Genomic DNA, 230686 nt, shown 5'->3' on the forward strand with positions numbered 1-230686 from the left:
ATCAAACTCTCCGATAAAGTGTTTGACTGACTACGCACATCGCTGTGCGATTTTATAATAAAGCTTGAATTAACAGGTACGTTTTGTCTTGTTTAGTTTTCAAAGATCATCACCGCTCTCAATGAAGCAGCTTTACTAATATAACACTCAGCTTCTTAATTGTCAACAACTTTTTTAAAAGTTGTTTAAAGCTTCTTGTTTTGTCTGCTGTTCATCAGCGACGTTTAATAATATAACACCTACAATTATTTATTGCAATAGTTTTTTTAAAAAAATCTATAAAACAATAAAACTGTAATCTTTCTTTATTCTATCTAACTTATAATGCTTTATAAAACATTTATCTAATAAAGAACATTTACCACAGTCAATGTCGTCTTGTTGTTTTAACCTTTTTCTTGTATAGTAGAAACGAACTAAATATCCGATGACCACAAGGGGAGCATAAAAGCTGAGAGTGAGCGGTTTCGTTCTGACCCTTTGAACCTGTTAGTTAACGCTGGCGTAGGGATGTGGCAAAGTCAAATGAATTGCAGATTGTAAAGCAGTGCGTGGAACTTTCCTCATCCTTCCGCGTGCTGCTTTTTTGTGTCCTTTTGGATTGTCTATCGATGGAAGGGGATTTTTATGGCTCAATCAAGACAACTGGTACGTCTTATTGAAATTGCAATCATGACTGCTGCTGCTGTCATTTTAGACATCGTTTCCGGAATGTTCCTTCGTATGCCTCAAGGAGGGTCGGTATCCATCATGATGATTCCGATTTTTTTGATTTCTTTTCGCTGGGGAGTTAAAGCGGGGCTTACCACCGGTCTATTGACAGGTCTCGTTCAAATTGCGATCGGAAATCTATTTCTTCAGCACCCTGTTCAGCTGTTGCTTGATTACATTGCAGCGTTCGCCGCTGTCGGCATAAGCGGCTTTTTCGCTTCCGCTGTCCGCAAATCCGCCTTATCAAAAGCAAAAGGGAAATTGATCGTATCAATTATTTGCGCAGTTTTTATCGGCAGTTTTCTGCGTTATGCTGCACACGTGATTTCAGGGGCTGTATTTTTCGGCAGCTTTGCACCAAAAGGAACACCGGTATGGATTTACTCGTTAACTTATAATGCTACTTATATGGTTCCGTCATTCATCATCTGTGCGATTGTCCTTTGTTTATTGTTCATGACAGCTCCGCGCTTGCTGAAAACTGAAAAAGCTTAATCTAACACCCCCCAGCGGCCGTTCCGCTGGGGGGTGTTTTTTATCTTCCGTTAAGCAGTTTTTTTAATGAAGCGAGATCCGGCCAGCCGAATCCTATTTCTTTCATGCTTTCTCCTGCGATTTCAAAACTATCCTCGGCTGCTCTTTCAGGTGAAAACGACTGATAAAATGTAATCGAAGGATTCTCCTCTACGACCCAAACAAACATGCTCGTAAAGCCATGATCAAGCAAAAAATCTGTTCCCTTTGTCAAAAGCGCTCTGCCTGCACCTTGCCGCTGCTTTTCTTCTAAAAGGTAAATGGCATACAACTCTCCGTCATAGCCGCTCTGCTCTGAACGAATTGGACCAAAAGATGCAAAGCCGAATACTGAACCTTCTTCATCTTCTGCTACAAAGACCCCCTTTAATGAACGGCTTTTCCATTTGGCTTCAAAATCCTTGTAGTTCAAACCATTTAAGTATTCAGCGGAGACAATGCCGCTGTAAGTTGTCACCCAGCTGTCAACATGCACTTTTGCGATGGCCTTTATATCATCTAGACGTGCTTCTCTTATAGTCACCATTCATTCTCTAATCCTTTCCGCAATGGTTATTCAGATTTTTGAACAGGTTTTGTTTCTTTTAATTCATTTGTCAGTTCGTTGATGCTCTGTTTGATGTTGCCTTTTCCTGAAAAGTTCTCAATCATTTCTTTTACGTCGATTCCCGAAGACGCTTTTAAGCTTTCTTGCAGGCTGGACATTAAATTTGTCGCATAGCCTGTGACTTTGTTGGCGCCGCTTGAATCACCGTTTCCTCCTGTATCAACGACAGTGATCTTATCAATATTTGAAAGCGGTGCTGATACCTGTTTCGCGTATTCCGGAAGCATTTTGACAATCATATCAAAAATCGCAGCCTGACCGTATTGCTCAAAGGCAGCGGCAATTTTTTCTTTCGCTTCCGCTTCCGCAAGACCTTTTAAGCGAATAACCTCAGCCTCTGTCTCACCTTTTGCTTTTTCAGCTTCTGCTTTTGCAAGGCCGTCAATTCTGACCCTTTCAGCTTCAGCCTTCGCCATTGCTTCTATGCTGTATTTCTTGGCATCGGCTTGGGCGAGCTGTTTGGCTTTTTCAGCAGCGGCAGATTGCTCAACTGAATAGCGGTCTGCATCGGCTTTTTTCTTCACTTCAGAGTCATACTGGCGTTCACGGCGGAGAATTTCTTTTTCTTCTAATTCAATTTGTTTTTGGCGTTCTATAATCTTGACCTGCATTTCCTGTTCGGTCACCTGCTGGCGTGCTTTGGCTGTTTCCAAATCGTATGCCTGGTCAGCGTTGGCTTTTGCTGTATCTTGATCTCGCCGGTATTCAGCCATTTTAAGCTGATTGATTTTTTCAGCTTCGGCAATTTCCGTCGCTCGTTCAAGCTCTGATTTTTTGGCTTCTTTATCGGCTTCCGCCCTCTTAATTCTTGTTTCTTTATCGGCTTCTGCGGTTGCAATGTCAGCATCACGTTTTACCTGCGCAATTCTCGGTTTACCTAGTGATTCAAGATAGCCGTTTTTATCACGGACATCTTTAATGGTAAAGGAGACAATCACAAGACCCATCTTCGCAAGATCCTGTGAAGCGACACGCTGCACTTCTTGAGAGAATTTTTCGCGGTTTTTATAAATTTCTTCTACTGTCATAGACCCGAGAATGGAACGGAGGTGGCCTTCCAGTACCTCACGTGCCTCCTGCTCACGGTCTTCTTTTGACTTTCCTAAAAATTGTTCGGCTGCTGTGGCGATTTCTCCAATAGAGCCGCCGATTTTAATAATTGCAGTTCCGTCTGCCATTACAGGCACACCTTGCTCGGTATACACTTCAGGTGTCGATACATCGAGTTTGCTTGATAACAGACTTAGCGGCTCAGCCTGCTGAAAAACCGGAAGAACAAAGGTTCCTCCTCCGCGAACAATCTTCAGGCGGTTGCCTCCCTCATCAACGTGAACATTTTTATTTCCAAGATAACTTCCTGTAACAATTAACGCTTCATCAGGCCCTGCCGTACGATATTTTGTAATAAATACCGCTATAAGTGCAATGAGTAAAAAGAATACAACTGCGATGACGATGATAATCGGCATTGTCATATGACATTCCTCCTTGTTTTATAAAGATTCATGCGGAGTGACTGAAAGAACTCCGTTTTTGACATCAACAACTAAGACGACTGTTCCGTAACTGATCTGTTCATTTTCAAAGCTGATCGCTGATTTTGAAATCGTACCGCCTATCCCTTCAATCAGTACTTCCCCAAATCCATTAACCGGAACAGCGGTTATGACTTTTCCGAGTCTACCTCTAAGATCACCTTCCCGATAAGTCAATGATTCTTCTGCCGATGATAAAGGGACAAGCACAAATAAATGGAGCAATATCACCAGCAGCACTGAAAGAAGACAGGATAATAGAGCAATAATCAGGCTGGAGAGGGGGAAAACTGTTTCGCCTATATATCCTAATGCGGAGAAAAATGTGAAAAATGAGAGCACCAATGTCGGGTTTAAAAACGGAATAGCTTCGGACAGCCCTTCAAACACATCTCCGAAAAATAAAAATAGCAGCGTGAGGCTTCCGGCTATGATAAGGGTGTAAAGGTAAATCGTTTGGACAGGAATACCGTATAACTCCAATTTTCTCATCCTTTCTAAGCTGCTACTTTAACCGACGGCCGTCGTTACCTTTTATACGAGATACAGAGGAAAAGGTTTCAAAATTTTTCGATAAATACTCCCCACGAAGTACTTTATAAATGATAAATGCTTTTATATATGGTAATGTTTTTTCAGGAGGAGATATGATGAGTATCTTTAATGAAGCCAGATTAGAAACATGGAATGAAGTAAAAGGACTTTCCGATGAAAAGCTGAATCAGAAGCCTTCTTCTGATGAATGGAGTATACGGGAAGTTCTTGATCATTTGAAGAAAATTGATATGACCGCCCAAAATATGCTGAAAGAACGAGTAAAGGAAGCGCCTGTTAAGGAGATTGAGGAAAAACCGCTTACGGCCGCACAGGATAGAAGCAATAAACGAAAAGCGCCGGCCCATCTTGAACCGGATCATGATTTTATTTCAGGCAGCCAAATGAAACGGGAGCTTGATGTTGTAAGGGAGCAGCTGACAGCTGTTATTGCCTCTCTTAAAGAAGAAGATTTTGAGAGAGTATTGCCGCATCCCGTGTTTCAAGAGCTGACCGTCAGACAATGGATCGATTTTATCGGCCATCATGAAAAACGCCACCTCAGCCAGATTAAAGAAATTAAAGAGAAAATAGAAAGAGTCTGATTTATTCAGACTCTTTCTGCTTTTTGTTTGATGTTCCGCTGGTATGAATGAACGATTATTTCATCACCCGCATACACGGCACCGGGTCTCTCGACAATACATACAATGCCCCTTATCCCCAACGCATGGCGGACAAAAGCCGGTGCAAGCTTTGGCTTGTCCGGATAATAAGACTGGATGACTTCACCCGGCTGGATACACGGATCATTTTCTCCCTCACACAGTAAAGCGGCGCCGCTCGGAAATATAAGCCGGCTTCCTTCTTTTAATGTTGTGAAATCAGGTATACCGCTGATTGCAACATTTGCACCGAGCCATTCGGGGAAAATACTCGGGATGCCCATTTTCAAAGCAATTTCGTCACATTCTTCTGTTGAAACAATTGAAATTTGTCTGCGGTTAAAAATTTCTGTTCCTCTTGAAAACATTGGCTCTCGAGCCCCAGCTTTTTTTGTCAGGCCGAAATGTAAGTCGCCGGGAATGCCGCCATAATCAAAATCGAGCTTGTCCATTTGTTTTGTTACAAAGCCTTCTGTATCTGCAACATATAAGCCTTCCGTTTTTGCGGTCATGCGTTTCCACATAAGCTTGCACCGTCCTTCGTATCTAGGATTGTCACTTATGTTCAATTATCCAAAAAAATCCCGCTCTGTAAAGGAGCGGGATCATCGCATTATACAGTTTTTGGCGTAAGATTAAAGCAGCGCTTGTAGATCCAGTTATATGCTTTCTCATTTAAATCTCTAGGATTACCGAAGGTTTGCGGATCTTTCATCGCTTCTTTTGACAAGCGCTCGATCATGTCAGGCGATACCCCTTGTTCTTCTAAAGTCGGTACTTCTAACTCTTTCACAAGATCGTACATCCAGTTGACAGATGCTTTTGCAGCTTCTTCTGTTGTCATATTGCTTGTATCAATGCCAAACGCTTTTGCGATGCGGGCAAATTTCTCCGGATAGCCCTTCCAGTTGTATTCCATAACAGGGCCCATCATTGCTGCTACACATTGACCGTGAGCGACCGGGATGATACCGCCGAGTGTTTGGCTCATGGCGTGAGCAGCACCCGCTGATTCACTGCCGTAAGAAAGACCGGCAAGCATAGCAGCTTGCGCCATTCCGTATCTGGCTTCGAGATCTTCTCCGTCAGCAAATGCTCTCTTAATGTAGTGAGCGGCATATTCAATCGCCATCAACGCCACTGCGTCTGTAATCGGCTGCGCAAATTTCATTGTGTAGCACTCAATGGCGTGAGCGAGAGCATCAATCCCCGTCATTGCTGTTATGTGCGGCGGCATTGAGACGTGAAGCTCTGGGTCAATCACAGTCAAATGCGCAGCAATCAGCGGACCGCCTGTGTTAAATTTGAATTCTCTTTCTTCATCTGTAATAACCGCCCATTGCGTCACCTCTGAGCCTGTTCCAGCCGTTGTCGGAATTGTCGTAAGCGGAGGAATGCGGTTCTCCAGCGGTTTCTTTCCTTCGGCTGCTTCATAATCAAGTACGCTTCCCTCGTGAGTCGCTTCTACCCCGATGGCCTTCGCTGTATCCATGGAGCTTCCGCCTCCGACTGCCACCAAGCCGTTGCAGTTCTCTTTTTTGTAAAGCTCAGAACCTTCATTTACAAGCCGTACAGGAGGGTTTGGCTCAACTTTATTAAAGAGCACCACTTCAATGCCTGCCCCTTTTAATGACTCGATGACAGGATCTGCGACGCCGGCTTTATAAATTCCAGGGTCTGTAACAAGCAATGCTTTTGAAACACCCAGTCCAGCTACTTCTTTTCCTACGTGGTTGATGGCGCCAATTCCGTGCTTAATCACAGTCGGAATTTCAAATGTGTGAAATTTATGCATGCTTTCTACTTTCATATTTAATGTCATCATCAATCTCCCCCTCTTATGAATTGAACCAGTTAACCGCTGCCGGTTTTGTGTTGCGATAGACATGTTTGACTTCTGTGTACTCTTCAAGCCCTATTTTTCCAAGTTCCCGTCCGAATCCGGATTGCTTATAGCCGCCCCATGGCGCCTGCGCAAAGTACGGATGGAAATCGTTAATCCAAACTGTTCCCATTCTCAAATGGGCTGCTACACGTTCACACTTTTCAATATCTTTCGACCATACAGCTCCGGCCAATCCGTAAATCGTATCATTCGCCAGTGAAATTACTTCTTCTTCAGAACTGAATGTTTCGACAGTTAATACTGGCCCAAATACTTCTTCCTGAACAATTCTCATGTCAGATTTACAGTTTGAAAAAATGGTAGGTTCATAGAAAAAACCGTTTTGAAGTGCTGGATCTTCCGGACGTTTGCCGCCAGTCTCCAGTTTTGCCCCTTCTTCCAGTCCGATCTCTACATATTTTTCAACCTTTTCTCTATGCTCCGCGGAGATAAGCGGACCGCTTTCTGTCTCTTCGTGAAAACCGTTTCCGAGTTTAATGCGTTTCGCCCGCTTGACAAGCTCTGCTAAAAATCGATCATGAATATCTTCTTCTACAAGCAATCGGGACCCGGCGGAGCATACTTGGCCGGCGTGGAAAAATACGGCGTTTAGCGCCTGATCAACCGCGACTTCCAGGTCTGCATCTTTAAAGACGATATTTGGATTTTTCCCTCCAAGCTCAAGCGCAATTTTTTTAACGTTGCCGCTTGCCGCCCGCATGATTTTTTTGCCTGTTTCAATTCCGCCTGTAAACGAAATTAAGTCAACATCTTTGTTTACAGCAAGCTCGTCACCCACTGTGGCGCCCGGTCCCAACACAAGGTTTGCGACACCTTTTGGAACTCCGGCTTCCTCCATCAGCTTAAAGACTTTGATTGTCGTCAGCGGTGTGATCTCACTCGGCTTCATGACAATTGTATTGCCTGCCGCTAAAGCCGGGGCGATTTTCCAGCTTGCTTGCAGAAGCGGATAATTCCACGGCGTGATTTGTCCGCATACGCCAATTGGCTCCCTGATGATTTTGCTTTCCGAATCAGGGATTGGAGATGAGATGATCTCTCCTCCATCTTTATCTGCCAGACCAGCATAATACTGAAAAACATTGGCAATATCGTCCATATCGGCTTTGCTTTCCTCAAGCGTTTTTCCTGTATCAAGGGATTCGAGCTCAGCCAGCTCGTCTAGATCGCGTCTGATTAATTCCGCAATTTTCAGAACTATTTTTCCGCGTTCAAGTCCTGAAAGAGAAGGCCACTCTCCTGCGTCAAAAGCTCTTCGTGCAGCAGCGATTGCTTTAACGGCATCCTCACGCCCGCCCTCGCTAACTGTTGCAATTTCTTCTTGATTAAATGGATTAATAATACTGCGGACCTGCCCTTTTTCGGCACTGATCCATTCACCGTCAATGTATAATGTTTGACTCATCTAAGCCCTCCTTGACGAAAATAAAGTTTGTTAAATAAAAATTTAATGTTTTTAACAACCTTAATCTAACATAAGGTTTTTAAACTGTCAAAGCCCTAATTATGATTTTTCGTTTTGACTTTTCTCTAGGTTTCGTTAAGATAAAGAACATAAAGAAATGACTTAACAAATTTAATTTTCTAAAGGAAAAGAGGGTCAGTATGGATGAAAATCCAGAATTTGCAGCTATAGAACAGGCACGGGATCTTGTTATTGACTCCATTGCTGAAACAATGGATCTTTACGGAATTACCCGAAGTGTCGGGATATTATATGGAACGATGTACATGCGGGACGAGATGACGCTTGACGAAATGCGGGAGGAGCTGCAAATGAGCAAGCCCAGCATGAGCACAGGTGTCAAAAAGCTTCAGGATTTAAATGTCGTGAAAAAGACATTTCACCGAGGCATCCGTAAGCACACATTTGTAGCCGAAAAAGATTTCTTTAAATTTTTTACAAATTTCTTTCCGCCAAAATGGGAACGGGAAGTTCAGGTGAATGTATCAGCAATTGAGGAGGCTCAGGCTGATTTACAAGAGGTCTTGCATAAGGAAGAACTCAATGAGGAAATGAAAAATGAAGCGCAGCGTTTATACGAGCAGCTGGAAAGTTCTAAAGCCTACTACGATTGGCTGAAACGTCTCGCTGAATCGGTGCAGAGCGGAGAGATCTTTAAATTTATACCAATTGAAACAAAATAATCGAAAAACGTCTGGAAAACCGGACGTTTTTTTGTTTTTCCGCTATATTTACTGCAAATTTGAAAAATACGGGAAAAACACCCCATTTACTTCCATTTTATTTGATGGTAATTTTATGTAGGTAAAATTTGTATTTGGCCTTTAAGAGGAGGTGGAAAGCAGAGGCAGGCCTTTAATCTTTATCATTTATTAGGGGGAATTTTTATTATGAAACGCAAGTTATTATCTTCTTTGGCAATTAGTGCATTAAGTCTCGGTTTACTCGTTTCTGCGCCTTCAGCTTCTTTTGCAGCTGAATCTAAGTCATCTTCTGCTCATACTGAGTCTACGATGAGAGCCCAATCAACAGCTTCATTGTTTGCAACAATTAAAGGAGCGAGCAAAACAGAATGGTCTTTCTCTGATATCGAATTGACATACCGTCCAAACACGCTTCTCAGCCTTGGCGTAATGGAATTCACACTGCCAAGCGGATTTACAGCAAATACAAAAGATACGATGAACGGAAATGCATTGCGCGAAACACAGATCCTCAATAACGGTAAAACAGTAAGAGTACCTCTGGCTCTTGATTTATTAGGCGCTGGTGAATTCAAGTTAAAACTGAATAACAAAACGCTTCCTGCCGCTGGTACATATACTTTCCGTGCAGAGAACAAATCACTGAGCATCGGAAATAAATTTTACGCGGAAGCCAGCATCGAAGTGGCTAAGCGCAGCACACCTCCGACTCAGCCATGCAACTGTAAATAATCACAGAGGGCCGGCTTAACGCCGGTCTTTTTGACGTATTTTGACTCCTTTTCCTCTCCCTTTTCCCTCTATTTCCAGTTGCCTTTTCACTTGTATTAAATTTAAATTGACAAACACTAGAAACAGGAGTAAATTCTTGAGTGTTCAATTTCATAAAGTCTCTTTTACCGCTTAATCAAACACGAACGGGGAAACCAATGATTGGCTGTTTCACAAAACGGCCTTGGGGTGAATCTTACTTAGTAAGAAGGGGTACTCTGAATCCCTAATCCGACAGCTAACCTCGTAGGCGTATACAGAGAGGAGGTCTATTTTGACCATTCTTTGTAATGGTCTTTTTTACTTCAAAACGCTAATTTTATTAAGGGAGTCTTGAACATTGGGAAGAATAAAAAACAAGCAATTTGCAGTAATCGGGCTTGGACGGTTCGGCGGAAGCATTTGCAAAGAGCTGCACAGAATGGGCCATGAGGTCCTTGCCATTGATATTAACGAAGAAAAGGTCAATGCCTTCGCTTCCTACGCAACCCATGCGGTCATTGCCAATGCCACTGAAGAAAACGAATTGCTTTCACTGGGAATTCGTAATTTTGAATATGTCGTCGTGGCTATAGGGGCGAATATTCAAGCGAGCACACTGACCACTTTGCTATTGAAAGAGCTTCACATTCCAAATATTTGGGTGAAAGCTCAAAATTATTATCACCATAAGGTGCTGGAAAAAATCGGCGCCGACCGCATTATTCATCCGGAAAAGGATATGGGCGTCAAAATCGCACAAAGTCTCTCTGATGAAAATGTCTTGAATTATATCGACTTATCTGATGATTACAGTATTGTTGAGCTGCTGGCAACACGAAAACTGAATTCCAAATCCATTCATGATCTGAATGTGAGAGCAAAGTACGGATGTACCATCCTGGCAATTAAACATAATGGAGATGTTCGCCTTTCTCCTGCACCGGAAGAGGTGATTTACGAACAAGACTGCCTGGTGATGATGGGTCACAAAAAGGATATTAAACGCTTCGAAAACGAAGGGATGTAGACAAAGGTGGGACTTCATAAGGAAACTGTAATCAAGTGGGTTCGTTTTTCTCCCCCGCAAGTGCTTGCGATTGGTTTTTTTCTAACTATTATTATTGGCTCTCTTTTGCTAAAGCTCCCGATTTCTGCTGCGAAGCCGTTATCATGGATAGATGCCCTTTTTACAGCGGCTTCTGCTACAACTGTTACCGGGCTTGCAGTTGTTGACACTGGGACAGAATTTACGGTGTTCGGGCAAACTGTCATCATGGGTCTGATTCAAGTCGGCGGGCTTGGCTTTATGACATTTGCTGTTCTGATCGTCATGATTTTAGGAAAAAAAATCGGATTGAAAGAACGAATGCTGGTCCGGGAAGCCTTAAACCAGCCGACAATCGGCGGCGTGATAGGTCTTGTCAAAGTCCTGTTTCTATTTTCAATCAGTATCGAATTGATCGCCGCCCTGATCTTATCCATCCGGCTTGTGCCACAGTATGGCTGGGCATCCGGATTGTTTGCCAGTGTGTTTCATGCAATATCGGCTTTTAACAATGCCGGTTTTTCTTTATGGCCGGATAATTTAATGAGCTACGTTGGTGATCCTGCAGTCAACCTTGTCATTACGTTCTTATTTATCACAGGGGGCATCGGGTTTACGGTGCTTTTTGACATCCTGAAAAATCGGCGTTTCAAAGCCTTTTCATTACATACGAAACTGATGCTTGCGGGAACGTTCATTTTGAATATTGCTGCTACGCTGATTATCTTTATTTTAGAGTACAGCAACCCCGGCACGCTTGGTTCCCTGCATTTGCCAGATAAACTGTGGGCTTCGTATTTTCAGGCAGTGACGCCGAGAACCGCGGGCTTCAACTCTGTGGATTTTGGCAGCATGAGAGAAGGCACCATTGTATTTGTCCTGCTGCTGATGTTTATCGGAGCGGGCAGTGCTTCAACGGCGAGCGGTATTAAGCTGACTACTTTCATCGTGATTTTAATGTCTGTCATCGCTTATTTAAAAGGGCATAAAGAAACTGTTATTTTTCGCCGGACCATAAAATATCCGATCATTATTAAGGCCTTAGCAGTCAGTGTTATCAGTTTGTTCATCGTCTTTATAGGAATTTTCGCCTTGACCATTACAGAACAAGCGCCGTTTATACAGGTTGTTTTTGAAACCTTTTCCGCTTTCGGAACGGTCGGGCTGACAATGGGGCTGACTCCCGAACTGACAACAGCGGGGAAATGTATCATTATCGCGATTATGTTCATCGGAAGAATCGGTCCGTTGACGTTTGTTTTTTCATTTGCAAAAACAGAGAAGTCAAATATTCGTTACCCTGACGGCGAGGTGTTTACTGGGTGATGTAAAAAAATCCGGCATATTACATGCCGGATTTTTTATGATTCAATATGAGATTGACTTTGTCTTTTCTCCTGCTCCGCAATGATATCATTATCTTCTGCGTTATCACGCGTCACTTTTTGTGTAAGGATCGCGCCGACCGCTACAAGGATCATCACTGCAATGTAGTAGCCTTTTTCATTGAGTTCGAGATTATCAGCGTTATAGAGTCCGATACAAAACAAAAATACTCCCGCAAAAAAAGTGAAATAAGCTAATACAGTAAAGGCAACCGTGTTTCTCCGTCTATATTTCTGCACCTTTGTTCCCTCCTGAAGCATAGTTATTAAGTGATAACTTCCGTGGAATATTATACCTCAAATTCCCCTGAATGGAACAAAAAAATAAAAATACCAGGAAAAACGGCTCAGGTTGCTTCCTTTATTTCAACAGCTGAGTCATCAATCCAGCCGACCAGTTTATTATTGACTTGGAATTGGTACCATACGGACTGGCCTTTCTGTTTTTTAGATACAACCTTTATATCCTTGCCAACATAAGATTGCGCAGAGGTCAGCTTAATGGATTGATCATCAGTAGAAGGCTTAGACCATACATCTTGAACGGCGCTGTCTTTGATGGAGCCTTTTAAATCCACAGATTTCAGAGATGGATTCACCTCATCGTATTCATCTAAATCGTACTTTTCCACAATGGCGCTGATTTTATCAGCATAGTCCGGGTCTGTGGCATAGCCTGATGTTTGAAGAGCGCCTGCTGCTTCTTTATAATCCTCAGCTTCAAGCACCGGCTTATACTTCTTTTTATTCCACGATGTACCTTGGACAAATAATTTGGCGTGATCATCCATTGATTCAAAAAACGTGCTGTATTTGCGGAATTTCGCGCGAATCGTTTTTCTTTCCCCTTTTTCAAATTCATCGGTATCCATGGTGACGTGATGTCCTTTATAATTTCCTTTTACGCCAAACAGATTGTTGGCTTTAGAGGCAAGCTCGCTGTTTCCCCAGTCAGATTCGAGTATGGCCTGAGCTATCGTTATGCTGGGAAGGACATGATATTTTTCATATAAAATTTGAGCTTGTCCGGAAAGGCTGTCAATAAATACTTGCTGTTCATCAATTTCTTCAGGTTCTTTGGATGTTTCAATTGGCTTTGAAAGAGTTGTCGCTAAAACAAACAAGGCTAGCGGAATCGATACAACGAAAAATAGAGAGATGAAGAGTCTACGTTTTTTCAGTTTTTTACGGGCCATGAAAACCTTCCTTCGATTTAAAAGATTACGAGTGTAAAAGAATCTACCTTTAAGAATTTTACTTGTACTTCTAATATTTTTCAATTCTTTAGGGATAAAGTTTGAGAGAGAACACACAAAAAACCTTTCCCCTCAAGGGAAAGGCAGTGATCATGTATCTATTTTTGTAAAACTGTGCTGTTTAAAATGTCTGAGCGCATCACGATATTCTTGATCATGTATGACTTTATGAGATTTTACGGCAGCCTTTGTCAGTCCATGTGCGGTAACAGCCGGTTTTTCCGGAGCGGGTTTTCCTTTCTCATGAGGCTTATGAGAAAGCTTGTGCCCCATTCCGGTGGCGTTCATACAAAACGATAAACAAACGAGCAGCACGCTCAGGATAAAAGAAATCAAAAAAAGATCATGATAGACAGTCATCATAGAATCCTGCATCGATCCGTTTTGTCTGGCAGCATCCTTTTTCGTGAAATAGCCGATCAGGATAGGCACACCCATATAGACAAACAATCTTAAAAACTGAACAGCTGTCATTCTTTTGACCAGATCAGGAAGCGGGCCGCCCATAGCGGCTCCCATTAGTCCTGCTGCGACCGTCAGGCCGGTTCCTGCTGCCAGCATGATGAACAGCGCCGCAAACACATAGAGAGACGATTGATACTGCATATGAAGCCATTGACAATTCACAAAAACGAGAATGAGAGAACCTATAATCCCCAGCACCCCTGGTCCGACTTTATCATATAACAGGGCACTCGCAATAGCTGCGATGGCCACTCCAAACAATAGAGTCATGTTTAAAAGAATGAGATGATCTCGGGATATATCATACATTTGACGAAGCAAGCCTTGAAAAGCTGCCAGGCTGACAGCTACCGTAATCGTTCCTGCCGCTATGATAAATAAACCGAGCACAGGTTTAGGCAGCAGCATCTGTTTAATTGAGATGAAAGGGTTTTTCACCTTATATTCTACAAATAACAGAATGAGGAGCAAACATAAAGCAACCCCAAAACCAGCCCGTACATACCCTGATGAAAAGCCCCATTTTTGCAGAAAAATGAATGTAAACGCTGAGGCTGCGGCCACGCATACAGATAAAATGATCCCTGCTCTGTCGAGTGATGACTGTTCCTTTTCTGATCCCCCATGATGCTCATCATAGAGAAAGAAATAACTCACTGCGACGCCGATCAAAGACAATGTGCCAAAGGTAAAAAACAGCCATCTCCAGTGGCCGTAGCTCAACGCGATCGTTCCTAAAATCGAACCGATAATAACAGAGCCATAGAACCCGCCGATAAGCACCAGTAGTGCGTAATTCCGCCGGTCAATCGGAAATGACAGGACTAGCATCGGAATCATAATCATCAGCATGACACCTGTAGCCGCTCCCTGTAAAAAGCGTCCTGCCGCCATCCAGACAATATCGCTTGAAAATGCGAAGAGCAGTGAGCCAAGTATAAAAACGGGTAATGAAGCCAGATAGATCGGACGGGCACCGAACTTTTTCCTTAGCAGCGGTCCTGCCGGAACGAATAAAGCAAAGGCCATATTGCCGATCAATATTGGATTTACTGATGTGAAGTCACTTGTTCCAACCGTCTTCTGAACAAGGCCTTGAACTGACGACAATGCCGTGTTAGACATCAATCCCGGCCCGACTGCTAAAACAGCGAGCAAAGAAATCACCCAATAGTGTTTTGTCTTCATGTTGTCATTCCTTCCTATATGAATACATACGAAACACATCATTTTTTGAAAACAAAAGAAGCTAATAGATTTTGCATGCCATTAGCTTTCATTCGGATTCTCTCCCCATCATGGGAAATGATATTATTTTATGATAATATGTGAAAAAATGAGCATATACTCAAACATTATTCCAAACCGATTGTGTTTTGTCAATGGCGCAAATTTCAAGCACAAATCAAAAACCTGAACGGCTTTTGCCCGATATCGTGACTTATGAGTCCCTGCCTGCTCCCTCAAGCGATTTAAAGCAGGCCGTTTTAAAAGTAATCCTATCGGTCTTCGCTTGGGTAATGACGGCACCTTTCAATTCACTGTTTTCATCAAAATTCAAACTAATCAACCCGAATAAGTTGATAATAAGAACAACATGTTGACCGCACAATTTTTTTGTGTTCACTAGGCATTTGCCGCCTCTAAATTGTCTATGGGTAAATATCATGAACTAATCTGCGAAATACCAATGTCAGGAAATTTCAAATAATCCGGGAGGTAAAAACGAATGGAACTGTATAAGTGTATCGAAGAAATTTTTAGCGGCTTGAAAAATCCATCGGTTAAAGATTTGGCAGCTTCTTTAAAACAAATTCCAAACGCGTCAGAATTGAGTCAACCATATATAAAGGAACCAGACCAGTACGCTTACGGCCGAAATGCCGTCTATAGAAACAATGAATTAGAAATGATCGTGATTAACATTCCTCCAAACAAGGAGACAGCAGTCCACGATCATGGTCAATCCATTGGTTGTGCAATGGTGTTAGAAGGAAAACTTCTCAATTCTATTTATCGCTCAGCCGGCGATCATGCAGAACTCTCCAATTCATATTTTGTCCACAAAGGAGAATGTCTTATTTCAACCAAAGGTTTAATTCACAAAATGTCCAATCCGACTTCCGAACGAATGGTGTCTCTTCATGTCTACTCACCCCCTTTGGAAGACATGACGGTCTTTGAAGAACAAAGTGGTGTATTGGAAAATTCATGATTTACAGCCTGAACTACTTTACTTGATTAAATTGTAATATGTCATTTTTCAAACGCAGGAGCCTAACGAAGGAATATCTGACTTTATCATTAGTTTATGAAATGCTCCTGGGGACATATGATTTCGGATCAACAGAAGGGTTCAACAATGAACCCTTTCTATAAAAAACAAAAAAACCCTTATAGAATAAGGGTTTACAGGTATGGAGCCAAGGGGGCTCGAACCCCTGACCTCTACGCTGCCAGCGTAGCGCTCTCCCAGCTGAGCTATGGCCCCGTATGTAACGTCATGTTTATTATAGATGATTTTTTTTTGAAAAACAAGCTGTTCCTTTCTAATTGACAGAAAAAAATAAGGCCCTTTCCGGAGCCTTATCTTTCGATTTACATCATAAACAAAAGTAAAATCACGCCGAGAATGATTCGGTAGATTGCAAACGGAACAAGTTTGATTTTGTTAATCAGTCTTAGGAAGAAACGGACCACAAACAGCGCAACAACAAAGGCACAGATAAAGCCGACGATAAAAAACGGCATTAAATCCGAGCTTAAGCTGTCCCAGTGTTTCACTAGGCTTAAGGTGCTGGCCCCCATCATAATCGGCATTGCCATAATGAATGTGAAATCGGCTGCCGCACGGTGATTCAACCCGAGAATAACGCCCCCGGAAATCGTTGAACCGGACCGTGAGAAACCCGGCCAAAGGGCAAGACATTGGAATAAACCGACGCCGATTGCCTGCTTATATGAAATACGGTCTAGGGTGTCTGTCGTTTCTTTCCGTTTATTAATCCAATCGGCTGCAAGCATTAAAACTGCCCCTGCAATTAAGCCAATGGCCACGGTGCGGACTGAAAATAAATATTCATCAATATAATCCTCAAACAAAAAGCCGAGAACCGCGGCAGGCACAAGCCCTACTGCGATTTGGGCAATGCTTAATTTGTGACCATGCTCTTGGTCACTCGTGATATTTTTTTCAAGCCAAGCAAGTTCAAAATCCTGTCTTTAAACACGATCGCAACCGCTAAAATAGAGCCAAGCTGAATGACAACTTTAAATGAGTTGGCTGCTTCTTCAGACATGAGACTGCCTGATTTAAGCCAGATATCGTCTACTATAATCATATGTCCTGTCGAAGAAACCGGTGCGTACTCTGTTAATCCTTCTACGATTCCTAAAATAGCAGCTACAAACAATTCCCATAGAGTCATGATTTTAATTCTCCCCATTAGACATTTATTTTTTACATAACGGGAGCCTTCCATAAATGGAAAGCCCGTCTTATATAACTATAAATGAAATTTATGCTTTATGACTCTTTGCATTTTCATTTTTTTCTTCATCGTATAGATGCGACTGCATTTTAAACCAGTCAAATAAATGTGTCGTAATGACTTTGGCAACTGCATAGCCCGGAATCGCAAGAATAATTCCGATAACACCAAACAGCTTGCCGGCAGTTAACAGCAGAAAAATAATGGTGATTGGGTGGATATGAAGGTTTTTCCCCATAATTTGCGGGGAGATCAGTTTCCCTTCAATAAGCTGAACAATTGTCCAGACGATCACAAGCTTGAGCAGCATCAGAGGCGATGTCACAATAGCGATAATGATCGCAGGCGTAATGGCGATTGTCGGACCTAAATACGGCACGATGCTTGTACAAGCCGCAATAACGGCAAGTAGCGAAGCGTAATCCAGTCCGATGATCAAATAGCCGATAAACAGCAAAAATCCAATGCAGAAGCTGACAATGATCTGTCCTCTGATATAAGAACTTAGCCGATGATTCATTTCGCTTAAAACTGTGTATGTTTGCTCTTTTAATTGTGTCGGCACAAACTTCAGTATGTAGATCGGCAATTTCTTTCCGTCCTTTAACAGATAGAAAAGAATAAATGGAACTGTCACGATCGAAATGATAATCTCAGTTAAGGCGCCGATAAAATTCCCAACGCCGGTAAAGGTGCTGTTTACAATCGTCGCTGCCTGATCTGACACCTTTGTCGCGAGATCAGATATATTAATGTTCATCGTTTGCTGCGCCTGATTGACAAAGTTACTGCCGATCAGTTCTTTTGTCTGATTCTCAACAACATCCACATATCTCGGGATGTTGTCAATCAAACTCATAATTTGCTCTTTTAAAAAGGGGATAATCGACACGATTGTGATCGTGATCAGCCCGATAATCAACAGATATAACAGCAAAATAGAATAGATTCTTCTGATTCTTCTTCTCTCAAGGAAATCAACGACAGGGTTTAACAGATAAAAAACAATGCCTGTTAAAATAATCGGAAGCGATATCGTTTTGAGCAGAACAATGATCGGGGTGAAAATAAATGATGTTTTTGTAAATACGAGAATATTTAAACCAATCAGCAGCAGAACAAGCAAAAATAAAACAAACTTGTTGTCCAAGAAGAATCGCTTGAATCTGCCGCTCCATGTTTGCAACGTCTCCACTATCGTTCCTCCGTCATACATAGTTTAAGTAAATTGTACACTATCGTACCTATAATGAAAAATAAAAACCGCTAATTGCTGGAAAAACTTCCTTAACTAAAAAATGTGATTTGATCTATCATGTGCTTTTCTTCTTTTTAAGCTATAATTTAGCTATATCATACAAAAGGAGCGATATGCGTGATACGATTTGCAATAGTAGGAACCAATTGGATTACAGACCGCTTTCTAGAAGCAGCTTCAGAAATTGAAGATTTCCGGCTCACAGCCGTTTATTCAAGAACACCTGAACGCGCCGCTGAGTTTGCCGCTCGGCATGGGGCTGCACATACCTTCTCCGACCTTCAGGAAATGGCCGCAAGCGATGGCTTTGATGCTGTATATCTCGCCAGCCCGAATGCTCTTCACAAGGAGCAGGCGATCCTCTTTATGAAACATGGCAAACATGTGTTATGCGAGAAACCGCTTGCTTCAAATACCAGAGAAACAGAAGAAATGATTTCAGCCGCCAGAGCGAATGGTGTTGTCCTCATGGAAGCAATGAAGACCACATTCCTGCCTAATTTTAAAGAGCTGAAAAAACACTTCCACAAAATCGGCACAATCCGCAGATTTATTGCAAGCTACTGTCAGTACTCTTCAAGGTATGATGCGTTTAGAAACGGAACTGTTTTGAACGCGTTTCAGCCAGAGCTGTCTAACGGCTCATTGATGGATATCGGCATCTATTGTATTTACCCTGCCGTTGTGCTGTTTGGAGAGCCGAAAGCCGTGAAAGCGAACGGATACACTTTATCTTCCGGCGTTGATGGAGAAGGTACCGTCATTCTCTCATATGACGGGTTTGAGGCCGTACTGATGCATTCTAAAATCTCAACTTCCTACGCGCCTGCTGAAATCCAAGGAGAAGACGGGACAATTGTAATGGATACGATTCATCGTCCTGAACGAGTGGAAATCCGCTATCGTGACGGCCGCCTGGAAAACATTTCGCTCTCTGATCCTAAACCGGCAATGTATTACGAAGCGGCTGAATTTGTTTCACTCGTGAAAGAGAAGAAACAGGAATCTGAAGAAAATACATATGAACGCTCCTTGATCACTGCTAAAATCATGGAGGAAGCAAGAAAACAGATGGGTATTGTGTACCCTGCTGATCAAGCCTAAAAAAATCCGCCCGCGGCATGTTGCACGCGTGCGGATTTTTTTAAACGATCGGTGAGGATGCCTGTCTTTTGAAAAGCACGTTTTGTTCATATGCTTTGATATCATCAAGCCAAGCCTCTTTTATCGGCACTCCCATTTGCTCACAGTAATAATCCCAGATGGCACCGAAAGGATAGGTTTTAAATTCCTCCATCAGCGCCAGCCTTTCTGTAAAGCGCCCCTCATCCTGCAATTGTTTTAAATGGTCATTCGGAAGAAGCAAAGCGTACATTAAAGCTTTCATCATATTTCTCGTTCCGATAGTCCAAGCGGCGACACGGTTAATGCTGGCATCGAAAAAATCCAGACCGATGGCGACTTTCTCTAATGCCTGATTACGGACGATCTCAAGGGCGATTTCTCTCAATTCATCGTCTAACATCACGACATGGTCACTGTCCCAGCGAACGGGCCGGGATACGTGCAAGGCAAGTTTGTCTGTGTAAAGCAGCATCGCCGAGATCTTGTTTGATACCGTTTCTGTCGGGTGGAAATGTCCCGTATCGAGCAAGCATAACTTATGGTTCGTTAAAGCATAGGCTAAATAAAACTCATGAGACCCGACGACATATGATTCTGATCCAAGTCCGAACAGCTTGCTCTCGACCGAATCAACATTGTAATCTTCACTGATTTCCTCGCGGAATATCCGATCCAATGATTCTTTTAATCTTTTACGCGGCGTCAGCCTGTCACTCGGAATATCCTTATAGCCGTCCGGAATCCAAATATTCGTCAAGCAAGGCGTGCCTAATTCTTTGCCGAAATACGCTCCGATGCGGCGGCACGCGATGCAGTGATGAATCCAAAACTCCCGGATGGATGGATCAGGGTGTGCGAGTGTAAGCCCGTCATCCGCTTTCTCATGTGAAAACAGTGTCGGATTGAAATCTAATCCGATACCAAGACCCTTCGCCCACTTCACCCAATTTTCAAAGTGATGCGGCTTCAGCTGATCACGTTCAACAACTTCTCCGTTTGTTTCTGCATATATAGCGTGCAGGTTGACCCGATGCTTTCCCGGGATGAGAGACAGAGCTTTCTCCAGATCTCTTCTTAATTCTTCCGGGGTTTGCGCTTTTCCGGGATAATTGCCTGTGACGTCAATGCCGCCGGAAAGCTCGCCCTTATTCACTTCAAACCCTTCAATGTCATCACCCTGCCAGCAGTGGATTGAGATCGGAACTTGCTGTAATTGCCGGAACACAGCTTCAACATCAATTCCCCATTTTTCATATTCTTGTTTTGCGCTGTCATAATTCGCTTTTATCGTCATACGGCTCTCTCCCTTTTATTTCGAAATAAAAGACTTCCTTCAGATCGATTGAAACGGGACTGTCATCAGCGTTTGTTTTCATTAATGGCGCCATTGATTTCCACCATCTGCGGCACACCTCTGTGTCCGCCATCTTCTTCCACTTTTCCTCATCCTCTATCTCTAAATAAGCAAATAACCGGCCTGTCTCTTCGTCTAAAAAAATAGAATAGTGATGCGCTCCATGGGCTTTAAGCGCTTCCGCCATTTCTGGCCAAATGTCATCATGCCTCTGTTTATATTCCTTGAATTTATCTTTATGGACGAACATGATACTCGCTTTTCTTTTCAAGCTGATCACCTCTTTTCATTTAGATAGCGCTTTCAAAACAGTTTGATGATAGGACTGAATGATGGCGCTTCTGTCAGGATCTTTAGGCATAAACACTTTAATAGGAAAGGAGTTTCTGACGGTCTTGCGGGCCTGGTTTACGTCCTTTATTTCTTTGGCAGCAATCATTTGCATCAGCAGATTTCCGATGGCTGTCGCCTCAGCAGGTCCGGCGTATACCGTTTTTCCGCTCATATCAGCGGTTAATTGATTTAAGAAGTCGTTTTGGGCGCCTCCTCCAATAATATGAAGCTGTTGAATGTTTTTCCCTGTAATGGTTTCTAGTTCTGAGATGGCTATCGCATAGATGATGGCTAAATTGCTGTAGATACAGCAGGCAAGTTCGCCTGCGGTGTGAGGAATCTGTTGGAAGGTTTCTCTGCAATAATGTTGTATTTCCTTTATCATGTCGTTCGGATTCAGAAAACGATCATCATTTAAGTTGATAAACTGCTGAAACGGTTTTGTTTTTCCAGCTTCTTCTGCCAGTTGATGGAATTCATAATCTTTTCGTAATTGTTTCCGGACTTCTTGTATCATCCACATGCCAATGATGTTTTTCAGGAAACGAATGGTGTTGTTTGCGCCGCGTTCATTTGTATAATTGTTTTTCAACGCGAGTTTATTTATAATCGGCGTTTCGTTCTCCATTCCGATTAGCGACCATGTTCCGCTGCTGATATACGCCCAATCATTGTTTATGCCTGGTGCGGCGAGGACAGCTGAAGCAGTATCATGCGTTGCGACGGTAATCACCCTGCAAGCCGGCAAATCATAGCCTGGAAACCAATCATTTCTTAGCATGCCGAGTTCCTGTCCCGGTTCAGTCAGCGGCGGAAATTGCTGTTCCTTAACAGACACGGCCTCGAGCAATTCGGGATCAAACTTTCCTGTTAAGGCGTTTAAGAGCTGGGTCGTGGACGCATTTGTGATTTCCGCTGCTGCTTTGCCGGTTAAGCAATAGCCTAAATAATCCGGCACCATTAAAATCTGCTCTGTTTGTCTCAGCAGCTCTCGGTCTTCTTCATATAATTGATAGATTGTGTTAAATGGCAGAAACTGAATGCCTGTTTTTTGATAGATTGTTTCTTTTGATATCGTTTGCGCAAGCTTCTCCATTGTGTTCTCTGTTCTTTTATCCCGGTATGATATGACTTCTCGTAAGCGGCTTCCTTTCTCATCCAGCAAGACGTAATCAACGGCCCATGTATCAATGCCGACGGTGCAGCAGTCATAGCCAAGGGCTTTCACCTTTTGCAGCCCTTGCAGGATTTGCTCTAGCAAATGATCAATATCCCAATAGCCATGTCCGTCTCTTTGCATGAAGCCGTTTGCGAATCGGTGAATCTCTTGTACTGCAAGCTTTCCTTTCTGGAGTTCGCCTATGATGACTCTCCCGCTTGATGCCCCTATATCAACAGCAGCATATATCATCCTTTCACCCTTTCTTTAGGAAGGGGGACGGCTGTTACTTTCACATTCTTTTCTTCAAGGGCTTTTACTGATACCGGATCAAGTCTGGAATCGGTAATGATGCAGCTGACATCCTGCAAAGAGGCGATATGTGAAAACTCGCGGTTCCCCCATTTGCTTGAATCGGCCATCAAAATGGTCTGATCAGATCTTTCAATCATCCGTATTTTAAGCAGTGCCTGCCACTCATTTGAGTCGCTCATTCCATGTTCCATATCAAACCCTTGGCAGGACAGAAAGGTTTTATTTACATGATAGGTTTCTAGTGAACGTTCAGCTAACGGTCCCGCAAATGATAATGATTTTGTCAGCAAGATACCGCCGGTTGAGATAACTGATATTTTTTGTTTTTTGCTCAGTTCAATGGCTGCCTTCATTGAATTTGTAATGACGGTGAGCTCAATATCAGGGAGTATTTTCGCCATGTACCATGCAGTGGTGCTTGCATCGAGAATGATTCGGTCACCGCTTTTTACATATTTGGCCGCTTCATGAGCAATGGCTTTTTTCTCTATTACATTTGTAATTTCACGTTCAGAAAAATGAATTTCCGACTCCTGCTGCTGAATGCTGACCGCACCTCCGTGGCTGCGGCTCAGCTTATGCTCTTTCTCAAGCTTCTCAAGGTCCCGCCGAATCGTTTCTTCTGTGACAGAAAATAGGTCACTCAATTCGGATACGCGGATGCTTAAACGCTTATTCACTAGTTCGACTATTTTTTTCTGCCGTTCTGCTACTAACATCGGTAACGTCCTTCCTCATTAATATCCGCCTTGCTTTTCCCATATCATAGCATACTTCTAACGCGTAAAAGCTGCCGGGACGCCGCCGTCTACTGTAATCATACACCCTGTCGTCTTTTCAGCTTTAGACGAAGCCAAAAACGCGATTGATTCGGCAATATCCTGCGGGTAAATATTAACCAAAAGCGTTGTGCGTTTCCGATAATGTTCCTCTAGCTGATCCGGCTCTATTCCATATGACGCAGCCCGTTCCTCCCGCCAGCTTGACCCCCAAATCGCTGAGCCTTGGAGAACCGCGTCAGGCAAAACTGAGTTTACACGAATGCCGTATTCTCCTCCTTCTGCCGCAATACATCGAGCCAAATGGGTTTCAAGTGCTTTTACCGAACTGTAGGCTGAAGCGTTTTTTCCCGCATAGACAGCGTTTTTCGATCCCACAAACACCATGCTTCCGCCTATGTTTTGCTGTTTCATTTGCTTAAACGCTTCGCGGGCCACGAGGAAATAGCCGGTTCCCAAAACATTGATATTGAGATTCCATTCTTTTAGGCTTGTTTCGTCAAAAGGGCTTGATGTTGCCAGCCCGGCATTATTAACGACAATGTCAATGCCGCCGTAGGTAAGCGTTGCTTGTTCAAAGGCAGACTGTACCTCATCTTCATTTGTCACATCCATTTTGACAGCCATTGCGCGTCCTTCTCCGTACGTTTCGTTTATTTCCTCGGCAATTTTTTGTGCGCCTTCTACATTCAGGTCAGCCGCGATCACGTGTCCGCCTTCTGCTGCAAAGTGCCGGCAGGCTGCACTTCCGATTCCGCCGGCTCCACCTGTTATCAATGCTACTTTTCGAGAAAATTCTGCTTCCGGCGGGGCCAGCGTGAGTTTATATAATTCCAGCGGCCAGTATTCAACATGATAGGATTCATTTTCGTTTAATGAAACAAATCGTCCGAGTGAGGCAGATCCTTTCATTACAGCAATAGCTCTCTGGTATAAAGCACCGCTAACTTTTGACATGGCAAGGCTTTTTCCCGTATTGACCATTCCAATGCCAGGAATCAATATGACACGCGGCGCTGATTCAAAGATTTGATCCCCTTCCTGCTGATTGCGTGCAAAGTAAGCTTGATACTCTGCTTTGAAGCGCTCGATCCCTGACTTCAAAAGATCCTCCAGCTCCTGTGCATCTTGCGTTTCCGGATTCCATTCAATGTACAGCGGGACACGCTTTGTATGAACCAGGTGATCCGGACACGCAGCGCCAATTTGAGAAAGCTCCGGCGCTTGCACGCTGTTTACAAATTCTAATACCTCTTCATGATCGTCATAGGAGAGGATCATTTTCTTTTCATCGCTTACAGCTCCTCGGATAACAGGCATGATACCCGCCAGAATTTGTTTCCGCTTATCTGCTGGCAGTGACTCGTATCGCCTGCCGCCAAATCGCTGTTTTTGGTTGATGCGTTCATGAATGTACTGCTCAGCTTCTTGAATAATGGAGATCGTTTTCTCATAACACTTCTCTGACGTATCTCCCCAAGTGACTAAGCCGTGTTTTTCCATTAAGACAAGCTCGGCATTTGGATTGTTTGCCACGCCGTCTGCGATCATTTTAGACAGAGTAAATCCCGGGCGAACGTATGGCACCCACACAAACCGCCTGCCGTAAATATCTTCGGCAATTTGTTTTCCATGATCTGCGCAGCAAATACTGATAATCGCATCCGGATGGGTATGGTCAACATGATTGTATGGCAAAAATGCGTGTAAGAGTGTTTCAATGGAAGGGCGGGGATGTTTGCTGTCTATCATACAATGAGACAAGTAATCTACCATTTCTTCATCTGACATCTGGTCTCTTTCAATCAGCGGACGGATGTCATCTAATCTCAGGCCGGTAAAGTTATGCGCTTTCATTGTTGCCAAGTCTGAGCCGCTACCTTTTACCCACATCACTTCTGTTTCGCGGCCTCTGAAATCCTTCTCCGTTGTTTTCATCGACGTATTGCCGCCGCCCCAGTTGCATACAGTGCGGTCTGCACCGATTAAATTGGACCGATACACCAACTCTTCAACACCCTTAGGCAGCTGGGCGGCATGTTCTGATTCCCATACATGTTTCACCATTTCATCTTCCCCCATCCCTTTTATTTGTATCCGCTTTCATTATATATGATGTTTGTTTGTTTTTGAATACCTTTTGTTTGTTTTTGTTTTTATCAAGAAACAAAAAAAAGAAAGCAGCAAAGATATGCCGCTTTCTTTTTCTATTAAGATTCAATTTTAAATTTTTTCGTAATGTCTTGAAGTTCTTCCGCCATGTTCGCCAATGTTTCAGCTGAAGAGCTGATTTCCTCCATAGACGCAAGCTGCTCTTCCGCCGAAGCTGCGATATCTTGAATGCCCGCTGAGCCTTCTTTCGCTACTGCGGAAATCTCCTCAACCGCACTTGATACTTCCTGTGACCCGACTGACAGCTGTTCAACCGTCGCATTCAGATTTTGCAATTCACCGGATATTTGCGATGTCATCTCATAGATTTGCTTAAAGCTTTCAGCTGTTTGATCTGTAATTTGCAAACCTTCTTTTACTTCATGATTCACGGATTGGAACATAGAGAGCGACGTGCTGATTTCTCTGACAATCTCTTGAATTAATCCTTCAATTTCCTTCGCAGAACTTGCAGATTGCACAGCAAGTTTTCTGACCTCTTCCGCTACAACAGAGAAGCCTCTGCCGTATTCTCCGGCTCTGGCTGCCTCAATTGCTGCATTTAAAGCCAACAAGTTCGTTTGATCGGCAATGCCATTGATTACATTTAAGATGCTGGTAATGTCCTGAGATTTTGTTTCAAGGCCTTTGACGACGGCTTCAGCTTTTTGAACGGATTCATCGATTGTCTTCATTTGGCCGACTGTGTGCTCTACCAGTTTTTCTCCGCTTCCGGCTGCCTCAGAGGACTGGATTGAAGACTTTGTAATGGTCGATGAAGCCTGGGCCACTTTTGATATGCCGTGGTTCATTTGAGAAAGATGATCTGAGCTTGTTTCCAATTTCTCGCTTTGCGCCTCGTTGCCATTTGAAAACTGTTCGATTGCCAGCGTAATGTGTTCAGTCGCCTTACTCGTTTGGGCCGCACTTGCCGTCAGTTCTTCAGAAGATGATGCGACATTTTCTACAGACGTTTGAATAACACCGATGACAGAACGCAATGATTCAGACATCTCGTTAAAGCTTTCTCCTAGCTGGCCAAACTCATTTTTCGACTGAATATCAATTACTTCCGTTAAATCTCCGCTGCTTATTTTCGCAGATGTTGAAACCAGTTTTCTTAACGGTTTGGTGATGGCGCGTATAATAAAGAGAATGAGTATGCCGCCGATCACAATTGACACGCATAGAATGATAACGGCAGTGTTCAGTACCGGACTTGAAGCATCTTGCAATTCACTGACAAAATACGTACCTGCGATTTTCCACCCTGTCAGTTTATTTGTCGCAAATGCCATTTTCTTTTCTTTGCCTTCGAAGGTGTATTCAAATGAGCCGTCTGCTTTTGAATATACCTCTTTTGTCCAGTCGCCGGATCCAGTTGTTCCTGGCTTAATCGTCGGATGGGCGATATATTTTTTGTTGCCTGTTGTAATAAATGCAAAGCCGTTTTTACCGATTTTTATTCTCTGTGAAGCTGCCAGCACTTCATCCAGATTTAAATCAAGCGCTATGACCCCTGAGCCATCTTTTAATTGTTTGGAAATCGTAACAACGATATCTCCTGTCGCTTCGTCAGTATACGGCTCTGAGAATACAGCCTGTCCTTTTTTCGCAACGGCTTGTTTGTACCAGTCACGTTCTGTCGGATCGAAACCTTTAGGAACGCCGCTTTCCGGATATTTGTAAAGCTTTTTATTTTCTGAAGCCGCATAGATTGCTCCTACATCGGCATTTAGTGTTGTGTACTGCTTAAATTTTTCATTCAGTAAGGTTTTATTTTTGCCTTGTAATATGTCTTTATCAATCGTCTCACTGTAATAATCTATTGCTTTTACTTTATTTTTCAATTTGTTTTCAAGTGTGCTGTTGAGTTCTTCAACGTTTCCTATTGCACTATTCGTGAGTTCCCTGTCCAGCGCGTTCCAAGCTGATTGATAACTGAAATATGCTAATACCCCAATCGGCAAAATGAGCACTGTCAGAAACGCAGCGATAAGCGGTTTGCTGATTGATGGCTGTTTGATCCAATGTATGAATTTTCCCATTCTCGATAATTCCTCCTTTAAGCTAAAAATAATATCGTCAAGCTAGGATAAAAGCTTTAATAAAAAAACTAAAAAAACACCCAAGTGCAGAACCTTGGGTGTTTTGACTCATTATTCGATTTTAAACCGTTTTGTCATATCGCGAAGCTCTTCAGCCATGCTTGAAAGTGTTTCTGCTGATGAGCTGATTTCTTCCATAGAAGCAAGCTGCTGTTCGGCTGATGCCGCGATATCTTGAATGTGGGCTGAGCTTTCTTTTGAAATTGATGCAATATGCTCAGACGCTCCCGATACCTCTTCAGAGCTGGCAGAAAGCTGCTGAACCGTCGCACTCATGTTTTGCAGTTCTCCGGCTATCTGGTTTGTCATTTCAGAGATTCGTTTAAAGCTTGTCTCTGTTTGATCTGTGATGTCAAGGCCTGTTTGCACCTCTTGGTTCACAGACTGGAACATGCCGAGAGATGTGTTGATTTCTTTCACAATTTCAATGATGAGCGCTTCAATCTCTTTAGCTGAATCAGCGGACTGTACAGCCAGCTTTCTGACTTCTTCCGCTACGACGGAGAAGCCGCGTCCATATTCACCCGCGCGCGCCGCTTCAATGGCAGCGTTTAGTGCAAGCAGGTTCGTCTGGTCAGCAATACCGTTAATCACGCGCAGAATGTTTGTGATGTCTTTTGATTTGGTTTCCAATCCGCGAACAACTTGTTCCGCTTCTTTCACGGACTTGTCTATCACGTTCATTTGGCCGACAGTCTGATGAACAAGCTGTCCGCCCGCACTCGCGATTTCTGTCGATTGAACAGATGAATCTGTAATGACTTCAGAAGCTTGAGCCATATTCGTCAATCCGTCATTCATCTGATAAATATGCTCCGCCGCTGTTTCGATGTTTTCATTTTGTTTTTCATTGCCGTTTGAAAATTGTTCTATTGCCAATGTGATATGCTCGGTCGCCTTGCTTGTTTGCGCGGCAGATGCCGTCAATTCCTCGGAGGAAGCGGCAACATTGTCTACCGAATCCTGAATGGCGTGTATGAGAGAGCGAAGTGAAGACGCCATATTGTTAAAGCTTTTGCCCAGTTCGCCCAGTTCATCTTTTGAACGGATATCAATCGTTTCCGTTAAATCTCCCTCACTGATCCGCTTAGATGAACCGACAAGCTGTTTCAGCGGTGTCGTGATTGATCGAATAACCAATGTCATCACGATGATACCAACGAGAATGGCTGCAATCAGGACAATTAATGCGAGGTGAAGCACAGGCTTAGCCGCATCGTGAATCTCGTCCAGATACATGGTTCCGCCTATCTTCCATCCCGTTAGCTTGTTCGTATCAAAGGCCATTTTTTTCTTATCGCCGTTCATGCTGTATTGAAAATCGCCTTTATCGGCAGACAGCATCTGTTCAAGCCAGTCGCCTTTCAATTCGGTTCCTGAAGTCTCATCAGGATGCGCAACGACCTTTTTGTCTTTCGTCATAATAAAAGCATAGCCTTCTGTGCCGATGTTCACTTGTTTCGTCGTTTTCAGCAGGTTATCGATCGTCATGTTGATCGCGATAACGCCTGATCCGTCTTTTGTCTGCTGGGCAATTGTCACAACCATTGTGTTCGTAGATGCTGTTTTGTATGGATCTGTTATGACGACTTTGCCGTTATTGGCAACCGCTTTTTTGTACCAGTCCCGTTCAACGGGATTATAATCGCTTGGCATCGGCAAATCCGGATAACGGGTAAAGCGCCCGTCTTTGTCACTCGTATAAATGGATTCCACGTCTTTATTGATTTTAATATATTGTGAGAATTTCTCTTCAATGCTGGCATTGCTCTTTGCTTTATATTTCTTTTGTGTCAGCCATTCACTAAAGTATTCGGCGCTGTTTTCTTTTTCTCCGATGCTGGTGTTAATGATGTCGTTTAGTTGCTGTACATTTTCTAGGGCGCTTCCCATCATCTGTCTGTCGAGCGAGCTGCTGGCAGACTCATAAGCAATCGCAGCTACTATGGCAACCGGTATGATGAGAATCGATAGAAAGGAAACAAGAAGCTTCCGTGTAATTGATCTCTGTTTGATAAGTTGGAGTATTTTTTTCATCAGTTCATTTCTCCTTTTTTATGCTACCCTTCATATCGGCTGAAAATGGGTAAATATATACATTAAAAAAGAAGAAATTCAAGAAAAATAACTAAATCCCTATTAAAAATTAGTGATTTAGACCTATTAATTATCCAATTTAAATCGTTTTGTCAAATCTCGCAGCTCTTCGGACATTTTTTCAAGCGTCTGCGCCGATGAGCTGATTTCTTCCATGGAGGCAAGCTGCTGCTCGGCTGAAGCGGCGATATCTTGAATGCCGTCCGAACTTGCTTTAGAAATAGCGGCGATATCTATAGAAGCAGCGGATATTTCCTGAGAACCCGCCGACAGCTGTTCAACCGTCGCATTCATGTTTTGCAGTTCTGCGGCAATTTGATTCGTCATTTTTGATATATGGTTAAAGCTTTGTTTTGTTTCGTCTGTCATGACCAGACCTGTTTCCACTTCTTTATTCACAGATTGAAGCACGTTTAATGATGTATGAATCTCTTTTACGATTTCGCTGATCAGCGATTCAATTTCCTTAGCTGAATCTGCCGACTGTACCGCAAGTTTTCTCACTTCTTCAGCGACCACAGAAAAGCCTCGTCCGTACTCGCCTGCTCTCGCCGCTTCAATGGCGGCATTTAATGCTAAAAGATTGGTTTGATCTGCGATGCCGTTGATAACACGTAAAATATTTGTGATATCCTTTGATTTGATTTCCAGGCCTTTGACCACTTTCTCCGCTTCTTTCACAGAATGATCAATCGTATTCATTTGGCCGGCTGTTCTCTGAACGAGTGTTTCCCCTGCGCTTGACACTTCGGTGGCGTCTGCAGAGGTTTCTGTAATGACTGCCGCTGCCCGGGCCAGCTCTGCCAGTCCGTCGTTCATTTCGTTAATTTGTTCTGTTGTCGTCTCGATTCTGTCGCTCTGGTTTTCGCTTCCGTTTGAAAATTGTTCGATCGCCATTGTAATGTGTTCAGTGGCCTTGCTTGTCTGATCTGCGGAAGCTGTCAGCTCTTCTGACGATGAGGCGACATGTTCTACAGATTCTTTGATGCCGCAGATCAGCGAGCGGAGAGAGTGCGCCATATTGTTGAAGCTTTGGCTCAGAACACCGAGTTCGTCTTTTGATTTGATTTCTATCGTTTCTGTTAAATCGCCTTTGCTGATTTTTTCAGCTGACGCCACGATGCGTTTCAAAGGCCTTGTAATCGACCGGATGACAAAATAAATCGCCGTTATTCCGGCTGCAATGGCAATGGCCAGAACAACTGATGCCATAACAAGAACCCTGCTTGCGGCATCATGAATCTCGTCGGCATACATCGTGCCGCTGATTTTCCAGCCTGTCGTTTCGCTTGTGGCGAACGCCATTTTCTTCTTCTTTCCTTTGTGCGTATATTCGAAGTCGCCGCTTTTGTCTTTGTAAAGTTTGTCTATCCACTCCCCTTCTAACTGCGTTCCCGCTTTTTCACCGGAGTAAGCGATGATTTTTTTATTTTGGCTGAGGATAAAGGCATAGCCTTCTTTACCAATACTGATTTCTTTTGCTGTAGCCACAAGATCATCGATTTTCATATCCATGGCGACAACGCCTGATCCGTCCTTTGTCTGGCGTGCAATGGTAACAACCATTTTTCCTGATGAAATGGATTCGTAAGGTTCGGTCACAATTGTCTTTCCTTTATTAGCCATGGATTCTTTGTACCAGTCACGTTCTAAAGCATTAAAGTCACTCGGCATGTCTGCGTGCGGATAGCGTGTGAATGTTCCGTCTTTGCTGCTTGAAAACACCGCAGCGACATTGTCATTCATTTGAATAAATTGTTTAAATTCTTGTTTGAGCTCCGTTTTTTCCTTGTCTTTCAACCTGTCTGCTGTCGCCCAATCGCTGAAAAACGAGAGGCTTTTTTCAGTCGTTTTGATCTTGCCATCAATAATGTTATCTAATATTTGAACGTTTTCCTTTGCGCTTTGCGTCATCTGTATGTCAAGAGATGCAACTGCTGATTGATAAGCGCTTACCGATAGTGCCGTAATCGGGACAATTAAGATCAGCAGGAAAGAAATAATGAGTCTCCTGGCAATTGATGATCTGCGAATGGTGGTGAGTGTTTTTTTCATTCCTCTTGAACCTTCTTTCAATAATTTACAAATTATATCGGCTGATATTCCTTTATCTTACATTGAAAATGAAGGAAAAAATGAAGAATAGTTCAAAACTCACCGATTTAGACAGGTCTTTTATATTATTTCTTATACAAAAAAACAGCGCTTCATAAGCGCTGTTTTTTGTCTTATTCAATTTTAAATTTCTTTGTCAGATCACGGAGCTCTTCTGCCATCTGCGCGAGGGTAGTGGCTGATGAACTGATTTCTTCCATAGAAGCAAGCTGCTCCTCGGCCGATGCAGCAATGTCTTGAATGCTTGCCGAGCTTTCTCTTGAAACATCCGCAATTCCGCTCACTGCTGCCGATACATGCTCTGAACGGCCTGACAGCTGTTCAACTGTTGTATTCATCGTCTGCAATTTGTCTGCAATCTCATTTGTCATGCTGAAAATAATTTGGAAGCTTTCCTTTGTATTGTCTGTGACAACTAGCCCTGATTGCACTTCTTGATTAACGGCTTTAAACATGTGAAGAGAAGTTTCGATTTCTGCAACGATTTCCTGGATCAGATTCTCGATTTCTTTAGATGAATCTGCAGATTGAACGGCCAGTTTACGCACTTCCTCCGCTACAACAGAGAAGCCTCGTCCAGATTCCCCGGCCCGCGCCGCTTCAATGGCTGCATTTAATGCCAGCAGGTTTGTTTGATCGGCAATCCCATTGATGACTCGTAAAATACTCGTGATATCTTTTGATTTTTCTTCTAACCCTTTCACCACTGCTTCAGCCTGCTGAACCGACTCATTAATTGAATTCATCTGCCCGACTGTCTGCTGGACAAACTTCTCGCCTGTACCCGCGATTTCCGTTGATTGGATAGACGCTTTCGTAATGTCTGATGATGTTTGTGAGACTTGCTGGAGCCCTTCATTCATCATGTTCAGCTGATGAGAGCTGGACTCCACTTTTTCGCTCTGCTCTTCGTTTCCGTTTGAGAACTGCTCAATTGCCATTGTAATATGCTCCGTCGCCTTGCTCGTTTGCCCGGCGGATGCAGTCAGCTGTTCGGATGATGCGGCAACATTATTAACCGAGTCTTGAATGGCGCTGATAAGCGAACGCAAGGATTGTCCCATTTCATTGAAGCTTTCGCCAAGCTCGCCCAGTTCATCTTTCGAACGGATCTCGATGGTTTCTGTCAGATCTCCGCTGCTGATCATTTTTGATGATTGAACCAGACGTTTTAACGGTTTTGTGATCGAACCAACGATAAACAGGATTAACATCCCGCCTGCCAGTATTGAAGCAATCAGCACGATCATGCCTGTTGTCAGGACAGATTTTGAGGATTCCTTGATTTCACTCATATACATGGTGCCGGCAATTTTCCAGCCAGTCAGTTGATTTGTCGTATATGTCATCTTTTTATCTTCATGATTCAGGGTGTACTGCAGCTCGCCGCTGTCCTTGTCATACATTTTGGCAACCCAGTCGCCAGACAGCTTTTCACCAGCCTTATGGTTTTGATGGGCGACATATGTTTTGTTTTTCGTCGCGATGAAAGCATAGCCTTCTTTTCCGACTTTAATTTGTTTCAACTGTTCTAACAGTTTATCAATTGTGATATCCATGGCGACGACGCCTGAACCACCCTTCAATTCCTGAGCAATGGTAATGACCATGCTTCCGTCGCTGGCTGCCACATAAGGATCGGTCACTACGATTTCACCGCCGGCTTTCATTGCATCCTGGTACCAAGAGCGTTTTCTCGGATCGTAGCCATCCGGCAATTTTTCTTTCGGTGCCTGTACATATGTGCCGTTTTCTGCCCCTCCGTAAATTCTGGCTACGTCTTGGTTAATGGAAACATATTGCGAAAACTTAGCCTTAAGCTCTTCCTGTTTGGATTTTCCTTTAAACGCGGAGCTTTTCAGTGATTCACTGAAAAAGCTGATGCCTTTCGCTTTTGCTCCTATATCATTTGTAACGGTTGTATTAAATGAATCGACACTATTTTTCGCATTTCCCATGATCTCCTGATCCAGTTTTCCGCTTGCTGAGCGGTAAGAACTGAATTCCAATATAAGAATCGGAATGATTAAAATCACAACAAATGAAATAATTAGTTTTCTAGAAATAGACGGTTTTGTCAGCCAATTGATAAAAGTCTTCATATACAGCTTCTCCTTCAGGTTTGATACAGTATATATCGGCTGCTTTAAAAAGTTTTTAAAATAGAAGAAATTCCCTTTTCAACATTTCTCTGTCTTTTTAGCTTTCATTGCCCAAGCCTTGTGCATAGTTTATAAAAAACAAGGGGGGCTTCAGATGATTATTGTATCCGGGCAATGGCTCCGTCCCCAAGACATTGAAAACTGGCAAATAGACAAAAACCTGAATCCGCTGCTAAAAGAAATGATTGATACACCCGTTCAGTTTGATTATCATTCGATCGCTGAACTGATGTTTGAGCTTCATTTGCGCATGAACATTGTTGAATCGGCAAAAGCGCTGCATAAAAGCGGGGCGAAGTTCGCCACCTTTGTAAAAACATACGGGAATACAGCGTATTGGCGGGTTTCACCGGAAGGGGCTCTGGAGCTTAAGTATAAAATGCCGCCTTCAAAGGCGATTCGGGATATTGCAGAAAACGGCCCGTTTTACGCGTTTGAATGCGCGACGGCAATCGTTGTGATTTATTACTTAGCATTGCTTAAAACCATCGGAGAAGAAAAATTCGACGCAGCCTTTGACAGAATTATTTTATATGACTGGCATTATGAGAAATTGCCGATATATACGGAAACGGGACATCACTTTTTCCTTGGAGACTGTTTGTATTTTAAAAATCCTGAATTTGATCCGCAGAAAGCGCAGTGGAGAGGCGAAAATGTGATTTTATTAGAAAAGGACAAATATTTTGCTCACGGCCTGGGAATTTTAAACGCTCAGCAAATTATTGATAAGCTGAATTCTTTCAGACGAAAAGGAGCCGTACAGTCAGCTTATCTCCTTTCACAAGCGACCAGACTTGATATTCCGTCACTCTATCCGATCACCCGCTAAAAACCCCACCGTCTATTTTGGGGACGATGGGGTTTCAAATACTTTTCGTTTTCGATAGAAAGGGGCTGTGCCGACATACTGGTTCGCAGCCCATTCCATTTTTTCAAGGTCATTTCTCGTCACGATGGGATCTTGGCTGCTCCACTTGATAAACCGGACAAAATAATACCCTTTGATGGGAGCCATTGTAACTTTTGAATGAGGCCAGTCTTCAAATACAAACTCAATTTTCCCTTTCTTTTTATAAGAATATTGAAGAATGTTCATCGTCTGTCACCTCTGTTAGTTATGTTACGATTGGCAAAGCTCAGCTATCAGCGTTTTCACGTCAGCGGGCCCATTGAGCATTCCGACTGATTGCCCCGCCCACAGAGACATGTGACCGGAATCTTTGGCTGCGGCGGCATGTTTTCTCATTGGTTTTGTTAACGTGTTTTGCAATGGATAAGGAAGTGTATTTGCCTCTTCAGCTTGTTGCTCTTTCATCCATTGGTTGACTATCCCCCTTGCAGGCTTCCCCGAAAACAATGCGGTAAGGCGCGTGTCTGTTCCATGCGCTTCTTTTAATTCCTGTCTGTACGTTTCAGAGGCTGCGCTTTCCTCACACATAAGAAATGGAGTCCCGACCTGTACACCTTGCGCTCCGAGACAGTGAGCCGCTTGGACGCCGCGGCGGTCTGCAATTCCGCCTGCCGCAATCACGGGTACTGAAACAGCGTCTGCGGCTTGGGGAATCAGTGACATTAAGCCAATTGAAGACTCTCCGCTGACCGGCAGAAAAGAACCACGGTGGCCGCCTGCTTCACTGCCTTGCAGCACGATGATATCCATTCCGCGCTCTTCCAGCAGGACGGCTTCTTGCGGCGAAGTAGCCGTTCCGATAAGACAGCAGCCATTTTTCTTTAATAAATGAATGCTTTCATCAGGCGGAATGCCGAACGTAAATGAACAGGCTCTTACATTGTATGTAAGAATCAGATTTATTTTTTGATGAAAATCCTCCCACTCTTCCTCCTCTAAAGGAAAAGCAGCCGCCTGTTCCGCAAACGGAATGTTCTGTTTCCATGTGTGAACCGTTTTATCGTCCGGTGTCTTCCTTTCTTCCGGCACAAACACATTTACCTGAAAAGCGCTGCTGGTCAATTCATGCATCTCGATGATTTGTTTTTCAAGCGTACCTGGACTGAGATATCCGGAAGCGAGACTTCCGAGCGCGCCTTCATTCGACACAGCGGCTGCCAGTCGGGGTGTGACCAGGCCGCCTGCCATCGGCGCCTGAATGACAGGCTTTGATAATGATAGTGCTTTCATCCATTGAGTCATAGAAGCACCTCCTGTTATTCCATGATTTTGATATGGCAAGTTCGTTGGCGCGGACCATCAAATTCGCAGAAATAAATACCTTGCCACGTCCCGAGAATGAGACGCCCGTTTTCAATGATGACATGCTGTGAAGCGCCTACCGTACTGGACTTCATATGTGCAGCTGTATTGCCTTCCATATGGCGGTCCAGCTCATGGTCCCATGGATACATCTCATCAAATCTTCGGAGCATATCTCTTTTCACATCGGGATCGGCATTTTCATTAATTGTAATGCCCGCCGTCGTATGCGGACAGTAAATCAGCGCTGCCCCGCTTGCCACTCCTGTTTCTTGAAGAAACGCTTCGACCTCGTGAGTGATTTCAACCATTTCATCTCTTTTGTTTGTTTTGATTTGCAGAGTTTTCAGCATTTGTTTCTCCTTTCAATTCCCTTCTTCTCTTTGCATATTCGTTCTGTGTTCTTTTTTTCCTGTTAAATCAGGCTCATAAACCTGAAGAAAACAAAAACTCCAGCTTTTTTCTGGAGTTTTATTGCCATAGGTATACTCTGGCTTCATAAGGTTTTAACAGCAATGATGTCGTATGCTTATGCAGTTCTGTTTCCATATTCGACAATTGGAGTTTGTCAGAAGATAACGGCAATGCGGGATATCTGCAGAACGCCGGCGCACCCGTCAGATTTGCCGCAATTAGCGCAGTTTGGCTCTCGTTTTTGCGAAGGTATGCAAAGATTTGCTGATCTTCCGGCAAAATCAGCTCGTATTGGCCATAAATAAATACATCATATGTTTGGCGGAGTTTGATCAAGCTTTTGTAAAAGTGATAGACAGATGTGTTATCGTTTATTTGCGCCTCGGCGTTCAGCCATGTGTAATTGTCATTTACCCCAATCCATGGCTTGGCATCGGAAAACCCAGCGTGAGGAGATGCATTCCATTGCATTGGTGTTCGTGAATTGTCTCTACCCTTTTTCCAGACAATCTTCATTACTTCCTCGTGAGAAGCGCCTTTTGCGGTCTCTATGTCATACAGCCGCTTCATCGCGACATCATCATAATCCTCAATGTAAGGAAACGCCACATTGGTCATGCCGATTTCCTGTCCCTGATAAATAAACGGCGTTCCTTTCATCAGAAAATAAACAGCGGCGAGTGCTTTTGCACTTTCCTTTAAGGAATTCCCGTCGTCTCCCCATACAGAAACAGAACGGGGCTGATCATGGTTTTCCATAAACAAAGCGTTCCAGCCGATTCCCTCCAAACGGTTCTGCCACTCTGTTAAAATCCGTTTGAATGCAGCGATATCGATGCTTTCATTGACCTCTATATCCCACAGGCCGAGATGTTCAAATTGAAAAATCATGCTGAAAATGCCGGATTCCTCCCCCGCCCACTCAGCTGCCTCCTTTGCCGAGACACCGTTTGCCTCTCCGACCGTCATGATCGGGTAGCGGGAAAATGCGTTTTCCTTCAGCTCTGTTAAAAAATCCAATATGCCCTCAGCATTCATATGATAAGGAAAAGAAGGAACATAGGGCAGCCCTTTCGGATTCGGCAGATCAGGCAGCCCTTCTTTTTTCTTAATATGAGAAATGGCATCCACCCGAAATCCGTCTATGCCTTTATCGAGCCACCAATTGACCATGTCATAAACGGCGTTTCTTACCTCTTGATTTTCCCAGTTCAGGTCTGGCTGCTTTTTATCAAAAAGGTGGAGATAATACTGGCTTGTCTGCTGATCATACTGCCAAGCCGATCCTCCGAAAATGCTTTCCCAATTGTTTGGCTCTTTTCCGTCTTTCCCGTCCTTCCAAATATACCAGTCGCGTTTTTGGGATTGTAAAGATGCGCGTGATTCAATGAACCATGGATGTTCATCACTTGTATGATTCACGACAAGATCCATAATGAGCTTCATGCCAAGCTCATGAATATCATGAAGCAGCTGATCGAAATCTGCCATTGTGCCGAAATCGCTCAATATGTTTTTGTAATCTCTTATATCATAGCCGTTATCCGCATTGGGTGAGTCGTACAAAGGACAAATCCAAATCACATCGGCACCAAGTTCTTTTATGTACGGAAGCTTGGACCTGATTCCTTGAATATCCCCGATTCCATCGCTGTTTGAATCCTTGAAGCTGCGGGGATAAATTTGGTAGACCACCGCTTCCTTCCACCAAGCCTTTTTCATACAGCCACTCCTTCCTGCGTGTGCGGTTTTTATATCTTATGTAGAAAAAGGCCTTTGAAGCATTCATTTTTTCAGAAAAAAAGCCTCTTGCCGATGACAAAACACTGATCAATTTTTCAGAAGCCTTTTGTCCTGATTTTCTTTGAGCTCAAAAAAACAGCCGCGATCCAGCCCGGCTGTTTTTGATTAAAACTCTGTTTTTTTGATTTCGACAAATCGAATGTGATGGTCTTCAGCGTCGAGGATTTTAAATTCGCAGCCCTCCGCCTGTATCACATCTCCTGCTTCCAGCTCCATTTTTTGCGTCAGAAGCCAGCCTGCAATCGTATCAATTTCTTCATTCTCAATGGCAATGTCGAGCAGGTCGTTCACTTCATCTATTAGCGCTTTGCCATCCATCACATAATGGTGCTCGCCTTTTTTCAAAATATGCGGCGTTTCATCCTGATCATATTCATCACGGATTTCCCCGACGATTTCTTCGATAATATCCTCGACAGTTACAAGCCCCGCCGTTCCCCCGTATTCATCTACGAGAATCGCCATATGAATCCGTTCCTTCTGCATGCGGATTAAAAGCTGCTGGACAGGAATGCTTTCAATGACTCTGATGACAGGCCTCATAATTTGCTTCAGCTTAATCGGCTGGCCGAGAAAATACGCTTTAAACATATCTTTGCTGTTGATAATCCCTAAAATATGATCCTTATCTTCTTTGATGACAGGATACCGTGTATACCGTTCGTTAATGATGAGATGAATCGCTTCTTCAAGCGACTGCTCCAGAGAAATGACAACGATTTCTGTTCGCGGAATCATAATTTCTCTCGCCACGCGGTTGTCGAATTCAAAAATCTTATTCACATAGCGAAATTCGGACTGGTTGATTTCCCCTTTTTCATAGCTTTCTGACAGAATCAGCCTCAGTTCCTCCTCGCTGATGACAACCTCATGCTCCTTGACTGAATGAAAGCCAAACAATTTCACAAGAAAACTTGCAGAGCCGTTCAATGCTTTAATAAACGGATATGTGATTTTATAAAACCAGATCAGCGGCTTTGCAATCCATAAACTGACAGCTTCAGCCTTCTGAATGGAAACTGTTTTCGGCGCAAGCTCACCCATTACCACATGCAAAAAAGTGACGATGATAAATGCAATAACAAATGTGACTATGTGGTTAAACGGTTCCGGTATGCCTGCCGCTGTAAACAAGGGATGAAGAATGCGTTCAAATGTCGGTTCACCAAGCCATCCAAGGCCGAGGGCTGTAATTGTAATCCCGAGCTGGCAGGCTGATAAATACTCGTCAAGATTGGAGATGATTTTATGTGCGGCAAGCGCCCGGCTGTCTCCGCTTTCGATGAGCTGATTGATTTTTGAACCTCTGATTTTGACGATTGCAAATTCTGCTGCAACGAAAACAGCCGTAATGCCAATCAAAACAAAAATGGCGATCAATTGTAATATAAGCAAAAAAAGCCCTTACCATAAATGGTAAGGGGCCACCTCCTTAACGTTAATTCTCATTACGACCGTTTAAGAAGATCATCACAAAGCGAAGAAGTTCAAACAGGGAAACCAGGGCGGCGGCCACATACGTTAAGGCGGCGGCGCTCAGCACTTTATTTACCCCATTCTCTTCATTGTTCCGGATGAATCCTTCTGACACAATAATTTGCTTCGCGCGTGAACTTGCATTGAATTCGACAGGCAGTGTGATCAGCTGGAAAAAGACAGCGGCTGAAAACAGAATAATGCCAAGCCCGATCAAATTCAGGCTGCCGAGAAGCATGCCTCCTAAGAAAAGCAAAGGAGCCACACCGGATGCAAAATTCACGACTGGGAAGATTTTATGTCTCAGCACAAGCGCACCATATGACTCCTGATGCTGCAAGGCATGTCCGACTTCATGGGAAGCTACGGAGATGGCGGAAATTGAGCGGCCGTAATAGACCGGCTCAGATAAACGCACCACCCGTCTTGTCGGGTCGTAATGGTCTGTTAAAGCGCCTCTTACCGGTTCGACCGGCACGTCGTAAAGACCGTTTATATCTAGAATCCGTCTTGCCGTTTCTGCCCCTGTTCGACCGCTTGAGGCTTCCACTTTTGAATACTTTTCAAAGTTGCTCTTTACTTTAAATTGTGCCCAAAACGACAATCCCAATGCGGCTATTGTTAAAAATATAAACAGCATGTTTCATCATCCTTTTTTAAAGATCGTATGTTTCTTTATTACGATTATTTTAATGAGTTTTCTTTCTCGTGTACAGAAAAGCGCTTCTTCTTCCGTCTAGGCGCACACATTCCGATAAGCAAAAGGAACAAGCCGGCCGAAAACAAATAAAAAGAAAAGCCTCCAATCAGCTCTTTCAAAAAATGATGCCATGAGAAGCTATCGGAGAAGTGATTATACGAATTCAAGTCGAAAATAAACAAAATCACTGCGGATGCCGCAAGCTGCGTACCGATCAAAACCACGACGGTTCTTTGAATGATCGTCATCTGTTCCATCCTTTTCTCGCCTATTTATTTTAGTTTATGGAGAAATCCGGTTTTATATGTTTTGTTCATTTTTTGAAAAACAATGCCGGAAGTGGGACATACTGTTATAAAAAGAGCACGGGTGTGATGAACATGAAAGTGACGAGCGAGGAAAAGGAACGGCTGAGTACAGCGATTGACCGGATGAATGAAGGGCTGGACGTATTTATCCAATTTTATAATGAATCCGAAATCGACGAACCGCTCATTCAGCTTGAAGACGATACAGCTGATCTCATGAAGCAGGCCCGCGACCTGTACGGCCAGGAAAAGCTAAATGAGAAGCTGAATACGATTATTAAACAGATTTTATCTATTTCATTATCTGAAGAAGGGGAAAAAGAATGAAATCAAACCGGATCTTTATTTCTTGGCTGAGATGGCCGTTATTTATCCGAATCGGGCTGATCATTCTTTTTCTGATTCTTTTGTTTGGGCAAATCATTTATTTACTTGAGCCCGAGCAGTTTACTTCCGTCTTCGAAGGTATTTGGTGGGCCGTGGTTACCGTCTCAACAGTGGGCTACGGAGACTATGTGCCGCACACACCGCTTGGTCAAGCAGCCGGAATCATGCTGATATTCATCGGCGCAAGCTTTGTCACTGCTTACTTTGCCACCTTATCCGCTGCCGCTTTCAGCAAACAGCACCGCTACATAGAGGGAAAGGTCGCTTACAAAGGACGGGGCCATGTGATTATTATCGGCTGGAATGAAAAATCAAACCGCCTTTTGAGAGAGCTTCAGCTGGCGGCGCCCTCCAAGACAGTCGTTCTGATTGATGAATCGTTAAAAGAAGGGCCGCTCATTGAAAATGTCCATTTCATACGCGGACACGCCGCTGATGATGAAACGCTGAAACGAGCCAATATTACTGAGGCGGACACAGTGATGGTCACTGCCGACCAATATAAAAGTGAAGCGGAGGCGGACATGCTGTCGGTGCTGATTCTGTTATCAGTCAAAGGATTGAATCCGCTGGCATACTGTATTGTCGAAATTCTGACAGACCGCTTTGTCACCAATGCAGAACGGGCGGGCGCTAATAAAATTATCGGGACGTCCCAGCTCTTAAGCCGCGTGATGCTGGAACATTACCGGGTCAAATTGCAGCTGTCTAAACCGCAAAGCTTAATCGAACTGACATTAGATAAAAAAGTGCGCCTGATTTCGGTTTCTTCTGAATTGCATGGTGCCGCTTATAAAACATGCGTCCTCTATTTTCTTGATCACAACACCACTATTATTGGCATACAAAAAGAGGAAGGGCCTATGATTACCCCTCCTCTTTCATATAAAGTGCTTGAAACGGATCAGTTCCTTGCGCTTTAACCCAACAAAACATCCTCCAGCTCTTTGACAAGGGAGGCGCCGATATCCAAATACGCCGGATCAATCTCTGCGTCCCGTCTCTCGGGCTCAGAAAATTGATTAAACAGCGATTGAAACGGCCCTCCTTCAGCATGATCATCAAGGCCTGCCTGGAACACCTGCCTCAGCATAAACGGAGTTCCGATACGGACAGCTGCCCCGCGTTCATCCAGACTGCCTTGTATGGCATTGACGGGAATTCTTAAAAATAAATATCCGTTTCTATTATCAATTTTATAATCAAAATAGCCGTGGTCGTACTCCCAGCCGCCGTTTATCACATAACCGAGCGGCTTCATGACTTGTTCCAGCTCTTGAAGCAAGAAAGGCTGTCCATCTATCGCGGAAGGTATCGTAATCATCAAACTGCCCCTTTTTTCATTTATCCTGTCCCGCAAAACAAGACTTCATTCAGAGGCTGATTACATGGAAACCGTTTTTTCCTTTGCACGGCCAACTGAAAAGAAAGCGCATTCAATTAAGAAGTAAACAGTCATCGCTGCAGCAATCCCCGCCGCAGATTCCCATGAAACATATACAACAGCTGCATAGAGTCCTACCTTTGTTAAAAGGGTGTGAGATCGCTTCAATTTCAGAAACTGGTGCACCGCATCGGTAAAAATGGCAAGCGGCAGCCCGATCAGAAGAAAGGTGTGGATAAAAAAGTGTGAGAGTGTGCCGCCAAGGTTGGAAGAAAACTCTGTATTCACGGCATCAAAGGATATGAGAATAACTAAAACAGCTGCAGAAAAACCCGCAATGATGAGATGTTTGACCATTTGTTTCATGAACATCAGCACCTTTCTGATTTGATAAAAAGCCGACCGGCAAATGCCAGTCAGCTTTCTTACATTAATCTTCGAGACGTTTTTCAAGCTCAGCTTTTTTCTCTTCAAAGCCAGGTTTGCCAAGCAATGCAAACATATTGACTTTATATGCTTCTACTCCAGGCTGGTCAAACGGATTGACGCCGAGGAGATAACCGCTCATCGCGCAGGCTTTTTCGAAGAAATAAACAAGGTATCCAAAAGTATATGCATTCAGCTCAGGAATGTTGACGATTAAGTTCGGAACATTTCCGTCTGTATGAGCCAGCATTGTACCTTGGAATGCTTTTTTGTTAACGAAGTCTACAGTTTTTCCGGCTAAATAGTTTAAGCCGTCAAGATCGTTATCCGCTTCTTCGATTGTCAGCTCGTGTTTAGGTTTTTCGACATTCAGCACCGTTTCGAACAAGTCTCTGCGGCCTTCCTGTACGTACTGTCCTAATGAGTGAAGGTCTGTTGAATAGTTGGCAGAAGAAGGATAAATGCCCTTCTCGTCTTTGCCTTCACTTTCGCCGAACAGCTGCTTCCACCACTCCGCAAAATATTGAAGCGCCGGCTCATAGTTGATAAGCATTTCAATCGTTTTGCCTTTATTGTAAAGAACATTGCGAACGACCGCATACTGGTATGCAGGGTTATCTTCCAATTCTGATGTGGCAAAATCCTTGCTCGCTTCAAATGCGCCTTTCATCATGTCGTCAATGTTGACGCCGCTGACAGCAATCGGCAGGAGACCAACAGCTGTTAAGACAGAATAACGGCCGCCGACATCATCAGGAATGACAAATGATTCGAAGCCTTCTTCGTTAGAAAGTGTTTTTAACGCGCCGCGCTCTTTATCAGTTGTCGCGTAAATCCGCGCTTTCGCTTCTTCTTTGCCGTATTTCTCTTCAAGAAGCTTGCGGAAAATACGGAAAGCGATTGCAGGTTCAGTTGTTGTACCTGATTTAGAGATGACGTTAATGGAGAAGTCAACATCTTCGAGAAGATCCATGACATCTCTCATATAAGATGAACTGATGTTGTTTCCGATGAAAATGACTTGCGGATTGCCTCGTTTTGCTTTCGGCAGTGTATTGTAAAACGCGTGATTAAGCGCTTCAATCGCAGCCCGCGCGCCGAGGTAAGAACCGCCGATACCGACAACAAGCAATACATCAGAGTCAGATTTGATTTTTTCCGCGCTTTTTTTAATGCGCGCAAATTCTTCTTTATCATAATGTTCAGGGAGGTCCACCCAGCCTAGAAAATCGCTGCCCGCGCCTGTTTTTTCATGAATATTATGGTGTGCTGTTTTTACAAAGTCGCGCAAATATGTAAGTTCATGTTCGTTGAAGAAAGTCAACGCTTTTGAGTAGTCAAAGCGTACATGCGTCATTGCTTGTCCCTCCATAACGGTATAATGTTTTCATCTTTCACTTTATATGAACTTATCTGTGAAATCAAGTCAAGAAGAAAGGACGGAATGACTGCATTCCGTCCTTAAAAATCAGAGTGACGCGCGAAGGATGGCAAGCACGTCATCTTTGTTCAGTTTTTGGAAGTTGCCGAAGCCGCCATGCTCCATTTCTTTGGCTGCGATATCAGCAATCAGTTCCAGTTTTTCCTCTCCGATATCATAGTCGGATAAACGGGAAGGCGCACCCAGACTTGTCCAGAAGGCAGACAGCTTGTCGATTCCTTCAAGCACGATTTCTTTATCCGTTTTGCCTTCTGTATCAATGTCAAACATATTGAGCATAAGGTTTTTAAACCGGCCGACATTTGTATCAAGCGTATATCTCATCCAGTTCGGGAACAGAATCGCGAGGCCGCCGGCATGCGGAATATCGTAAACAGCTGATACGGCATGCTCCATAGTGTGAGAAGCCCAGTCGCCGAAGTAGCCCATTTGAAGCGTGCCATTCAGAGCGATTGTGCCAGCATATAAAATCGTTTCACGATGTTTGTAATTTTCCAGATCCTCCAATAGTTTTGGAGCTGTTTCGATTACCGTCTGCAGAACGGCAAAGCACATTCTGTCTTGCAGCGGTGTGTTTTCGACATTATGGAAGTATTGTTCAAACACGTGGCTCATCATGTCAACCATACCGTAAACCGTTTGATTTTCAGGCACTGTAAACGTATTCTCAGGGTCTAAAATCGAGAACCGCGGATGAGTTACATTGCTTCCCCATACAAATTTCTCGTTTGTTTCCCAGTTTGTAATCACAGAGTCAGGGTTCATTTCAGAACCTGTAGCAGCAAGGGTTAGAACGGTACCGAACGGCAGTGCATCTTCGGCTGTTACTTTCTTGCTGAAAATGTCCCAAGCGTCTCCGTCGTATTTTACTCCCGCAGCGATCGCTTTTGTGCAGTCAATTACACTTCCGCCGCCCACAGCAAGCAGAAAATCAATATCATGCTGTCTGCATAGGTCAATGCCTTTTTCCACAGTTGCAAGACGCGGGTTCGGCTCTACCCCCGGCAGTTCATAGACAGCGGCGCCTTCTTCTTTTAATATGCCTGTTACCTGGTCATAAAGGCCATTACGTTTAATGCTTCCGCCTCCGTAGACAAGCAGAACATTTTTACCGTATTGCTTTACTTCTTTTCTTAGTTGTTCGAGCTGGCCTTTTCCGAAGATCAGCTTCGTCGGGTTATAATAAGTGAAATTTTCCATTGTAAAACCTCCAAATACTGCTGTATCAAAAAACAGATTAACAATTGTAACATAAGTCCAAAGAAAAAGGGAAGCAGCCGGATCGGCTATTTCCCCCTTTTGTTATAGAGATGCTTTTAAAATAGCGAGTACATCTTCTTTGTTAAGTGATTTAAACTGGCCGAACGTACCGTTGGCCATTGCCTTGTCGGCAATTGTACCGAGCTGTTCGTCATTTATATCGTAGTCAGCCAGACGGTTTGGAGCGCCTAGGCTTGTCCAGAAAGCAGACAGCTTGTCGATGCCTTCCAGCGCAATTTTCTCATCTGATTTTCCAGCTTCTTCTACATCAAACACACGCACCGCAAGCTGCTTCATGCGGGTCGGGTTTTCTGATAATGTATGTCTCATCCAGTTCGGGAAGAGAATCGCAAGTCCGCCCGCATGCGGAATATCGTAAACGGCTGAAACGGCATGTTCGATATTATGAGTTGCCCAATCCCCTCTTGCACCCATTGACAGCATACCGTTTAAAGCGATTGTCCCTGTGTAAAGGATCGTTTCACGCAGCTCGTAATTTTCAAGATCATCGATCAGCTTAGGCGCTGTTTCGATGACTGTGCGTAAAAGAGATTCGCACATGCGATCCTGGTAAGGTGTGTTTGATACATGGTGGAAGTATTGTTCAAACACGTGGCTCATCATATCAACCATTCCGTAGATCGTGTGGTTTTTAGGAACAGTAAATGTGTTCACTGGGTCCAAAATAGAGAATTTAGGGAACACGAGCGGGCTGCCCCAGCCATATTTCTCTTTTGTTTCCCAGTTGGTAATAACTGAACCTGCGTTCATTTCAGAACCAGTTGCGGCGAGAGTCAATACAGTTCCGAACGGCAAAGCTTCCTTCGGCTGGTGTTTTTTCGTTACGATATCCCACGCATCACCATCATATTTTGCCCCCGCAGCAATCGCCTTTGTACAGTCGATGACACTTCCGCCGCCGACAGCCAATAAGAAATCAATGTTGTTTTCTTTGCAGATCGCAACACCTTTATTAACAGTCGACACACGCGGGTTCGGCTCAACGCCTGCTAATTCATGCACCGTGACACCGGCTTTATTCAGCTGTTCCATCACTTGATCATAAAGGCCGCTGCGTTTAATGCTTCCGCCTCCGTAGACTAACAATACATTTTTTCCGTAAGGTTTCAGTTCCTCTGGGAGTTTTTCAACTTCTCCGCGGCCGAAAATTAATTTCGTCGGATTCCAATATGTAAAGTTTTGCATGACATCTCCTCCTTAGATTTTCATTATGCAGAATGCCTGCGCTCCATGTAAAGCAATCAGCTCTTTCCGTTTTCAGCGTATCGGGCAGTTTTCATTTGCAAGATGCTGGGAAAGGAACAGATACAAGCTGAGTTTGGGCCGTTTCGTCCGGCTACTCTCAATATGGAGAATGCATGTATAGATTCTCCAATTTGTCACAATCTATAACTGTTTTAATAATTCATGGAGGAGGTTGCAAAACATGAGTACAATTCAGAGAATTTGCCTTGTATTAACGATCATTGGCGCTATTAACTGGGGACTGATCGGATTTTTCCAATTTGATTTAGTAGCGGCCATCTTCGGCGGCCAAGGGTCAGCTCTTTCCCGTATTATTTACGGTCTTGTCGGAATCGCCGGCTTAATCAACCTCGGTCTGCTGTTTAAACCAAACGAGGAAAGATCACGTGAAGAGGCAGCAAATCCTGAAATGCGATAGGATAAAAAAAGCACCGAACATTCCTGTCCGGTGCTTTTTCATGCTTATTTTTTGATAAGGTCTTTGCGGTTGGACATTTCGATCCACTCTTCAAGCTTATCTTTTAATGTGTTGAAGCCTTGTGGTGCAGAAGCTTCTTCGCTTACTTGTGCAGCTTTATGTTTTCTTGGTTTGCTTTCTTTTTTCTCAGGCGCAGCTTGTGTCGCACGAATAGAAAGGCTGATTTTTCCTTTTTCTTCGTCAACAGCTAGTACTTTTACTTGTACTTCGTCGCCAACTGAAAGGTGCTCGTTGATGTCTTTTACGAAACCGTGAGTCACTTCAGAAATGTGTACTAAACCTTGAGTTTCTTCATCTAATGCAACAAACGCACCATACGCTTGTAATCCTGTAACTTTACCAGTGTAAACACTGCCCACTTCAAATTTTGCTGCCATTCATAACAACTCCTAAGTTAAATTAAATATCTGTTTATACGCAATTTAAAATTATATCATACATGTTTCATTTCCGCAAAGGAAACTTTTTTTATATGATATCAGGTTTAAGCATATCAAAAAGAGGATATACTGCAAATACCAAAGGCTTTCTAGTATTCCCCCTTTTATTGGATGCGAACAAAAGGTTCGTATCTTTTTTTATGTTGTTTTGTGTAAGAAGCGTTTCATTCTGACCAATGCTTCTTGCAGCTGTTCAATTGATGTCGCATATGAACAGCGGATATATCCTTCTCCGCTCGGCCCAAACACATTACCGGGAACAACGGCTACTTTTTCCTGCATCAGGAGCTCCTCGGCAAACTGTTCTGAGCTCATCCCAGTGCTTTTGATGGATGGGAAAGCATAGAAAGCACCGCTCGGATGGTGGCAGCTGAGACCGATTTCATTTAGCGTTTCGACAAACAAATTACGTCTTCTTCGGTAGCTCTTTTTCATCTTTTCTACGTCTTCTATTCCGTTTTTTAATCCTTCAAGCGCTGCGTATTGCGCCATCGCAGGCGCGCACATCATCGCATACTGGTGGATTTTAAGCATCGCGTTGCGAATTTCTGAAGGCGCCGCGGCAAAACCGAGTCTCCAGCCTGTCATGGCAAACGCCTTTGAAAATCCCGAAATGACAACCGTCCGCTCTTTCATGCCCGGGAATGCTGCTATGCTTGTAAATTCCTCATCGTATGTCAGTTCCGCGTAAATCTCGTCGCTCAGTACAATCAAATCATGTGTTTTGGCAAACTCAGCAATTTCATGTAACTCTTTCTTTGAGTAAACCGAGCCGGTCGGATTCGAAGGCGAACAAATGAGAATGGCCTTTGTTTTTTCGGTCACTGCCGCTTCAAAATCCTCAGCCGTTGCTTTAAAACCTTTATCAGCCGTCGTATGGACATGAACAGGGACGCCGCCTGTCAAAGACACAAGCGATTCATACGCCACAAAACACGGCTCAGGAATAATCACTTCCTCACCGGGATTTACAATGGCACGGATCGCAATATCCAAAGCCTGACTCGCCCCTACCGTCACAATCAGTTCATCGTCAGGAGAGTATGCAAGACCAAACCGGCTGCTGACATAACGGCTGATTTCCTCCCGCAATGAGTATAAACCTGCATTAGCGGTATATGACGTATACCCTTGTTCAAGGGAAAGAATGCTTGCTTCACGGACATTCCAAGCCGTTACAAAGTCAGGTTCTCCGACCCCTAAAGAAATAACACCTTCCATCGTTGCCGCCAAATCAAAGAATCTGCGGATGCCGGATGGTTTTATTTGTTGTACATAATCGGATAAATAAGAAGTCATTTACGGTGACACCACGATTCTTTTGTCGTCGTCTCCCGTTTCAAATACTTTGCCGTCATGCTTGTATTTTTTCAGGATAAAATGTGTTGTCGTAGACACAACTGAATCAAGAGTTGACAGTTTATCAGATACGAAACGCGCAACATCAGACATTGAATTGCCGCGGATCACGACAGACAGGTCGTATACGCCCGACATCAGGTAGACTGATTCTACCTCCTGGAATCGGTAAATCCGCTCCGCCACTTCGTCAAAACCGACTCCGCGCTTCGGAGTGACTTTAACATCAATCATGGCTGTCACACCTTCATGGCCGTCCACCTTCCGCCAGTCGATCATAGCGGAATAATCGATGATAACCTTTTCTTTTTCCAATTTGTCAATGATCGCTTTTACTTCATTTACAGGGATACCGGCCATCTTTGCGATTGTTTCTAGGTCGGCGCGGCTGTTTTCGTCTAAAATTTCTAATATTTCTGTTTCTTTCTCGGTCAATTTCATTCAATTCACACCTTTGCAATGTCAAGAAATCTCATGACATTATATCACGTTTTTTGATGAATGCTAAGAAAAAACGAGGAGAAACTTCCGCTAGAACTGACAATTTCAGGGCATAATACAGGACATCCTATGAAGGGAGTGACGGCAAAATGGAGGCGGTTACACCAATAAGGCGTGTTAAAGTCGGAGGAGTACATGTATATTATGAGCACTATCAAAACCCGGGAAAACAAACAATTGTCTGCGTACACGGTTTTTTATCTTCTGCTTTCAGCTTCAGAAAATTAATCCCCTTGCTTCGGGACCAGTATGACATCATCGCGCTCGATTTGCCTCCTTTCGGCCAATCAGAAAAATCAAGGTCATTTATATATACCTATCAAAACCTCGCCATGCTTATCATCGGACTCCTAGAGCACTTGCAAGTCAAACAGGCAGCGCTTGTCGGGCATTCGATGGGAGGACAGATATCGCTGTCGGCTGCTCTATTAAAGCCTGAGCTCTTCTCAAAGATTGTGCTGCTTTGCAGTTCAGGTTATTTAAAACGCTCGCACCCGACGATTATCTTCGGGACTCACCTCCCATATTTTCATCTTTATATAAAACGCTGGCTTTCCAAAGAAGGCGTGATGAAAAACTTATTAAATGTCGTCCACAACAAATCGCTGATTGACGAGGTGATGATTGACGGCTACGGCAAGCCTTTTCAAGATGAACAGATTTTCAAAGCAATGACGAGGTTCATCCGGCACAGAGAAGGAGATTTACAGTCTGAGGAATTGAAAAAGATCAGCAAACCCGCTTTATTGATTTGGGGCGAGGAGGACAAGGTGGTTCCGTTGAAAATCGGCGAACGCCTGCACCGTGACCTGCCGGATTCCAAACTGTATTCATTGCGGGAAACAGGGCATTTGGTGCCGGAGGAACGCCCTGAATTCGTTTCCGAACGAATTGCAGAGTTTATCACAGAATAAAAAAACCGGTTTGTATACCGGTTTTTTCAAGGCGTGCAAGAGCTGCTGTCTTTAATAAACAGCAGCTGGCCAGCCACATTCCGGCAGCTGTCGATCGGAAGTGTTTGTTCAAAAGAAGCTTCGAAAATATGCTGTATGCTTTTCGCTAACACTTCAGGATCGTCTTCATCATAGACGGCCTGTACGACATCAACAGCCTCCGTTTCATAAAAATCTTCACCATATTTAAACGGGTCCCATTTGGCAATGACATTGATCATTTCCCTGACCGCTTGACTTTCTTCCATTTTCATCACCGCTTATAATAAAATTTGCAGATCTATTTTATCATAGTTACGCTAAGAAAAATAAACATACATAAGAGGTGGAACAGAATGAACTTTGATAAACAAGAACAGCGCCTCGGCACCCAATCCGTCAAATGGGACAAGACAGGCGAATTATTCGGCGTGACAGACGCACTTCCGATGTGGGTGGCGGATATGGATTTTCGTGCGCCGGAAGCCATAACAGAAGCATTAAAACAGCGCCTGGAACAAGGAATTTTCGGATATACAGCTCCAGATCAGAAAACAAAAGATGCAGTGTGTGCATGGATGCATAACCGGCACAGCTGGAAGGTGAACCCGGAAAGCATTACATTCAGTCCCGGTGTTGTCACAGCTTTGGGCATGGCGGTTCAGGCTTTTACAGAACCAAAGGATCAAGTGATTGTCCAATCCCCTGTCTACACGCCTTTTTACCATATGATTGAGAAAAACGGCCGGCGTATATTACATAATCCGCTTAAAGAAAAAGACGGAACATATGTAATGGATTTTGAAGATTTGGAGACAAAAATCAGTGATCCGAGCGTCAAAATGTTTATTTTATGCAATCCGCATAACCCTTCAGGGCGTGCCTGGGGCCGGGACGATTTGCTGAAGCTCGGCGAATTATGCCTTGAACACGGCGTTACAGTCGTTTCAGATGAAATTCATTCCGATTTGATGCTCTACGGAAATACCCATACACCGTTTGCCTCTCTTTCTGACGATTTCGCTGAGATTTCTGTGACTTGCGCAGCACCGAGCAAAACGTTTAACATCGCGGGTTTGCAGGCGTCAGCAATCATTATTCCAGACCGGCTGAAGCGCGCTAAATTTTCAGCAAGCCTGCAGCGAAACGGTTTAGGCGGATTAAACGCGTTTGCCGTGAGCGCAATCGAAGCCGCTTACTCAAAAGGCGGGCCGTGGCTTGACGAACTGATTTCATATCTTGAGAAAAATATGGATGAGGCGGCAGCCTTTTTGACCAGCGAGCTCCCGAATGTCAAGATGATGAAGCCTGATGCGTCTTACCTGATCTGGCTCGATTTCCGCGCATACGGCCTGTCTGATGCAGAGCTGCAGCAAAAGATGCTGCACAAAGGGAAAATTATTTTGGAGCCCGGCACGAAGTACGGCCCTGGCGGAGAAGGATTTATGCGTTTGAATGCAGGATGCCCTCTGGCAACCTTGCAGGACGGACTGCGCCGGATAAAAACAGCGTTAGAGTAAAAATTCGTCACAAACGCCTTTACGCATCAATCGTAAAGGCGTTCTTTATAAAGAAATTTTGTATATTACTTCTTATGATAAGTGTTATAATAGATTCATATTTTATACGAAAGGATTTCACTCGAATGGAAATTCTAAAAGACTATCTCCTGCATATTTGCTTTATTTTGTTTCCCATTCTTCTTTACCAAGTGTTTTGGCTTGGAAAACCGTCAATCCTTGTACCAAAAATCAACAACGGATTGGTCACGTTATTTGCATGCGGCGCCTCCGTTTTATGCATTATCTTCCCTATACAGGAAATGGACTACATCCAATACGGTCTTCAAATCATTCCTGTCATCATTTGTTTATTTTACATAAACACTGCTTCCGGGCTAACAGTCGCTGCATCCGTCTTATGTTTTGAACTGCTGTTTTTTGAGCCTTCCGCCATTTATGTTTTCACTTTGCTGCCTTTTCATATCATCATCCCAATTTTGCTTCAAAAAAAGTGGCCATTCATGTCCAAAGCGAGAAAACTGCTGCTGTCTTTATTCATCGGTTGCTTGGAGATCTTCTTATTTTTCGCCTCCATCTTGGTTTTTTCCGCCGTGAATATTTTAAATTTTCAAAATTCAGAATCCTTATATTATGAGGCAGCTGTATCGGGTTTGTTCCGCTGCATCGTTCTTCTTTTAAGCATTTATATTATAGAAAGCATCGCAGAAAATATCGCCCTGCGTTCCCAGCTTATTCATTCGGAAAAAATGGAGATTGTGAGTGAACTTGCGGCAAGTGTGGCTCATGAAGTTAGAAATCCGCTGACAGTTGTCCGGGGATTTGTCCAGCTGCTTTTTAATGATGAATCCTTTCAAAACAAATCCAGTGCGGATTATAAAAAACTTGTGCTGTCAGAGCTTGACCGGGCTCAGGGCATTATTACAAATTATCTTGATATCGCCAAACAGCAATTATATGAAAAAGAGATTTTTGATTTATCTTCTCTTATCAGAGAGACGAGCTCCCTCATGATTTCGTATGCCAATTACAAATCTGTGACAGTTGAGGCGGACGCCGAGCCGGACCTTTTGGTATACGGGGATGCAACAAAGCTGAAGCAGGCTGTGATCAACCTCATGAAAAACAGCATTGAAGCCGTTCCCCCGGGTAAAGGGGTCATCCAAGTTTCAGCCAAAAGAAGCGGCCATATGATCGTAATCAAAATCTCAGATAACGGTGTCGGCATGACGGATCACCAAATGCAGAAGCTGGGTGAACCTTATTATTCTTTAAAAACGAACGGAACAGGACTTGGACTGACTGTGACGTTTTCCATCATTGAACATCATCACGGAACCATTTCGTTCAGCAGCAGCTTTCAAAGAGGAACCATTGTGACGATCAAGCTCCCCGCGGACCTTCCTCACTAGCAAATCAATTGGAACTTTTATAGAATGAATGCGAGGTGATAACAGATGAGTACATTTGAGAAAGGCTCTATCGTAAAAGGATTTTACAAAACAGGTGTATACATAGGAGAAATAACAGATTGCAGACCGCAGCATTATTTAGTCAAAATCAAGGCGGTTCTTACCCATCCCGCTCAAGGAGACCTTCACAATCCAAAACAGGCAGATGTGCCGTTTTTCCATGAGAGAAGAGCGCTCGCTTTCGGCGAACAGACCAATATCCCCCATCATATGGTGAAGCCCTATGACAGTGAAGTGCCGGATTATAACGAGTCTTTGCGGGAAGCGGTTGCACAGCTGAGAGCCAAACTGACCGGAGATGATTCAGAATGGGCAAAGCGCTCCCTGAACAATCTGGACGTTTTAGAAAAAGAATACTTTACCCGGCCATAACCCAGTCTGACGAAAGATTGGGTTTTTTATGTGGCGCGCCGGAACAGTTCAGATAAATCAATCCTCTCGCCGATTGTCGGCGGTTTAGGTTTTTCAAGATACTGCTTATCCTGCTCGACAAGCTTAAAAAGCTTATAGGCTGTAAGAGCATCGTCAAGCGCCTTATGATGGGTGCCGGTTCCTTTATCTCCATACTCTTCCGCGGCCTTCCACAAGCCGGTCAGTGTCCGGTCTCCAAAAAAGTTTTTATATTCAAGCGATAAATCTCTCATCTCCCCTTTAAAAGGGAAAGGAATATGGTTAAACATACAATTTTGCTTCAGCACTTTCATATCCATGTTTCCCCACGTGATGATCGTGCAATTTTTTTCAGGATCAAGCTCATTTAATTTACGGATAAAGTCCTCGAACCTCATCCCCTCATCTACCTGGTTTTGCGTAATGTTTAAAAATGATCTGCAGCGCTTCGTCAGCTTGGGGAATTTTTTCGGCCTGATATAACTCGAAAACGTCTCAACTACTTCACCATTAACCGACTTTACAATTCCTGCTTCAATGATTTCCGGAAAAAAATTTTGCGGACTGTATTTTCCTTCGGGCATCGTAAATTCGAAATCAATAATGAGTAAGTTGCCTGCCTCCACTATTTTCACACCTGCCTTTCCTCCGATCAGAAGAATGCTATCTTTATAGTATATCAATTCTCCTTCTCTTCATTTCTTCATTTTCTAAAAATAATGAATTTTCCCAGCCGCATTGTTTCTTTTAAATGGTGCACTGTTTCTTTATAATTAGTAAGGAACCCGAAATAATAAGAAGGTGATGTTATTTCTATCCGCAAGAAAAACTTTGTCATTGTGTGGCTGGCGAATTTCTTTGTATCAGCCAGCACAACGATGATCGTCCCTTTTCTCTCCTTGTATATTGAGACGCTCAGCACCTTTTCCAACGGCTTTGTGCAAAGGTGGAGCGGTTATGTGTTCGGCATTACGTTTTTAATGGCTTTTTTGGTATCCCCATTCTGGGGGCGGTTCGGAGACAAACGCGGTTACAAGAAAATCCTTTTGACAACCGGAACCGGCATTGCCGTCAGCATTTTATTAATGGGCTTTGTCACGTCGGTTTATCAATTGTTTTTTCTGCGTATGGCAATGGGGCTTGTAACCGGATTTATCCCGACATCCCTTGCAATGATTTCCGCGCAGACGCCTAAAAGCTCAGCCGGCAAAACGCTTGGCACGCTCCAAATGGGGCAAGTGTCCGGAAGCTTGTTCGGCCCGCTTTTGGGAGGCGTTCTTGCTGACCACTTCGGTTTTACGTATACCTTTTTTATCACATCCTTTGTGATTTTCTTAGCCGTTCTTCTCGTGTTATTCGGGGTCAAAGAACAGCCGCTCACAGAGAAGATAAATAAACGTCAGTCTTATACGAGAAAAGAAGTGCTCTCCTATATTTTTCACCAGCCCGCGCTTTGGGTCATGATGCTGTTAACCATGCTGATTCAAACAGGAAATTTCAGTATCCAGCCGTTGCTCGCTTTATATGTAAACGAGCTGCACGGATCTGACAATCTGGCCTTTTTCTCCGGCATGGCATTTTCGGCAACCGGACTCGGCAGTTTGCTGCTGGCAAGAAAATGGGGAGATTTAGGAGACCGCTACGGCCACCGCCGCATTTTAATCGGGCTTTTAATCGCCGCCTCTTTATTTTTTATTCCGCAGGCACTCGCTTCTTCATTCAGTGTGCTGCTTGTTTTCAGGTTTTTATTCGGGATGGCGATGGGCGGCCTTCTGCCATGCATCACGGCGGCGATCCGCGTTCAGGCTCCCGGCTCCATCCAGGGAGAAGTCCTCGGCTACAATGTCAGCTTTCGCTTTTTAGGAAACGTTCTCGGACCTCTTCTCGGCGGTATTATTTCGAGTCACTTCAATATCTCTGCAGCCTTTTATGTCACAGCATTTCTCTTTTTCGCAGGTGCCTGCCTGCTTTGGATCATGAAGAAATTTCAAAAAGAATCGTATGCCAAAGCAAGCTGATTCTCAGCAAAAATTGAGGAGTCTTCTAAATTTAACCTTCTCGTAAACTCAAAAGAATGGTACGATATGGCTAGAATTTAGGAGAAAAGAGAGTGACCATGTTACGAAAAATGATCGGATGGATTTTGCTCCTTTGCATAATCCCATTGTTTGCATTTACAGTTATCGCTTCCGGAAAAGAAGTAAAACAAATGAAGTCCCTGGATCAGGTGCTTGATAAGAATATTGATTTGAAAGAGATCAGCCTTGTTCAGAACAGCTACATGTACGACAGGGACGGGTCTCTGGTCTCGGAAATCGTCAGCGATGATGAGAACCGTGTGCTGGTTCCCTTCAAGAAGATTCCCGAAGAAGTCAAACAGATATTTTTAACTTCCGAGGACCGCCATTTTTACGAACATAAAGGCTTTGACTTTATGGGGATGGTGCGGGCGGCCGCTTCCAACGTGAAGGACAAAAAGATTGACCAGGGGGCCAGCACCATCACACAGCAGCTTACAAGAAACTTGTATTTGAGCCATGAGCGCTCCTTCAGCCGCAAACTGACTGAGCTCGCGTACTCCTATCAGCTTGAGAAAAAGTATACGAAAAATGAGATTCTTGAAGCCTACCTAAATACGATTTATTTTAATAACGGCGTTTATGGCGTCGGATCAGCTGCTGAATTCTATTTCAGCAAACCGCTGAAATCTCTCACACTGGGAGAAATGGCTTTTATTTGCGCTATACCTAATAACCCTACATTATATGATCCTCTCAAGCATTTTGACTACACGAAAAGCCGTCAAGAACGCTTGCTTAAAGGGTTAAAAAATGCCGGAGTCATTACAGACAAAGAGCTGAAAAAAGCCGTAAAACAAAAAATCAAACTGGATGTCGAAGAGAAAGAAGACAAATATCCGGACTACGTTTCCTACGTAAATGATGAATTCACTCAACTAGTGTCTGAATCCGAAGGCTTTGATAAGCGTCTTCAAAAAGCGTCAGGAAAACAAAAAGACAAGATAGAAAACGAGCTGTCCGCCAGAGTCAGCACACTTCTGAAAGACGGCGTAAAAATTTATACCGCACTTGATCCATACATGCAAAATCAAGTCGTGGCACAAATGAATTCGAAGCTTCCGTATGCGGGCGTACAGGGCGGAGCGGCTGTGATTAATCACCAGACGCATCAAGTTGTCGCTCTATCCGGCGGCAAAAACTATCGTAAGTATGATTTTAACCGTGCCTACCAAGCATACAGACAGCCAGGGTCATCCATTAAGCCGCTTCTGGATTACGGACCTTATATTGAACAGACAGGTGCGACGGCAAGCAGCACAATTGATGCCGGCAAATTTTGCAGCAGAGACTACTGTCCGCAAAACTACAATAACCGCACATACGGCACAGTAACGCTCGATACAGCGTTTAAAAACTCGTATAATACACCGGCCATCAGAATGCTGGACCGTGTTGGCATCCAAAAAGCATTCAGCTATATTGAGCCGTATCATTTTTCAAAGCTTGTCAACAGCGACTATCTTCTGCCGGCGGCGCTTGGCGGATTTACACACGGCATGACGCCTCTTGAGATGACAAAGGCGTATACAACATTCGGCAACAGCGGAAGCTACTCGCCGAGCCACGCGATTACAAAAGTGACGGATTTAAAAGGAAAAACGATTTATAAATGGAATGACAAAGCGACACAGATATTCAGCGTCCGCACAAACATGCAGCTGAAAAAACTGATGGCTTCCGTTGTCAAAAGCGGGACAGGGAAAAAAGCATATTTCAAAGCGCCTTATATCGGCGGTAAAACGGGAACCTCAAATGATTATCATGATATGTGGTTCGTCGGCCTGACAGATACGTACACAATGGGTGTCTGGGTCGGAAAAGATACACCGAGCAGCGTTGAATACCTTCACAGTATCAGCCCTCAGCTTTCCATCTGGAAAGGAACGCTGCAGGCAGCTTATTAAAGAATCGGAGGGGATCTGCAGTGACATCAAAACAAATTCCAAATCGCGTATTGCTGTTTGACGGTGTGTGCAACTTATGCAACGGTGCCGTTCGATTTATCATAAAGCGTGATCCAAACGGTTTGATTTCATTTGCATCGCTTCAATCGGAAACAGGACAGAGCCTGCTGAAAAAAAGCGGGCTTCCGACTGAGCATTTTGACAGCTTTGTCTTTATTGAAGACGGCCAGGTTTACACTAAGTCAACTGCAGCCATAAAGGTTTTCAGGCATCTGCGGGGCCCGTGGCGGCTCTTCGTCCTGTTTTTTGCAGTGCCGAAACCTGTCAGAGATATGCTCTATTCTTTTATTGCCAAAAACCGCTATAAGTGGTTCGGCAAAAAAAATGAATGTATGCTCCCCTCCCCTTCTATAAAAAATAGATTTTTACCATAAACGAAAAAATGGCTAGCTTACACAGGTAAGCTAGCCATTATGCTATTATAAAGCTTGATAAATATGAACAGAATACCGATAACAAATGTAAACCAAAACAGCAGTTCCAACAGAATGAATCCGACCAATGACATGATAGAAAGTGTTGAATAAATCCGGTAAACAACGAACACAAAGTAAGCAAGTGTAACAACTGCAAACCAGATCACAATCCAGATGACATTTTGCAATAGCACAAAGGATAAGATCCCGCCGCCTAAATATATGATAGAGCCCATTCTGACTGTTTTCAGGTTGTTTCCTTCCGGATCATTTGCGAAAAACAGCAGTGACAGCTCAGTCACGGTATTTGCAATTAATTTCAGAGCGGACAGAACCATAAAATATAAAAGTGCAAAGGCCGCAAATAACGCAAGTCTGATTCCTTTCTCTGAGAAGTAATCAAGCATCCCATCGTACATTCCAAATGAAGACAGCATCTTCAATGCATAGAGTGAAGTTGAAATGGATAAAGACGAACTAAAAAGCAGGATCGCAATCAGCGGAAAGTATCCTGTCAAATAAGTATTTTTCATATAAAAAAGTCCCTTTCTGTAATCTACCTCATTTATTATGGAGGACTTAAAACACATTGACAAGATAAATTATTCCATTTTTTCTCCTTTTTACGAATTACGGTCCCAAATCTTCACAAAGCGGCATTTTGAGAGTAAAGTAGTACGCAGGAATCATAAAACGTAAGGAAGTTTTATATGAAAAAAACATTAAAACTGCAAACCAGACTCACCATATTTGTCTGTATCGTCGTGTTAATCGCACTGCTCATCACCTTTTTTACCGTCGGTGCCCAAACCTCTAAAAGGATACGAGATCAGGAAAGAGACACAGCGCTGCAAACGGCTGAAATGGTTGCCGACGCACCGATTACTGCCTCCGCTTTGGAGAGCGGAAAAAACCAGAAGGAACTGCTCAGCTACACACTGGACGTCCAGAAAATTACCGGCACAGAATTTGTCGTTGTCATGGATATGAACGGCATTCGCAGAACCCATCCGGACCACAGCAAAATCGGAAAAAAATTCAGGGGCGGAGATGAAGCCGAAGTATTAAAAGGACATGTCCATATCAGCACTGCCTCAGGCACGCTTGGGAAATCGCAGAGAGCGTTCGTGCCTGTCTACGCCAAGAATGGAAAACAAGTCGGAGCCGTTGCGGTCGGCATCACAGTGAATGAAATTGACGAAGTCATCAGCCACAGCTTACGGCCGCTCTATTTTATTATTTGCGTCAGTATATTCGTCGGCGTCATCGGAGCTGTTATCGTTGCACGTACGGTGAAAAATATCATGTACGGACTTGAACCATATGAAATCGCGACACTTCTTCAAGAACGGAGTGCGATGCTTGAATCAACGAAAGAAGGCATACTCGCTGTCGACGAACACGGCAAAATCAAGCTTGCCAATGCGGAAGCAAAGCGCCTTTTCATCAAAATGGGCATAGAAACAAATCCCGTCGATCAGGATGTCAATGACATCCTGCCGAAGAGCCGTCTGAAAAATGTCATTGAGACCCGAAAACCTCTTCAAGACAGAGATGTGCGCATTAACGGATTAGAGCTTGTGTTTAATGAAGTGCCCATCCAGCTGAAAGGACAAACCGTCGGAGCGATTGCGACATTCCGGGACAAAACCGAGGTAAAACATTTAGCTGAACAGCTTTCCGGTGTTAAAATGTATGCAAACGCACTGAGAGCACAGTCTCATGAATTTATGAACAAACTGCATGTGATACTAGGTCTCGTCCAGCTGAAAGAGTACGATGATCTTGGAGATTATATTAAAGATATTGCCATTCAGCAAAAATCAGAAACGAGTGAAATCATAAATGATGTCAAAAGCTCCGTGCTGGCCGGATTTCTGTTGGGAAAACAGAGCTACATACGAGAGCAGGGCGCAAATCTCGATATTGAATGCAGCGGGGTTATTCCAAACGCAGCAGATCCTTCAGTCATTCATGAACTGATTACGATTATCGGAAATCTCATCAACAACGCCTTGGACGCTGTTGCCAATATGCCGAAAAAACAAATCACGATGTCCATGCGTTTTCATGACAAGATATTGGACATCGAAATTACCGATACAGGAGCCGGCATGTCCGAAGAAGACCAAGCCAAGGTATTTGAACAAGGCTATTCAACAAAGGGCAAAAACCGGGGATTCGGCCTTTATTTCACCCAGCAGAGCATGGAGAATTTAAAGGGCCAAATGATTATCACCAGCGAAAAAAATGAAGGAACCACATTCAGTCTTCGCATCCCGTACGAACCGAAGGAGGAAAACCATGATTAATGTACTAATAGTTGAAGATGACCCCATGGTGGGTGAATTAAATAAACGATATTTAAGCCAAATAGAAGGCTTTCAGCTGAAAGGAATCGCCTCTTCCTTTCAAAGCGCTCTGCATATTTTAGGAGAGCATCACATCGATCTCATTTTGCTTGATATTTATATGCCGGGCAAAAACGGGCTTGAGCTGCTGACGGAATTGAGAGCCCAAAATGAAGCGGTTGACGTGATTGTCATCTCTGCGGCAAGCGAGCTGGACGTCATCAAAAAAACACTTCGTTACGGAGCTGTGGATTACTTAATTAAACCGTTTGAATTTGAACGTTTTCAGACTGCCCTTTCTGATTACAGACGAAAACAAAAAGTGTATTCCACCCATCGAAACATGAGCCAAAAAGAATTGGACGCGGAACTGTTTCATAAGAAGGAAGCGACAGAAAAAGTGCACCTGCCAAAAGGGCTGACAAAAAGCACGCTGAAGCTGATTTGGTCCAGCATTCAATCCTTTGAAAACGAGTCCTTTACGACAGAAGACCTGGCAAATCATACTGAAATATCTCAAGTATCGATCCGAAAATACTTAAAATTCCTTGAAGATATACAGGTTCTGAATGTCGAAATGGCGTACGGAACGATCGGAAGACCGGTGTTTCAGTACAATGTCAATACAGGCAACCTTAACGGAATTAAGCAATATTTATAAAAAAACGCACTGTTCATGTCGAGCAGTGCGTTTTTTTCTGTCACATCTCTTGCCAAGGTGCTTGAACCTTTCGCCAATAAGCTATACAAGAATAATAAAGGACTTTTTTGCGTATTTGAGTATATAATTCTAAAAATACTTATTTTTTAAAAAATAATGCGCAATTCTATTTATTTCTTGTAAGTAAAATGATAAATTATGAGTGGTTAGTTGATCCCTAGACTAAGTCATAAGTCACACTTCAGAAAGAGATGTCACGGTTTTCCGCCAGGAACACCTTCAACATCCTTCTCTTCCCCGCCTTTCGAAGGAAACACTCACACCACACTTACTAAGGGAAGATCAGAACTGTCTCAGCTCATTCTAATTGTTATTATCTGAAAATTTTATCGATTCTAATAATTGAGTGAGGCATCCCATCTCATGACTGACCGGATCAGCTCAGGCCAAATTTTACTGAGGGGTTATATCTTGAATAAACGCAAAATCGGATTGGCGATGTCACTTGTAATCGCAGCGGGCACCATTTTAGGAGCATGCGGAAACAGCGAAAAAAGCAGCGGAAACAGTGAGGGCAAAAACAAATTCAGTGTGGCGATGGTCACCGACATTGGCGGGGTGGATGACAAATCCTTTAACCAATCAGCATGGGAAGGCATCCAAGCCTTCGGTAAAGATAATGGTCTGGAAAAAGGAAAAAACGGATACGACTACCTGCAATCTAAATCAGATGCAGATTATACAACAAACTTAAATAAATTAGCGCGTGAGAATTTCAACTTGATCTATGGCGTTGGTTATTTGATGGAAGATTCAATCAGTGAAATCGCCGATCAGCGCAAAAATACAAACTTTGCGATTATTGACGCAGTCGTCGATAAAGACAACGTCGCAAGCATTACGTTTAAAGAGCAGGAAGGCTCATTTCTCGTCGGAGTGGCCGCAGCCTTAACAAGCAAATCAGGAAAAATCGGATTTGTGGGCGGCATGGAATCCGAGTTAATCAAAAAATTCGAAGTCGGCTTCCGTGCAGGGGTTCAGGCCGTAAAACCTGACGCAACTGTCCAGGTGAAGTATGCGGGCGGATTCGATAAAGCGGACGTTGGAAAAGCAACTGCCGAGAGCATGTATAAATCAGGCGTTGATGTAATTTACCACTCCGCAGGCGCCACCGGCACAGGTGTCTTTACAGAAGCCAAGAACCTGAAAAAAGAAGACCCGAAGCGTGATGTTTGGGTGATCGGAGTCGATAAAGATCAATACGCAGAAGGCCAAGTAGAAGGAACAGACGATAATGTCACCCTTACTTCCATGGTCAAAAAGGTTGATACAGCAGTTGAAGATTTAACGAAGAAAGCAAGCGAAGGCAAATTCCCCGGCGGAGAAACGCTGACATACGGACTTGATCAAGACGGAGTCGGCATTTCTTCCTCTAAACAAAACCTATCGGATGATGTAATCAAAGCAGTTGATGAGTGGAAGAAAAAAATCATCGACGGATTAGAAGTGCCGGGAACAGAGAAAGAGCTGAAAAATTTCAAAGCTGAATAAGAATCGCGGGGATAAGGAGAAGAGCCCTTATCCCTTGTTTTTCTTTCAGAGCAAAGCTGCACATGTCCTTGCGGCTTTGCTATTGCCAGTCTCTTATTTAAAAGCATCTTGAAAAAAGGAGCGGTCAATTCTGTGGAATATGTCATTGAAATGCTCAATATACGCAAGGAGTTTCCCGGTATCGTCGCAAATGACAACATTAATCTTCAGGTCAAAAAAGGCGAAATCCACGCGCTGCTCGGTGAAAACGGAGCGGGCAAATCAACTTTGATGAACGTCCTTTTCGGGCTTTATCAGCCAGAAAAGGGAGAAATTCGGGTCCGCGGTGAGAAGGTGCACATCAACAGCCCGAACAAAGCGAATGATCTCGGAATCGGCATGGTGCATCAGCATTTTATGCTTGTCGATACATTTACAGTTGCTGAAAACATTATTCTCGGGAAGGAGCCGAAAAAGCTCGGGCGGATTGACCGAAAACGGGCTGTCCGAGAGGTTCAGGACATTTCCGACCGATACGGACTTCAAATTAATCCCGAGGCAAAAGTAGCTGACATATCCGTCGGCATGCAGCAGCGTGCAGAAATTTTAAAAACCCTCTACCGCGGGGCTGACATTCTGATTTTTGATGAACCGACAGCTGTGCTGACGCCTCATGAAATCAAAGAGCTCATTCAAATCATGAAGAACCTCGTCAATGAGGGAAAATCAATTATTTTAATTACCCATAAACTGAAAGAAATCATGGTTGTTTGTGACCGCGTTACCATTATCCGCAAAGGAAAAGGCATCAAATCACTGGATGTCCGGGATACAAATCAAGACGAGCTCGCCAGTCTGATGGTCGGACGCGAGGTATCGTTCAAAACAGAAAAAAAAGCGGCTCAGCCGGGATCTGAAGTGCTGGCGATTGACAGAATCACTGTAAAAGATACTCGCGGAGTAGAAGCTGTAAGGAATTTATCGCTTTCTGTCAATGCCGGAGAAATTGTCGGCATAGCCGGCGTTGACGGAAACGGACAGTCAGAGCTGATTGAAGCGATTACAGGACTCCGAAAAACGGAGTCTGGAACTATTTCCTTAAACGGAAAACAGATACAAAACCTGTCGCCGAGAAAAGTAACGGAATCCGGAATCGGGCATATTCCACAGGACCGCCATAAACACGGCCTCGTTTTGGATTTTCCGATCGGTGAGAATATCGTGCTCCAAAGCTATTACAAAAAGCCTTATTCAGCATTCGGTGTTTTACATAAAGGCGAAATGTATAAGAAAGCACGCAGCCTGATCAGTGAGTACGATGTCAGAACCCCCGATGAATATACACACGCGCGGGCATTGTCAGGCGGAAACCAGCAAAAAGCAATTATCGGAAGGGAAATTGACCGAAATCCTGACTTGTTAATCGCCGCCCAGCCGACTCGCGGTCTTGATGTCGGAGCGATTGAATTTGTCCATAAAAAACTCATTGAACAGCGTGATGCCGGAAAAGCCGTTCTTCTTCTATCGTTTGAGCTGGATGAAATCATGAATCTCAGTGACAGAATCGCCGTCATTTTTGAAGGCAGCATCATATCCAGCGTCAATCCGCTGGATACGACTGAGCAAGAGCTCGGCCTCTTGATGGCGGGAAGCACGCAAAAGGAAGCGGGGAAAGCAAATGGTTAAACGACTCTCTCATTTACTCATGCCGCTCATTGCAATCATGCTCGGCTTGCTGGCTGGCGCACTTATTATGCTTGCGAGCGGATACAGTGTGATCAGCGGCTATTCCGCTTTATGGAATGGAATATTTGGAGAAATCTATTACATCGGGGAAACCGTCCGGCAGATTACACCTTATATTTTATCCGGATTAGCTGTTGCTTTCGCGTTCCGAACCGGGCTTTTCAATATCGGGGTAGAGGGACAGCTTCTAGTGGGCTGGACAGCTGCCGTTTGGGTCGGAACGGTGTTTGACGGACCGGCATATATTCATATACCGCTTGCACTGATCACAGCGGCTGCAGCAGGCGGTTTATGGGGATTTATTCCCGGCTTTTTAAAAGCACGGTTCTATGTTCATGAGGTCATTGTCACCATTATGATGAATTATATCGCGCTGCATATGACCAATTATTTGATTTCAAAAGTCATGACAGACAATCAGGATAAGACGGAAAAAATTCACGAATCGGCCTCACTGCGCTCGCCGTTTCTTGAGCAGCTTACGGATTATTCAAGGCTTCACTGGGGGATCGTCATCGCCCTTCTCGCAGCTGTTGTTATGTGGTTTATGATTAACAAAACAACGAAAGGCTTTGAGCTTCGGGCAGTCGGATTCAATCAGCACGCGTCCCAGTACGCCGGTATGAGTGTGCGGAAGAATATTATGACCTCCATGCTCATTTCAGGAGCTTTTGCAGGCCTTGCAGGCGCCATGGAAGGTCTGGGAACGTTTGAATACGCAGCTGTCAAAGGCGCATTTACAGGCGTCGGCTTTGACGGTATTGCCGTCGCTCTTCTGGGCGGGAACACTGCGGTCGGTGTTGTGCTTGCGGCAGCTTTGCTTGGCGGCCTCAAAATCGGGGCATTAAATATGCCAATTGAATCAGGCGTACCTTCTGAGGTTGTCGATATTGTGATTGCCATTATCATTCTGTTTGTTGCTTCAAGCTATGCCATTCGTTTTGTCGCGGATAAATTGAAGAAAAAGGGGGCGAACTAAGTGGACTTTCTGCAGATTGTATCAATCATTGTCCCTGCCACACTCGTATACGCAGCCCCGCTTATTTTAACCGCTCTCGGCGGCGTATTTTCCGAGAGATCAGGCGTCGTCAATATCGGCCTTGAAGGCCTCATGATTATCGGAGCATTCACCAGTGTTTTATTCAATTTATTTTTAGGCCCTGAATTGGGAGCCGCAGCACCTTGGCTTTCGCTCATTGCCGCTATGGCAGCCGGCGCGCTGTTTTCACTGATTCACGCGGCAGCGGCGATATCGTTTCGCGCTGATCAGACAGTCAGCGGCGTCGCCATTAATATGCTGGCGCTTGGGGCTACTTTATTTATCGTAAAGCTGATTTACGGAAAAGCGCAAACTGACAAAATTCCCGAGCCTTTTTATAAAACAAGTATTCCCGGCTTGAGCGACATCCCCGTATTGGGAAAAATCTTCTTTTCAGATGTCTATTATACGTCTATTCTCGCAATTGTCCTGGCCTTTATTTCGTGGTTTATCTTGTTTAAAACCCCGTTCGGCCTCCGTATTCGTTCCGTCGGAGAACATCCGATGGCGGCCGATACTATGGGGATCAATGTTTACAAAATGCGCTATATCGGCGTGATGATCAGCGGATTGTTCGGCGGCCTCGGGGGCGGCGTATATGCGTCAACGATTGCTCTCGACTTTACGCACTCTACCATTTCCGGGCAAGGCTTTATCGCACTCGCCGCCCTTGTATTCGGAAAATGGCATCCGATCGGCGCACTCGGCGCTGCCCTGTTTTTCGGATTCGCGCAAAGCTTAAGCATTATCGGCTCACTGCTCCCTCTTTTTAAGGACATACCGAATGTATATATGCTGATTGCCCCTTACGTATTAACCATTCTCGCCTTAACCGGCTTTATCGGGCGCGCAGATGGGCCAAAAGCAAATGGTGTGCCTTATATCAAAGGAAAACGGTAACCATATCTCCCTGGGAAGCGGCTTCTCAGGGATTTTTCCTGCTCCAAAATACCCAATTATTTTAGTTGTTTATTAATTATTTAACTTAAAAAAATATTCTTTGTTAGCGCTTTCTTGTAGACTGTAACAAACAATACATGGGGGTGTATGACAATGGGAGCAATTCACAAAACAGAGGAAGTTTTACCTGAGCACAAAGACACACAGGAGAAAAGCCTGTTTAAGAAAATATGGACTTGGGAAATCGGCGTGATTCCTCTCCCATTATATACAGCATTAGCTGTCATTATTATTCTTGCGGCCTATTACAACGAGCTGCCTGCAAACATGCTGGGCGGTTTTGCCATCATTATGATTTTAGGTGTCTTTCTTGGCGATATCGGCCAGCGGATTCCGATTTTAAAGGATATTGGCGGTCCTGCTATTTTATCTTTGTTTGTGCCATCTTTTTTAGTTTTTTATAATGTGTTGAATCCATCATCATTAGATGCTGTAACCAATTTAATGAAAACGTCTAACTTTCTTTATTTCTATATCGCTTGTCTTGTTGTAGGAAGCATTCTTGGAATGAACAGAACTGTTTTAATACAGGGATTCATCAGAATGTTCGTTCCTTTAGTAGCGGGCACAATTGCGGCGGTTGCGGCCGGCGTGCTCGTCGGATTCATCTTCGGCTACAGTGCCTATGATTCCTTTTTCTTTGTCGTTGTGCCGATTATTGCCGGGGGAATAGGGGAAGGAATTTTGCCGCTCTCGATTGCTTATTCGCAAATATTGGGGTCTTCCGCTGATGTGTATGTGTCGCAGCTGGTTCCTGCCGCTATCATTGGAAACGTTTTTGCTATTATCTGTGCTGCTTTAATGAAAAAACTGGGCGAAAAACGTCCTGACCTAAACGGCAATGGGCGTCTCGTCAAATCTAAGAAAGCGAACGATATTTTCAATCAAAAAGAGGCTGAAGCTAAAATTGACTTTAAACTGATGGGAGCCGGAGTCCTGCTCGCTTGTACGTTTTTTATTTTCGGCGGTTTACTGGAGAAATTTATCTTCATACCGGGCGCTATTTTAATGATTATTTCAGCAGCTGCAATCAAATATGCAAATATCCTTCCGAAAAAAATGGAGGATGGCGCATACCAGCTTTATAAGTTTATTTCATCAAGCTTTACATGGCCGCTTATGGTAGGCCTCGGGATTCTCTTTATCCCTTTAGATGACGTGGCGTCTGTGATATCTATTCCGTTTGTCATCATTTGTATTTCAGTTGTCGTTGCCATGATTTCTTCCGGATATTTTGTAGGCAAGCTGATGAACATGTACCCTGTTGAATCCGCAATCGTTACCTGCTGTCACAGCGGTCTCGGCGGAACGGGAGATGTCGCCATTTTGTCCGCTTCAGGAAGAATGGGCCTTATGCCATTCGCCCAAATTTCTACCCGCCTCGGCGGAGCTGGAACTGTCATTTGCGCGACGATTTTACTTCGCTTTTTCACTTCATAATCAGAAAAAGAGTTCCGTCTAAGACGGAACTCTTTTTTATTTAGTCACAATCCGCATATACTCCCTGGGCCCAAACGGCCTATCCTTAGATTCCGCCTCACTCATTTTAGTTGACAGGTGGTGCTCCAATAAATACAGTTCCCAATCATCATTGTCTGCCACACGGGCACGGCCGTCATATTGATTCAGCATGAATGCCCCTGCACATATCGAGCAGAATAAACCTGAGCACATAAGGACCTTTCTCTTCACCATGATCAGCTCCTTACATACAGCTTGATCAGGAGCGATTTTAAATATACAAATGACCTGATTTTTGTTAAACTTATTTTAAGGTCAAAAGAACTTGTAAAATTCATTCGCGGCAGGTTGAAGCATGGCGGCTTCCAAAAAAGTGCGATATAATTTGGACTGGGTCGTTTGACCGTATATTCTAATGATTTATACATAGAACAGGTTTCAATTAAAGAAAAGGAGGTCTTGTCTTTGCAGCTCTTACATTTTGCTATTTTATCGCCTTTTGTATTTGCTTTTATCATTCCCTTTCTGGCAAAATACGCAAAAAGAGTGCATACGGGCTGGTTTGTTCTGATCCTGCCCGTCTTGCTGTTTATATACTTTCTTCCAATGATCAGAATGACTCAGTCGGGAGAAACATTACGATCGGTATTGGAGTGGATTCCTTCATTAGGCATTAACTTTACCGTTTATGTAGACGGTCTCGGACTGCTATTCGCCTTACTGATAACAGGGATCGGCTCGTTGGTCACTCTTTACAGTATTTTTTATTTATCGAAAGAAAAAGAACAGCTTGGGCCTTTTTATGTCTATTTATTAATGTTCATGGGGGCTATGCTCGGTGTTGTTCTTGTTGACAACGTCATGGTTCTCTACATGTTTTGGGAGCTTACCAGCCTTTCGTCCTTTTTGCTGATTGGATATTGGTACAAGCGTGAAAAATCTCGCTACGGCGCCGCAAAATCGCTCTTGATTACGGTAAGCGGCGGACTGTGTATGCTGGGAGGATTCATTCTCCTTTATCTGATCACAGATTCATTCAGTATCAGAGAAATGATCAATCAGGTTCAGTTGATTGCCGGCCATGATCTATTTATTCCGGCGATGATTTTGATTTTACTAGGCGCATTTACAAAGTCCGCCCAGTTTCCTTTTTACATTTGGCTGCCTGACGCCATGGAAGCGCCGACGCCCGTCAGCGCGTATCTCCATTCAGCCACGATGGTCAAAGCGGGAATTTATGTGATTGCAAGATTCAGCCCTATTTTCGCCTTTTCAGCTCAGTGGTTTTGGATTGTTTCTCTCGTCGGGATTTTCACCATGGTTTGGGGTTCATTCCATGCCGTCAAACAAACCGACTTAAAATCCATTTTGGCGTTTTCAACCGTCAGCCAGCTCGGCATGATCATCTCGATGCTTGGTGTCAGCGCTGCAGCCCTGCATTACGGCCATACAGAATATTACACAGTTGCCGCCATGGCTGCCATTTTCCATCTCATCAACCATGCTACCTTTAAAGGAAGCTTGTTTATGGCAGTCGGCATCATTGATCATGAAACAGGCACGCGGGACGTCAGAAAGCTCGGCGGACTGATGGGGATCATGCCGATTACATTTACGATTTCCTTGATTGGCACATTTTCAATGGCTGGTCTCCCGCCGTTTAACGGATTTTTGAGTAAAGAAATGTTTTTCACCAGCATGCTTCGTGTGACACATGTCGATTTGTTCAACGTACAGACGTGGGGAGCGCTGTTCCCTGTCCTCGCTTGGGCAGGAAGTGTGTTTACATTTATCTACAGCATGAAACTGCTGTTTAAAACATTTAAAGGCAATTATCAGCCTGAAAAACTCGAAAAACAGGCTCATGAAGCGCCGATTGGAATGCTCGTATCACCTGTCATTCTTGTTGCGCTCGCTGTCAGTCTCTTCTTTTTCCCGAATATATTGTCCTACAGCTTGATAGAGCCTGCGATGAATTCAATCTATCCGACACTGCTGGACAGCCATGAGAAGTTTCATGTTCATATTTCGCAATGGCACGGGTTTACAGCTGAAGTTCTGATGACACTGGGCATTATCGCTGTCGGTACGATCGGATACTTGACGATAAACAAGTGGAAAGGGATCTATAAGCTGTTTCCATCGAAACTCACGCTCAATCGGTTATACGAGAAGCTCCTGACCATCATGGAAAAAGGCTCTTATCGAGTGACAAAACAATATATGACCGGATTTTTGCGGGATTATCTTCTGTATATCTTCGCTGGATTTATCATTCTGATGAGCGGGGCTCTCGTTTTGAAAGGCGGATTTTCCTTTACAACTGAGGGTATGGCGAAAATCGGCATATACGAAATGATTCTGACACTTGTCATGATCAGCGCGACAGCGGCGACTGTATTCGCCCGATCCAGACTGACGGCAATTATTTCACTTGGTGTTGTCGGTTATACGCTTGCATTGTTTTTTGTTATTTTCAGAGCGCCCGATTTGGCTTTGACCCAGCTGGTCATTGAGACGATTTCCGTCGCCCTGTTTCTGCTTTGTTTCTATCATTTGCCGAAACTGCGGCTGAAAAAGAAAACGAGAACGTTCCGAATGACAAACTTTATCATTGCTTTAGGAGTCGGCATTATTGTCACCCTGCTCGGTATTGCATCCTCAAGCCAGCGGACAAAAGACAGTATCGCCTCCTTCTTTACAAAGCACAGCCACGATCTTGGCGGAGGAGATAATGTCGTCAATGTCATTCTCGTTGATTTCAGGGGCTTTGATACAATGTTTGAAATTACGGTATTAACGATTGCCGCTCTCGGCATTTACAGCATGATTAAAACAAAAGTAAAAGAGGAGGGGAAAAGCGGTGAATGAACAAAAAACAAATGACTTGATTCTTCAAACCGTGACAAAGCTTGTATCCTTTATCATTTTGCTTTTCTCTTTCTATTTATTTTTATCGGGGCATAACGCCCCTGGAGGAGGCTTTGTCGGCGGACTGATCACGTCCTCTTCCATCGTTCTATTGCTCTTGGCTTATGATTTAAAAACCGTGCGTTCCATTTTGCCGGTTAATTTCATTTACGTCGCGGGAGCCGGTCTTCTGCTCGCTGTCTTAACAGGAGTTGGCTCCTTTGTCTTCGGGGCGCCCTTCTTAACCCACACATTCGGTTACTTTCATCTGCCGATTTTAGGGAAAACGGAGCTTGCCACGGCGACGCTTTTTGATTTAGGTGTTTATCTTGTTGTCGTAGGCATTACGATGACCATTATTCAAACGATTGGAGAGGAAGAATAATGGAAATCTTAATGGCTGTTACAGCCGGTATTATTTTTATGGCTGCTACGTATTTGCTGCTGTCTAAAAGCCTGCTTCGGGTCATTATCGGAACAGCGCTTTTGAGCCACGGCGTTCATTTAATGCTTTTAACTATGGGAGGATTAAAAGAAGGCGCCGCTCCGATTTTGAGCGAGCATGCCAAGTCATTTGTCGATCCGCTTCCGCAAGCCCTGATTTTGACGGCTATTGTCATTTCATTTGGAGTTACATCCTTCATCCTCGTCATGGCGTTTCGGGCCTATCAGGAATTGAAATCGGACGATATGGATCAAATGAGGGGAAATGATCAACATGAATAATTTTGTTATATTGCCAATTCTGATCCCGCTCCTGTCCGCCATTCTGCTGATTTTCATGAACAAACACATCATGCTCATGCGGATCTTCAGCACTGCGGCATCCGCACTCGGGATTGTGATCAGCGTTTTACTCGTACAGACTGTTTTTACAAACGGCATTCAGACACTGAGTTTGGGCGGCTGGAGAGCCCCCTACGGAATTGTGCTTGTTGCAGATCAATTTGCCAGCCTGCTTGTTCTCACCACAGCAGTCATCGGCTTATTGGTTGTGCTTTATTCCTTCCGTTCTATCGGTGAAAAACGGGAACGTGCCTTTTATTACTCCGCCGTGCAGTTTTTGCTGGCTGGTGTAAGCGGAGCGTTTTTAACAGGCGATTTATTTAATATGTACGTATTTTTCGAGCTTCTGCTTATTGCTTCTTATATGCTGATTGTATTAGGCGGCACAAAAATTCAGCTGCGGGAATCGCTTAAATACATTGTGTTTAATATCGTGTCATCAGCTTTGTTTGTCATCGGCGTCGGCTTTTTATACGCGGTGACCGGCACATTAAACATGGCGGATTTAAGTGTGAGAATCAGCGAATCCGGACAAACTGGGCTGATTACTGTAATCGGTGTCCTGTTACTCATCGTGTTTGGTATGAAGGGCGGGATCTTCCCTCTCTACTTTTGGCTTCCCGGCTCTTATTACGCGCCGCCGGCAGCCATCTCCGCATTGTTCGGCGCATTGCTGACCAAGGTCGGATTATATGCGATCACAAGAGTGTTCACACTGATTTTCATTCATGATACAGCGTTTACCCACCAGCTGATGATATGGCTCGCGGCTCTCACTGTCATCTTCGGTGTCATCGGTTCACTTGCCTATCAGAATGTCATGAAAATCGTGATCTATAATATTATTACCGCTGTCGGCGTTATTTTGTTCGGTGTTGCAGTTCAAACGCCCGCATCCATTCAAGGTGCGATTTACTACCTGATTCACGACATGCTGATTAAAGGCGCATTATTTATGCTGGCAGGCACGCTGATCGCTTTGACAGGCACAGCAAGCCTGCAACGAATGGGCGGGTTGATCAAGCGATACCCCGTTCTGGGATGGATGTTCTTCATGTCGGCTGTATCTCTTGCCGGCATCCCGCCTCTCAGCGGATTTGTAGGCAAATTTAAAATTGCAGAAGGCGGCTTCGCTGAAGGTGAATTTACGATTTCCATGCTGATCCTGCTTTCAAGCCTGCTCGTCCTGTATTCCGTGTTAAGAATCTTTATCCATGCGTTTTGGGGCGAAGAAAAAGAAACACCAAAGCAAAATCTTAGAACAGCTAAAGGGCTTCTATATCCGGCAGCTATTTTTCTCTTCCTGTCTCTTCTCTTCGGATTAGGTACAGAATGGGTGTCACCGTACGTTGATCAAGCGGCCGAGACTTTGCTGAATCCGGAAAAATATATTGAAGCTGTTTTGAAGGAGTAGATCGCATGGCATTTCAAATTTTATTAAATGTGTTTCTCGCTTTTTGCTGGATGTTCCTGAGCAATGACGCAAGCGCTGCCGGATTCATCACAGGCTTTATCCTGGGAATGATCTCTCTCTTCTTCTTCCGGCGCTTCCTTGCTCATCCGTTTTATCTATGGAAAATGTTTTCGATTATCAAACTTTTTTTGATCTTTATAAGGGAATTATACCTTGCCAACGTCAGTGTGCTGAAAACAGTCCTGTCACCAAAACTGGATATCAAACCAGGCATATTCGCATTTAAAACAGAGCTGACAAAGGATTGGGAAATCACCCTGCTTTCACTGCTTATTACATTAACGCCGGGAACATTGGTCATGGATATTTCCGATGACCGGACCATTCTCTATATTCACGCGATGGATATTGAGGATGCGGAAAAAGCGATTTTTGATATTCGTGAGTCATTTGAAAAAGCCATACAGGAGGTGAGCCGCTGATGTTTACGTTAATCCTTCAAATCGCGCTCGGCATTATGGCGGTGTCCACCCTGTTGTATGTCGTTCGTGTCATCAAAGGGCCGACTGTTCCTGACCGGGTTGTGGCTCTGGATGCAATCGGCATTAATCTGATAGCGATGACAGCGCTTGTCTCCATCCTGCTGAATACGAGTATTTTTCTTGATATCATATTATTGCTGGGTATTTTGTCTTTTATCGGAACCATTGCGTTTTCTAAGTTCTTAGAGAAAGGAGAGATTATCGAAAATGATCGTGATCGCTAAAATAGCAGTGGCGATATTGATCCTAATGGGGGCGCTAATCTGTCTTGCGGCTTCCTTCGGGACGCTTCGCCTTCCCGATATGTACACACGCTCTCACGCTGCTTCTAAAGGCTCAACGTTAGGGGTAAATATGATTCTGCTCGGTGTCTTCTTCTTTTTGTGGTTTATAACAGGAGAGATATCAGCAAAAATTCTGCTCGGGATTTTCTTTATCTTTATTACGACGCCGGTCGGGGGACACTTGATCTGCCGAGCTGCGTACAACTCTGGTGTCAAGCTGGATGAAAGAAGTGTACAGGATGACTATAACGGCATCAGAAACTTTGTGATTAAACGAAAAGAGGATTCTTACCTATAAAAATGAGCAGCCGGACAGGCAGAGTTCCGGCTGTTTTTTTATTTTGTGATGACAGCCAGCGTGCATCTGGATATACAGATCAGCCTCTCTTGCTCGTCATAAATGTGAATCTGATACACAATGGTCGTTCTGCCTTTATGAACAGGCTCGGCTACCGCCTTTACCGTTCCTTCCTTGACAGATTTCAAATGATTGGCGTTAATCTCCAAACCGACACAAGCTTGTGTACGAGAATCGATTAGATGCTGGGCACCCACGCTCGCCGTAGTTTCCGCAAGAGCCACTGAAGCGCCTCCATGCAAATAACCAAAGGGCTGGACGGTCCGGTGATCCACCGGCATCACTGCCACGCAGCGTTCCGCTGTGCTTTCTACAATTTCAATTCCCAGCGCGCCAAGCAATGTATGTTTCATATCCATAGTTTTAACTCCCTTATTTAAAGCACACCGTCTGATTTTGCAATCAACACCGCTTCCGTCCTGGAACCGACATTAAGCTTGTTGAAAATCGACGTCAGGCTGTATTCAATGGACCGCTTGCTTAAATGAAGCGCATCTGCAATTTCTTGGTTGGTAAAACCTTTTTCAACTTCTTGAAGAATCAGGCATTCTCTGGGTGTGAGCACATCTTGTTCTTTTTGAGAGGAAGGGGCCGGCTTTGTTTTTTGCTGAGTCATCAGCTGTTTAAAGTAAGCGAAATCGACTAAAATGTCTCCGTTGAGCACGTGATATATGTATTGGGTGATCTTTTCCTTTGATTCGGTTTTGCTGATGGCGCCGTGCAGACCCGCACGAATCGCTTCCTCAAAATAATCCTCGACCTCATAACCGGTATATACGATAATTTTACAATGAGGATTCTCTTGTAAAATCTGTTTAGAAAGCTCCATCCCATTGACATCGCCGCCTAAGTTCAAATCCATTAAGATGAGATCATATGATGAGAAATCATGCTGGTGTATGAACTGTTCGCTGGGTTCAGGACTGAGACAATCAACAGACAAATTCGAATCCGTTTCCAAAATTGTCTTGGTGCCTTCCATGACAGCCGGATGGTCATCAATCACTAGTATCTTTTTCATGTTTTCCTCCCTTTTACTCACTCATTTCCATTTTATAAAAAAGACTTGGCTTCTGCCAAGTCGTTTATGTTATAAAACCATTACAATTCCATTTCAATATCGGCCTTAAAGCCCTTTCCTTCACTTGTTTCGATTCGGAGGCGTCCATCTAAAGCCCTGACTCGCTCCTTAATGCCAGAAAGACCCATACTCATGGAATGTTCGTTATTTTTCTCCAGATCAAATCCGACTCCATCATCCTCATAATGAAGAACAATTTTGTTCTGAATACTGATCAGCATGATAAGCACTTCCGTCGCCTGAGAGTGTTTCACTGCATTTGATAAAAACTCTTGAATGATCCGGTACAAATTCAGCTGCGAATCCAAATCAAGCGACGCCGTAAATCTGCCGGTATTTAAGCGGATATGAAACGGAACCCGCTCCTGCTGCTGCGCTACCAGCTTGGACAGCGCCTTCACCAGTCCCAAATCATACAAAAGCTGCGGCCGCAATTCATGACACGTCTCCCTCGTCATCGAAATCACATCAGACATCTGCTCATTCATCTGTACGAGCTTGTCCTGCACCTCTTCACGGCATGGATCATCATCCTTCTTAAACTCAGCCAAAAACAGCTCACACTGCCGTTTTAATGAAATCAAATCCTGAAGAACCGAATCGTGGAGATCGCGGGCGAGATCAGAACGTTGTTTTTCTTCGATGGTGTACATGAGTTTTTTGAGCCAGACGGGGTTAGCATCTTCCCTTTTTAAAGCTTGTAAATGATCCATAAGTTCTTCAATTTGTACAACGTTTTCCATGGATACACTAGTATAAAACGATAATGTTTTCAGCCATGAAACTTCATCTCTTGTCAACCTCGGTGTGTTGATACTAGATAAACAAAGCAATACATAAGAACTTGTACCTTTTTCCCCTACCTTGATCAAAAACCCTTGATTAACCTCAACAATTTTCCCTATTTCTTTAGTGACCTTTTCAAATTCTGTTTTATATAGCTTCCAATTGGGTTCAACACTCTGTTTGTCAAAGTATATAATTTCTCTATCAGAACCAACTTCAAAGGTGTATGCTTTACTTACGGGTAGAACTTCTAGTATTGTTGTTTTTAAGTTCTTAAATACTTGATCTAAAGCTGATACACCTTTAATTAATTGCGTATATTTAAAAATACTGTCTTGATAATTATATTTTTCCGAAAATCGTTTTAACCGAAATTTATAGTCTAATAATTCTTTAATATAAAAGACCGACAGAAAAATTATGAACGTACATAACGTAATTAAGATGACATTAAAATCCGCTCTTTTACTATCGAATACAATTGACAACCAAACTATACCAATTGTCGGAATGATGGACAAGAAACTATAATATCTAATTCTTCCTAAGATAAAGTCAATATCATAAATTTTATTTACAACGAATTGATAAACCAATGCTAATGGGATAATAATTAAGAACGGCGCAGTCACTATTGCTGAATAAATATATTGCCCAAATAAAACTTCCGGCAAGATATATAAGACCGAAAAAGGAAAAAAAGCAACAGTATTCGAAATCAATAATACCTTCAATAAATAGTAATGATCCTTTTTTCTATAAATTATCCCATAATAGATTATACAAAAATAAACAACTGTAATCTCTATTAAGAATGTTACTAAGTTTATATTACTAATATTCGTAGTAATCCCCGATGGAAGATATTTCTCAGTGAACTCTATTATTACATTAATGATTGGTAGCATGTATAACATGTTCACGGTATAACGTGATGAAAATTTGATGCTTAATTCTTTGAAATATTGATATAGAAAATGCAAATACAAGACAGGTACATTTAAAAAGGTAAAAAGATTAATATATCTATTTATTTCATATCCTCTAGTAACGCCTCCAGCACTTAAATATGCTATCGATATAAACAGCAAAAAATTAATCAAAATATAAGCCGAGTACGTATTTTTCACTCGATTGACCCTATAAATATAAAAAGCACATAACAGACTCAAAGCAAAAAATATACAAGGGATAATATAAATGAAAAAGCTATAAGAATTATTTAAAGAGATATACTCCATATTATGTAATTGAATTTCATGATTATCCCTTTTAACTTTTAAATGTTCAGCTTTTGCTAAATAATTTCTTTTAATATTTTCGCTTGTAGGTTTCTTCCCACTTACTTCGAGTATTAAGTCGCCTTCTTTTAATCCCATATATTTTCCATATGTGGATTTTGTCATTTTTTCAACTTTTAACTCATGATTGGCTGTTTCAGAAACATAAGTACCAACTAAAATACCATTCTGAGTGAAATAAACAATATAAGCAAAATATAAGAGACTAAATAATACTAGCACTATAGAAAAATTTCTTTTAAAGTTTTTCAATAGACCACTTCTCTCTGAATTATTGCTCCCAGAAAATACCCTTGCATTTCTTTGAGAGAGTCATTTTTTTATTGAAAATATCTACAATTGAAGGGATTAGTTTATCTGGAATTCCTATTAAGCTTGCCTCTCCATTTTCTAATTTAGTTAAAACTTGAGGATTCTTCATTAAGTAATCAATCATATCTTGTTTCATAGGTATACCTCTCTTTATAACTTTATATTTATGTTTAATTGATTCATGCTTGCTGTGATTTCTTCCTCATAAAACTTAATCAACATAGATACATATTGATTAAGCCCCGCTTCAAATAATAATTCATCAAATTTAGAGCGATCAGCTATAAGACTATGATAACTTGGTTGGGAATTTATTAATTTTAATATCTTTTCAGAAGCCTCATTAAATTTGCGGTTTAAAAATAAATAAATTAAAGTCTTTCTTTTCTTTCTTATGTCGCTACGCTGATCATTAACTAAACCATAATAGTCATTTTCCAATTGCTTTATTATTCCTATTTTATAAGCATAATCCTCAATAGTTTGATTAAACTCTCCATTTGCAAGCATGGCAGCTAAAACGGCAGACATAGCTGTAAGAGAACCTGATTTTTGTTTCATCATTTGAATGCATTCTTCTTCTGTCTCTGGAAAGTTAATTAAATCGTCATGTTGCCCCTGCATAGCATTTAAAGCATATTTTAAAGTGAGCCGCTGATATTCAGCCTTATCGCTAATAGAACAAATGGTTTCTAACCCTAAGGTATAAAGGGTAGTTGCAGCATTTAGAGAGAGAGAAGAATCTATTTCCATCCACTTTTTTCCAAAGTTGTCCTCATCCTCTAAATCATCAAATATATCGAAGGATATGATTAAAAGCTCAATTCCTCCAGCCAACGTTAAAATATGCAAATAACTGTTACCTCTTAATGCTACGTAATGCTTATAAGCCAGGATACCAAAAGAAAAGTGGTTTTTCTCATCGATAAAGTTGATTAAATACTTTTTCAAATCCAAATTTCGAATTTTTTCGTGTACAATCTCCTTCATCTTTTTTTTAATCGAAATTTCATCTAAACACATTTCCTTACTAATATTCTTCACCCTCCCATTCCATTTTACTAAATGGGACATTTAAAGGACAGCAGGTTTTTCGTTTTTTAACAATCATATAATACTTTATCCATTTATTGTACGGGAAGAACGAAAAAAAAGACTTGTTTCCAAGTCTTTTTTACGAAATTTTCATTGCGTATGTGTATTTATCGAGCTGATCAATGCTTTTGTTAATGTTTCGTAATGAATCTGTCGTTTCTTTAATATCAAGTTCGAGTCGGAATAATAATTGTTTTACTTCTTCAAGTTTCTTTTCCATCGTTTCCACACTCCTTTTTTTGAAAGATCAATGAATTGTGTATGGTGAACGAGTCCTAGGTATTTGATCTGTTACTAATAGTGTATCTGGTTTCGGCTTATTTTTCACCGAAAAGTATACAAAAAGATCCTGCGTGACACCGCAAATATCAATAGGTCCTTATACTCAAAGGAATCACAATAAGAACGGGACTATTTTTCTATGTGAAAAAACGGTGATTTCGGATGAAATTGAGAAAGATTCTTAATTTCCTTGATTTTATTGTGTTTATCTGTTTCACAATGTAAGACTATAGTCCCCCTTGCCGCTTTTTCAAAATTCAATATGCGATTCTTGGCGTATCGTGACCGACAAACACCGAAAAGACCGCAACGCAAAGTTGTGGCCTTTTCGCTTAGTCATATCCGGCACCTGAGTGATCTATATATATAGACATATCCCCTTTTTGCGAGGTGCTTCCATGAGATACCCTTATCCTTGGTTTTACATCTATCCGTACGCCATACGCCGTCCGCCCGCTCCTGCCGCCAATACAGAGATCTTTATCCGTTCCGCAAAGGATGCCGCTGGGCTGCTCGCTGATGCTCAGCTTGTGCTTAGGCGCATTGCGGGGTCACAGGAGCTTTCGCGCCGCCTCATGACCGCAGCGGAACAGTCAGATAAACAAACAGTAAAGCGCCTGATCAAACAGACTGGCGTCCGGCATGATGTTGATTCGGTCTTTAATCCCGATGGCATATACATCAGCCTGATCAGCATGCAAAGCCGAATCATCCTGGCGTTGCGGTGGTCAGAAGACCGCAATTACTTTTCGCCCATGAGCTTATGACACCACTCCAAGGCTTCCAAATAACAGTCGTACGCTTCTTCCTTGTCCAATTCTTTTGCTAATTCTCCGCAAGAGTCCCAATTGTTGGTTTCGATTAACTTCACAAGCTCAAGCATTTGGTAATAGTCATTTTGATGACCTAATAACGCTTGACCGACTTCATCTATTAAAGGCAATTCTTGAATAATCTCTTCTATTTCTCTGTGCAAAAGGGTGTCTATGAGAGAAAACATCCCGATCAGCATATACGAGGCCGGCTGCGGGCGCGCTGTTTTTCTAGCCAACAGTTCACATAGCTTTGCTCTCATTAAAGAAATTTTTATGATTTCGTGTTTGCTCGAATTCCCTTTTCTGCTTAAATCCTTAAAGGAAAGAATGTATATCCACCGTTTGATTTCGTTAAACCCAAGAAGCATGATGGCTTGCTTAATGCTGTCGATCTTTTGGGTTAAGCGGCTATGAGAAGAGTTTAAGAATTTTAAAATTTGATATGACAGCGATAAATCACGTTCTATGTACTCAGTTACACGCTGGATGTTAGGCTGCTCTTTGCTTAATTCGTTGAGCAATTCATAGTAAGAATAAAAATGGGTCGACAGATCATGGCCGCTGATGATGCGCGGTTCGCTGAAAAAGTAGCCTTGGAATAACTGAAAGCCATCTTGCGCCGCTTGTTCATATTCTTTGCGTGTTTCTACTTTCTCAGCTAAAAAAATCAGGCCGCAATAGCTGTAGGTTTGCAAAATGTTTCGGCGTTCCATTCGGGTGGTTTTAAGAAAATCAACTTTCAATATATCAATATAGCTCATGAGCTTTTCCAATAATTTTTCATTTTTCGGGTTAATTGCGTAAAAATCATCGAGTGCCAGCGTATACCCCATTTTTTTCAGCTCTCTGCACCTTGAGACGAGAGCCGGAGTGATCGGTATATCTTCAAGGATTTCAATCACTAGCTGTTTTGGATTGAAGGAGGTGGGGAGATCCGAAAACATCAGGCTTTCAGTGAAATTGACAAAACAGCGTTTTCCTTCCGTCAGCTTCTCGATTCCGATGTTTAAAAAGCTGTTAATCACCAAATCTGTTGTAGCCTGATCGCCGTCTGCAGCGGAATACACATTCTCTTCGCTCTCTCTATATAAAAGTTCATAAGCGACAACCTGTTCTTTTCTGTTAAATATAGGCTGTCTTGCAACAAACACCCTCATTGATTTATCCTCCTTACAAAACACGCGGCTTTCCACCCTAAGTATATCAAAAAATTTGACGAAATTTGTCTAAACATGAAAAATATTATTCCCACAAAAAAACTGGCCTCTTCGCGAACGAAAGGCCAGTTTGCTTTATTCTTCGAGCTCTTCTTCAAGTCTGCTTTTCACTTCATGGATCCGCTGCATTTTGTTGCTCCAGCAGTCCTCGCTTAAATCAACCGGGTATTCTTCAGGTTTGCTGATTCTCTTATATTCCTCCCACAGAAGGCTGAGGTTGTCTTGTACATATTGCTGAATGTCAGAAATCTCAGGGTTCTGGTAGCATAGGATGCCTTTTTCAAAAATCAGTTCGTGAAGATCCTTCGCATAGAAATTCGTGACGAATTTGCTGATGAAAGTATGAACCGGGTGGAACATTCTCAGCCGCTTCTGGTCATTCACCTGCTCGTCATAAAGCGCAATGTAATCTCCTTCAGAATGATGATTTAACTGATTGATAATCCGGTACACTTTCTTTCTGCCAGGTGTCGTCACTTTGTCAGGGTTGGATGAAATTTTGATCGTGTCGACCATTCCTCCGTTTTCTTCGATGGAGACGAGCTTATAAACCGCGCCGAGAGCCGGCTGGTCATAAGCTGTAATCAACTTCGTGCCGACACCCCAGACATCTATGCGGGCTCCCTGAGCCTTTAAATTCATAATGGTATGCTCATCCAGGTCGCTTGACGCAATGACTTTCGCGTCTGTAAACCCTGCTTCATCAAGCATTTTCCGGGCTTTTTTTGACAGGTAAGCCAAATCGCCGCTATCCAGGCGGATGCCAATGAAGTTGATGCGGTCTCCGAATTCCTTGGCAACTTTAATCGCATTCGGCATGCCTGAACGAAGCGTATCATACGTGTCGACTAAGAAGACGCAATCCTTATGCGTTTCCGCGTATTTTTTGAACGCTGTATATTCATCGCGGTAGGCCTGCACAAGCGCATGGGCATGTGTGCCTGATACCGGGATATTAAAGCGCTTTCCGGCTCTTACATTGCTTGTCGCGCTGAAGCCGCCGATTAACGCTGCTCTCGCTCCCCACATAGCCGCATCCATTTCATGCGCCCGTCTTGTTCCGAATTCAAGTGCAATTTCATCGCCAATGACGCCCTTGATGCGCGCTGCTTTTGTCGCGATTAATGTTTGGTAATTCACAATGTTAAGCAAAGCTGTTTCAATAAGCTGCGCTTCTACAAGGGGAGCTTCCACCCTCATAATCGGCTCATTGTTAAAAACCAGCTCTCCTTCTTTCATGGAATAAAGAGAACCTGTAAAAGATAAACCGCTCAAATAATCAATAAAATCTTCATGATAGCCAAGCTCATCTCGTAAATAAGTCAGGTCACTATCGGTAAACTTGAAGTTTTCCAGATATTCAATGGCTTTTTCCAAGCCCGCAAAAACCGCATAGCCATTCTCAAACGGAAGCTTTCTGAAAAAAAGCTCAAAAATCGCTTTCTTTTCATGAATGCCGTCTCTCCAGTAAGTTTCCGCCATATTGATTTGATAAAGGTCTGTATGTAATGACAGGCTGTCATCTTTAAAACCGTACTCTAACACTGTTTTTCCCCTTCCTTACTCTGCCACTTGCGCTCCGATGCTGTTTGCAAAATGGGAAAGAGCCCACGTATGCCCCTCCTGATTAAAGCTGGCAACAGCCTGTTTATGCACAACAATCCGGAAACCTTTGTTGTATGCATCAACCGCTGTATGCAAGACACAGATATCTGTGCAGACGCCGGCTAAATGCAGCTCGTCAATCTGCCGCTCTCTGAGTTTCAGTTCTAAATCAGTACCCGCAAAAGCAGAATATCTCGTTTTTTCCATGTAATATACATTATGATCATGTGCATGTTTCTGATATAGAGGCAAAAGCTTTCCGTACAGGTCTTTTCCTTCCGTACCCTTAATATTATGCGGCGGGAACAGACGGGTTTCAGGGTGATACTGATCCCCTTCATTGTGAGAATCTACTGCAAATACGACGTAATCACCGTTTGTGATAAAGTGTTCTGTCAAATTGACGATCGCCTCTTCAATCATTCTGCCGGGCTCCCCGCAGGTCAATTTTCCATCACTCGCCACAAAATCATTCGTATAATCAATACAAATAAGTGCTTTTTTCATAGCCGGCCTCCCCGCCATCAGTATGAGAACATTATATCTTATCTCCCGTTGTAAGGGAATTGCCATGAATAAAAAGACAAACGGTCCGTTTGTCTCTTAAGATTTCAGCACCGACCGGTTAAAAATGTCGTCCTGAATATATATAGATTCATGATTTACCGCACTGTCCGCTGCAATGACAAGGCCTAAAGGCGTATGAAACTGAAGATCAGATACGACTTTAAAAGGCACTCCGTTTTGGTTCGCCATTTTTACATAAGGTGAATAAGACTGATACTGAAGCTCTCCATTGATAAGAAGAGATATATTTTTATTGCGTTTAAACGCTTGCTCCGCTTCGTCATACGGTTTGCTTCTGAGCACCTGCCCTTTCGTCAGTGCCAAAAGCACTCTTTCCCGCAATGAGCCTAAAAACAAATGGCGCTCGTCAGGTTTTGTTTCCAGCGGCCCGTACATTCCTTGCTGCAAATAGAGATCCAGCGTTTCATCACTCAAAAGCTCGTCCTCCCGTCTTGTTTGTCTTCATTATCGCCTGATCCTGCGGGGGCTAAACTTTCAAGGGCTGTTACATTTCCGTTACCCAGTGAATGATTTTTTTTGCCAGCTCACCAGCAGGCTCGTCCGCTGTATGCCGGCGCAAAGAAGCCTCCAGCCGTTCAGGCAGCGATGATTTTTCTTCCTCGTATGAAATAATCGTGCTCCACTCCAGCTGCGGAACGGCTACTAGCGTATGCAGCTCTTTTCTGTTTTCATGCAGATATACATCAGTGATCATTCCTGTTTGTGTGCTGATATTTGCTTTTCTGATTTTCATAACATGACCTCGCTAACTAAAAGACTATCCATATTATACAATAAAAAAGCAACAGCCTCTCTAGAAAAGGCTGTTACCCGTTAAACGAAACGCTATCATCAATGATATCGGCATCGTTTAAAATTGTTTTACTATATTCGTTATTGATCTTCACAAAATCCCCCAGCTGAAATGTGCCAGACCCAGCACCTGTGTGATCGACGCTTTTCGGCGCAATCGCAAACACATCTCCAAAGCTGGCCGCAGCATCACCTGATATAGACATAATATATATCGGCCCTACAATCGCAGGCATTTCCCCACCTCCGCACTGATTTACAGCATCATATGCGGAAAGGAGCCAATGGTGCCCGCCTATTCAGCGGGACGTTCGTTTTCTTCAAGGCGTGACCGCTGGCGCAGCTTGATCAGCCGCACGATATTCAGGAAAAACGCTTTGACTACCGCATACACCGGCACAGCTAAAATCATGCCGAGAATGCCGCCGAAGCTTCCTGCTCCAATCAACAGCAAAATGATGGTAAGCGGGTGCGTATTCAAACGTTTTCCGATAACGAGCGGAGAAAGCAGATTTCCGTCGAGCTGCTGAACGATCACAACCACAATGATCGCAAAAAGCGCTTTGGCCGGTGAATCCATAAAGCCGATAATAACAGCCGGCGCAGCGCCGAGAAAAGGCCCGACATAAGGAATGATATTTGTAATGGCCATGACAATTCCAAGAATCAGCGCATATGGCAGCCCGGTAATCAAGTATCCGATAAAGCACGCTGTCCCTACAAAAAGACAGATTAACAGCTGTCCCTGAAAATACGCAGCGAGTGTGTCGGATAAATCTTTAAAGATCTTTAGACCTTCTGTCCGGTAAGAAGCCGGAAGAATTTTGACTGCCAGGTGCGGAAAGCGGTGTCCATCCTTCAGCATATAAAAGAGGATAAACGGAACAGTGATAATGACTAGTGTGATATTTGTCACGACACCAAACACCGCCGATAAACTGGATGTAATATTTTGCGGCAGGTTTTGGAGAAAGCTTGTCAGAGACTGCTCAATTTTTGATATGGATACATAATCCTGTGTCATCATCCAGGTAAACCACTGAGAGTGAGATAAATCCTTTGTCAATGCCTGAATCTGTTTTATATATTCAGGAAGATTGTTAAACAGCCCGGTCACCTGCGATGTAATGACAGGCCCGACTGCCGCAGAAACAAAGGCTAGCAAACCGATAAATGCTAAATAGATGAGCAGAATCGATAATGTCCGCGGCATTTTTTTCTCAAGCAGTCGGACGACCGGATTAAAAATAAAATACAGAATTCCGGCGATCAGCATCGGGAAAAACAATGTCGAGATAAACACGATAAACGGCTGAAACACAAATGAAACTTTTGTTGCTACGAAAATAATCAGCAAAACAAATAAAATTTGCAATGTCCAAAAATGGACTTTTGATTTCAACAAGCTTGTTCCTCCTAGTTTTTCTTTGTCTATCAGATAAAAGAACTTGCACCCCATCATTGTAACAAAAATGAACTGATATCAGAACTCTTAATCAGCGAACGGACTGTTGATTATGCAGGCTGTGACATACGGCAGGGACGCCGCACTGATTTATGTGCTTGTGGACTAGCTTAACGTTTAGATTTTATCCTGCTTGATGTGAATCAAAACGATAGAATAACTGAGAGGCAGCGGCGCTGTGCTCCGTTTGCCGGGAAGCCCCGTTTATATGTAAAGGATGCGGGCGGGCATCACTTCGGTTGTTGTTTACGCTTTATTTCAGATAACCGCTCCGGTTTTGATCTTGGCGGCACAATTTATGACGGGGCGTTTTTACAGCGCTTAACTGAAAAATAGGACGTCCCGGTGTACGCCTATTTTTCAAGCGCAAGCACTGTTACACCCGTTCACTGTAATCTGGCGTGACGGAAATCATGTGCTGGATACTGATTAAAAAAACAGAATTTCGGGCTGCTTCAATGATGATATGGTCCGGTTTTACATCAATCAGTCTGCCTCTGACCGTGTCTCGTACTGTCTGGATAATGAATTTTGAGCCAATGAGCTTTTTGATGGTCTGATAGACATAAGGATCGACTAATGAGACCAGTTGAGGACTACCTTGGTTGGCCATACTTCAATCCCCTTTATATGTTTTATCTCAGCTTATGCCACGGTTAAGGATAATGACACAGGCTTACCGGATAACACCAGGGGATGCGGAGACGATTGGGGAGTGTGATTCACGCGGGTGTAAGGAAATGGTGATGAAACGGAGACAGCGAAGAAAGCGGACGCTGTTCCGAATACAGGCGGGACCTATACAGGCTTTTTTATAGAAGACTGGGCTTGGTCGATTAATCGGTCCAGTTTTTCTATTTTTTTCAGTGCGGTTGCTTCGTCAATTTGTCGGTAATGATGGTGGCCGCCAGGTTCTTCATCAAGTTCGTCCGCTTTTTTGACAATCTGCTGCAGCGTATTTTTATCGAGTTCACCTTCAGGCAGATAGGAATCGGTATGAAGCAAAATGGCAAGGGCAATCTCCTTCGCCGCTTTCGGTTCTTCACCAAGACGAATCAAGAGCTTATGCGCCCGTTCCGCCCCTTTAATGGCATGGATGTCATTTCTTCTGTATTTCTCATAATCCCATTTTCCGTCTGTATACCATTCATAATGTCCGATGTCATGCAGCAATGCCGCTTTTGCGGCTAAATCAGGGCTGATATCAGCCTTTACAGACAGCCTGTATGCATGATAGGCGCAGGCAATCGCATGAGCCACGCCGGAACGCTGTAAATATTTTTGTGCAATTGGATGGGTGAAGACATCCATTAATGTAACCTTTCTCATGGAAACCCCTCCTTTAGATATTTTTAGAATCCTAACATAATTTGCAGAGAAACTCAATTCTTATGTCATATCATTTTTGTTTACTTTTCATGTTTGTTATACCCTAAAAGCAGAGTTTCAGTCAGTATATGCAGCCGAACTCCGGAATGCTTAAGTTAACGCCTTTTTATATAAAAAAAGAGCAGATTCACTCTGCTCTACAAAAACTCTTTAATATCATATATGCGCCCGTTTTCCGCGCCTGTCTCTAATAAAGAAAGCAGCGTGCCGGCAATAAAGGCCGGACTGCGAAGGCTTCCTGTTTCATTCAATTTCCGGAACCGCTCGATATCGTGGAAATCCTTTTTCGATGATGAACGGATGACGGCCTGCATGTCAGTGTCCATGACACCCGGTGAGAAAGAAATCATGTTCACCGGCCGTTCTTCGTCTTCCTGTTCAAATCCGAACGTTCTCGTAAACATATCAAGCCCGGCTTTTGAGCTGCAATACGCGCTCCACCCCTTGTATGGGTTTTTGGCCGCGCCAGAGGTAATATTGACGATTGTTTTTCTTCCGCTGAAAGCGGCAAACTGTTTGGTAAACAGCTGGCTCAAGAGCACGGGCGCTGTCAGATTAAGCTGATAATGGCGCTGCAGCTCTTCAAGAGACGCTTCTCCAGCGCGTTTGATCGGCGTTACCATTCCAGCATTATTGATCAGTGTGATGGCTGAATAATCAGCCGGATTGATGGATGAAAGCACTGTTTTGAATTGCTGCTCAGCCTCTGTGAGATTGATCAGATCGATCTGGCGCTGTGTCAGTTTCTCATGAGAAACATCTGTTGTTGTTCTGGACAGGGCATGGACTTCATGGCCTTTTTCCAGAGCCTGTAATGCAATGGCTTTCCCCAGTCCTTTTGACGCTCCGGTGATGATATAAAGTTCCATTGGAAACCTCCTCCTTCCGTTCTTATTGTACGGACCGCTTTTATGCAAAACAAGCGCGGGCGCTTATGCCTTTTTATTTTCCTGCACGATAACCTTTGGTATGAGAAAAACAATGCCTGCGATCCCGAGCAGAATCAGCACGATATAGATGATCGGAAGCAGGAGTGAAGATGAACCTTTTTCTTTCATTTCCGTTGATGACGCTTTTGTGATCGGTTTCTCGGCAAATGTAATCCCCAGCTGTTTAGATTGAGCCGCGATGGTGTTGGAGCCCTCGGCATCTGTTGATGTAAACAAATCCTTTATCAGCTCGGCGTCCCGATCCTTCGGCTTATCAAAGGTAATATCCTTTTGCTCCTCAGGCAGTTCTGTTTTCTCCTCATAGGAAGAATCTTCATGCAAATAATTCGTATCGATTTCAATGTCTTTCTTTTCATATTGGTTTGGCGCGACATCCGTATTTTCTTCGGTTTCGGCAGCAGCGGCAGAGGGTATGAAAAGGGAAAAGGAGAGCATACATATCATGATCCCCTTTTCCAAGCTGCGATTACGCTTCATACGTTTCATCGCTTTCCGCTGTTTTTTCTGCTATCAAGCGAATGACAAGCGGCAGAGCCGCTGCAATCAACGTAATGATCAGCAGAACCGATATTCCCATTGTAAACAAATGCCCTGTTCCGTACTGGATGTCGATGTATACCTTAGACACCGGATCTTCAAATGTGAAGTTCGGCATAATTAAATCAATAAGCGGCGCAACATAGAATAAAATCATTGCCGCTGAAGCAACCCATCCAGGAATTGATCCGAATCGGAATGCCGCCCGGATAAAGGCAGAGCTTGCGACCAGCAATAAAATCGTAAATACAGACCACTTAATCGTCTGATCGTCCGGCAGTGAATAAATATTCAAACCGAACAAGCTGATCATCAAGCCGACAAGGATATTCAGAATTCCGAAAAGCGCTCCTTTGACGAGCAGCGGCGCATTCTGATAATACGAGCTGAAATATCCGATTAACAGACTGCTGATCAAAATAATAACCAGGATGACAACCGGCGGCACCGTCTGAATTTTTTCTTCCGGAACCTGACCGCTGATTTTGAGCGGATTTGCCAAGTAATCATATACATAGCCGTTGTTTTGGCCATCTACTAATGTATTGCCCAGAATGCCGTATACGTCACTGCGTACAAGCTTCGTGGAAGCAACATTTTTACCCCAGTTGTTGTTTAATGTGTCAGCTTTCGTCTGCACATCATTTACGCTTTGCTGCATGTTGGTTGTGTAATCAATAATGCCTGACTGGCGTTCAGATAATGAACCCATCACGTCTGACATTTGCAGCACTTCCTGGCCGACCGTATCTTGCACGCTCAGTGCCATTGTGCCTGACAGGCCATCATTATTGAACGTTGCAGATTCCTGCGCCGCGCCGGTTACAAGCTGTTCTAACGCTTTTGACGCACTCTCAGAGATTTTCGTCAGTTCGTCGAGAACACCGGCTTGAGAATCACGGATATAGCTGCCGTAGTTGTCTGCAAATTCGGTCATGCCGTTGATGAAATTGTCGATGTCTTCATCGGTTTGCATCGTGTTGTTTTTGAGAGCTTCCCAACTGGCTGATTCTTCAGGTGAGAGAGCCAGTACGGAATTGACGTAGCCCTGCTGGCCGTTAATTGCATTGGTTTTCGCAGCGCTGTCTATCGTTCCGGATAATATTGAATCATATACAGATAGATATTTATAATATCTCATTGTTGCATTTATATTTTCTTTATTTATATAGATTGCTTCGGTAAATGGCAGCTGAGCTTTATTTTCAAGTTCTTGAATGGCATTATACATATCTCTATAAATACCTTCAAGTTCTTGCTTGCGTTTCGCTTCAAGCTTTTCAAGTTTATCTTCGAGCGTTTTCACTTGGTCTTTGAGATCATCTATTTCATCATTAAGACCATCCATTTGCTCTTTTAGTTCTTCTAATTTCTTTTTCAGCTCTTCATTATGAGCCGTTTCTTTTTCTTTTAGCTCTTCTTCGATCTGTTTGATTCGCTCAGACGCTTTGCTGAGCTGTTCTTTTGCTTTTGCAATATCCGAAACCTCATCGTTTCCGTTTTGACCTTCATCTCCAGGCTGAGTCGTGCCGCCGTCGTCTCCTGAATCTCCTGTTCCGTCTTCATTTGTCAGCCGGATCAATTGAAGGGCTGAGTCAGATGAAGCGGTCTGTTCAGCAGTACCCGTTTCGGTTTGTCCGCTGTTCGACTCGCCATTAGAGGCATCACCATTCTGCCTCTGACCGTCTGTTCCCTGCTGCTGGTCTTGATCCTGAGTACCGCCGTCCATTTGTCCGTCATTTCCGGTATCACTGCTGTTATTGTCTTCTCCAGAATTACCATTTTGATCATTTGGAATCGTCCCGTCTCCATCATTATTTCCGGAGTTTGTATCCGGCTCTGGAGTAGGGTCCTCTTTTTCAGGCTCCTTTAGATTATCTGAAATATCCTGAATATCAGCAGCGATGGTTTTCAGTTCTTCACGCTGTTTTTCAAGATCTATTTTGAGTTCTTCAGGATCTTCTTCTTTCGGGTCTTTATCGTTTTGGTTATCTTGGCTATCCCCATCAGATGAATTATCTGTGGGTGGCTCATCAGTGAGATAATCACGTGTTTCAATTAAAAGTTTATAAACCTGTTTTAATGCAGCCTGTCTTGATGTGGCCTGATATTGATCGATTAAATCGCTTTGGATTTTCGCCATGCCAAGTTCCTGCTGGGGCACTTGGCCTTCCCTGATTTGCTGGGCGCCTGCCAGAACTGTGCTGGTTTGTCCAAGCTGTGTTTTCACTTGGCTGATTCCTGTTGACAGGCCGCTCATCTGCTCGCTGAACTGATTGGCCTTTTGCTGTGCTGAAATGGCATCCAATCCTGTCTGGATTTGCTGCTGAGTTGAATCCTGGGCTGCCAATAGCAGCTTTTTTTGATTTTCTTGATATTCTTTGTATCGTTCAACTGTATCAACGAAGTCTTTCAGCGTGTTTTTTGCTTCTTCCGCTGTCGAAGCTTTTTCTTTTGTCGTGCCTTGGGCTTCATTCATTGATTTCTTCAGCTCATCGATTAGGTCTTTCTGGCGTTTGATTTCACCTGCCAAATCGTTAGAGCTTGGTTTGTAGAAATTGTACATGACATTTTGGAATTCAGATTCTTTATTGACGATCTTGTCAAACTCTCCTCTGATATTGTCCACTTTTTGTGAGACAAAGTTCCAATATAAGGCCGACATTTTTTTGTTCATTGTTTTCTGGGCATCTTCAAGCTCACGCTGCACTTTTTCTTTGTTGACCGCATTCAGGTTATCTTGAATGCTGAACTCAAGCGTGGCTTTTTGAGGACGCTCTTTGTCATAGCTCAAAATGTTTTTTGAGAAATCTGAGGGAATGTAGACAATCGCATCGTATTTTTTCGATTTCAGGCCTGTTTCGGCTGCACTTCGGTTCACGACCGTCCAAGAATAATCAGGACGTTCCCCCAGAACGGCAGCAACTTCCTTACCGAACTGGGCGGATTGATCATCTTCATCGTCCGCTTTCACCTCATCACTCAATACGCCTGTGTCTTCATTCACCACTGCGATTTGCCGCGTGGAATTGGCTGCTTTTTTCGCCGGATCTTCCCCGATGAACCGGAAAAACAAAACCGGCAGCAGCAAAATAATGATGACGGCGGATATTAACTTGATCAAGTTTTTTCGTTGTTCTGTCATCTAGCACTCTCCCTTTCAGCAGAACATAAAGGAATTTGAACTTTTTGCTCCTTCCCGTTTTCCACAACATATCCGAAGCCCGGCTGAATCTCCGGCTCCTGTCTTTGGTACGGAAGAGGAATGACATTTTGTTCAGATTTTTTCATCAGCAGGATAGCGTGTCTGATTTGCTTCATCTCAGTCGTCAGGGAATCATAGCCTTTGGAGAACTCACTGTGATTGCCTGCCGGAATAAAGCTGAAGCCAAGATGCGAGTAAGATTTCATAAAGTTCGCCAAGCGGTCTTGAATTCTCGTATCGATCGTCTGCTGGAATCTCGTAATTCCGTCAATCATCAGAACCACTTGAGAGAATCGCAGGCTTTGTGCGTCTCCCTGGCGAACGGCTTCTACATACATTGCTTCTCTTGTTTTAAAAATGTCTTCTGCTGTTTCAATCCACTGCTCAATATCATCTTTTGTTTCCAAATATGCGACATCTGTTTCTTTCGCATATTTGGATAAACCGCGGTCGATCGAGTCAAACAAACCGATCATTTCCGTTTCATCATCAAGCAGATGCTCAAGCATCACTTTTAAGACGTTTGTTTTTCCTCGCTGTGTCTGCCCTAATATCAGGCAATGCTTGTGCTTAGCCAAGTCAAAGTACACCGGGCTGACGCTTTCTTCATGAAGCCCGATCGGCACAGATAAAGGCTTGCGTTCCAGCTTGAAGCGGAGAGAAAACTCTCTCGTCGACAGGCTTTCCGGCAGCATCGGAATCGGAGCCGGCTGCTGAAGTGAAGCATAGCGGTCCTGAAGAACCTGCACTTCAGCTTTCAGCTCGTTGAACATGCCGATATCATCCTCTGCTTCAACAGGCAGGAACATTTGGGCGAAATAAAGCTCTTCTTTTTGAACGATCACGCGCCCCGGGATCGGCTCAAGGCTGAACTTCGGCCGTCCGTAAATGGAATATCCCTCGGATTGATCCATCAGATAATGGACAACCTTTGTTTTCAGGTTGTTCAAGAGCGACTGGCGGACAGCATTTACGCGCGTTGCCGTCAGCATAAAGTAAATCCCCAAGCTTTGTCCGTCTCTGGAAAGCTGGACAAATTCCGATTCAAGCTCATGCATCTCATCCTTGACGATATCAAAGTTGTCGATTGTGATGAAAATGAATGGAAGCTCTTCTTCGCTCAGCGCATTGTACATTTTGATATGGCTGATTTCTTTTTCACGGAACAGACGTTTTCGGCGGTCAATTTCCTCTTTGATTCGGATCATGAACTTTTCAATTTTTCTCGACTGATCCATCAGGAAGTAATCCGCCGTGTGCGGCAGCTTCGCTAATGGCAGGAGCGTTCCATTCCCGAAATCAAAGATATAGACATGAAGCTCTTCAGGCGTGTAGACGTCTGCAAAACTCATCAGGAATGTTGCCGCTGCTATCGATTTTCCATAGCCTGAGGAGCCGAAAATGCCGATATTTCCGTCTTCCATCATTTTATAAGCAATCGGCGCCTGTCTTTGCAGATCAGGTTCATCAACATAGGCAAAGTGGAAATGGCCCTTTTCTTCTGATGGGAAAAGAGTGCGCGGGATACGTTCCGCAAGCGGCGGCAGCCAAGGGCTCGGCAGCTTCTCGATTCCCATTTCCTCTTGAATGCGTTCGATTTCGTCAACCACTGCTTCGATTTCTGACTGAACCTCTTTTTTCGCCATTTCTTCCGTGTCGACCTCAGAAAGCGGGATCAAGCCGGTATCCGTGACAATCGCGATTTCATCCTCTGTTCCGTAAACTTCCTCTAAATAAGGGGCCCCGCTCCAGGCGGATTGGAACAGCTCGTACACTTCATTGTTTCCGACCTGCAAATAACCGCGTCCGGTAACCGTGATGTTCGCGGCATCGCTGTTTTTCAAAATCTCTTTACTATCGGTGGCATCCTGAACTTTTAGCGCTACTTTAAAGCGCGAGTTACTCCAGATTTGGTCGTCGATGATACCGCCCGGCTTCTGTGTCGCCAAAATCAAATGTACGCCAAGGCTTCGGCCGATACGTGCAGCACTGACAAGCTCTCTGATAAAGTCGGGCTCTTCGCTTTTCAGCTCTGCAAATTCATCTGAAATTAAGAATAAGTGCGGCATTGCTACTTCTGCTTTCCCCTGCTTGTACAGCTTTGTATAGTCATTGATGTGATTGACTTGATATTGATCAAACAGACGCTGCCTTTTTTTCAGCTCGCTTTTAATCGAAGCGAGCGCACGCATACTGAAGTTTTGGCTGCCTTCAATATTGGTGATCGTGCCGAGCAGGTGGGGAATATTGCGGAACGGCTGCGCCATTCCTCCGCCTTTATAGTCAATTAATAAGAAAGCCGCTTCATGCGGGTGAAAATGCACCGCAAGTGACAAGATGTAGGTCTGGAGAAATTCACTTTTCCCCGAACCTGTCGTCCCCGCAAGCAAACCGTGCGGACCGTGGGCTTTTTCGTGAAGGTTCAGATGGACAATGTCATCCTTCCCTTTATAGCCGATCGGCACCGACAGCGACTTCGACGATTCACTCGTCAGCCACCTTTGCCGGATTCCGATTTCTTTTACTTCCTTCGCATGGAAAAGCTCCAGGAACGAGACCATTTCCGGAATGGAATTCGTAATGCCCACCTGGTGATTCAGCGTGCGAAGCGTGCGTGAAAACCGTTCGTTGTCCTCGCGCTGATGATGATCGAGCCGGAACGGAATTCTTACTGCTTTTTTCTTTTGTATTAAAATGTCGCCTTCATTTTCGTTGATATAGCGGACAAGGGTCGTAATGTTTTCTGATAAACTTTCCTTTGTTTCCGCGGCGACAATTGTAGAGATGCCCAGCTGCTCATGCTGCCCTTCTAAATATTCAAGAATGACGTGCTCTGAAATCAGCTGCTGATTCGTTATGACAAATACAAAATGCGGTTTAAACTGCAGTTTTTCTTTGTCCTCTTCGAGATCGCGCTCTCTGATCAATTCATAAAGTGAGGACAGGAGCTGGTCACGCGTTTGTTCATTATAAATAAAGCCTTTCGCATAAATATGGGGCATGTGAAATTGCGGAAGCCACTTCATCCACTCCCAGTCTTTATACTCCTCTTCATGAAAAATAAAGACGAAGCGCAAATCGTGATAGCTGTTGAAAAACGAAAGCTGGCCGATCAGCTGGTGAATCTCATTCTTAACAATCTGCGATTTCCCGACAAGGCCCATCGGCCCCTCCGCCAAATCGACCGTAACCGGCGCATTGCGAATGTCCTTATAGACACGCTGCATGTGCTGCGATTTCTCCATAAGGTCATCAATATCACGGTTCGCCAAGTCTCCGCCGCTCATATTGATTTCATAGCTTGCAGGAACTGTTCCGGTCCCGAGCCGAACCTGGAGATAATCCTTGCTTTCGAGCGATTTTTCCCAAATTCGGTCACTGATTTCACTTGTTAAGTACTTCATTTGTTCAAAAGAAGGAAAATGAAAGTCAAGAACCTGCTTTTGCTTTTCAGCAAGCGCCTGAAGCTCTTTTCTCTTATTATCTAAGTAAAGCTTATACACGCGCTCCCGCTTTTCCTCGCGTTTTTTCCGCTGGTTTTTATCCCGGAAATATTGAACGGTCGAGGTAATAAGGGTCATCATAAACATTGCCAGTGATACGAGTATAAATATGCCTCGCGGCTGGATGATCGCGACGACCCCCATCACGATCAGCATCACAAGCGGAGGCAGGATGACGAGCCACAGCCCTCTATTGGTTTGATCGCTCTCCTGAGAGGGAAAACTGAAGGACACGCGGTCATCTGGCAAATCGTACACCATCCGCGGCGTTCTTCTGTACTGCGGATATTTCTTCTGCATTTCTGTGCTTGGTTTGACCGTTTTGGTTAACACTGTTTCAAGCGGTGTGTAATGAACAATTTCTAAGAGGTCTTGTTCAGTTACTCTCATTTGCGTAAAGTTCCAGAATATTTCATCCCCCGGCTTGAGCGGTGCAGCACCTAGTACCTTCTCTCCGTTCAAGAACACATTCCCGCTTTTTGGGAGAATCGACCATTTCTCGCCGATATGCAGTAATGAAAATGTGCTTTGCTCCGCAAAAGCACAATCATTCGGGTTCAGATAGATATCTGCATCTGTCTTTTCTGAGGAACATGTCATTTCGTCTCTGTTTCCTGTAAAATAAACGGATTTTTCAGGTTTGCCGGCGATTAAAAACAGACGTATCTCCTGCTGATCCGTTTGAAGAGAAAATGATGTATCAGTTTCAAGACTGCCCAGGCAATCATTTCCCAGGAAAACATCGTACTGGCCGCCGGATTCCTTCCTCTGAAGAGAAATTACCCCGTTCTCAAACGGAATGGTCCCGATCGTTATGGAATCCTTCACCTCAGGCCCTATGGTCACCGGCTGGGACGCCGGGAGATCAGACAGTTTTAGTTTTTGGACGTTTTGCTGATAGAAAACCCATAATAGACTCAAATGGCGAACCCCCTAACGGCCGAAATACGGCGTGCGATGACCTGAACTTCATGTTTCACTTTATTTGTCATCTTTTTTCTCATCTTTCTTTTCTTTCTCTTTTTTCTCTTGTTCTTCTTTTTTCGCTTTTTCCTCGGCTGCGGCTTTTTCTTCTGCCGCTTTCTCTTCAGCTTGCTGCTTTTCTTTATCTGATTGTTCTTCAGCGGCTTGGCTGGCTGTATCAGTTTCTGCCGAGTCTGTTATCGCTTCTTCTTTTTGTTCTTTCATTTGTTTGGTAATTTGGTCGATCTCGCTTTGTACCGTATCCAATTCTTTTTGCTTTTCATCATCTTTCATACTGTCATCTGCTAATATCTCAGCCTTATATCGAATCAGCCCCAGCCCGATGTACGGGTTATACTCCAGCTTTCTTCCGATACTAACGGCTTCTTTATTCTCGCCTCTCCCTATGTCTATCCAATAAAGAAAGTGTTGTGGATCTGATTGCAGCGTGACCAGATTATTTTCAATTTGTTTCTTTTGAGTGTCGCCTAATTTTTCAACCTCAACATAAGACATTGCAAGCTGATACTGCACTGATTCAGGCAGGCTTTCCGCATCATATTTAGCCAGCGTGTTGATGACCCCGCTGTACTGCTTGTTCAAGAAAGAGCGGTTGCTTTCCACAATCGCCTGATGCTTCGGCTGCGCGAAAAATAAAGCGTACATCGAATAAATCAGAGCCGGCACAAGCAACACAATGAGTCCCAGGCCGATATATCTTTGGATGTTCCATTTCTTTTTCGGGATATGTATGTATGTTTTTGCTTTGGCTTCGAGCTCATCGATATGTGTCTGAATCAGCTCGAGCAGTTCATCATAGGACTTCGCGTCCAATATCGCTTTTGCCTCCGGAGAGAATGTCAGCGTTTCATTGAATTTCAAATAGTCCTCAAATGCAAAAGCGCCGTCGACTGCCAAAGCCGCTGCGGCTTTCAGCTCCTGCCAGACTCTTTCCTCATCATGCTCGTAAGGCGGAATGCTTTCTTTTACGCCGTAATGAAGAAAATATGGGGTCAGTCCTTTATCGAATACAATGTTTTCCGGGGCCACAATCAAATGCAGCCTTGATAACTTGTGCTGCTGTACAGCCTGAACAAGCTGATAGACAAACTGCCATTTGCTTTTTTTATCTTTAGCTTTTATCAAGCGAAATTCTTTATAGGAGGGAGGAGGTTGGATTGTGATGATCACTTCGTCTTCCGTCACATCGATCTCTTTATGAAAAGATGGATTTACATCCTTGATGACGTTCGCTTCGAGACCGTCCAGAAGCTTTATTTTTTCCCGTTGAAAGGTAAATGTATAACCGTCTTCCGTTTTCTGAGAAGCAGCTTCTAATTGGTTTTCTAAATATGATGTTTGTTCACCTGACATTCAACCAGATCCTTTCATAATATTTCAAGCCGGTCTCCGCTTGTAATGCCGCAATCAGATAGCTTGCATTCTCCGGAAAACACCGTATCCTTATTGACCACTCTGATCCAGTGCCCTTCGCGCGGAGGTATGGAAACGCTTTGGGCCTGCCAAGCGATGTCAATGACTTTTTTCACCGGGTGGTAATCTGACAATCTGAGATCAAAGACACTTCCGTTATAATGTTTCAAATCTATCGTAATATCAATATACATGTTCATTCACCCTTACATAGAAAGAGCGCCGTCTTCTGGTGAATCAGGCGCTCCTTCCCTTTCATACTGTTATCCGCGGATTTGATTTGCGATGTCTTGGTCAGTAGACTCAAGAGTATTTGCTGTTTGATCAAGCTGCTGGTTTACATCTTGAAGCAAATCTGACATTTTGATAAATGAAGGTTTGAGCTGCTCGTATTGATCTGCGAACGCTTCGCTAGAAGCACCTTCCCACATGCTTTTTAAATCAGAGATCATTCGGTTTAAACGATCAACCTGATTTAATACTTCTTGGCTTTCAACGCCATATTGCTTCGCCATCGCTCTTAGCTCTTCGGGTGTGACACGAATTAATCCTGCCATATTCCTCATTACCTCCTGTGCCATCAGCCTAAATATGGGCTAATTCACTTATTTTTAGAACGTAATTATTATAAAAACAGTTTTTCGGTACAGTCAAACAAATATGTTTTAATTTTACAAAATGAGTCCAATGGTTTACCTCCCACCTCTTAAAAATTACATATTTTGTTAAACAAATAGGTTTATTTTCTCAATCCGCTCCGCCTTCTTCAAATAATCCAAAAGGCCCAAACGATTCTCTAACTCCCAAAAAAAACCTTTCAGAAAATTTGATGCTACAGCACCATCCCTGAAAGGTTCAGTTTTTCAGAAATATTCATCAGCCTGTTCCCCGCCCAAGACAGAACATGTATCTCATTATATTTAAAAAGTGTTTTTTGACTTGTTCACTTCTATTATACTGTCATTCTTTGTTGTTGATTTTCACAAACAAGAACAATCATAATAAAAGCAAGACGATTTGATGTCAAAGAGAGCAAAGAATAAAAGGATGGAAAAGTAGGGATAATGATGACCATGCCAAAGGATCCGTTTAAATACAGTTTTGACAGACTGGAAGATGTGGCTGATCATATCAGTGAAGTGCTGCAATGTCCGATCACCATTGAAGATGTGAACCACAAACTGCTAGCCTACAGCACCCACAGCGATTGTACTGATCCTGCACGGACGTCTACGATCATTGGCAGAAGAGTGCCGGAGAAGGTTATTAATAAATTGTGGAAAGACGGGACGATTCCCGCACTGCTAAAAACGGACCAGCCGATCAGAGTGAAGGAAATTGACGAAGTCGGACTAAGCAACCGCGTCGCGATTTCGATTTGGAAGAACAACCAGGTGCTGGGTTTTATTTGGGCGCTTGAAATTCAAAAAACACTGTCGGATGATGATCTGCTGACATTAAAAATGGCGGCTAATGCAGTCAGAAACAAGCTGCTTAAGCTCCAAATCCGAAAAACGAAAAATGAGGAGCGCAGCCAAGAATTTTTCTGGAAAATGCTGACCGGACACATCTATCAAGAACAGGACATGACGGATGGGTTTAACAAGCTTGGAATGGTCGTTCCCTCTGAATTTTCCGTGATGATCATCCGGGTAAACGGCGAGCTGACCGAAAAAACAGAACAGCAGCTTCATTATCTGCAGGAAACGACCCAGCAGGTTCATGCTCTGCTGACAACCGTTGATTCCAATGAACTTATCATTTTAACCGCGCCAAAAACGGATCGTCCTTTTCAAGATTTAAAACAGTTCGCTTTCAGCACGCAAAGGCAGCTGAGGGAACGTTATAAAATAGAGGATGCTTCTATTGCAATTGGCGGAATATACAACTCCATTTCGTTTGTCTGCCGTTCATACCAGGAAGCATTGTCCGTATTAAAAGCAAAAGAACGATTTGCTGAAGAAACCAAGCATCTTTTCAGTTTTTCAGAATTAGGCATTTATCAATACTTGGACGTGTTAGATGAGAAACGGAAGCAAACGGGATATTCCAACTACTCCCTTTCAAAACTCGAGCAGTACGACCGGGATCACCAGTCCAATATGGTCGAAACACTTGAACGTTTTATTGAAGCCGACAGCAATGTGAATACCGCTTCTAAGGTCTTGAATATTCACGTTAATACATTGAATTACCGGCTGAAGCGAATCAGCCAGATCGCTGAGATCGATTTAAAAAATGTGAATCAGAAGTTTACTATATATTTGGATATCAAACTTCGAAACAAGGGTTTGTGAAATTTCACAAACCCTTGTTTTTTTATTTTCTTTTTCAAACAAAGAATTTTCCAAAAAATCAAGCTACACTAAACATATCACATATACGGGAGGAAATAGATATGATCATTGGAGTTCCTAAAGAGATAAAAAACAATGAAAACCGTGTCGCGCTGACGCCTGGGGGCGTTTCACAGCTCGTTTCAAACGGTCACCGCGTGCTGGTTGAATCAGGCGCAGGCCTTGGAAGCGGCTTTGAAAATGAAGCTTATGAGTCAGCAGGAGCGGAAATCATTGCTGATCCGAAACAGGTCTGGGACGCTGAAATGGTCATGAAGGTCAAAGAACCGCTTCCGGAAGAATATGCATACTTCCGGAAAGGGCTTGTACTGTTTACTTACCTCCACTTAGCGGCTGAACCGGAGCTTGCACAGGCACTGAAGGATAAAGGCGTCACAGCGATCGCGTATGAAACGGTAAGTGAGGGACGGACATTGCCTCTGCTTACACCGATGTCCGAGGTGGCAGGCAGAATGGCAGCGCAAATCGGAGCGCAGTTCCTAGAGAAACCGAAAGGCGGAAAAGGAATCCTCCTTGCCGGAGTGCCTGGCGTTGCCCGCGGAAAGGTAACCATTATCGGAGGAGGCGCGGTCGGAACCAACGCGGCGAAAATGGCTGTCGGCCTGGGTGCGGATGTGACAATCATCGACTTAAACGCGGATCGCCTGCGTCAGCTTGATGATATATTCGGCCATCAAATTAAAACGTTAATTTCTAACCCGGTCAATATCGCCGACTCGGTAGCCGAAGCGGACCTTCTCATTTGCGCCGTGTTAATCCCTGGTGCTAAAGCTCCAACGCTTGTCACAGAGGAAATGGTGAAACAAATGAAGCCTGGTTCAGTGATTGTGGACGTTGCAATTGACCAAGGCGGCATCGTCGAAACTGTCGATCACATTACGACACACGATCAGCCGACATATGAAAAACACGGCGTCGTTCACTATGCAGTTGCGAACATGCCGGGCGCTGTGCCTCGCACATCAACAATTGCGTTAACGAACGTCACGGTTCCATACGCGCTGCAAATCGCAAACAAAGGGGCAGCAAAAGCACTCGCAGACAATGCGGCACTAAGAGCGGGATTAAACACAGCAAACGGCCACGTGACCTATGAGGCGGTTGCCAAAGATTTAGGATACGAGTATGTCCCTGCCGAGAAAGCCTTACAGGATGAATCATCTGTGGCGGGCGCTTAATTCATATTGAGCTTGCAGAAAAATTTCTGCAGGCTTTTTTTTATCTTTTAAAAAGGAAAAAGGAAATGATGTCTCGAATTAAAACGAAGAACTTGATCATAAAGGAGGATTCATATGGCTGTTCAGCAATATGGCGTGTTAAAAGGCGTTGTCTTAGATATGAAGCGGGAAACAGATGATGACAGTCCTCATTTCCAAGTGAAGATGCTCGGTGAAGAGAATACGTATTACAGGTGCGCCATCAATGTCATGTCCAGTTCCGAGGAATCAGAAGTATTGTATTTAGCTGATGATCAGTTTGATTCGAGCTCAATTACCATTCTTCCGAACATGCCGTATGGATATACGAAGATCAATGACGAAAACCGTGAAATAGCCCTGGATTATGTGCGGGGCAATCTTTTTGATTCACGGGAAATGAAGCCTTTGCCTCATGAAATCACGGGGCCTGATAATGATTTAAATGACTTTATTGAAACGTATATGAAGAAAGCGAAAGAAGAGAAAGCGCCGGTTTATATATTTGGATCAAAATTTGGACCTGAACAGGCGGCAGATAAAATATTCGGCTTTACCCCGACAAACGGTATGCACAATATCCACATGAATCAAGGCAATGCGCTGGATACCCGCTGGAAAAAGGACAACGGCTCTTGGCACGACGGAGGTATTCTGATTCAATTTGCCGATCAGTGGGCGGCTGTGTTTTTGGCGTTCTTATCCCAGTCATGGTGTACGGATGAAAACGGGAACCCGGTCAGAGATTGCGATCATACCCAAACGTCTGCGTAAGATAGAAAAAGAGACTGCCTGCCGCAGTCTCTTTTTTTACCGTCAATGCATTTAGACATTTTCGACAGGCTTTAGGCTGTTCGGCCTCATATCGCTCCAATGCGATTGGATGTAGTCCAGACAAGCCTCACGCCCTTTTTGTTCATGAACGACTGTCCAGCCGCTCGGCACATCGATAAAGCCGGGCCATAAGGAATATTGGCCCTCTTCATTGATGAGAACAAGGTATATGCCATCCGCATTTTCAAAAGGATTTGCCATTGCTTTTCCTCCTTTATTGATTCATTTCTTCCAATTTAGCCGCCAGAACCCGGCCGATAACTGCGAGCGGTTCCGGCTGACAGAGATCTTTATGGCGGCAGTCAATGTCGATTTGTTCAATTTGTCCGTCAATATAAGGCTTCCACGAATCAGGTTCAATTGGGTCAAACCATTCAGGAATGATGGTTGATCTGAAAAACAGAACATTTCCACGGAAGGTTTTCGGTGCATATGAGCCTAAAATGCCGACAGAATTGACGTACGTATTCTTTAGATTCAAAATGACCGATTCGTCCAGACTGGCAAGTGCGCTTCCATCTCGCCGCAGAATCTCAATGGCTGTTTCAAAATCAAGCGGTTTGTCTCCTAAGCTGTCTGGGTCGTACCCGCCTAACGCGAGAAGGGCAATAAGCGCTTCCTCATCATCCGGTGCCTCTTTTATAGGAAGGAAGTGGTTTGGGTAGGCGTCCAGCATCACCAATAGAGAAACGTCTTCCCCTTGCTTTTGCAGCTGTGTTGCCATTGCTTGAACGACATTTCCGCCTAAGGACCAGCCAAGCAAATGGTACGGCCCTTTCGGCTGGATCGTCCGAATCTGTTCTATATAGTCGGCAGCCATGTCATCGAGTGTTTTCGGAAGCGCCTCCTGCTGTCCAATTCCCCGTGCTTGCAGTCCATAGATGGGATAGTCCGTTCCTAAAGATGTCATCAGCCCTGCATAACACCAGCTAAGTCCGCCCGCCGGATGTACGCAAAACAACGGAAGTCGGTCCCCGCTTGTTCGGAGCGGCAGCAAAACATCAAGTGCGCTTTGGCTTGATCCCATCTCCAGTCTTTCGGCAAGCCCTGCCACAGTCGGCGCTTCAAATAGATTGCCGATGCTGAGTTCAACCCCGAGCGCTTCACGTATGCGGCTCATCAGCTGAACTGCGAGCAGGGAATGTCCGCCCAAATCGAAGAAACGGTCATCAATACCGACACGCGGCAAATGAAGCACTTCCATAAACAAGTCACAAAGGATTTCTTCTTGCGGGGTTCTCGGCCCGCGACCTGTCACCGCAGCAGCAAAATCTGGAGCAGGCAGCGCTTTACGGTCAAGCTTTCCATTCGGCGTCAGCGGCAATTCTTTCATCGTCACAAAGGCTGAAGGCACCATGTAATCTGGCAGTCTCTCAGCAGCATACCTGCGCAGTTCCGCCGTATCAAACGTTTCTTCCGAGGAAGGTATGACATAAGCTGCCAAACGTTTATCTCCCGGCTGGTCCTCACGAACGATCACTGCCGCATCTTCCAGCTGTGAATGCTGAACAAGCGCAGCTTCAATTTCTCCCAGTTCAATCCGGAAGCCCCGAATTTTCACTTGATGATCGGCACGGCCGACATAATCGAGAGAACCGTCAGCACGCCTGCGGGCTACATCTCCCGTGCGGTACATCCGTGTGCCCGGAGGCCCGAACGGGTCAGCGATGAAGCGTTCCGCCGTTAAACCGGGCCGTCCTAAATAGCCTCGGGCCAATCCGGCTCCTGACACATACAGTTCTCCAGCCACACCCGGCGGAACCGGCTGTAAACGCTCATCAAGCACATACACCCCAAGATCGGGAATTCCGCAGCCGATCAGGCTGTTTGCTCGTAAAGCTGCAATATTCCGGTCCAATTCGATATAGCTGACGTGCACGGTTGTTTCAGTAATACCATACATATTGATCAGTTTCGGCGCCTGTTCAGGGTGGCGATGATACCAATCCTCTAAACGGCTGAGTTCAAGCGCTTCTCCGCCAAAAACAACATATCGAAGGCTGAGCGCCTGTCCGAGATCAGGCTGCTCCCTTTCCGCCTGCATAAACTGATAGAACGCTGATGGTGTCTGGTTCAAAACGGTCACACCCTCTTTTACCAGCAGACGCAGAAACGCTTCCGGAGATCTGCTGATGTCATGAGGCACGATAACAAGGCGGCCGCCGTGCAGCAAAGGTCCCCAAATCTCCCAAACAGAAAAGTCAAACGCGTAGGAATGGAACATTGTCCACACGTCGTCTGAACCGAAATGGAACCAGTGATCGGTCGCTCCAAATAACCTCGTCACATTTTGGTGAGGAATCATGACGCCTTTTGGAACGCCTGTTGAACCGGATGTATAAATAACATAAGCCGTGCTGAAAGGTGACAGCGGGCGAATCCTGTCCGTATTATCCGGATTCAAAGGACTGTATGTTTTTAGTTTTTCGCGTAATTCCGGATTATCCAGCACAATGTTCTGCACATTTTCTGCAGGCGGGATTTGATTTTCCGCCTGTGAGCTCGTGATGATAAACGCAGGCCGCGCATCGCTCAGCATAAAAGCGATTCGGTCAGCCGGATAGTCCGGATCAAGCGGCAAGTATGCAGCTCCCGCTTTTAGTACCGCTAACAGGCTAACAGTCATATCCAATGAGCGAGGCAAAGCTAATGCCACAAATTGCTCCGGTCCGACGCCTTTGCTGATCAGCAGCCTGGCAAGCCGGTTCGCCCTTTCATTCAGCTCCATATAGCTCATCGCCTGATCTTCATAAACGACAGCAATGGAATCAGGGCTCAGCGCAGCTTGCTTCTCAAACAGCTCCGGAAGACACGCTTGCGGAATCTTTTCAGATACACTTTGCCAATCCGTTACCGTGATGCTGCGTTCCTCTGGTGCCAGAATATCCAGTCTTCCGATTTTCTGATCAGGATCAGCCTCGGCAGCCTCAAGCAGCCGCAGAAGGCGCTCAGCAAGAGCTTGAACAGTTTCCCGTTTAAATAGATCGGTGCTGTACTCAAGCAGTCCTTCCAGTCCATTTGGTGTCCCGTCATCAAGACGGCTTTCACTGATTTCTAATGTTAAATCAAATTTGGCAGATCCTACGCTGTGAATGTGCAGGCTGCTTTCTGTACCAGGCAGGCTCAGCTCTGCGTCAGGTGTGTTCTGGAGCGCGAGCATGACTTGGAATAATGGATGCGTGGCCCGGGAGCGTGCAGGATTGAGCACCTCTACAAGTCTTTCAAACGGCAGATCCTGATTTTCATAGGCTGCCAGATTCACTTCCCGCACTCTGTCAAGAAGCTCACGGAAACTCGGATCACCTGAGGTGTCTGTTCTGAGCACCAATGTATTGATAAACAGTCCCACAAGATCACTAAGCGCATCGTCATTCCGCCCCGCAATCGGGCTTCCAATCGGAATATCAGTTCCAGCTCCGAGCCTTGTCAGCAAGGCGGCAAGTCCTGATTGAAGCACCATAAACAGACTTACTCTATTTGCACGGGCCAGCTCCAGCAATCGGCTGTGAAGCTCTGAGCCTATATGGAAATGGATTGTATCCCCTTGATGACTCGGCTCAGCAGGTCGTGAATAATCGGTTGGCAGCTCGAGCTGATCGGGCAGATCTTTCAGTCTATCTTTCCAGAAAGCAAGCTGACCGGCAATCAAACTGTCTGGATCATGCTCGCTTCCTAGCAGACTTTGCTGCCAGAGCGCATAATCCGCATACTGCACAGCAAGCGGTGTCCATTCGGGAGCTCTCCCGTGACAGCGCGCGGTATAAGCAGCAGCCAGATCACGAGTCAGAGGAGTCAATGACCATCCGTCTCCGACAATATGGTGCACGAGCAGCAGCAGCACGTACTCGTCGGGACCGATAACAAAAAGCTCGGCCCGGAAAGCAGGCTCAGCTGCAAGGTCAAAGCTGTAGCGAGCAGCATCGGCAAGCCTCTCAGAAAGCTCCTCTTTCTTCATTTCTGTAACATATAAATCAGGACGGGCTTGATCGGCGTCCAAAATGCGCTGATAAGATGTCCCCTGTGATTCAGGGAAAGTGGTCCGAAGGCTTTCATGGCGGCTGATGAGATCATATAGGGCCGCTTGCAGCGCTTCTTGGTTCAGTTCACCTGAAAGACGGACGGCAACCGGGATATTATATGTAGGACTTGGCCCTTCCAGACAATGGAGGAACCATAGCCGACGCTGTGCAAAAGAAAGCGGAATGTTCTCAGGACGTTCAGCTCTTTGCAAAGCGGGACGGACACTCTGCGCCTGATCAAGATGTGCAGCAAGTCCGGCAACTGTCGGTTCGTCAAAGAGCTTGGCGATGCCCAGCTCAGCTCCCATCGTCTCACGAATACGGCTCATCAAACGGGCAGCAAGGAGAGAATGGCCGCCCAGCTCGAAGAAACTGTCATCGATGCCTACGCGTGCAAGACCTAGAACCTCCGCAAACAGATCACACAGTATCTCTTCTTGAGGCGTTCGCGGTCCCCGATCAGTGACAGACGCCCCAAAATCAGGTGCCGGCAATGCTTTCCGGTCAAGCTTGCCGTTAGGTGTTAATGGCAGTTCATCGATCTCCACAAATGCCGCAGGCACCATATAATCAGGCAGACTGGCACCGACATAACGGCGAAGCTCAGCAATATCTAGAGCTGAAGAAACGACCAGATACGCCACCAATCGTTTATCTCCCGGCTGGTCCTCTCGAACGACAACCGCAGCCTGTTTCGTTTGCGGATGTTTAGCAAGCACGGCATCAATTTCTCCAAGCTCAATGCGGAAACCGCGAATCTTAATTTGATGATCGGCCCGCCCGATGTAATCCAGAGACCCATCCGCACGCCAGCGGGCCTGATCTCCGGTTCGGTACATTCGTGTGCCCGGGGGTCCGTACGGGTCAGCAACAAAGCGCTCCGCCGTTAAATCAGGGCGCCCTAAATATCCGCGGGCCAACCCGGTTCCAGCAATATAGAGCTCTCCAACAATGCCTGGCGGAACGGGCTGCAAACTATTATCGAGCACATATACCTGCGTATTCCAAATCGGCTTTCCGATCGGAGGCACACCCTGTACTCCTTTTTCGAGAAAAGCTGCCGCAGACCAAATGGTTGTTTCAGTAGGACCGTATAAATTAGTCACTTGACAATCAAGCGCCTGCAAGGCCTCCAAAAGCCCGCTCGGAAGCGCCTCTCCCCCGACAAGCACCCTGAGCTCCCGAAGTTTCTCAGGCTCGTTTGTGACCAACGCATGCCACAGGGTCGGCGTTGCCTGCATAATTGTTATATCAAAATATTCAATCATTTTAGCTAATGCCTGCGGCTCACGAGTTGTTTCTTTTTGAGCAACAACAATACTCGCTCCGCTGATAAGCGGGAGGAATAATTCTAAAGCAGAAATATCAAAAGCGACAGTCGTCACAGCCAGCAGCCTGTCTTGTTCATTGAGAGAAAATGTCTCCTGCATAGACAGCAGAAAATTACTTAAACTTTTCAGCGTGACAACAACACCCTTTGGCCTCCCTGTTGATCCTGATGTATAAATAATATACGCCGGATGAGCAAGAGATACATGTACATTTGGATTGTCGGCAGAATAACGCTTCACAATCTCTTTTGTCACAGGCAGATCCAGCACAAGCTGCGGTGCCCTTAGATCGTCAGGCAGAGTGTCTGCAATTTCCTCAGTCGTTATCATGCATGATGGCTTTGCATCCTTCAGCATGTATGAAACTCTGTCGGCAGGAAACTCCGGATCAAGCGGAAGATAAGCAGCACCAGTCTTTAGTACGGCGAGCATTGCAACTATCATTTCGGAAGACCGCGGCAGGGCCAAGGCGACAAACTGCTCCGGCCCAAGCCCTTTTTCTATCAAAAGATGCGCGAGGCGGTTTGCTTGTTCATTCAGCTCTTGATAGCTTAATTGACTGTGATCGCAAATCAGGGCGATACGTTCAGGGGAACGGTCAGCCTGTTTCTGAAACATATCCGGAAGGCTGAACAGCCGCTCGGATTTTGCTGTCTCATTCCATTCGCTTATGACCCGTGCTTTTTCTGCAGGCAAAAGAAATTCCATTTGCCCAATCAGCATGTCCTCACCGGCTGACGCCGTTTGTAAAAGCTGTAAGATCCGCTGCTGATGGACCTTTATTTCTGACTCACTGTATACTTCAGGATTGGCGTCCACATCAATTCGCAGCCCGCTTCCGTCTGTTCTGTCATAGACATTTATCGACAAATCATCAACAGGACCGGCTGACAGATTGTGCGTCGTCCCCCGGGCTCCGGCAAAGTCGAGACCGTAATCAAAAGGCATAAGATTAATTTGCGGGCCAAATAATCTATGATTTTCTCCTATTAGTTTCAGGTCCCGCCGCAGTTCCTCATGGCGGTATTTATGATGCTGCCGGATACTGCGGATTTCCCGGGAAATTTGCAGCACAAGCTCAGAAAAGCTCATCGAAGGACTCACAGACAGCCTCAGCGGGAGAAGATTCATCACCATAGCCGGAACATTCAAGGATGCCGATCCCATCCGTCCCATCATAGGCAGTCCGAGCACAACATCCTCAGAGCCGGTCATACGGTGCACATAAGCAGCTGATGCCGCAATCACGACTTCATGCCAGCTTCCGGCGTAATAGCGCGCCGCCTCTTTCAGCGCGTTTACATCTGATGGCGGCAAATAAGCAATCTGGCGCAGAAAGCTTTTTGAGGTTCTCGGCGCACGTTCTGCTAAACTGACAACTTCAGGCCTGTCCGCAAAACGATTCAGCCAGAATTGCCGATCCTCTTCATATGTTTCAGACGCGCGGTACGCTGCGTCCTCCTCCAAAATATCCTGCAAAGAGCCGAAGGAACGATCATCAGCGGACCGCCCTCCTGCAAGTGCAGTATAAGCATGTGCAACCCGCTGGGCGATCAGAGAAAACCCAAAGCCGTCGATCGCAATATGGTGAATGCGCTGATACCAAAAGAAACGCTGAGGCCCCGCTTTAAACAAAGCTTCGCGGAACAATGGGTCATGCTGTAAATCGACCGGCTTTGCCAAATCAGCTTTCATCCAATTTAAAGCTGTCTTTTCCGGATCAGGCTCAGAGCTGACGTCAATGACTTGGAGCTGTACATCCGGTGATGGATTTATCATCTGCCAAGGCCCGTCCATATCTTCACCAAAGCGGACATGAAGTGATTCCGCTTCTTTTATCACGTGCCGTAAAGCTTCTTCAAAAAGAGAAATGTCGATTGGGCCGTTGATTTCTATATATTCGGCTGTATTGTAGATTGGATTGTCCGGATCAAGCTGCTGAGCAAACCAAATACCGGTTTGCGCTCCGGTTAAAGAATATTGAAGATCTTTTGTATCAGGCATCCGTTTTTTTACCTCCTTTTATAAATAGTCCGCGTTTGGCAGCACTCTCTCAATGCGGATTGAAAGCAATTTCTGCCATTCTTCTATTGTCGGCCGTTCAGCCAGTTCGACGAATGTCACCTCGGCTCCTTCACGGCGCCATTGTTCAACTAATGTCATGATCCTTACAGAATCAAGTCCCCTATTCAGTAAGTCTTCATTATCTGCAATATCATCAGGCGATTCTTGAAGAAGCTCAGCAATTTGTGTTCGGATACTCTCGCAGGTAAATACATGTTTTTCAGCTTTTTCTGATGGCTTTTGAGCCGCAGAAGGCGTATGTTTCAGCTGATCAAGCAAGCTGTCGGTCATCAGCGTAAACGCGCAGCGCCCAGCCGCATAATCAAGCGCCATTTTATGCTTGTCCCGAGAAAAGTCCGCAACTGCATCAGCAACAAAAAATGCTTCGATATCCTCCATAAACGCTTCACATGCTGTAACGAGACAGCCAATATGAGCATAAATCCCGGAGATGATCAGCTGATCGCGCCCCTGTTCACGCATGATCTCAAGCAGATTCGTTCTCTTAAATGCGCTATATCTCCATTTTGTCAATACGAGATCATCGTCTTCCGGTGCAAGCTCGGCCACAATTTTTTCCTCGTAAGGACCGCTGCTTAATCCAGGTCCCCAAAAATCAGTCAGCAATGCACGGTCCTCCGGATTTTGACTGCCTGGCTGCGCTGTGTAGACAACAGGTATCCCGAGCTGAACACATTGATCCTTCAGCTTGCGTATATTTGCTGAAAGCTCTGTTACCGGAGACGCTCCTGCTGTAAACGCGTCGACAAAATAGTTCTGCATATCGTGTATTAAGAAGACTGCCCGATTTGGATCAGGCACCCATGATACTTTGTTTGTTGGCATATCAGACGCTGTCGGCATTTGATACGGCTGAATGGCAGGAATAGCCATTTGAACACTCCCTTTCAAATCGTTTCTATTTTTTCGAACCTGCAAGAAGTTTTTCGGCGATCGCTTCGCGAAGCGCCTTTTTGCTTACCTTTCCTACCCCTGTCTGCGGGAAGGACTCAACAAATTCGATCCGGTCTGGAATTTTATATGCTGCAAGCCCGCGTTCTCTTAGAAAAGCTTTGAGCTCTGCGGCTTTCGGCGCTTGATCCCGGGGAATAATGAAAACACATGATCTTTCACCAAGAAATTGGTCAGGCATTGAGACCATTGCCGCATCATGCACAGCCGGATGCGCCAGAAGATGATTTTCAACCTCTTCAGCCGCCACTTTTTCTCCGCCGCGGTTGATTTGATCCTTTGCCCGTCCTTCCACGACAACATAACCGTCGGGTGTCAGTCTCACTAGATCGCCAGTGCGGTAAAAACCGTCCCCGGTAAACGAAGCTGCATTATGCTCATCAGCCTTATAGTATCCCCGGATCGTATACGGTCCCCGTGTCAGCAGGTGCCCCGTTTCACCAGGTTTCACGTCACGGTCCTGATCATCCCACACACGTATTTCATCATAAGAAGACATCGGCTTACCTTGGGTATTAACAATTACTTCCTCTGGGTCATCAAGCCTTGTATAATTAACGAGCCCTTCTGCCATTCCGAAGACCTGCTGCAAGGTGCAGCCGAATACAGATTTCACTTTGCGCGCGGCTTCAGCGCTGAATTTCGCGCCGCCTACCTGCAGCACTTGAAGGCTTGATAAATCGGCATCTCGTGAGGCAGCAGCGTCCATCCATACCATTGCAAGCGGCGGGACAAGAGCTGTTATTGTCACCTGTTCCCGTTCAATCAAAGGGAACGAGTCATCCGGACTCGGAGAAGGAGATAAAACCACTTTTCCTCCAGCGTATAATACGCCTAGCACCCCGGGTGAGCTCAGCGGGTAATTGTGAGCCATCGGCAATGCGGCCAAGTAAACAGTGCTGTGATCAAGCCAGCAAACCTCCGCACTCATCCGCAGGCTGTATATATAGTCATCGTGAGTTCGCGGTATCAGTTTCGATAAGCCGGTGCTTCCGCCAGAAAGCTGGAGAAACGCCACATCCGAAGATTTTACTTCAGGCAGCTCGCCAGGTTCTGTATGCAATGCCTCAAGCGGCTGGAATTCCTCCGCCTCACCTGCGACAATGATGTGTTTCAAGGATGGCAGCTTGCTGTGAACCTGTCTGGCAAGTGTGCGGTAGTCAAATCCCGAATGAGAATCGGGGATGATATAAGCCTCCGCTTCAGCAAACTCGCAAAAATATGTAATCTCACTGCTTCGATGAGAGGGCAGTGCAAAGACCGGGAGCGCTCCCAGCCGAAAAAGCGCAAAGATGACTTCGAAAAACTCCGCGATATTCGGCAGCTGCACCACTACACGATCCATTTGTTTAATACCGAGCTTCTGCAATCCGGCTGCCAGACGGTCAGCCCTTGTGTCAAGCTCTTGATAGCTCCAATGGGTGTCCCCGCATGTAATCGCGATACGATCGCCATGTTTGGCAGCCCTGTCTCTTAACATGTCTCCAAAAGTCTCACCGGCCCAGCAGCCGTTCTCCCGGTACTTTTCCGCAAACTCCTTGGGCCAAGGCGTAAATCCATTCAGCATGCTGTTTCCCTCCTGCATTGATTTCTGATCATATGTGATTGACACCCATTGCGCGAAGCATTGTCCGAAACTTTGCGGATGTCTCCTGGAGCTCGTCCTCTGCTTTTGATCCAGATACAACACCGGCACCTGCAAAAAGACGAAGTGAACGTTCTTCAGCCTCTGCACAGCGAATCGTAACGATCCATTCGCCATCGCCTGCATCATCACACCAGCCTACCATGCCGGTGAAGAAACCGCGGTCAAAAGGTTCAATTTCCCGGATGGCTTCTCTTGCAAGGTCAGTCGGTGTTCCGCAGACTGCCGGCGTAGGATGAAGCGCGGCGGCTAGTTCCAGCGCGGTTACAGTCGGATCGGAAAGCTCTCCTTTAATGACACTGGACAAATGCCACATCGTCTCAGTTTGGATCAGCGAAGGCTTTTCCGGAACGTCCAGCGTCCGGCAAAAAGGCCGCAGCCCGGCGGCAACCGCATCAGCCACAACAGCATGCTCATGAAGATCCTTTGCGGAGGAAAGCAATTCATCGGCCCGGCGCTGGTCCTCAACAGGATCATCACTGCGAGGTCTAGAGCCCGCTAACGGATTGGATACCACCTGAGTCCCCATTCTCGAAACGAGAAGCTCCGGACTTGCTCCGAGTAATGTCCGATGGGAAGATGAATCATCTTGGCCGGATACATCGGCTGCAAAAGTATAACCGTGTGTATTATGCCGCGCCAGATGGTGAAGCAGTTCACCCGTTTGTATCGCTTCAGTTGATGTCAGATGCAGCGATCTGGACAGGACAATTTTGCTGAGTGTGCCATCAGCAATGCTTGCCAATCCTTGTTCTACACCTTTTTTATAGTCCTCCGGTGCAGGAACAGGCTGTATTTGATATGTATGTTCCCGCTGCTGTTCGATGTTGGCATGATTAAATTGAAGCGGTCCCGACCACCGTACCTCCTCCGGAACGACGAGCCGGGGCGATTTCAAATGATCAAATGGAACAGCTCCCACAACAACCGGACGGCTTTGCCCCGATTGCTTCGCTTTGTTAAGCGCCTCAGCAATGCGGCCGGGTAAGGTTTCTAATTGGTTTTGGCCGTCTGCATCCGGCACGGTTTCACTTATTCCTTTTCCAAGCAGCACACGGTGAGGGGAAGCCAGGAAAAAAGCGCCCGGCTGATAATCATGAAGCAAATGCTCCGCCTTTGTTTCAGATATAACGTTTTGTTCCAACATCTTCATAAACCTCCTTTAAGTTAAGTTATACGCCTAAGGTCGCGCCGCCATCTACACATAAATTGTGCATGGTAATATGGCCTGCCTGCTCAGAAACCAAAAAGAGCACGGCATCCGCAATATCCGAAGGCTGGGCCAGTTTTTTGAGCGGAATTCCCGTTTTAAATGTATCAAGCGATCCTTTGATAACTTGCTCTGCTCCATTTTCATCAGCCCATAAGGACCACTGCATGTCTGTTTCCGTTGACCCGGGAGAAACAATATTGCAGCGAATGTTGTATTCTGCAAGCTCAAGGCCAAGGCACTTTGTAAACATCACGGCCGCTGCCTTTGATGAGGCGTATGCCGCCATAGACGTCCTTGGCACACCGGCTGCATTTGATCCTACTGTTACAATCGAACCGGATCTGCGGTTCATCATATATTTGCTGACTGAGCGCGACGCGTTAAAAACACCAGTCGAATTCACAGAGAAAGTGGCCTCCCATTCCTCATCACTGAGAGAATGAATCAGCCCTGGCCGAAGCACACCCGCTACGTTCACCAATATGTCAATTGGGCCCATGTCACGTTCGATTTGAGCCGTGATATCGTCAATCGCCGCACTGTCTCTCACATCCGCCGGAAAGGCTTCGGCATGACACCCCTCAGCTTTGAGGCTGTTCACGACTTTTTCAAGCTTTTCTGGATTGTAATCAATCGCAGCAATGTGCGCCCCCTGACCGGCAAGCGTCCGCGCAACAGCTTCACCTATTCCTTGGGCGGCCCCTGTAATTAATGCGATCTTGCCTTCTATACCTCTTACATTCATTTCATCATTTCCTTTCTTCGCTTGTAACGCCAAAAATGACATTTTGCGAAAAAGACTGCTTCACCTTACCATTAATCGTAACCTATTGATAATGATTATCATTATCAATTATAAAAATAATCATATCCTTATGTCATTCGACAGTCAAATATAATTTTTGTGACAAATATGGGAGCTGAGACAATTCTCAGCTCATTGAAATGTTCGGGCCGTCAGGGTGAAGCGCGAAACGCAATGCCCTGCTGACCAAAACAGGAAGAACCGAAATATGTCCTTCTCCTGAAAACTCACAAAATTCTGTCCGTACACCTTGTTCAGCCAAAGCAGACAGCCGCTCGTAAAGCTCCTTCGCGTTATCGTTCATTCGGCATTTATGATGCTTTTCCAATTCTCCTGCCGCAAGCAGAAGATTGACAGGCTGACCGTTTTTCTTTAAACAGGAAGCGAAACGCTCAGTTTCCTTTTCAATAAATGGTTTATTCCAATGAATGGACGGACTGCCCGCGATATACGTTTGGAATGCATCCGGTTTCGTTAAGAGCACCTGCAAAACGAAGAGCCCGCCAAGAGAGTGGCCAAAAACCGTTTGTCTGTTTCTGTCAATCTCATAATCTTGTTCAATCTTCGGTTTGAGATCCTCTTCAATAAACCTTAAAAAGTCCCCCGCTCCGCCATGCTCCGGCCATTCTTTGCCGTCAGGCCTTACCGGCAGCTCCGAGTAAGACGTAGGCATTGTAAAATCCCGGTGGCGCGCAGAAGAAAACGGTTCTGTTGTGTCATAGCCAATACCGACAATCACAGCGGGAATCACCCCTGTTTTCTCAGGACGGCGCCCCTGCACTCGAACAGCTTCCGACATTGTACCGAAGATCGAATTGGCATCGAGCAGATAAATAACCGGATAACCAGAAGGCGGCGGCTCTGTGCTCGGTTTTGAGATAAAGATCTGATAGCCGCGGCTGCCATTGCGTGAAGACATTTTACGCACTTCCGTTCCCGGAATGGTAAATGCGTTGTAGGTCCCGCCTTTAGCCCCATCTGTTTTTTTCATGCAGTACGACATTCCTCTCCTTAAAACTGGCTGCATTTATGATAATGATTTTCACTATCAACTAGACAACTCAAATAATAGGTTTTCTGGCAAACAAAGTCAACTTTTTCCTTAATAAAAAAGGCACCTTATTTAAATAAGGTACCTGATGACTAGCAATATGGAAATAAAATCCTGAAAAAGATGCTGATTATCCTACGTTTACTAGAACCTTAATCCCATGTAAATCTCTGATTTTGCCAAGGGTCGCCTCTCATATGATAGCCGTTCTGCTCCCAAAAACCGGGATGATTTTCTTTCGTAAATTGGATGCCGCGCAGCCACTTAGCGCTTTTCCAAAAATACAAATGAGGAAACACCCCTCGCAGCGGGAATCCGTGTTCAGGCGTTAAAGGTTCGCCGTTATGCGCATAAGCGAGCAGTGATGTTTCAGCCAAAAAGTCATCGAGCGGCAGATTTGTCGTCCAGCCCTCTTCCGCGTGTAAAATGACATAGCCCGCCTCTTCTTTTACACCGGCTTTCTTCGCAATATCCCGTGTCCTTACCCCCTGCCAAACGTTATCCAGCCGCGACCAGCCTGTCACGCAATGAATGTCATTTTCCGATTCGCACTGAGGAAAGGCTTTTATATCTTCAAAGCTTAAAAGCATCGGGTGATCAACCAATCCGTATACTTGCAGATTCCACTTCGTCATATCCTCATAATACGGAACGTTTCCCGTATGAAGCACAGGAAAAGAAGTCGTCACATTTTGATTGGGCGGCACTCTTCCTGACTGATCTGCCTGTTTTATTTTTCCGAAATACATGCAAACCCTCCTTTTGTTAACCTGAATTATATTTATGTTGACAATCATTCAGATCTTTATTACTCTATCATTGTGTATGTAAACCTAAGGGGGAACAACGATGAAACAACATAAACTTCGTGCGGGTGATATGGCGCTGATCGGCATGTTCGCCGCACTTATGGCTGTCGGCGCCAACATTACATCAGTCGCGCCCTTTTTGCAAGTTGCCGGCATTCCGCTGTCGATGCAGCCGTTTTTCTGCCTCTTGGCGGCTCTTCTTCTCGGCAGCAAACGCGCTGCTATCGCGATGCTTGTATATGCGCTTGTCGGATTGGCCGGGGCACCAGTGTTCGCTCAGTTTTCCGCGGGCTTCGCACCATTTGCAGGTAAAAGCGGCGGCTTCATTATCTCATACATTCCTGCAGCATTCGCAGCTGGATGGTTATTAGAACGCAAAATCCACCCAAGTAAAATCCGTTTTCTGATTGCTTCTCTTATCGGAACGGCCATTATGTATATCATTGGCACCACCTATATGTATCTTGCGCTGAAGCTGTGGATTCATACATCGGCGAGCTACGGCACGGTTTGGGGCTTTATGACTTGGTTTATGGTAAAAGACACGGCGCTGGCTGTGCTGCTGACGTTTATCGCACCTGCGATCTACCGCTCTATTCATAAAGCAACCGGCTTTAACAGACATCAAATATCTTCCACTTAAAAACCGTTCCGATGGACGGTTTTTTGAAATGATAAACGAAAAAGGGCTCTCCCGTTAAGGAGAGCCTTTTTTCTATAAGACAAGCGCCGCAATCCAGCCAAAAATAACAAGCGGAATGTTATAAAAGATAAATGTCGGCACACAAGTGTCCCAAATGTGGTGATGCTGTCCGTCCGCACTCAGACCCGAAGTCGGCCCAAGTGTACTGTCGCTGGCAGGTGAACCGGCGTCGCCAAGCGCGGCAGCCGCTCCGATAATCGCAATCGTTGCCATCGGGCTGAATCCGAGCTGCATACAAAGAGGCACAAAGATCGTTGTGATCACCGGAATCGTTGCAAAAGATGAGCCGATCCCCATTGTAATCAGCAAGCCGACAATCAGCATCAGCAATGCACCCAGTGACTGACTGTGCCCGATAATACCAGCTGATGTTTTGACCAAAGACTCGACATCTCCGGTTTTTGTCAATACATTTGAGAATCCGGCTGCAACAAGCATAACAAATCCGATAAAGGCCATTAAAACCATACCGTCAGTAATCAATGAATCCGCTTCGTCACGTTTCATTACACCGCTGACAAACAGGATAATCAGGCCGGCCAGCGCCCCCATAATCATCCCTTCTACTCCCAATGTCTGCGATAAATAAAGCTGGACGCCGAGTGACACTAAAATGGCGAGAACCGCGATTCCCAGGCTTTTTTTCGTATATGGAGATGCTTTTACACCTGAGATTTCTTTTGTTTCATACACTTTTGGTTTGCGATAAACGATTACTGATAAAATCAAACCGACAACCATGCCTGCAACCGGTATAATCAGCGCGTACGGGATATCGCCAAGCGGAACGTTTAAACCCGCATCGGCCATGTTGTCCTTCAGCATGCCTTGGAAAATCTGGCCGAAGCCAACGGGCAGCAAAATATAAGGAGCCGTTAAGCCGAACGTAATCACACATGCAATCAGCCTGCGGTCCATTTCAAGCTCATTAAAGATTTTCAAAAGCGGCGGTATCAGCACAGGAATAAATGCGATGTGAACCGGTACCACGTTTTGTGAAAAACAAGCTACGATTAAAATAATCAGTACGATAAGCACTTTAGACAGTGCCTTTTTTCGAGTATCTTCTTTGTTTCCAATTAATTTCACAGAAGCTTCCACCATAGCATCCGGAAGACCTGTTTTCGTTAAAGCCGCAGCAAACGCACCAAGCATAGCGTAGCTGACTGCAACGGTGGCATTTCCGCCGAGCCCTTCTGTAAAGGCTTTAACCGTTTCACCCAGGCCGAGTCCTCCTGTTAAGCCGCCGGCCAAAGCACCTATGATTAAAGCAATAACTATATTGACACGCAGAAGGCTTAAGACAAGCATAAGCAGCACTGCGATTACGACTGCATTCATGATACCCCTCCAAAAATCCTTTAGTTTGCTAATGTAGTAGATAAATAAAGTACGAACGTATCGTATCATATTCATGATACTTTAGTCAACTAAAGATTTTGGAGAAAAAAACCCTGCCGCGAAATCGTAGCAGGGCTATATTTATTATGCTTTTACGTCTTCTTCCGCTGTGAATCTTTCTGCCAGAGTAGCCAGTGTTCTTGCCATGACGCCGGTTGCACCGGACGGACCGAAGCAGCTTGCTTTACTTGAAGTTGCTGTGCCTGCAATATCAAGATGGACCCAAGGAGTCGTTTCAGCAAACTCACCAAGAAACGTTCCTGCCATAATGGCATGGCCTTCCCGTCCCGGTGAATTGTTTAAATCCGCCATTTGGCTGTTTTTCACACGTTTTTTATCCTTTTCTGTAATGGGCAGCTGCCAGATGGCCTCACCGCACTCTTCCGCAGCTTCAGCCACCCGCTGATAAAAGCTCTCGTTATTTGTCATGGCGCCGGTTGTTTCTGTGCCCAATGCCACAACAACACCGCCGGTGAGCGTTGCCACATCAACAAGAACAGACGCACCATGCTGTTTCGCATATGTAAGGCCGTCTGCAAGCACAAGCCTTCCTTCTGCATCCGTGTTAAGGATTTCAATCGTTTTTCCGCTTAATGACACGATGACATCGTCAGGCTTCATCGCCCCGCCTGAAATCATGTTGTCGGTTGACGGAATGACAGCCAGCACATTTTGCTCCGGACGAAGCTCGCCGATCGTTTCCATTGCGCCAAGGACCGCTGCCGCTCCTCCCATATCGGATTTCATGCCGACAATTCCTGTTTTCGTTTTAATAGAGTAACCGCCTGTGTCAAAGGTAATTCCTTTTCCGACAAGTCCGATAACGTTTTCCCATTCCTTTTTGCCCTGATACTTCAAGACAATCATTTTGGGCGGTTCGGCAGAGCCCTGGTTTACCGCAAGGATTCCGCCCATACCGAGCTCTTCCATATCCGATTTCTCCAATATTTCACACTCAAAATCATACTTCGCCGCAAGCTCGGACGCATAAGAAGCCAAGTCAGTTGCTGTCAGCATATTTCCCGGCATATTAACAAGCGTTCTCGCCGAATTTGTGCCCTGTCCGTATGCCCGGCCGACAAGAAGACCGGCCTGCACTTCTTGTGCATCTTCATCTGTGACGGCATAGATGGATTCAAGCTGTTTATCCGGCTCATTAGATTTGTGCTTATAATCCTGCACCTCATAAGAAGCAAGCAGGCAGCTCTCAGCTAATGCGTGAGCGGCATCCGCTGCGGGAACTTCTTCACAAATAAATGTGTCAAGCAGTACGGCAGCCTCTTGTTTTCTGTCTTTATGAATGGCTTGAAAAACATGGGCAAAGCTTTCCTTGGCCTCTTCAAATGAATAATTCGCCTCTCTTCCCAAACCGACGAAATAAATACGTTTCATACCAGCGGAGGACGGAGGGAATACTTTTGATACTTGATTCCGTTTGGCAGAGACATCACCGTCTTTCAGAAGCTGAGTCAGATGGCCTTCCAGTTTTTCATCAATTTCCTTTGCTTTGCCTGTCAGCTGGCTTTTTTGAAAAAGTCCGACCACCAGAGTTTCAGTATGCTCTAATTGTTGAACCGCATAAAACATAAGGCTTACACTCCTAACGTAATGGGTATTTGTAATGAACAATGGTATAATAGGAAAAACATTCTTTCCTTACATTTATTTTATCAAACAACAGACAAAGACCTGCTTTTTTCTTTTGTAACACGAAAGATTTTCATATAGAAAGGATGTCGCCTATGGAACTTTTTATGAATTTTCCTTTATTATCAAGCCTTGCTGCCATCATCTTTGCACAAGTCATTAAAGTGCCGATACAATTTATCGTATCCAGAAAACTGGACTGGTCGCTGGTGACAAGCACAGGCGGCATGCCGAGTTCCCACTCCGCAGCTGTTACGGCGCTCTCTACCGGCGTAGCTTTAGAGCATGGATTAGGTTCCTCTCTCTTTGCGGTTTCAGCCATTTTCGCCGTCATTACCATGTTTGACGCAACCGGCGTCAGACGTCATGCCGGCGAGCAGGCAACAGTCATTAATAAACTTGTGATTGATTTTAACCGTTTTGTGAATGAAGCAAAAGATTTCCCGAAAGCCGAAGAGAAAGAAAAACAAAAAAAGCTGAAAGAGCTTCTCGGCCATCAGCCAATCGAGGTCTTTTTTGGCGGATTGACAGGAATTTTATTAACACTGGCACTGGCATACTTTTTTCTGTAAAAAAAATAACGCTCCAGCCGCAGCTGGAGCGTTTTATTCTTTCACTGTTTTGTATTGATTTCTGAACACCTGCAATGATTTTGTTTCATTAAGCTTTACCAGTTCATCCTCAGTGACTTTTCCGGTCCCCTTCTTAATCACATACACGTCCAGGGTTTTTTTGCCCCATTCATTGTAGACATCATGAACGGTTTCAAAATACAAATCAATGCGGTTTCCCTTGATGGCCGATCCGGTGTCCGCAACGACACCCAAACCGTAGTTCGGGATAAATAAAATGGTGCCGATCGGAAAAACGGATGGATCGGCGGCAACCGTAGAGTATAAATCTCTTTTCACTTTAACACCTGAATATGTAAGCCCGTATAATGGATCACCAGGTTTTTTACCCGTCGATTCGACTCCCGCTGTATAGCCTGTAGCCGTTACTTTTTGCGCCGGATATTGGTTCCAGTCAAAGGCTTCTTCCAATGGTTTGTCTTTTGCTTTGGTTGCAGCGGACATCGTTTTTTCGTTTTTCTGCTGCAATGCTTTTAATGTCAGTCCTGTATTCTTCGAGTGCTTCTCATTATTTTCTTGTACCCATTTTGATAAGTCCTTCGCCTCTACTCCTGATATCGCTAAATATGTCGTGGCAAACGCGAGCAGAAATAAACAGGCCATCAGCAAACGTCTGATCATTTTCAACATTATTCACCTCTCCTCCGAATCATTGTTCCCATATAGCGGGAGCAATATTCAAAACGGTGAATGCGCTGAAGGCACAAAAAAAAGCTTTCTTTAGAAAGAAAGCGGCATTAAAACATCTGATATCCTCTTTTTCTGAGCATGTTGATCGCTATGCCTGAGACAATGGCGCCGGCCAGACCGCTGGCTAAAATCAATACATCTGCAGCAGCTAACGATACGACTCTCTGAAACAGGCTGGCAAAGGATTCGCCTGGCGATTGGATATAGCTGATCAGCTTTTCCTTGCTGATTATAAAAAGGCATACAATCGGATAAATCACAGCCATAATCCAAGACATTCTCAGCAGCATGTTTAATAAGAAACCGATTCCAAAAAACAAAACAAAAAATAAAACAATTGAGATGATAACGACTGGCAGACTAATCAAAACCCCACCCCCTGCGTTACTTTTAGTGTACCGCGGGGGCTTTTAAAAAGTCAACGGCTGGAAAATGAATGACTGTCTTTACCTGTCCCCTGACATGACGGACAAGTTTCTGAACCGCCGAGGATTAATTGAAAATACCCTTTCCCTGAGCAAAACGGGCATGCCTGTGAAGCGGTTGTCGTTGCGGTTTTCATCTTAGCATCACCTTTTTCTTAATTTTCAGATAATAATACCATACCAAGGTGTCAATGATAAAGTCAGATCATGTGACATATCTTTTGATGTAAGCGGAAACATTTTTAGTTTCCTCTTGTTCTCTTTTTATTTTGGCGTTTTTTAATAAAACAAAACCCGCGGAGAGCGGGTTTTTAGAAAAACTTAAACTTGCCTTTTTTCAGTGTGAGTCCAAGTCCGCCGATTAAAAACAGCGAACGGTTATCGATGACTTTTTTCATAAAAGAAGCCGGCGTGCCTTTCAGTTTTCTTCCGTACACGACTCCGACCGCATTATGCTCGCCAAGAGAAGCCACCGTTCCTTTTATATCAGGTTTGAATTCTTCAAGCTCGCCGCCCTTAATGAGTTTTGCAATGTTTTTAGCGACCGTAGTCCCCTGCTGCATCGCGATTTGGGCGGTCGGCGGATAAGGACGGTCAGTGTCTTCATTGATAAACAGCGAGCTGTCGCCGAGAATAAAGACGCTGTCATGTCCGGGCGCGCGAAGATCAGGATTGACTTTCACCCGGCCGCGCATATTTTCAAAGCCGGCTTCTTCCACAATCGGATGTCCGCGGACACCTGCCGCCCACACCACCGTTTGCGATTTGATTTGCTCGGGCTCCTCATCTTTTTTGCCGACTGTGACTCCTTCTGCGGTACACTCTTGAACCGCCGTTCCGATTTTAAACTCAACGCCATTCTCCTCAAGATAGTGAACAGCATAATCGACAAGCTCGGGATCAAAGCCCGGCAATACGGTCGGCGCTGCTTCTACGCAGATAATGCGTACAAGGCTTCTGTCAACGTCATATTCCTTGCAGAGCTCCGGCACACGGGCAGCCAGTTCGCCAAGAAATTCAATACCCGTAAACCCGGCTCCCCCGACAACGATTGTTAACCTGTCCCGCCTTTTTTCAGCTTCAATGTTGTAAGTCGCAAATTGCAGCTCAATATGTTCCCGAAGCACACGGGATGTATTGATATTGGCGATCGGAAACGCAAATTCTTTTAAACCTTTAATGCCGAACGTTTCAGGTACCGCTCCGAGGCCGATAACTAAATAATCGTACTGCAGTTCTCCATTGGCAAGCACAACTTTCTTCTCTTCTATTTTGATTGCCTTCACGGTATCCTGTACAAAATTGACACGTGACTGGTTGATTACATCTTTTATCTGATAACGGCAGCGGTCATGATGGAGCGTACCGGCGCTCGCTTCGTGCATCCATGTCGTTTCGTAATGATAATTGTGTTTATTCACAAGCGTAATATCAGCATCATTCGGACCGACATGCTTCGTCAGCCTTGTCACTGTCATCAATCCGCCATAACCTGCACCTAAAATCACGATTTTGGGCTTATTCAATGCCATCACATCCACCTTCTCTTTTTTTTGCTGTTAGACGCATATAAAAATCATCATTTGTGTTATCTTCAGCTTATTGGCAGGATTTTATGAAATATATTGAAAAGTTTTTTGTGAAGTCCACACCCATAGCACTACTATCATGTGTATCCGGCTGGTTCATGAAACATTCAGAAAAAAGATGAATTCATGTTTTTCTTATCGTATCGGCCCCCAGGCATATGATCAAGAATGAATGCGCATACAATGCACTCGCAAATTTTTCTGCTGACTCGTCAATTTTAAGAGCAATATGGTATAATTAATAACAATTTTCATTTAGGAGGCAATTTTCGTATGCGAGAGGATACAAAGGTTTATGATATTACAATTATAGGCGGGGGACCGGTCGGCTTATTCACCGCTTTTTACGGAGGCATGAGACAGGCAAGCGTCAAAATTATCGAAAGCCTGCCTCAGCTTGGCGGACAGCTTAGTGCCCTGTACCCTGAGAAATATATATATGACGTAGCAGGATTCCCGAAAATCCGCGCCCAAGAGCTAGTGAACAACTTAAAAGAGCAAATGGCGAAATTCGACCAAACCATTTGTTTAGAGCAAGCGGTTGAATCTGTTGAAAAACAAGCAGACGGCGTGTTTAAGCTTGTGACAAACGAAGAAACCCATTACTCTAAAACGGTCATCATCACTGCAGGAAACGGCGCATTCAAACCAAGAAAGCTCGAGCTTGATACAGCCGAACAATACGAAGGCAAAAACCTTCACTACTTCGTTGATGATTTACAAAAATTCGCCGGCAGACGCGTTGTGATTCTGGGCGGAGGAGATTCAGCGGTTGACTGGGCGCTTATGCTTGAGCCAATCGCAAAAGAAGTTTCCATCGTTCACCGCCGCGATAAATTCCGCGCGCATGAGCACAGTGTGGAAAACCTTCACGCATCTAAAGTGAATGTCCTGACTCCATTTGTTCCGACAGAGCTCATCGGAGAAGACAAAATCGAACAGCTTGTGCTTGAGGAAGTGAAAGGCGAGCGCAAAGAGATTTTAGAAATCGATGACTTAATTGTCAACTACGGCTTCGTCTCATCTCTTGGACCGATTAAAAACTGGGGACTTGAAATTGAGAAAAATTCCATTGTCGTCAAATCAACGATGGAAACAAATATCGAAGGCTTCTTCGCAGCAGGTGACATTTGCACATACGAAGGAAAAGTCAACCTGATCGCAAGCGGCTTCGGCGAAGCACCGACAGCTGTTAACAACGCGAAAGCTTATATGGACCCGAAAGCTCGCGTACAGCCTCTGCACTCTACAAGTCTTTTTGAAAATAAATAATAAAAAAAGGAGCTTGTGTCAAGATGACACAGCTCCTTTTTTATTTGAAGATATTTATATAATTCATCGCAGTTCCGATAACCAGCGCAATCACAAGGGCTGCTACAACCCAGATCGTGGTCATGATAATGCGGTCTTGGATCTTTTGGGACTTCGGTGTTTGTTCTTCGTTTTGAGTCATCTCCACTCGCTCCTTTCACATGTCCATGTCATAAAGAAAGCCTGGTGCTGAAGGACCAAGCTGTGCTGAACTTATATATTAGCGTCTTATCATCCGCTCTATGAGACCATTCGTTAAGACTATGATACCCAAACTCATCCTGAATGACAAGCTTCCGCACCTGAATCACATCCATCATCAGATAAATCGTTTGACATCCTCTCCAAAACAGAGTACATTATACAAGGCGAACATTTGGTATATATTCATCATAAATATTCGTATTTAGGAGTGGATTCTATGGAAAACGTGTTTGATTACGAAGATATTCAGCTAATTCCTGCAAAATGCATTGTGAACAGCCGTTCTGAATGTGATACATCCGTGCGTTTAGGCGGACGTACATTTAAATTGCCCGTCGTTCCTGCCAATATGCAGACGATTATAGATGAGAAACTTGCGGTTTCATTAGCCGAAAACGGCTACTTTTATGTGATGCACCGCTTTGAACCTGAAAAACGGATTGACTTTATAAAGGACATGAACGCACGCGGCCTATTCTCTTCTATCAGCGTTGGGGTCAAAGATGAGGAGTATGCATTTGTCCGTCACCTGGCAGAAGAAAATCTGGTCCCTGAATACGTGACCATCGACATCGCTCACGGACATTCCAATGCCGTCATTGAGATGATTCAGCACCTCAAAAAGCATCTTCCGGACAGCTTTGTCATCGCGGGAAATGTCGGAACACCGGAAGCGGTCAGAGAGCTCGAAAATGCCGGAGCGGATGCCACAAAAGTCGGCATCGGACCGGGAAAAGTATGTATAACGAAAATTAAAACCGGTTTCGGCACAGGCGGATGGCAATTAGCCGCGCTGCGCTGGTGCGCAAAAGCCGCCAGCAAACCGATTATCGCGGATGGCGGAATCCGCACCCATGGCGACATCGCAAAATCAATCCGATTCGGCGCCACCATGGTCATGATCGGTTCACTATTTGCCGGACACGAGGAATCACCGGGACAAACCATTGAAAAAGACGGAAAGCTCTACAAAGAATACTTTGGCTCAGCCTCTGAATATCAAAAAGGCGAAAAGAAAAATGTCGAAGGCAAAAAAATGCACGTAGAGCATAAAGGCGCAATCATGGATACGCTGACTGAAATGGAACAGGATCTTCAATCTTCTATTTCTTATGCTGGCGGAACTAAGCTGGAGGCTATCCGCAATGTGGATTATGTCATCGTGAAGAATTCAATTTTCAATGGAGATAAGTATTAAAATAAAAAAAGCCAAGTCAGCGGTTCGCCGCTTGACTTGGCTTTTTCTATTATTAGCACTCTTCTGGTTTACCTGCATTCGTCGCTGTCCTGAAAGAAGAACCGCAGCCGCATGAGGCGATGGCGTTTGGATTATCGATGGTAAAACCGCCGCCAAGCATGGATTGCTTAAAGTCTATAATAGTGCCGTTCATGATATCAAGGCTTTCTTTGTCAACGAGAACAGTAATGCCGTGCTCCTCAAACATACTGTCTGCTTCGCTTTTTTCATGCTCAAAGCCCATTCCGTATGAAAGACCGCTGCAGCCGCCGCCTTTAACGCCGACACGCAGAAACGCGTTTTCTTCTTCATGCTCTTTCATCATATCTTTTATATGCAAAGCTGCTGCTTCTGTAATTGTTACAGGGTTGCTCATTAATGTGAACCTCCTTTTAAAAACCGGATGTTGTCTTTTATTATAAACTTGATCGGCTCATTTCTCAAACTAGCTGTTTTATAAAAAATAGACGCCCTCACAAACAGTCTCTGCCGGACCTGTCATCATCACATGGCCGTTCTCTTTCCAATTAATGACCAAATCTCCGCCCGCTAAATGAACCGTAATGTCTTCATTTCGTCTTGATACGCCGTTTAAAACAGATGCGACAGCCGCTGCACAAGCGCCTGTTCCGCAAGCCTGTGTGATGCCTGATCCCCGTTCCCACACGCGGAAGTGCAGTTCATGCTCATTCACAGTTTCCACAAACTCGACATTCACACCTTCCGGAAATCTAGGATCTTTTTCAATCACCGGTCCCAGTGTCGTCAGCGGAGCGTGTTCAATATCGGCAACCGGAAAAACGATATGAGGATTGCCCATGGAAACCGCGGTGCCTTTTAGTTCAGCTTCGCCAAATGTCATTGTTTCATTAATGGTTTGCTCCTCACCGCCGCCAAGCATCGGAAGCTCGGCTTTTGTCAGACGCGGTTCACCCATATCGACAGTGACAACATTCACTTTTCCGTTTTCAGCTTGAACCTCCGCTTTCACAAGCCCGGAGAGGGTTTCAATCAGAAAAGATGTTTCCTCAACCAGCTTATGCTCATACGCGTATTTTGCAACGCAGCGCAGGCCGTTGCCGCAGTTTTTCCCTTCAGACCCGTCATTATTAAAAATCCGCATTTTGACAGGTGCTTGATCTGAAGGACATATGAGGATCATTCCGTCGGAGCCGATCCCTGTATAAACGGAAGACACTTGAACCGCTATTTCAGACAGTTGTTCTTCCGGCAGTTGTTCTTCAAATTGATTCACGTATATATAGCTGTTTCCAAGTCCGTGCATTTTGGTAAATCGAAATGAGTTCATAGATGCCTCCAACTTTTTCTCTTTTTCTTAGTATAAAAGCTATTATAAACGGACACAATACAATTATCCCCCGTTTTTCATACATAAAAGCTCCTTGCAATTACGCAAGGAGCTTTTATCTTTTATATGAACATGCCAGCAATAGCCGCGCTCAGCAGATTGGCTAATGTTCCCGCTAGAACAGCCTTTAACCCGAGGCGTGCGATATCTGAGCGGCGGCTTGGCGCTAAACCGCCAAGCGTACCGAGCATAATCGCAATCGAGGAGAAATTTGCGAATCCGCATAACGCAAAACTGATAATCGTAGCGGTTTTTTTAGAAAACTCGCCGATGTGCGGACCGAAGTTAGAATAAGCGACAAACTCATTCAGCACCAATTTCTGGCCGATAAAGCTTCCGGCATGCAAGGCTTCATGCCATGGCACACCAATCATAAAGGCGATTGGAGAAAACACATAGCCGAGGATAGATTCTAATGTGACATCTTTTAAACCGAACAAGCCAAAAACACCGCCGAGAATACCGTTGACCACGGCGATTAATGCGACGAATGCAAGCAGCATCGCACCAACGTTCAGCGCAATTTGCAGACCTGTTGACGCACCCTTTGCAGCCGCGTCAATCACATTGGCCGCTCCTTCGCCTTCATCCATTTTGAAATCGCCTTTTACTGTTTGCGGCGTTTCCGTTTCAGGAATGATTAATTTTCCGAAAACCAGACCCGCAGGAGCAGCCATGAAGCTCGCCGCGAGCAAGAATTCAATCGGAATACCGAGAAGGGCGTAACCAAACAAAGTTGAACCCGCAACAGCCGATAGACCGCTCGTCATAATTGTAAACAGTTCAGAGCGCGTCAGCCCTGCAATAAGGGGCCTGATCACTAACGGAGATTCCGATTGCCCTACAAAAATATTAGCAGCAGCCGCAAGAGATTCCGTTTTGCTTGTCCCAAGAAGCTTCGACAATCCGCCGCCGATCACACGGAAAATGAGCTGCATGATTTTCAAATGATATAAAACTGCAATCAGTGCTGAGAAGAAAATGATAACAGGCAGTACACTTAATGCAAACGCCGGGCTGTCGCCGACTTTTAAAAGCGGCCCAAATATGAAACTGATGCCTTCATTGGCATAATCAATCAGAAGCTGTACACGGCTTGAAAACCATAAAAAAACAGCGCGTCCCGCTTCCCATTTCAACACGATGTATCCAAACGCCACCTGTATACATAAACCAACGATGACGGTTCTTATTCTAATATTGCTTTTCTTTTCTGAAAATAAAAACGCGATGGCGATTATCCCAACTGCGCCGAGCAGTCCCCAAAGAACATTCATGAATACACCTACACCTCTTAAAATTTATTTAAAACAAATCTTTTATACGATAACAATAATATTTTTTGATGTCTACACATTTTTTCAGTACTTTTGTACCGCAAAATAAAAAAGGGCCTGAGACAGGCCCTTTTCTTCAAAACATTGGGTTTTCTTCAATAAATGTATATATATTCTCAACAAGCTCAGCAGGTGTTTCACCCGTAACGACTTCTCCGTTTACTAGAGCGAATAGTGATTCCATACATTTTCCGCAATAGCTTAAACAGCCGTATTCAAGAACATCCAGATTCGGATCTTTCTCTAAAATCGCTCGGGCTTCCTGAGAGCCGTGAGCCAGATTGCTGACACAAAATTCAATCATTGGATTCATGCGGTTTCACCTCACATATGAACATTATCGCGAATTTTTCACTATTCGTCAAAGACAACGAACGCATCAAAATTTATTATCGTAACATATCATTCCCGCAATAACGTTCTACTAATTTGCGTTTTAAAGCTAATTTGTAGGTTATTTTGAAACTAATATTGTGATTTTAGATCAAATTCGATATAATTCTAGATGTTATTTTACAAAGTTCGTATTTTTCATCAATGTGTCTATCATACTCTTCGGGTTAAAGGGGAATTCAAATGAAAAAATTGGTCTTGATCGGCGGAGGTTACGGAAACATGCGTGTTCTTCATCGCTTATTGCCCAACCAGCTGCCTCATGATGTTTCAATCACGTTAATTGACAGAAATCCTTATCACTGCTTAAAAACAGAATATTATGCCCTTGCCGCAGGCACAATTTCTGACCACCATATCAGAGTAACGTTCCCAGAGCACCCTCGCCTGGATGTCGAGTACGGCGATATTTCATCAATTGATATTGCACAAAAACAAGTGCTGTTCCATGACCGCGAACCGATTTCTTATGATGACGCAGTGATCGGGCTCGGCTGCGAGGATAAATATCATAACGTTCCGGGAGCGCCCGAATTCACCTACAGCATTCAAACCATCGATCAGTCCCGCGAAACCTATCAAAAGCTGAACAACTTATGCGCCGAAGCGACTGTTGCCATTGTCGGAGCAGGCCTTAGCGGCGTTGAACTTGCAAGTGAATTAAGAGAAAGCCGTGACGATCTGAACATTATTTTGTTTGACCGCGGAGATCTCATTTTATCAAGCTTTCCCGAGCGTTTGAGCAAATATGTGCAAAAATGGTTCGAAGAGCACGGTGTCCGCATTATTAACAGGGCAAATATCACAAGAGTAGAAGAAGGCGTTGTGTATAACCACGATGACGCAATTTCCGCAGACGCCATCGTATGGACAGCCGGCATACAGCCGAATAAAGTCGTCAGAGACTTGGATGTGGAAAAGGACGCACAAGGCCGTGTCGTGTTAACCCCTCATCACAATGTCCCGGGTGATGAACATCTGTACGTTGTCGGAGATTGTGCCAGCCTTCCTCACGCACCGAGTGCCCAGCTGGCAGAAGCTCAAGCAGAACAGATTGTCCAAATATTGCAAAAACGCTGGAATGGTGAAGCCCTTCCTGAATCAATGCCTCAGTTTAAGCTGAAAGGCGTTTTAGGTTCACTCGGAAAAAAAGCCGGCTTCGGACTTGTTGCTGACCGGCCGCTGATCGGCCGTGTTCCGCGTTTGCTGAAATCCGGCTTGCTGTGGATGTACAAACACCATAACGGATAATAGCAGAACCGCTGATGAAGTCAGCGGTTTTCTGTATAACCGTATCTCTCCATTTCCTCATATACATCCTTCAATTTCGGATTGCCTTCTCCGACAATTTTATTTTCGACGAGGACGAGCGGATAAAAATATTCGTCATTTCTGATTTTTTCCGCAAGCTGTTTTACGTTTTCGGCGTCAGGCGGCTCGTAAATGTCGATGTATTGGATTTCAAAAGGCTGATTCGGATATTTTCTTTTCAGAGCAGCCTCAAGCCATTCATATGTATCTTTAGCCGTCGGCATATTGACACAGCTTGCACAAACGGTTTCTGCCCCATATACGCTGAGCATGACAGTTTTGGTCATTGATAAGTGCCCCCATTTCTCTGCATTACATTCTTTCTATTAAGTATACAGAGACAAAAGACGTTTTTATAGAAAAAAACCGTTTTTGTGTTCAAGTCTGAATGTGCTATAATAATGGGAGCAATTCTGCAAACCAAACAATAGATTTTTATTGTTACACTGAATATAATGGTTTTATGACGACGAAAGGAGCGAATGTCATGACTGAAGTTGAAATGAAAGAACAGGTGCAGGAAGTACTGGACAAACTTCGTCCGTTTTTACTTCGTGACGGCGGTGACTGTGAGCTTGTAGACATTGATGAAGGTATTGTTAAGCTTCGTCTTTTAGGCGCGTGCGGCAGCTGCCCAAGTTCAACAATTACGCTGAAAGCCGGAATTGAACGCGCTCTTCTTGAAGAAGTGCCGGGTGTAATTGAAGTAGAACAAGTCTTTTAATAAAGCAGCCAGGCTGATATTTGATCAGCCTGGCTTTTTTTATGAGAGATATTGGTCAAACCATGAGCTTATATAGGCCAGGCGCTTGATCCGCTGTCCCGGGTGTCCGCTGCGTGACAAATTATGCGATGCTTTCGGAAAACGGACCAGCACGGTTTCCTTGTCCATTTTTTTCAAGGCGATAAAAAGCTGTTCAGCCTGTTCAATCGGGCACCGGTCATCACGTTCGCCATGAAGAATTAAAAGGGGCGTCTCCACGTTTGCCGCATATTTTAAAGGGGAACGGTCCCACAGTTTTTCCGTATCGGTAAACATGTCATGCTCAAGCTGCCAGTCCGTGAAAAAATAGCCGATATCACTAACGCCGTGAAAGCTGAGCCAGTTTGAAATCGAACGCTGAGTGACAGCTGCTTTAAAACGATGTGTCTGCCCCACGATCCAGTTGGTCATAAAGCCTCCGTAGCTTCCGCCTGTGACCCCTATCCGCTCGGCATCTATCTGCGGGTCTCTTTTGATCGCCTCATCCACTGCCTGCATCACGTCCTGATAGTCTTTTCCGCCGTAATCCCCTCTGACTGCGTTCACAAATTCCTGTCCGTAGCCATGACTTCCTCTTGGATTTACATAAACCACTGCATATCCTTTCGCCGCCAGCACCTGTAATTCGTGAAAATATGTATGCCCGTACATCATATGCGGACCGCCGTGTATATTGAGAATAAGCGGATAGTTTTTGCCCTCTGCAGCGTGAGCAGGTTTCATCAGCCAGCCGTTCACCCTCATCCCATCTTCTGTCACATATTGAATGTCTTCAGGTAACGAAATGAGGTGCTCGTCAACAAACTTGTCATTCGCATCAGTCAGCCGTTTTTCTTCCTGTCCAAGCGGAATGCTGTAAAGCTCACTAGGTCTGCCAGGCTTTGTCACACTGGCAATAAAGCTGTGTTCATCAGGATGCATAGAAAAGCTGTTGATATATTCTTTTTCTAACCGAATCGGATATACGAGTCCCTCTATAGAAACATAATAGATTCCCGTGCTGCCTTGTTCTGTGCCGATGACATAAAACCCTTGACTGTCTTTTGTCCAAACCGGGCGCTGTTCAGCTCCTCCTATCAGCGAATCTCCAATCAACGCATCCGCTAAGTGAACGTCCAGCATATCAGTGAGACACGTAAGGCGGTCTAGCTCTATATCATAAAGCCACGCTTTTTCTAGCGTTGCATTCCGATATTCCTGTTCATGCCCAAGCAAAGCAAGGTACCTTCCGTCCGGTGAAAAAGAGCTGGGTCCGAATGAGCCGCGATGAGAGGTAATCAGCTTGAGATCTTCTGTCTCCAGCGACACCATGCAGACATCGTGCGGCTTGCTGGCATCATCCGTTTCAGTCAAATTAGCCGAAAAAACGAGAGATTTGCCGTCAGGAGAAAAAGCCGGATCGAAGTGGTCAGCTTTTTCATTAGTCAGCTGTTTTACCTCACCAGACTTCACGCTGACAAGCACAAGCTGAGCATACGCGCCTCTCGTCAGCCCTTTTCCATCCCGTTTATAGGCTAAACCATGCACTTCAACCGGTTCAAAGCTGTCGGGTTCCGTTTTCTCTTGATCATAAACACTTTCTTCATCTCCCAGGCTGACCGTGACAAGCACTGACTCTCCATCCGGAGACCATACCGGCTGAGACACACCATATGGAATATCAGTCAGTTTTTTTGCTTCCCCGCCTTCAGCGCTCATTATATAAAGCTGAGACACATCGCCATCACGGTCAGAAACAAACGCAATCTGGCGTCCGTCAGGAGACCATCTAGGATCAGTACTCCGCTTTTCTCCATGTGTCCAAGGAATGGACGTGCCGCTTCCTGCATCATATACCCATATATTTGAAGTATATGAATCTTTCTCTTTGTTTGCTTGTGACTTCACATAAGCCGCACGCTTGCCGTCCGGGGCGTATTGAGGGTCCGTCACCGAGACAATGGCTGTCATATCTTCGGCGGTCATCAGCTTTTTCATATCAATCTCCTCCTTTTTACATGTATTTCGTTTTTCTAAATAAAAATCCCTTTATATCATGAAGAAAAAAAGCGTCCTCTGCTGACGCTGAGGAACGCTTGGAATGAACTATACACTTTTCACTTGATAGAAAGGATTTCGCTCTATTATACTTCCCTCTTTCGGAACGGTCAAAGCGTCGACTTCACAATGCGGGAAATGAAGTGCGAGCTGCTCTTTCAGCGCTTCTCCTTTTCCTTTTTCGGTCATGACAAGAATCGTCGGGCCCGCTCCGCTGAGGGCAGTTCCATAAGCGCCTTTCATCTCGGCAACATGCTCCACTTTAGACAATTCCGGGACAAGCATCGCCCGATACGGCTGATGGAACATATCCTTTTTCATGATTTTTCCGACAAGCTGCCAATCCTTTGACATGATCGCCGCGATGAGAATGTTGCTGACGGCGCTGGCTTTTACAGCGTCCGCATATGGAAACTCTGCCGGAAGCACGTCCCGCGCGTCTCTTGTCAGCACCTCGTAAAAAGGAATGACAACCACAACATCAATGTCGGCATCCGGCACGCGGATCATTTGCGTCTCGTCGTCTTCATGCAGTCCGATCACAAGCCCGCCGACGAGAGAAGCGCCTGCATTGTCCGGATGTCCTTCTTCAAGGCTGGCTAAATGCAGCTTGTCTGCTTCGGAGAGCTGTAAACCGCATAATTCATCTGCCAGTTCTATAGCCGCCACTATGGCCGCAGCACTGCTGCCAAGACCGCGTGCAAGCGGAATGTCACTCCACACTTTCACATGTACAGGAGGCATTGCTTTTCCGTACATATCCGCCGTCCGTTTCGCCACTTGGTAGATCATATTATCTGTACCCGCCGGAATTCCGGCGACTGTTTCTGTTTCAGCTTCAAAAGACCATTGATCGCTTTCAAAGACGGTCAGCTTCAAATATCTGCTGAGCGCCATTCCGACTGAATCAAAGCCGGGGCCTAGGTTAGCCGTGCTTCCTGGAACAGTGACAGAGAACAGCATGTCGGCATCGTTCATACACGGGCCGCTCCTTTTACATATTCGAGGATGCTGTCTTCATCAGTCGGCAGGGTGACCGGCTTCATTTCAGAAATGTCGACCGCTGTGTTCGGGTCTTTCAGCCCGTTCCCTGTTAACACAGCCACAACCTTGCTGCCTTTCGGAATTTCTCCGGATTTTACTTGTTTCAGCACACCTGCAATAGATGCGCAGGAGCCCGGTTCTGCAAACACGCCTTCTTCACGGGCGATCAGCTGATACGCATGAAGAATTTCATCATCAGTGACTTCGTCAATTTTCCCATTGGACTCCTCAGCCGCTTTTACAGCTTTATCCCAGCTTGCCGGGTTTCCGATACGAATCGCTGTTGCCACTGTTTCCGGGTTTTCAATAACTTCGTTGCGGACGATCGCAGCTGCTCCTTCCGCTTCAAAACCGCGCATTTTCGGAAGGCCAGTGCCGTTTTTCTCATGATATTCTTTGAAGCCCTTCCAGTACGCTGTGATGTTTCCCGCGTTTCCGACCGGGATCGCCAAAACGTCCGGTGCTTCGCCCAGCTGTTCGCATACTTCAAAGGCAGCTGTTTTTTGGCCTTCGATGCGGTAAGGGTTGACCGAGTTGACAAGCGCGATCGGTGATTTTTCACAAATTGAACGGACAATTTTAAGGGCATCGTCAAAGTTGCCGTCGATTGCAATGATTTCAGCTCCGTACATGACTGCCTGAGCGAGCTTGCCAAACGCAATTTTCCCATTCGGGATGATGACAATACATTTCATATCGGCGCGGGCTGCATAAGCAGCCGCAGCCGCTGATGTATTTCCGGTTGACGCGCACATAATCGTGTCGTTGCCTTCTTCTTTCGCCTTTGCCACCGCCATGACCATCCCGCGGTCTTTAAAAGATCCAGTAGGGTTTACGCCTTCTGTTTTGACATGGAGCTCAATCCCGAGCTGTTCAGACAGCTTCGGCAAATGAATGAGCGGCGTATTGCCTTCATGTAACGTAAGCGCCGGTGTTTGATCCGTTACAGGTAAAAATTCTTTATATTGATGGATAAGTCCTTTCCACATTAGCTCCAACCGTTCCCTTCTACACGATATGTGCTTTTGACTTCTTGAACGACTTCCAAATCATTTAAGTTTTGCAGGATATCACTGAAATCAGCTTCTGATGTGTGGTGTGTGACGATGACGATTTCTGCTAACTCATCATGCCCCTTAATCGGCAGCTGAAGAATTTTCTCAAAGCTGACGCCCCGTTCTGAGAACACAGACGTGATTTTCGAGAATGAGCCCACCTCATCCTTCACGTGAATTCTCAAAAATTGCTGTGCATAAATATCGGACGGCGACTTCATGTTTTTCTCATATTGCGGCGCAACAAAGCTGTTGCCGGTTACGCCGAGACGCATGTTTTTCATGACAGCGACCAGGTCAGACACAACTGATGTGGCTGTCGGCATGCTTCCCGCTCCCGGGCCATAGAACATCGTCTCTCCGACAGCTTCGCCATACACGTAGACGGCGTTATATTCATTATGCACGGCAGAAAGCGGATGGTGATCTGGAAGCAGCGTCGGCTGAACGCTGACTTCAATTTTGCTGCCGTCACGCTGGGCAATCCCGATCAGCTTCATTGTGTAGCCGAGACGTTTGCTGAAGCTGATATCCTCGTCTGTAATTTGGGAGATCCCCTTCACTTTGACATCTTCCAGATCGACGTTCATTGAGAAGCCGAGACGCGCCAATATTGCCATTTTCCGTGCGGCGTCGAGCCCTTCCACATCTGAAGTCGGGTCAGCTTCGGCAAACCCCAGATCCTGCGCTTCCTTAAGCACTTCCTCGTAAGGGCTTTTCTCTTTAATCATTTTGGTTAAGATAAAGTTCGTTGTTCCGTTTACGATTCCCATCATTTTAGTAATCCTGTCTGATGAGAGGCCTTCCTCTAATGTGCGAAGAATTGGAATCCCGCCGGCAACGCTGGCTTCGAAGTAAATATCACAGCCATTTTCCTTTGCTTCAGCCAGCAGTTCAGAACCGTACACGGCCATTAAATCTTTGTTTGCCGTGACAACGTGTTTTTTCGATCTCAAAGCGTCAAGCAAATATTGCTTTGTCTGCTCAACACCGCCGATTACCTCGATGATGACATCAACATCTGGATCGTCGATCACATCATATACTTCTGTCGTGAGCACTTCCTTCGGCAAATCTACTTCTCTTTTTTTCTCTACATCTTTCACAAGCACTTTTTTTATTGTAATTGGACAGCCAACCTGATGCATCAGCTTATCCTGATGGTCTTGAATAATTTTAACGACACCGCTTCCGACGGTACCTAAGCCTAAAAGCCCTACACGAATTGCTTTCAAAAAAACTCCACCCTTCTCCGGATTGTCCTTTCAAGAGAGACAATTGTTAACTCAACACAGACATATAAGTTACAAATATTATATAAGCCCACTCCTGTTTTGACAAGACAACAATCTGCTGAATTTTGCGAATGCAAACGCTTAACCAATTGATATGACAAGATTCTTTATTTTCTAATTATTTTTGTCAGATTTTCTCCTTCCTTACAAGCCGCCCTTTCCGAGCCAGCTGACAGGGGGAACAAAAATGTTCTGCGCTCTCATGTTCATAAACTCCTGGGCAGCATTCAGAAATTGTTCATAGCCCGAATCGCTGAGAATGTAGTCGAGCTGCTCTTCATAATAGTGCTTTTCTGATTCTGAAGAAATATAGTAGCCTTCCACGATTTCATAATAATGAAGCGGAAAAAGGAGACGGCTGTACAAAAGACGTTTCGAAAATGAAGACAGCGGTGTGATTTGCTCGTATTCCTGCAAAAAGCGAAAGCCCTGCCGGTTAAAATCATCACGATGATGCAAAAATGTGTGTCTCATATATTCGGCTAAATCGCGTGCAGCGTGGTCAAATACCCAGTCAGCCGGAATCCTGATTAGGGATTCAGAAGACCACGTATTTCTTTCCATCCTCTGATGGCATATTGTTCCTGAATCAGCCGCTTGCGGTTTGTCATCGAGCTCAGTATCGACTAAATATTGAATCGCGTTTTCTGACAGTCCTAAATAATATGGAAACGATTCAATCATTTTTTTATCAAAGGGCTCGTGCGGAGGGGTATGAACCTTTCGCTGCCAAAACGCTTCAAGCTGATCAATGCGTTTTCCCCACAGGTCTTTCCACTGCCCAATTCTTCCGGCCTCCTTGACTTCGTACGGGTATCCTCTGCCCTTTCGATGAAACTCCGCCAGTTCTGTCCCTATGGAAAATGCCCGGTTTGAAAAAGGAGGAGCCGCCTTCAGCAGGGCGTACGTTTTTCCTTCATGTTCAAAGGTCAGCTCGCCTTCTTTTGTAAAGATAAAAACGGAAACGTATGGGTCACTTTGTTCTTGTAAATACTGACTCATGTAATAAAGCTCCGCCAGCTCCTCATCTGAAAAATGGGAAACGGGAACAATCAAAAAGAAGGAATTCGGTGTTTGAAAGCATTGATACGTATGCTGATACATTGAAAGCTGCCTGATATGAATGCCGTATTTTTCTTTTATTGTGCCTTTCACAATGATCACCTGCCTGTTGAATTAGGGCTCATCACATCGTAGTCATACACAGGCGGAATTATGAATACATATTTTAATCCGGCGAAGGAGCAAGAAAAAGTCGTAAACATCTCGTACGTTTTGTATAAACTAGTAAAAAAAGATTGGGTGAAGTTGATGTCAGATAAAGAACAAATCAGTCAGATGGAAGCCAAAGCAAGAGAACGGATGAAGGAGCGCGGCGTTGAGGTATCCGATATTGCCGAGCTTGTCTTTTTTCTGCAGAAAAAATATCATCCGGATTTAACCATGGATGAATGCACGTTGAATGTGAATCGGGTCCTCGCAAAGCGTGAGGTGCAAAACGCGATTTTAACGGGCATTGAATTGGACGTTCTTGCTGAGCAGAAAAAACTGTCTGAACCGCTGCAAACGATGCTGGAGATAGATGAAAGCCTATATGGAGTAGATGAAGTTCTGGCATTTTCCATCGTGAATATTTACGGGTCCATCGGGTTTACGAACTATGGCTACATCGACAAAGAAAAACCCGGTATCCTCGGCCGTTTAAATGATAAATCAACCGGCGAATGCCATACATTTCTTGATGACATTGTCGGCGCCATTTCCGCTGCGGCCTCCAGCAGGCTCGCACACCGCGCGCGGCATACAGAATAAAGGGCACCCTTTTGGGGCGCCCTTTTTTTAGATATGCTGAATCCACTCAGTCAGTGAATCAATAGCGTGAGTCGGTTTTTCCATATCGTCTGTCATATGCTCTCTTTTCGTTACGCCTGTGTGGACAAGCAGCGTATCCATCCCTGCATTAATGCCTGCCATAATATCAGTCGCGTAGTTGTCGCCGACCATAAGTGTCTCGGATACGTCAGTGCCGAGAACACGCATCGCCTGCTCCATGATGATGGATTCCGGCTTGCCGATAAATACCGGCTGCACGCCTGTGGATACGGTTAACACAGAGGTCAGTGAACCGTTGCCCGGCAGGAGGCCTCTTTCAGTCGGTATGGCAATGTCACCGTTGGTGGAAATAAAGCGGGCGCCATTTCTGATTGCGAGGCAGCCGACGGCAAGTTTTTCGTATGTAATCCCGCGGTCAATTCCGACAACAACAAAGTCCGCATCTTCCTCTGCAAAGGTCAGGCCGTTTTCTTCAATCGCCTGGCGAATTCCTTCTTCCCCGATCACATACACAGACGCGTCTTTTTTCTGCTGTGCGATATGCTGGGCAGTCGCCATGCTTGTCGTAAAGACCTGCTCCTCTGTTGCCGGAATGTCAAAAGAGACCAGCTTGTCCGCCACCTGCTTCGGTGTGCGGGAAGAGTTGTTTGTCACAAAAAGATAAGGAATGCCGCGGTCTTTCAGCGTTCTGACAAATTCACACGCTTCCTCGATTTTTTCTGTGCCGTTGTACATCGTTCCGTCTAAATCAATTAGATATCCTTTATATGTTTTCATTTTTAAACACTCCTGTGGCTTTCCTGTCGTTATTTAAACGCGGAAACAGGGCCCAGCTCTGTTTCCAAGTAGCTTCTGATTCGTTTCGGAAAGACTTGAAGGACCGCTAGATGCGCGGTGATCAGCTTGTAAAGCTCTGCACTGTCAGCGAGCTGGTATTGCTGAACCAATGTTTTTCGGTACGCAATCAATTGCTTCAGCTCCGCTCCCTCTTCTTCCGTTACGACTTTTTCATCAACCAGTATGTCCATGATATCATCATAGCTGCCCGGGTCCCGCATAATAAAACCGTCAATCATGTCATTTCCTGTATCGAGAATGCATTCGATTAACAGGTGGCCGATGCGTTCAAGCGCGAGCCCCTCGATTTCGGAATTCCAGTCTGCTTGCGAATGAAACAGCGCCAGCTGACGCTCGAAGAACCCGAGTGTATGCTCTATCTTGTTTCTGTCAACAAAATACATGACAGCATCCCCTTTGTGTAATGGTTATTTTCTGATCCGTTTTAAGACAAAATACGCACAGCCGAAATTACAGTATTCGTAAATGTATTCGTCCAATGTGCTGATTTTCGTTTCAAAGGTCGCCTTTTGATTCTGGTCGTCAAAGAAGCCCTTGAGCCTGAGCTGGCCGTATCCCCAGTCTCCCACAATGTAATCGTATTTATTTAAAATATCGGAATAACGGGCTTTAAAAGCCTCTTCGTTGAAGCCGTCTTTGAAATTGTGCACCAGCTCAAATTCGGCATTTTGAATAAGAATCATGATCTCACCTCTTTTTCACTCATTCCTATCATAATTCATTGCCCCGTCCCCATCAATTGCTAAAGAATAATTCGTGTGATTTGGCTACCCTACACATGAGGAGGGATTACAAATGAAACGAACTGCTGTCAGCCTCTGCCTGATGACCGGGCTTTTATCCGGATGCGGAGGCGCAGGATTCAATAACGCTGAACAGAATGCCCAGCATCAAAATGAAACCAGGCCCATTCATGTATCTGACCGCAATGAAGCTTTTAACAGGCATGATGAGAATGAACAGTTTGGTTATGTCCGCTATCAAAAAGAACAATTGGACGGCGAACAGCAGGAGACACCGGCGCCAGACCGTGAAGAAACCGCTCACATCATATCAAGCTTAACGGTTCAGCTCCCTCATATTCAAGATGCCGCAGCGCTTGTCACTGACCAAGAAGCGCTTGTCGTGTACAAAACCGATTCGAAAAACCGTGAGCTGACAGCTGATCAAGTGAAAAAAACGGCGGTTTCGGTGATTCCGCGTTACTATCATGTGTACATTTCCGACAATCCGAATCACATGCAGGCCATCAAAAATTACAGCAATCTCGGTTCCGGTTCAAGAGATGTCAGAGACATCATGTCGGGGACAATACAAGAAATGAAAACCTCCCCGCAAGGAAGCCCTGTCTCGGAAAACGAAAATGCCAATGGAGAAACACGCCAGGACAAGGAAACGAATAGGAATGACAAAAACGCCAGATGATCTGGCGTTTTGGCATTATGCTTGCGCTTGGCGTTTTTTAGATGCTTCGTTAACCTGTTCATCCGCATGGTAGGAGGAACGGACAAGCGGACCGGCTTCACAGTGGCTGAAGCCTTTTTGCATCGCGATTTCCTTCAATTCTGCAAATTCATCAGGGTGATAATATTTTTGGACTTTTAAGTGCTTCTTCGACGGCTGCAGGTATTGGCCGATTGCCATAATATCAACATTGTTTGCCAAGAGGTCGTCCATCACTTCGATAATTTCTTCTTTCGTTTCACCGAGTCCGATCATGATGCTTGATTTTGTCGGGATGTCAGGCTGCATTTCTTTCGCGCGGCGCAAAAATTCCAATGAACGGTCGTATGTCGCACGCGCGCGGACTCTTGGCGTCAGGCGGCGAACCGTTTCGATATTGTGATTCAGGATGTCAGGGCGCGTATCCATTAACGTTTTTAAGTTATCATAGTTTCCGCCCATATCTGACGGAAGCACCTCAATTGTTGTGAACGGGCTTTTTCTGCGGATTGCACGGACAGTTTCCGCGAAAATACCCGCACCTCCGTCTTTTTGGTCATCACGCGCAACAGCTGTGATAACCGCGTGTTTCAGATTCATCAGAGCGACGGAATCTGCTACGCGTTCCGGCTCTTGCAGGTCAAGCTCAGTCGGAAGGCCCGTTTTGACGGCGCAGAAACGGCACGCTCTCGTACAAACAGATCCTAAGATCATAAATGTCGCTGTACGTCTCACTGCCCAGCATTCATGAATATTCGGACATTTTGCTTCTTCACATACGGTGTGCAGATTGTTTTCCCGCATGAGTTTTTTGAGTCCTGTATAATTTTCATTTGTATTTAATTTGATTTTGAGCCATTCGGGCTTTCTGAGGTGTTCGTCTTTCTTTGCCAATTCCCATCATCTCCAATATCCAATATACTCATTTCTGACACGAAACATTCTGAAAACGAGATAGGTGCAGTTTTTTCATTTCTGCAACAAAAATAATGTTTTTCTAACTAAAGAAAGTCTTTTCTTTAGACACTTTAACATAGGAAAAATTTCTCGACAAGGGAAGATGATTACTGACATTTTCTCGCCGGGTTGCCGCAAACTATGTGTATTCAATATTGAAAGGAGATTATTTTGTGAAAGTTGTGTTATCTGCCCTTCTTCTCCTTTTGTTTGCATTTGAACCTTATGCGTCTGGAAAAGAGCTTTCAGATCCGGTGCTTTCCAAACGGATGGAATTATATCATAAAGTCGAGGCTGTAACGCAGATTCCTTGGTATGCGCTTGCCGCTGTTGATCAATACGAGGAGAATGTGCGGAGCAACAGAAAGGATCTGCCTGACAAAACGGGAATCATCAGCATCTATGTACCGGATGAGATCTGGAGCGGACCAGAAAACCCGAACCCGAAAGACGATGCGCCGTTAAGCATAAAAGTGTTTGACGGTATCGGAATGGACGGTGACGGCGACGGGAAAGCCGAGGTCAGCAATGATGAAGACATTCTGTATACATTCGCACAATATCTGCTGTCGTACGGCACAGATGAGGAGAATATCCGCATCGGGCTCTGGGACTATTACCGCCGTGATCAAACGGTGGGAATCATATCCGAGTTCATGAAGCTGTTTAAGGCTTACGGTCATATTGATTTGGGCGAGCATGCGTTTCCGCTTCCGATCCGAACGGATTACAGTTACCGCAGCACGTGGGGAGACGCCCGCGGCTTTGGGGGAAGGCGGATTCATGAAGGAACAGATCTCTTTGCCCACTATGGCCTTCCTGTTAAATCCACCTGTTACGGCGTCATTGAAATGAAAGGCTGGAACCGCTTTGGAGGATGGAGAATCGGCATCAGAGATATTAACAATACGTATCATTATTTCGCCCATCTCAATGGGTTTGCAAAAGGCATTAAAACAGGGCAGATCGTTGAGCCCGGCCAAGTAATCGGGTCAGTGGGCAGCTCAGGATACGGCCCGCCTGGCACGGCCGGAAAATTCCCGCCGCACCTGCACTATGGCATGTATAAGGATAATGGAAAAACTGAATGGTCGTTTGATCCTTATCCACATTTGAGAGCGTGGGAGCGCTATGAGTACAAGAAAAAGAAATGACGAAAGCCGCCTCATGAAAAGGCGGCTTTATTTGCTGTTTTTTTCATTTTTTGAATCATGGCTGTCTTCTTCTTTGCTGCTTGGAAGCTGGACAGAAGGCGTAACACCTGAACCGCCGCTTCCGTTATAAAATTGCGGCACTTCGCCCTGCACTGCTTTAATTGATACAGGAACATTATTGGTGACCACGGCTGTTTTGCTTGCGAACGGGATGATGACCTTCACTTTAATTTCTACGAAGATGCTGATATCAATAAGTGCGTTATTAATGCCATATGGCTTTATTTTTGTTTTGACGTCTGTAAAGGCGTCACCGATTAAATTGAACCGGACTGGGATTTTCGGGCCGAGGTTTCCCAGAAGGCTGTTTCCTGTCACCTGTCCCAATGGGATGTTGATCATAATATTTTCACTGGCGCCGCTGTGTCCGGTGTGGGTTTCCATCTCTTTCAGATGAGACTGAAGCTGCTTTGTCACCTTTGTTTTCACACTGTTTATAATCTGTGTATTAAAATCGATTGTCGTTAAATTTCCGTTTTCATCAGAATTCATTTGAAACATATCTTTCATATTTTCGCTGTCAGACATATAATCCTCAATCGAATCCTGAATCACCTCTGTTGCCACACGCTTCGTTTCCATTTCACCGATGCTCATTAATACCGGTTTAATCGAGCCGTTGATAATCCAAAGGCTGACTGTTGTAGATATGATAAAAAATACGAGTGACAGCAGCAGCACGTACCGGAAAGGCAAAGGTCCTCTCTTGCGAAGAGGGCCGCGATATCTTGGCAAGAAAATCCCCCCTTACATATCACAATGTATGCTTGTAAGGGGGGACATAGTAATAGCCGGGCCAATTTATTTTATTTCACCATTTTTAAGAGCGCTTCTCTGCCGCTCATGCCGGCATGAATGCCAAGATCTTCTGCGGCATATGTGACGGATTCTAAAGGGGCGTCTAACAGCTGGTCAATTGTTCGCACACCAACCGCCCGTCCCGCCACAATTCCACGCTCCTTTAATTTTTCATTCAGCAGCGCCACATCAAGCGCGCCGCACATAATGTATCCGTGATCATTGGAGACTGCCATGAAATTTGTTTTTGGAAGCTTTACTGTCACAGCTGTAAAAGGCTGTCCTTCTATCATAATCGGTGTCAGATTTACCACGTCAACCACTCCCTTCCTTCATCACTTTATGATGAAGGGCACGGCTTGTTGTGGGCTGACCTCCTTATTGTGCAAGCTTCCAGGCAAGCAGATCCCGCAAAAACTCCGGCATAAAATATTCTTTTACCCCGGCGTCGCGGATGATTGGAAACAGCCTGCCGAGCGTAAACATGTCAAGCACGGCCACAGCGTATTGTTTATTTTTATCTATGTCATCTCCGTTCAGCGTAATCCGGGTAACGTGCGTCATCCCATCGTCCAGCCGTTTTGTTTCGACATCGACACCCGCGTACACCATTTTTCCCATCACTTCTCCCCGGAAGCCCAATCCTTTAATTCGAAGCTGCTCCATCTGTTCCGAAGCGGCATGAACAATCGTTTCCTTCAGTTCCTCTCCCGTCAGGCGGACAGTAACCGGGTTGATGGGGTGAGGGCAGATGCGGTGCAGGTCAAGCTTGGTCACCGGGCCGGCTTTAAGCGGTCCGAGGATGACACCGGAATTCACCATGCTGATGTCGGCTCCGCACCATTCCTTTAACGCATATGCCAGAAGTAAAGGCAGATCGGATTCTTCAAACCACTTGACTTCAGCATCTTGCGCAAGCTCCGCAACGGCAACGGACAGCTTATCCTCGGCTTCACGTTCTTTTTCCTCGAGAAATGCTTTGGTTTCCGGCGATTCCCCTGTCCATTCCGCCATGTTTTGAACAGACGCTGTTTTGCTGATGATTTTTCGCTTTTCAGTGTCCATCGTGATGTCTACACAGCCGACATAGTTTCCGTATTTCTCAGCGCTGGCAAGCAATACGCCGTTGACCATCTGTCCATTTTCAAGCAGATGGTGAGTATGAGACTCGAGGATAACGTCAATCTCCGGAACCGCTTCAGCAACCGCTTGATCGTCAAGAATTCCCAAATGCGACAGGAGAACGATGATATCAGCCTGTCCTTTCACTTCCTGTATGGTTTCTTTTATACTTTCGAGCGCATCAGTAACAGTCCATTCCAGCTTGTCATAGACGGGATAATACGGTACCGTTACACCTAACAAAGCAAAGGTCATGCCGTTTCTCAATGTTTTGATATGGTAAGGAACTGCCCAGGACGGGCGGTTTCCGTTTTTGTCATACAGATTAGAGACGATAACGGGAAACTCGGCATGATCATATAAAGAAGCAAGCTCTTCATGAGGAAGCGTAATCCCCTCGTTATTGCCGATAGCCGCTCCATCAATTTGAAGACAGTTTAAGAGGTCTACATTGGCTTTTCCGAATGTCGCCTCTGTCACAAAATGAAAACGATCAATATGATCACCAATATCAAAAACGAGCGTCTCTTCGCTGTGCAGCTGATGTTCTTTTCTTTTTTGCTCAATATAATCTGTTATTTTTGGCCAATTTTCAAAATGGCTGTGCAAATCATTTGTGTGATATAAGCGGAGCTTCTCTTTCATACCCTTCTCTCCCTAATCGTTCAGCTGAAAATGCCTTCATAAATGAGCTGGCAGCCGATCAAAATTAATACGATCCGCATGATCATGACGATTGTTTTCGTCTGCATTTTTCGGTTGATGGCGGCCCCAAGCCTTCCGCCGAACCAAGCGCCGGGCACAAGCGCGAGGGCGTACAGCCAATTCACATGCCCGGACATGATATGTGAAACAGACCCTGTCATAGAGGACAGGAAAATAATGAACATGGACGTTGCCACCGCAACCTTTGGCGGGAACAGAAATAACAGCATCATGGCCGGAACCATCAGCGAGCCGCCGCCTATTCCAAAGAGCCCGCCTAAAAAGCCGACAACAAAGGCGATGGCAATCCCGACAGACGCCTGATACGAGTAAGTATAGGGCTCTCCGGCATCATCCTGAAAAGTCCTTATTATTCCTCTGTGCTCTTTGTTTACCGGCCGCGCCTTCGCTTTCAGCATTAAGGATAATGAAATAAGAATCATAAATATGCCAAACCAAATGGAAAACGAGTTTGAATTAAAAAGCTTTGACACGTATGCCCCAATAATGCTGCCGGGACCTGAACCGATAAAGAAAATGAGCCCGCTTTTATAATCAACCGTTTTATATTTAATATAAGCTAAAGTTGAGGAAAGACCCGTAAAAATAATGACCAGAAGCGAAGTTCCAATCGCGATCTGCGGCGTCACATTCTGAAAATACGGCGTCACTGTGCTTAAAAACATCAGAGACGGCACGATGACAATTCCGCCGCCAAGCCCAATCAGACTTCCCACCGTACCTGCGATGAATCCCAGTACGGCCAAAATCACAAACGACATCAATCAAAACCTCTTTTCTAAAATAAATCGAGCTGTCTCGGAGAAAGTCCGGAGTACTCGATATCAAGCAGTTCAAGCATCTGCTTGCCGTTATCCGCGGCGTCTCCGCCGGAATTGTTGTTGAACAGGACAAATACCTCTTTACTTTGCTGCTGCAATTCGTTCAGATGCTTTTTCCAGTCTTCCAGCTCCTGTTTGTTATAGCGGTATAAATATCTGACCTCACGCCAGTTTTTCCCGCCATCGGGCTTCATCCAGCCCTGCTTATTGCGTCCGTGAAACCTGACGAGCGTTTTGTTTTCATCGGTCGCCCGCAACACAGTCGGGACGCTTCCCTCGCCGATTTGCGGTTCGTCACATACGCTGTGAATCCAGCCTTCCGCTTTCATAAAGGAAAGCGTCTGCTCATAAAATGGCGGCGAAAACCAGGAGCGGTTTCTGAACTCAAGCGCGCAAGGAATATCGCCCATCTGATTTTTGCACCATCTTAAATAAGCGACATTTTCTTTCTTGCAGTCAAACCACGGCGGAAATTGAAACAGCACCATGGCGAGCTTATTGCTATGTAAATATGGCGTTAAGGACAGCTTAAAAGCATCAAACATCTCCTCTTTGGAGTCAAACGGAATGTCGCCGCGCTGATGCCCCGTCATGCCCTGATACGCTTTCACGATAAATTGGAAGGTTTCCGGCGTTTCCTTCACCCACTTTTCATTATTGCGCGCCGGCTGAATCGCGTAAAAGCTCGCGTCTAATTCCACGATCGGAAAATGGGAGGAATAGGCCTGCAATTTTTTCTGGCTGGCCGTTTTCGGCGGATAAATGCTGTCATGATCCCCCCATCCCGTCAGTCCGATATAAATCACAATCATTCACCTCTCTTCCAGTTTATCACACGCGTTTTCAGGTTTCCTCGGAAATGCTGTTCATATTGCGGAAAAACGCTGAGCGCAGATGCTGATATTGTTCCTCATTGGTATCCAAAAACGCCTCCTCTCTTGAGGAAGGGATATTTTGGTACTCAATAGGCTCCTGAAACTGTTCACTCGTAAAGTCATACACCGCCCCATTTATGCTGTTATAAAAATGCCAGCTCTCACCGACCTTTGTTTTGAAAATGTCGCCCCCGAATTGCTCCTGTATCACCAATGCCGTCACGCCGCATTGGCCGCATGCCGGGCATTCTTTCGTCCATTTGGAACTCGTATGCAGCGACCATGATTGGTTTAGTATGTGTTTGATGTGTTCCATCACCGCAGCCCCCTTTTTAAAAAGATACCACGATGATGGATTTTTAAAAACCAAAGTCACTGACATAAAAAAACCGGCAGAATTCAATCTGCCGGGCTTACGAAGGAACGACCAATGCTCCCTCAATTCCGCTGTCTGCTTTCTCCCCATCACTGTACACGCACCGTCCTCTGCTGTAGGTGGCCGAGATGCGGCAGGGGAAAGTATGTCCTTCATAAATGCTCTGCTTATGTTTTGTAAACATCGTTTCTGTTGTGACTGTGTACGGCTCCATGCTGACGAGAACGAGATCCGCGTCCCGCCCCTCTTCAAGCCGCCCTTTTTGCTGAAGGCCGAATCGCTTCGCGGGTGCCCCCGCTGTCCATTCAGCAATGGTTTCAAATGGAATGTCCCGCTCAAGGGCCAATTCAAGCATGGCCAATAAAGTAAACTGCCCGCCGCTGATTCCGCCCCATGACAAAAACATATTATCCTCCCGCTTCAGAGAAGGACGGCAGGGGGAGTGATCCGAGGACACCATGTCAATATCCCCCGCGATCAGCGTATCAATTAACGCCTCTTTTGATGGCTGCGATCTAAGCGGAGGGGCGCATTTTGCGACAGAGCCCTTTTCCCGTAAATCATCATGGCTGAACAAAACATAATGCGGGCATGTTTCGACCGAAACATCAAGCCCTTCCCGTTTCGCCTCTCTGATCAGCCGGACCGCTTTTGCTGTACTGATGTGGACAAAATGCACCGAACAGCCTGTCACCTTCGCATACTGAATCGTGCGATACACCGCTTCAGCTTCAGCTTCCTCCGGGCGGGAGGCCGCATATGCATCCGCATTCACTTTCCCTTTATTCGCCCATTCCATCTGCAAAAAGCTTGTGATCGCATCGCTTTCTGCGTGAAGAGCAAGGATTTTTCCTGCGGCCGCGATTTCTTTCATGCCTTTGAGCAAGGTCCGTTCATCAACAGAGCGAAACTCCTCTGTGCCTGATTTTGATAAAAATGCTTTAAATCCTATCGCACCCGCTTCAGCCATCGGATGTATGTCATCAATATGACCGGGCACAAGGCCGCCCCATAACGCAAAATCCACCGCCGATTTTTGCCTGCCGATTTCAGCTTTTGCGAGAAGGTTTTCAGCCGTCACCGTGGATGGAATGCAGTTCAGCGGCATATCAAAATAAGTGGTGCAGCCGCCGGCAGCCATCATCTGTGAGCCCGTTTCAAACCCTTCCCAATCCTCTCTGCCCGGTTCGTTGAAATGAACATGGCAATCGATCGCACCCGGAAAAACATATTGCCCGCTAGCCTCCACAACTGGCGCCCCCTCTGCTTCAATTGCAGAACCTATCTTGGCAATAGCCCCGTTTTTCATTGCAATATCAGCTTCTTTAACACCATCCGGCGTGACTGCCTTTGCGCCTGTTATCACCAAATCGTAAGCCATACTGATCCCTCCCCTGTAAGGATGATGAATTTTTATGTCAGTTTATGTAACACAATCAGTCTATTTTCAACATTTTACTGTTACTATGATCGTATTACATCAGCAAAACAGCTAGAATTAATAATGAAATTTATTCATCTTAACCAATGGTTACTTTTTGTGAGAAAAGGAGAATGAGCTATGAATATTTTTGATGTGATGAAAATACCGGCTTACGAAAATGCAGTTTTAATTGCGGGCAAAGCAGGGGGAGAAAGAGAGGTTCAGCATGTCAACATGATGGATGCTCCTGATATCGCGGATTTTCTGCATAAAGATGAGCTGCTCGTCACCACCGCGTATCACCTGAAGGACAATCCTCACCAGTTATCAGAGCTGATTCGGCAAATGGCCAAACGCGGCTGTGCCGGTCTCGGCATTAAAACAAAACGGTACCTGGAGGATATCCCGAAAGAAATCATTGACCTCGCCGATTCACACGCGTTTCCGATCATCGAGCTCCCTGAGCATATACGCCTCGGAGACATTGTCAACGCCACGCTGAGCCGTATTCTTGATATGCGTTCAAACGAGCTTCAGCAAGCCATTTACGCACATAAAAAATTCACAAACCACATTATGAGCGGCAAGGGATTGCAATCTCTGCTCAAAAAGGTATCAGACCTCCTTCATCTTCCCGTGCTGCTCCTTGACCAGCATGCCAAAATGCTTTCTGCATCTCATCAGATTTCATTTGAAACCGAAAAGCTCAAAAGCACGCTGCACACCGTGTCCGGGCCGTTTTTCACTTGTTTTTCTTCGATCTCAAATCAGAAAACATATTCTGTCCTTCCTATCTATAATCATGAAAAAAGCTGCGGCTACCTGCTGATACCGGAAATGGTCCAAGCCGCTGATAAAGGATTGATTCTCACCATTGAACAGGCTGCGAACGTGATTTCCTTTGAGCTGCTGAAGGAAAACGCCCTGAAGCAATACAGCCGGCGGGCGCGGAATGAGTTTTTCAGTAATTTTATCGAGCGGTCGTTCTCTTCTGACGACGAAATCAAAAACCGCGCAAAAGAATTTAAGCTCCGCTGGGATCAAAAATATATGTGCATCGCCGGAAAGCTCGACCGGAATGACAGATCGATCAGCTTTACTGAAAATCAGCTGGCCTCTGACAGCGTATTTGAATTTCTTGAAGGCGAATTGTCTGCCTTCCCGTTTCCGCCTCACCTCTTTATTAAAGGAAATGTCGGCATTCTGCTGATCGAGGACAGCTGGAGTGAAATGCACGCCTCTGTGATCAGCTTTTTAGAGCAGTTCCAGACACAGGTCAAAACCCAATTTAAACGGACATTGTCCTTTGGCATCAGCAACATTTGCCAAAAGCTGATCGATGTTCCGGACGCTTTCACAGAAGCGTCTGACGCTCTCCAATCAGGGCATTTATCAAGAAGCACGGAGTTCATCCAAGTGTATCACGCGAAAGATGTACCTGAGCTTCTCCGCCTGCTTCCGGTTGAGGATTTGAAGAAATTTTACAATTCCACTCTTCAAAGCCTGGCTGAAAAGCAGCAGGAGGATCAAAGCCTGCTTCATACACTGTCTGTCTATCTAGAGACACACTGCCAGATTTCCGAGACGGCAAAACGTTTGTACGTGCATCGCAATACGGTCATCTACCGCCTCGAAAAATGTGAAGAATTACTGGGCAAAAGCTTAAAAGATCCCGAAACGACAATGCGGTTGCGGCTTGCCTTGCGGATGCAGCGGCTGATCAGCTAGCATTTGTCACATGATGTTACAAACGAAATGGCTTTTCGTTACTTTCAGCAATAACGCTCCTATTTTTCAGCTACTGTATCCAATGACAGCCCGCAAACGGCACGCTATCATGTTACTAAAGTTCACATGTAAAAGGAGGGACTGTTGTGAAACAAAAACCGTTTGCAGTGTTCACTCTTGGCCTGCAGCATGTGCTGGCCATGTACGCAGGTGCGATTTTGGTGCCTCTGCTTGTCGGCAGAGCGCTGAATGTAACGTCGGAACAGCTGTCCTATCTATTGGCGATTGACCTGTTAACATGCGGAGCCGCGACGCTTTTGCAAACCTGGCGAGGAACGCACATCGGCATCGGCCTTCCCGTCATGCTCGGCAGCTCGTTTGTGGCCGTCACCCCGATGATTGCAATTGGTGCAAATTACGGCATTTCAGCGATTTACGGTTCAATCATTGCAGCCGGTGTCTTGATCTTCTTATGTGCCCGTTTCTTCGGCAAGCTGACCGTGTTATTCCCTCCTGTCGTAACAGGAACTGTTGTCACCTTGATTGGTCTTTCTCTTGTTCCGACAGGTGTGAAAAATATGGCTGGCGGAGAAAAAGCAAACGGCAGCGCCAATCCCGAGTACGGTTCGCTCGAAAACCTTCTTCTTTCTGTCAGCGTCCTTATCCTGATCTTAGTCCTCAACCGCTTTCTCAAAGGATTTGCCCGAACGCTTTCCGTTCTAATCGGGATTGCTGCGGGTACTGTGGCGGCTGCCGTCATGGGCAAGGTCAGCTTTTCATCTGTATCTGAAGCCCCATTCTTTCAAATCCCGAAGCCGTTTTACTTCGGCGCTCCATCTTTTGAAATCGGTCCGATCATCACAATGCTGATCGTCGGAATTGTCATTATCGTTGAATCAACCGGCGTTTTTTACGCCATCGGAAAGATATGCGGCCGGCCCCTAACCGAAAAAGACCTGATCAAAGGCTACCGGGCGGAGGGGATCGCCATTATGATAGGCGGGCTGTTCAACGCCTTTCCCTATAATACATTTGCACAAAACGCCGGATTATTGCAGCTGACAAAGGTGAAAACGAGAAACGTCGTCGTCACCGCGGGCTGTATCCTTCTTTTCCTCGGGCTGATTCCTAAGGTTGCCGCTCTTGCTTCCTCCGTTCCCGCCGCTGTTCTCGGCGGCGCAACCGTTGTCATGTTCGGCATGGTTATCGCCTCCGGAGTAAAAATGCTCAGCACAGTGGATCTGAAAAACCAATATCATCTGCTGACCATCGCCTGCTCAATCGCACTTGGCATCGGCGCCAGCACAGTGCCGGCGATTTTCGCAGCGTTTCCCGCTCCGATCCGCATTCTGGTCAGTGACGGCATTATCACAGGAAGCCTGACTGCGATCTTTTTAAACCTATTCTTCAGTTTGCGCGCCAGCAAGGAAAAAACCGTTCAGAAGGAAGAACTGCCGGTATTAGAAAACACACTTGTTTTAGAAAAAGAGGTGTAAATAGAGATGAAGGAACAGCATCATTCCTTTCAGCTTTTGATGCTTGGGCTTCAGCATATGCTGGCGATGTACGCGGGAGCCATTCTCGTCCCTCTGATCGTCGGAGCTGCGATCGGGCTGAATGCGGGCCAGCTGACGTATTTAATTGCCATTGATTTGTTTATGTGCGGGGCGGCGACTCTGTTACAGCTCTGGAAAAACCGTTATTTCGGCATCGGCCTTCCTGTTGTGCTCGGCTGTACGTTTACTGCAGTCGGCCCGATGATTTCTATTGGCAGCACATACGGTGTCTCAGCGATTTACGGTTCGATTATCGCAGCCGGGCTGATTGTCGTTTTAGCCGCGGGCTTCTTCGGGAAGCTTGTCCGTTTTTTCCCGCCGGTCGTAACCGGCTCAGTCGTTATGATTATCGGCATCAGCCTGATTCCGACGGCGATGAATAACCTGGCCGGCGGTGAAGGCAGCAAAGACTTCGGCTCACTAGGCAACGTGCTCCTTGGCTTTGCCGTTACAGCCTTTATTTTAGTGCTGTTTTATTTCTTTAAAGGATTTATCCGCTCCATTGCGATTTTGCTCGGCCTTGCAGCTGGAACGGCAGCCGCTTTCTTTATGGGAAAAGTCGATTTTTCTGACGTCGCGGAGGCGTCCTGGGTTCATGTTCCTTCTATATTTTATTTCGGCACGCCAACCTTTGAGCTGCCTGCCATTCTCACCATGCTATTGGTTGCGATTGTCAGCCTTGTTGAATCAACGGGTGTTTACTTTGCTCTTTCCGATATGACAAACCGGAAACTAACAGAGAAAGATCTTGAGAAAGGCTACCGTGCGGAAGGGCTTGCGATTGTGCTTGGCGGCTTATTTAACGCGTTTCCGTATACAGCCTTCTCGCAAAATGTCGGCATCGTTCAGCTTTCAAAAATGAAAAGTGTCAATGTCATCGCCATCACGGGATTTATGCTGATGGCAGTCGGTCTGATTCCAAAAGCCGCGGCATTGACGACCGTGATCCCGAATGCAGTGCTCGGCGGCGCGATGATTGTCATGTTCGGCATGGTCATTTCTTACGGTATTAAAATGCTTTCCAGCGTCGATTTTGAATCACAAAGCAATCTCCTGATCATTGCTTCTTCTGTCAGCTTAGGGCTTGGCGCCACGACGGTGCCCGCTTTGTTTTCATCTCTTCCGGGAGCAGCTTCCGTGTTGACCGGAAGCGGCATTGTCATTGGCAGCTTAACCGCGATCGCATTGAACGCTTTTTATCAATTCAAACGGCCCCATGGCGCGGAAATCAATACGTAAAGGGTGATGGCTCATGTTCACGATGGACGACCTGAATCAAATGGATAGACAAACACTGACTGACACACTTGGATCTATTTTCGAGCACTCTGCATGGATTGCGGAGGAGGCCGCGGCACTCCGCCCGTTTTCCTCCCTTTCTGATTTGCATCAAAAAATGTCCCGCTTAGTCAAAGCTGCGGATCGCAAGACACAGCTTGAGCTCATCTGCAAGCACCCCCGGCTCGGCACCAAGAAAACAATGAGCGCTTCCTCCGTAAAAGAGCAGCAAAACGCAGGTCTCAGTAAGCTTGAACAGCAGGAATACGAGGAATTTCTCAAACGAAATGAAGACTACTATCACAACTTCGGTTTTCCTTTTATTTTAGCGGTAAAGGAAAAAACGAAACAGGAGATCCGCCAAGCCCTGCTGACAAGGCTGAAGAACAAACCAGAAACAGAATTCCAGCAGGCTCTTGAAGAAATATACCGCATCGCCCGCTTTCGTTTAGAGGACATCATTACAGAAAAAGGAGAGATTCAAATGAAAAGAACCATGTCTTACGGCAAAGGAAATGTGTTTGCATACCGAACGTTTTTAAAACCGCTCACAGGCATAAAGAAAATCCCAGAGTCTTCTTTTACGGGCAGAACCAATACAGTTGTCGGCATTGATGTGACATGCGAAATTGGCGGAGATGCCTTTTTGCCGTCATTTACAGACGGAGATAATACACTCATCGTGGCTACGGATTCGATGAAAAACTTTATTCAGCGCCACCTCGCTTCCTATGAGGGAACAACTTCCGAAGGCTTCTTGCATTATGTGGCTCACAGATTTTTTGACACCTATTCACATATGGACACGATCACGCTGACAGGCGAAGACATTCCGTTTGAAGCGATGCCTGCATACGACGATCAAGAGCTCGGCACAAGCCAGCTTGTCTTCAGAAGATCGCGCAATGAACGCGCTCGGTCGGTGCTGAAAGCAGAACGAACTGGGGATACGATAACGCTGAAGGAGCAATACAGCGAAATCACGAATCTCCAGCTTGTCAAAGTGAGCGGAAACTCCTTTGTCGGCTTTATCAGAGACGAATATACGACTCTCCCTGAAGATGGCAATCGGCCGCTCTTTGTCTATTTAAACATCAGCTGGCGTTACGAACATGCGGATGATGCATACGCCGCCGATCCAGCCCGTTACGTGGCGGCTGAACAGGTCCGTGACTTAGCGAGCACTGTATTTCACGAGCTCAAAACGCCTTCCATTCAAAACTTAATCTATCATATCGGATGCAGAATATTAACGAGATTCCCGCAGCTCGCGGATGTCAGCTTCCAATCTCAAAATCACACATGGGATACAGTCGTCGAAGAGATTGCGGGCACAAAAGGAAAAGTCTACACAGAACCGCGCCCGCCATTCGGTTTCCAGCGGTTCACCGTGACGAGAGAAGACGCTGAGAAAGAAAAACGGAAAGCCAGGGAAGCATTAGGGAGCCTGAATGCCTGATGGGGAAGCTGACAACACATATCTTGGATTTAACCTGCGGCAAACCCGCGGCGAACGTAAAAATCGAATTGAAGCGGCTGGGCGAAGAGGTCATCCTTGTTAAAGAGGCCTTCACCAACGATGACGGCCGAGTCGACGCTCCGCTCCTTGCGGGAGAAGAGCTGAAGTCCGGGGAGTATGTGATGGAATTCCATGCAGGGGGTTACTTTGCGAGAAAGAAAGCGAACACGGCTGAGGCGTTTTTAACGATTGTAACAGTTCGTTTCCATCTTTCTGATCCGGAAGCTGATTATCATATCCCGCTTTTGCTGTCACCGTTTGGTTATCAAGTATATAGAGGGAGTTAAGAAAAGAGCCCGCCCGCTGGTGAGGCGGGCTCCGCACATGTTTAGGGGTTGAGTGGATCACTGCATAAATAAAAGACCCTCCCTATTGTGAGAAGGTTCCTGCGATTTATGCCACCCCCGGACCTCGTATTTGAGAGTTTGAGTTTGTTTTTAAATATTTAATTTATCGTTCTCTATTTCTACTTAGACTAAAAAATATTTAAAATCAATTAAACTAGCATCACTATCAATTTATCTCCATCAGCATATCATGTACTATCCTCTTTTAAGGGAGGTGAAGTTATGAAGTCATTCCCTTTGATCGTGGTGCTATTCATCCTATTAATCATTGTTGGCACTTCTTTCTTCGGTGGCTATTAAGAACTCACCTTACCCCATATCCGTCAGACGCCATAAGAATTCTTTATGGCGTTTGTTTTGCTATAGCGACAAGGTTTTGAGCAGGGAAATATAACACTCGCTGCAAATCCTCGTCCTCCATTACAATATGAGATGAGAGCGTGATGTTTCCCCACAACGCGGCCGCGTCTTGATCTCGCTCTTCAATTAATCCCGCCATTTAGAAACGCTTGTTAACGGATTTGTTAGTTTCTTTCGGAGCGATTTCTTCCGCACAGGCAAAAAAATATTTTCATTCCCTTTTCTCCAAAATGAATCATTTTATTTTTTCAATCGATTTAACAGGTACTTCCGGTGGATTGAGTATTAAGTCAATCCGTTGAACAGTGACAAAGACGACAGAAAAAATCAGGGAACAAAGAAAGGTTAGTAAAAGTATTTTCCACCAATTTAAGTTATTCATCATCTCTCCCTCTTTCCTTAATTTGTAACATTACCCATTTATAGTATGAAACACAACTAGGCAAAAAGTAAAGGGAGAAGAGGTATTTCATCTTCACGATCTGTCATTGAAGTTCATCCAGGCCATTCTCTAAAGCTTTATCGATTTGCTTAACTTTTTAAATCCGGTGCTTTGTCGTAGCTGCGGGAAAAGTCCAATGACTCCCTTTTCCACTTGCTAACTCTTTTCTAATCCTGCAAGCCGACCGCATAATCCCTCCATAACCGGTACACCGGCATAAATTGCCCGCCAGCCCTTCTTCAATATCTTCGTCAGTAGGTTGCGGGTTTTCCTGAAACAGAGCTCTGAGCGCAATCGTCATCCCTGGTGTGCAATATCCGCATTGGAAGCCGCCTTCCTCCAGAAAAGCGGTTTGGCAGATATCCAGTTCTTCTTTTTGAAGCCCTTCAATGGTTGTGATCGAATGGCCGTCTGCTTGGTATGCCATGGTCATACACGCATTAGCAAGCTTGCCGTCGAGCAGGACAGAACATGCACCGCAACGGCCGATTCCGCAGGAAATTTTAGTTCCGGTCAGCTCGAATTCCGTCCGCAGAAGGTCACTCAAGCGAGCTGTAGGAACCGCATCAACCTCCCGCGCTATTCCATTCACGGTCATTCGGAACCGATGCTTTTTTACAGAGAAAGATCCTGCTTCTTTTACGTCCATTGTTTTATCCCCTTTCTGTCTATCGCATCAAGCAGCTCTTCACGCGAAATCGGCAGCTTGTTCACCCAGCAGCCGACTGCATCATGTACCGCCTTTACAATCGCCGGGGTAATGGCGATCGTTCCTATTTCTCCGACACCGCGCGGGCCATATGAGTCACCATCCATCATCTCTTCTATCGCGGTCAGTTTCATTGCCGGAACATCTTTGATTCCCGGAATTACATACTGATCCAAATTCTCCGCTGTGTAACGGCCGTCCGTCATTTTTGCTTCCTCCATCAGCGTATAGCCGAGCGCCATAGCAGCGCCGCCTTCGATTTGTCCGCGATAGCCCTGCGGACTGACAACCGGGCCTGCCGCAATGGCGTGCTCACAATCTATCACTTTGACATCGCCTGTTAATAGATCAACCTCCACCTCAACTGCAGCCGCTCCAAATGAGTAGAGAAAATGGCCGCCGACCACAGGATCAGGCGTTGTCGGAAAATCGAATGCTGTTTCCTCAGTCAAAGGGCCTTTTTCTGCCAATTCCTTATAGGTCACCACCAGATCCTTTGTATTATGCATCCGCAGCCCCCCAGCGCTGAGAATGAGTTGTTCAGGCAAACATGAGACCAATTGTGCGGCACGTTTTTTCAGCTGATATAGAAACGGTTTCTTCAAACGCTGGATCGCGTGCCACACCATGCTCGTGCCGCGGGATGCTGTGGAGGAGCCTGACTTTGGCACTTTTGCGGTATCCCCAATGATAATGGAAATATCCTCCGCCGCGCAGCCCAGCTCTTCGGTCACAATATGTTCAATCGCGGCGAGGATGCCCTGCCCGCACTCTTCAAACCCAAACGAAACCGTGATTTTGCCGTCACTTGAAAGGGAAAGGCGCCCTCCTGCGGCATCCATCCGTCCATAGCCAAGCCCGCCCCCGTGCATGGTAATCGCGGCGCCAACACCTCTTCGTTTATAACGAGACGTCTGATGTTCTCTTTTGAGAATAGGAGATGCAGAAATGACGTTCAACACCTGCGCCGCTCCGTCAGTGGGCGCAATCCGATGCTCAAGCGGCCCAGGGTCATGCGGTTTTCTGATATTTCTTCTTCGCAGCTCCAGCGGATCGATGCCGAGCATGCTGCTGATTCGATCAAGATGGGTTTCCAGCGCGAAGGTGATTTGGTTGCCGCCAAAGCCCCGGAATTCTCCCGCCACCCCGTTGTTCGTAAACACAGAGATCCCTTCAGTGCGGATATTCGGAATGCGGTACGGACCCGAGGCATGCTCGGCAGAAAAATCCAGGACTGCCGGTCCCAGCGTGGCGTAAGCGCCTGTATCGGCAATGATTTTCACATCATGAGCCAGAAGCTTCCCTGTTTGATCAGCCCCTGTTTTGATCGTGATTTTCATCGGGTGGCGCTTGATTCCTGAGCGTACAGATTCCTGCCTCGTCTGATGTATTTTGACCGGACGCCCGCTTTTACGGGCCAAAAGCGCGGCATACGGCTGAATATTCAGCTCATCCTTTCCGCCAAATGAGCCGCCCATCGGACTCGACACAACCCGAATTTTCTCTTCAGGAATACCAAAAATGCGGGCAAGCTGAAAACGGTCCTTGTAGCCGTGCTGAGTGCCAGCGTACATTGTAAAACCCCCGTCACGTTCCGGAACAGCTACCCCCCCTTCCGTTTCCATATACGTATGCATCTGCCGCGGCAGTTCGTAGGTTTCTTCAAGGATGGTGTGACACGATTGGAATCCCGCTTCCACATCGCCGTGCGAGAAAAACGCACGATGAAGGATGTTACCGTCCGGGTGCAGCATATACGCATCTGGTCGGAGCGCTTTTTCTGGAGAATCAATGACCTCCAGCTCCCTGTACACCACGTGAATCAGCTCCAGCGCGGCTTCGGCAATGTCTTCTGTTTCTGCGGCGACGGCTGCCACTGCATCTCCGACATAACGCACTCTATCCTCGCATAGAACCGGCTGGTCAGGAATGACAATCCCAAAACGGTTGAAACCCCGAACGTCCTTATGGGTGACGACCGCCCGCACACCTTCCATTTCTTCAGCCTTTTTGGTGCAAATCGACACGATTTCCGCATGAGGGAAAGCGCTTCTCAGAATTTTGCCGTACAGCATCCCCTGAAAAGTGAGATCAGTCATATACTTCAATTCACCTGTGACCTTTTCCCTTCCATCCGGCCTTATTCTTGGCGGTTTGCATATGCTCATTTATTCCCCTCCCTCAAACATCAGCTCAGACATGGTGACGTTGGCAGCCGCTTTTTTTCTGTATGCCGCTGACACGAAAGCATCAGCTGAAAACGGCAGCTCCTTGATAAGTGTTTCGTACAGTTCGTGCGCCTCCCATTCAGGCTCCATCCATTTCGCCTCGCTTTCTATTAATCTTTTTGGCCTGATATCGGCATGGCCCGCTGCGAGGCGAATGTCACTGTCTTTCAGTAAACGTCCTGCCGCCACAGCAACCGCTCCGGTAAATGCCTGCCGCCTTCCCAGCTTGCGGAAAAACACACGATCTCCCTCTGGACGCGGGATGATCACACGCGTCACGATTCCATGTGAATACGCTTCACTGGAGATCCATTCAGCAAGCGGCAGCCTGACAAGCTCCTTCTGATAAACGATAAGCTCCGCATCAAGCACAAGCAGAAGCGGAATCAAATCCCCTATTTTACTCGCTATGTTGCCGCCAATTGTGGCCCGGCTTCGGATTCCCGGCGCTGCAACAGCAGAAACTGCATCACATAAGCAAGCCAGATCCCGCTTGATGAGGCTGTTTTTTCTGCATTCATTCAGCGTGGTGAGCGCCCCGATCGACACATGGGTGCCGTCAGCGGTAATGCCTTTCATCTCATCAATGCCTTCAAGGCTGATGAGATGCGCTTTCGGAAGAATTCCTTTGTCCCATTGGAGCTGGAGCAGCGTGCTGCCCGATGCTGCACACACATCTGGCGCAAGCTGCTTCAAAAGAGAAAATGCCTCATCAAGCGCTGCCGGCCTCCATAATTGAATGTTCATTCGCGCCTGTGTCACTTGTCCGTTCATGTATTCGCCTCCTGACAGTGTCATATTCCTCCGGCGTATCAATATCTTCCAGTTCCTCGCACGCTTTCACTGCCAGCACCGCTCCAGTGCCAAGCTGTCCGTTTTTCAGCAGCCTGCGGGCACCCTCATCTCCCTTTAACTCCTTTACATATGGAAAACAGGCGGATGAGAAATAAATAGGCGGACTGAGCGTACGCAAAGACGCTGACACCGCAAACATTTCATGAGCCCTTGATATCAGGGCATTTACATGATCGACAGAAAGCTGCGGCTGGTCACCCAACAGAATGACGACCCCGTCTGCCCCCATGCTTTCAGCTTTTCTCACCCCGCTGCTGACAGAATGCCCTTGGCCCTTTTCCGCCTCTTTACAGACATGCAAACTCCAGCGATCCAGAAAAGGCGGTGCTTGATATTGCGCCCCGATCCACTCAAGTGAAGCATGTTCTGTCCTCTCGACAATCAGCACATGGTCAAGACGGGATAATAGAGCTGTTTTTAATGAAGCCGATCCGATCGTTTCTCCTTTTAGCGGCAATGCCAGCTTGTTTGTGCCCATTCTCTCGCTTTTTCCGGCCGCCAAAAATACACCGATAATGCTCATATAACCGCCAGCCGTTTTCGTGTTTGAAGGATTTCCGCAACGATGCTGACGGCAATTTCCTCTGGGCCTTCCGCGCCGATTTTCAACCCGACCGGACTGTAAAAATGCGCGGGCGGCTGTTTTCCATTCAGCAGCCGTTTCGTGCGGTTTTCGGAACCCAAAAGCCCGATATAATGAAGGTCTCGAGAAAATAAGGATTCAACGATGACTTGATCGTGCTGAAAATGGTGAGTCGCCACAACAGCGGAATCCTGAGGGGAAAATCCAAATTCACTGAGCATCTGCTCCGGAAAGGCAGTGATCAGCTGATCTGCTTTTGGAAAAAGAGCGGCTGTGCAATATGCAGGCCGCCAATCTGTCACAATGACAGAAAATCCGGTCTCAGCCGCCAAATTGACGAGCGGTATCATATCTGGGCCCGCCCCAAACAGAATGAGACGCGGCTTCGGCTCAATACGCTGGATAAAAATGTTTGATGATGAATCAAAATGCGGTACATGAAGCGTTGAAGCGGTGCGTTGAATATCTTGAAGCGGCACATCCGGCCAGTGCCCAAAATATCCGTTCTCTGACAAAAACAGATAACGCCCTGACTGCGGGGATTCAATCTGTGTAACGGCTGTTACGGCTTTTCCTGAATGAAGGCAGTCTCTTACTCTTTCATAGTGCCGCTTTTTTTCCTGAGAGATTCGTTCCGCATAGATATGAATAACGCCATTGCAGCCGACTCCCATGCCCCACGAAAGATCGTCTTCAGCCCGCATGTCATAGGATATAAGCGCTGTCGTCAGCTGATCGCCGAGTTCAGCGATTCTTTCGGATATACCCTCTTCCAGACACCCGCCGCTCAGCAAGCCGATTCTTTCTCCGTTTTTCTTAAAGAGCATGGTGGCGCCCGCTTTTCGATATGCAGAGCCTTCGACTTGTACAATGGTCGCCAGCACAGCCTCGTCCTGATCTTCCAGAAGCGCATCTAAAATCGTGTAAAAATACTCCAATGCCGCATCCCCCTTTCAAAAATTGCTGTAAGAAATAAAACGTCACTTTATAGGTGCCTTGTATAAAGAATAGATGAAAAAAGAAAAAATGACTCATGCTCCGTCAGAAAATGCAACACAGAGAAAACGGATTTGTAAAAAGAGTCAAACGGAGAAAATCAGATTGGAGAATGAGCGAAAATGAAAAAAGCCTGCGGAATTCCGCAAGCTTTTTCTTTAAATCGCTGCCTGGCTCTTAGCATTTTCATATACATCAAGCGCGGCCTGAAGCGCTTTTCCCGCTTCGATCACAGCGCCGTGTCTGAGAAGCACAGCTTCTAATCCGGCAAGGACAAACAGTACGTTTTCTCTTCTGCAGCTGTAGCCCATCGTACCAATTCTCCAAATCTTCCCGGCTAAAGGGCCGAATGAGCTGGCGATTTCGATTCCAAACTGTGCCAAAAGCATATGGCGGACCGACTCTCCGTCCACGCCGTCCGGGATTTGCACACAGGTGACAACAGGCATTTTGCAGCTCTCATCCCCAAACAGCTTCAGCCCCATCGCCTTAATCCCGGCGATTAATGCGGCCTCATGGTATTGATGCCGCTCGAAACGTGCTTCGAGACCTTCATCAAGCACCAGTCTCACGCCCTCACGCAAGGCATAAAGCATCGTCGTCGCTTCTGTATGATGATTGAGCCGCCGTTCGCTCCAATAATCCTCAAGCTGGCTCAAATCAAAATAATTGCTGGTGATCGGACGATTTCCAGTAAGCGGCGCCTTGTCTGCCTGAGTCGCAATTCCGCGTTCCACCTTTTTGCGCGCCGCAATGATGTCCGCCACCCGTTCATTATATGTAATCGGCGCCATCCCAGACGGAACAGACAGACACTTTTGCGTACCGCCGATAGCTGCGTCAATGTTCCATTCATCCACTTTCACCTCGCAGCCCCCAATTGTCGCTACCGCATCGACAATAAACAGTGCATCCCAAGCACGGCACGCTTCTCCAATCGCTTTCAGCGGATGGATTCGGCCAGTTGATGTTTCCCCGTGCACCATCGCCACAATTTTCGGCTTCACTTTTTTCATTTCCCGTATAATAGCGTCAGGGTCAAAAACCGTTCCCCACTCACACTCAATCGTATGAACATTCGCCCCGTACCGCTCAGCGATTTCAGTCAGCAAAAAGCCAAAGCGTCCGTATATCGGAATAAGCACGTCATCTCCCGGTTCAATGACACTCGCTAACACCGCTTCAATTCCCGCCCGGGATGTGCCGTCAATCGGATACGCCCAGCGGTTTTTCGTTTGAAACAGCTCCCGAAGCATCTCCATCGTTTCATTCATGATATCGGTAAACGCCGGATCAAATTGGCCGACAACCGGTGTGCTCATCACTCTTAATACACGCGGATCGACCTCAACGGGTCCCGGTGTCATAATCGTTCTTAACGGTGTACATAATTCTTTTCTGCCTGACACAGCCATTCCTCCTTCATCAGTAAGCCAGTTTGTATAATAAATCAGTCAATGTGCGGACGCCGATCTCAAGCTGACATGCAGAAGTAAATTCCTTCGGCGAATGGCTGATGCCGCCTCTGCTCGGCACAAACAGCATACAAGCGGGGCAGCTCCTTCCGATCATTTGCGCATCATGCCCTGCCCCGCTCACCATTTCTTCACAGCTGATACCGTTTTCTGCCGCTGTCTCAAGAGCCTTGGCAGAAAGCGTTTCGTCCATCGGCACAGGCTCTATCCGCATATATTCATCAATCATGGCGCGAATGCCTTTTTCGTCACAAATGCCGTTGATGACAGCTGTCATTTCTTCATAAAAATGCTCCAGTACACGCTGATTTTGATGCCGAATATCGATTGAAAACTGCACCCGTCCAGGTATGACATTGGCCACATTGGGCTCCACCGTCATTTTCCCGCATGTCAGACGAAGCTCATCCGGCTGTTCTTCAGCGCGAAGCAGCAGTTCATGAATCATGCGGCTGCTGGCTGCGAGCGGGTCCTTGCGCCACTTCATGGAGGTGGTCCCTGCGTGGTTGCATTCTCCCTCAAGCGTAATCAGATATCTCCTCTGCCCGACTATACTTGTCACCACACCGAGGTCTCGTCCTGACATTTCAAGCGTCTGTCCTTGTTCAATGTGAATTTCAATAAAAGCGTTGATATCTGTCCTGTGCGCTGACGGATACACGCCTCTGCCAAAACCGTTGTCATGCATCGCCTCTTGTAATGAAACACCTGATCCGTCTCTCGGTACTTCCGCATGCTTCAATGACAAAGCACCCATCATATTTCCTGATCCCCAGTATGTCATCGGAAAACGGCTGCCCTCTTCCTCACATAAAGACACGGCCTCAAGCGTTTTTTTCGGCGCTCCGTATGTTTCTTTGAGCTGCTTTAAAGCAAGCATTGCCGCAAGCACGCCATATGAGCCGTCATACTTCCCCCCATTGATCACAGTATCGATATGTGAGCCGGCTAAAATCACTTCATCCGGAGACTGGGTGCCCTGAAGCCTTCCAAAGACATTGCCGACATCGTCAAATCTGGCGTCAAGCCCAAATGCCGACATCTCCGCTTTCACGGCGAGCTGCGCGTCCATCCACTCCTTGGTGTACAAAAGCCTCGTCACTCCGCCATCAGCAGACGCACCGAATTGGGCAAGCCAATCGATGTAATCAGCGATGCCGCTTTCTACTGAAAGCCTCTGCTTTTCCATGTGCTTCCTCCTCTGGCCGTTATGGTGACTTCATTATAGAGGGAGGAAGACGTATAGTTCATCAGCACATAAACCAAAAAAACGTTTGTTTTTTGGTCATAATAACCAGCCTGCCATTCCATTTTAGGAATAGCAGCCAGTAAGGAAGAGAGTCAATAGGCAGCGATGAATTTAAAAAACAGCGAGAGGAAAAAGTGGTTCTAAAGATTTATTGTATGAACTAGCGAAAATCACGGGAAGGCAATGCTTTCAGTGAAGCGGCACTCGATTAAGGAACAGCGCTTGCCAAAACTCAGCCGGAGCAATAACGCGGACTAAAGATCCCGGAACAATAGAGTTCTGCCTCCTCCAAAGTTACCATTTTACAAATTTAATAAAAAATATACAAAATGACACTTCTAACCTTTATCTCAATTTTAGATAATAGACATGATCTGATCTAAAGGAGGGCAAGTGATGACAAAAAAAGCAAGGTTTCTGCCGCTCGTCTGTGTATTACTGATTTCCGGATGGTTTGCGCCCTCTGCTTCAGCAAGCGCGCAAACCGGATTGAACCTGAATGACCGTGCAGCTACTTCTTCCGCAGCCTCCGGGGGCATTCTCTCATTAGTCTCTCCCGCGGCACCATACGCCGACACAGACACCTATTATGAAGGTGCTGAAGGAAAAAGCGGAGAGGCGTTAAAAAGCGCGTTGCACCGCATCATTAGCGGACATACGATGCTGTCTTACAGCGAGGTATGGAACGCGCTGAAAGAAACAGATGCAGATCCGGCCAATCCGAATAACGTCATCCTGCTCTATACGAATGAATCCCGTTCGAAAAACCTGAACGGCGGCAATGTCGGGGACTGGAACCGGGAGCATGTCTGGGCGAAATCCCATGGCGATTTTGGTACAAGCAAGGGGCCTGGCACTGATATTCATCACTTGCGTCCAGCAGACGTCCAAGTAAACAGTGCCAGAGGCAACATGGACTTTGACAACGGCGGCAACGAGTATGCGAAAGCGCCCGGAAATTACTATGACGGAGATTCATGGGAGCCCCGCGATGATGTGAAAGGCGATGTCGCCCGCATGCTGTTTTACATGGCTGTCCGTTACGAAGGAGACGACGGCTACCCTGACCTTGAGCTCAATGATAGGACAGGAAACGGCTCTGCTCCTTATCACGGAAAACAATCCGCCTTGCTTGAATGGAATAGGCAGGACCCTGTTGATGCCCGCGAAAGAAAAAGAAATGAAATCATTTATGAAAAATATCAGCACAACCGAAATCCATTTATCGATCACCCTGAATGGGCAGACGACATTTGGCCGTAAGAAAAAGGTGCTCCCCCGAAGGGAGCACCTTTTCTAATACACAGCCTGTTCCGTTTCAGCATCGAAAAAGACGGCGTGATCCATTTTCACCGCCAGCTGAATTGTATCGCCCGCGGCGATTCGATTGCCGCCATCCAGGCGAACCGTGAGCCGCTCGTTCCCGGCGCTGACATGCACAATCAGCTCAGGTCCCAAATTTTCATTCACTTCCACCGTCGCTTTAAACACAGAATCAAACAGCCGGTCATTTCCAGTCATTTGTGCGATGTGCTCCGGCCGTACACCGGCTGTCATCTGTTTTCCGGTATAGCCTTTTTCCTTCAGCCGTTTCGCCTTTTCTTCAGGAATATGAAGCCGGATCGAAGGATTTGTAAAAAACAGCTCGCCATGGTGCTCTTCAATCATGCCTTTGAAAAAGTTCATTCCGGGAGAGCCAATAAACCCGGCCACGAACAGGTTTGCCGGATAATGATAGATATCATGGGGCTTGGCCACTTGCTGAATTTTACCTTCATTCATGACGACAATCCGATCGCCCATCGTCATCGCTTCAGTCTGATCATGGGTGACATAGATAATGGTTGCTTCCAGCCGCTGGTGAAGCTTGCTGATTTCTGTCCGCATCGTCACTCTCAGCTTCGCATCCAGATTAGAAAGCGGTTCATCCATTAAAAAGACCTTTGGTTCCCGCACAATTGATCTGCCAAGCGCCACCCTTTGCCGCTGGCCGCCGGAAAGTGCCTTCGGTTTTCTCTTCAGCAAATGCTCAATCTCCAAAATGTTTGCAGCTGCATGCACCCGCTCGGCAATTTCTTGTTTCGGCATTTTTCTGAGCTTCAGTCCGAATGCCATGTTATCGAAAACAGTCATATGCGGATACAGCGCATAGTTTTGGAACACCATCGCGATATCACGCTCCTTCGGCGGAAGATCATTGACCCGTTCCCCATCGATGAAGAGGCTTCCTTCCGAAATGCTTTCCAGCCCGGCCACCATCCGCAGGGTTGTCGATTTGCCGCAGCCTGACGGCCCCACCAGCACCAAAAGCTCTTTATCTTTTACATCTAAATCAAAGTCCTTCACCGTTAATTGTGAATGATATGATTTTTTGACATGTTCAAATGTTAATGAAGCCATCAGAAAACTCCCCCCGTCTTTTTTTCTCCGTTATTTCGTCACTGGAAACAACTCGGTCTTTCTGTTATTTTTAGAGTAATCGATTCCCATATTTGCTATATTTCTAAAACAAAAAACGCAAATTTGTATTATAACGTCATAATACATTATAATATAAATAATAGCTTAAAAGGAGGCTACCCCTTGTTAAACAACGGAAGTTCAACACCTTTATACATTCAGCTAAAACAAATCATAACAGATGACATTAAAAAGGGCTTGTATTCCCCGGCTGCCAAGCTGCCCACAGAAAACGAGCTTTGCAGCAAGTATAATGTCAGCCGCATTACCGTCAGAAAAGCCATTCTCGATCTGGTCGAAGAAGGTTATCTGATCAGGCAGCAGGGAAAAGGAACGTTCGTTAAAAGCCCTAAATTGAAGAGAGAGCTGATCGCAGTAAACGGCTACTCTGAATTTATGGAATCAACCGGGAAAAAACCGAAGCATCAGGTTCTGTCCCATGAAATCATACCAGCATCGAAACCGATCGCCGAAAAGCTTCAGATCAATCCCGAGAGCCCTGTCGTTGAATTAAAACGGATTTTATATAACGATGATCAGCCGCTCACCTTTGAGATCACGCATTACCCGCTGGACATGTTTCCTGCCATCAATACGTTTATTGCTGACGGTGTATCTATGCACGATATTTTAAAGCAGCAATACCAAGTTGTTCCCACTCACAATACAAAACTATTAAATGTTGTCTATGCCCAGCAGGAGGAAAGCAAATACTTGGATTGCGATATCGGGGATGCGCTGTTTGAAATCGATAAAACCGCATTTACCTCAAACGATCAGCCGATCTACTGCTCACTGTTTTTGATGCACACAAACCGTGTCACATTTACAATCAACAGTCCCTACACATGACAGGCATAAAAAACGAGACACTGCTTATAGTATTCTCGTTTTTTCACTGCTTCCCCCTTCCTCCAGGCGATAGGGATAGCCGTAGCCGAATGCCCCGTACACTCCGCATGTTTTCGCAGCTGTTTCCGCTCCTTGGCGCAAAGCGTTCATCACATCCTGCTTCTCACAAAACGCAGTCAAAAATCCCGCGATAAATGAATCTCCCGCTCCGAGTGTGTCTATTATATCAGCTTCCACAATCGGCTGATGGTAGATTCGGTCCCCCGCAGACAGGATCGCCCCTTGCCCGCCGCGGGTCATGCAAACAATTTTCGCTCCATACTCATGTGCCTTTTTGGCGAGCTGGCCGCACTCCGTCTCACTCAGATCGCTCCCTGAAAAGAACGCGTACGTCACATAAGGACAGACCTTTTTCAAATACTCATCCTCTCGATTTGTTGAAAAATCAAAAGAAACCGGGATCAGCCCGCACAGCTGCGGCAAATCGTTCTCAAGCCTGCTGTACACACTGGTATGCAGCAGATCATGGTCGCTGATAAAAGATAAGTCCTTTTCCTGGAACACAAGACGGAGACGCGACTGGATGCCGCCCTTATTCGATCGGACAAAGATCCGGTCCCCCTGTTCATCAAGGGTAACGATTGCCATTCCGTTTTCCCCATGCGCCTGGCGAATAAAATCAGCGTTGACCTTCTCCAATTTCAGCACATTCAGCAGATGAGCCGCGGCTTCGTCATTGCCGATGATTCCGATATAAGAAGACTCATGCCCGAGCCGTTTTGCAAGCACTGCGACATTTAAGGCATTTCCTCCCGGATAGAATGTTTCTTGATCCTGATAGTAGTCTACAACGTTGTCTCCAATAGCAATTAATTTCATTGTGCTTCCTCCTTTATCCTTTTACGCTTCCGCTTGCAATCCCGCGGACAAAATATTTCTGCATAAATAAAAATAGAATAATAATCGGCGCGGCAGAAATCGTTAATCCCGCCAGCAGGACGCCCCAATCCGTCTGCAGCGCATCTCGGAACTGCATCAGCCCCGCTGGAATGGTCCGCAAATTCTCGTCATCTATGAAAATAATCGCAAACATAAACTCATTCCACGTATGGTAAGCTGTCAGAATACCCGACGTCACTAAAATGGGTACACTCATTGGTAAGAAAATTCTGAAAAATACTCCGAAACTCGTACACCCATCTAAATAAGCCGCCTCTTCCAATTCTTTAGAAATAGAAAGAAAATAAGAGCGGATTAAAATGATGGTAAATGGAATCCGATAAGCCGCATAAGGCAAAATCAAAGCCCAATACGTATTGTAAAGCCCCAGCGACTGAATAATGGAATAAAGCGGCACAAGACTGACCTGAGGCGTCAGCATCAAACCGCCAAGACAAAGCACCAAAAAGAACCCTCTTCCTTTAAACTCGAACCTCGAAAGCCCGTATGCCGCCCATGCGCTGATAAAGACAGTAATCACACATGTCAGGGCCGTCACGATCACACTGTTCATAAAATAAGAAGAAATCCCCTGATTCCAGGCGGACACAAAGTTCTCCGGATGCCACGAAGACGGCAGCGACCAGCTGTTCTCAAAAATATCATCCGAGCTTTTAAAGGCGCTCATGACCATCCATAAAAGCGGATAAGCAATCGCGATTAGATAAAGAAACAGAAAAACCCATACAGACGTTTCTCCGATATACCATTTTCGCCTCGGCTTTCTTTTCACCTCGATGTGCCGGTCAGGCACAGGCTCTAATCTAAACGAATCTGTCTTCTTTTGAGGCAGCATCTGTTAATCCTCCTTTCCGGTTTTAAAGAACTTCATTTGCATGAGCGACAAAGCAAGCGTAATGAGTAACACAACAGTGGCAATCGCTGAAGCATAGCCCATCATATCCTTTGTAAAGGCGCTTTTATATAAGAATGTGCTTAATACCTCAGAAGCGTTTCCCGGTCCGCCGCCTGTCAAAATGTACGGCTCGTTAAACACTGTAAAAGCGCCTGTCAGCGTCATCACCACCGCAACAAAAGACATCTCTTTCGTCTGGGGAATGGTAATGTGAAAAAACTGCTGAATTTTTCCCGCACCGTCAAGACGCGCCGCTTCATACAGTTCATCCGGTATTTTTTGAATCGACACAATATACAGCATCGCAATATAACCGACAGACTGCCACTGCGACACAAAGATGACAGAAAGCATAGCCGTGCTGTCCTCCCCGAGCCATGCCCTCGTCAGCTGATCAAGCCCGATTGCCTGAAGCAGCTGATTCAAAAGCCCCGTCTCAGGGTTGTAAATAAAATCAAATAAAAGCGCGATCACCGTCATCGAGATGACAACCGGCAAAAAGAAAACGGTACGAAAAAAAGGCGACCATTTTCTGACCAGCTTATCCTCAAGCACCGCCGCCAAAATCAAACCGCCAAACACCTGGCATACAATTGAGATCACTGCGTAGAGCACGTTATTCGTGAGGGCTTGATAAAAGACAGGATCACGAAATAATTCAACATAGTTCTTCAATCCGATAAACGTTTTTTCCGGAGAAAAAGAGCTCCATTGAAACAGACTGAGAAAGACATTCTCAAAAATCGGGATATAAACGAAAAGTAGAAAAACAAGAGCCGGCAGTAAAAACAAATAGGGGATTATTCTATTTTGGTTGACCAAGGATAACTCATCTCCTTTATAAAAAGAAAAGGTGCGTCGCTTCACCTTTTCTTTGATTTATTCAGCTGACGCCTTCACTTGCTTGGCTGCTTTTTGGACGGCTTTCATGACCTGCTCCGGTGTCATGTCGCCGCCAAGCATTTGCTGGACGCTTGTTAAGTACACATCTGCGATTTCAACATCAACATCCATATCGAACCACGGAACCATTGATTTGGCATCTACGATATGCTGAACGGCTTCACGCTGAATGGCTGTAGAATTTTCTTCGGTTGCCGTCCCTTGCACCGCACTGTATTTGCCGACGTCTTTAACGAGCTTTTCACCCATTTTTTCCGAGGTCAGAAATTGCAAAAATTCCACTGCTTCCTTCGGATGTTTTGTTTTCGAAGAAATCATAAATCCTTCAGGCGCCCCCGTTAACGCTTCTGAAGATCCTTTTTGTCCGCTGATTTCAGGGAATGAGAACATCCCTAGATTCACTGGCTCGACCAGTTTGATTTCAGCCGTTTCCGCATATATCATCGCCGACTTTCCGCTCTTAAATTGCTGTCTCACATATTCATGGTCGACGGAATTTACATGTTTATTGAAGTAAGGCATCAGTTCCTGCAGCTTTTCAAGTGCTTTCACATAGCCTTCATCGGTAAATTCACCCGTTTTGGCGTTATAATCCTTTTCTCTTGTTTTTTCATCGACCATCCGCTGATTCAGCGTGCCGATATAATGTGAGATTGTCCAAGGCGCTTTTGTTCCGAAACTGATCGGCGTATAGCCATTTTCTTTCAGCTTCTTGGAGACATCAATGAGTTCATCCCAAGTCGCCGGCGGCTCTAGATTGAGCTTTTTAAAAATATCTTTATTATAGAAAAATGATTTAGCGTCCATTTGCCACGGCACGCCATATTGTTTGTTTTCATACGTAAATGGTGTAACTTGCGATTGAACGAGCTGCGATGACCAATCTGTATCATCTTTGTAGTAGGACGAGAGATCAAGTGCTTTATTTCCTCTGATAAATTTAAAAGCAAACTCGTCACTCCATGAGAAGTAAATATCAGGAGGGCTGCTGGTTCCCAGCATAACTTTAATTTTATCTTTATAGGAGTCATTCAAAACCGCTTCAGTTTGAATGTCGATATCCGGATGCTCTTTTTCAAATTCCTTTACAACCTCTTCAAAATACCTTTTCTCCGGCTCCTTCGGCCATCTGTGGAAAAATTTCAATGTCACCTTTCCATCCGCTGAACTGCCCTGGCTCGAACAGCCCGCAATGGTGAGCATACTGACAGCTGCAATGATCAAAAATAAAAACATTTTCTTCAAAGGGTTGGCCTCCTCTGGACATTAGACTATAATGTTATATAACATTATAGTCTAATGCATAATGGTTCCTCTTTTTCAGATCAATACTCAACTTTCCACATGTATCTTCTATGAGATAAAGGATGATTTCTTGCTTCTGCCAAAGCGTCCGCATAGCTTCTCAGCACACGGTTAAGAACGAGCGGAGCAAGGTAGCCTTTTATTGAATCGTCAATTGCAGTGAAGTCGTAAGATGCGGCATCGAGCACAGTCAGCTTTTTGCCATATTTTTTCGAGAAGGTAAGCGCCCGCTCTTCAAGAGGCCTTGTTTCATCTAAACCGAGCAGGATGATAAACGGCACGGATTCATCAATAATTTCAAACGGTCCGTGAAAATATTCTCCGGCATGAATGGCGTGGGAATGAATCCATTGCATTTCCATGAGAATGCAGATGCTGTAGGAGTAAGCGACACCGTAGTTTGCACCGCTTGCCATTGTATAAATGATGCTTTCTTTTTCATGTATTTTTGCAAATTGCTGTGCGTTTTCTGCTTCCTGCTTAAGGGCTTCATCATACACAGCCTGCAATTGATCTAAACCTTCTATTGCTTGTTCAAATTTCGTATTGTTTTCTAATACCTGCAAAGCGCCGAAAACGATTTGATATAGAACACCATAGTTCGTATTGATCGCCTGCGCCTCATCACCCCAGTCATATTGGGCGACATATTGCGCTTCCTGTGCTAAAGGAGACTCCGGCTTATACGTCATTGCAATCGTAAGCGCGCCTTTGCTTCTCGCAAATGCAGCGGCTTTTACCGTTTCCGGAGTATTTCCCGAATGCGAGCACAAAATGACAAGAGACTTTTCACCAAGCTGCACAGGGTTTCGCTGAATAAATTCATTAGAGCTGTAAAGGTCGGAGCTGATTGATTTTGACTCCCTGTCAAACACATATTTACTCGGATACATGATGGCCGAAGACCCTCCGCATGCGACAAAGAATACATGGTCAATGGTTTTTCCTTTCAAATCCTGCAAGAAAGCTTGAACCTCACGATTAACTTTTGCTGTGACTTGACTCAAATCCTTCACTCCTCATTTTTATTATATAACGTTATATAACATTATATATTGTTATATTAAAGTCCTCAGCTTGGATTGTCAATATCATTTTCTGAAATTTCTCAATAATTTAATCGAGTGATAGACTACAGGCCTACGCACAGAAAAATGCCAAATCAAAAAGCCAGAACTTAGCATAAGCTCTGGCTTCACTGCTCAATCCGCAGACTGACTTCTTATTTAAAAAATACCTTGTCTATATTGTACTTCGAGTGCTGTGTATTGATGATGTAGGTTTCGTAAATTTCTCTTTCCATTGGATCTTCGACTACACATACTTCAATTTTATATACTTCGTCTCTGTGATTTTTGATCGGTGAGACAGTATCTTCAAAATGCTTCTTAATTCTCTGTCTTAACTTTCTGGCTTTACCGACAAACAGCAGCTCATCGTGAATGTTGTAAAACATGAAGATGCCGCCTTTATCCCTTGGTATCTGGTGAAAGTCGATGAATCCGTAAATCGCCTTTATTTTCGGCTCGTTATCATTGGCTGACTGCTGCCGTTCGGTGATCGTCACATTCGGTGCTGGTATATCAATTTTTATCAAAATCAGTTCACGTCCTCTTTTTCATTAAAGATAAATGCTAACACAGACAGGAAAGAAAAGCTAGAACAGCTTTATTATATTTGTTTGTCATGCCTTTCATTATTATGCAAGCGCTCCGGCAAGATCATAAGGGCTAAGGTCTATTTCTGTCGGCTGTCCGAGAACTAGCTTTGCGAGCTCTGAACCCAGAAACGGCCCCATCGTTAATCCCGACGCGCCTAAACCGTTAGCGGCGTAAAGTCCTTGAACATTCGGCACGGCACCCACCACTGGCAGAAACCCCGGTGTAAACGGTCTGAAGCCCACTCTTGTTTCAATGACTGTGCTGTCAGCAAGCCCCGGGGCTGCGGCAAGGGCTTTGCTCAAGACTTCATGCTGTCCCCCTGCTGTCACACGCAGGTCTTTAAGATCGGCCTCATTTTCATGGGTGGCGCCTGCTACAATTCTGCCGTCATCAAAGGACAAAATATACTGGTCATTCGGCGGCATCACCACCGGCCATGATCCAGTATCTGCACTAGGAATTTCAAAATGCATAATCTGCGCCTTCTGAAAGGATACTTGAAAATGAATGCCCAGAGGCTTCATCAACTCATTGGCCCATGCCCCTCCAGTCACGATCACACTATCAGCCTCAAACTGCTGCTTGTCTGTTTGGACACCGGTGACTCCTCCGTTCTCAAAAAGCAAGGACGCATTTCCTTTTACAATGACCGCACCATGTTTCTCGGCAGCGCTTAAAAGCGACCGGCATAGCGCCCTCCCGTTCACACGAGCGGCGCCGCTGATATGAACCGATTCATAGCCATCAGCTAAAATGGGAAACAGCTTTTTCGTTTCACTCGCGGACAAACGGGTGATGTCACCGATCTCCGGCGCATGCTCGCGCCTCTTATACGCCCGCTCCTCCATCTTATCAAGCTTCACTGAATCAGTGTGAATGCTGATCGCCCCGACACGCTTGTATCCGGTGTCTGTCTCTCCGTCCTCTTCCAGTTGCTTGATTAAATCATTATAGTATCGCGCTCCGCCCTTAGCGAGCTGGTACCAATCCTGATTGCGGCGCTGCGACAGCCAAGGACAGACGATCCCCGCCGCCGCGTCAGTCGCTTGTCCCGGTTCATTCCGGTCAATCACCGTAACCCGGGCTCCTGATTTTGCGAGATGATAAGCCGTCGACGCACCTAGTATGCCTGCGCCGACGATGATGTAAGACTTCATATGCAAACACCTTTTCTTTTATAATATCTATTCATTTTACCAAATAGAGTGCTTTCCTTCGACCTTTAGACCCAATGTGGAAAAATCGCGAAGTTCGTCCAATCTCTTCACTCTCCTATTGAATATCCTGTCACTATCAATAGAGAAAGGATGATACCATGAGCGAAAATCGTCATGAAAATGAAGAAAACCAAAAGCGCAATGTATCAGTTGCTAAAGTTGAAAACAGCGGCAATGCAAAAGTTGTAGTCAACGTGAATACAGATCAGGATCAGGCACAGGCACAGTCTCAAGACGGAGAAGAGTAATGAACGAGAATATCATTCCTATCAACAGACATGCTGCGGAAATGCCCAAAAATGGCTCTGTTATCGAAAACAGCGGCAATTCGGAAGTCCATATTGATATTCACATTGACACAATGCCGATTGCCTTTGCCATTTTATGCTCTGCATTAGCCGCAAAGCAGATGACAAAAGATGAATTCGACACGGCCTATACTCAATTGCTAGAGATGAACAGCAATTATACCAACAGAACATCTGTGATGAAAGTTGTTAACCCCGAGACAACAGAAAACTGAGAAAGAACAACCCCGTGCGCGCCCTCGGCCCACGGTTTTCTTCTTTATATAAAAAGGACGCGTCTGTAAACCAGTCGCGTCCTTTTTTATTAACATTAACCGATTGAACCTTCCATTTCAAACTTAATCAAACGGTTCATTTCAACTGCGTATTCCATTGGAAGCTCTTTTGTGAATGGCTCGATGAAGCCCATTACGATCATTTCAGTCGCTTCTTCTTCGGAAATACCGCGGCTCATCAAGTAGAAGAGCTGTTCTTCAGATACTTTAGACACTTTCGCTTCGTGCTCCAATGAAATGTTATCATTTAAGATTTCATTGTAAGGAATTGTATCTGATGTTGATTTGTTATCCATAATGAGCGTATCGCACTCGATGTTGGAACGGGCGCCTTCCGCTTTACGTCCGAAGTGGACGATTCCGCGGTAGGTTACTTTTCCGCCTTGTTTTGAAATCGATTTTGATACGATTGTGGAAGATGTGTTTGGCGCAAGGTGAATCATTTTCGCACCCGCATCCTGATGCTGGCCTTTACCCGCAAGAGCGATAGAAAGCGTCATACCGCGCGCGCCTTCGCCTTTTAGGATACAAGCCGGATATTTCATTGTCAGTTTAGACCCGATGTTGCCATCAATCCATTCCATAGTTGCGTTTTCTTCACAGATCGTACGCTTTGTTACAAGGTTGTAAACGTTGTTCGCCCAGTTTTGGATCGTTGTATAACGGCAGTAGCCGCCTTTTTTGACGATGATCTCAACGACCGCACTGTGAAGTGAGTTTGTTGTGTAAACAGGTGCCGTACAGCCCTCAACGTAATGCACGCTTGCTTCCTCGTCAACGATGATCAGCGTACGTTCGAACTGACCCATATTTTCAGAGTTGATACGGAAGTAAGCTTGAAGCGGTGTTTCAACCTTTACGCCTTTTGGCACGTAGATGAAAGATCCGCCGGACCAAACAGCTGAGTTCAGCGCCGCGAACTTGTTATCAGTCGGCGGAATCACTTTTGCCCAGTGCTCACGGAAAATATCTTCATTTTCTTTCAGCGCGCTGTCTGTATCTTTAAAAACGATGCCTTGCGCTTCAAGATCTTCTTTCATGTTGTGGTATACAACCTCTGATTCGTACTGAGCAGAAACACCAGCAAGGTATTTTTGTTCAGCTTCAGGAATACCGAGCTTGTCGAATGTTTGCTTAATTTCCTCAGGAACTTCATCCCAAGAACGCTCTGAACGCTCAGACGGTTTTACGTAGTACGTAATTTCGTCAAAGTTCAGTGAGTTTAGATCTCCGCCCCATTGAGGCATTGGCATATTGTAGAAATGTTCAAGTGATTTCAAGCGGAAATCAAGCATCCATTGAGGCTCTTCTTTCATGCGAGAAATTTCTTCTACGATTTCTTTTGTCAATCCGCGCTCTGAACGGAAAATGGAAACGTCCTTATCGTGAAAACCATATTTGTATTCACCAATATCAGGCATTTTTTTAGCCATCCATTTTCACTCCAATCCTTTTAATTGCCGCCTTCTTCTTTAGCGACTCCTTTTTCAAGTGCCTTCCATGACAGGGTTGCACATTTAATACGGGCCGGGAATTTTGAAACGCCTTGAAGGGCTTCAATATCACCCAGATCGATAGAATCATCATATTCTTTCCCTTGCATCATATCCGAGAAAATCTTAGACATGGTAAGGGCTGTTTCAATATCTTTCCCTTTAATCGCCTGAGTCATCATCGAAGCGGATGCCATTGAAATGGAACAGCCTTCCCCTTCAAATTTCGCATCTTCCACGATGTCTCCGTCAAGCTTCATTGTCAGCCTGATTCGGTCGCCGCATGTCGGATTGTTCATATCCACGACGATGCTGTCATTCAAAACCCCTTTGTTGCGCGGGTTTTTGTAATGATCCATAATCACCTGTCTGTACAATGTATCTAAGTTTGCATTAAAAGACATTTGTAAAATACTCCTTTGTCTTTTGAAGAGCTTCCACAAGCTTATCAATCTCTTCCTCTGTATTATACAGATAAAAGCTTGCTCTCGCAGTAGCAGTTACATCCAGCCATTTCATCAGCGGCTGGGCGCAATGGTGACCCGCTCTGACAGCGATCCCTTCCGCATCAAGTACGGTTGCCACATCGTGCGGATGAACATCATCAAGGTTAAATGTGATCAGCCCGGCACGCTCTTCCGGTCCGTAAACCGTCACGCCGTCAAGCTGACGGAAGCGTTCAAGCGCATAAGCTGCAAGCTTGTGCTCGTGGCGGGAAATCTCATCAAGGCCGATTTCTTCGAGAAAATCAATTGCGGCACCGAGACCGATTGCTCCAGCAATAATCGGAGTACCCGCTTCGAATTTCCACGGAAGCTCTTTCCAAGTTGATTCATAAAGCCCGACAAAGTCGATCATTTCACCGCCGAATTCGGCAGGCTCCATGTTTTCCAGCAGGGCTTTCTTTCCGTACAGCACGCCTACTCCGGTAGGACCGCACATTTTGTGGGAAGAAAGCGCAAAGAAGTCGCAATCGAGATCCTGCACGTCAATTTTCATGTGAGGCGTGCTTTGTGCACCGTCCACCACAATGACAGCCCCGTTGTCATGAGCGATTTTCGCCATTTCTTTTATCGGGTTGATCGTGCCGAGAACATTAGACACATGAGATACCGCAACAATCTTTGTATTGCTTGTGACCGTTGCTCTGACGTCATCTAATGAAATCGTGCCGTCTTCCTGCAGCGGAATATATTTTAATGTGGCGCCAGTCGCTTTGACAGCCTGCTGCCACGGAATGATATTCGCATGATGCTCCATATAGGTGATGACCACTTCATCACCCGGTTTGAGGTTGGCGCGTGCATAGCTTAGCGCCACCATGTTCAGTGATGTGGTCGTGCCTTTTGTGAAAATAATCTCAGCCATTGACTTCGCGTTAATAAACTTGCGGACTTTTTCACGCGCTCCTTCATAACCGTCTGTCGCTCTGGTTCCAAGCGTATGGACGCCCCGGTGAACATTGGAATTGTATTGGTTATAATACTTATCCAGTGTTTCAATGACAGCACGCGGCTTCTGGGAAGTCGCCGCGCTGTCGAGATAAACGAGATCATGTCCGTTCACTTGCTGATGAAGGATCGGGAACTGTTCACGAATATCTGTGATATTCATTACTTCACTTTCCTTTCGATAACAGAAACCAATTGTTTCTTAACGCCTTCAATCGGAAGTTCGTTAACTACCGGCGCAAGGAATCCGTAGATGACTAAGCGTTCTGCTTCTTCTTTCGCAATACCGCGGCTCATCAGGTAGTAAAGCTGAATAGGGTCCACACGGCCGACAGATGCCGCATGTCCTGCAGTTACATCGTCTTCGTCAATTAAAAGAATAGGGTTTGCGTCTCCGCGCGCTTTTTCGCTGAGCATCAGCACACGGGATTCCTGTTCCGCATTTGCTTTAGAAGCGCCATGTTCGATTTTGCCGATTCCGTTAAAGATAGAAGAAGCGGAATCCTTCATCACACCGTGCTTCAAGATATATCCTTCAGAAGCTTTACCGAAATGAATGATTTGTGTCGTGAAGTTTTGTGTTTGCTCTCCTCTTCCGACAACAACCGTTTTCGTGTCGCCGTAAGTGCCGTCACCGTAAAGGTTTGTTGTGTTTTCGGAAATGGTGTCGCCATCGTTCATGAGGCCGAGAGCCCACTCGATTTTGCTGTCGCGACCGCGCGCAGCACCCCGGCGGTTGACGTAAGTTGTCACGCCGGAAGACAGATTATCCACTGCACCGTATGTCACACTGGCATTATCACCTGTGATAACCTCACTGATAATGTTGAATACAGCATCTTTCGGGTTGACCGTGCTGATGTAGTTTTCTACATACGTTACTGAACTATGGTCTTCCGCCACAATCAATACGTGGTTGAACAGAGCTGTATCGTTGCTTTCGTGGACATAAACAGCCTGAACCGGCGTCTCCACCTGAACATTTTTCGGAACATAGAGGAATGCCCCTCCGTTAACAAGAGCTGCGTGAAGTGCAGTTAATTTATGCTCATCAACCTTCACGCCGTCTTTCATAAAGTATTTCTCCACTAAGTCGCTGTGCTCGCGGGCAGCAGTCAAAATATCAGTAAAGATGACGCCTTTGTCTTTCAATTCCTGAGAAAGAGAAAGGTATGCAGGCGTCTGATCACGCTGTACATATAACGTTTTATCTTCGTTTTTTACATCGATCAGCGCTTTTGCTTCATCTGTCAAATCTTCTAATGAAGAAAGCGGCTCATTATCAACTGTATGCTTCGCGAAGTTCGTGAAGTTCCAGTTTGTGATTTTTGTTTTGTCAGGCTTCGGCATCGGCAGATCCTCAGCTTGTTCAAGAGCCTGTAAGCGCAGGTTTTTCAGCCAGGCAGGTTCTTGATGCTTTTCGGAAAAGCTTTTGAGATACTCCTGATCTACGGATAGTTTTGTATCTAGTGTCATATTAATCCCCCTAACGCTTACGCTTCTTGGCCTACAGTTTCGTCTTCAATGCCAAGTTCTTTTTTGATCCAGTCATAACCTTCTGCTTCAAGACGCTGTGCAAGCTCTGCACCGCCGGATTTTACAACGCGGCCTTGCATCATAACGTGAACCACATCAGGAGTGATGTAGTTTAACAGACGCTGATAGTGAGTGATCATCAGGCAGCCGAAGCTTTCGCTGCGCATTCTGTTGATCCCTTTTGATACAACTTTCAGAGCGTCAATATCAAGACCTGAGTCGATTTCATCAAGGATGGCGATTTTCGGTTCAATCATCATCAGCTGAAGGATTTCGTTGCGTTTTTTCTCCCCGCCTGAGAAGCCTTCGTTGAGGTAGCGCTGAGCCATTTCAGGGTCCATTTCTAAGAACTCCATGTTTTCGTCCATTTTGCGGATGAATTTCATAAGAGAAATTTCATCGCCTTCTTCTCTGCGCGCGTTGATCGCAGAACGAAGGAAGTCGGCATTTGTCACACCGCTGATTTCACTTGGGTACTGCATTGCAAGGAACAAACCTGCCTGCGCACGCTCGTCCACTTCCATTTCCAGTACATCTTTGCCGTCAAGCGTGATGCTGCCCTTCGTTACTTCATATTTAGGATGCCCCATAATAGCAGCTGACAGAGTTGATTTACCAGTACCGTTCGGTCCCATTACGGCATGGAACTCTCCGCCTTTTATTTCAAGGTTTACACCTTTTAAGATCTCTTTCCCTTCGATTTCAACGTGAAGATCTTTGATCGTTAATGTTGAAGCAGCCATATCTATACCTCCAAAAATATATAATCATTATTCTCATTTTATTCTCATTCTAATTTTATAACAAATGAAAAGTAAATACAACTTTTTATCGTGCCTTGCACATTTCTCAAGTTTAACAAAGTTCAGCACTTTATTAAAGCAATTGAAAAAGAAAAAGAGTGGATTCCCACCCTTTTTTTAAAGACCGATTTTCTCATTAAGCTCCGCAGAATACCGCTTGCATTTTTTATATTCAAGCTCTCTCTGCCGCTCAACTTCCATTCTTGTATCCAGCCGGCGTCCGTATTCCTCGTACCCGATTCCATGCGACAGCTGCATCGCTTTTTCCATTTCTGACGTATAATCGAGGTCCAGTCTGTCCTGGCTGCTGCAAATAATGAATCAATCCCTTCATTTATTTACTGCTATTGTATCAGCTCTTAGACCGGCGCTGCAAAATGGATATGGCTTGATATAACAACGGATGAGACGAAAGGACCCTTTGAGTTGAAATGAGAATCGTTTTTCGGAATATTCCTTCTTCTAATGCGCAGTGTTTCCAAATTCCTCTATGCACTGCTGGACAACTGTCACACCTTGGCTTAGAGCAGCTCCGCCTCCGAATGCCGCCGCCACACTGACAGCTTCAAGAATGTTTTCTTCTGTTGCTCCTTGGTCAAGACAGCCTTTTGTGTGATAGATCATGCAATATTCGTCCTGAGCATTGATAGCGATCCCCAGTGCAATCAGCTGTTTTTCTCTTTCTGTTAGTGAATTAGCTGCAAAGCATTGTTCGGTAAATTCGTTAAACTTTCTTCCCATCATCGGCATCTTCTGTTCAAATGTGCCTAAACTTTGTTTATATTGTTTTAGCGCGTCCTGCATGCTTCCTCTATCTTGATTCAAAGAAAATCCCTCCATCTGTTTAACATTCCTTTTTATTATGAACAGCTTTAAGGAAAATACCCAAAAAACCCCGGATTTCTCATCCGGGGTTTCAGTCTTATTCAGATACAGGAAGCACAGCTCCGTCATATTTTTTATCGATGAAGTCTTTGATCTTTTTAGAGTGAAGAACTTCCATCAGCGCTTTGATTTTTGCAGAATCCTCTTCGCCATCTCTCACTGCAATGATATTGGCGTAAGGGTTATCTTTTGTTGATTCCACTTCAATCGCGTCTTTTTTAGGATTTAATTTATTTTGGATCGCGTAGTTCACATTGATGAAGGCCGCGTCTCCTTCTTTGTTTTCATATGCTTTTGCCGTTAATTCAGGCGCTACTTTTTTGAACTGAAGGTTTTTCGGGTTTTTCTTAATGTCTTTCAGTGTTGCATCGACTGTCTCCACTTTGGAATCAAGTGTAATTAATCCTGCATTCTCAAGCATTGCAAGCATACGGCCTTGTTCAGCGACGTTATTTGTCAGGATAATTGTCGCACCGTCGGGAAGATCTTTTAATGATTTGTATTTTTTAGAATAAATACCGAATGGCTCTAAGTGAATCGCACCGGCATTCGCAAGTTTATAATCTTTGTTTTCTTTCATTTCTTGCTCAAGGTAAGGAATGTGCTGGAAGAAGTTCGCATCCACTTCTTTATCAGCCAAGGCTTTGTTGTACATTTTGTAATCACTAAGCACTTTCACTTTCAGTGTGTAGCCTTTTTCTTTTAACAATGGTTCAGCTTCTTTTAAAATTTCTGCATGCGGTGTTTTTGTAGCTGCAACAACAATTTCTTTCTTGCCGGATTCAGCGTTATTAGAACCGCAGGCAGCCATAACTCCTGCAAATACAAGCAGTAATGCACCCAAAAATAGCTTTTTCAATGTAAATCCTCCCTTATCGTTTGTCTATTATATTTGTTATGACATCACCGATGATTTGAATAATAAATACGATGATTAAAATAAACACAGTAGCAACGAAGGTAACATCAGTATTATTAGACTGATAGCCTTCTACGTACGCAAGGTTTCCAAGGCCTCCTGAACCGATGGCGCCTGCAATTGCCGTTGAGCCGATCAAAGCGATGGCCGTAACCGTGATCCCAGAAATAAGGGCCGGCATGGATTCCGGGAGCAGCACTTTGAAAATAATTGTTGATGTTTTGGCTCCCATTGATTTCGCAGCTTCGATGACGCCTTTATCCACCTCGCGAAGCGCAATTTCAGCAAGCCGCGCGTAAAACGGGGCTGAGCCGATGACTAACGCCGGCAGTGCCGCGTTCGGCCCTAAGATGGTGCCGACTAAAAACTTCGTAAAACCTAGTAATAAAATAATTAAAATGAGGAACGGAATAGACCTGAATACATTGACAATGGCCGCAATCACAGTGTTAACCGCTTTGTTCTGCCAGAGGCTCCCTTTGCTTGTGAGAAAGAGCAGCAGACCGAGGATCACCCCGATGACAAAGGCAAAAACCAAAGAGATCAGCGTCATATAAAGCGTTTCGTATGTCGCATTCCATAATTCAGTTACATCAACGTTCGGGAAGTATTTTTCAAACATTCGTGATCACCTCTGCTTTCACCTGTTTGTCATTAATAAACCGGATCACGTTTTGCACTTCTTCCTCGCCACCGTCAATATGGATGAACAATGAACCGTATGCTCCGTCCTTCGTCTGCGAGATTTTCCCTTGCAGAATATTGACACTGACATTGAAGTTTCTGATCATCTCTGTAATCAGAGGCTGTTCAGCCGCTTCGCCGACAAATGTGAGCTGAACCGTTGTTCCTGACGCTTTTTCGTCAAGAAGATGCTGAAGTGTTTCTTTTGTTTCTTCAGGCTCAGTCACCTGCTGGACAAATCGTTTTGTCATTTCTTCCTTCGGATTCTTGAAGACATCGAGAACTTCTCCTTCTTCAACAACCTTTCCGTTTTCCATGACAGCGACTCTGTTGCAGATTTTGCGGATGACATGCATTTCGTGTGTGATCAGCACAATCGTCAAACCGAGTCTTTCATTAATATCGGACAAAAGATCCAAGATTGAATCAGTTGTTTGCGGATCTAAAGCTGATGTCGCTTCATCACAAAGGAGAACCTTCGGATTGTTTGCGAGCGCTCTGGCGATTCCGACCCGCTGCTTTTGTCCGCCGCTCAGCTGGGATGGGTAAGATTTTTCTTTTCCTTCTAAACCTACCAGTTTAATCAGTTCATTGGCACGCTTGATCCGCTCGCTTTTTTTCACCCCGGCAATTTCTAAAGGAAACATGATGTTATCTCTGACAGTTCGCGACCAGAGCAAATTGAAATGCTGGAAAATCATACTGATTTCATGGCGTGCTTTTCTTAAATTTCGTCCGTTTACTTCATTAATCTTTGTTCCCGCCACTTCCACGATTCCTGAGCTTGGTTTCTCAAGTCCGTTCAGCAGACGGATTAAGGAACTTTTACCAGCTCCGCTATATCCTATAATTCCAAAAATCTCACCTTTTTTTATGGAAAGCGAGACATTTTGGACAGCATTGACATCTCCATGCTTCGACTTATACACTTTTGAAACATTCTGAAGATTGATCAAAGCGATCACCTGCCTTAACACTATTCTAAGAAATCTTCCGGTTTTTTCTGCAAAAGAAAAGCCTTTCTGCACACTTGAGCAGAAAGGCTTATATTAAACTCGCCTTTCTCTCATCTTTCAAAGCTGAACGCTTCGTGTGAATTGGCACCATTTCAACAGTGTTGATGGTTGCCGGGCTTCATAGGGCACTTCCCTCCACCTCTCTTGATAAGAGAAATATATAGTCTTTTTCGTCCGGAAATTCTTAATGTAGAATAGCATGGCGAATGATAAAATGTCAATAAAATAAATGATGTCAACTTTTACTATTATAATAATTTACTAATTTTCAATTCTTTAGAATCCTCTGAAAAAAACCATTCGTCAGCCACAGAATGGCTTCCAGCTTTAACAGCGCTCTGAATGAACCCTTTACCTTTAGGCTCCCGCTCTGGATCAGGTGCTGAAGGGAAATGTCTCCATGCAAAAGATCAATGATTTCTGTTTGGTTTCCATAAAAGGTCAGGTTGGACGTGTGGGGCGGAGAAATCTTTTTCATTTCCCCTTGTTCGTTTATTGAGACGGTTAAGGCTTCTGTTTCTCCTTGGAAGGTAATGAGCAATGTTGAAGTGTTCAAAAGGGGTTTTAAAAACAGATGCTGGTAATCATCTTCTAAAACTTCCGCTTTCTCCATTTGTACAACCTCCTATTTGTTGGTCATACATACACATTTCTCTCTTCAGCGCAAGAACCCCTTTATAAAACGAACGACAATTTCATTGGAATGTGCCGAGAAAAATGTCATAAATGAGATGCAGAAGATGATTTTTGTTTGATCAGCTCATATAAGTAAGAAACGGAATGAAACGCATACCCTCTTTCAATTACTTTCCCGCCCTTAAACAGCAGAAAACAAGGGACGCTTTCAATTTGATATGCTTTTGCAAACGCCGGTGAATAGTTGAGATTATTTTTATAGAAGGCGACAGACGGAAGCATTTCTTCGACAACTGTCAGCATTTTGCTTGCCAGCTGGCAGGTCCCGCAAAACGGAGTATATAAATATAGGAGATACACATCATCAGTAATGTGTTTAAGTTCTTGTTCTTGGAGTTCTTTCATGCTATAACACCTCAGGTCTTTCTTTCAAGAAAAATCGTATGGACATTCAGATTTGCGCTCAGCAATACAGATGCTATATGGTGTCTGGGCGCCGCCGCCACTTCCTTATAGGCTCTGTCGATATGTAAATGGAAGGCTTCATTAAATTCCCTTTTCAGCTGTTTTCTCAATTTCTCGCCCGATTCATCGGCATCAACCAAAATATAGACGTCCTTCTCGTAAAGCTCGTCAGCCAATTCCTCCAGCTTCAGCTGGCTGATTGTTCCGTTTGTGCAGATAATGCGCATTGGCTCATTCAGGACGCTTTCAATCTTTTCTTTATCTGATTTCCCTTCAACAATCAAGACTTTTTCCAGCTCATCCATGTTCATCTGCTTCACCTGCCGCGTCAAATTTGAAACGTTCAGATTGTAAAAGAAGGCAGTGAAATTCACCGCCAACATTAACACCAGCCGCTTTCGTAGTCACAATCCACATATTTCTGATCGTCTCCTGAAACCACGTCGGCTGTCTTATAAAACTTTTCATTTTCATAGGTAAAACCGGACTTAAGCTCATATTCATTCATGCCTGTCATTTGGCCGATCATCTCATCTTCATGATATAACGAGAGCCGGCCATTTTGAAAGCGGCCTGTCACATCATTGGTGACATCGAGCTTTTGTTTGCTGAAAGCCATATTGGACACCTCCCATAGCGTTAGCGTATCCAATTGCCTGCTCAGCTATCCGGTTTTAGTCTTGCTGTGTCATCTCTTCGTATTGCTCTGCTGTCATTAGTTTTTCAATTTCAGACGCGTCAGACGGTTCAACGACGATCATCCATGCTTTTTCATACGGAGATTCGTTGACGAACTCCGGGCTGTCATCAAGATCTTCGTTTACTTCCACTACAGTTCCGTTAATCGGTGCGTAAAGCTCAGATACCGTTTTTACGGATTCTACACTTCCGAAAGGCTCGTCCGCTTTAATTTCAGCGCCGACTTCAGGAAGCTCAACAAACACGATATCTCCGAGCTCGGATTGGGCAAAATGGGTAATGCCGATTTTGGCTTTTTCTCCTTCAACTTTTACCCACTCGTGTTCTTCTGAGTAACGCAAATCTTTAGGTATGCTCAATTGAATCCCTCCATTTTTTACAGCACTACAATAAGAAGATACCACACTTTTCGAAAAAAATTTACATCATGACCAGTTTTCTTCAAATTGATCTTCTTTAAAGCCGACTGTCACTTTTTCGCCGTCTGTTGTGAGCGGGCGCTTGATCAGCATTCCGTCTGAAGCCAGCAGTTCAAGCTGTTCGTCTTCTGACATGTGATACAGTTTTTCCTTCAGATTCAGTTCACGGTATTTCATGCCGCTTGTGTTGAAGAATTTCTTTAAATCCAGCCCGCTTTTTTCATAAAGCGATTTTAGCTCCTCTTTGCTTGGAGGCTGTTCTGCAATATGTATTTCGTTGATTTCTTTTCCATGCTCTTCAAGCCATTTTTTCGCTTTGCGGCACGTTCCGCATTTAGGGTACCAGTAAAAAGTTAACGACATCTTCTTCCCCCTCAATAAAATAATCGAGGTTATTTTAACACAGTTTGTTTTAAAAACCTAAAACAGTGCTTCATAAAAAAAGAGCTCCGGATGAGCGGAGCTCCTTGGGACTCAGACAATATATTTTTCGGCCTCGAACACACCCGCTGCCGCTTCACGTTTTTTCCGAATGACATTTTTAGGCGTCACGCGTGTCAGCTTGCGGAGAGCCGAGAGCATCATACGGAGAGAATCCCCTTCTTCCATTGCAAGTAAAGATTCTTTCGCATGGGCTTCAATTTCATTAAAGGCTTCTTGAACGAAAATTTCTGTGTACAGCAGCTTTTGCGCTGCTTTATCGCTTCCTTGCGCGGCAATGGCCTTTTCCGTTCTGAGCACCGCTGATTCCATTGCATATACATTGCTGACAATATCAGCAACGTTTACGAGAATTTCTTGTTCGCGGTCGATCGCTTTTCCGTATTTTTGCGCGGCAAGACCCGCGGCGAACAGGGCGATTTTTTTGGCTTGCTTGACAATATATTTCTCTTGCTCTAATACGCCGGTGCCCGGCTCCTCAGGCATAAGCATCATGAGTTCTTCTTGAAGCGCCTGTGCCTTTTCAAAAAGAGGCAGCTCGCCTTTCATCGCTTTCTTCAGAAACGTGCTTGGCACGATTAACCGGTTAATTTCATTTGTTCCTTCGAAAATCCGGTTGATCCTGGAATCCCGATAGGCTCTTTCCACCTCATATTCCTGCATAAATCCGTAGCCGCCGTGGATTTGCACGCCTTCATCGACAATATAATCAAGCGTTTCAGAGCCAAATACCTTGTTGAGAGAGCATTCAATGGCGTATTCGGCAATGGACTTCGCAATTTGTCTTCCGTCCTTTAGGTCTTCAGCTGTAAACTGGCTCATATTGTCTTCAAACAGCCCGACGGTTCTGTACACAGAGCTTTCCATCGCATACAGTCTTGATGCCATCGTCGCGATTTTTTCCTGGGTCAGCGAAAAGCCTGCGATCGGCGTTTTAAATTGGCGGCGCTGATTTGCGTAAGCTGCAGACAGCTCGATCACCCGTTTTGACGCGCCGATCGTTCCTACTGCCAGCTTGTAGCGGCCGATATTTAAAATATTAAAAGCGATGACATGCCCTTTGCCGATTTCTCCAAGAAGGTTTTCCTTCGGCACCTCAGCCTGATCCAATATGAGGGTTCTTGTCGAGGACCCTTTAATTCCCATTTTCTTTTCTTCAGGTCCGGTTGATACGCCCGGAAAATCTTTTTCTACAATAAAAGCGGAAAACTTTTCGCCGTCCACTTTGGCGTAAACGACAAAGACATCGGCAAAAGCTGAGTTGGTGATCCACTGTTTTTCCCCGGTTAATACGTAATGCGTTCCTGCTTCATTCAGCACCGCTGTCGTTTTTGCGCCTAACGCATCAGATCCGGAACCCGGCTCAGTCAGTGCGTACGCAGCGATCTTTTCCCCTGAAGCCAGATCAGGGAGATATTTTTTCTTTTGCTCTTCCGTTCCGAAGAATACGATCGGCAAGGAACCGATGCCGACATGTGCACCGTAAGAAAGTGAAAAGCTTCCCGCACGCGAAAATTTTTCAGTGATCAGCGCCGAGCTGATTTTATCAAGGCCCAGCCCGCCGTATTCCTCGGGAACATCGGCTCCGAGAAGCCCCAGTTCTCCCGCTTTCTTCAAAAGACGGACGGAATGTTCAAATTGATGGTTCTCAATTTCATCTATATGCGGCAGAACGTCCTGCTCAATGTAATCCTCCGTTGTTTTCGCAATCATTTTATGCTCGTCGGTGAAATCCTCCGGTGTATACATCTGATCATATGTGACATCCTCGATTAAGAAACCGCCGCCTTTTAGTACTTCAGCCGTTTTTTTCGTCATTTGTTTTTTCCCCCTTTAGCATAATTCAAATACACCGGCTGCTCCCATCCCGCCGCCGATACACATTGTAACGACACCAAATTGCTCATTTCTTCGTTTCATTTCGTGAATCAGCGAGAGAGTAAGCTTTGTGCCCGTACAGCCAAGCGGGTGTCCGAGTGCGATTGCGCCCCCGTTGACATTCACTTTCTCCTCATCAATCCCCAGCTCCCTGATGACTTGGATGGCTTGTGATGCAAAAGCTTCGTTCAGTTCGAACAGCCCGATGTCCTGCAGTTGAAGCCCGGCTAGCTTCAGTGCGCGCGGAATGGCTTCCACGGGCCCGATGCCCATGACTTCCGGGGGCACCCCGCCAACTGCAAAGGAACGGAATTTGACAAGCGGCGCCAAACCAAGCGCATCCGCTTTTTCGCGATCCATCAGCATGACAGCCGCCGCCCCGTCACTTGTTTGCGAGGAATTTCCGGCAGTGACTGTCCCGTCAACGGAAAAGGCCGGGCGTAAAGTGCTTAAAATGTCTGTGGTCGTTTGCGGGCGGACACCTTCATCCTGAGAAAAAACAGTATGTTTTTCCTGCGGCTTATGGTTTTCGCCGATTTCTGTCACCTTGACTTCGACTGGGACAATTTCATCTTTAAATTTCCCCTCTGCAAGAGCTTTGGCAGCTTTCTGGTGGCTGCGCACGGCAAAAGCATCCTGATCTTCACGGGAAACGCCGTATTTTTTCGCAACCTGTTCTGCCGTGTGTCCCATGCTCATGTAATACTCCGGCGCTTTCTCGGCTAATGCGAGGTTCGGACGGGTCACATGCCCCATCATCGGAACCTGTGACATAGATTCCGCTCCGCCTGCAATGGCCGTATCGTAGGCGCCAAGCATAATTTTTTCTGCCGCATATGCGATGGACTGAAGACCTGAGGAACAGTAGCGGTTGACCGTAATCGCCGGCACCGTATATGGCAGACCCGCAAGCGCGCCGATATTTCTCGCCATATTGAGCCCCTGTTCTGCTTCAGGTGTCGCACAGCCAATAATTAAATCGTCAATATTGCCCTCATAGCCGCCTGCTCGTTTCAGCGTTTCTTTCACGCAAAGGGCTCCCAAATCATCCGGGCGAACGGTGGCCAATGAACCTTTTTTCGCTTTCCCTACCGGTGTTCTTGCTCCTGCCACAATAACTGCCTCTTTCATAAACTCCCTCCTAGTTCCGTAAAGGTTTGCCTTTCACCAGCATATGCTGCATTCTCGCTTGAGATTTCGCCTCGCCTGCCAGACTTAAAAACGCTTCCCTCTCAATTTCCAATAAGTACTCTTCATCCACCTCTGTTCCGAACGGCACTTTTCCGCCGGCAATCACAAAAGCGAGCTTTTTAGCGATTTTCATATCATGCTCAGATAGGTAGCCGGACAGCTTCATTTGCTCTGCACCGAGCAGAAGCGCGGCATAACCTGTTTCCCCCGCCACCTTGACCCTTTCTTTTACAGGCGGCCGCCAGCCGGTATCGTATAAAGAGGCGGCTAACTGCTTTGCATCGTACAGGAGGTGATCCTGGTTAGTGCTGATACGGTCAGCCTCTTTTAAAATGTTCAGTTCCCGGGCCTCTTGGGCGGAAGTTGACACCTTAGCCATTGCGATCGTTTCAAATGTTTTCATGGCCGCATTCATCGGATCAAGACCGCGGCGAAGATGATTGATGTACAGCTCTTTATTGCCCCCTCCGCCAGGGATAAGGCCGACTCCTGATTCTACAAGTCCCATATAGGCTTCGCTTGCCGCTTGTATACGTGCAGCAGGGAGACACACTTCCGTCCCTCCGCCGAGCGTCATGCCAAATGGAGCTGCAACAACAGGTTTCGCGCTGTATTTGATGTTCATCATTGTCTCTTGAAAACGCCGTATCACCAAATCAACTTCCATAAAGTTGTCATCCTGTACTTCCATTAAGATCATGGCGAGATTGGCGCCCACACAGAAATTTTTGCCTTGATTGCCGATGACAAGCCCTTTGTAATTCCGCTCTGTTTCTTCCAAAGCTCTGTTGATCATTTGAATGATGTCGAACCCGATGGCATTGCTTTTCGAGTGAAACTCGAGCAATGCCACATCGTCTCCAAGGTCGATCAGGCTGGCTCCGCTGTTTTTGGCAATGACGCCGTTTGTTTCTTTGACCGATTGTAAATGGATTCGTTTCTTGTTTTCTTTTACAGCTCTGTATTCGCCGCTTTCGTAATAAAGCACTTTTCCGTTTTCTCTGATGTAGAAGGTTTCATTCCCTTTGTCCAGCATATCTTTTATCCAGCCGGGAATCTCCGCTCCTAGATGTTCAAGCTTTTCCGCCGACTGTCTGAGACCGATTGCGTCCCAGATTTCGAATGGCCCCAGTTCCCAGCCGAAACCCCATTTCATGGCTTGGTCAATTGCATGAATATCGTCGGCAATTTCTCCGAGCAGCTGGGCTGAGTAAAGCAGCGTTTGCGACGTGATATTCCACAGCAGCTGGCCAGCCCTGTCTTCCGAATAAATAAGCGCTTTCATTTTGGCTTTTGTCCCTTTAGCTTGCTTTGCCGCTTCAAGAGCCGGTGTTTTCATCTTTGTCCGTTCTCCGTAAGTAAGCGTCATCGGGTCTAGCTCATAAATCGTTTTTCCTTCTTTTTTATAAAAGCCTTGACCGGATTTGCTTCCGATCCAGCCTTTTTGCAGCATGTCATTCATGAAGTCAGGCAGGCGAAACACTTCTTTTTCGTCTCCCTCTGCTTTGTCATATACGTTTCGGGCGACGTGGGCAAACGTATCAAGGCCGACAACATCCAGCGTTCTGAAGGTTGCGCTCTTCGGTCTGCCGATCAGCGGGCCTGTGATGGAGTCGACTTCTCCGACCTGATAGCCGCCTTTCAGCATTTCTTGAACCGTAATGAGAAGTCCGTACGTCCCGATTCGGTTTGCGATAAAATTTGGTGTGTCCTTAGCTGTAACCACACCTTTGCCGAGGACATTTTCACCGAAGGATGTCATAAACGCCAGGATGTCAGGATCAGTTTCCTTAATCGGAATGATCTCCAGCAGCTTTAAATATCGCGCCGGGTTAAAAAAGTGTGTTCCGAGAAAATGAGCTTTAAAATCATCAGACCTGCCTTCAGCCATTGCCTGCACTGAGATGCCGGACGTGTTGCTCGAGACGATGCTGCCCGGTTTCCGATGCTCATCCACGAGAGAGAAAATCTTCTTTTTGACCTCAAGATTTTCCACAACGACCTCAATAATCCAATCAGCTTCCTTCAGCTTCTCAACATCATCTTCTAGATTGCCGGAAGTAATATAAGCGGTATTTTGTGCTGACGTAAGAGGGGCAGGCTTTTGTTTCAGCAGCTTTTTCACCGCAGATCTGCTCAGCCTGCTGCGCACCTCCGGACTTTCCTTCGTCAGCCCCTTTTTCTCCTCTTCCTTTGTTAAATCGTTCGGCACAATATCAAGCAGCAGGACCGGAATTCCGATGTTAGCCAAATGCGCAGCAATACCGGAACCCATAACCCCCGATCCTAAAACGGCTGCTTTTTGAATGTGTTTGTGCATGAGACATCCCCCTTGAACGTTGAATGAATAATCATTCATTTTTTGGTCAAAAAAAATGGAAACCCGTTTCTTCTTTCATCATAAAAGATTTTTGTTTCGACTTCAATAGCTAATTTGTTATTTTTTTGTATGAAGCAAATAGAAGACGGGAAACGTAAACCTGGAGGTGAAGGGAATGGTGCGAGAGAAAAAGAACCCGTCTTCAGCAGCAGTAAGCGCGGCGAGCGTGAAGGGAGATGCCGGTCCGACACAGCATTACGGCGGCGGAAAACGGACAAGCCAAAATCAGCAGTATAAGAAACATAACATGGAACAATAACAATGCAGCTGCGGTTCGCGGCTGCTTTCACTTTTTGAAAATCCCTTTTAACACAAAAGCCGCATTTGCCGGTCTTTCGGCGATTCTTCTCATAAAGTAGCTAAACCAGTCGGTTCCATACGGGACATATACACGCATCTTGTACCCTTCCTTCACGAGTTCCTTCTGCCGCTCCGGCCTAATCCCGTAAAGCATTTGAAACTCGAATTGTGACAGCGGGATTTGATGCTCGGCAACGAGTTTCTTCGTAAACGCAATGATGTCATCATCGTGTGTAGCGATTGCAGTATAATTCCCACTCAGCAGATGAAGTTTAATCAAGCTCTGAAAGTGAAGGTCTGTTCCTTTTTTATCAGGGAATGCAACGGCCGCAGATTCCTTGTAAGCGCCTTTGACAAGTCTGAGATTCGGCTTCAGATCGTGCAGCTTTCGGATATCTTCTGCAGCCCGGTAAAGATAAGCCTGTATCACCGTACCCAGCATGTCAAATTCCTGCTTGCACTGCCTGTAGATGGCAAGCGTCTGTTCATAATGTGAGTAGTCCTCCATATCGATCGTCACAGCCACGTCATTTTCCTTCGCAACAGATAGAATGTCACGCAAATGTGAAACGGCCAGCTCCTCTGAAATATCGAGCCCCAGTGACGTCAGCTTAAGGGAAAGCCCGGAATCTAACCGATGGTCGGCAATCGCTTGAATCGCCTTCTTGCATTCCTCTGCGACTCGACTTGCTTCTTTTTGTGTAGCCGCATACTCGCCTAAATAATCGATGGTTGTGCACAATCCGGATTGATTCAGCTTTTTAATGGTCCGAACAGCCGATTCAATCGTGTCCCCCGCGACAAATCTCCGCGCCCCCAGCCGTGATCCGTATGCTTTGGCAAGCTTGGTGAGCGTTTTATTTTGAGATAAGAATAAAAACATATGTCTCAACATCCAATTCCCTCCTGACGATACAGCCTTCTTCAAAACACCTGTATATAACTCCCATACTGAAGGAAACATAAAACGAATAGAACGCAAAGGAGGATGACAATGAACAATCAGCAGCAATCTCAAATGCCGCCCTCTGTTATTTCGACAAAGGATCATTTGTATCTGAATGACATGCTGAACTGGAATCTGCTCGCAATGAAAAAAGCGCATTTTATGGCGCAGCAGTGCCAAGATCAAGCATTAAAACAAGAACTAGACCGTGTCGGACATATGCATCACGATCACTATCAAAGAATATTAAAGCACCTGCAGCCAGGCCAGCAGCAGTCCGGCTACATTCAATAAGGAGGCGCCAAAATGAATCAGCAAAATCAGAAAATCAGCAACCCGCAAACACCTGTGCCGACTACATCAGAAATGAATGACAGAGATGTCGTCAATGAACTTTTGACAACGGAAAAATACATGACCACTGCGTATTGCACTGCTCTGCACGAGTTCAGCCATGAATCTCTCTATCAGGATATTCAATCCATTTTTGATGAGTCACAAAAAGCGCAAAGAAAACTGTATGATCTCATGTTCCAATATGGATGGTATACTGTTGAAGCAGAGGACGCCCAAAAGCTACAGCAATCCTATCAAAAGTTCCAGCAAACCATTCAGCAGCAGTCTCCTTATCAGCAATAAAGTTCCATCAATCAGATCCGCAAAAAGGGTATGATGTGCTTTACCGGCATCTATCCTTTTTTTGTGTGTAAAATCAGTTGACTTTTTATTAATGTTTATTTATATTTAATAAGCATTAACTATTTCAATACATTAAATATAAACACAGATTATATTAAAGAGGAGAAATGAAGATGAAGAGTGCGGATCAGTTAATGTCTGATATTCAACTATCGCTTCAGGCGCTCTTTCAAAAGATACAGCCTGAAATGCTGGATAGCATGGAGAAACAGGGGATTACCCCCGCGCAGCTGTTTGTGCTCGCAAGCTTAAAAAAGAATGGCAGCCTTAAAATTTCTGAAATTGCCGAACGGATGGAGGTCAAGCCAAGCGCGGTTACGTTAATGGCAGACCGCCTTGAACAAAAAAGTCTGATCGTCAGAAAACACAATACCCAAGACAGGCGAGTCATTAATATCAGCCTTACCGATGAAGGAGACAGAAAGTTCGAGGACGTTTTGGCGGGCAGAAAAGCCATAATGGCACGATACCTTTCTTACCTGACGGAAGAGGAACTGTTGCAGGCAGCGCATATGACGAAAAAGCTGGCACAAGCTGCTGCCGAAACAAATGAAAAGTAAAATAGGAAAAGAGGAAACGGATGAAATGAGTAATGAAGGAAAACAATCAAAACGGACTTTATTAATAACAGGCTTAATCATTGCCATGTTTTTCTCAGCCCTTGACGGTACCATTGTCGGAACTGCCATGCCGAAAATCGTCGGAGATCTTGGCGGTTTGAGCATGATGACCTGGCTGACTACGGCGTATTTGTTAACATCAACAACGGTCGTGCCGATTGCCGGTAAATTAGCGGACTTATTGGGGCGCCGGATCGTCTATGTATCAGGGTTGCTTATTTTTATGGCTGCTTCAGCTCTGTGCGGAATGGCCAACAATATGACAGAATTGATTATTTTCCGCGGTTTGCAGGGAATTGGCGGAGGTATTATGATGCCGATGGCCATGATTGTCATTGGTGACTTATTTACAGGGAAACAGCGTGCCAAATTCCAAGGGGTCTTTGGAGCCATTTACGGGCTTGCCTCTGTTATCGGGCCGCAAATCGGCGGCTGGATCGTTGATTCATTAAACTGGAAATGGGTTTTCTACATTAACCTTCCTGTTGGAATTATCGCGGTTATTTTTATTGCCAGAGGATTGCAGGGCCGTAAGCAGACCGGTCCGATCAACTTTGATATCGCCGGTATTTTCACAATGATTGTCGGGGTTGTCAGCCTTCTTCTTGCCCTAAGCTTCGGCGGGAAAGATTACGCATGGGGTTCATGGCAGATTCTCGGCTTGTTCGCGCTCGCACTGATCGGAATTGTGAGCTTTATTATTGTTGAATCGAAAGCGAAAGAACCGATCCTTCCAATGTATCTATTTAAAAATAGAACATTTACATTTTTGAACCTGATCGGCTTTTTTATGAGTATCGGAATGTTTGGCGCAATTACGTTTGTTCCTTTCTTTATGCAGGGAATTGTCGGTGTAAGCGCGTCTGAATCAGGCACCATTATGACACCGATGATGATCTCAATGATCATCACAAGCATTATCGGCGGTCAGCTTGTTTACAAAATAGGCATTAAACCGCAAATCATAACAGGCATGCTGATTATGGCTGGCGGATTCCTTCTGTTAACCACCTTGGATTTAGACACGAGCAAACTTGTCGCAACATCCTATATGGCCATTATCGGTCTTGGAATGGGTCTTGTTATGCCGATTCTGACGCTGGCTTTACAGGAAAGCTTTTCGAAAGAGGAGCTTGGGGTCGTCACCTCTTCCAGCCAATTCTTCCGTTCTATCGGGGGCACTTTCGGCATTACCATGCTGGGCGCTGTAATGAATGCCAGATCAGGAAGTTTATTAACAGATAAACTGGTGCCGTACTTAGACTCACTTCAAGCACAGGCAAGCTCGTTTGCCGCCCAGCTAAAGGGTATGATTGATACAAATCCGCAAGGGCTGCTGCAATCACTGTTCAGCCCGGACGCAATTAAACAAATCCCTGCGGCTTTCTCATCCCATATTATGCCGATATTAAAAACATCGTTGATGGATTCGCTCCACAGCGTGTTTTATACAGGCCTGATCTTTATCGCAGTCGGAGCTGTATTCACCTTATTCTTAAAGCCTATTAAGCTTTCGAATAAGAAAACGGATGAACAAAAGGAAAAAGCGGCACAAGCCGTTGAATCCCCTTCTCATTAATAGAGCGCCCCGCGGACATAACCGCGGGGCTTTTTTATTCGATCATCTGGGCCCTTCCGTTTCCGAAGGACCAATCCTCATCCTGATTTCCGGCCAGTATGATAAACACATCTTCTTTTCTTACACCGAGCTCCGAATGAATCCGGCTTGCCACTGAATGGTAAAACGATTTCTTCTGTTCTGTTGTTCTTGAATCTTTCAATGTAAAATGGATGTAAATCAGTTCATCTGTGCGCTCTACCTGTAAATAAGACGGATCATAAAAAAATTCGCTTTTTTGGTATTGCCGGATCACTTGAAAGTAATCATCAGCCGGTACATTGATTTCTTCGATCATAGACTGGTGAATGGCTCTGCTCAGTTTTTGAAGCCATTCTTTGCTTCTCCCCGCTCGTAAATGAATCTGTACAAATGGCATCTCTCACGCCGCTCCTTTCTTTACATCGTCTGGCCGCTGTCAATCGTGATGATTTGTCCTGTCAGGGATTCCTGTTCAAGCACGGAACAAATCAGCCGTGCCACATCACTCGCTTCAGCAATTCGCTGCAACAGCAAAGTGCCGCTCATGTTTTTCATTTTTTCTTCACGCCCCGCCCACCATCTTGTCGCGACAGCTCCGGGTGCGACACCGCACACTCTGATTTCTGGCGCCAAAGCGTGTGCCAATGATTTTGTCAGGCCGTGCACCGCTGCTTTTGACACAGCGTAAGGCATAGAAGAGCCCGCCCCGGTTGACCCCGCGATACTGCCGATATTAACGATCGCCCCAGCCTTGCTTTTTTTCATGAAAGGAGCCGCTGCTCTCGCGCAAAAAAACATTCCTTTGACATTGACCGCATATAACTCGTCCCATACGTCCTCTGTCGCGGCATCGAGATCATCCATTGGAATATGCCGTGTAATACTTGCGTTGTTGATTAAAACGTCAATCGTGCCGTATTGCTTTACTATCGCTTGAACCATGTCCTGCACTTCACTGTTTTTGGATACATCGGCTTGGATAGCAACGGCCTGCCCGCCCTCGCTTTTGATGATTTCTGCTGTTTCCTCCGCCTCAGCTCGCGAGCGTGAATAATTCACTGCAACAATCGCTCCGCGTTTCGCTAATTCAATGCATGCTGCTCTTCCTATTCCCGTGCCGCCCCCAGTGATGAGAGCTGTTTTGTTCTTAAGATCCATTGCCGCCACTCCTTGTTGTTTGTATATATTTTGAAATCTAAACTGCTGATTCTATTGTAATGGAGGTTTGGTGTTACGTATAATGATTGTTAAAGATACTCGATATCACTTAGATTGATATCAGAAGAACGGGGGATTCAACATGGAAAGCGGAGATCTGCGTGTGTTTCAAATGGTAGCCCGTGAAGGCACAATTACGAAAGCCGCCCTGCAGCTTGGTTATGTGCAATCAAATGTGACGGCCAGAATTCAGCAATTGGAAGCTGAGCTCGGCACCACCCTTTTTTTGCGCCATAATCGAGGGATGACACTTTCTGCAAGCGGAAAACTGCTGCTGGACTACGCAAATAAAATTATCGGCCTGCTGGATGAAGCGTCTAAAGCGCTCTCATCTTCTGTCGAACCAAGCGGGCCGCTTATGATCGGCTCCACTCAAACAACCGCCGCGGTAAGGCTTCCGAAGCTTCTGGCTGCTTATTATGAAGAGCATCCAAACGTACAGCTGTCTTTAACAACAGGGCATACACAATTTCTCATTGATAAAGTTCTTCGTTATGAATTGGATGGCGCGTTTATCGGATGCGAATGCAATCATCCTGAGCTCAAATCCTATCCTGCATATGAGGAAGAACCAGTGGTTGTTTCGGCTGCTTCTGTTTCCAATGCAGAGGAAGCCATCACAAAGCCGATTCTCGTTTACAGCACAGGCTGTTCGTATCGAGAGACACTTGAAAAATGGTTGCGCTCTGTCGGCGTCACACAGCCGGTGATTATGGAGTTCGGCACACTTGAAGCGATAATAGGCGGGGTAACAGCGGGCCTTGGCATCTCATTGCTGCCGCGGACTGTTGTACAAAAACACGAGTCTGAAGGTTCGATCCGATTGTACACGCTCCCTGAAGCCCTCAGACAGATGAAAACAGAATTTATTGTTCGAAAAGATTCGTTTATCAGCAGCGCGTTGCGGACCTTTATGGATTCCTTTGCGCCTGATAAAACGGCAGCATCACAAAAAAGCAGTCTGCTCTGATTGGCAGACTGCTTTTTTAGCTATTGTTTGTTTCGATGCGCTTCATTTAATTCCTTAATATGCTGAATGATATCTTTAATGCCCTGCTTTGCGTCAGGATATGTCGCATTCCAATGCTTAGCGAGCGGAGGCATGCTTTTGGCGATATGCGTGTACAAAATCCATTGCTTCACTTCTTCTTTTAGCTCATTGTTTGATTCACCAAGCAGAAGCTCAGTATATTTCTCCAGCAATCCATCCAGCTGTTCTTGCAGTTTTTGTTCCATTTATACATCTTCCTTTCAAAAAAACATCAAGGAGCTTTCTTATTGATGAAAGCTCCTTTAGCCGTGTTATTTATCCATGTGATGTGAAAGCCGCTTCCCGGACAATGCATCTGCCCCGGCCATGAGGAATGCAAAGAGGCGTTCCGAACAGCGGGTCCTGTGTGACCTGACAGTTCATAGAAAACACATTTTGCACCAGATCACAAGTAATGACCTCTTCCGGACGGCCTTCAGCGTAAATCTGTTTATCTTTAATAGCCACAAGGTGATGTGCGTAGCGGCACGCTAAATTCAAATCATGGAGCACCATGACGATCGTCCGCTGTTCCTTCTCATTCAGCTCAAACAGCAAATCAAGAATTTCTATTTGATGCGTCATATCCAAATACGTTGTCGGTTCATCCAGAAGTATAATATCCGTTTCCTGGGCAAGCGTCATCGCAATCCAAGCCCGCTGGCGCTGTCCGCCTGATAAGGAATCAACGGCACGGTCAGCCATATCTTCCAGCTTTGTGGCTTTAAGCGCTCTCTCAACAGCTCCCTCATCCTCTTTTGACCACTGTTTCAGCCAGTTTTGATAAGGATATCTTCCCTGCTTTACAAGCTGATGCACTGTCAGTCCCTCCGGAGCAGAAGGCCCCTGCGGCAGGATGGCAAGCTCCTTTGCGACTTCCTTTGTCGGAAGCTTGGCGATCGCTCTTCCTTCCAATAGCACAGAACCGCCTCTCGGCTTCATCAGCCGCGCCAACGAACGTAAAAGTGTCGATTTTCCGCAGCCGTTGCTGCCGATAAATACGGTAATTTCACCTTTTGGAATCGTTAAATTCAGTTCATCAATAATAACGGCATCCCCGTACCCTAAGCTCAGCGTTTCTGTAGAAATTGCACTCATACCCATAACCGCTCCTTTTTGCTGGCTTTTTAGCAGCTCTATGTATCGCACGTTTTATATAGACATGCATGTAAGTAAATTGTCATCAATGCAAGTGATACAATATTCAGTCTCTGATATGGTCATATATCCCTCATTGTAGCAGAAAACAGTGACTTTGAAAATCATTTTCAATTAGTTTTCTGGTCAAAAATGGCGGTTATGGGTTTTTCAGCACATGATTATTTTTTAATTTCTCTGACAGCCCCGTTCTTAAGCTTCAGTTTTAAGTCAATATGATCATAGTGGCTGTCAAGGTTAAAAGCCGCCAGCACGCTGTGAATCACTTCCTTTTCAGCCATTTGATCTGTCACGGATAGCTCGCTCAGAATCATTTTCATCTCATCCAGCGCTTCTTCTCCCTCTTGATTGATGCCTGAGAGCTTATCTTGTATTGCTGCTGTTTCATGAGTTCCGTTTTTTTCGTATATCCCTTCATAGCGATTATGCTCACCGTCACCATAGCTGACGCGAAGCGAGAAATTGCTGTAAGGAACAGATTTCATATGAGTAACTGCCGTATTTTCTCCTTCTGCTTGCTGCTGTTCTTCATTGAGACGGCAGCCCGCAATCAGAACAACTGCGAGACAAACGGCCCCCGCCGCTCTGATCAAATGCATAATGGTTCCCCCCTGTAGAATTCCATTTCTTTTAGGTATGTCCAAGGGATGGAATCCTCATTCAGAGAAAAGAACAGAAAAAGCCGGGCTTCAGCGCCCGGCTTTCCTTTATGATTCAGTCATTTGCAAAAAGGTTTCGGCGTCCTGCACTGCCAGCTTGATGGCATTTTCCCAAAAGTCTCTCTTCGTGATGTCTGCGCCTAAATGCTTCAGCGCTAAATCTTCTGCGGTCATGGATGCCGTATCACGCAATAGCGCTATATATTTCTCTTCAAACGTGTTTTTTTCTTCAAGCGCCAGAGCGTAAATGCCGAGAGAAAACAGATAGCCGAACGTATAAGGGTAATTATAAAACGGCACTCTCGTAATATGAAAGTGGAGCTTTGACGCCCAGAATAGCGGATGATACTCGCCTAAAGCGCCGCAGAACGCTTCTTTTTGCGCTTCTTCCATCAGCTCGTTTAAACGGTCCGCCGGCACAATTCCCCGCTTTCGTTCCTCGTAAAATCTCGTTTCAAATAAAAACCTCGCATGGATATTCATAAAGAAAGCAACGCTTCTTTGCACTTTATCCTCCAGAAGCACAAACTTTTCTTCCTTTGTCTCCGCCTGATTGACAGTCGCGTCTGCCACAATCATTTCGGCAAAGGTTGACGCAGTTTCCGCTACGTTCATGGCGTAGGATCGATTTAACGGCCTTACATTGAGCATCGCTTCCTGATGAAAGGCATGCCCGAGTTCATGGGCAAGCGTTGAGACGTTCGAGGCACTGCCGGAAAACGTCATGAAGATACGGGATTCCCCGCTGTCCGGAAAGCTCGTGCAAAAGCCGCCGACTCTTTTTCCGCTTCTGTCCTCGGCTTCAATCCAGCGGTCACGGAACGCCTTTTCTGTAAAAACGGACAACTTTCGGCCAAACGTGGAAAATTGGCTGACAATTAAGTTTGCGGCTTCATCGTATGAATATTCCTTCCCGGCAGACCCAATCGGTGCCTCAACGTCATACCAATTGAGCTTTTCGAGACCAAGCATGGATGCTTTCCGGTTGAGAAACTGAACGAACGGCTGCTTATTTTCAGTAATGACCTGCCACATCGTATCCAGCGTTTCTTTTTTCATCCGGTTGATTTGCAGCGGCTCCTTCAGAACGTCCTCCCATCCCCTCGCTTTGTAGGTTTCCAGCCGGAACCCCGCCAAATGATTCAGCGTGCTGCTGAAAATATCCTGTTCCCGCTCCCAAGCTTGATTGGTGCGTTCAAAAACGGTTTTTCTGACATCACGGTCCTGAGAAGACATCATGTTTTCCGCCTGTCCGACAGATAATTGTTTTTCCTCAAACGGAATGGTCATTTTTCCGACAACGATATGATATAAATCATCCCAGGCATGATAACCGTCAACCGCAAGGCTTCCAATCAGTTTTTCTTTGTCTGGGCTGAGCTTTTCCGCAACCCGTTCTCTTCTTTCATTTAATATGTATGATACCTCTCGCAGTCCAGGTGTTTTGAGCAATTCTTCCCACACGCCTTGATCAATCTCCACAAGTTTATGATCGAATGTGACAAGGGAGGACTGAAAATCTGCGACTAGCTGATGCATGAATGATTTATGTTCATTCGCCTTCTGATCGCTCATGTTCTGTGCCTGAAGACAAGAGACAAAAGCACCGGCCTGCTGCAGCTTTACCGAATTTTGTTCAAATGCATCAAGCAATGCGGTCAGCCTTCCAGCATCATCAGGTGTTTCTGGCGCCTCAAATGCATCTGTCATGTCTTGAAATGCACGCAGGCTTTGTGACAGCTTTTCAATATATCCCTTGAATTCCTCTGACTGGCTCCCGCCTTTAAAAAACGAATCCAGATCCCATGTTTTGTCTACCCCTTGCAACCCCATGACTCAAAACCCCTTTCCTTATTTGATTTTATTATAGAACAATTCTGAATTATTGTATAAAAATATCTTTTATGGCGTCATTCTCTATGCATCATTGTACAATAGCTGTAGCCCCGAACAGGAGGATATGGAAAATGAATAAAAAAATAGCTATCGTTACAGGAGCGTCTAGCGGTTTCGGTCTGCTGGCAGCAGTCAAACTGGCTCAGTCATTTTTCGTCATTGCCACAGCAAGGCAGCCCGAGAAAGCGGAACAGCTGCGCGGTTTAGCAGCAAAACATCATGTAGCTGACTCCATTCACATCACCGCTCTTGATGTCACTGATGAACACTCGATCGAAGCCTTTGGAAAAACCATAAGTGCGTATGCCCCAATTGATTTACTCGTCAACAATGCGGGGACAGCTTACGGGGGATTTATCGAGGATGTGCCGATGGAGCATTTCAGAAAGCAATTTGAAACGAACGTTTTCGGATTAATCAATGTCACAAAAACCGTCCTTCCTTACATACGAAAGCATAGCGGGGCAAAGATTATAAACGTAAGCAGTATCAGCGGTTTAACCGGATTTCCCGCATTGTCGCCTTACGCCTCTTCCAAGTATGCATTGGAGGGGTTTTCAGAAAGCCTGCGTCTGGAGCTGATTCCTTTCGGCATTGAAACCGCTCTGATCGAGCCAGGCTCATACAAAACATCGATCTGGTCAACATCGTTATCGAATCACATGACTGTGCCGGCTGACGATTCAGCTTATCATCAATACTATAAAAAGATCCTTTCTTATGTTGAAAAAAATGCCGATGAAAGCGGAGATCCCCAAGAGGTTGCCGACCTCATTTATCAATTAGCCATGAAACAGCGTTTAAAGAAATTGCGTTATCCGATCGGAAAAGGCGTCAAGCTCACCCTGTTATTCCGAGCGCTTTTTCCTTGGTCCGCATGGGAGTCTATCCTGAAGAAAAAACTATTCAGCCGATCTAAATTATAATAATTATAATTTAGTATTGACTCTTAATTAATACGTGGTATAATTAAATTAACAGATCACAAGGAGGACGTAAGATTATGAAAACCGAAAACGCAAAAACAAACCTGACATTAGTTGAGAATTCAATGAACACCCAATTATCAAACTGGTTTCTTCTATACTCCAAGCTGCACCGTTTTCATTGGTATGTAAAAGGGCCTCACTTCTTTACATTGCATGAAAAATTTGAAGAACTGTATGACCACGCGGCGGAAACTGTGGATACGATTGCTGAGCGCCTGCTGGCTATCGGAGGACAGCCTGTTGCCACTCTGAAAGAATACACTGAGCAAGCATCTATCACAGACGGCGGAAACGAAACGTCAGCTTCAGAAATGGTCCAAGCTTTGGTGAACGACTACAAACAAATCAGCAGCGAGTCTAAATTCGTCATCGGCCTTGCGGAAGAAAATCAAGACAATGCGACAGCAGACTTGTTTGTCGGATTAATCGATGAAGTCGAAAAACAAGTGTGGATGCTTTCCTCTTATTTAGGCTAAAAAAAAGCTGAACCCTCTTCAGGTTCAGCTTTTTTGCTATTTAGCTGCTGAGGCTTTCTGTCTGCTTGGTCAGTGTCACGTTCAGGTTTTTCGTTTTTCCGTTTCGTATCACTTGAATTGTTGTTTTATCTCCGACTTTTAAATCTTTATATAGGATTTGACGGATATCCGCACTGCTTTGGATATCTTTGCCGTTTAATTTGACAATAACATCCTCAGATTTCATTCCTGCTTTAGCCGCCGGTGAATTAGATTGAACTTCTTTGACGTAGACACCTTTGCTCAATTGATCGCCAAACAGGCCGAGTGTGTTTTCCTGGTACGTTTCAGGAACTTGCGACATATCAATCATTTGCACGCCTAAGAATGGACGTTCCACTTTTCCGTTTTCAAGAAGCTGGTCAACAATTGGCTCTACATCGTTGCTTGGAATCGCAAAACCGAGTGACTCAACCCCATTTTCACTTACTTTCAAACTGTTGATACCGATCACTTGGCCGTTTGAATTGATTAACGGGCCGCCGCTGTTCCCCGGATTGATTGCCGCGTCTGTTTGCAGCACATTCATCTCAACCGTACCTTGAGTCGTATCGACATCAATCGTCCGGTTAAGTCCGCTGATGATCCCTTGTGTCACTGTTCCGGAGAATTGCTGGCCGAGCGGGTTACCGATGGCGATGACTTTTTCACCTGTGCGCAGCTGCGAAGAATCCCCGAAACTCGCCACTTTTTTGACGTTCTTATTGCTGATTTCCAAAACAGCCAAATCCGTAATTGCATCGCTTCCCACAAGCTTGGCTGTCTCCGTTTTACCATTGTACAGGGTAACAGTCAGCTTATTCGCTCCTTCCACTACGTGGTTGTTTGTAATGATATATGCTTTATTATTGTCTTTTTTGAAAATGACCCCTGACCCCGTTCCGCTTTCACTTTCTGAGCCGGAGCTGCCTTCTGTGCCGAATGTGTTATTTTGAGAGGTTTGGATATTTGAGATTCCGACAATTGTCGGCTCTAAGTCCTCTACCATATCAGCCACGTTGGTCGCGTTTGTCACAGGTGTCGTTGTAAAGTTGTCTGATTGCACCTGTTTATTTGCGGAAGCCGTCTCGGTCGTCTGATTATGGTCAGACGGTAAATAAGGCGCGACGCCGAGCATCAGTCCGCCGCCGATGATCCCGCCTAAAATCGGGCTCAGCCATGCGGCTCTCCGCTTTTTTTCTTTTTTTACAGCTGTTTCTTTCTTTTCCATTTCTAAAGCGGAAGCCGTTTCTCTTCGTCCCGCTTCATCAGAATGAGGCGGATCAAGCAGTTCTTGTTCAGGATGCTCAATCAGCTTTTGGTTTTCTGTATTCATGTTTTCTGTATGTGAAGGTTCTGTGTGTTGTTCTCCGTTCTGGTCATCACGTCGATAATCCATATGCATACACTCCTTATTCGGTTTTCGTATATCGTTACATATTCATCGCATGTACAAGTTCAATTGTCCCAATAATGAGGAGAAAAGCAAAGCACCAAAATAGAATATGTTTGATCATCCTACATCTTCCCCGCTCTTTTCTTTTCCTTTCTTCCCTTATACACATCATAAACAAACATTGTGGGATAAAAATGAAAAGAATATGTGAAATTATGAAAATTGCCTGCCGTATGTTAAAACTAGTTTATAATGACGTTGAAAGGATGTGAAGAGCCTTGTCATATACCATTTATCTAGTTGAGGATGAGGATAATCTGAATGAATTGCTGACGAAGTATTTAGAGAATGAGGGCTGGAACATTACATCTTTTACGAAAGGCGAAGACGCCAGAAAAAAAATGACGCCGTCTCCCCACCTGTGGATTCTCGATATCATGCTGCCGGATACTGACGGCTATACATTAATAAAAGAAATCAAAGCGAAAGACCCTGACGTGCCGGTCATTTTTATTTCCGCACGAGACGCCGATATTGACAGAGTGCTTGGGTTAGAGCTTGGAAGCAATGACTATATTTCAAAACCATTTCTCCCGCGGGAACTGATTATACGTGTGCAAAAACTATTGCAGCTTGTCTATAAGGAAGCGCCTGCCGCACAAAAAAACGAAACCATCGTCTCCTCCTATCGGGTCGCGGAAGACGCCCGTGAGGTCTATGATGAAAACGGCAATTTGATTAATTTAACGTCAAAGGAATTTGATCTCCTCCTCTTATTTATCCATCATAAAGGACATCCATATTCCCGTGAGGATATTCTCGTCAAGGTATGGGGCCATGATTATTTTGGAACTGACCGCGTTGTTGATGATCTTGTCCGGAGGCTGCGTAAAAAGATGCCTGAACTCAAAGTGGAGACCATTTACGGGTTTGGCTACAGGATGATGACATCATGAAAAACAAGCCGCTTTCGTTTCAAATATGGGTTGTTATCTCCGGCATCCTGTTAGCCATATCGATTTTATTGCTTGTTTTATTTTCAAACACGCTGCGTGATTTTTTCACCAATGAAACGTACACCACCATTGAAAATGAACAGCATGTTCTGACTGAGTACCGCCTGCCTGGTTCAATCGAAAGGCGCTATTACAGTGAGGAAGCCACAGCGCCGACGACCGTGCGCTCTGTACAGCACGTGCTTCTGCCCGAAAATGAAGCGGCTTCGTCAGACAAGGATTTGAGAATCCTGTCGTCCGCATTTATCCATAAGGTATACCAGCTGGCTGATAAACAGGAAGCCAAAAAGAAACGGTACAGTGCTGAAATCAATGGCGAAAAAGTGTTTTTTGTCATTAAGAAGGGACTTTCCGTCAACGGGCAATCCGCCATGATGCTGTCCTATGCACTTGATTCTTATCGGGACGATCTGGCCTTCACCCTGTTCAAACAGCTGCTGTTTATTATAGCGGTTGTCATTTTATTAAGCTGGATTCCGGCGATTTGGCTTGCGAAATATTTATCAAGGCCTCTCGTTTCGTTTGAAAAGCACGTCAAACGGATTTCAGAACAGGATTGGGATGATCCTGTCATAGTGGATCGGAAAGATGAAATCGGCAAATTGGGCCATACTATTGAAGAGATGCGCCAAAAGCTCGTGCAAAAGGATGAAACAGAAAGAACCCTTTTACAAAATATTTCTCATGATTTAAAAACACCGGTTATGGTGATCAGGGGATATACCCAATCCATTAAAGATGGGATTTTTCCTAAAGGAGATCTTGAAAATACAGTAGATGTCATTGAAGGCGAAGCCCTTAAGCTGGAGAAAAAAATAAAAGATTTATTATATTTAACAAAGCTCGATTACTTATCTAAGCAAAAAGTACAACATGAAACATTCAGTATTATGGAAGTGACAGAAGAAGTCATTGAAAGACTGAAATGGGCGCGAAAAGAATTATCATGGGGAATTGATGTAGATGAAGACATTCTCATGCCGGGTGATCCCGAGCAATGGAACAAGCTTCTGGAGAACATACTGGAAAATCAAATCCGCTATGCCGCAACAAAGATTGAAATCATCATGAAACAAGATGATCGGAATATCTTTATCACCATTAAAAATGACGGACCGCATATTGAAGATGAGATGCTTTCCAGCCTCTATGAGCCTTTTAATAAAGGGAAGAAAGGCGAATTCGGCATTGGTCTCAGCATCGTAAAACGTATTTTAACTCTTCATAAGGCGTCTATCTCAATTGAAAATGACAAAACAGGTGTAACATACCGCATAGCAGTGCCAAAATAGACTGTAGATGTTTTTGCAGTCTATTTTTTATGTGAAAGAATAGCCGTTAAAATCTCTATAATTTGTTTTGAGCGGCTGTTTGCATTGATGAACCCATTTTTTCTCTGACAATGTCTGCTTCGGATATTTGACTTTTTCCACTTTAATTCCTCTGTTTCGCAAGCGGCTGATCATTTCGTCCAATTCTCTCATTTCAGATTCACCCTTTCGCTTGAGCTTTGACCGTTCGGTCATCTCAATTTATAATATAAATAATACATGATAAAAAAACAAGTTACAATAAGGTTAAATTTATAACGTACGGTATGACTATATGGTCATATCCTATGTAGGCCTCAGGCTCCGAAAGGGTGGAACCATTTGAAGGAAAAAGAGAAGCTGATTATTGAAACAGCCATTAAACTGTTTGCCCAAAAAGGATATAACTCAACATCGGTTCAGGAAATTGCCAAAGCATGCAAAATTTCTAAAGGCGCTTTCTATATTTATTTTCCTTCTAAAGAAGCGCTGCTTTTGTCTATGCTGAATTACTATTATGATAAAACGTTTACCCGTATTTTAAATATTAAAACGAAAGGCGACAGCCCCAGAACAGCTTACCGCAAGCAGCTTACCGTGTTCTATGAAAACATCCTTGAACACAAAGACTTTATTACAATGCAGATGAAGGAAGGTTCTCTTCCTTATACGGAGGAAGTAGAGCAATACGCGAAAAAAATCCGCCAGACTTCCCTTCAATTTCACATTGACAGTCTGTTAAACATATACGGAGAGAAAGCTGAACCTTATACAGCGGAGCTTTGTTTTCTAATAGAAGGAATCAGCCAGATTTACCTGGAATGCATGATTTTGCTCGGGTATACTGTGAAACCGGATCAATTAGCAGATATCGTTATTAACCGAATTGATGATATGGTCAAAGGCATGTCTGAACGAAACGATGAGCCTTTCATCACATCAGAAGAAGCAAGCTCTTTATTCGGGCCCCTGTCTCACGGACGTCCTGACCCGCTGACTGAATCGATTGTGAAAAGCCTTCGTGAAAAAATAAAAAGCTTGAACACAAACTCCTCTTTTGAATTATCGGAGAGCTTGGACATACTTGAAGCAGAAATGAAGAAAAAAACACCGAAGCTGGTGATCATAAAAGGAATGATCCATAATCTGATGGAGTCGGAAGCTCTCGCAGAGGATGCCGAGCAGCTTACATATCTCTTGAAACAGCAATATATTTAGAAGAACGGCTGCTTGACAAGCAGCCGTTTTTTCTCTATTACGCCTTTGGTTTTACCATATCTTCCGGTTTCACCATTTCGTTAAATTGTTCCTCTGTCAGCAATTCAAGCTTCAAAGCCGCTTCTTTCAGCGTCAATCCCTCTTTATGGGCAAGCTTGGCAATTTTTGCGGCGTTTTCATATCCGATATGCGGATTCAGCGCCGTAACCAGCATTAAAGAATTCGACAGGTTTTCCTGAATCGTTTCTTTATTTGGCTCGATACCGACAGCACACTTATCATGGAAGGAGTTCATTCCGTCACTCAGCAGCTGCACGGATTGCAGGAAGTTGTAAATGATCACAGGTTTAAATACGTTTAGTTCAAAGTTCCCCTGACTTGCGGCAAAGCCGATTGTCGCATCGTTCCCCATAATTTGCGCTGCGATCATCGTCAGTGCTTCACTTTGTGTCGGGTTCACTTTTCCAGGCATAATGGAGCTGCCAGGCTCATTTTCAGGAATGACAATCTCCCCGATGCCGCAGCGAGGTCCGCTCGCAAGCCATCTGACATCGTTTGCGATTTTCATTAAATCAGCGGCAAGAGCTTTTAAAGCGCCGTGTGCATATGTGATTTCGTCATGGCTTGTCAGCGCGTGGAATTTATTCGACGAGCTGTTAAACGTTTGACCTGTCAGTTTCGTGATCTCCTCTGAAACAAGCTCTCCAAATTCAGGGTGAGCATTGATTCCTGTTCCGACAGCTGTACCTCCGATTGCAAGCGCACGCATTTTGTCTGTCGCTTCTAAAATCATTTCCTTCGAACGATCGAGCATGTGCACCCATCCGCTGATTTCCTGTCCAAGAGTCAGAGGTGTGGCATCCTGAAGGTGCGTACGTCCGATTTTCACAATATCATTGTATGCTTTCGCTTTTTCGTCTAACGTATTGCGAAGCTGATCAAGCGCAGGCACAAGCTGTTCATAGACAGATAAAACGGCAGCAACGTGCATCGCTGTCGGGAACGTATCGTTTGAGCTTTGGCTGCGGTTAACGTCATCGTTTGGATGAATCGTTTGATCAGAGTTCTTTTCTTTTAATAACGCAGTCGCACGATTGGCCACCACTTCGTTCATGTTCATGTTGCTTTGTGTGCCGCTTCCGGTCTGCCATACAACAAGCGGGAAGTTATCATCATATTTGCCTTTGAGCACATCATCACAAACTGCTGCAATGGCTTCCGCTTTTTCCGCATCTAGATTGCCCAGGCGTTTATTAGCGATCGCCGTGCTGCGTTTCAATATTGCAAACGCCTTCACAACACGCATCGGCATTTTTTCAGAACCAATCTTGAAGTTCTCCTTGCTTCGCTGTGTTTGGGCGCCCCAAAATTTATCAGCAGGAACTTTTACTTCTCCCATGGTGTCTTTTTCAATTCTGTAGTCCATTTTATGTATCCCTCCATAACGGTTGCTTCAATAGATCAAATTCGCCAGTGATATAAAAAATCCTTTTTATTTTTCGATCTTGGCAGATTTTAATTTTAATTCAAGATATACGCGGGAGTCCTTTGAATATTTGTACTTCGGATTCGTTCGTCCGTACTCCCTTGATGTATAAGAGACATCGTAATGCTTTTCAAATGATTTAATGAGCTGTTCTATTTCTTCTTGTTTTCCTGCAAGTCTTACCTCTGCCACTTCATATCCTCCGCTTTCATAAAAAAACTTCTGCCATAAAATACTGTAACACAGTATATCATTTTTTTAACAGGAAAAGATAACCTCTACTAAGGTTTTGGACAAGAGGTGACCTCGTTGGAACAAACAGAATTTAAGGAATATATACACGATAATTTAGCAATGGTGCTTCCAAAATTAAAAGAAAACGATGATCTGGTGAAAAATAAAAAAATGCTGGCGAACGGACTTGTTTTTTACTATCTCTACTTCAGTGAATTGAATGACCAGCAGAAGGTTTTAGAATCGATCAAAACCTTAATCAAGGATGAGGAGACGCTGACGCTTGAGCAGGTCAAAAAACGCCTCGACCAAATTGACGCAAGGCCGATAGAAACGGCAGAAAAAACGGTTAAGGAGATTCTCAGCGGCAATTGTGCGGTGTTTGTTAATGGACTCAACAAAGCCTATATCCTGTCCACAGGAAAGAAACAAACAAGAAGCCTGGCAGAGCCGACGACTGAAAAAGTGGTTCGCGGACCAAAGGTTGCGTTTGTGGAGGATATCGATACAAATCTTGCTCTGATCAGGCAAAGGACCTCTCATCCGAAACTCATTACCAAAAAAATCATGATTGGCGATAACAAACTGAAGCCGGCGGCGATGATGTACATTGAAGGCAAAGCAAAAAAGTCCGTTGTGAAAGAAGTAAAAGCGCGGCTTAACAATATCAAACTGGAGGATATCCAGGACAGCGGAACGCTTGAAGAACTTATTGAAGATAATAAATACTCGCCATTTCCGCAAATTCAAAATACGGAAAGGCCCGATAAAGTGTCGTCCGCCCTGTTCAACGGCCGGGTTGCGATTTTGGTGGACAGTTCCCCATTTGTGCTTTTGGTGCCGGTTTCTCTCGGTGTACTGATGCAATCTCCGGATGATTACTATGAACGCTGGATCTCGGCATCCCTCATCCGGTCGCTGCGTTTTGCTTCTATATTCATCACCTTGTTTTTGTCATCGATTTATATTGCACTCGTGTCATTCCACCAAGGGCTCTTGCCGACCGCGCTCGCCGTCACAATTTCAGCAAACAGAGAAAACGTGCCGTTTCCTCCGATATTTGAAGCCTTGCTAATGGAAGTGACGATCGAGCTGCTAAGAGAAGCCGGGCTGCGTCTTCCAAACCCATTGGGACAAACGATCGGTCTCGTCGGGGGTGTCGTCATCGGACAAGCGGCGGTAGAAGCGAATCTCGTCAGTTCGATTATGGTGATTGTCGTCAGTGTCATTGCCCTTGCATCCTTTACCGTTCCCCAATACGGAATGGGGCTGTCTTTCCGGGTGCTGCGTTTTATTTCGATGTTTTCCGCCGCAATACTCGGGCTGTACGGGATTATTTTATTTATGCTGGTCATTTATACGCACCTTACGAGACAAACGAGCTTTGGATCTCCGTATTTTTCGCCAAATGGATTTTTCAGCCTGAAAAATACAGAGGATTCCATTATCCGTCTCCCAATTAAAAACAAACCAAAAGAGGCGAATAATCCAAATGAGCCAAAAACAGACTCCACTCAAACTTAATACCTTTCAAGGTATTTCTGTTGTTGCAAATACAATGCTCGGTGCCGGTCTTTTAACATTGCCTCGAGCGCTGACCAGTAGGAGTAATACTCCTGACGGCTGGATCTCGCTGATATTAGAAGGTGTCATTTTTATTTTTTTCATTTATTTAAACACGCTCATTCAGAAAAAACATCAATATCCCTCACTGTTTGAGTATTTGCGGGAAGGCCTTGGGAAATGGATTGGCAGCATTATGGGGCTTTTGATCTCCTGCTATTTTATCGGAGTGGCCAGTTTTGAAACCAGGGCGATGGCTGAAATGGTGAAGTTTTTCCTGCTGGAGAGAACGCCGATTCAGGTCATTATTATAACGTTTATCTGCTGCGGCATCTATTTAATCGTTGGGGGGCTAAGTGATGTTTCGCGGCTGTTTCCTTTTTATTTAACGGTTACGATTATTATTTTGCTGATTGTGTTTGGGATCAGTTTTAAAATTTTTGACATCAATAACTTGCGCCCTGTTTTAGGTGAAGGCTTGGGCCCCATTGCGAACTCCCTAACTGTTGTTTCGATCTCTTTTTTAGGAATGGAAGTGATGCTGTTTCTTCCTGAACATATGAAAAAAAAGAAATACACATTCAGATACGCGGCTATTGGCTTTCTGATCCCGATTATTTTATATATCCTGACGTATATCATTGTTGTCGGGGCTTTGACAGCTCCTGAGGTAAAAACGCTGATCTGGCCGACCATTTCTCTCTTTCAGTCTTTTGAGCTGAAAGGCATATTCATTGAACGGTTTGAATCGTTTTTACTGGTCGTCTGGATTATTCAGTTTTTCACAACGTTTGTCATTTACGGGTATTTTGCCGCTAACGGGCTGAAGAAGACGTTTGGATTATCGACTAAAAAAAGCATGGTGCTCATCGGTGCGGCTGTCTATTATTTTTCTTTATGGCCGGATGACACCAATCAAGTCATGATGTACAGCGATTATCTGGGGTACATTTTCGTCTGCCTGTTTCTGCTTCCCTTCATTCTGTTTTTCATTGTAGCTCTCAAAAGGAGGATTACAGCAAAATGAAAATCCGGATTTTAAGTATGTTCATATGTATCCTATTGCTGACCGGATGCTGGGACAGCAGAAATATCGAAGAATTAAGCTTGGTGATCGGAGTAGGCTTAGACAAGCCGGATGATAAAAATTTAGAACTGACACAGCAGATTCTCGTGCCGAAAAAAATCAGCGCCAAGGAAGGCTCTTCATCTGATCCGACACAGCTAGCTATCACAAAGGGTGAAACGGTCCATCAAATGATGAGAACATCTGCATTAAAGCATAATCCTACGTTTTCACAGCATTTGCGTCTCATTCTGCTTTCCAAGAGCGTGATTGCGAATCATATTGGAATGGACGCGATCATTAACCAGTTTGTCAGAGACAACGGAACAAGGAGGAGTTCGTACGTCTTTGTCACCGATGGCAGAACTAAGGATATATTTAAAATGAATGATCAAGGCGAACCCGCATCCAATGTAATTTACGATCTGACAGAGAATAATGCGGTCACGATCAGAATGATGGAGCCTGTTACATTGGGGGAGATCTCAGAACATTTGACCTCTGACGATTCGTTCCTCATCCCTCATGTCGGTAAGGAAAACGGCAAACTCGCGATAAACGGGGCCACAATCATCAAAGACAAATTATGGTACCGGAATTTAACTCCGGTTGAGGTTCAAAATATCAACTTATTTACAGGCACTGTCGAAGGAGGCGTCATTGATATGAGGCATAATGGCAATCTTTTTTCTTACGAAGTGTACTCCAGCAATCGTAAAATCAAAACTGACTATAAGGACGGAAAGTTCAAATTCACCGTCACACGCAATATTGAAGGGCGTTTATCCGAGGACTGGAATCCGAATGAAGATTCCTTTAAGGACTCGTATATCAAAGAAATTGAAAAGACAGTCGAAAAACGATTAGAAGAAACAGTAACAGCATTTATTACAGACAAACTGCAGAAAGATATCAAAGCGGACGTGACGGGATTGGGAAACGAGGTCAGAATCCATTATCCTCAGAAGTGGAAAAAGATTTCAAAAAAATGGGATGATTATTTCAGCAATGCGGAAATAGACTACCGCGTCAATGTGGTTGTCAGAGACTTCGGGACGAAGGGCGCGTCCAAATAGCGGACGCCTATTTGACGAGGTGATTTCGGTGTGCGTAAACCGCCGCCTGTGTCCGGTCACTGACATCCAGCTTTGATAAAATATTGGTGATGTGGGTTTTGACTGTTTTGATCGTGATAAACAGCTCCTCGCCAATTTCTTTATTTGTTTTTCCTTCTGCAATCAAACAAAGAATCTCAAGCTCCCGTTTCGTGAGAGATTCATGCGGGAGCGCGTTTTCGCCTGAGTGGCGCAGCCGGGATAATACTTTCCCCGCCACTTTTGATTCAAGCTTTGGCTCTCCCTTGCTTGCGGCACGGATCGCATCAGCGATTTCGGCCGCTTTTGACGTTTTTAATAAGTAGCTGAGCGCTCCTGCTTCAATGACCGGGTAGACTTTGTCATCATCAATGAAGCTTGTGAGCACAATAATTTTCGGATCGGAAAGCTTCTGGCAAATTTGCTTTGTCGCTTCAATGCCGTCCATGCCTTCCATGACAAGATCCATTAAAATCACATCAGGCTTTAATTCAACAGCAAGCTGTACACCCTCGCTGCCATCAGATGCTTCGCCGATGACATCAATATCGGGCTGTGCTTCCAAAAAAGCGGCGAGCCCCATTCTGACCATTTCATGATCATCAATCAACAATACTCGAATCACGTTCGTTCTCTCCTTTTTCTTCCGGGAAAATCGGGACCTTTACTTCGATTTGTGTGCCTTTTCCTTCAACCGAGATCACTTCGGCGACTCCGCCGATTTCGCTTGCACGTTCTTTCATCGAATTCAAGCCGTAGGATGACGCTTTTACCTGGTCCATCTTGAATCCTTTTCCGTTATCAATAACCTTCAGCCGCAGCTGATTGTTCTTTGCGCCGAGGATTACGGATACTTTTGAGGCTTTTGAATGCCTGAATACATTCGAAAGAGCCTCCTGTACGATCCTGAATAAATGATCCTCTACTCCTTTGGAAATCGGTGTATCCTGAATGTCCCACTCGATATCAAGCGGCTGTTTTTTCCGGAACTCGTCCAAAAGCTCCGTGAGACCCTCCTTCAGCCCTTTCCCTTCGAGCGTCACTGGCCTTAAATGGAGCAGCAGCGCCCTCATTTCATTTTGGGCTTCTCCCGCCATGTGCTCTACCATCTTGATCCGTTTCACAGTTTTATCATCCGTAGCTTTTACGTGTTCTAATACAGCGGAGGTCATCATGGATATCGCAAAGAGCTGCTGGCTGACAGCATCGTGCAGGTCTCTTGCCAATCGCTGGCGTTCTTCTGTAATGACCGATTTCTTCATTTGCACCTGCCATTCAGCCCGTTCATTTGAAAGCTTTTGCAGGGAAGCGACTTGAAGTTCAACCCGCTTCGCCATTTCGTTCAGCTGATCAGCTGCAAGCCCGATTTCATCGTCCCCGAGCGGCGGTATTCGATAAGCGAAGTTGCCGTTTTCAAATGTTAAAATCGATTCGATCAATGTATCGACCCTTGTTTTCAGCCGGTTGCCGTACATGTAGCCTGACGCAAAACCGATCGTAAGGCTGATCAGCACCAAAATCAGGATAAATGGAATCCCGAACCAGCTTGACGACAGCAGCACAAACGGATCGAGCCGATAGTAAACCATCATAAAAGAAATCAAGCAGACAAAAAGGAGCAGACTGATTCCCGTTGTCATGCGAATGGCGCGCCACTGGAGACTGGCAAGCAGTTTTTTTCTCATACGTATTTCACATCCACATCACCGATAAATAGGGAGACGGATACTTTTACCCGGCGTTTGGACTCGCTGAAATCAGAAGACGCGGCGTATACCTTTGTGCCTAATCCGCTTTTCTTCGAGCCGATCAGATTAATGTCGCCGATAAAAACGGACGAGCTGACAGCCACTTCAAGGTCTGATGGAACATAAATATCAACGTTTCCGATCACTCCGCTGATGACAATCGTGCTCTCTCCCTCCGGGATCATCGCTTTTGACAAGTCGATTTTCACATCGCCGATAAAACCCGATACATTTAAATCATTCAGATCAAACGGCTGCTTCATCATCAGCAGCTCGCCGATAAAAAAGCTTCGCATGTCAGGGTGTTTCACATCTTTAGGAGGCTCGGACTGTTTTTCTTTTTTCGTTAAGTCGATAGGCTTCTCATTCGGTTCAAAAATTGGCTTTCCTTTCACAAGCCGGTAGCCTGCGTAGATTAAAAATGCGGCAAACGCGTAGCCAAATAAGTTAAAGGTGATGCTGAATAGATTTTTCAAAAATAAGAAAGCGGCAAAGATATACATGACGGACCCAAGCCAGTCACGGGAGTACTTTTTTAAAAAATAGCCGGCAATCAGAAAAAAGAGCGGCCAAAACAGCAGATCGCCTATTCCGATAATTTGCAAAAACATACTGATGCCAAATAAAGCAATCATAAGTCCAAGAAGCTGTTTTTTTGTCATTCTGGTTGTTCCGCCTCCTTTCTTCTGCCAGATGCTACTGTATCGTTACATCCCCGCTGTCTGTTTTAATATCGACTTGATGCTGGCCGCTTCCATGTGAGCCTGTGATTTGATGATGATCTTTATGTGCTGTATCAGCAAATGGATACGCCGAACTGACGCTTCCGCTCTCTGAAGCCGCATTGACTTTGAAACTGCCGTTTTCGGGAAGCTCCAGCTTCACATCACCGCTCGTTAATGTGACAGCTGAAGAGCCTGCTACCTTTTCTAAATCCGCGCGAAAGTTTCCTGATGTCATCCGTACATCAAGTGAGCCTGAAACACCGTCCAAGTTTGCGTCGCCTGAAGTTAAGCGGATGCCGGCTGTTTTAGCGTCTGTATTTGATATCGACACATCCCCGGAAGAGCCCTTCACCTTCAGCTCCTGAAGGCGGATACCCGTTACGTCCATATTTCCGCTTGCAGATGCTGCGTTCAGCTCGGAAAGCGCGAGATGTTTGTTTCCGGCTACAGACACGTCGCCGCTTGATGTTCTCACAACCAACCCGCCTTTGTACGTGTATGGAATGCGGACGACAAGGGAAGAGCGATGAAATCCATTCAAAAATTGAAATTCTTTTTCCTTTGCCGTCAGCTCCAGCTTTCTTCTCTTTTCAGCCACAAACAATTTCCCGGAGTCACCTGAGATGGTTGCTGATATGTCATTACGTTCTTCCGCTATGATCTTCACATTCTTGTGATCCGATTCAATGATTACGCTTTCGATCTCATGCGGTGAAGCACTGGCTGAATCAGCTTCAGTGCCGTTTATGAATGAAAGACCTTCAGCAAGCACGTCTTTGATTACAACTGCGGAAAAAATAAGAATACCGGCAATGATCAGCAGTTTGCCCAGCATTTTTTTCATTTGTTTTCATCCTTCTCATTCATTCTATTATAAAGGAAAAGCCTGTGAATTGATACGTGCGGAAGGGAAGGACTTGACGAAAACCCTTCCCTGTCCCGCTTATTCATTTGCTGCATGTGATGTTTGATCTGATTTTTTCAATGAGAGTTCCCGCATCTTTTCGATTTCAGCTTCTACTTCACCTGCAAATTCACTTCGGCTCGATTCTGTGCCGGCTTCCGCTGATTTCGAATAATCAGCACGGATTTCCATTTCCTCAATTCGGTTTTCAATCCGCAGAAATTCACGATACGCGCTTTCACTGTCAATTTTGTCGAATGTCGCGTTCATATGCTCTTTTGCTTTTGCGGCGTTTGCCCGGGCAATCAGCGCCTGTTTTTTATCCTTTACGTCCTGAAGTCTTGTTTCAAGTGTGGCCAGCTGTTCTTTCAGCTCAGCCAGCTGGCTGCTTGCCTGTTCGTAGGAAGCTTTGTGCTCTGCTGCCTTCCCCTCTAAATACTTCATTTCTGTCAGCGCTTTTTTCGCAAGCTCTTCTTCACCGGCATCAAAAGCGAGCTGAGCTTGATTCTTACGCTTTCCAGCCACTTCATTTGCTTCTTCATATTTTTTCTTAAATTGAAAGGCAATCGTATGCTGTTTGACGATCGTTTGTTTTGCTTTTGCAATATCGCTTTCCATATCACGAACGTATTGATTCAGCATCACCTTAGGGTTCTCCAGTTTATCCAAGCCTTCATGAACTGACGCAACAAACATATCTCTCATTCTTTTTAATACCATACCGTTATTCCTCCTCATATCATGTGTTATTTTTTCTTTAAGAAATTTTCCCATTCGTCATCAAAATGAGACTGGTAGCCGGCAGAAGCTGGTTCAGGGTCAAAGCCTGACACATCGCTTTCCGCGGATCCGTTTTTCATCAGTTTCCAGCCGTAATACACCATAGCGGCTGCGAGTGCAATTCCGACGAGAAACGGCAGTGAGCAAATGAGCATCATCGCCCCGATTCCGCCCAAGATGATACCTGTGATGGTTTTGCCCGCTGCGAATCTTTTGATTCCCGCGTATGTCAGCAAGCCCCCGATCGCAAGCGGAATGATAAAGCCGAAGCTGCCTCCCCCAAAAAAGACGGAGATTCCAAATACAATTAATAAGAATCCGCCTATCGTTTTCTTGTTGATCTTCATGCAGATCCTCCTTTCGTTTTCCTTGTCTTCATCTTATACAAAACAGAAGATGAGCAAAACGAATCAGAGATTGATTTTTGGATAAGACCAGAGTCGTAGACAGCACCGGACCTAGCGGCACAAAAAAAAGCCATGCACGAGGCATGGCTTCTTCAAAAACCTTTACAGATGAACACTTGCTTCCCTTTCTTTTACCAAATCGGATTGTTCTGCTTTGGCCAGCTTTGTAAACAGAAGGATTCCGATACCCGCGATAATTTCCACAACTCCCCCGGCAGCGATCACTTTCCCTGAACCAAAAGCATTTGCGGCATATCCGCAAATGACAGCGCCGGCCGGAATCGAAATATTTGAGATCATATGTATGACGGCATAAACTTGCGGCTGGTCCTCGCTATCGACAGATGTCTGTATAATCGTATACTCAGGAACATTGATCGCACTGACTGCAGCGCCAAATGTAAAGGCGGCGAAAAAGACGAGCGGCAAAAAGGTATTCATTCCGGTAATAAAGAAAGCGAACCCTTCAATAATGCCTGCCGTTACGAAAAGCAGTCCATACTTGTTTACTTTTACTTTTGTCAGTACAAATCCCAATAAAAACGCGCCTATTGCGGTGGTGGCTTTTAATAGCGAATATACAATCGGCTGTCCGTTTAAATCCTCCGCAACATACACAGCGGAGAGCGCTTCCCAAGGGGCTGCCGCGAAATTCATAAAAATACAATAGATAGCGAGCGGATATAAGATTTGGTGTTTTCTGACAAGGACAAAACCGCGTTTCAGTCTGCCAAAATATGTACCTCTCTGTGCCACGGCCGCTGATTCCGATTTTGTTTCAACAGCAGTGTATTTGATAAAGAGAACAAGAAAACCAGAAATAAGATAAAGTACGAGAGCCATAAGCATTGTATATGAAGGACTCATAAACGTAAGGAGAGCGCCGCATAGTGTCACAGCTCCAAGCCGGACAATTTGGGCGGACGACTGCAGTACAGCATTTGCTTTTTGAATGCCCTTTTCATCTACAATTTGAGGGATTAAAGCAATGGAAGCAGGATTGTAGGCAGCGCCAGTAGCTGAATGCACAATCATAAGAGTCATAACAAACCACAGCGGAGAGAATCCGCCGAAATGGCAGATCGGAATGATTAAAACAACCGCGGCTCTTGTCAGGTCTGAAAAGTACATCCAGAATTTCAATGTATTCTGCTTCATGAAAGGACCCGTCACAGGTGCTAAAACGGCTTCCGGCAAAAAGGTGACAGCAATCAATAAAGCAGTTCCGATCGCACCTTCACCGTCAAAAATTAAAAACCATAATATCGAATTAAATGCGAACATATCGCCGGAAATCTTGACTATTCTTGAGAAAAAAAGAAAGTTGAAATTTCTCTTCCAGACGCTATCACTTTCAATGAATCTCACCATCTATCAGAGCCCCCCCACTGCCTATTTTTTACATCAATTTGTTACAATATCTCATTTTTCCATTTTTCAGTCAATAATTCATAAGGTTCATTTTTTGTCGTAAAAAGGGAAATTGACAGAATGAAAAAAATAAAAAGCCGGCATGTATTGAAAATGCCAGCTTTCATTAATGTTTTTTATGATCCGCTGCTGTTTCGATCGCGAAACACAATAGCGCTTCTTTCATACTCCACATCGTCAATACCGCTTCTCACGTTGACAACCCGTGCTGCGGCAAAGAAATAGTCGGACAATCGATTGAGATAACGGAGCACCATTTCATGGATCTCTTCCGTTTTCATCAGCGCCACCACTTGGCGCTCCGCCCGCCTTGTAATGGTGCGCGCCACATGGAGAAGCGAAGCGGCCTTTGATCCGCCCGGAAGAATAAATCTCTTTAGTTTAGGTGCCTCTTCTGTATAGGCGTCGATGCGCATTTCTAAAAAAGAAACGGAGTCTTCCTTCAATTTATAGTCTCTTTTTTCTGTAATGATTGCCAGATCGCCCCCGCAGTCAAAGAGCTCGTGCTGAATGTTGAGCAGCTCGGCCGTTAGATCCTCAAAGCCGCGCTTCCCGGAAAGCTCTGCCAAAGCCAGTCCGACAAAACTGTTCAGCTCATCAATCGTGCCGTAGCTTTCTACTCGGAGGCTGTCCTTGTCTGTTCTGCCTCCGATTAAACTCGTTTGCCCGTTATCGCCTGTTTTTGTATATAGTTTCATCTTAACTGTCTCCTTTACAGACTTATTCAAGCAGGTCCACAGCCTCTCGCACACATTCAGCTGTCCCAAATCGAATCAATTGATTCAGCCGTTTTTCTATGATTTCTGAAAAAGTCTCTTCAGTTTGTGTCGCTGCAACGAGGATTTCTCCATGTTCATCCTGTTCACCGCCCAGCACTTTCATCCGCTCAGCTTCCGCCCCCATGACAGTCCTGACGAAGAATTGGTCTGTCGCAAAGCCGTTGATCAAAATCCATATCGAAAAGCCGGACATGACACAAATACATACCGACAGCTCTTCGTCATCAAACGTACGGCACACAAGCCGGTCAAGTCTGCCGGAGGAGGCCATCGCACAGGTTTCCTGCGGATAAAAGCCGTTTTCAGATAAATAGGCTGAAAGCTCCTCTTTTTGATCTGACTGGGCAGGCAGCCGTTTATGAAGAAACGTCTGGTTCCAAGAAAAGCCTGAACCGACAGGAGCAGAAGACAGCGTGCGGAGCGGGATTCCCGTTTGCAAGAGGATCTCGTCGCTCCGCACTTGCAGCAACGTTTCAAACGGAATCGCCTGCTGATTTAGGACGCTGTTTTCAGGCTGAATTGCAATAAGCGGTTTAGGCAATTGATGATGGATAAAAGTGCTGACTTTCGTGTTATACAACGCCTTAATGTGCTCTTCTGTGATGGCGGTTTCCGGTTTTTGCTTAGGCCCGGCTGTTCCGTTTTTTATAAAGACGATTTCATCACAGTACAGGCTAGCGGTATTCAGATCGTGAAAAACACTGACAGCAGTCAGCTCATTTTCTCTCGTCAGGCGCTTGATAAGATCGAGCAGTTCTTTTTGATAAGCCAAATCCAGAAAATTAGTCGGTTCGTCTAAAAATAAAATGCGCGGCTGCTGCGCCAGTGCTTGAGCCAAATAAACCCGCTGCTGTTCGCCCCCGCTTAGATCACGAATCGATTTCTCAGCGAAAGCGAGTACCCCTGTTTGTTCCATCGCATTCCGAATCATGGCTTCATCCTCTTCAGTCTGCTGGCTGAACAGCCCTTTTTGAAATGGATATCTGCCGAAGGATACGGTTTCTTTGACAGTGAAGCTAAAGGCTTGTTCTGTTTTTTGCGGCAGAACTGCCATCATTTGAGCCAGTTTCTTCGGTTTATATTCAGTGAGTGGTTTGCCAGCCAGACAAACGGAGCCTTCTATTGCCGGAAGTGTTCCTGTCAGCAAGTGAAGCAGTGTTGTTTTTCCGCTCCCGTTCGGTCCGAGAATGCCAAGAAATTCTCCCTTCTTCACTGTTAAACTGATATTTTTAATCAGCCGGCTGTCTCCGTAACCTCCCGACAGCCCCTCTGCCTTGATCATAAGCTTCTCCCCCCGCGATGCTGCCGAATTAAAATCAGAGCGAAAACAGGAGCTCCCGCTAAGGCTGTAATAATGCCGATCGGCAGTTCAACCGGTTCAATCATTGTTCTCGAAAGCAGATCGGCCAAAACGAGAAATCCCCCGCCAAGCAAGGCAGACAGCGGCAATAAATGCCGGTGATCCGTTCCCCACAGCAATCTTGTGATATGCGGAATCACAAGCCCGACAAAGCCAATGGTGCCGGATACAGCCACAGCACTGCCCGTCAGCAGTGACCCAGCAATTAAAATCAGCATTTTTCTGTGCTGGACGCTGACCCCGAGAAGCCTTGCTTTCTCCTCTCCATAGGTCATCACGTTGAGTTCTCTTCCGTTTATGATCAGGAGCATGGTTCCTAAAAGAAAAAACGGGAGAAACAGGGCAACGTAGCTCCAGCCTCTCATCGAGACGCTGCCAAGCAGCCAATGCACAATCGGCAGCAAATTATCGCCTGTCAGAGCAATGATGAGAGAAATAAATGCGCCCAAAAATGAATTGATGATGACACCGGTCAGAATAAGCGTAGAGACAGACATCGAAGCGTGAACGAGGCGGCTGAACGAAAGAACAGCCACAATCGTGACAAGCGCTGCGGCTACACTCACAACCGGCAGTGTAAAGCCTCCGATGACAGGGAACTGCAGTCCAAAAAATAAGGTCGAAACCGCTCCGACGGAAGCACCGGACGAAACACCGAGCGTATACGGATCAGCAAGCGGATTTTTTAAAAGTCCCTGAAAAGCGGCCCCTGCGATAGAAAGAGCCGCCCCCACAAGGGCGGCCAGCACGACTCTCGGCAGTCTGATATTCATCATAATATTTGTATACATTGGATCATAGATGCCGGCAGAGCCGCCAAAACCTTCATGCCAAAAGATATGAAAGATGGCGGATATCGGAATTGGCAGACTTCCGCAGGAAATGCCCAATATGATACTGGCAGCTAAAAATAAGAAACTGATGCTATAAGCAGCAAAACGATTATTCTTTAAATGTATCCGGGTAGATGCTTTCCGCAAGTTCTTCGACCCCTTCGATCAGACGCGGACCTGAACGTGTGACGAGATCAGGATCAACATCATAAACGCGATGATGTTTCACAGCATTGATTCCGCTCCAGCCATCGCGTTTTTCCACCGCATCCGCTTTTACACCGTCCGTTGTGACAATGGCGTCTGGATTCAGCTTTACGATGGCCTCGTCTGTCATTTGCACCCAGCCTTTTTGATCCGCTGCAGCGTTTTTAGCATGGATGACATTCAGCATTTCATTCATAAACGTGTCTTTTCCGGTTGTGTAAATGTCAGGATCAGGCGAAACCTCAATAAAGACGCTTTTTTCCTCGTCTTTTGAAATGGATTTCGCTTTTTCTTTAATCTCATGCAGGTCTGATTTCATGCTGTTGACCAGTTGGCCCGCTTTTTTCTCAGCTCCGGCAGCTTCACCGATCATTTCGATTGATTTGTATACCTCTGCGAATGATTGTGCATCATTGACAGTCAGCACAGCAATGCCAGCGTCCTTCAGCTGCTTGATGGCATCTGCTGATGCTGACATGGAAGATTCATGAGCGAGAACGAGATCAGGTTTAAGAGAAATGACTTTCTCGACGTTTACATTCATATCCCCAACCTTCTCAACCTGTTTGACTTCCTTTGGATATGTATCGTTTGTGGTGACGCCGACCACTTTGTCACCAAGTCCGAGAGCATATGTAATTTCCGTGTTGCTCGGCATTAACGAAACAATTTTTTTCGGCTCCTTTTTGATGGTAACATCCTGGTTTGACCCATCTTCAATTGTGACAGGGAACGCTTCAGACGCAGCTGTCTTTTGCTTCGCATTGGAATCCTTCTCACCTGCCGCATTGCCGCAGCCTGAAATCATAATGGCGGTCAGCAGAAGCGCCGTCCATATTCCGGCTAATTTTTTCATACCCTTTCCTCCTAAATGAACTAAAAAAGCATCTCTACGATGGTAAAGACGCTGTAAACAACAAAAAAGCCTATTGTTTACACATCATCTATCCTCGCAGACTTCGTGTTTATCAAACAGGCAGGTATCCTGGCTCTTGGCGCAAAGGCCAATTACAGTGGCGGGACCGCACCGGCTTTTACCGGTTTCCCTATTAAGCCGGCTATTTTCACGTACCGGCACCTGTTTGACATTCGTATCCTTTTTCGGAGTTATTATACTATATGGCTGACAGGCTTGTATATGCAGTATGAATGACTTTTCCTCAGCTGCATGTATGGAAGCAAAATTCTCGTAAACACTAAATTTCATCTTGTATACTAAGTAGCATGATCAATAAAAAAGGAATGATTCTTATGGACTTACAGCTAAAAGACAAGCTTGTCTTAATCACAGGCTCAACTTCCGGCATCGGGAAAGCCGCAGCGAAAAGCTTTTTGCAAGAAGGTGCAGCCGTTATAGTCAATGGCAGAAAACAAGAGACAGTCGATCGCACGGTTGAAGAGCTTTCTTCATATGGAACGGTGCATGGAGCAGCCGCTGACTTATCAAAACCGGATGAAGCAGCAGCTTTTCTTGAAAAAGTGAAGCAGATCGGTGATATAGATGTTCTTGTCAACAATCTCGGGTTCTTTGAAGTGAAGGATTTCGCCGAGGTAACGGATGAAGAATGGAATCAATATTTTGAAGTAAACGTGATGAGCGCTGTTCGGACAAGCCGTCACTTCCTTCCAAAGATGCTTGCCAAAAACAGCGGCCGCATTTTGAATATCGCAAGTGAAGCAGGCGTCAAACCGCTTCCGACTATGATTCCTTATTCAATGACCAAAACAGCGCTGATCAGCCTGTCCAGAGGAATGGCTGAAATGACGAAGGGCACAAAGGTTACGGTTAATTCAGTGCTCCCGGGACCTACTTGGACAGAAGGCGTTGCTTCCTATATGGAGGGCGCCGCAAAGGCAGCCGGCCAGGATACAGATACATTTGTGAAAGACTATTTCAAAGTGAATGAGCCGACTTCACTCATTCAAAGATACGCAACAGCCGAAGAAGTCGCGAGCACAATTGTATTCCTTGCATCTGATGCCGCATCTGCCATTAACGGCACGGCACAGCGTGTGGAAGGCGGAATTATCCGTTCACTTTAAATGCAAAAACGCATCCGTTTTCGGATGCGTTTTTTTATAACTCCCCAGCGAATGGAACCGGCTGGTATCCGCCCGTTTCAAGTTGGGCTGAAAACAATCCGCCCGCATGAGGCTGTTCATATCTTTCTGTTTCGGTCATTTGTTCAGTAGCTGTTGTGATGTAAAGGGTTTTCATGTCCTGGCCGCCGAACGCACAGCACGTGACATATTTGGCCGGAACACTTATAGAATCAATTTCTTTTTTCTGAAAAGGATCAATGTGAACCACACGGCTCCCGCCAAACAGCGCCACCCACAGCATGCCGTTTTGATCAATTGTCATGCCATCCGGCAATCCATCCGATTTTTCAAAACGATAGACGGTTTCTGGGTTTGAGACGTTTCCGCTTTCGGGATCGTATTGATAGCACACAATCTCCTGCGTCGGCGTGTCAATGTAGTACATCAGGCTGCGTTCGCGATCCCAATCCAAACCGTTCGAGGTTGAGACTTGATCTTTCATTTTGACAAGGCTGCCATCTGTGTCCAAACGGTAAAGTGAGGCTTGTTTTTGTTCGCCTTCCATGCTCGTCGTTCCTGCCCAAAGCCTTCCGTACGGATCACATTTGGCGTCGTTAAACCGAAGGCTCTCATGCATATCCTTCGGCTGTTTGATTTTTTCAAGACTGTCATCATGAAGATGATACAGGTAAAAACCGTCTTTCATCGTCATGATCAGCTCATCCTTTGAATATTTCGCAAGCGCCGTCACAAAGGATGTAAATTTGACCGAACGATTGATTTTTTCTTTAGGATCGAAAATATGGAGCTCGCTTCCTAAAATATCAACCCAGTATAAACGGCCGTTTTCTTCATCCCATAACGGACCTTCACCGATTACTGCCCTAGTGTCTGCTTCTAATACTGCATCCATGTGTAACACCTCTTTAGCTTCAGTCTATATATTGTTATTCCCGGCAAAGAGGTGTCCAAACCACACGCCTTATTCTTTTTTGAAAAGGATGGTAATGACGGAGCCGATATTGATCCTGCTGTTGACGTGAATCGTTCCGTTATGCAGGTGCACCAGCTCTTTGGCAATCGCCAGTCCAAGCCCCGTCCCGGCAGACGGATCTTTCGTATTGGTACCTCTGTAATAACGGTTAAATAAATGGGTGATCGTTTCCTCATCCATTCCTTTCCCATTGTCTTTGACCTTCAATGAAATATGATTTTTTGTCTGTTCAAGAATTACCTGAATCGCTGTTCCTTTACCGTTGTGCTTCACAGCATTTCCAAGCAGATTTTCCAGAATGCGTCTGAACCAGGCTTCATCCAGCGCAAATTCAATATGCTCTTCTCTTGATACAAACGAAATATCATACCCTTCAGAAAACGGGTTTTTCTTGAAGTCCTCAATGACATTTTTAAAAAACGGAATGAGGCTCGTGAGCTTTCTCTCCATCGGCAGAGCGTCATTTTTCAGACGATACGTTAAATTTAAGTCCTCGATCAGCTTTGACATGTATTCCGATTTCTCTCTGACAACCTGTCCCATTTCCTTCACTTCATCAGGAGACCAGTCGTATTGCTTCGATTCAAGCATCATGCTGTAGCCGTAAATGCTGCTGAGGGGCGTTTTTAAATCATGAGACAAACCGGCGATCCATTCTTCCCGTGTCGCCTGGATTTTTTCTCTGTTTGTCTTATCCCGTCTCAGCGTTTCAGTCAGCTGATCCATAGATTCAAATATCTCACCGAAGAAGCGGTACGGCTGTTTGATTTTTCCCTTTTTGTTTTTACTGACAGGGCGCCCTTTACGGTTTTTCGGTTCTTCAAGCTTCCCTTTTGATAGATTGACCAGCCATTTGATTGTATGAAAAATCGGTAAGCCGAATCTGAACATATACCAGGCAGTCATCCAGAATATATAAAGAATCAGAACGCCCATAATCAGAAACATCGCTTTCAAGACAACCCGCAGAAATGATTTATTAAACTCCTGGTCAGTAATATAGACAGGGTTTGGCACCGAAGCGACCATCCACCTGTTTTGATCGAGGAATTTAACAGAAATCTCCCGTTTATAGTTCCATGGTTTAGAGCTGTATTTGAGAAGCTCCAGCTGGTTCATCGTTTTTCTTTCACTTTTCTTGCTGTTAATGCTGTCGAGTATGTTCCCGTTTCTGTCTAACAGATACACGGCTCCTTTTTCACGCTTAATATAGTCAATTGTACTGGACTTATATTGTGACAAAGAGTCGATGGAGGATTCACGGCTTTCAATGGAAGTCAGCAGCTGTTCGCTCTTTGATTTCCAGCCGAACAAGAGGAGGTACGACTTGTCTTCAATATTGATTGCCCAATAATTCAGCTTATAGTTATCAAGCTTCTTGCTTTTATAAATAGACAAAAGCTCCTTCTTGGTGTAGGTGCCGGGCACGTCTTTCGGCACGCTGTAGGAATAATCCGTTTTTCCATTAGAATCAATGATTTGCATCCAGCCGTGCTGTTTATCAACAGATTTCTTCAGAAAATCGTCCACTTCCCATGACCCGTCTTCGTTTACATCCAGATACGCCTCAAGCGTGTCAGTCGTTGCTTTTGTCAGCCCTGAATTGGATTCCGCATCGCTGAATCGCGCGTCTAAATAGAAAAAGGAAGCCACAAGCATGATCGAAAGAAGAAGAATAACAATCAGCATCTGCCCGAAAAAGTGAAACAGAAACTTCCATCTTAACCTCATGGGCGCTTTCCGTTTCCTTCTGGACTCGGGATAAAACGGTATCCGAGACCGCGAACGGTTACGATATATTCCGGATTGCTCGGGTCACGCTCAATTTTTTCCCGGAGCTTACGGATATGAACCATGACGGTATTGTTATCTCCGTACGAAGGATAGCCCCATACTTTTTCATAAATTTGATCTTTAGAAAGCACCACATTGGGATGTTCGCAAAAATACTGAAGCAGCTGCAAAAGCTGAGCCGAACAGGCTACAGTTTCCCCGCCCACAATCAGCTCGGCATTTTGCGGAGAAAATGTAAAGTAATCATATGTATAGGTTTTGTTTGATTCAGCTGCATTCGACTGGTACGTACGCTTTAAATGCGCTCTGATCCGCGCGGCTAATTCCAGCGGATTAAATGGTTTTGTAATATAATCATCAGCTCCGACCGCAAAACCCGATAATTTGTCAGCGTCCGATGATCTCGCCGTCAGGAAAAAAATCGGGGCGTCTGAATACTCCCTGATTAATGTGCAGGCCTCAAAACCGGTCATTCCGCCCATCATGACATCCAATACGATTAAATCAACCTTATTTGTCTTGACGACCGGAATGGCTTCCTCTGCACTTGCCGCATCCAGTATATGTCGATAACCTTCTTTTTCGAGAACGCGTTTGATCATATCCACAATCGCTTTCTCATCGTCTACGATTAAAATTGACGCATTTTCCACTTTTATGTTCCTTTCTGTCACTGTTTTTTTCATCTTATCATTATATCGTTTCTTTTTGGTACATTTTTGAATAGGAGGGCTCTTGACGGGGGTGAACAGCAGGAAACGGGAACCTGCAAAATGTTCCCGTTTTTCTTAGAATGAGGTATCATTATGAGTTCTCGTCTACCATATACAGAATAAACTCCCAAAATCCCGGAACATCCTGACACAGAAGCATATCAGCCTTTTCAAACATTTTGATTTTCAGCTCCTGCTCCAAATCTTCTCTTTCTTGATAGGACGTATTGCTGAGTTTTTTTCTGATCATCGGTGAAAAGCATGCAATCAGATGCTCAATGTCGTACATTTCATCTTTATTCCTATTATGTTCAAACTGGCCGCTCACAGCTTACTTTCCCCCCTTTTTTTGCGCCTCTAGCTGCTTTCTGATATTTTCTAATCCCTTTTTATGAATATTAGAGATATTTTGCCGGGACTCACCTAATGAATCAGCGATTTCCTGCATCGTGGCACCGTGAAGATAGACTTTTGTCAGCACGCTTTTTTGTTTGTCAGTCAGCTTCTGGATCGCTTGATAAAGCTGATAATCCTGGACATGCTGGCTCAAATCATCCTGCAGGTCTAAAAATTCCTCAAACGCGTCACTTCCCGTTTCGGAAGGAAGTCGTTCTCCTGCTTCCGGATGATCGACCGTCAGCGGATACCGTTTTTGATTTTTGCGAACCCGCTTATCAAAATCGATGGAAAAAATCCGAATCATTGAATTCATATACTTGACGATGCGAATCTCCTTATAAAATTGCTTGAATTGCTCGTCCAACGATTTTGCATCCTTTTCATTCGGGTTTTCCATTACATTTTTGAACAAACGGTAATGCTGAGGGTTGCTCAAAAAATGCTTCACGATGGGATGCTTCATAATCTCCTTACATTTCGATCGCAACAGACCTTGATAGTCCATCAAACCGCCTCCCTACTAAATTAAATGAAGGAAAGCAAAAAAAAGTAAACTACTACTTTCAGCCTAGCGCTTGCTGAAGCAAACCTTCCAGTCATGGTTTACGATTTCTTGGATTCCCTTCACTTACTTACATGACTGCACAAAAAGGAGGGAGGTGTTTTTCATGGATCAGGTTTTTATAGAGGAAGTCGTCAAGCAGATCAGCAATCTCGGGTTCCCGGCACTGATCGCGATGTACCTGCTGACCCGTTTCGAGAAAAAATTCGATCAGCTCATTGAACTGATGACAGAGCTGAAAGATCAGAAAGCGAAACATTAATTTTGTATCGAAGTTGACTTTTCATCGGTTTTTTTCACTTAACAAGACAGAAGGGAAAACGAAAGGCCTTTCACATTCTCTTTCTGCGCCACAATTATTTTTAAGGAGGAGACAGGAAAATGAAAAAACAAAACGACATTCCCCAGCCAATCAGAGGAGATAAGGGAGCGACAGTGAAAATCCCGCGTAATATTGAAAGGGACCGGCAGAATCCCGATATGCTCGTACCGCCGGAAACCGATCATGGCACCGTTGAAAATATGAAGTTTTCTTTCTCAGATACTCATAACCGTTTGGAAAAAGGCGGGTACGCCCGTGAAGTTACCGTACGTGAGCTGCCGATTTCAGAAAACCTGGCTTCTGTTAATATGCGGCTGAAGCCAGGCGCCATTCGCGAGCTTCATTGGCATAAGGAAGCAGAGTGGGCTTATATGATCTACGGGACAGCACGCGTCACGATTGTGGATGAAAAGGGCCGCAGCTTTATTGATGATGTAGGCGAAG

General features: G+C 45.1%; 231 protein-coding genes, 1 tRNA gene, 3 pseudogenes and 4 riboswitches (1 of these 239 cut by a window edge). Of the genes and pseudogenes, 73 read left to right on the forward strand and 162 right to left on the reverse strand.

Going from position 1 to position 230686, the window contains the following annotated elements; translation table 11 throughout:
* Positions 1-426: 426 nt before the first annotated feature.
* Positions 427-528: riboswitch (TPP riboswitch) on the forward strand.
* A 99-nt stretch (positions 529-627) separates the two neighbouring features.
* Positions 628-1206: an energy-coupled thiamine transporter ThiT gene (gene thiT / locus AU387_RS02595; protein ID WP_044158874.1), complete on the forward strand. Its 579-nt coding sequence runs from the start codon at positions 628-630 to the stop codon at positions 1204-1206.
* Between the two features lie 40 nt (positions 1207-1246).
* Here thiT and AU387_RS02600 read toward each other — a convergent pair whose 3' ends face one another.
* From AU387_RS02600 to AU387_RS02610, 3 genes are read right to left on the reverse strand one after another with little or no spacing between them, the layout of a single operon-like run.
* Complete coding sequence (locus AU387_RS02600; protein WP_059292680.1) at positions 1247-1771, reverse strand: GNAT family N-acetyltransferase; 525 nt, start codon at positions 1769-1771, stop codon at positions 1247-1249.
* A gap of 26 nt (positions 1772-1797) precedes the next feature.
* Positions 1798-3327 (reverse strand): flotillin lipid rafts scaffold protein FloT, encoded by a 1530-nt coding sequence (floT, locus tag AU387_RS02605; protein WP_059334706.1) that lies wholly within the window; start codon positions 3325-3327, stop codon positions 1798-1800.
* 18 nt (positions 3328-3345) lie between these two features.
* Positions 3346-3870: an NfeD family membrane protein gene (locus tag AU387_RS02610; protein WP_059334708.1), complete on the reverse strand. Its 525-nt coding sequence runs from the start codon at positions 3868-3870 to the stop codon at positions 3346-3348.
* A 167-nt stretch (positions 3871-4037) separates the two neighbouring features.
* On the opposite strand from AU387_RS02610, the gene AU387_RS02615 reads away from it, so the two are divergent.
* On the forward strand, positions 4038-4526 hold the full coding sequence (locus AU387_RS02615) for a DinB family protein (protein ID WP_044158879.1): 489 nt from the start codon (positions 4038-4040) through the stop codon (positions 4524-4526).
* Positions 4527-4531: 5 nt separating this feature from the next.
* Here the strand turns inward: AU387_RS02615 and AU387_RS02620 are convergent, their stop codons facing one another.
* The 3 genes from AU387_RS02620 to betB form a co-directional block, all read right to left on the reverse strand.
* Positions 4532-5110, reverse strand: a complete 579-nt coding sequence (locus AU387_RS02620) for an MOSC domain-containing protein (protein ID WP_044158880.1) — start codon at positions 5108-5110, stop codon at positions 4532-4534.
* An 89-nt stretch (positions 5111-5199) separates the two neighbouring features.
* Positions 5200-6408 carry a choline dehydrogenase gene (gene gbsB, locus AU387_RS02625; protein ID WP_059335355.1) on the reverse strand — a complete coding sequence of 403 codons (1209 nt, stop codon included), beginning with the start codon at positions 6406-6408 and terminating at the stop codon, positions 5200-5202.
* A 16-nt stretch (positions 6409-6424) separates the two neighbouring features.
* Positions 6425-7897: a betaine-aldehyde dehydrogenase gene (betB, locus tag AU387_RS02630; protein ID WP_059334711.1), complete on the reverse strand. Its 1473-nt coding sequence runs from the start codon at positions 7895-7897 to the stop codon at positions 6425-6427.
* A 200-nt stretch (positions 7898-8097) separates the two neighbouring features.
* Between betB and gbsR the strand changes: the two genes are divergently transcribed.
* The 4 genes from gbsR to ktrB all read left to right on the forward strand — a co-directional run bounded on the left by gbsR (position 8098) and on the right by ktrB (position 11785).
* The gene (gbsR, locus tag AU387_RS02635) at positions 8098-8640 is read left to right on the forward strand and encodes a transcriptional regulator GbsR (RefSeq protein ID WP_059334714.1); all 543 of its coding nucleotides are present in this window, start codon (positions 8098-8100) and stop codon (positions 8638-8640) included.
* A 207-nt stretch (positions 8641-8847) separates the two neighbouring features.
* Positions 8848-9393, forward strand: a complete 546-nt coding sequence (gene bslA / locus AU387_RS02640; RefSeq protein WP_044160301.1) for a biofilm surface layer hydrophobin BslA — start codon at positions 8848-8850, stop codon at positions 9391-9393.
* A gap of 158 nt (positions 9394-9551) precedes the next feature.
* A riboswitch (cyclic di-AMP (ydaO/yuaA leader) is annotated at positions 9552-9701 on the forward strand.
* 71 nt (positions 9702-9772) lie between these two features.
* Complete coding sequence (ktrA, locus tag AU387_RS02645; RefSeq protein WP_024122619.1) at positions 9773-10441, forward strand: potassium uptake protein KtrA; 669 nt, start codon at positions 9773-9775, stop codon at positions 10439-10441.
* A 6-nt stretch (positions 10442-10447) separates the two neighbouring features.
* Complete coding sequence (gene ktrB / locus AU387_RS02650; RefSeq protein WP_044158884.1) at positions 10448-11785, forward strand: Ktr system potassium transporter KtrB; 1338 nt, start codon at positions 10448-10450, stop codon at positions 11783-11785.
* A 35-nt stretch (positions 11786-11820) separates the two neighbouring features.
* Here the strand turns inward: ktrB and AU387_RS02655 are convergent, their stop codons facing one another.
* The 3 genes from AU387_RS02655 to AU387_RS02665 form a co-directional block, all read right to left on the reverse strand.
* The gene (locus AU387_RS02655) at positions 11821-12084 is read right to left on the reverse strand and encodes a YiaA/YiaB family inner membrane protein (RefSeq protein WP_024122620.1); all 264 of its coding nucleotides are present in this window, start codon (positions 12082-12084) and stop codon (positions 11821-11823) included.
* Positions 12085-12191: 107 nt separating this feature from the next.
* The gene (locus AU387_RS02660; RefSeq protein WP_059292673.1) at positions 12192-13040 is read right to left on the reverse strand and encodes a glucosaminidase domain-containing protein; all 849 of its coding nucleotides are present in this window, start codon (positions 13038-13040) and stop codon (positions 12192-12194) included.
* 150 nt (positions 13041-13190) lie between these two features.
* Positions 13191-14753 (reverse strand): MFS transporter, encoded by a 1563-nt coding sequence (locus AU387_RS02665; protein ID WP_059334716.1) that lies wholly within the window; start codon positions 14751-14753, stop codon positions 13191-13193.
* Positions 14754-15294: 541 nt separating this feature from the next.
* Between AU387_RS02665 and AU387_RS02675 the strand changes: the two genes are divergently transcribed.
* The gene (locus AU387_RS02675) at positions 15295-15780 is read left to right on the forward strand and encodes a cysteine dioxygenase (RefSeq protein WP_044158889.1); all 486 of its coding nucleotides are present in this window, start codon (positions 15295-15297) and stop codon (positions 15778-15780) included.
* Between the two features lie 203 nt (positions 15781-15983).
* Here AU387_RS02675 and AU387_RS02680 read toward each other — a convergent pair.
* The 3 genes and pseudogenes from AU387_RS02680 to AU387_RS02690 all read right to left on the reverse strand — a co-directional run bounded on the left by AU387_RS02680 (position 15984) and on the right by AU387_RS02690 (position 18251).
* Positions 15984-16056: transfer RNA gene (locus AU387_RS02680), tRNA-Ala, on the reverse strand.
* Between the two features lie 107 nt (positions 16057-16163).
* Positions 16164-16993 (reverse strand): annotated as a pseudogene (locus tag AU387_RS02685) (undecaprenyl-diphosphate phosphatase).
* Between the two features lie 91 nt (positions 16994-17084).
* Positions 17085-18251 (reverse strand): AI-2E family transporter, encoded by a 1167-nt coding sequence (locus AU387_RS02690; protein ID WP_024122625.1) that lies wholly within the window; start codon positions 18249-18251, stop codon positions 17085-17087.
* A 180-nt stretch (positions 18252-18431) separates the two neighbouring features.
* Here AU387_RS02690 and AU387_RS02695 point away from each other — a divergent pair, with 180 nt between their 5' ends.
* On the forward strand, positions 18432-19418 hold the full coding sequence (locus tag AU387_RS02695) for a Gfo/Idh/MocA family protein (protein ID WP_059334718.1): 987 nt from the start codon (positions 18432-18434) through the stop codon (positions 19416-19418).
* Between the two features lie 40 nt (positions 19419-19458).
* On the opposite strand, the gene rhaA is transcribed toward AU387_RS02695, so the two are convergent.
* The 10 genes and pseudogenes from rhaA to AU387_RS02740 all read right to left on the reverse strand — a co-directional run bounded on the left by rhaA (position 19459) and on the right by AU387_RS02740 (position 33952).
* The gene (rhaA, locus tag AU387_RS02700; RefSeq protein WP_059334720.1) at positions 19459-20733 is read right to left on the reverse strand and encodes an L-rhamnose isomerase; all 1275 of its coding nucleotides are present in this window, start codon (positions 20731-20733) and stop codon (positions 19459-19461) included.
* Positions 20711-21064, reverse strand: coding sequence for an L-rhamnose mutarotase (rhaM, locus tag AU387_RS02705; RefSeq protein ID WP_059334721.1), 354 nt, complete (start codon positions 21062-21064; stop codon positions 20711-20713). The genes rhaA and rhaM overlap by 23 nt, the downstream gene beginning before the upstream one ends.
* 15 nt (positions 21065-21079) lie before the next feature.
* On the reverse strand, positions 21080-22537 hold the full coding sequence (rhaB, locus tag AU387_RS02710) for a rhamnulokinase (RefSeq protein WP_059334723.1): 1458 nt from the start codon (positions 22535-22537) through the stop codon (positions 21080-21082).
* Complete coding sequence (locus tag AU387_RS02715) at positions 22534-23319, reverse strand: DeoR/GlpR family DNA-binding transcription regulator (RefSeq protein ID WP_059334725.1); 786 nt, start codon at positions 23317-23319, stop codon at positions 22534-22536. The genes rhaB and AU387_RS02715 overlap by 4 nt, the downstream gene beginning before the upstream one ends.
* 57 nt (positions 23320-23376) lie before the next feature.
* Complete coding sequence (locus AU387_RS02720; RefSeq protein ID WP_059334727.1) at positions 23377-25446, reverse strand: bifunctional rhamnulose-1-phosphate aldolase/short-chain dehydrogenase; 2070 nt, start codon at positions 25444-25446, stop codon at positions 23377-23379.
* A 143-nt stretch (positions 25447-25589) separates the two neighbouring features.
* The gene (locus AU387_RS02725; RefSeq protein WP_059334729.1) at positions 25590-27578 is read right to left on the reverse strand and encodes a methyl-accepting chemotaxis protein; all 1989 of its coding nucleotides are present in this window, start codon (positions 27576-27578) and stop codon (positions 25590-25592) included.
* 111 nt (positions 27579-27689) lie between these two features.
* Entirely contained in the window at positions 27690-28640 is a 951-nt protein-coding gene (locus AU387_RS22345) for a methyl-accepting chemotaxis protein (protein ID WP_370542283.1), read from the reverse strand.
* A pseudogene (locus AU387_RS22350) lies at positions 28635-29675 on the reverse strand (cache domain-containing protein); the annotation flags it as partial. The pseudogene AU387_RS22350 and the gene AU387_RS22345, both read right to left, overlap by 6 nt.
* Before the next feature lie 126 nt (positions 29676-29801).
* Positions 29802-31790 carry a methyl-accepting chemotaxis protein gene (locus AU387_RS02735; RefSeq protein WP_059334733.1) on the reverse strand — a complete coding sequence of 663 codons (1989 nt, stop codon included), beginning with the start codon at positions 31788-31790 and terminating at the stop codon, positions 29802-29804.
* A gap of 173 nt (positions 31791-31963) precedes the next feature.
* The gene (locus tag AU387_RS02740) at positions 31964-33952 is read right to left on the reverse strand and encodes a HAMP domain-containing methyl-accepting chemotaxis protein (RefSeq protein WP_059334734.1); all 1989 of its coding nucleotides are present in this window, start codon (positions 33950-33952) and stop codon (positions 31964-31966) included.
* A gap of 154 nt (positions 33953-34106) precedes the next feature.
* Between AU387_RS02740 and AU387_RS02745 the strand changes: the two genes are divergently transcribed.
* Positions 34107-34844, forward strand: coding sequence for a protein-glutamine gamma-glutamyltransferase (locus tag AU387_RS02745; RefSeq protein ID WP_044158904.1), 738 nt, complete (start codon positions 34107-34109; stop codon positions 34842-34844).
* A 12-nt stretch (positions 34845-34856) separates the two neighbouring features.
* On the opposite strand, the gene AU387_RS02750 is transcribed toward AU387_RS02745, so the two are convergent.
* The 7 genes from AU387_RS02750 to AU387_RS02780 form a co-directional block, all read right to left on the reverse strand.
* A complete protein-coding gene (locus tag AU387_RS02750; RefSeq protein WP_059334735.1) occupies positions 34857-35111 on the reverse strand; it encodes a hypothetical protein in 255 nt (84 codons plus the stop codon).
* A gap of 24 nt (positions 35112-35135) precedes the next feature.
* Positions 35136-36167 (reverse strand): nitronate monooxygenase, encoded by a 1032-nt coding sequence (locus AU387_RS02755; RefSeq protein ID WP_059334736.1) that lies wholly within the window; start codon positions 36165-36167, stop codon positions 35136-35138.
* A 14-nt stretch (positions 36168-36181) separates the two neighbouring features.
* On the reverse strand, positions 36182-36580 hold the full coding sequence (locus tag AU387_RS02760) for a secondary thiamine-phosphate synthase enzyme YjbQ (protein WP_044158908.1): 399 nt from the start codon (positions 36578-36580) through the stop codon (positions 36182-36184).
* A 118-nt stretch (positions 36581-36698) separates the two neighbouring features.
* Positions 36699-38363, reverse strand: coding sequence for a glycoside hydrolase family 13 protein (locus AU387_RS02765; RefSeq protein ID WP_059334737.1), 1665 nt, complete (start codon positions 38361-38363; stop codon positions 36699-36701).
* Between the two features lie 186 nt (positions 38364-38549).
* A complete protein-coding gene (locus AU387_RS02770; protein WP_059292660.1) occupies positions 38550-39839 on the reverse strand; it encodes a hemolysin family protein in 1290 nt (429 codons plus the stop codon).
* Positions 39840-39882: 43 nt separating this feature from the next.
* A complete protein-coding gene (locus AU387_RS02775) occupies positions 39883-40560 on the reverse strand; it encodes a zinc metallopeptidase (RefSeq protein WP_024122643.1) in 678 nt (225 codons plus the stop codon).
* 44 nt (positions 40561-40604) lie between these two features.
* Positions 40605-40868, reverse strand: a complete 264-nt coding sequence (locus AU387_RS02780; protein WP_059335356.1) for a YuzI family membrane protein — start codon at positions 40866-40868, stop codon at positions 40605-40607.
* A 132-nt stretch (positions 40869-41000) separates the two neighbouring features.
* On the opposite strand from AU387_RS02780, the gene AU387_RS02785 reads away from it, so the two are divergent.
* Together AU387_RS02785 and AU387_RS02790 are read left to right on the forward strand one after the other, a co-directional pair.
* Positions 41001-41255 carry a protein mistic gene (locus AU387_RS02785; protein WP_044158910.1) on the forward strand — a complete coding sequence of 85 codons (255 nt, stop codon included), beginning with the start codon at positions 41001-41003 and terminating at the stop codon, positions 41253-41255.
* Positions 41252-42238, forward strand: a complete 987-nt coding sequence (locus AU387_RS02790) for a potassium channel family protein (protein ID WP_059334738.1) — start codon at positions 41252-41254, stop codon at positions 42236-42238. The genes AU387_RS02785 and AU387_RS02790 overlap by 4 nt, the downstream gene beginning before the upstream one ends.
* Here AU387_RS02790 and AU387_RS02795 read toward each other — a convergent pair.
* From AU387_RS02795 to AU387_RS02815, 5 genes are all read right to left on the reverse strand, one after another.
* Positions 42235-42639 (reverse strand): YugN-like family protein, encoded by a 405-nt coding sequence (locus AU387_RS02795; protein ID WP_044158912.1) that lies wholly within the window; start codon positions 42637-42639, stop codon positions 42235-42237. The genes AU387_RS02790 and AU387_RS02795 overlap by 4 nt on opposite strands.
* Positions 42640-42699: 60 nt before the next feature.
* On the reverse strand, positions 42700-43071 hold the full coding sequence (locus tag AU387_RS02800) for a hypothetical protein (RefSeq protein ID WP_059335357.1): 372 nt from the start codon (positions 43069-43071) through the stop codon (positions 42700-42702).
* A gap of 58 nt (positions 43072-43129) precedes the next feature.
* Positions 43130-44482: a glucose-6-phosphate isomerase gene (locus tag AU387_RS02805; RefSeq protein WP_059334739.1), complete on the reverse strand. Its 1353-nt coding sequence runs from the start codon at positions 44480-44482 to the stop codon at positions 43130-43132.
* A gap of 111 nt (positions 44483-44593) precedes the next feature.
* Positions 44594-45766: an iron-containing alcohol dehydrogenase gene (locus tag AU387_RS02810; RefSeq protein WP_059334740.1), complete on the reverse strand. Its 1173-nt coding sequence runs from the start codon at positions 45764-45766 to the stop codon at positions 44594-44596.
* Between the two features lie 102 nt (positions 45767-45868).
* Positions 45869-47032, reverse strand: a complete 1164-nt coding sequence (locus tag AU387_RS02815) for an iron-containing alcohol dehydrogenase (protein WP_059334741.1) — start codon at positions 47030-47032, stop codon at positions 45869-45871.
* Positions 47033-47273: 241 nt separating this feature from the next.
* Between AU387_RS02815 and AU387_RS02820 the strand changes: the two genes are divergently transcribed.
* Positions 47274-47510 carry a DUF378 domain-containing protein gene (locus AU387_RS02820; protein ID WP_003220771.1) on the forward strand — a complete coding sequence of 79 codons (237 nt, stop codon included), beginning with the start codon at positions 47274-47276 and terminating at the stop codon, positions 47508-47510.
* A gap of 44 nt (positions 47511-47554) precedes the next feature.
* On the opposite strand, the gene yugI is transcribed toward AU387_RS02820, so the two are convergent.
* The 3 genes from yugI to AU387_RS02835 form a co-directional block, all read right to left on the reverse strand.
* On the reverse strand, positions 47555-47947 hold the full coding sequence (gene yugI / locus AU387_RS02825; protein WP_044158915.1) for a S1 domain-containing post-transcriptional regulator GSP13: 393 nt from the start codon (positions 47945-47947) through the stop codon (positions 47555-47557).
* A 201-nt stretch (positions 47948-48148) separates the two neighbouring features.
* Positions 48149-49309: an aminotransferase gene (locus AU387_RS02830; RefSeq protein WP_059292656.1), complete on the reverse strand. Its 1161-nt coding sequence runs from the start codon at positions 49307-49309 to the stop codon at positions 48149-48151.
* Positions 49310-49810 carry an Lrp/AsnC family transcriptional regulator gene (locus AU387_RS02835; protein ID WP_024122653.1) on the reverse strand — a complete coding sequence of 167 codons (501 nt, stop codon included), beginning with the start codon at positions 49808-49810 and terminating at the stop codon, positions 49310-49312. It abuts the gene before it with no gap.
* 149 nt (positions 49811-49959) lie between these two features.
* Here AU387_RS02835 and AU387_RS02840 point away from each other — a divergent pair, with 149 nt between their 5' ends.
* Positions 49960-50784, forward strand: a complete 825-nt coding sequence (locus AU387_RS02840) for an alpha/beta fold hydrolase (RefSeq protein ID WP_059334742.1) — start codon at positions 49960-49962, stop codon at positions 50782-50784.
* A 26-nt stretch (positions 50785-50810) separates the two neighbouring features.
* Here the strand turns inward: AU387_RS02840 and AU387_RS02845 are convergent, their stop codons facing one another.
* On the reverse strand, positions 50811-51071 hold the full coding sequence (locus AU387_RS02845; RefSeq protein ID WP_024122655.1) for a YugE family protein: 261 nt from the start codon (positions 51069-51071) through the stop codon (positions 50811-50813).
* Between the two features lie 87 nt (positions 51072-51158).
* Between AU387_RS02845 and AU387_RS02850 the strand changes: the two genes are divergently transcribed.
* The 3 genes from AU387_RS02850 (at position 51159) to kapB (ending at position 54166) form a co-directional block, all read left to right on the forward strand.
* Positions 51159-52322, forward strand: a complete 1164-nt coding sequence (locus tag AU387_RS02850) for a MalY/PatB family protein (RefSeq protein ID WP_059334743.1) — start codon at positions 51159-51161, stop codon at positions 52320-52322.
* 125 nt (positions 52323-52447) lie between these two features.
* Entirely contained in the window at positions 52448-53734 is a 1287-nt protein-coding gene (locus tag AU387_RS02855; protein ID WP_059292654.1) for a sensor histidine kinase, read from the forward strand.
* A gap of 45 nt (positions 53735-53779) precedes the next feature.
* The gene (kapB, locus tag AU387_RS02860; protein WP_059334744.1) at positions 53780-54166 is read left to right on the forward strand and encodes a kinase-associated lipoprotein KapB; all 387 of its coding nucleotides are present in this window, start codon (positions 53780-53782) and stop codon (positions 54164-54166) included.
* Positions 54167-54192: 26 nt separating this feature from the next.
* Here the strand turns inward: kapB and kapD are convergent, their stop codons facing one another.
* Together kapD and AU387_RS21895 are read right to left on the reverse strand one after the other, a co-directional pair.
* Positions 54193-54810, reverse strand: a complete 618-nt coding sequence (gene kapD, locus AU387_RS02865; RefSeq protein WP_024122659.1) for a 3'-5' exonuclease KapD — start codon at positions 54808-54810, stop codon at positions 54193-54195.
* 77 nt (positions 54811-54887) lie between these two features.
* Positions 54888-55091 carry a hypothetical protein gene (locus AU387_RS21895; protein ID WP_044160312.1) on the reverse strand — a complete coding sequence of 68 codons (204 nt, stop codon included), beginning with the start codon at positions 55089-55091 and terminating at the stop codon, positions 54888-54890.
* Here AU387_RS21895 and AU387_RS02870 point away from each other — a divergent pair.
* The 3 genes from AU387_RS02870 to AU387_RS02880 all read left to right on the forward strand — a co-directional run bounded on the left by AU387_RS02870 (position 54994) and on the right by AU387_RS02880 (position 58603).
* The gene (locus AU387_RS02870) at positions 54994-56202 is read left to right on the forward strand and encodes a multidrug efflux MFS transporter (protein ID WP_348650179.1); all 1209 of its coding nucleotides are present in this window, start codon (positions 54994-54996) and stop codon (positions 56200-56202) included. The genes AU387_RS21895 and AU387_RS02870 overlap by 98 nt on opposite strands.
* 92 nt (positions 56203-56294) lie before the next feature.
* Complete coding sequence (locus tag AU387_RS02875) at positions 56295-58169, forward strand: transglycosylase domain-containing protein (protein ID WP_082687824.1); 1875 nt, start codon at positions 56295-56297, stop codon at positions 58167-58169.
* A gap of 20 nt (positions 58170-58189) precedes the next feature.
* Positions 58190-58603: a thiol-disulfide oxidoreductase DCC family protein gene (locus AU387_RS02880; protein ID WP_044158923.1), complete on the forward strand. Its 414-nt coding sequence runs from the start codon at positions 58190-58192 to the stop codon at positions 58601-58603.
* A 17-nt stretch (positions 58604-58620) separates the two neighbouring features.
* Here the strand turns inward: AU387_RS02880 and AU387_RS02885 are convergent, their stop codons facing one another.
* Entirely contained in the window at positions 58621-59178 is a 558-nt protein-coding gene (locus AU387_RS02885; protein WP_024122663.1) for a YufK family protein, read from the reverse strand.
* Between the two features lie 177 nt (positions 59179-59355).
* Between AU387_RS02885 and maeL the strand changes: the two genes are divergently transcribed.
* The 7 genes from maeL (at position 59356) to maeN (ending at position 68372) form a co-directional block, all read left to right on the forward strand.
* Positions 59356-60957 (forward strand): two-component system sensor histidine kinase MaeL, encoded by a 1602-nt coding sequence (gene maeL, locus AU387_RS02890; RefSeq protein ID WP_059292650.1) that lies wholly within the window; start codon positions 59356-59358, stop codon positions 60955-60957.
* A complete protein-coding gene (gene maeM / locus AU387_RS02895; RefSeq protein ID WP_024122665.1) occupies positions 60950-61657 on the forward strand; it encodes a two-component system response regulator MaeM in 708 nt (235 codons plus the stop codon). The genes maeL and maeM overlap by 8 nt, the downstream gene beginning before the upstream one ends.
* A gap of 471 nt (positions 61658-62128) precedes the next feature.
* A complete protein-coding gene (gene nupN / locus AU387_RS02900; protein WP_044158926.1) occupies positions 62129-63208 on the forward strand; it encodes a guanosine ABC transporter substrate-binding protein NupN in 1080 nt (359 codons plus the stop codon).
* Between the two features lie 132 nt (positions 63209-63340).
* Positions 63341-64873, forward strand: coding sequence for an ABC transporter ATP-binding protein (locus AU387_RS02905; RefSeq protein ID WP_059292649.1), 1533 nt, complete (start codon positions 63341-63343; stop codon positions 64871-64873).
* Entirely contained in the window at positions 64866-65912 is a 1047-nt protein-coding gene (locus AU387_RS02910) for an ABC transporter permease (RefSeq protein ID WP_059334745.1), read from the forward strand. The genes AU387_RS02905 and AU387_RS02910 overlap by 8 nt, the downstream gene beginning before the upstream one ends.
* Positions 65913-66872: a guanosine ABC transporter permease NupQ gene (gene nupQ, locus AU387_RS02915; protein ID WP_059334747.1), complete on the forward strand. Its 960-nt coding sequence runs from the start codon at positions 65913-65915 to the stop codon at positions 66870-66872. It begins immediately after the preceding gene.
* Positions 66873-67025: 153 nt separating this feature from the next.
* Positions 67026-68372, forward strand: coding sequence for a sodium/malate symporter MaeN (maeN, locus tag AU387_RS02920; RefSeq protein WP_024122670.1), 1347 nt, complete (start codon positions 67026-67028; stop codon positions 68370-68372).
* A gap of 36 nt (positions 68373-68408) precedes the next feature.
* Here maeN and AU387_RS02925 read toward each other — a convergent pair whose 3' ends face one another.
* On the reverse strand, positions 68409-68624 hold the full coding sequence (locus AU387_RS02925; RefSeq protein ID WP_044158933.1) for a hypothetical protein: 216 nt from the start codon (positions 68622-68624) through the stop codon (positions 68409-68411).
* Positions 68625-68858: 234 nt separating this feature from the next.
* On the opposite strand from AU387_RS02925, the gene AU387_RS02930 reads away from it, so the two are divergent.
* Genes AU387_RS02930 through mnhG form a run of 7 tightly spaced genes read left to right on the forward strand, consistent with a single transcriptional unit; the run spans position 68859 to position 74627 of the window.
* Positions 68859-71264 carry a Na+/H+ antiporter subunit A gene (locus AU387_RS02930; RefSeq protein WP_059334749.1) on the forward strand — a complete coding sequence of 802 codons (2406 nt, stop codon included), beginning with the start codon at positions 68859-68861 and terminating at the stop codon, positions 71262-71264.
* On the forward strand, positions 71257-71688 hold the full coding sequence (locus AU387_RS02935) for a Na(+)/H(+) antiporter subunit B (RefSeq protein WP_024122673.1): 432 nt from the start codon (positions 71257-71259) through the stop codon (positions 71686-71688). The genes AU387_RS02930 and AU387_RS02935 overlap by 8 nt, the downstream gene beginning before the upstream one ends.
* Positions 71688-72029, forward strand: coding sequence for a Na(+)/H(+) antiporter subunit C (locus AU387_RS02940; RefSeq protein ID WP_044158938.1), 342 nt, complete (start codon positions 71688-71690; stop codon positions 72027-72029). The genes AU387_RS02935 and AU387_RS02940 overlap by 1 nt, the downstream gene beginning before the upstream one ends.
* On the forward strand, positions 72022-73503 hold the full coding sequence (locus tag AU387_RS02945; protein WP_059334751.1) for a Na+/H+ antiporter subunit D: 1482 nt from the start codon (positions 72022-72024) through the stop codon (positions 73501-73503). Before AU387_RS02940 ends, AU387_RS02945 begins: the two co-directional genes overlap by 8 nt.
* A 5-nt stretch (positions 73504-73508) precedes the next feature.
* Complete coding sequence (locus AU387_RS02950) at positions 73509-73985, forward strand: Na+/H+ antiporter subunit E (protein WP_044158941.1); 477 nt, start codon at positions 73509-73511, stop codon at positions 73983-73985.
* Positions 73985-74269, forward strand: coding sequence for a Na(+)/H(+) antiporter subunit F1 (locus AU387_RS02955; RefSeq protein WP_024122677.1), 285 nt, complete (start codon positions 73985-73987; stop codon positions 74267-74269). The genes AU387_RS02950 and AU387_RS02955 overlap by 1 nt, the downstream gene beginning before the upstream one ends.
* Positions 74253-74627 carry a monovalent cation/H(+) antiporter subunit G gene (gene mnhG, locus AU387_RS02960; RefSeq protein WP_024122678.1) on the forward strand — a complete coding sequence of 125 codons (375 nt, stop codon included), beginning with the start codon at positions 74253-74255 and terminating at the stop codon, positions 74625-74627. Before AU387_RS02955 ends, mnhG begins: the two co-directional genes overlap by 17 nt.
* Positions 74628-74665: 38 nt before the next feature.
* Here mnhG and AU387_RS02965 read toward each other — a convergent pair whose 3' ends face one another.
* The 6 genes from AU387_RS02965 to degQ form a co-directional block, all read right to left on the reverse strand.
* Positions 74666-75046, reverse strand: a complete 381-nt coding sequence (locus AU387_RS02965; RefSeq protein ID WP_059334753.1) for a hotdog fold thioesterase — start codon at positions 75044-75046, stop codon at positions 74666-74668.
* Positions 75047-75063: 17 nt separating this feature from the next.
* A complete protein-coding gene (comA, locus tag AU387_RS02970; RefSeq protein WP_024122680.1) occupies positions 75064-75708 on the reverse strand; it encodes a two-component system response regulator ComA in 645 nt (214 codons plus the stop codon).
* Between the two features lie 80 nt (positions 75709-75788).
* Complete coding sequence (locus AU387_RS02975) at positions 75789-78107, reverse strand: sensor histidine kinase (protein WP_059334755.1); 2319 nt, start codon at positions 78105-78107, stop codon at positions 75789-75791.
* A gap of 19 nt (positions 78108-78126) precedes the next feature.
* Positions 78127-78303 (reverse strand): competence pheromone ComX, encoded by a 177-nt coding sequence (gene comX, locus AU387_RS02980; protein WP_041906074.1) that lies wholly within the window; start codon positions 78301-78303, stop codon positions 78127-78129.
* A 14-nt stretch (positions 78304-78317) separates the two neighbouring features.
* Positions 78318-79211 (reverse strand): polyprenyl synthetase family protein, encoded by an 894-nt coding sequence (locus AU387_RS02985; protein WP_326154893.1) that lies wholly within the window; start codon positions 79209-79211, stop codon positions 78318-78320.
* Between the two features lie 130 nt (positions 79212-79341).
* Positions 79342-79482, reverse strand: coding sequence for a degradation enzyme regulation protein DegQ (gene degQ / locus AU387_RS02990; protein WP_024122683.1), 141 nt, complete (start codon positions 79480-79482; stop codon positions 79342-79344).
* Positions 79483-79942: 460 nt separating this feature from the next.
* Here degQ and AU387_RS02995 point away from each other — a divergent pair, with 460 nt between their 5' ends.
* A complete protein-coding gene (locus tag AU387_RS02995; protein WP_044158947.1) occupies positions 79943-80311 on the forward strand; it encodes a YuzC family spore coat inner layer protein in 369 nt (122 codons plus the stop codon).
* Here AU387_RS02995 and AU387_RS03000 read toward each other — a convergent pair.
* The 16 genes from AU387_RS03000 to AU387_RS03075 form a co-directional block, all read right to left on the reverse strand.
* The gene (locus AU387_RS03000) at positions 80287-81516 is read right to left on the reverse strand and encodes an EAL and HDOD domain-containing protein (RefSeq protein WP_059334756.1); all 1230 of its coding nucleotides are present in this window, start codon (positions 81514-81516) and stop codon (positions 80287-80289) included. The two genes, AU387_RS02995 and AU387_RS03000, sit on opposite strands and share 25 nt — an antisense overlap.
* A gap of 135 nt (positions 81517-81651) precedes the next feature.
* On the reverse strand, positions 81652-83121 hold the full coding sequence (locus tag AU387_RS03005; RefSeq protein WP_059334758.1) for a nicotinate phosphoribosyltransferase: 1470 nt from the start codon (positions 83119-83121) through the stop codon (positions 81652-81654).
* Between the two features lie 15 nt (positions 83122-83136).
* Complete coding sequence (locus AU387_RS03010) at positions 83137-83688, reverse strand: cysteine hydrolase family protein (protein ID WP_044158950.1); 552 nt, start codon at positions 83686-83688, stop codon at positions 83137-83139.
* Positions 83689-83784: 96 nt separating this feature from the next.
* Positions 83785-84183 carry a YueI family protein gene (locus AU387_RS03015; protein WP_059334761.1) on the reverse strand — a complete coding sequence of 133 codons (399 nt, stop codon included), beginning with the start codon at positions 84181-84183 and terminating at the stop codon, positions 83785-83787.
* Positions 84184-84253: 70 nt separating this feature from the next.
* The gene (locus tag AU387_RS03020) at positions 84254-84502 is read right to left on the reverse strand and encodes a YueH family protein (RefSeq protein ID WP_059334762.1); all 249 of its coding nucleotides are present in this window, start codon (positions 84500-84502) and stop codon (positions 84254-84256) included.
* Positions 84503-84575: 73 nt separating this feature from the next.
* The gene (locus AU387_RS03025; protein WP_059334764.1) at positions 84576-84797 is read right to left on the reverse strand and encodes a spore germination protein; all 222 of its coding nucleotides are present in this window, start codon (positions 84795-84797) and stop codon (positions 84576-84578) included.
* 59 nt (positions 84798-84856) lie between these two features.
* Positions 84857-85966 (reverse strand): AI-2E family transporter, encoded by a 1110-nt coding sequence (locus AU387_RS03030; protein WP_059292639.1) that lies wholly within the window; start codon positions 85964-85966, stop codon positions 84857-84859.
* 436 nt (positions 85967-86402) lie between these two features.
* Positions 86403-86639 (reverse strand): YuzF family protein, encoded by a 237-nt coding sequence (locus AU387_RS03035; protein WP_059292638.1) that lies wholly within the window; start codon positions 86637-86639, stop codon positions 86403-86405.
* A 185-nt stretch (positions 86640-86824) separates the two neighbouring features.
* The gene (locus AU387_RS03040; protein WP_044158955.1) at positions 86825-87355 is read right to left on the reverse strand and encodes an HD domain-containing protein; all 531 of its coding nucleotides are present in this window, start codon (positions 87353-87355) and stop codon (positions 86825-86827) included.
* A 197-nt stretch (positions 87356-87552) separates the two neighbouring features.
* The gene (locus AU387_RS03045) at positions 87553-88284 is read right to left on the reverse strand and encodes a (S)-benzoin forming benzil reductase (RefSeq protein ID WP_059334766.1); all 732 of its coding nucleotides are present in this window, start codon (positions 88282-88284) and stop codon (positions 87553-87555) included.
* A gap of 63 nt (positions 88285-88347) precedes the next feature.
* Entirely contained in the window at positions 88348-88800 is a 453-nt protein-coding gene (gene essA, locus AU387_RS03050) for a type VII secretion protein EssA (protein WP_082687825.1), read from the reverse strand.
* A gap of 31 nt (positions 88801-88831) precedes the next feature.
* Positions 88832-92047, reverse strand: coding sequence for a type VII secretion protein EsaA (gene esaA / locus AU387_RS03055; protein ID WP_059334771.1), 3216 nt, complete (start codon positions 92045-92047; stop codon positions 88832-88834).
* Positions 92044-96531 carry a type VII secretion protein EssC gene (gene essC / locus AU387_RS03060; RefSeq protein ID WP_059334773.1) on the reverse strand — a complete coding sequence of 1496 codons (4488 nt, stop codon included), beginning with the start codon at positions 96529-96531 and terminating at the stop codon, positions 92044-92046. Before essC ends, esaA begins: the two co-directional genes overlap by 4 nt.
* A gap of 60 nt (positions 96532-96591) precedes the next feature.
* A complete protein-coding gene (gene essB / locus AU387_RS03065) occupies positions 96592-97947 on the reverse strand; it encodes a type VII secretion protein EssB (RefSeq protein ID WP_044158962.1) in 1356 nt (451 codons plus the stop codon).
* A gap of 14 nt (positions 97948-97961) precedes the next feature.
* A complete protein-coding gene (yukD, locus tag AU387_RS03070; RefSeq protein ID WP_010331710.1) occupies positions 97962-98201 on the reverse strand; it encodes an ESX secretion system protein YukD in 240 nt (79 codons plus the stop codon).
* A gap of 69 nt (positions 98202-98270) precedes the next feature.
* Positions 98271-98564 carry a WXG100 family type VII secretion target gene (locus tag AU387_RS03075; protein WP_003220661.1) on the reverse strand — a complete coding sequence of 98 codons (294 nt, stop codon included), beginning with the start codon at positions 98562-98564 and terminating at the stop codon, positions 98271-98273.
* 516 nt (positions 98565-99080) lie between these two features.
* Between AU387_RS03075 and adeR the strand changes: the two genes are divergently transcribed.
* From adeR to AU387_RS03090, 3 genes are all read left to right on the forward strand, one after another.
* A complete protein-coding gene (adeR, locus tag AU387_RS03080) occupies positions 99081-100304 on the forward strand; it encodes a sporulation transcriptional activator AdeR (protein WP_059335360.1) in 1224 nt (407 codons plus the stop codon).
* Between the two features lie 101 nt (positions 100305-100405).
* On the forward strand, positions 100406-101542 hold the full coding sequence (gene ald / locus AU387_RS03085) for an alanine dehydrogenase (protein ID WP_044158964.1): 1137 nt from the start codon (positions 100406-100408) through the stop codon (positions 101540-101542).
* Between the two features lie 114 nt (positions 101543-101656).
* Positions 101657-102334 (forward strand): YukJ family protein, encoded by a 678-nt coding sequence (locus AU387_RS03090; RefSeq protein ID WP_044158966.1) that lies wholly within the window; start codon positions 101657-101659, stop codon positions 102332-102334.
* A 51-nt stretch (positions 102335-102385) separates the two neighbouring features.
* On the opposite strand, the gene AU387_RS03095 is transcribed toward AU387_RS03090, so the two are convergent.
* From AU387_RS03095 to AU387_RS03130, 8 genes are all read right to left on the reverse strand, one after another.
* Positions 102386-102595: an MbtH family protein gene (locus tag AU387_RS03095; protein ID WP_044158967.1), complete on the reverse strand. Its 210-nt coding sequence runs from the start codon at positions 102593-102595 to the stop codon at positions 102386-102388.
* 13 nt (positions 102596-102608) lie between these two features.
* Entirely contained in the window at positions 102609-109748 is a 7140-nt protein-coding gene (locus AU387_RS03100; protein WP_059334774.1) for an amino acid adenylation domain-containing protein, read from the reverse strand.
* Positions 109749-109766: 18 nt separating this feature from the next.
* Positions 109767-110702, reverse strand: coding sequence for an isochorismatase (locus tag AU387_RS03105; RefSeq protein ID WP_059334776.1), 936 nt, complete (start codon positions 110700-110702; stop codon positions 109767-109769).
* 25 nt (positions 110703-110727) lie between these two features.
* A complete protein-coding gene (locus AU387_RS03110) occupies positions 110728-112347 on the reverse strand; it encodes a (2,3-dihydroxybenzoyl)adenylate synthase (protein WP_059334778.1) in 1620 nt (539 codons plus the stop codon).
* A gap of 28 nt (positions 112348-112375) precedes the next feature.
* Positions 112376-113572, reverse strand: a complete 1197-nt coding sequence (dhbC, locus tag AU387_RS03115) for an isochorismate synthase DhbC (RefSeq protein WP_059334779.1) — start codon at positions 113570-113572, stop codon at positions 112376-112378.
* A gap of 25 nt (positions 113573-113597) precedes the next feature.
* A complete protein-coding gene (locus AU387_RS03120) occupies positions 113598-114383 on the reverse strand; it encodes a 2,3-dihydro-2,3-dihydroxybenzoate dehydrogenase (protein ID WP_059335361.1) in 786 nt (261 codons plus the stop codon).
* A gap of 187 nt (positions 114384-114570) precedes the next feature.
* Complete coding sequence (besA, locus tag AU387_RS03125; protein WP_059334781.1) at positions 114571-115434, reverse strand: ferri-bacillibactin esterase BesA; 864 nt, start codon at positions 115432-115434, stop codon at positions 114571-114573.
* Between the two features lie 212 nt (positions 115435-115646).
* Positions 115647-116243, reverse strand: coding sequence for a sulfite oxidase-like oxidoreductase (locus AU387_RS03130; RefSeq protein ID WP_044158974.1), 597 nt, complete (start codon positions 116241-116243; stop codon positions 115647-115649).
* 100 nt (positions 116244-116343) lie between these two features.
* On the opposite strand from AU387_RS03130, the gene AU387_RS03135 reads away from it, so the two are divergent.
* Entirely contained in the window at positions 116344-116946 is a 603-nt protein-coding gene (locus tag AU387_RS03135; protein WP_059334783.1) for a biotin transporter BioY, read from the forward strand.
* Between the two features lie 72 nt (positions 116947-117018).
* Here AU387_RS03135 and AU387_RS03140 read toward each other — a convergent pair whose 3' ends face one another.
* Positions 117019-118347, reverse strand: coding sequence for a Na+/H+ antiporter family protein (locus AU387_RS03140; protein WP_044158977.1), 1329 nt, complete (start codon positions 118345-118347; stop codon positions 117019-117021).
* A 144-nt stretch (positions 118348-118491) separates the two neighbouring features.
* Entirely contained in the window at positions 118492-119994 is a 1503-nt protein-coding gene (locus tag AU387_RS03145) for a leucyl aminopeptidase (RefSeq protein WP_059334785.1), read from the reverse strand.
* Between the two features lie 155 nt (positions 119995-120149).
* On the opposite strand from AU387_RS03145, the gene AU387_RS03150 reads away from it, so the two are divergent.
* A complete protein-coding gene (locus AU387_RS03150) occupies positions 120150-120626 on the forward strand; it encodes a divergent PAP2 family protein (protein ID WP_044158979.1) in 477 nt (158 codons plus the stop codon).
* A 33-nt stretch (positions 120627-120659) separates the two neighbouring features.
* Here the strand turns inward: AU387_RS03150 and AU387_RS03155 are convergent, their stop codons facing one another.
* The 4 genes from AU387_RS03155 to AU387_RS03165 form a co-directional block, all read right to left on the reverse strand.
* Complete coding sequence (locus tag AU387_RS03155; RefSeq protein WP_082687826.1) at positions 120660-121319, reverse strand: 3D domain-containing protein; 660 nt, start codon at positions 121317-121319, stop codon at positions 120660-120662.
* Between the two features lie 104 nt (positions 121320-121423).
* Positions 121424-121744, reverse strand: coding sequence for a YuiB family protein (locus AU387_RS03160; RefSeq protein ID WP_044158980.1), 321 nt, complete (start codon positions 121742-121744; stop codon positions 121424-121426).
* 50 nt (positions 121745-121794) lie between these two features.
* Positions 121795-121938, reverse strand: a complete 144-nt coding sequence (locus AU387_RS20315; RefSeq protein ID WP_024122716.1) for a YuiA family protein — start codon at positions 121936-121938, stop codon at positions 121795-121797.
* Between the two features lie 174 nt (positions 121939-122112).
* Entirely contained in the window at positions 122113-123333 is a 1221-nt protein-coding gene (locus AU387_RS03165) for an NAD(P)/FAD-dependent oxidoreductase (RefSeq protein WP_059334789.1), read from the reverse strand.
* A gap of 330 nt (positions 123334-123663) precedes the next feature.
* Between AU387_RS03165 and yumC the strand changes: the two genes are divergently transcribed.
* Positions 123664-124662: a ferredoxin--NADP reductase 2 gene (yumC, locus tag AU387_RS03170; protein WP_059334791.1), complete on the forward strand. Its 999-nt coding sequence runs from the start codon at positions 123664-123666 to the stop codon at positions 124660-124662.
* Between the two features lie 40 nt (positions 124663-124702).
* On the opposite strand, the gene AU387_RS20320 is transcribed toward yumC, so the two are convergent.
* Positions 124703-124843, reverse strand: a complete 141-nt coding sequence (locus tag AU387_RS20320; protein ID WP_044158982.1) for a hypothetical protein — start codon at positions 124841-124843, stop codon at positions 124703-124705.
* Between the two features lie 279 nt (positions 124844-125122).
* Between AU387_RS20320 and guaC the strand changes: the two genes are divergently transcribed.
* A complete protein-coding gene (gene guaC, locus AU387_RS03175) occupies positions 125123-126103 on the forward strand; it encodes a GMP reductase (RefSeq protein ID WP_044158983.1) in 981 nt (326 codons plus the stop codon).
* Between the two features lie 52 nt (positions 126104-126155).
* On the opposite strand, the gene AU387_RS03180 is transcribed toward guaC, so the two are convergent.
* The 4 genes from AU387_RS03180 to AU387_RS03195 all read right to left on the reverse strand — a co-directional run bounded on the left by AU387_RS03180 (position 126156) and on the right by AU387_RS03195 (position 129161).
* A complete protein-coding gene (locus tag AU387_RS03180) occupies positions 126156-126518 on the reverse strand; it encodes a HesB/IscA family protein (RefSeq protein WP_010331733.1) in 363 nt (120 codons plus the stop codon).
* Positions 126519-126596: 78 nt separating this feature from the next.
* Positions 126597-127451, reverse strand: coding sequence for a diaminopimelate epimerase (gene dapF / locus AU387_RS03185; RefSeq protein WP_059334793.1), 855 nt, complete (start codon positions 127449-127451; stop codon positions 126597-126599).
* A 122-nt stretch (positions 127452-127573) separates the two neighbouring features.
* Positions 127574-128788 (reverse strand): NupC/NupG family nucleoside CNT transporter, encoded by a 1215-nt coding sequence (locus AU387_RS03190; RefSeq protein ID WP_044158986.1) that lies wholly within the window; start codon positions 128786-128788, stop codon positions 127574-127576.
* 136 nt (positions 128789-128924) lie between these two features.
* The gene (locus tag AU387_RS03195) at positions 128925-129161 is read right to left on the reverse strand and encodes a YuzB family protein (protein WP_010331736.1); all 237 of its coding nucleotides are present in this window, start codon (positions 129159-129161) and stop codon (positions 128925-128927) included.
* 263 nt (positions 129162-129424) lie between these two features.
* Here AU387_RS03195 and AU387_RS03200 point away from each other — a divergent pair, with 263 nt between their 5' ends.
* Positions 129425-130492, forward strand: coding sequence for an NAD(P)/FAD-dependent oxidoreductase (locus AU387_RS03200; RefSeq protein ID WP_024122723.1), 1068 nt, complete (start codon positions 129425-129427; stop codon positions 130490-130492).
* Between the two features lie 20 nt (positions 130493-130512).
* Here the strand turns inward: AU387_RS03200 and AU387_RS03205 are convergent, their stop codons facing one another.
* On the reverse strand, positions 130513-130839 hold the full coding sequence (locus tag AU387_RS03205; RefSeq protein WP_059334795.1) for a YuzD family protein: 327 nt from the start codon (positions 130837-130839) through the stop codon (positions 130513-130515).
* Between the two features lie 101 nt (positions 130840-130940).
* Between AU387_RS03205 and AU387_RS03210 the strand changes: the two genes are divergently transcribed.
* Complete coding sequence (locus AU387_RS03210; RefSeq protein ID WP_175422398.1) at positions 130941-131276, forward strand: NifU family protein; 336 nt, start codon at positions 130941-130943, stop codon at positions 131274-131276.
* 39 nt (positions 131277-131315) lie between these two features.
* Here AU387_RS03210 and AU387_RS03215 read toward each other — a convergent pair whose 3' ends face one another.
* The 5 genes from AU387_RS03215 to cotNH all read right to left on the reverse strand — a co-directional run bounded on the left by AU387_RS03215 (position 131316) and on the right by cotNH (position 137904).
* Entirely contained in the window at positions 131316-133292 is a 1977-nt protein-coding gene (locus AU387_RS03215; protein WP_059292626.1) for a S9 family peptidase, read from the reverse strand.
* Positions 133293-133400: 108 nt separating this feature from the next.
* A complete protein-coding gene (gene thrB, locus AU387_RS03220) occupies positions 133401-134330 on the reverse strand; it encodes a homoserine kinase (RefSeq protein ID WP_044158993.1) in 930 nt (309 codons plus the stop codon).
* Positions 134327-135385, reverse strand: a complete 1059-nt coding sequence (thrC, locus tag AU387_RS03225) for a threonine synthase (RefSeq protein ID WP_044160320.1) — start codon at positions 135383-135385, stop codon at positions 134327-134329. Before thrC ends, thrB begins: the two co-directional genes overlap by 4 nt.
* On the reverse strand, positions 135385-136686 hold the full coding sequence (locus AU387_RS03230; protein WP_044158994.1) for a homoserine dehydrogenase: 1302 nt from the start codon (positions 136684-136686) through the stop codon (positions 135385-135387). The genes thrC and AU387_RS03230 overlap by 1 nt, the downstream gene beginning before the upstream one ends.
* Positions 136687-136890: 204 nt before the next feature.
* On the reverse strand, positions 136891-137904 hold the full coding sequence (gene cotNH, locus AU387_RS03235) for a spore coat-associated protein CotNH (protein WP_059292705.1): 1014 nt from the start codon (positions 137902-137904) through the stop codon (positions 136891-136893).
* A gap of 153 nt (positions 137905-138057) precedes the next feature.
* Between cotNH and AU387_RS03240 the strand changes: the two genes are divergently transcribed.
* Positions 138058-138558, forward strand: a complete 501-nt coding sequence (locus AU387_RS03240; protein ID WP_024122730.1) for a phosphatidylglycerophosphatase A family protein — start codon at positions 138058-138060, stop codon at positions 138556-138558.
* 27 nt (positions 138559-138585) lie between these two features.
* On the opposite strand, the gene nucF is transcribed toward AU387_RS03240, so the two are convergent.
* The 3 genes from nucF to AU387_RS03255 are packed head-to-tail and all read right to left on the reverse strand — an operon-like array spanning position 138586 to position 140120.
* On the reverse strand, positions 138586-139356 hold the full coding sequence (gene nucF / locus AU387_RS03245) for a 5' nucleotidase NucF (protein WP_044158995.1): 771 nt from the start codon (positions 139354-139356) through the stop codon (positions 138586-138588).
* Positions 139357-139385: 29 nt separating this feature from the next.
* A complete protein-coding gene (locus AU387_RS03250) occupies positions 139386-139820 on the reverse strand; it encodes a DUF86 domain-containing protein (RefSeq protein ID WP_059334796.1) in 435 nt (144 codons plus the stop codon).
* 24 nt (positions 139821-139844) lie between these two features.
* The gene (locus AU387_RS03255) at positions 139845-140120 is read right to left on the reverse strand and encodes a YutD family protein (protein WP_003228682.1); all 276 of its coding nucleotides are present in this window, start codon (positions 140118-140120) and stop codon (positions 139845-139847) included.
* Positions 140121-140232: 112 nt separating this feature from the next.
* On the opposite strand from AU387_RS03255, the gene AU387_RS03260 reads away from it, so the two are divergent.
* Positions 140233-140862: a YhcN/YlaJ family sporulation lipoprotein gene (locus tag AU387_RS03260; protein ID WP_044158998.1), complete on the forward strand. Its 630-nt coding sequence runs from the start codon at positions 140233-140235 to the stop codon at positions 140860-140862.
* A 15-nt stretch (positions 140863-140877) separates the two neighbouring features.
* Here the strand turns inward: AU387_RS03260 and lipA are convergent, their stop codons facing one another.
* The gene (lipA, locus tag AU387_RS03265; RefSeq protein ID WP_010331747.1) at positions 140878-141774 is read right to left on the reverse strand and encodes a lipoyl synthase; all 897 of its coding nucleotides are present in this window, start codon (positions 141772-141774) and stop codon (positions 140878-140880) included.
* Positions 141775-142010: 236 nt separating this feature from the next.
* Here lipA and lytH point away from each other — a divergent pair, with 236 nt between their 5' ends.
* A complete protein-coding gene (lytH, locus tag AU387_RS03270) occupies positions 142011-142991 on the forward strand; it encodes an L-Ala--D-Glu endopeptidase (protein ID WP_059334798.1) in 981 nt (326 codons plus the stop codon).
* 27 nt (positions 142992-143018) lie between these two features.
* On the opposite strand, the gene yunB is transcribed toward lytH, so the two are convergent.
* From yunB to AU387_RS03305, 7 genes are all read right to left on the reverse strand, one after another.
* Positions 143019-143786: a sporulation protein YunB gene (gene yunB, locus AU387_RS03275; RefSeq protein WP_059292623.1), complete on the reverse strand. Its 768-nt coding sequence runs from the start codon at positions 143784-143786 to the stop codon at positions 143019-143021.
* Positions 143787-143857: 71 nt separating this feature from the next.
* Positions 143858-144163 (reverse strand): YunC family protein, encoded by a 306-nt coding sequence (locus tag AU387_RS03280; protein WP_010331750.1) that lies wholly within the window; start codon positions 144161-144163, stop codon positions 143858-143860.
* Positions 144164-144227: 64 nt separating this feature from the next.
* On the reverse strand, positions 144228-145616 hold the full coding sequence (locus AU387_RS03285) for a bifunctional metallophosphatase/5'-nucleotidase (RefSeq protein ID WP_059334800.1): 1389 nt from the start codon (positions 145614-145616) through the stop codon (positions 144228-144230).
* 20 nt (positions 145617-145636) lie between these two features.
* Positions 145637-146458: a sulfite exporter TauE/SafE family protein gene (locus tag AU387_RS03290; protein ID WP_059334801.1), complete on the reverse strand. Its 822-nt coding sequence runs from the start codon at positions 146456-146458 to the stop codon at positions 145637-145639.
* Positions 146459-146475: 17 nt separating this feature from the next.
* Entirely contained in the window at positions 146476-147324 is an 849-nt protein-coding gene (locus tag AU387_RS03295; RefSeq protein ID WP_059292704.1) for a DUF72 domain-containing protein, read from the reverse strand.
* 37 nt (positions 147325-147361) lie between these two features.
* Positions 147362-147709: a YunG family protein gene (locus AU387_RS03300; protein WP_059334803.1), complete on the reverse strand. Its 348-nt coding sequence runs from the start codon at positions 147707-147709 to the stop codon at positions 147362-147364.
* Positions 147710-147806: 97 nt separating this feature from the next.
* Positions 147807-149150: an allantoinase gene (locus tag AU387_RS03305; protein ID WP_059334805.1), complete on the reverse strand. Its 1344-nt coding sequence runs from the start codon at positions 149148-149150 to the stop codon at positions 147807-147809.
* A 180-nt stretch (positions 149151-149330) separates the two neighbouring features.
* Between AU387_RS03305 and AU387_RS03310 the strand changes: the two genes are divergently transcribed.
* The 6 genes from AU387_RS03310 to AU387_RS20975 all read left to right on the forward strand — a co-directional run bounded on the left by AU387_RS03310 (position 149331) and on the right by AU387_RS20975 (position 155920).
* Positions 149331-150920, forward strand: coding sequence for a PucR family transcriptional regulator (locus AU387_RS03310; RefSeq protein WP_059334807.1), 1590 nt, complete (start codon positions 149331-149333; stop codon positions 150918-150920).
* A gap of 200 nt (positions 150921-151120) precedes the next feature.
* Positions 151121-152416: a nucleobase:cation symporter-2 family protein gene (locus AU387_RS03315; protein WP_237730386.1), complete on the forward strand. Its 1296-nt coding sequence runs from the start codon at positions 151121-151123 to the stop codon at positions 152414-152416.
* A gap of 6 nt (positions 152417-152422) precedes the next feature.
* Positions 152423-153715 (forward strand): nucleobase:cation symporter-2 family protein, encoded by a 1293-nt coding sequence (locus AU387_RS03320; protein WP_059334809.1) that lies wholly within the window; start codon positions 152423-152425, stop codon positions 153713-153715.
* A 13-nt stretch (positions 153716-153728) separates the two neighbouring features.
* The gene (gene pucL / locus AU387_RS03325) at positions 153729-155213 is read left to right on the forward strand and encodes a factor-independent urate hydroxylase (RefSeq protein WP_059334811.1); all 1485 of its coding nucleotides are present in this window, start codon (positions 153729-153731) and stop codon (positions 155211-155213) included.
* The gene (uraH, locus tag AU387_RS03330; protein ID WP_059292615.1) at positions 155213-155560 is read left to right on the forward strand and encodes a hydroxyisourate hydrolase; all 348 of its coding nucleotides are present in this window, start codon (positions 155213-155215) and stop codon (positions 155558-155560) included. The genes pucL and uraH overlap by 1 nt, the downstream gene beginning before the upstream one ends.
* A gap of 282 nt (positions 155561-155842) precedes the next feature.
* Complete coding sequence (locus tag AU387_RS20975) at positions 155843-155920, forward strand: YjcZ family sporulation protein (RefSeq protein WP_082687850.1); 78 nt, start codon at positions 155843-155845, stop codon at positions 155918-155920.
* A 43-nt stretch (positions 155921-155963) separates the two neighbouring features.
* Here the strand turns inward: AU387_RS20975 and AU387_RS21540 are convergent, their stop codons facing one another.
* The 8 genes from AU387_RS21540 to allC form a co-directional block, all read right to left on the reverse strand.
* Positions 155964-156119, reverse strand: a complete 156-nt coding sequence (locus AU387_RS21540; protein ID WP_157722678.1) for a hypothetical protein — start codon at positions 156117-156119, stop codon at positions 155964-155966.
* 400 nt (positions 156120-156519) lie between these two features.
* On the reverse strand, positions 156520-157071 hold the full coding sequence (pucE, locus tag AU387_RS03335; RefSeq protein ID WP_059292614.1) for a xanthine dehydrogenase subunit E: 552 nt from the start codon (positions 157069-157071) through the stop codon (positions 156520-156522).
* Positions 157062-159299: a xanthine dehydrogenase subunit D gene (gene pucD, locus AU387_RS03340; RefSeq protein WP_059334813.1), complete on the reverse strand. Its 2238-nt coding sequence runs from the start codon at positions 159297-159299 to the stop codon at positions 157062-157064. The genes pucE and pucD overlap by 10 nt, the downstream gene beginning before the upstream one ends.
* A complete protein-coding gene (gene pucC, locus AU387_RS03345; protein ID WP_059292612.1) occupies positions 159300-160133 on the reverse strand; it encodes a xanthine dehydrogenase subunit C in 834 nt (277 codons plus the stop codon).
* The gene (gene pucB / locus AU387_RS03350; protein WP_059292611.1) at positions 160072-160737 is read right to left on the reverse strand and encodes a xanthine dehydrogenase accessory protein PucB; all 666 of its coding nucleotides are present in this window, start codon (positions 160735-160737) and stop codon (positions 160072-160074) included. Before pucB ends, pucC begins: the two co-directional genes overlap by 62 nt.
* Entirely contained in the window at positions 160734-161735 is a 1002-nt protein-coding gene (locus AU387_RS03355; protein ID WP_059334814.1) for an XdhC family protein, read from the reverse strand. The genes pucB and AU387_RS03355 overlap by 4 nt, the downstream gene beginning before the upstream one ends.
* 216 nt (positions 161736-161951) lie before the next feature.
* Complete coding sequence (locus AU387_RS03360; RefSeq protein ID WP_082687827.1) at positions 161952-163202, reverse strand: pyridoxal-phosphate-dependent aminotransferase family protein; 1251 nt, start codon at positions 163200-163202, stop codon at positions 161952-161954.
* A 16-nt stretch (positions 163203-163218) separates the two neighbouring features.
* Positions 163219-164457: an allantoate deiminase gene (allC, locus tag AU387_RS03365; RefSeq protein ID WP_059292608.1), complete on the reverse strand. Its 1239-nt coding sequence runs from the start codon at positions 164455-164457 to the stop codon at positions 163219-163221.
* Between the two features lie 456 nt (positions 164458-164913).
* On the opposite strand from allC, the gene AU387_RS03370 reads away from it, so the two are divergent.
* Positions 164914-165780: an endonuclease I family protein gene (locus AU387_RS03370; RefSeq protein WP_044159027.1), complete on the forward strand. Its 867-nt coding sequence runs from the start codon at positions 164914-164916 to the stop codon at positions 165778-165780.
* A 33-nt stretch (positions 165781-165813) separates the two neighbouring features.
* On the opposite strand, the gene AU387_RS03375 is transcribed toward AU387_RS03370, so the two are convergent.
* A complete protein-coding gene (locus AU387_RS03375; RefSeq protein WP_044159028.1) occupies positions 165814-166917 on the reverse strand; it encodes an ABC transporter ATP-binding protein in 1104 nt (367 codons plus the stop codon).
* Between the two features lie 183 nt (positions 166918-167100).
* Here AU387_RS03375 and frlR point away from each other — a divergent pair, with 183 nt between their 5' ends.
* Entirely contained in the window at positions 167101-167829 is a 729-nt protein-coding gene (frlR, locus tag AU387_RS03380; protein WP_024122756.1) for a transcriptional regulator FrlR, read from the forward strand.
* A gap of 24 nt (positions 167830-167853) precedes the next feature.
* Here frlR and AU387_RS03385 read toward each other — a convergent pair whose 3' ends face one another.
* From AU387_RS03385 to AU387_RS03415, 7 genes are all read right to left on the reverse strand, one after another.
* Positions 167854-168708: a fructoselysine 6-kinase gene (locus tag AU387_RS03385; protein WP_059334816.1), complete on the reverse strand. Its 855-nt coding sequence runs from the start codon at positions 168706-168708 to the stop codon at positions 167854-167856.
* A gap of 13 nt (positions 168709-168721) precedes the next feature.
* The gene (locus AU387_RS03390; protein WP_059334818.1) at positions 168722-169624 is read right to left on the reverse strand and encodes a carbohydrate ABC transporter permease; all 903 of its coding nucleotides are present in this window, start codon (positions 169622-169624) and stop codon (positions 168722-168724) included.
* A 3-nt stretch (positions 169625-169627) separates the two neighbouring features.
* Positions 169628-170506, reverse strand: a complete 879-nt coding sequence (locus AU387_RS03395) for a carbohydrate ABC transporter permease (RefSeq protein ID WP_044159032.1) — start codon at positions 170504-170506, stop codon at positions 169628-169630.
* Between the two features lie 57 nt (positions 170507-170563).
* Complete coding sequence (locus AU387_RS03400; RefSeq protein WP_059334820.1) at positions 170564-171832, reverse strand: ABC transporter substrate-binding protein; 1269 nt, start codon at positions 171830-171832, stop codon at positions 170564-170566.
* Between the two features lie 80 nt (positions 171833-171912).
* Positions 171913-172899: a fructosamine deglycase FrlB gene (frlB, locus tag AU387_RS03405; RefSeq protein WP_059334822.1), complete on the reverse strand. Its 987-nt coding sequence runs from the start codon at positions 172897-172899 to the stop codon at positions 171913-171915.
* A gap of 215 nt (positions 172900-173114) precedes the next feature.
* Positions 173115-173489: a nucleotide excision repair endonuclease gene (locus tag AU387_RS03410; protein WP_010331777.1), complete on the reverse strand. Its 375-nt coding sequence runs from the start codon at positions 173487-173489 to the stop codon at positions 173115-173117.
* Between the two features lie 102 nt (positions 173490-173591).
* Positions 173592-174710 (reverse strand): NAD(P)/FAD-dependent oxidoreductase, encoded by a 1119-nt coding sequence (locus AU387_RS03415; protein WP_059334824.1) that lies wholly within the window; start codon positions 174708-174710, stop codon positions 173592-173594.
* 158 nt (positions 174711-174868) lie between these two features.
* Between AU387_RS03415 and AU387_RS03420 the strand changes: the two genes are divergently transcribed.
* Complete coding sequence (locus tag AU387_RS03420) at positions 174869-175018, forward strand: hypothetical protein (protein WP_003240873.1); 150 nt, start codon at positions 174869-174871, stop codon at positions 175016-175018.
* Entirely contained in the window at positions 175018-175293 is a 276-nt protein-coding gene (locus AU387_RS03425) for a hypothetical protein (RefSeq protein WP_044159036.1), read from the forward strand. The genes AU387_RS03420 and AU387_RS03425 overlap by 1 nt, the downstream gene beginning before the upstream one ends.
* A gap of 95 nt (positions 175294-175388) precedes the next feature.
* On the opposite strand, the gene sufB is transcribed toward AU387_RS03425, so the two are convergent.
* From sufB to AU387_RS03515, 19 genes are all read right to left on the reverse strand, one after another.
* Complete coding sequence (gene sufB / locus AU387_RS03430) at positions 175389-176786, reverse strand: Fe-S cluster assembly protein SufB (RefSeq protein WP_024713611.1); 1398 nt, start codon at positions 176784-176786, stop codon at positions 175389-175391.
* Between the two features lie 20 nt (positions 176787-176806).
* Entirely contained in the window at positions 176807-177250 is a 444-nt protein-coding gene (gene sufU / locus AU387_RS03435; protein ID WP_044159038.1) for a Fe-S cluster assembly sulfur transfer protein SufU, read from the reverse strand.
* Entirely contained in the window at positions 177240-178460 is a 1221-nt protein-coding gene (gene sufS / locus AU387_RS03440; protein ID WP_024122766.1) for a cysteine desulfurase SufS, read from the reverse strand. Before sufS ends, sufU begins: the two co-directional genes overlap by 11 nt.
* Positions 178460-179773: a Fe-S cluster assembly protein SufD gene (gene sufD, locus AU387_RS03445; RefSeq protein WP_059334826.1), complete on the reverse strand. Its 1314-nt coding sequence runs from the start codon at positions 179771-179773 to the stop codon at positions 178460-178462. The genes sufS and sufD overlap by 1 nt, the downstream gene beginning before the upstream one ends.
* A 17-nt stretch (positions 179774-179790) precedes the next feature.
* Positions 179791-180576 carry a Fe-S cluster assembly ATPase SufC gene (gene sufC, locus AU387_RS03450; protein ID WP_044159040.1) on the reverse strand — a complete coding sequence of 262 codons (786 nt, stop codon included), beginning with the start codon at positions 180574-180576 and terminating at the stop codon, positions 179791-179793.
* 177 nt (positions 180577-180753) lie between these two features.
* Entirely contained in the window at positions 180754-180906 is a 153-nt protein-coding gene (locus AU387_RS20325; protein ID WP_010331789.1) for a YuzK family famiily protein, read from the reverse strand.
* Between the two features lie 192 nt (positions 180907-181098).
* Positions 181099-181476: a carboxymuconolactone decarboxylase family protein gene (locus AU387_RS03455; RefSeq protein WP_059292599.1), complete on the reverse strand. Its 378-nt coding sequence runs from the start codon at positions 181474-181476 to the stop codon at positions 181099-181101.
* Positions 181477-181558: 82 nt separating this feature from the next.
* The gene (gene metQ, locus AU387_RS03460; protein WP_024122769.1) at positions 181559-182380 is read right to left on the reverse strand and encodes a methionine ABC transporter substrate-binding lipoprotein MetQ; all 822 of its coding nucleotides are present in this window, start codon (positions 182378-182380) and stop codon (positions 181559-181561) included.
* A gap of 13 nt (positions 182381-182393) precedes the next feature.
* A complete protein-coding gene (gene metP, locus AU387_RS03465; RefSeq protein WP_044159042.1) occupies positions 182394-183062 on the reverse strand; it encodes a methionine ABC transporter permease MetP in 669 nt (222 codons plus the stop codon).
* Positions 183055-184080, reverse strand: a complete 1026-nt coding sequence (gene metN / locus AU387_RS03470) for a methionine ABC transporter ATP-binding protein MetN (protein WP_044159043.1) — start codon at positions 184078-184080, stop codon at positions 183055-183057. Before metN ends, metP begins: the two co-directional genes overlap by 8 nt.
* Positions 184081-184187: 107 nt before the next feature.
* A riboswitch (SAM riboswitch) is annotated at positions 184188-184294 on the reverse strand.
* 114 nt (positions 184295-184408) lie between these two features.
* Positions 184409-184753 (reverse strand): SCP2 sterol-binding domain-containing protein, encoded by a 345-nt coding sequence (locus AU387_RS03475; RefSeq protein ID WP_024122772.1) that lies wholly within the window; start codon positions 184751-184753, stop codon positions 184409-184411.
* A 107-nt stretch (positions 184754-184860) separates the two neighbouring features.
* Entirely contained in the window at positions 184861-185181 is a 321-nt protein-coding gene (locus AU387_RS03480) for a thioredoxin family protein (protein WP_059334828.1), read from the reverse strand.
* Positions 185182-185192: 11 nt separating this feature from the next.
* Positions 185193-185546, reverse strand: coding sequence for a toprim domain-containing protein (locus tag AU387_RS03485; RefSeq protein WP_044160328.1), 354 nt, complete (start codon positions 185544-185546; stop codon positions 185193-185195).
* Positions 185547-185623: 77 nt separating this feature from the next.
* The gene (locus AU387_RS03490) at positions 185624-185860 is read right to left on the reverse strand and encodes a YusG family protein (RefSeq protein ID WP_010331799.1); all 237 of its coding nucleotides are present in this window, start codon (positions 185858-185860) and stop codon (positions 185624-185626) included.
* Positions 185861-185915: 55 nt separating this feature from the next.
* Positions 185916-186299: a glycine cleavage system protein GcvH gene (gcvH, locus tag AU387_RS03495; protein WP_010331800.1), complete on the reverse strand. Its 384-nt coding sequence runs from the start codon at positions 186297-186299 to the stop codon at positions 185916-185918.
* A gap of 66 nt (positions 186300-186365) precedes the next feature.
* Positions 186366-186722: an arsenate reductase family protein gene (locus AU387_RS03500; RefSeq protein WP_024122775.1), complete on the reverse strand. Its 357-nt coding sequence runs from the start codon at positions 186720-186722 to the stop codon at positions 186366-186368.
* 111 nt (positions 186723-186833) lie between these two features.
* Positions 186834-188618, reverse strand: a complete 1785-nt coding sequence (gene fadE / locus AU387_RS03505; RefSeq protein WP_044159046.1) for an acyl-CoA dehydrogenase FadE — start codon at positions 188616-188618, stop codon at positions 186834-186836.
* 15 nt (positions 188619-188633) lie between these two features.
* Positions 188634-189809: an acetyl-CoA C-acetyltransferase gene (locus AU387_RS03510; protein WP_059334830.1), complete on the reverse strand. Its 1176-nt coding sequence runs from the start codon at positions 189807-189809 to the stop codon at positions 188634-188636.
* A gap of 10 nt (positions 189810-189819) precedes the next feature.
* On the reverse strand, positions 189820-192189 hold the full coding sequence (locus AU387_RS03515; protein WP_059334832.1) for a 3-hydroxyacyl-CoA dehydrogenase/enoyl-CoA hydratase family protein: 2370 nt from the start codon (positions 192187-192189) through the stop codon (positions 189820-189822).
* 175 nt (positions 192190-192364) lie between these two features.
* On the opposite strand from AU387_RS03515, the gene AU387_RS20330 reads away from it, so the two are divergent.
* Positions 192365-192508, forward strand: coding sequence for a YuzL family protein (locus AU387_RS20330; protein WP_010331806.1), 144 nt, complete (start codon positions 192365-192367; stop codon positions 192506-192508).
* 27 nt (positions 192509-192535) lie between these two features.
* Here the strand turns inward: AU387_RS20330 and AU387_RS03520 are convergent, their stop codons facing one another.
* On the reverse strand, positions 192536-193444 hold the full coding sequence (locus AU387_RS03520) for a proline dehydrogenase family protein (RefSeq protein ID WP_059334834.1): 909 nt from the start codon (positions 193442-193444) through the stop codon (positions 192536-192538).
* Between the two features lie 99 nt (positions 193445-193543).
* Between AU387_RS03520 and AU387_RS03525 the strand changes: the two genes are divergently transcribed.
* The 4 genes from AU387_RS03525 (at position 193544) to mdtP (ending at position 196393) form a co-directional block, all read left to right on the forward strand.
* On the forward strand, positions 193544-193789 hold the full coding sequence (locus AU387_RS03525) for a hypothetical protein (protein ID WP_044159050.1): 246 nt from the start codon (positions 193544-193546) through the stop codon (positions 193787-193789).
* A 12-nt stretch (positions 193790-193801) separates the two neighbouring features.
* Positions 193802-194134, forward strand: a complete 333-nt coding sequence (locus AU387_RS03530) for a spore coat protein (protein ID WP_024122779.1) — start codon at positions 193802-193804, stop codon at positions 194132-194134.
* 173 nt (positions 194135-194307) lie between these two features.
* Positions 194308-194754: a MarR family transcriptional regulator gene (locus tag AU387_RS03535; RefSeq protein WP_044159054.1), complete on the forward strand. Its 447-nt coding sequence runs from the start codon at positions 194308-194310 to the stop codon at positions 194752-194754.
* A gap of 25 nt (positions 194755-194779) precedes the next feature.
* Positions 194780-196393 (forward strand): multidrug efflux MFS transporter MdtP, encoded by a 1614-nt coding sequence (gene mdtP, locus AU387_RS03540; protein ID WP_059334836.1) that lies wholly within the window; start codon positions 194780-194782, stop codon positions 196391-196393.
* Positions 196394-196427: 34 nt separating this feature from the next.
* On the opposite strand, the gene AU387_RS03545 is transcribed toward mdtP, so the two are convergent.
* Together AU387_RS03545 and AU387_RS03550 are read right to left on the reverse strand one after the other, a co-directional pair.
* Positions 196428-196811: a tautomerase family protein gene (locus tag AU387_RS03545; protein ID WP_059334837.1), complete on the reverse strand. Its 384-nt coding sequence runs from the start codon at positions 196809-196811 to the stop codon at positions 196428-196430.
* A 20-nt stretch (positions 196812-196831) separates the two neighbouring features.
* Positions 196832-197572, reverse strand: coding sequence for an SDR family NAD(P)-dependent oxidoreductase (locus AU387_RS03550; RefSeq protein ID WP_059334839.1), 741 nt, complete (start codon positions 197570-197572; stop codon positions 196832-196834).
* Positions 197573-197714: 142 nt separating this feature from the next.
* On the opposite strand from AU387_RS03550, the gene AU387_RS03555 reads away from it, so the two are divergent.
* Positions 197715-198602 (forward strand): LysR family transcriptional regulator, encoded by an 888-nt coding sequence (locus AU387_RS03555; protein ID WP_059334840.1) that lies wholly within the window; start codon positions 197715-197717, stop codon positions 198600-198602.
* A 20-nt stretch (positions 198603-198622) separates the two neighbouring features.
* Here AU387_RS03555 and AU387_RS03560 read toward each other — a convergent pair.
* The 4 genes and pseudogenes from AU387_RS03560 to AU387_RS03575 form a co-directional block, all read right to left on the reverse strand.
* Positions 198623-198911 (reverse strand): annotated as a pseudogene (locus AU387_RS03560) (YusU family protein).
* A gap of 27 nt (positions 198912-198938) precedes the next feature.
* Complete coding sequence (locus tag AU387_RS03565; protein ID WP_082687829.1) at positions 198939-199766, reverse strand: ABC transporter ATP-binding protein; 828 nt, start codon at positions 199764-199766, stop codon at positions 198939-198941.
* Between the two features lie 215 nt (positions 199767-199981).
* The gene (locus AU387_RS03570; RefSeq protein ID WP_024122787.1) at positions 199982-200419 is read right to left on the reverse strand and encodes a YusW family protein; all 438 of its coding nucleotides are present in this window, start codon (positions 200417-200419) and stop codon (positions 199982-199984) included.
* Between the two features lie 108 nt (positions 200420-200527).
* Positions 200528-202312: a M3 family oligoendopeptidase gene (locus AU387_RS03575; RefSeq protein WP_059334844.1), complete on the reverse strand. Its 1785-nt coding sequence runs from the start codon at positions 202310-202312 to the stop codon at positions 200528-200530.
* A gap of 134 nt (positions 202313-202446) precedes the next feature.
* On the opposite strand from AU387_RS03575, the gene AU387_RS03580 reads away from it, so the two are divergent.
* Positions 202447-203301: an oxidoreductase gene (locus tag AU387_RS03580; RefSeq protein WP_059334845.1), complete on the forward strand. Its 855-nt coding sequence runs from the start codon at positions 202447-202449 to the stop codon at positions 203299-203301.
* Positions 203302-203378: 77 nt separating this feature from the next.
* Entirely contained in the window at positions 203379-203840 is a 462-nt protein-coding gene (mrgA, locus tag AU387_RS03585; protein ID WP_024122790.1) for a Dps family protein, read from the forward strand.
* A gap of 40 nt (positions 203841-203880) precedes the next feature.
* Here the strand turns inward: mrgA and AU387_RS03590 are convergent, their stop codons facing one another.
* The gene (locus tag AU387_RS03590) at positions 203881-205257 is read right to left on the reverse strand and encodes a S1C family serine protease (RefSeq protein ID WP_059334847.1); all 1377 of its coding nucleotides are present in this window, start codon (positions 205255-205257) and stop codon (positions 203881-203883) included.
* A gap of 275 nt (positions 205258-205532) precedes the next feature.
* Here AU387_RS03590 and cssR point away from each other — a divergent pair, with 275 nt between their 5' ends.
* Together cssR and cssS are read left to right on the forward strand one after the other, a co-directional pair.
* Positions 205533-206210 carry a two-component system response regulator CssR gene (cssR, locus tag AU387_RS03595; RefSeq protein ID WP_059334848.1) on the forward strand — a complete coding sequence of 226 codons (678 nt, stop codon included), beginning with the start codon at positions 205533-205535 and terminating at the stop codon, positions 206208-206210.
* Entirely contained in the window at positions 206207-207562 is a 1356-nt protein-coding gene (gene cssS / locus AU387_RS03600; RefSeq protein WP_044159066.1) for a two-component system sensor histidine kinase CssS, read from the forward strand. Before cssR ends, cssS begins: the two co-directional genes overlap by 4 nt.
* Positions 207563-207589: 27 nt before the next feature.
* On the opposite strand, the gene spxO is transcribed toward cssS, so the two are convergent.
* Positions 207590-207754: an anti-adapter protein SpxO gene (gene spxO, locus AU387_RS20335; RefSeq protein WP_003221681.1), complete on the reverse strand. Its 165-nt coding sequence runs from the start codon at positions 207752-207754 to the stop codon at positions 207590-207592.
* Positions 207755-207922: 168 nt separating this feature from the next.
* Between spxO and AU387_RS03605 the strand changes: the two genes are divergently transcribed.
* Positions 207923-208798, forward strand: a complete 876-nt coding sequence (locus tag AU387_RS03605) for a TetR/AcrR family transcriptional regulator (RefSeq protein ID WP_059334850.1) — start codon at positions 207923-207925, stop codon at positions 208796-208798.
* A gap of 37 nt (positions 208799-208835) precedes the next feature.
* Here the strand turns inward: AU387_RS03605 and fumC are convergent, their stop codons facing one another.
* Both fumC and AU387_RS03615 read right to left on the reverse strand, forming a co-directional pair.
* A complete protein-coding gene (gene fumC / locus AU387_RS03610; protein ID WP_044159069.1) occupies positions 208836-210224 on the reverse strand; it encodes a class II fumarate hydratase in 1389 nt (462 codons plus the stop codon).
* A gap of 66 nt (positions 210225-210290) precedes the next feature.
* Positions 210291-210476, reverse strand: coding sequence for a YvzF family protein (locus AU387_RS03615; protein WP_059334852.1), 186 nt, complete (start codon positions 210474-210476; stop codon positions 210291-210293).
* Between the two features lie 117 nt (positions 210477-210593).
* Here AU387_RS03615 and gerAA point away from each other — a divergent pair, with 117 nt between their 5' ends.
* The 3 genes from gerAA to gerAC are packed head-to-tail and all read left to right on the forward strand — an operon-like array spanning position 210594 to position 214223.
* The gene (gene gerAA / locus AU387_RS03620) at positions 210594-212042 is read left to right on the forward strand and encodes a spore germination receptor protein GerAA (RefSeq protein ID WP_044159071.1); all 1449 of its coding nucleotides are present in this window, start codon (positions 210594-210596) and stop codon (positions 212040-212042) included.
* Positions 212011-213108: a spore germination receptor protein GerAB gene (gerAB, locus tag AU387_RS03625; protein WP_059334854.1), complete on the forward strand. Its 1098-nt coding sequence runs from the start codon at positions 212011-212013 to the stop codon at positions 213106-213108. Before gerAA ends, gerAB begins: the two co-directional genes overlap by 32 nt.
* On the forward strand, positions 213105-214223 hold the full coding sequence (gene gerAC / locus AU387_RS03630; RefSeq protein WP_059334856.1) for a spore germination receptor protein GerAC: 1119 nt from the start codon (positions 213105-213107) through the stop codon (positions 214221-214223). Before gerAB ends, gerAC begins: the two co-directional genes overlap by 4 nt.
* A gap of 7 nt (positions 214224-214230) precedes the next feature.
* On the opposite strand, the gene liaR is transcribed toward gerAC, so the two are convergent.
* From liaR to AU387_RS03685, 11 genes are all read right to left on the reverse strand, one after another.
* Positions 214231-214866 carry a two-component system response regulator LiaR gene (liaR, locus tag AU387_RS03635; RefSeq protein ID WP_024122798.1) on the reverse strand — a complete coding sequence of 212 codons (636 nt, stop codon included), beginning with the start codon at positions 214864-214866 and terminating at the stop codon, positions 214231-214233.
* Entirely contained in the window at positions 214844-215926 is a 1083-nt protein-coding gene (gene liaS / locus AU387_RS03640; RefSeq protein ID WP_059334858.1) for a two-component system sensor histidine kinase LiaS, read from the reverse strand. Before liaS ends, liaR begins: the two co-directional genes overlap by 23 nt.
* On the reverse strand, positions 215923-216651 hold the full coding sequence (liaF, locus tag AU387_RS03645) for a LiaRS two-component regulatory system accessory protein LiaF (protein WP_044159076.1): 729 nt from the start codon (positions 216649-216651) through the stop codon (positions 215923-215925). Before liaF ends, liaS begins: the two co-directional genes overlap by 4 nt.
* Positions 216652-216685: 34 nt before the next feature.
* Complete coding sequence (gene liaG, locus AU387_RS03650) at positions 216686-217558, reverse strand: LiaG family protein (protein WP_059334860.1); 873 nt, start codon at positions 217556-217558, stop codon at positions 216686-216688.
* Between the two features lie 99 nt (positions 217559-217657).
* On the reverse strand, positions 217658-218338 hold the full coding sequence (liaH, locus tag AU387_RS03655; RefSeq protein ID WP_024122802.1) for a stress responsive protein LiaH: 681 nt from the start codon (positions 218336-218338) through the stop codon (positions 217658-217660).
* Between the two features lie 26 nt (positions 218339-218364).
* Positions 218365-218745: a cell envelope stress-induced membrane anchor protein LiaI gene (gene liaI, locus AU387_RS03660; RefSeq protein ID WP_059292578.1), complete on the reverse strand. Its 381-nt coding sequence runs from the start codon at positions 218743-218745 to the stop codon at positions 218365-218367.
* 162 nt (positions 218746-218907) lie between these two features.
* The gene (locus AU387_RS03665; protein ID WP_044159079.1) at positions 218908-220176 is read right to left on the reverse strand and encodes an MFS transporter; all 1269 of its coding nucleotides are present in this window, start codon (positions 220174-220176) and stop codon (positions 218908-218910) included.
* Between the two features lie 176 nt (positions 220177-220352).
* The gene (locus tag AU387_RS03670; RefSeq protein WP_044159080.1) at positions 220353-220934 is read right to left on the reverse strand and encodes a cob(I)yrinic acid a,c-diamide adenosyltransferase; all 582 of its coding nucleotides are present in this window, start codon (positions 220932-220934) and stop codon (positions 220353-220355) included.
* A 22-nt stretch (positions 220935-220956) separates the two neighbouring features.
* On the reverse strand, positions 220957-222297 hold the full coding sequence (locus AU387_RS03675) for an ABC transporter ATP-binding protein (RefSeq protein WP_059334862.1): 1341 nt from the start codon (positions 222295-222297) through the stop codon (positions 220957-220959).
* Entirely contained in the window at positions 222294-223355 is a 1062-nt protein-coding gene (locus AU387_RS03680) for a FecCD family ABC transporter permease (RefSeq protein WP_059334864.1), read from the reverse strand. The genes AU387_RS03675 and AU387_RS03680 overlap by 4 nt, the downstream gene beginning before the upstream one ends.
* The gene (locus AU387_RS03685; protein WP_059334865.1) at positions 223318-224271 is read right to left on the reverse strand and encodes an ABC transporter substrate-binding protein; all 954 of its coding nucleotides are present in this window, start codon (positions 224269-224271) and stop codon (positions 223318-223320) included. Before AU387_RS03685 ends, AU387_RS03680 begins: the two co-directional genes overlap by 38 nt.
* Before the next feature lie 102 nt (positions 224272-224373).
* Positions 224374-224512, reverse strand: a riboswitch (cobalamin riboswitch).
* Between the two features lie 154 nt (positions 224513-224666).
* On the opposite strand from AU387_RS03685, the gene AU387_RS03690 reads away from it, so the two are divergent.
* Entirely contained in the window at positions 224667-225458 is a 792-nt protein-coding gene (locus tag AU387_RS03690; protein ID WP_024122809.1) for an SDR family NAD(P)-dependent oxidoreductase, read from the forward strand.
* A gap of 34 nt (positions 225459-225492) precedes the next feature.
* On the opposite strand, the gene AU387_RS03695 is transcribed toward AU387_RS03690, so the two are convergent.
* The 5 genes from AU387_RS03695 to sigO all read right to left on the reverse strand — a co-directional run bounded on the left by AU387_RS03695 (position 225493) and on the right by sigO (position 229821).
* Positions 225493-226371: an SMP-30/gluconolactonase/LRE family protein gene (locus tag AU387_RS03695; RefSeq protein WP_059334867.1), complete on the reverse strand. Its 879-nt coding sequence runs from the start codon at positions 226369-226371 to the stop codon at positions 225493-225495.
* A gap of 69 nt (positions 226372-226440) precedes the next feature.
* On the reverse strand, positions 226441-228183 hold the full coding sequence (gene yvrG / locus AU387_RS03700) for a two-component system sensor histidine kinase YvrG (protein ID WP_059292571.1): 1743 nt from the start codon (positions 228181-228183) through the stop codon (positions 226441-226443).
* A complete protein-coding gene (gene yvrH, locus AU387_RS03705) occupies positions 228180-228899 on the reverse strand; it encodes a two-component system response regulator YvrH (RefSeq protein ID WP_024122812.1) in 720 nt (239 codons plus the stop codon). Before yvrH ends, yvrG begins: the two co-directional genes overlap by 4 nt.
* Before the next feature lie 151 nt (positions 228900-229050).
* Entirely contained in the window at positions 229051-229287 is a 237-nt protein-coding gene (rsoA, locus tag AU387_RS03710; RefSeq protein WP_024122813.1) for a sigma-O factor regulator RsoA, read from the reverse strand.
* Between the two features lie 3 nt (positions 229288-229290).
* Positions 229291-229821: an RNA polymerase sigma factor SigO gene (gene sigO / locus AU387_RS03715; RefSeq protein ID WP_082687851.1), complete on the reverse strand. Its 531-nt coding sequence runs from the start codon at positions 229819-229821 to the stop codon at positions 229291-229293.
* Between the two features lie 205 nt (positions 229822-230026).
* Here sigO and AU387_RS20340 point away from each other — a divergent pair, with 205 nt between their 5' ends.
* Positions 230027-230182 (forward strand): YvrJ family protein, encoded by a 156-nt coding sequence (locus tag AU387_RS20340; RefSeq protein ID WP_024122815.1) that lies wholly within the window; start codon positions 230027-230029, stop codon positions 230180-230182.
* Between the two features lie 119 nt (positions 230183-230301).
* Positions 230302-230686, forward strand: the beginning of a protein-coding gene (gene oxdC / locus AU387_RS03720) for an oxalate decarboxylase (RefSeq protein WP_059334869.1). Its footprint extends 773 nt past the window's final position; only the first 385 of its 1158 coding nucleotides appear in the window; the start codon lies at positions 230302-230304; its stop codon lies off the right edge, out of view.

It is taken from the genome of Bacillus halotolerans, assembly GCF_001517105.1.
Taxonomy (GTDB): domain Bacteria; phylum Bacillota; class Bacilli; order Bacillales; family Bacillaceae; genus Bacillus; species Bacillus halotolerans.

What these genes read in the sequence shown, in the direction of transcription:
- AU387_RS02775 (WP_024122643.1), bottom strand. Translation starts at nt 40,560, where the DNA reads ATGCTGTTTATATTTTTAACAATAGCCGCATTGGGATTGTCGTTTTGG.
- AU387_RS03140 (WP_044158977.1), bottom strand. Translation starts at nt 118,347, where the DNA reads ATGAATGCAGTCGTAATCGCAGTGCTGCTTATGCTTGTCTTAAGCCTT.
- AU387_RS03045 (WP_059334766.1), bottom strand. Translation starts at nt 88,284, where the DNA reads ATGGAACTTTATATCATCACCGGAGCGTCAAAAGGACTGGGGAAAGCC.
- gbsR (WP_059334714.1), top strand. Translation starts at nt 8,098, where the DNA reads ATGGATGAAAATCCAGAATTTGCAGCTATAGAACAGGCACGGGATCTT.
- maeL (WP_059292650.1), top strand. Translation starts at nt 59,356, where the DNA reads ATGAAAAAAACATTAAAACTGCAAACCAGACTCACCATATTTGTCTGT.
- AU387_RS03135 (WP_059334783.1), top strand. Translation starts at nt 116,344, where the DNA reads ATGAAACAACATAAACTTCGTGCGGGTGATATGGCGCTGATCGGCATG.
- rhaB (WP_059334723.1), bottom strand. Translation starts at nt 22,537, where the DNA reads ATGATATATGCTGCTGTTGATATAGGGGCATCAAGCGGGAGAGTCATC.
- AU387_RS02725 (WP_059334729.1), bottom strand. Translation starts at nt 27,578, where the DNA reads ATGGGAAAATTCATACATTGGATCAAACAGCCATCAATCAGCAAACCG.
- esaA (WP_059334771.1), bottom strand. Translation starts at nt 92,047, where the DNA reads ATGACAGAACAACGAAAAAACTTGATCAAGTTAATATCCGCCGTCATC.
- sufB (WP_024713611.1), bottom strand. Translation starts at nt 176,786, where the DNA reads ATGGCTAAAAAAATGCCTGATATTGGTGAATACAAATATGGTTTTCAC.
- AU387_RS03475 (WP_024122772.1), bottom strand. Translation starts at nt 184,753, where the DNA reads ATGGAGAAAGCGGAAGTTTTAGAAGATGATTACCAGCATCTGTTTTTA.
- fumC (WP_044159069.1), bottom strand. Translation starts at nt 210,224, where the DNA reads ATGGACTACAGAATTGAAAAAGACACCATGGGAGAAGTAAAAGTTCCT.
- AU387_RS21540 (WP_157722678.1), bottom strand. Translation starts at nt 156,119, where the DNA reads ATGGCGGGATTAATTGAAGAGCGAGATCAAGACGCGGCCGCGTTGTGG.
- AU387_RS02750 (WP_059334735.1), bottom strand. Translation starts at nt 35,111, where the DNA reads ATGAACATTCTTCAATATTCTTATAAAAAGAAAGGGAAAATTGAGTTT.
- AU387_RS02830 (WP_059292656.1), bottom strand. Translation starts at nt 49,309, where the DNA reads ATGACTTCTTATTTATCCGATTATGTACAACAAATAAAACCATCCGGC.
- AU387_RS03075 (WP_003220661.1), bottom strand. Translation starts at nt 98,564, where the DNA reads ATGGCAGGATTAATTCGTGTCACACCCGAAGAGCTAAGAGCGATGGCG.
- AU387_RS03000 (WP_059334756.1), bottom strand. Translation starts at nt 81,516, where the DNA reads ATGAGGGTGTTTGTTGCAAGACAGCCTATATTTAACAGAAAAGAACAG.
- AU387_RS03095 (WP_044158967.1), bottom strand. Translation starts at nt 102,595, where the DNA reads ATGGCAAATCCTTTTGAAAATGCGGATGGCATATACCTTGTTCTCATC.
- AU387_RS02845 (WP_024122655.1), bottom strand. Translation starts at nt 51,071, where the DNA reads ATGGAAGAAAGTCAAGCGGTCAGGGAAATGATCAATGTCATTGCCAAA.
- AU387_RS03690 (WP_024122809.1), top strand. Translation starts at nt 224,667, where the DNA reads ATGGACTTACAGCTAAAAGACAAGCTTGTCTTAATCACAGGCTCAACT.
- pucL (WP_059334811.1), top strand. Translation starts at nt 153,729, where the DNA reads ATGTTCACGATGGACGACCTGAATCAAATGGATAGACAAACACTGACT.
- AU387_RS02780 (WP_059335356.1), bottom strand. Translation starts at nt 40,868, where the DNA reads ATGACGATCATTCAAAGAACCGTCGTGGTTTTGATCGGTACGCAGCTT.
- AU387_RS03590 (WP_059334847.1), bottom strand. Translation starts at nt 205,257, where the DNA reads ATGGATTATCGACGTGATGACCAGAACGGAGAACAACACACAGAACCT.
- AU387_RS03685 (WP_059334865.1), bottom strand. Translation starts at nt 224,271, where the DNA reads ATGAAAAAATTAGCCGGAATATGGACGGCGCTTCTGCTGACCGCCATT.
- AU387_RS02885 (WP_024122663.1), bottom strand. Translation starts at nt 59,178, where the DNA reads ATGAAAAATACTTATTTGACAGGATACTTTCCGCTGATTGCGATCCTG.
- AU387_RS03565 (WP_082687829.1), bottom strand. Translation starts at nt 199,766, where the DNA reads ATGGGTATGAGTGCAATTTCTACAGAAACGCTGAGCTTAGGGTACGGG.
- pucE (WP_059292614.1), bottom strand. Translation starts at nt 157,071, where the DNA reads ATGGACGTAAAAGAAGCAGGATCTTTCTCTGTAAAAAAGCATCGGTTC.
- AU387_RS03415 (WP_059334824.1), bottom strand. Translation starts at nt 174,710, where the DNA reads ATGAAGTCTTACATCATCGTCGGCGCAGGCATACTAGGTGCGTCGACG.
- AU387_RS02840 (WP_059334742.1), top strand. Translation starts at nt 49,960, where the DNA reads ATGGAGGCGGTTACACCAATAAGGCGTGTTAAAGTCGGAGGAGTACAT.
- AU387_RS03310 (WP_059334807.1), top strand. Translation starts at nt 149,331, where the DNA reads ATGAATATTTTTGATGTGATGAAAATACCGGCTTACGAAAATGCAGTT.
- AU387_RS03480 (WP_059334828.1), bottom strand. Translation starts at nt 185,181, where the DNA reads ATGAAAGAACTCCAAGAACAAGAACTTAAACACATTACTGATGATGTG.
- yumC (WP_059334791.1), top strand. Translation starts at nt 123,664, where the DNA reads ATGCGAGAGGATACAAAGGTTTATGATATTACAATTATAGGCGGGGGA.
- AU387_RS02815 (WP_059334741.1), bottom strand. Translation starts at nt 47,032, where the DNA reads ATGCAAAACTTTACATATTGGAATCCGACGAAATTAATTTTCGGCCGC.
- pucD (WP_059334813.1), bottom strand. Translation starts at nt 159,299, where the DNA reads ATGAGCATATGCAAACCGCCAAGAATAAGGCCGGATGGAAGGGAAAAG.
- AU387_RS03385 (WP_059334816.1), bottom strand. Translation starts at nt 168,708, where the DNA reads ATGAAATTAATTGCTATTGGAGACAACGTTGTAGACTACTATCAGGAT.
- AU387_RS02950 (WP_044158941.1), top strand. Translation starts at nt 73,509, where the DNA reads ATGGCATTTCAAATTTTATTAAATGTGTTTCTCGCTTTTTGCTGGATG.
- AU387_RS02810 (WP_059334740.1), bottom strand. Translation starts at nt 45,766, where the DNA reads ATGGAAAATTTCACTTATTATAACCCGACGAAGCTGATCTTCGGAAAA.
- AU387_RS02820 (WP_003220771.1), top strand. Translation starts at nt 47,274, where the DNA reads ATGAGTACAATTCAGAGAATTTGCCTTGTATTAACGATCATTGGCGCT.
- AU387_RS03320 (WP_059334809.1), top strand. Translation starts at nt 152,423, where the DNA reads ATGAAGGAACAGCATCATTCCTTTCAGCTTTTGATGCTTGGGCTTCAG.
- metP (WP_044159042.1), bottom strand. Translation starts at nt 183,062, where the DNA reads ATGTTTGAAAAATACTTCCCGAACGTTGATGTAACTGAATTATGGAAT.
- AU387_RS03390 (WP_059334818.1), bottom strand. Translation starts at nt 169,624, where the DNA reads ATGCTGCCTCAAAAGAAGACAGATTCGTTTAGATTAGAGCCTGTGCCT.
- AU387_RS03570 (WP_024122787.1), bottom strand. Translation starts at nt 200,419, where the DNA reads ATGCATTTGATCAGAGCGGCGGGGGCCGTTTGTCTCGCAGTTGTTCTG.
- AU387_RS03090 (WP_044158966.1), top strand. Translation starts at nt 101,657, where the DNA reads ATGGCTGTTCAGCAATATGGCGTGTTAAAAGGCGTTGTCTTAGATATG.
- AU387_RS03205 (WP_059334795.1), bottom strand. Translation starts at nt 130,839, where the DNA reads ATGACCAAAACTGTCATGCTCAGCGTATATGGGGCAGAAACCGTTTGT.
- AU387_RS03375 (WP_044159028.1), bottom strand. Translation starts at nt 166,917, where the DNA reads ATGGCTTCATTAACATTTGAACATGTCAAAAAATCATATCATTCACAA.
- thrC (WP_044160320.1), bottom strand. Translation starts at nt 135,385, where the DNA reads ATGTGGAAAGGACTTATCCATCAATATAAAGAATTTTTACCTGTAACG.
- AU387_RS02715 (WP_059334725.1), bottom strand. Translation starts at nt 23,319, where the DNA reads ATGTTAGTAGCAGAACGGCAGAAAAAAATAGTCGAACTAGTGAATAAG.
- AU387_RS03210 (WP_175422398.1), top strand. Translation starts at nt 130,941, where the DNA reads ATGTGCTATAATAATGGGAGCAATTCTGCAAACCAAACAATAGATTTT.
- AU387_RS03110 (WP_059334778.1), bottom strand. Translation starts at nt 112,347, where the DNA reads ATGCTGAATGGATTTACGCCTTGGCCCAAGGAGTTTGCGGAAAAGTAC.
- AU387_RS03195 (WP_010331736.1), bottom strand. Translation starts at nt 129,161, where the DNA reads ATGAATCCAATGATTGAATTTTGTGTCAGCAATCTGGCTCACGGCTCT.
- AU387_RS03305 (WP_059334805.1), bottom strand. Translation starts at nt 149,150, where the DNA reads ATGGCTTACGATTTGGTGATAACAGGCGCAAAGGCAGTCACGCCGGAT.
- AU387_RS03535 (WP_044159054.1), top strand. Translation starts at nt 194,308, where the DNA reads ATGAAGAGTGCGGATCAGTTAATGTCTGATATTCAACTATCGCTTCAG.
- AU387_RS03525 (WP_044159050.1), top strand. Translation starts at nt 193,544, where the DNA reads ATGAACAATCAGCAGCAATCTCAAATGCCGCCCTCTGTTATTTCGACA.
- AU387_RS02765 (WP_059334737.1), bottom strand. Translation starts at nt 38,363, where the DNA reads ATGAAAAAGGCTTGGTGGAAGGAAGCGGTGGTCTACCAAATTTATCCC.
- bslA (WP_044160301.1), top strand. Translation starts at nt 8,848, where the DNA reads ATGAAACGCAAGTTATTATCTTCTTTGGCAATTAGTGCATTAAGTCTC.
- AU387_RS03035 (WP_059292638.1), bottom strand. Translation starts at nt 86,639, where the DNA reads ATGGCCAACCAAGGTAGTCCTCAACTGGTCTCATTAGTCGATCCTTAT.
- AU387_RS02965 (WP_059334753.1), bottom strand. Translation starts at nt 75,046, where the DNA reads ATGGATATGAAACATACATTGCTTGGCGCGCTGGGAATTGAAATTGTA.
- AU387_RS03150 (WP_044158979.1), top strand. Translation starts at nt 120,150, where the DNA reads ATGGAACTTTTTATGAATTTTCCTTTATTATCAAGCCTTGCTGCCATC.
- AU387_RS03260 (WP_044158998.1), top strand. Translation starts at nt 140,233, where the DNA reads ATGAAACGAACTGCTGTCAGCCTCTGCCTGATGACCGGGCTTTTATCC.
- AU387_RS03250 (WP_059334796.1), bottom strand. Translation starts at nt 139,820, where the DNA reads ATGTATTTTGTTGACAGAAACAAGATAGAGCATACACTCGGGTTCTTC.
- liaS (WP_059334858.1), bottom strand. Translation starts at nt 215,926, where the DNA reads ATGAGAAAAAAACTGCTTGCCAGTCTCCAGTGGCGCGCCATTCGCATG.
- AU387_RS02940 (WP_044158938.1), top strand. Translation starts at nt 71,688, where the DNA reads ATGGAAATCTTAATGGCTGTTACAGCCGGTATTATTTTTATGGCTGCT.
- comX (WP_041906074.1), bottom strand. Translation starts at nt 78,303, where the DNA reads ATGAAACAAGATATGATTGATTACTTAATGAAGAATCCTCAAGTTTTA.
- thiT (WP_044158874.1), top strand. Translation starts at nt 628, where the DNA reads ATGGCTCAATCAAGACAACTGGTACGTCTTATTGAAATTGCAATCATG.
- AU387_RS20330 (WP_010331806.1), top strand. Translation starts at nt 192,365, where the DNA reads ATGGTGCGAGAGAAAAAGAACCCGTCTTCAGCAGCAGTAAGCGCGGCG.
- AU387_RS02800 (WP_059335357.1), bottom strand. Translation starts at nt 43,071, where the DNA reads ATGTTCATGAAACAAATGGTCAAACATCTCATCATTGCGGGTTTTTCT.
- liaH (WP_024122802.1), bottom strand. Translation starts at nt 218,338, where the DNA reads ATGGTATTAAAAAGAATGAGAGATATGTTTGTTGCGTCAGTTCATGAA.
- dapF (WP_059334793.1), bottom strand. Translation starts at nt 127,451, where the DNA reads ATGAACTCATTTCGATTTACCAAAATGCACGGACTTGGAAACAGCTAT.
- AU387_RS02805 (WP_059334739.1), bottom strand. Translation starts at nt 44,482, where the DNA reads ATGACGCATGTACGCTTTGACTACTCAAAAGCGTTGACTTTCTTCAAC.
- maeN (WP_024122670.1), top strand. Translation starts at nt 67,026, where the DNA reads ATGGGAGCAATTCACAAAACAGAGGAAGTTTTACCTGAGCACAAAGAC.
- AU387_RS02755 (WP_059334736.1), bottom strand. Translation starts at nt 36,167, where the DNA reads ATGACTCAATGGATGAAAGCACTATCATTATCAAAGCCTGTCATTCAG.
- AU387_RS03485 (WP_044160328.1), bottom strand. Translation starts at nt 185,546, where the DNA reads ATGGATGAGCTGGAAAAAGTCTTGATTGTTGAAGGGAAATCAGATAAA.
- AU387_RS02740 (WP_059334734.1), bottom strand. Translation starts at nt 33,952, where the DNA reads ATGAAGACTTTTATCAATTGGCTGACAAAACCGTCTATTTCTAGAAAA.
- mnhG (WP_024122678.1), top strand. Translation starts at nt 74,253, where the DNA reads ATGATCGTGATCGCTAAAATAGCAGTGGCGATATTGATCCTAATGGGG.
- besA (WP_059334781.1), bottom strand. Translation starts at nt 115,434, where the DNA reads ATGAAAAAAACAGATGGGGCTAAAGGCGGGACCTACAACGCATTTACC.
- AU387_RS03515 (WP_059334832.1), bottom strand. Translation starts at nt 192,189, where the DNA reads ATGCACAAACACATTCAAAAAGCAGCCGTTTTAGGATCGGGGGTTATG.
- AU387_RS03545 (WP_059334837.1), bottom strand. Translation starts at nt 196,811, where the DNA reads ATGCCATTTGTACAGATTCATTTACGAGCGGGGAGAAGCAAAGAATGG.
- allC (WP_059292608.1), bottom strand. Translation starts at nt 164,457, where the DNA reads ATGGAAAAGCAGAGGCTTTCAGTAGAAAGCGGCATCGCTGATTACATC.
- kapB (WP_059334744.1), top strand. Translation starts at nt 53,780, where the DNA reads ATGAGTACATTTGAGAAAGGCTCTATCGTAAAAGGATTTTACAAAACA.
- comA (WP_024122680.1), bottom strand. Translation starts at nt 75,708, where the DNA reads ATGAAAAAGATACTAGTGATTGATGACCATCCGGCTGTCATGGAAGGC.
- AU387_RS03520 (WP_059334834.1), bottom strand. Translation starts at nt 193,444, where the DNA reads ATGTTGAGACATATGTTTTTATTCTTATCTCAAAATAAAACGCTCACC.
- AU387_RS03120 (WP_059335361.1), bottom strand. Translation starts at nt 114,383, where the DNA reads ATGAATGTAAGAGGTATAGAAGGCAAGATCGCATTAATTACAGGGGCC.
- ald (WP_044158964.1), top strand. Translation starts at nt 100,406, where the DNA reads ATGATCATTGGAGTTCCTAAAGAGATAAAAAACAATGAAAACCGTGTC.
- AU387_RS03675 (WP_059334862.1), bottom strand. Translation starts at nt 222,297, where the DNA reads ATGATCAAGGCAGAGGGGCTGTCGGGAGGTTACGGAGACAGCCGGCTG.
- AU387_RS03130 (WP_044158974.1), bottom strand. Translation starts at nt 116,243, where the DNA reads ATGTATTTCGGAAAAATAAAACAGGCAGATCAGTCAGGAAGAGTGCCG.
- dhbC (WP_059334779.1), bottom strand. Translation starts at nt 113,572, where the DNA reads ATGTTGGAACAAAACGTTATATCTGAAACAAAGGCGGAGCATTTGCTT.
- mrgA (WP_024122790.1), top strand. Translation starts at nt 203,379, where the DNA reads ATGAAAACCGAAAACGCAAAAACAAACCTGACATTAGTTGAGAATTCA.
- AU387_RS03500 (WP_024122775.1), bottom strand. Translation starts at nt 186,722, where the DNA reads ATGTCGTTAACTTTTTACTGGTACCCTAAATGCGGAACGTGCCGCAAA.
- AU387_RS22345 (WP_370542283.1), bottom strand. Translation starts at nt 28,640, where the DNA reads ATGGCGTCTTCACTTCGCTCTCTCATACACGCCATTCAGGATTCGGTA.
- AU387_RS03025 (WP_059334764.1), bottom strand. Translation starts at nt 84,797, where the DNA reads ATGCCTGCGATTGTAGGGCCGATATATATTATGTCTATATCAGGTGAT.
- nucF (WP_044158995.1), bottom strand. Translation starts at nt 139,356, where the DNA reads ATGAAAACATATAAAGGATATCTAATTGATTTAGACGGAACGATGTAC.
- degQ (WP_024122683.1), bottom strand. Translation starts at nt 79,482, where the DNA reads ATGGAAAAGAAACTTGAAGAAGTAAAACAATTATTATTCCGACTCGAA.
- maeM (WP_024122665.1), top strand. Translation starts at nt 60,950, where the DNA reads ATGATTAATGTACTAATAGTTGAAGATGACCCCATGGTGGGTGAATTA.
- fadE (WP_044159046.1), bottom strand. Translation starts at nt 188,618, where the DNA reads ATGACGAAAAAAACGGCTGAAGTACTAAAAGGCGGCGGTTTCTTAATC.
- thrB (WP_044158993.1), bottom strand. Translation starts at nt 134,330, where the DNA reads ATGAACGATGCCGACATGCTGTTCTCTGTCACTGTTCCAGGAAGCACG.
- AU387_RS03670 (WP_044159080.1), bottom strand. Translation starts at nt 220,934, where the DNA reads ATGAAACTATATACAAAAACAGGCGATAACGGGCAAACGAGTTTAATC.
- AU387_RS03425 (WP_044159036.1), top strand. Translation starts at nt 175,018, where the DNA reads ATGAACGAGAATATCATTCCTATCAACAGACATGCTGCGGAAATGCCC.
- AU387_RS03010 (WP_044158950.1), bottom strand. Translation starts at nt 83,688, where the DNA reads ATGAAAAAAGCACTTATTTGTATTGATTATACGAATGATTTTGTGGCG.
- sufS (WP_024122766.1), bottom strand. Translation starts at nt 178,460, where the DNA reads ATGAATATCACAGATATTCGTGAACAGTTCCCGATCCTTCATCAGCAA.
- AU387_RS02745 (WP_044158904.1), top strand. Translation starts at nt 34,107, where the DNA reads ATGATTATTGTATCCGGGCAATGGCTCCGTCCCCAAGACATTGAAAAC.
- AU387_RS02760 (WP_044158908.1), bottom strand. Translation starts at nt 36,580, where the DNA reads ATGCTGAAAACTCTGCAAATCAAAACAAACAAAAGAGATGAAATGGTT.
- AU387_RS03550 (WP_059334839.1), bottom strand. Translation starts at nt 197,572, where the DNA reads ATGGATCTTAAGAACAAAACAGCTCTCATCACTGGGGGCGGCACGGGA.
- adeR (WP_059335360.1), top strand. Translation starts at nt 99,081, where the DNA reads ATGCCAAAGGATCCGTTTAAATACAGTTTTGACAGACTGGAAGATGTG.
- AU387_RS03200 (WP_024122723.1), top strand. Translation starts at nt 129,425, where the DNA reads ATGAAAAAATTGGTCTTGATCGGCGGAGGTTACGGAAACATGCGTGTT.
- AU387_RS03215 (WP_059292626.1), bottom strand. Translation starts at nt 133,292, where the DNA reads ATGAAAAAGCTGATGACCGCCGAAGATATGACAGCCATTGTCTCGGTG.
- gerAB (WP_059334854.1), top strand. Translation starts at nt 212,011, where the DNA reads ATGAGCCAAAAACAGACTCCACTCAAACTTAATACCTTTCAAGGTATT.
- AU387_RS03665 (WP_044159079.1), bottom strand. Translation starts at nt 220,176, where the DNA reads ATGGTGAGATTCATTGAAAGTGATAGCGTCTGGAAGAGAAATTTCAAC.
- AU387_RS02720 (WP_059334727.1), bottom strand. Translation starts at nt 25,446, where the DNA reads ATGGTGAAACATGTATGGGAATCAGAACATGCCGCCCAGCTGCCTAAG.
- essB (WP_044158962.1), bottom strand. Translation starts at nt 97,947, where the DNA reads ATGTCAGGTGAACAAACATCATATTTAGAAAACCAATTAGAAGCTGCT.
- AU387_RS03455 (WP_059292599.1), bottom strand. Translation starts at nt 181,476, where the DNA reads ATGGAGGGATTTTCTTTGAATCAAGATAGAGGAAGCATGCAGGACGCG.
- AU387_RS03020 (WP_059334762.1), bottom strand. Translation starts at nt 84,502, where the DNA reads ATGAAAATCAGAAAAGCAAATATCAGCACACAAACAGGAATGATCACT.
- AU387_RS20320 (WP_044158982.1), bottom strand. Translation starts at nt 124,843, where the DNA reads ATGACTCAAAACGAAGAACAAACACCGAAGTCCCAAAAGATCCAAGAC.
- AU387_RS03420 (WP_003240873.1), top strand. Translation starts at nt 174,869, where the DNA reads ATGAGCGAAAATCGTCATGAAAATGAAGAAAACCAAAAGCGCAATGTA.
- AU387_RS20340 (WP_024122815.1), top strand. Translation starts at nt 230,027, where the DNA reads ATGGATCAGGTTTTTATAGAGGAAGTCGTCAAGCAGATCAGCAATCTC.
- AU387_RS02615 (WP_044158879.1), top strand. Translation starts at nt 4,038, where the DNA reads ATGAGTATCTTTAATGAAGCCAGATTAGAAACATGGAATGAAGTAAAA.
- AU387_RS02790 (WP_059334738.1), top strand. Translation starts at nt 41,252, where the DNA reads ATGAAATCAAACCGGATCTTTATTTCTTGGCTGAGATGGCCGTTATTT.
- AU387_RS03040 (WP_044158955.1), bottom strand. Translation starts at nt 87,355, where the DNA reads ATGAGAAAGGTTACATTAATGGATGTCTTCACCCATCCAATTGCACAA.
- AU387_RS02660 (WP_059292673.1), bottom strand. Translation starts at nt 13,040, where the DNA reads ATGGCCCGTAAAAAACTGAAAAAACGTAGACTCTTCATCTCTCTATTT.
- cssS (WP_044159066.1), top strand. Translation starts at nt 206,207, where the DNA reads ATGAAAAACAAGCCGCTTTCGTTTCAAATATGGGTTGTTATCTCCGGC.
- AU387_RS03145 (WP_059334785.1), bottom strand. Translation starts at nt 119,994, where the DNA reads ATGTTTTATGCGGTTCAACAATTAGAGCATACTGAAACTCTGGTGGTC.
- liaI (WP_059292578.1), bottom strand. Translation starts at nt 218,745, where the DNA reads ATGAAGATCAACAAGAAAACGATAGGCGGATTCTTATTAATTGTATTT.
- AU387_RS03165 (WP_059334789.1), bottom strand. Translation starts at nt 123,333, where the DNA reads ATGGCATTGAATAAGCCCAAAATCGTGATTTTAGGTGCAGGTTATGGC.
- AU387_RS03315 (WP_237730386.1), top strand. Translation starts at nt 151,121, where the DNA reads ATGTACGCAGGTGCGATTTTGGTGCCTCTGCTTGTCGGCAGAGCGCTG.
- AU387_RS03695 (WP_059334867.1), bottom strand. Translation starts at nt 226,371, where the DNA reads ATGGATGCAGTATTAGAAGCAGACACTAGGGCAGTAATCGGTGAAGGT.
- AU387_RS02600 (WP_059292680.1), bottom strand. Translation starts at nt 1,771, where the DNA reads ATGGTGACTATAAGAGAAGCACGTCTAGATGATATAAAGGCCATCGCA.
- AU387_RS03180 (WP_010331733.1), bottom strand. Translation starts at nt 126,518, where the DNA reads ATGAGCAACCCTGTAACAATTACAGAAGCAGCAGCTTTGCATATAAAA.
- guaC (WP_044158983.1), top strand. Translation starts at nt 125,123, where the DNA reads ATGGAAAACGTGTTTGATTACGAAGATATTCAGCTAATTCCTGCAAAA.
- AU387_RS03530 (WP_024122779.1), top strand. Translation starts at nt 193,802, where the DNA reads ATGAATCAGCAAAATCAGAAAATCAGCAACCCGCAAACACCTGTGCCG.
- AU387_RS03290 (WP_059334801.1), bottom strand. Translation starts at nt 146,458, where the DNA reads ATGTCGTTTGTGATTTTGGCCGTACTGGGATTCATCGCAGGTACGGTG.
- gbsB (WP_059335355.1), bottom strand. Translation starts at nt 6,408, where the DNA reads ATGACATTAAATATGAAAGTAGAAAGCATGCATAAATTTCACACATTT.
- rhaA (WP_059334720.1), bottom strand. Translation starts at nt 20,733, where the DNA reads ATGACGATAAAAGCGAATTATGACAGCGCAAAACAAGAATATGAAAAA.
- AU387_RS02665 (WP_059334716.1), bottom strand. Translation starts at nt 14,753, where the DNA reads ATGAAGACAAAACACTATTGGGTGATTTCTTTGCTCGCTGTTTTAGCA.
- AU387_RS02995 (WP_044158947.1), top strand. Translation starts at nt 79,943, where the DNA reads ATGAGATACCCTTATCCTTGGTTTTACATCTATCCGTACGCCATACGC.
- AU387_RS02795 (WP_044158912.1), bottom strand. Translation starts at nt 42,639, where the DNA reads ATGATTACGATACCTTCCGCGATAGATGGACAGCCTTTCTTGCTTCAA.
- sufC (WP_044159040.1), bottom strand. Translation starts at nt 180,576, where the DNA reads ATGGCTGCTTCAACATTAACGATCAAAGATCTTCACGTTGAAATCGAA.
- AU387_RS02955 (WP_024122677.1), top strand. Translation starts at nt 73,985, where the DNA reads ATGTTTACGTTAATCCTTCAAATCGCGCTCGGCATTATGGCGGTGTCC.
- AU387_RS03285 (WP_059334800.1), bottom strand. Translation starts at nt 145,616, where the DNA reads ATGAAAGAGAAGCTCCGCTTATATCACACAAATGATTTGCACAGCCAT.
- liaG (WP_059334860.1), bottom strand. Translation starts at nt 217,558, where the DNA reads ATGAAAAAAATGCTGGGCAAACTGCTGATCATTGCCGGTATTCTTATT.
- AU387_RS20975 (WP_082687850.1), top strand. Translation starts at nt 155,843, where the DNA reads ATGAAGTCATTCCCTTTGATCGTGGTGCTATTCATCCTATTAATCATT.
- AU387_RS03580 (WP_059334845.1), top strand. Translation starts at nt 202,447, where the DNA reads ATGAATAAAAAAATAGCTATCGTTACAGGAGCGTCTAGCGGTTTCGGT.
- gerAC (WP_059334856.1), top strand. Translation starts at nt 213,105, where the DNA reads ATGAAAATCCGGATTTTAAGTATGTTCATATGTATCCTATTGCTGACC.
- AU387_RS02945 (WP_059334751.1), top strand. Translation starts at nt 72,022, where the DNA reads ATGAATAATTTTGTTATATTGCCAATTCTGATCCCGCTCCTGTCCGCC.
- AU387_RS02785 (WP_044158910.1), top strand. Translation starts at nt 41,001, where the DNA reads ATGAAAGTGACGAGCGAGGAAAAGGAACGGCTGAGTACAGCGATTGAC.
- sigO (WP_082687851.1), bottom strand. Translation starts at nt 229,821, where the DNA reads ATGAAGCATCCCATCGTGAAGCATTTTTTGAGCAACCCTCAGCATTAC.
- pucB (WP_059292611.1), bottom strand. Translation starts at nt 160,737, where the DNA reads ATGAGCATTATCGGTGTATTTTTGGCGGCCGGAAAAAGCGAGAGAATG.
- mdtP (WP_059334836.1), top strand. Translation starts at nt 194,780, where the DNA reads ATGAGTAATGAAGGAAAACAATCAAAACGGACTTTATTAATAACAGGC.
- AU387_RS03105 (WP_059334776.1), bottom strand. Translation starts at nt 110,702, where the DNA reads ATGGCTATTCCTGCCATTCAGCCGTATCAAATGCCGACAGCGTCTGAT.
- floT (WP_059334706.1), bottom strand. Translation starts at nt 3,327, where the DNA reads ATGACAATGCCGATTATCATCGTCATCGCAGTTGTATTCTTTTTACTC.
- AU387_RS03575 (WP_059334844.1), bottom strand. Translation starts at nt 202,312, where the DNA reads ATGGGGTTGCAAGGGGTAGACAAAACATGGGATCTGGATTCGTTTTTT.
- uraH (WP_059292615.1), top strand. Translation starts at nt 155,213, where the DNA reads ATGGGGAAGCTGACAACACATATCTTGGATTTAACCTGCGGCAAACCC.
- spxO (WP_003221681.1), bottom strand. Translation starts at nt 207,754, where the DNA reads ATGAGAGAATTGGACGAAATGATCAGCCGCTTGCGAAACAGAGGAATT.
- AU387_RS03555 (WP_059334840.1), top strand. Translation starts at nt 197,715, where the DNA reads ATGGAAAGCGGAGATCTGCGTGTGTTTCAAATGGTAGCCCGTGAAGGC.
- yvrG (WP_059292571.1), bottom strand. Translation starts at nt 228,183, where the DNA reads ATGAGGTTAAGATGGAAGTTTCTGTTTCACTTTTTCGGGCAGATGCTG.
- AU387_RS02850 (WP_059334743.1), top strand. Translation starts at nt 51,159, where the DNA reads ATGAACTTTGATAAACAAGAACAGCGCCTCGGCACCCAATCCGTCAAA.
- AU387_RS02735 (WP_059334733.1), bottom strand. Translation starts at nt 31,790, where the DNA reads ATGAAAAAAACACTCACCACCATTCGCAGATCATCAATTGCCAGGAGA.
- AU387_RS03490 (WP_010331799.1), bottom strand. Translation starts at nt 185,860, where the DNA reads ATGGCTTTCAGCAAACAAAAGCTCGATGTCACCAATGATGTGACAGGC.
- AU387_RS03370 (WP_044159027.1), top strand. Translation starts at nt 164,914, where the DNA reads ATGACAAAAAAAGCAAGGTTTCTGCCGCTCGTCTGTGTATTACTGATT.
- AU387_RS02835 (WP_024122653.1), bottom strand. Translation starts at nt 49,810, where the DNA reads ATGAAATTGACCGAGAAAGAAACAGAAATATTAGAAATTTTAGACGAA.
- AU387_RS03300 (WP_059334803.1), bottom strand. Translation starts at nt 147,709, where the DNA reads ATGGAACACATCAAACACATACTAAACCAATCATGGTCGCTGCATACG.
- AU387_RS02910 (WP_059334745.1), top strand. Translation starts at nt 64,866, where the DNA reads ATGGTTAAACGACTCTCTCATTTACTCATGCCGCTCATTGCAATCATG.
- AU387_RS03190 (WP_044158986.1), bottom strand. Translation starts at nt 128,788, where the DNA reads ATGAATGTTCTTTGGGGACTGCTCGGCGCAGTTGGGATAATCGCCATC.
- AU387_RS03510 (WP_059334830.1), bottom strand. Translation starts at nt 189,809, where the DNA reads ATGAAAGAGGCAGTTATTGTGGCAGGAGCAAGAACACCGGTAGGGAAA.
- AU387_RS03240 (WP_024122730.1), top strand. Translation starts at nt 138,058, where the DNA reads ATGTCAGATAAAGAACAAATCAGTCAGATGGAAGCCAAAGCAAGAGAA.
- AU387_RS20325 (WP_010331789.1), bottom strand. Translation starts at nt 180,906, where the DNA reads ATGGAAAAAGCGATGCAGCTGTCGCATGGAATCGGGTACGAGGAATAC.
- pucC (WP_059292612.1), bottom strand. Translation starts at nt 160,133, where the DNA reads ATGAACGGACAAGTGACACAGGCGCGAATGAACATTCAATTATGGAGG.
- AU387_RS20315 (WP_024122716.1), bottom strand. Translation starts at nt 121,938, where the DNA reads ATGAAAACCGCAACGACAACCGCTTCACAGGCATGCCCGTTTTGCTCA.
- yugI (WP_044158915.1), bottom strand. Translation starts at nt 47,947, where the DNA reads ATGGCAGCAAAATTTGAAGTGGGCAGTGTTTACACTGGTAAAGTTACA.
- sufD (WP_059334826.1), bottom strand. Translation starts at nt 179,773, where the DNA reads ATGACACTAGATACAAAACTATCCGTAGATCAGGAGTATCTCAAAAGC.
- betB (WP_059334711.1), bottom strand. Translation starts at nt 7,897, where the DNA reads ATGAGTCAAACATTATACATTGACGGTGAATGGATCAGTGCCGAAAAA.
- AU387_RS03255 (WP_003228682.1), bottom strand. Translation starts at nt 140,120, where the DNA reads ATGATTCTTATTCAAAATGCCGAATTTGAGCTGGTGCACAATTTCAAA.
- essA (WP_082687825.1), bottom strand. Translation starts at nt 88,800, where the DNA reads ATGCTCTCCTTTTCCCTTTTCATACCCTCTGCCGCTGCTGCCGAAACC.
- sufU (WP_044159038.1), bottom strand. Translation starts at nt 177,250, where the DNA reads ATGTCTTTTAATGCAAACTTAGATACATTGTACAGACAGGTGATTATG.
- AU387_RS02855 (WP_059292654.1), top strand. Translation starts at nt 52,448, where the DNA reads ATGGAAATTCTAAAAGACTATCTCCTGCATATTTGCTTTATTTTGTTT.
- AU387_RS02675 (WP_044158889.1), top strand. Translation starts at nt 15,295, where the DNA reads ATGGAACTGTATAAGTGTATCGAAGAAATTTTTAGCGGCTTGAAAAAT.
- AU387_RS03100 (WP_059334774.1), bottom strand. Translation starts at nt 109,748, where the DNA reads ATGCCTGATACAAAAGATCTTCAATATTCTTTAACCGGAGCGCAAACC.
- AU387_RS02620 (WP_044158880.1), bottom strand. Translation starts at nt 5,110, where the DNA reads ATGTGGAAACGCATGACCGCAAAAACGGAAGGCTTATATGTTGCAGAT.
- yukD (WP_010331710.1), bottom strand. Translation starts at nt 98,201, where the DNA reads ATGTATATTGATATTACGATAGATTTGAAACATTATAACGGAAGTGTC.
- liaF (WP_044159076.1), bottom strand. Translation starts at nt 216,651, where the DNA reads ATGACAAAAAAACAGCTTCTTGGACTTATGATTGCTTTATTTGGCATC.